This window comes from Microbispora sp. H10836 (genome assembly GCF_012999525.1).
Lineage (GTDB): Bacteria > Actinomycetota > Actinomycetes > Streptosporangiales > Streptosporangiaceae > Microbispora.
In genome coordinates, this window is the sequence record NZ_JABBWU010000001.1 from 1 (window position 1) to 228,545 (window position 228,545).

At 71.8% G+C, this 228,545-nt stretch carries 210 protein-coding genes, 2 tRNA genes and 3 pseudogenes (1 of these 215 running past the window's edge); 92 read left to right on the forward strand and 123 right to left on the reverse strand.

Annotated elements, in window-relative coordinates; genetic code table 11:
• Nucleotides 1-160 precede the first annotated feature (160 nt).
• Nucleotides 161-523, forward strand: a pseudogene (locus tag HHX30_RS00005) (transposase); the annotation flags it as partial.
• 661 nt (nt 524-1,184) lie between these two features.
• Here HHX30_RS00005 and HHX30_RS00010 read toward each other — a convergent pair.
• From HHX30_RS00010 to HHX30_RS00020, 3 genes are all read right to left on the reverse strand, one after another.
• On the reverse strand, nt 1,185-2,627 hold the full coding sequence (locus tag HHX30_RS00010) for a relaxase/mobilization nuclease domain-containing protein (RefSeq protein WP_169978091.1): 1,443 nt from the start codon (nt 2,625-2,627) through the stop codon (nt 1,185-1,187).
• Nucleotides 2,624-3,061, reverse strand: coding sequence for a hypothetical protein (locus HHX30_RS00015; RefSeq protein WP_169978093.1), 438 nt, complete (start codon nt 3,059-3,061; stop codon nt 2,624-2,626). Before HHX30_RS00015 ends, HHX30_RS00010 begins: the two co-directional genes overlap by 4 nt.
• Nucleotides 3,062-3,221: 160 nt before the next feature.
• On the reverse strand, nt 3,222-4,493 hold the full coding sequence (locus HHX30_RS00020; protein WP_249349507.1) for a DUF4041 domain-containing protein: 1,272 nt from the start codon (nt 4,491-4,493) through the stop codon (nt 3,222-3,224).
• Between the two features lie 613 nt (nt 4,494-5,106).
• Here HHX30_RS00020 and HHX30_RS00025 point away from each other — a divergent pair.
• A complete protein-coding gene (locus HHX30_RS00025) occupies nt 5,107-5,328 on the forward strand; it encodes a hypothetical protein (RefSeq protein WP_169978097.1) in 222 nt (73 codons plus the stop codon).
• Between the two features lie 53 nt (nt 5,329-5,381).
• Here HHX30_RS00025 and HHX30_RS00030 read toward each other — a convergent pair whose 3' ends face one another.
• From HHX30_RS00030 to HHX30_RS00055, 6 genes are all read right to left on the reverse strand, one after another.
• Nucleotides 5,382-5,744 carry a hypothetical protein gene (locus tag HHX30_RS00030; RefSeq protein WP_150933286.1) on the reverse strand — a complete coding sequence of 121 codons (363 nt, stop codon included), beginning with the start codon at nt 5,742-5,744 and terminating at the stop codon, nt 5,382-5,384.
• A 242-nt stretch (nt 5,745-5,986) separates the two neighbouring features.
• Complete coding sequence (locus HHX30_RS00035; protein ID WP_169978099.1) at nt 5,987-6,430, reverse strand: hypothetical protein; 444 nt, start codon at nt 6,428-6,430, stop codon at nt 5,987-5,989.
• Between the two features lie 40 nt (nt 6,431-6,470).
• Nucleotides 6,471-7,535 carry a hypothetical protein gene (locus HHX30_RS40445; protein ID WP_211591410.1) on the reverse strand — a complete coding sequence of 355 codons (1,065 nt, stop codon included), beginning with the start codon at nt 7,533-7,535 and terminating at the stop codon, nt 6,471-6,473.
• Between the two features lie 56 nt (nt 7,536-7,591).
• Nucleotides 7,592-9,571, reverse strand: coding sequence for a hypothetical protein (locus HHX30_RS00045; RefSeq protein WP_169978101.1), 1,980 nt, complete (start codon nt 9,569-9,571; stop codon nt 7,592-7,594).
• Nucleotides 9,568-10,284 (reverse strand): toll/interleukin-1 receptor domain-containing protein, encoded by a 717-nt coding sequence (locus HHX30_RS00050; RefSeq protein WP_169978103.1) that lies wholly within the window; start codon nt 10,282-10,284, stop codon nt 9,568-9,570. The genes HHX30_RS00045 and HHX30_RS00050 overlap by 4 nt, the downstream gene beginning before the upstream one ends.
• A 15-nt stretch (nt 10,285-10,299) precedes the next feature.
• The gene (locus HHX30_RS00055) at nt 10,300-11,691 is read right to left on the reverse strand and encodes a helix-turn-helix transcriptional regulator (RefSeq protein WP_311921868.1); all 1,392 of its coding nucleotides are present in this window, start codon (nt 11,689-11,691) and stop codon (nt 10,300-10,302) included.
• A 343-nt stretch (nt 11,692-12,034) separates the two neighbouring features.
• On the opposite strand from HHX30_RS00055, the gene HHX30_RS00060 reads away from it, so the two are divergent.
• Nucleotides 12,035-13,252 carry an exonuclease domain-containing protein gene (locus tag HHX30_RS00060; RefSeq protein WP_211591411.1) on the forward strand — a complete coding sequence of 406 codons (1,218 nt, stop codon included), beginning with the start codon at nt 12,035-12,037 and terminating at the stop codon, nt 13,250-13,252.
• A 236-nt stretch (nt 13,253-13,488) separates the two neighbouring features.
• Here HHX30_RS00060 and HHX30_RS00065 read toward each other — a convergent pair.
• A tRNA-Pro gene (locus HHX30_RS00065) sits at nt 13,489-13,562 on the reverse strand.
• Between the two features lie 92 nt (nt 13,563-13,654).
• Here HHX30_RS00065 and HHX30_RS00070 point away from each other — a divergent pair.
• Nucleotides 13,655-14,089 (forward strand): hypothetical protein, encoded by a 435-nt coding sequence (locus HHX30_RS00070; RefSeq protein ID WP_169978107.1) that lies wholly within the window; start codon nt 13,655-13,657, stop codon nt 14,087-14,089.
• 9 nt (nt 14,090-14,098) lie between these two features.
• Here HHX30_RS00070 and HHX30_RS40450 read toward each other — a convergent pair whose 3' ends face one another.
• Nucleotides 14,099-14,437 (reverse strand): DUF6458 family protein, encoded by a 339-nt coding sequence (locus HHX30_RS40450; RefSeq protein WP_211591412.1) that lies wholly within the window; start codon nt 14,435-14,437, stop codon nt 14,099-14,101.
• A 118-nt stretch (nt 14,438-14,555) separates the two neighbouring features.
• Here HHX30_RS40450 and HHX30_RS00080 point away from each other — a divergent pair, with 118 nt between their 5' ends.
• The 6 genes from HHX30_RS00080 to HHX30_RS00105 all read left to right on the forward strand — a co-directional run bounded on the left by HHX30_RS00080 (nt 14,556) and on the right by HHX30_RS00105 (nt 20,826).
• Nucleotides 14,556-15,197, forward strand: a complete 642-nt coding sequence (locus tag HHX30_RS00080; RefSeq protein ID WP_169978109.1) for a hypothetical protein — start codon at nt 14,556-14,558, stop codon at nt 15,195-15,197.
• Nucleotides 15,194-16,138, forward strand: coding sequence for a hypothetical protein (locus HHX30_RS00085; RefSeq protein ID WP_169978110.1), 945 nt, complete (start codon nt 15,194-15,196; stop codon nt 16,136-16,138). Before HHX30_RS00080 ends, HHX30_RS00085 begins: the two co-directional genes overlap by 4 nt.
• Before the next feature lie 7 nt (nt 16,139-16,145).
• On the forward strand, nt 16,146-16,340 hold the full coding sequence (locus HHX30_RS00090) for a hypothetical protein (protein WP_030509495.1): 195 nt from the start codon (nt 16,146-16,148) through the stop codon (nt 16,338-16,340).
• Between the two features lie 136 nt (nt 16,341-16,476).
• Complete coding sequence (locus tag HHX30_RS00095; protein WP_169978112.1) at nt 16,477-16,947, forward strand: CBS domain-containing protein; 471 nt, start codon at nt 16,477-16,479, stop codon at nt 16,945-16,947.
• A gap of 160 nt (nt 16,948-17,107) precedes the next feature.
• Nucleotides 17,108-18,841, forward strand: a complete 1,734-nt coding sequence (locus tag HHX30_RS00100) for an ABC transporter ATP-binding protein (protein WP_169978114.1) — start codon at nt 17,108-17,110, stop codon at nt 18,839-18,841.
• Entirely contained in the window at nt 18,838-20,826 is a 1,989-nt protein-coding gene (locus HHX30_RS00105; protein WP_169978117.1) for an ABC transporter ATP-binding protein, read from the forward strand. Before HHX30_RS00100 ends, HHX30_RS00105 begins: the two co-directional genes overlap by 4 nt.
• Nucleotides 20,827-20,871: 45 nt before the next feature.
• Here the strand turns inward: HHX30_RS00105 and HHX30_RS00110 are convergent, their stop codons facing one another.
• The 3 genes from HHX30_RS00110 to HHX30_RS00120 form a co-directional block, all read right to left on the reverse strand.
• Nucleotides 20,872-22,170, reverse strand: coding sequence for an NAD(P)/FAD-dependent oxidoreductase (locus HHX30_RS00110; protein WP_169978119.1), 1,299 nt, complete (start codon nt 22,168-22,170; stop codon nt 20,872-20,874).
• 15 nt (nt 22,171-22,185) lie between these two features.
• Nucleotides 22,186-22,602: an ATP-binding protein gene (locus HHX30_RS42400; protein ID WP_169978121.1), complete on the reverse strand. Its 417-nt coding sequence runs from the start codon at nt 22,600-22,602 to the stop codon at nt 22,186-22,188.
• A 120-nt stretch (nt 22,603-22,722) separates the two neighbouring features.
• Entirely contained in the window at nt 22,723-23,502 is a 780-nt protein-coding gene (locus HHX30_RS00120) for a SigB/SigF/SigG family RNA polymerase sigma factor (RefSeq protein WP_169978123.1), read from the reverse strand.
• 187 nt (nt 23,503-23,689) lie between these two features.
• Here HHX30_RS00120 and HHX30_RS00125 point away from each other — a divergent pair, with 187 nt between their 5' ends.
• Complete coding sequence (locus HHX30_RS00125) at nt 23,690-24,046, forward strand: STAS domain-containing protein (protein ID WP_310742172.1); 357 nt, start codon at nt 23,690-23,692, stop codon at nt 24,044-24,046.
• 75 nt (nt 24,047-24,121) lie between these two features.
• On the opposite strand, the gene HHX30_RS00130 is transcribed toward HHX30_RS00125, so the two are convergent.
• The gene (locus HHX30_RS00130; RefSeq protein ID WP_169978127.1) at nt 24,122-24,832 is read right to left on the reverse strand and encodes a GAF and ANTAR domain-containing protein; all 711 of its coding nucleotides are present in this window, start codon (nt 24,830-24,832) and stop codon (nt 24,122-24,124) included.
• Between the two features lie 98 nt (nt 24,833-24,930).
• Between HHX30_RS00130 and HHX30_RS00135 the strand changes: the two genes are divergently transcribed.
• The 6 genes from HHX30_RS00135 (at nt 24,931) to HHX30_RS00160 (ending at nt 31,785) form a co-directional block, all read left to right on the forward strand.
• Nucleotides 24,931-26,736 carry a SpoIIE family protein phosphatase gene (locus HHX30_RS00135; RefSeq protein WP_249349508.1) on the forward strand — a complete coding sequence of 602 codons (1,806 nt, stop codon included), beginning with the start codon at nt 24,931-24,933 and terminating at the stop codon, nt 26,734-26,736.
• A 65-nt stretch (nt 26,737-26,801) separates the two neighbouring features.
• Nucleotides 26,802-27,758 carry a sensor histidine kinase gene (locus HHX30_RS00140; protein ID WP_169978129.1) on the forward strand — a complete coding sequence of 319 codons (957 nt, stop codon included), beginning with the start codon at nt 26,802-26,804 and terminating at the stop codon, nt 27,756-27,758.
• Between the two features lie 116 nt (nt 27,759-27,874).
• Nucleotides 27,875-28,927, forward strand: coding sequence for a glycosyltransferase (locus HHX30_RS00145; RefSeq protein WP_169978132.1), 1,053 nt, complete (start codon nt 27,875-27,877; stop codon nt 28,925-28,927).
• A gap of 90 nt (nt 28,928-29,017) precedes the next feature.
• Entirely contained in the window at nt 29,018-30,136 is a 1,119-nt protein-coding gene (locus HHX30_RS00150) for a glycoside hydrolase family 16 protein (RefSeq protein WP_169978133.1), read from the forward strand.
• 27 nt (nt 30,137-30,163) lie between these two features.
• The gene (locus tag HHX30_RS00155; protein ID WP_311921875.1) at nt 30,164-31,258 is read left to right on the forward strand and encodes an RNA polymerase subunit sigma-70; all 1,095 of its coding nucleotides are present in this window, start codon (nt 30,164-30,166) and stop codon (nt 31,256-31,258) included.
• Between the two features lie 86 nt (nt 31,259-31,344).
• The gene (locus HHX30_RS00160; protein ID WP_169978135.1) at nt 31,345-31,785 is read left to right on the forward strand and encodes a hypothetical protein; all 441 of its coding nucleotides are present in this window, start codon (nt 31,345-31,347) and stop codon (nt 31,783-31,785) included.
• 1 nt (nt 31,786) lies between these two features.
• Here HHX30_RS00160 and HHX30_RS00165 read toward each other — a convergent pair whose 3' ends face one another.
• Nucleotides 31,787-32,842 (reverse strand): CdaR family transcriptional regulator, encoded by a 1,056-nt coding sequence (locus tag HHX30_RS00165; protein WP_249349509.1) that lies wholly within the window; start codon nt 32,840-32,842, stop codon nt 31,787-31,789.
• Nucleotides 32,843-32,925: 83 nt separating this feature from the next.
• On the opposite strand from HHX30_RS00165, the gene HHX30_RS00170 reads away from it, so the two are divergent.
• The 4 genes from HHX30_RS00170 (at nt 32,926) to HHX30_RS43080 (ending at nt 36,254) form a co-directional block, all read left to right on the forward strand.
• Nucleotides 32,926-33,837, forward strand: coding sequence for a proline dehydrogenase family protein (locus HHX30_RS00170; protein ID WP_169978138.1), 912 nt, complete (start codon nt 32,926-32,928; stop codon nt 33,835-33,837).
• Nucleotides 33,837-35,510, forward strand: coding sequence for an L-glutamate gamma-semialdehyde dehydrogenase (gene pruA, locus HHX30_RS00175; RefSeq protein ID WP_169978139.1), 1,674 nt, complete (start codon nt 33,837-33,839; stop codon nt 35,508-35,510). The genes HHX30_RS00170 and pruA overlap by 1 nt, the downstream gene beginning before the upstream one ends.
• A gap of 187 nt (nt 35,511-35,697) precedes the next feature.
• Nucleotides 35,698-35,985, forward strand: coding sequence for a type II toxin-antitoxin system Phd/YefM family antitoxin (locus tag HHX30_RS00180; RefSeq protein WP_169945109.1), 288 nt, complete (start codon nt 35,698-35,700; stop codon nt 35,983-35,985).
• Nucleotides 35,982-36,254, forward strand: a complete 273-nt coding sequence (locus HHX30_RS43080) for a type II toxin-antitoxin system RelE/ParE family toxin (protein WP_169978140.1) — start codon at nt 35,982-35,984, stop codon at nt 36,252-36,254. The genes HHX30_RS00180 and HHX30_RS43080 overlap by 4 nt, the downstream gene beginning before the upstream one ends.
• 6 nt (nt 36,255-36,260) lie before the next feature.
• Here the strand turns inward: HHX30_RS43080 and HHX30_RS00190 are convergent, their stop codons facing one another.
• Nucleotides 36,261-36,593, reverse strand: a complete 333-nt coding sequence (locus tag HHX30_RS00190; protein WP_169978141.1) for a putative quinol monooxygenase — start codon at nt 36,591-36,593, stop codon at nt 36,261-36,263.
• Between the two features lie 11 nt (nt 36,594-36,604).
• On the reverse strand, nt 36,605-37,591 hold the full coding sequence (locus HHX30_RS00195) for a serine hydrolase (protein WP_169978142.1): 987 nt from the start codon (nt 37,589-37,591) through the stop codon (nt 36,605-36,607).
• 113 nt (nt 37,592-37,704) lie between these two features.
• Here HHX30_RS00195 and HHX30_RS00200 point away from each other — a divergent pair, with 113 nt between their 5' ends.
• Nucleotides 37,705-38,295: a copper chaperone PCu(A)C gene (locus HHX30_RS00200; RefSeq protein WP_169978143.1), complete on the forward strand. Its 591-nt coding sequence runs from the start codon at nt 37,705-37,707 to the stop codon at nt 38,293-38,295.
• On the opposite strand, the gene HHX30_RS00205 is transcribed toward HHX30_RS00200, so the two are convergent.
• The 6 genes from HHX30_RS00205 to HHX30_RS42420 form a co-directional block, all read right to left on the reverse strand.
• Nucleotides 38,278-39,345: a hypothetical protein gene (locus tag HHX30_RS00205; protein ID WP_211591413.1), complete on the reverse strand. Its 1,068-nt coding sequence runs from the start codon at nt 39,343-39,345 to the stop codon at nt 38,278-38,280. The genes HHX30_RS00200 and HHX30_RS00205 overlap by 18 nt on opposite strands.
• Nucleotides 39,346-39,400: 55 nt before the next feature.
• Nucleotides 39,401-41,524, reverse strand: coding sequence for a sensor histidine kinase (locus tag HHX30_RS00210; RefSeq protein ID WP_249349510.1), 2,124 nt, complete (start codon nt 41,522-41,524; stop codon nt 39,401-39,403).
• 219 nt (nt 41,525-41,743) lie between these two features.
• Nucleotides 41,744-42,409: a triacylglycerol lipase gene (locus HHX30_RS00215; protein WP_169978145.1), complete on the reverse strand. Its 666-nt coding sequence runs from the start codon at nt 42,407-42,409 to the stop codon at nt 41,744-41,746.
• Between the two features lie 106 nt (nt 42,410-42,515).
• Nucleotides 42,516-43,649 (reverse strand): SpoIIE family protein phosphatase, encoded by a 1,134-nt coding sequence (locus HHX30_RS43085; protein ID WP_169978146.1) that lies wholly within the window; start codon nt 43,647-43,649, stop codon nt 42,516-42,518.
• Entirely contained in the window at nt 43,650-43,859 is a 210-nt protein-coding gene (locus HHX30_RS42415; RefSeq protein WP_259401298.1) for an alpha/beta fold hydrolase, read from the reverse strand. It abuts the gene before it with no gap.
• A 59-nt stretch (nt 43,860-43,918) separates the two neighbouring features.
• Nucleotides 43,919-44,068, reverse strand: a complete 150-nt coding sequence (locus HHX30_RS42420; RefSeq protein WP_283246651.1) for an alpha/beta fold hydrolase — start codon at nt 44,066-44,068, stop codon at nt 43,919-43,921.
• A 166-nt stretch (nt 44,069-44,234) separates the two neighbouring features.
• Here HHX30_RS42420 and HHX30_RS00230 point away from each other — a divergent pair, with 166 nt between their 5' ends.
• Nucleotides 44,235-44,651: a CBS domain-containing protein gene (locus tag HHX30_RS00230; protein ID WP_169978147.1), complete on the forward strand. Its 417-nt coding sequence runs from the start codon at nt 44,235-44,237 to the stop codon at nt 44,649-44,651.
• 96 nt (nt 44,652-44,747) lie between these two features.
• On the opposite strand, the gene HHX30_RS00235 is transcribed toward HHX30_RS00230, so the two are convergent.
• Together HHX30_RS00235 and HHX30_RS00240 are read right to left on the reverse strand one after the other, a co-directional pair.
• Entirely contained in the window at nt 44,748-45,272 is a 525-nt protein-coding gene (locus HHX30_RS00235) for a hypothetical protein (protein ID WP_169978148.1), read from the reverse strand.
• Nucleotides 45,273-45,346: 74 nt separating this feature from the next.
• On the reverse strand, nt 45,347-47,746 hold the full coding sequence (locus tag HHX30_RS00240) for a ThuA domain-containing protein (RefSeq protein WP_169978149.1): 2,400 nt from the start codon (nt 47,744-47,746) through the stop codon (nt 45,347-45,349).
• 431 nt (nt 47,747-48,177) lie between these two features.
• Between HHX30_RS00240 and HHX30_RS00245 the strand changes: the two genes are divergently transcribed.
• From HHX30_RS00245 to HHX30_RS43605, 3 genes and pseudogenes are all read left to right on the forward strand, one after another.
• Nucleotides 48,178-48,588, forward strand: coding sequence for a hypothetical protein (locus tag HHX30_RS00245; protein WP_169978150.1), 411 nt, complete (start codon nt 48,178-48,180; stop codon nt 48,586-48,588).
• A gap of 21 nt (nt 48,589-48,609) precedes the next feature.
• Entirely contained in the window at nt 48,610-49,113 is a 504-nt protein-coding gene (locus tag HHX30_RS00250; protein WP_169978151.1) for a DUF6789 family protein, read from the forward strand.
• Nucleotides 49,080-49,432 (forward strand): annotated as a pseudogene (locus HHX30_RS43605) (SDR family NAD(P)-dependent oxidoreductase); the annotation flags it as partial. The gene HHX30_RS00250 and the pseudogene HHX30_RS43605, both read left to right, overlap by 34 nt.
• A 132-nt stretch (nt 49,433-49,564) precedes the next feature.
• On the opposite strand, the gene HHX30_RS00260 reads toward HHX30_RS43605, so the two are convergent.
• Complete coding sequence (locus HHX30_RS00260) at nt 49,565-49,990, reverse strand: PPOX class F420-dependent oxidoreductase (RefSeq protein WP_169978152.1); 426 nt, start codon at nt 49,988-49,990, stop codon at nt 49,565-49,567.
• 187 nt (nt 49,991-50,177) lie between these two features.
• Nucleotides 50,178-54,059, reverse strand: coding sequence for a hypothetical protein (locus HHX30_RS00265; RefSeq protein WP_169978153.1), 3,882 nt, complete (start codon nt 54,057-54,059; stop codon nt 50,178-50,180).
• Nucleotides 54,060-54,203: 144 nt separating this feature from the next.
• Between HHX30_RS00265 and HHX30_RS00270 the strand changes: the two genes are divergently transcribed.
• Nucleotides 54,204-54,383 (forward strand): hypothetical protein, encoded by a 180-nt coding sequence (locus HHX30_RS00270; protein WP_169978154.1) that lies wholly within the window; start codon nt 54,204-54,206, stop codon nt 54,381-54,383.
• A gap of 98 nt (nt 54,384-54,481) precedes the next feature.
• Here HHX30_RS00270 and HHX30_RS00275 read toward each other — a convergent pair whose 3' ends face one another.
• Together HHX30_RS00275 and HHX30_RS00280 are read right to left on the reverse strand one after the other, a co-directional pair.
• The gene (locus HHX30_RS00275; RefSeq protein ID WP_169978156.1) at nt 54,482-57,337 is read right to left on the reverse strand and encodes a M48 family metalloprotease; all 2,856 of its coding nucleotides are present in this window, start codon (nt 57,335-57,337) and stop codon (nt 54,482-54,484) included.
• Between the two features lie 2 nt (nt 57,338-57,339).
• Nucleotides 57,340-57,894, reverse strand: coding sequence for a hypothetical protein (locus tag HHX30_RS00280; protein ID WP_211591415.1), 555 nt, complete (start codon nt 57,892-57,894; stop codon nt 57,340-57,342).
• A gap of 477 nt (nt 57,895-58,371) precedes the next feature.
• On the opposite strand from HHX30_RS00280, the gene HHX30_RS00285 reads away from it, so the two are divergent.
• Both HHX30_RS00285 and HHX30_RS00290 read left to right on the forward strand, forming a co-directional pair.
• On the forward strand, nt 58,372-62,139 hold the full coding sequence (locus tag HHX30_RS00285) for an AAA family ATPase (protein ID WP_169978158.1): 3,768 nt from the start codon (nt 58,372-58,374) through the stop codon (nt 62,137-62,139).
• A 534-nt stretch (nt 62,140-62,673) separates the two neighbouring features.
• On the forward strand, nt 62,674-64,899 hold the full coding sequence (locus tag HHX30_RS00290; protein WP_169978160.1) for a M4 family metallopeptidase: 2,226 nt from the start codon (nt 62,674-62,676) through the stop codon (nt 64,897-64,899).
• Between the two features lie 60 nt (nt 64,900-64,959).
• Here the strand turns inward: HHX30_RS00290 and HHX30_RS00295 are convergent, their stop codons facing one another.
• The 6 genes from HHX30_RS00295 to HHX30_RS00320 all read right to left on the reverse strand — a co-directional run bounded on the left by HHX30_RS00295 (nt 64,960) and on the right by HHX30_RS00320 (nt 75,326).
• Nucleotides 64,960-67,884 carry a LuxR family transcriptional regulator gene (locus HHX30_RS00295; protein ID WP_169978162.1) on the reverse strand — a complete coding sequence of 975 codons (2,925 nt, stop codon included), beginning with the start codon at nt 67,882-67,884 and terminating at the stop codon, nt 64,960-64,962.
• Nucleotides 67,885-68,558: 674 nt separating this feature from the next.
• Nucleotides 68,559-69,296: a 1-acyl-sn-glycerol-3-phosphate acyltransferase gene (locus HHX30_RS00300; RefSeq protein ID WP_169978164.1), complete on the reverse strand. Its 738-nt coding sequence runs from the start codon at nt 69,294-69,296 to the stop codon at nt 68,559-68,561.
• Nucleotides 69,297-69,349: 53 nt separating this feature from the next.
• Nucleotides 69,350-71,959 (reverse strand): lanthionine synthetase LanC family protein, encoded by a 2,610-nt coding sequence (locus HHX30_RS00305; protein ID WP_169978166.1) that lies wholly within the window; start codon nt 71,957-71,959, stop codon nt 69,350-69,352.
• Between the two features lie 25 nt (nt 71,960-71,984).
• Nucleotides 71,985-72,248: a hypothetical protein gene (locus tag HHX30_RS00310; protein WP_169978168.1), complete on the reverse strand. Its 264-nt coding sequence runs from the start codon at nt 72,246-72,248 to the stop codon at nt 71,985-71,987.
• Nucleotides 72,249-72,813: 565 nt separating this feature from the next.
• Nucleotides 72,814-74,556 carry a thiamine pyrophosphate-binding protein gene (locus HHX30_RS43090; RefSeq protein ID WP_169978170.1) on the reverse strand — a complete coding sequence of 581 codons (1,743 nt, stop codon included), beginning with the start codon at nt 74,554-74,556 and terminating at the stop codon, nt 72,814-72,816.
• Complete coding sequence (locus tag HHX30_RS00320; protein ID WP_169978171.1) at nt 74,553-75,326, reverse strand: cyclase family protein; 774 nt, start codon at nt 75,324-75,326, stop codon at nt 74,553-74,555. The genes HHX30_RS43090 and HHX30_RS00320 overlap by 4 nt, the downstream gene beginning before the upstream one ends.
• A gap of 148 nt (nt 75,327-75,474) precedes the next feature.
• Here HHX30_RS00320 and HHX30_RS00325 point away from each other — a divergent pair, with 148 nt between their 5' ends.
• The 7 genes from HHX30_RS00325 (at nt 75,475) to HHX30_RS00355 (ending at nt 81,957) form a co-directional block, all read left to right on the forward strand.
• Complete coding sequence (locus HHX30_RS00325; protein WP_169978173.1) at nt 75,475-77,016, forward strand: hypothetical protein; 1,542 nt, start codon at nt 75,475-75,477, stop codon at nt 77,014-77,016.
• Between the two features lie 116 nt (nt 77,017-77,132).
• The gene (dhaK, locus tag HHX30_RS00330; protein WP_169978176.1) at nt 77,133-78,125 is read left to right on the forward strand and encodes a dihydroxyacetone kinase subunit DhaK; all 993 of its coding nucleotides are present in this window, start codon (nt 77,133-77,135) and stop codon (nt 78,123-78,125) included.
• Between the two features lie 28 nt (nt 78,126-78,153).
• Nucleotides 78,154-78,780: a dihydroxyacetone kinase subunit DhaL gene (gene dhaL, locus HHX30_RS00335; protein ID WP_169978178.1), complete on the forward strand. Its 627-nt coding sequence runs from the start codon at nt 78,154-78,156 to the stop codon at nt 78,778-78,780.
• Between the two features lie 33 nt (nt 78,781-78,813).
• On the forward strand, nt 78,814-79,188 hold the full coding sequence (gene dhaM / locus HHX30_RS00340) for a dihydroxyacetone kinase phosphoryl donor subunit DhaM (protein ID WP_169978180.1): 375 nt from the start codon (nt 78,814-78,816) through the stop codon (nt 79,186-79,188).
• A 475-nt stretch (nt 79,189-79,663) separates the two neighbouring features.
• The gene (locus HHX30_RS00345; RefSeq protein WP_169978182.1) at nt 79,664-80,734 is read left to right on the forward strand and encodes a hypothetical protein; all 1,071 of its coding nucleotides are present in this window, start codon (nt 79,664-79,666) and stop codon (nt 80,732-80,734) included.
• 68 nt (nt 80,735-80,802) lie between these two features.
• Complete coding sequence (locus tag HHX30_RS00350) at nt 80,803-81,384, forward strand: hypothetical protein (RefSeq protein WP_169978184.1); 582 nt, start codon at nt 80,803-80,805, stop codon at nt 81,382-81,384.
• Between the two features lie 93 nt (nt 81,385-81,477).
• Entirely contained in the window at nt 81,478-81,957 is a 480-nt protein-coding gene (locus HHX30_RS00355) for a cupin domain-containing protein (protein ID WP_169978186.1), read from the forward strand.
• 151 nt (nt 81,958-82,108) lie between these two features.
• On the opposite strand, the gene HHX30_RS41120 is transcribed toward HHX30_RS00355, so the two are convergent.
• From HHX30_RS41120 to HHX30_RS00370, 3 genes are all read right to left on the reverse strand, one after another.
• Nucleotides 82,109-83,566, reverse strand: a complete 1,458-nt coding sequence (locus tag HHX30_RS41120) for an arabinofuranosidase catalytic domain-containing protein (protein WP_169978188.1) — start codon at nt 83,564-83,566, stop codon at nt 82,109-82,111.
• A gap of 419 nt (nt 83,567-83,985) precedes the next feature.
• A complete protein-coding gene (locus HHX30_RS00365) occupies nt 83,986-84,240 on the reverse strand; it encodes a Smr/MutS family protein (RefSeq protein WP_169978190.1) in 255 nt (84 codons plus the stop codon).
• A 98-nt stretch (nt 84,241-84,338) separates the two neighbouring features.
• The gene (locus tag HHX30_RS00370) at nt 84,339-84,767 is read right to left on the reverse strand and encodes a CBS domain-containing protein (protein ID WP_169978192.1); all 429 of its coding nucleotides are present in this window, start codon (nt 84,765-84,767) and stop codon (nt 84,339-84,341) included.
• Nucleotides 84,768-84,932: 165 nt separating this feature from the next.
• Between HHX30_RS00370 and HHX30_RS00375 the strand changes: the two genes are divergently transcribed.
• Both HHX30_RS00375 and HHX30_RS00380 read left to right on the forward strand, forming a co-directional pair.
• The gene (locus HHX30_RS00375; RefSeq protein ID WP_169978194.1) at nt 84,933-86,327 is read left to right on the forward strand and encodes an aminopeptidase P family protein; all 1,395 of its coding nucleotides are present in this window, start codon (nt 84,933-84,935) and stop codon (nt 86,325-86,327) included.
• Nucleotides 86,328-86,424: 97 nt separating this feature from the next.
• Nucleotides 86,425-87,072 carry a 4'-phosphopantetheinyl transferase superfamily protein gene (locus tag HHX30_RS00380; RefSeq protein WP_169978196.1) on the forward strand — a complete coding sequence of 216 codons (648 nt, stop codon included), beginning with the start codon at nt 86,425-86,427 and terminating at the stop codon, nt 87,070-87,072.
• On the opposite strand, the gene HHX30_RS00385 is transcribed toward HHX30_RS00380, so the two are convergent.
• Nucleotides 87,052-87,993, reverse strand: coding sequence for a cation diffusion facilitator family transporter (locus HHX30_RS00385; RefSeq protein ID WP_169978198.1), 942 nt, complete (start codon nt 87,991-87,993; stop codon nt 87,052-87,054). The genes HHX30_RS00380 and HHX30_RS00385 overlap by 21 nt on opposite strands.
• A gap of 38 nt (nt 87,994-88,031) precedes the next feature.
• Between HHX30_RS00385 and HHX30_RS00390 the strand changes: the two genes are divergently transcribed.
• The 3 genes from HHX30_RS00390 to HHX30_RS00400 all read left to right on the forward strand — a co-directional run bounded on the left by HHX30_RS00390 (nt 88,032) and on the right by HHX30_RS00400 (nt 90,870).
• On the forward strand, nt 88,032-88,499 hold the full coding sequence (locus tag HHX30_RS00390) for a MarR family winged helix-turn-helix transcriptional regulator (protein WP_169978200.1): 468 nt from the start codon (nt 88,032-88,034) through the stop codon (nt 88,497-88,499).
• A 125-nt stretch (nt 88,500-88,624) separates the two neighbouring features.
• Nucleotides 88,625-89,272, forward strand: a complete 648-nt coding sequence (locus tag HHX30_RS00395; RefSeq protein ID WP_169978210.1) for an LppX_LprAFG lipoprotein — start codon at nt 88,625-88,627, stop codon at nt 89,270-89,272.
• The gene (locus HHX30_RS00400) at nt 89,269-90,870 is read left to right on the forward strand and encodes an MFS transporter (protein ID WP_169978212.1); all 1,602 of its coding nucleotides are present in this window, start codon (nt 89,269-89,271) and stop codon (nt 90,868-90,870) included. The genes HHX30_RS00395 and HHX30_RS00400 overlap by 4 nt, the downstream gene beginning before the upstream one ends.
• Nucleotides 90,871-90,911: 41 nt before the next feature.
• Here the strand turns inward: HHX30_RS00400 and HHX30_RS00405 are convergent, their stop codons facing one another.
• Nucleotides 90,912-91,379 (reverse strand): MarR family winged helix-turn-helix transcriptional regulator, encoded by a 468-nt coding sequence (locus tag HHX30_RS00405; RefSeq protein ID WP_169978214.1) that lies wholly within the window; start codon nt 91,377-91,379, stop codon nt 90,912-90,914.
• A 62-nt stretch (nt 91,380-91,441) separates the two neighbouring features.
• Between HHX30_RS00405 and HHX30_RS00410 the strand changes: the two genes are divergently transcribed.
• The 4 genes from HHX30_RS00410 to HHX30_RS00425 all read left to right on the forward strand — a co-directional run bounded on the left by HHX30_RS00410 (nt 91,442) and on the right by HHX30_RS00425 (nt 94,894).
• On the forward strand, nt 91,442-91,819 hold the full coding sequence (locus HHX30_RS00410) for a cupin domain-containing protein (protein WP_169978216.1): 378 nt from the start codon (nt 91,442-91,444) through the stop codon (nt 91,817-91,819).
• A 65-nt stretch (nt 91,820-91,884) separates the two neighbouring features.
• On the forward strand, nt 91,885-92,301 hold the full coding sequence (locus HHX30_RS00415) for a cupin domain-containing protein (RefSeq protein WP_169978218.1): 417 nt from the start codon (nt 91,885-91,887) through the stop codon (nt 92,299-92,301).
• A 206-nt stretch (nt 92,302-92,507) separates the two neighbouring features.
• Nucleotides 92,508-92,966: a DUF6220 domain-containing protein gene (locus HHX30_RS00420; protein ID WP_169978220.1), complete on the forward strand. Its 459-nt coding sequence runs from the start codon at nt 92,508-92,510 to the stop codon at nt 92,964-92,966.
• The gene (locus HHX30_RS00425; protein WP_169978222.1) at nt 92,963-94,894 is read left to right on the forward strand and encodes a multicopper oxidase family protein; all 1,932 of its coding nucleotides are present in this window, start codon (nt 92,963-92,965) and stop codon (nt 94,892-94,894) included. The genes HHX30_RS00420 and HHX30_RS00425 overlap by 4 nt, the downstream gene beginning before the upstream one ends.
• A 9-nt stretch (nt 94,895-94,903) precedes the next feature.
• Here HHX30_RS00425 and HHX30_RS00430 read toward each other — a convergent pair whose 3' ends face one another.
• Together HHX30_RS00430 and HHX30_RS00435 are read right to left on the reverse strand one after the other, a co-directional pair.
• On the reverse strand, nt 94,904-95,551 hold the full coding sequence (locus HHX30_RS00430) for a response regulator transcription factor (protein ID WP_169978224.1): 648 nt from the start codon (nt 95,549-95,551) through the stop codon (nt 94,904-94,906).
• A complete protein-coding gene (locus tag HHX30_RS00435) occupies nt 95,542-96,789 on the reverse strand; it encodes a sensor histidine kinase (protein WP_169978226.1) in 1,248 nt (415 codons plus the stop codon). Before HHX30_RS00435 ends, HHX30_RS00430 begins: the two co-directional genes overlap by 10 nt.
• Nucleotides 96,790-97,052: 263 nt before the next feature.
• On the opposite strand from HHX30_RS00435, the gene HHX30_RS00440 reads away from it, so the two are divergent.
• Nucleotides 97,053-97,799 carry a hypothetical protein gene (locus HHX30_RS00440; RefSeq protein ID WP_169978228.1) on the forward strand — a complete coding sequence of 249 codons (747 nt, stop codon included), beginning with the start codon at nt 97,053-97,055 and terminating at the stop codon, nt 97,797-97,799.
• 62 nt (nt 97,800-97,861) lie between these two features.
• Here HHX30_RS00440 and der read toward each other — a convergent pair whose 3' ends face one another.
• Entirely contained in the window at nt 97,862-99,292 is a 1,431-nt protein-coding gene (gene der / locus HHX30_RS00445; protein WP_169978230.1) for a ribosome biogenesis GTPase Der, read from the reverse strand.
• A gap of 142 nt (nt 99,293-99,434) precedes the next feature.
• Nucleotides 99,435-100,082 carry a (d)CMP kinase gene (gene cmk / locus HHX30_RS00450; RefSeq protein WP_169979661.1) on the reverse strand — a complete coding sequence of 216 codons (648 nt, stop codon included), beginning with the start codon at nt 100,080-100,082 and terminating at the stop codon, nt 99,435-99,437.
• A gap of 213 nt (nt 100,083-100,295) precedes the next feature.
• Here cmk and HHX30_RS00455 point away from each other — a divergent pair, with 213 nt between their 5' ends.
• Both HHX30_RS00455 and HHX30_RS00460 read left to right on the forward strand, forming a co-directional pair.
• On the forward strand, nt 100,296-101,402 hold the full coding sequence (locus HHX30_RS00455) for a MerR family transcriptional regulator (RefSeq protein ID WP_169978232.1): 1,107 nt from the start codon (nt 100,296-100,298) through the stop codon (nt 101,400-101,402).
• Nucleotides 101,399-102,805, forward strand: a complete 1,407-nt coding sequence (locus tag HHX30_RS00460; protein WP_169978234.1) for an MFS transporter — start codon at nt 101,399-101,401, stop codon at nt 102,803-102,805. The genes HHX30_RS00455 and HHX30_RS00460 overlap by 4 nt, the downstream gene beginning before the upstream one ends.
• Here the strand turns inward: HHX30_RS00460 and HHX30_RS00465 are convergent.
• The 9 genes from HHX30_RS00465 to HHX30_RS00505 form a co-directional block, all read right to left on the reverse strand.
• Nucleotides 102,762-103,856, reverse strand: coding sequence for a prephenate dehydrogenase (locus HHX30_RS00465; protein ID WP_169978236.1), 1,095 nt, complete (start codon nt 103,854-103,856; stop codon nt 102,762-102,764). The genes HHX30_RS00460 and HHX30_RS00465 overlap by 44 nt on opposite strands.
• 114 nt (nt 103,857-103,970) lie before the next feature.
• Nucleotides 103,971-104,330 carry a chorismate mutase gene (gene aroH, locus HHX30_RS00470; RefSeq protein ID WP_142645137.1) on the reverse strand — a complete coding sequence of 120 codons (360 nt, stop codon included), beginning with the start codon at nt 104,328-104,330 and terminating at the stop codon, nt 103,971-103,973.
• 117 nt (nt 104,331-104,447) lie between these two features.
• A complete protein-coding gene (locus HHX30_RS43095; protein ID WP_169978238.1) occupies nt 104,448-106,382 on the reverse strand; it encodes a pseudouridine synthase in 1,935 nt (644 codons plus the stop codon).
• Nucleotides 106,382-107,035, reverse strand: a complete 654-nt coding sequence (gene scpB, locus HHX30_RS00480; RefSeq protein WP_169978240.1) for an SMC-Scp complex subunit ScpB — start codon at nt 107,033-107,035, stop codon at nt 106,382-106,384. Before scpB ends, HHX30_RS43095 begins: the two co-directional genes overlap by 1 nt.
• A 99-nt stretch (nt 107,036-107,134) precedes the next feature.
• On the reverse strand, nt 107,135-108,010 hold the full coding sequence (locus tag HHX30_RS00485) for a ScpA family protein (protein ID WP_169978242.1): 876 nt from the start codon (nt 108,008-108,010) through the stop codon (nt 107,135-107,137).
• A 28-nt stretch (nt 108,011-108,038) separates the two neighbouring features.
• A complete protein-coding gene (locus tag HHX30_RS00490; protein WP_142557039.1) occupies nt 108,039-108,926 on the reverse strand; it encodes a ParA family protein in 888 nt (295 codons plus the stop codon).
• Between the two features lie 99 nt (nt 108,927-109,025).
• Nucleotides 109,026-109,952 (reverse strand): site-specific tyrosine recombinase XerD, encoded by a 927-nt coding sequence (locus HHX30_RS00495; RefSeq protein WP_311921896.1) that lies wholly within the window; start codon nt 109,950-109,952, stop codon nt 109,026-109,028.
• A 35-nt stretch (nt 109,953-109,987) separates the two neighbouring features.
• A complete protein-coding gene (locus HHX30_RS00500; protein ID WP_311921897.1) occupies nt 109,988-110,629 on the reverse strand; it encodes an NUDIX hydrolase in 642 nt (213 codons plus the stop codon).
• Complete coding sequence (locus HHX30_RS00505; protein ID WP_169978244.1) at nt 110,626-112,296, reverse strand: CTP synthase; 1,671 nt, start codon at nt 112,294-112,296, stop codon at nt 110,626-110,628. Before HHX30_RS00505 ends, HHX30_RS00500 begins: the two co-directional genes overlap by 4 nt.
• A 156-nt stretch (nt 112,297-112,452) precedes the next feature.
• Here HHX30_RS00505 and HHX30_RS00510 point away from each other — a divergent pair, with 156 nt between their 5' ends.
• Nucleotides 112,453-113,154: an acyltransferase gene (locus tag HHX30_RS00510; protein WP_169978246.1), complete on the forward strand. Its 702-nt coding sequence runs from the start codon at nt 112,453-112,455 to the stop codon at nt 113,152-113,154.
• 100 nt (nt 113,155-113,254) lie between these two features.
• Nucleotides 113,255-113,842, forward strand: coding sequence for a Uma2 family endonuclease (locus HHX30_RS00515; protein WP_169978248.1), 588 nt, complete (start codon nt 113,255-113,257; stop codon nt 113,840-113,842).
• Nucleotides 113,843-113,890: 48 nt separating this feature from the next.
• Here HHX30_RS00515 and HHX30_RS00520 read toward each other — a convergent pair whose 3' ends face one another.
• From HHX30_RS00520 to uvrB, 3 genes are all read right to left on the reverse strand, one after another.
• On the reverse strand, nt 113,891-114,496 hold the full coding sequence (locus HHX30_RS00520; protein ID WP_169978251.1) for a DUF4126 domain-containing protein: 606 nt from the start codon (nt 114,494-114,496) through the stop codon (nt 113,891-113,893).
• 423 nt (nt 114,497-114,919) lie between these two features.
• Nucleotides 114,920-115,462, reverse strand: coding sequence for a hypothetical protein (locus HHX30_RS00525; protein ID WP_169978253.1), 543 nt, complete (start codon nt 115,460-115,462; stop codon nt 114,920-114,922).
• A gap of 497 nt (nt 115,463-115,959) precedes the next feature.
• On the reverse strand, nt 115,960-118,071 hold the full coding sequence (uvrB, locus tag HHX30_RS00530; protein WP_211591417.1) for an excinuclease ABC subunit UvrB: 2,112 nt from the start codon (nt 118,069-118,071) through the stop codon (nt 115,960-115,962).
• 224 nt (nt 118,072-118,295) lie between these two features.
• Between uvrB and HHX30_RS41130 the strand changes: the two genes are divergently transcribed.
• From HHX30_RS41130 to HHX30_RS00540, 3 genes are read left to right on the forward strand one after another with little or no spacing between them, the layout of a single operon-like run.
• Nucleotides 118,296-118,646 carry a hypothetical protein gene (locus HHX30_RS41130; protein ID WP_249349511.1) on the forward strand — a complete coding sequence of 117 codons (351 nt, stop codon included), beginning with the start codon at nt 118,296-118,298 and terminating at the stop codon, nt 118,644-118,646.
• Nucleotides 118,647-118,649: 3 nt separating this feature from the next.
• Nucleotides 118,650-119,075 (forward strand): hypothetical protein, encoded by a 426-nt coding sequence (locus tag HHX30_RS41135; RefSeq protein ID WP_249349512.1) that lies wholly within the window; start codon nt 118,650-118,652, stop codon nt 119,073-119,075.
• Nucleotides 119,072-120,211, forward strand: coding sequence for an inositol monophosphatase family protein (locus tag HHX30_RS00540; RefSeq protein WP_169978255.1), 1,140 nt, complete (start codon nt 119,072-119,074; stop codon nt 120,209-120,211). The genes HHX30_RS41135 and HHX30_RS00540 overlap by 4 nt, the downstream gene beginning before the upstream one ends.
• 18 nt (nt 120,212-120,229) lie before the next feature.
• Here HHX30_RS00540 and HHX30_RS00545 read toward each other — a convergent pair whose 3' ends face one another.
• The 11 genes from HHX30_RS00545 to HHX30_RS00590 all read right to left on the reverse strand — a co-directional run bounded on the left by HHX30_RS00545 (nt 120,230) and on the right by HHX30_RS00590 (nt 131,880).
• Nucleotides 120,230-120,835 carry an energy-coupling factor transporter transmembrane protein EcfT gene (locus HHX30_RS00545; protein WP_169978257.1) on the reverse strand — a complete coding sequence of 202 codons (606 nt, stop codon included), beginning with the start codon at nt 120,833-120,835 and terminating at the stop codon, nt 120,230-120,232.
• On the reverse strand, nt 120,832-121,506 hold the full coding sequence (locus HHX30_RS00550) for an energy-coupling factor ABC transporter ATP-binding protein (protein ID WP_169978259.1): 675 nt from the start codon (nt 121,504-121,506) through the stop codon (nt 120,832-120,834). Before HHX30_RS00550 ends, HHX30_RS00545 begins: the two co-directional genes overlap by 4 nt.
• Nucleotides 121,507-122,652, reverse strand: a complete 1,146-nt coding sequence (locus HHX30_RS00555) for a thiolase family protein (protein WP_169978261.1) — start codon at nt 122,650-122,652, stop codon at nt 121,507-121,509.
• Between the two features lies 1 nt (nt 122,653).
• Nucleotides 122,654-124,027, reverse strand: a complete 1,374-nt coding sequence (locus HHX30_RS00560; protein ID WP_169978263.1) for an AMP-binding protein — start codon at nt 124,025-124,027, stop codon at nt 122,654-122,656.
• 7 nt (nt 124,028-124,034) lie between these two features.
• Nucleotides 124,035-124,643 (reverse strand): biotin transporter BioY, encoded by a 609-nt coding sequence (locus tag HHX30_RS00565; protein ID WP_169978265.1) that lies wholly within the window; start codon nt 124,641-124,643, stop codon nt 124,035-124,037.
• Nucleotides 124,644-124,758: 115 nt separating this feature from the next.
• Nucleotides 124,759-124,977, reverse strand: coding sequence for an ArsB/NhaD family transporter (locus HHX30_RS41140; protein WP_311922084.1), 219 nt, complete (start codon nt 124,975-124,977; stop codon nt 124,759-124,761).
• On the reverse strand, nt 124,914-125,261 hold the full coding sequence (locus HHX30_RS41145) for an SLC13 family permease (protein ID WP_311921898.1): 348 nt from the start codon (nt 125,259-125,261) through the stop codon (nt 124,914-124,916). Before HHX30_RS41145 ends, HHX30_RS41140 begins: the two co-directional genes overlap by 64 nt.
• Before the next feature lie 378 nt (nt 125,262-125,639).
• Complete coding sequence (locus HHX30_RS00575; protein WP_169978267.1) at nt 125,640-126,356, reverse strand: GNAT family N-acyltransferase; 717 nt, start codon at nt 126,354-126,356, stop codon at nt 125,640-125,642.
• Nucleotides 126,357-126,503: 147 nt separating this feature from the next.
• Nucleotides 126,504-127,310, reverse strand: a complete 807-nt coding sequence (locus HHX30_RS00580; protein WP_169978269.1) for a methyltransferase domain-containing protein — start codon at nt 127,308-127,310, stop codon at nt 126,504-126,506.
• Between the two features lie 489 nt (nt 127,311-127,799).
• Nucleotides 127,800-128,948 carry a DUF3103 family protein gene (locus HHX30_RS00585; protein ID WP_169978271.1) on the reverse strand — a complete coding sequence of 383 codons (1,149 nt, stop codon included), beginning with the start codon at nt 128,946-128,948 and terminating at the stop codon, nt 127,800-127,802.
• A 304-nt stretch (nt 128,949-129,252) separates the two neighbouring features.
• Nucleotides 129,253-131,880, reverse strand: a complete 2,628-nt coding sequence (locus HHX30_RS00590; RefSeq protein ID WP_169978273.1) for a LuxR family transcriptional regulator — start codon at nt 131,878-131,880, stop codon at nt 129,253-129,255.
• A 250-nt stretch (nt 131,881-132,130) separates the two neighbouring features.
• Between HHX30_RS00590 and HHX30_RS00595 the strand changes: the two genes are divergently transcribed.
• Entirely contained in the window at nt 132,131-134,839 is a 2,709-nt protein-coding gene (locus HHX30_RS00595; RefSeq protein WP_169978275.1) for a helix-turn-helix transcriptional regulator, read from the forward strand.
• Nucleotides 134,840-134,973: 134 nt separating this feature from the next.
• On the opposite strand, the gene HHX30_RS00600 is transcribed toward HHX30_RS00595, so the two are convergent.
• Both HHX30_RS00600 and HHX30_RS00605 read right to left on the reverse strand, forming a co-directional pair.
• Nucleotides 134,974-136,296: a discoidin domain-containing protein gene (locus HHX30_RS00600; protein WP_169978277.1), complete on the reverse strand. Its 1,323-nt coding sequence runs from the start codon at nt 136,294-136,296 to the stop codon at nt 134,974-134,976.
• Nucleotides 136,297-136,407: 111 nt separating this feature from the next.
• Nucleotides 136,408-137,604: a heparin lyase I family protein gene (locus HHX30_RS00605; RefSeq protein ID WP_169978279.1), complete on the reverse strand. Its 1,197-nt coding sequence runs from the start codon at nt 137,602-137,604 to the stop codon at nt 136,408-136,410.
• A gap of 380 nt (nt 137,605-137,984) precedes the next feature.
• Between HHX30_RS00605 and HHX30_RS41150 the strand changes: the two are divergent.
• A pseudogene (locus HHX30_RS41150) lies at nt 137,985-138,218 on the forward strand (WD40 repeat domain-containing protein); the annotation flags it as partial.
• Between the two features lie 62 nt (nt 138,219-138,280).
• Here HHX30_RS41150 and HHX30_RS42435 read toward each other — a convergent pair.
• From HHX30_RS42435 to HHX30_RS00630, 4 genes are all read right to left on the reverse strand, one after another.
• The gene (locus HHX30_RS42435) at nt 138,281-138,862 is read right to left on the reverse strand and encodes a TetR/AcrR family transcriptional regulator (protein WP_169978281.1); all 582 of its coding nucleotides are present in this window, start codon (nt 138,860-138,862) and stop codon (nt 138,281-138,283) included.
• Nucleotides 138,855-139,715 carry an alpha/beta fold hydrolase gene (locus HHX30_RS00620; protein WP_249349514.1) on the reverse strand — a complete coding sequence of 287 codons (861 nt, stop codon included), beginning with the start codon at nt 139,713-139,715 and terminating at the stop codon, nt 138,855-138,857. Before HHX30_RS00620 ends, HHX30_RS42435 begins: the two co-directional genes overlap by 8 nt.
• Nucleotides 139,716-139,818: 103 nt before the next feature.
• Nucleotides 139,819-140,424 (reverse strand): dephospho-CoA kinase, encoded by a 606-nt coding sequence (gene coaE, locus HHX30_RS00625; RefSeq protein ID WP_169978283.1) that lies wholly within the window; start codon nt 140,422-140,424, stop codon nt 139,819-139,821.
• Nucleotides 140,425-140,470: 46 nt separating this feature from the next.
• A complete protein-coding gene (locus HHX30_RS00630) occupies nt 140,471-141,991 on the reverse strand; it encodes a hypothetical protein (RefSeq protein ID WP_169978285.1) in 1,521 nt (506 codons plus the stop codon).
• A gap of 85 nt (nt 141,992-142,076) precedes the next feature.
• On the opposite strand from HHX30_RS00630, the gene HHX30_RS00635 reads away from it, so the two are divergent.
• Nucleotides 142,077-143,231 carry an ATP-binding protein gene (locus tag HHX30_RS00635; protein ID WP_311921905.1) on the forward strand — a complete coding sequence of 385 codons (1,155 nt, stop codon included), beginning with the start codon at nt 142,077-142,079 and terminating at the stop codon, nt 143,229-143,231.
• Nucleotides 143,228-143,884 (forward strand): response regulator transcription factor, encoded by a 657-nt coding sequence (locus tag HHX30_RS00640; RefSeq protein WP_169978287.1) that lies wholly within the window; start codon nt 143,228-143,230, stop codon nt 143,882-143,884. Before HHX30_RS00635 ends, HHX30_RS00640 begins: the two co-directional genes overlap by 4 nt.
• An 85-nt stretch (nt 143,885-143,969) precedes the next feature.
• Here HHX30_RS00640 and HHX30_RS00645 read toward each other — a convergent pair whose 3' ends face one another.
• The 3 genes from HHX30_RS00645 to HHX30_RS00655 all read right to left on the reverse strand — a co-directional run bounded on the left by HHX30_RS00645 (nt 143,970) and on the right by HHX30_RS00655 (nt 147,344).
• A complete protein-coding gene (locus HHX30_RS00645; protein ID WP_310741751.1) occupies nt 143,970-144,440 on the reverse strand; it encodes a GNAT family N-acetyltransferase in 471 nt (156 codons plus the stop codon).
• Between the two features lie 180 nt (nt 144,441-144,620).
• A complete protein-coding gene (rpsA, locus tag HHX30_RS00650; protein WP_169978289.1) occupies nt 144,621-146,087 on the reverse strand; it encodes a 30S ribosomal protein S1 in 1,467 nt (488 codons plus the stop codon).
• A gap of 207 nt (nt 146,088-146,294) precedes the next feature.
• Complete coding sequence (locus HHX30_RS00655; protein WP_169978291.1) at nt 146,295-147,344, reverse strand: polysaccharide deacetylase family protein; 1,050 nt, start codon at nt 147,342-147,344, stop codon at nt 146,295-146,297.
• Nucleotides 147,345-147,419: 75 nt separating this feature from the next.
• On the opposite strand from HHX30_RS00655, the gene HHX30_RS00660 reads away from it, so the two are divergent.
• Nucleotides 147,420-148,217 carry a DUF2127 domain-containing protein gene (locus HHX30_RS00660; RefSeq protein WP_211591419.1) on the forward strand — a complete coding sequence of 266 codons (798 nt, stop codon included), beginning with the start codon at nt 147,420-147,422 and terminating at the stop codon, nt 148,215-148,217.
• Between the two features lie 173 nt (nt 148,218-148,390).
• Here the strand turns inward: HHX30_RS00660 and polA are convergent, their stop codons facing one another.
• A complete protein-coding gene (polA, locus tag HHX30_RS00665) occupies nt 148,391-151,072 on the reverse strand; it encodes a DNA polymerase I (RefSeq protein WP_169978294.1) in 2,682 nt (893 codons plus the stop codon).
• Nucleotides 151,073-151,170: 98 nt separating this feature from the next.
• Here polA and HHX30_RS00670 point away from each other — a divergent pair, with 98 nt between their 5' ends.
• The 6 genes from HHX30_RS00670 (at nt 151,171) to HHX30_RS00695 (ending at nt 156,659) form a co-directional block, all read left to right on the forward strand.
• Nucleotides 151,171-151,551 carry a PaaI family thioesterase gene (locus HHX30_RS00670; protein ID WP_169979678.1) on the forward strand — a complete coding sequence of 127 codons (381 nt, stop codon included), beginning with the start codon at nt 151,171-151,173 and terminating at the stop codon, nt 151,549-151,551.
• Nucleotides 151,552-152,010: 459 nt separating this feature from the next.
• Nucleotides 152,011-153,294, forward strand: a complete 1,284-nt coding sequence (locus HHX30_RS00675) for a branched-chain amino acid ABC transporter permease (protein ID WP_249349515.1) — start codon at nt 152,011-152,013, stop codon at nt 153,292-153,294.
• Nucleotides 153,295-153,307: 13 nt separating this feature from the next.
• Nucleotides 153,308-154,297 (forward strand): branched-chain amino acid ABC transporter permease, encoded by a 990-nt coding sequence (locus tag HHX30_RS00680; RefSeq protein ID WP_169978296.1) that lies wholly within the window; start codon nt 153,308-153,310, stop codon nt 154,295-154,297.
• The gene (locus HHX30_RS00685; RefSeq protein WP_169978298.1) at nt 154,287-155,216 is read left to right on the forward strand and encodes an ABC transporter ATP-binding protein; all 930 of its coding nucleotides are present in this window, start codon (nt 154,287-154,289) and stop codon (nt 155,214-155,216) included. The genes HHX30_RS00680 and HHX30_RS00685 overlap by 11 nt, the downstream gene beginning before the upstream one ends.
• Nucleotides 155,213-156,091: an ABC transporter ATP-binding protein gene (locus tag HHX30_RS00690; RefSeq protein ID WP_169978300.1), complete on the forward strand. Its 879-nt coding sequence runs from the start codon at nt 155,213-155,215 to the stop codon at nt 156,089-156,091. Before HHX30_RS00685 ends, HHX30_RS00690 begins: the two co-directional genes overlap by 4 nt.
• A 103-nt stretch (nt 156,092-156,194) precedes the next feature.
• Nucleotides 156,195-156,659 carry a hypothetical protein gene (locus HHX30_RS00695; RefSeq protein ID WP_169978302.1) on the forward strand — a complete coding sequence of 155 codons (465 nt, stop codon included), beginning with the start codon at nt 156,195-156,197 and terminating at the stop codon, nt 156,657-156,659.
• A 104-nt stretch (nt 156,660-156,763) separates the two neighbouring features.
• Here HHX30_RS00695 and HHX30_RS00700 read toward each other — a convergent pair whose 3' ends face one another.
• Both HHX30_RS00700 and HHX30_RS00705 read right to left on the reverse strand, forming a co-directional pair.
• Nucleotides 156,764-158,068: an ABC transporter substrate-binding protein gene (locus HHX30_RS00700; RefSeq protein WP_169978304.1), complete on the reverse strand. Its 1,305-nt coding sequence runs from the start codon at nt 158,066-158,068 to the stop codon at nt 156,764-156,766.
• 206 nt (nt 158,069-158,274) lie between these two features.
• The gene (locus tag HHX30_RS00705; protein ID WP_310741750.1) at nt 158,275-158,871 is read right to left on the reverse strand and encodes a response regulator; all 597 of its coding nucleotides are present in this window, start codon (nt 158,869-158,871) and stop codon (nt 158,275-158,277) included.
• 119 nt (nt 158,872-158,990) lie between these two features.
• Here HHX30_RS00705 and HHX30_RS00710 point away from each other — a divergent pair.
• Nucleotides 158,991-159,065, forward strand: a tRNA-Leu gene (locus tag HHX30_RS00710).
• Nucleotides 159,066-159,177: 112 nt separating this feature from the next.
• Here the strand turns inward: HHX30_RS00710 and HHX30_RS00715 are convergent.
• Nucleotides 159,178-160,356 (reverse strand): CdaR family transcriptional regulator, encoded by a 1,179-nt coding sequence (locus HHX30_RS00715; protein WP_169978308.1) that lies wholly within the window; start codon nt 160,354-160,356, stop codon nt 159,178-159,180.
• Between the two features lie 187 nt (nt 160,357-160,543).
• On the opposite strand from HHX30_RS00715, the gene HHX30_RS00720 reads away from it, so the two are divergent.
• From HHX30_RS00720 to HHX30_RS00750, 7 genes are all read left to right on the forward strand, one after another.
• Nucleotides 160,544-161,410, forward strand: coding sequence for an ABC transporter ATP-binding protein (locus HHX30_RS00720; protein WP_169978310.1), 867 nt, complete (start codon nt 160,544-160,546; stop codon nt 161,408-161,410).
• 116 nt (nt 161,411-161,526) lie between these two features.
• Nucleotides 161,527-162,276 (forward strand): ABC transporter ATP-binding protein, encoded by a 750-nt coding sequence (locus HHX30_RS00725; protein WP_311921908.1) that lies wholly within the window; start codon nt 161,527-161,529, stop codon nt 162,274-162,276.
• Entirely contained in the window at nt 162,276-163,166 is an 891-nt protein-coding gene (locus HHX30_RS00730) for a branched-chain amino acid ABC transporter permease (protein ID WP_169978312.1), read from the forward strand. Before HHX30_RS00725 ends, HHX30_RS00730 begins: the two co-directional genes overlap by 1 nt.
• A 64-nt stretch (nt 163,167-163,230) precedes the next feature.
• Nucleotides 163,231-164,313 (forward strand): branched-chain amino acid ABC transporter permease, encoded by a 1,083-nt coding sequence (locus HHX30_RS00735; protein ID WP_396703269.1) that lies wholly within the window; start codon nt 163,231-163,233, stop codon nt 164,311-164,313.
• Nucleotides 164,274-165,554 carry an ABC transporter substrate-binding protein gene (locus HHX30_RS00740; RefSeq protein ID WP_169978316.1) on the forward strand — a complete coding sequence of 427 codons (1,281 nt, stop codon included), beginning with the start codon at nt 164,274-164,276 and terminating at the stop codon, nt 165,552-165,554. The genes HHX30_RS00735 and HHX30_RS00740 overlap by 40 nt, the downstream gene beginning before the upstream one ends.
• A 74-nt stretch (nt 165,555-165,628) precedes the next feature.
• Complete coding sequence (locus tag HHX30_RS00745; protein ID WP_169978318.1) at nt 165,629-166,774, forward strand: acyl-CoA dehydrogenase family protein; 1,146 nt, start codon at nt 165,629-165,631, stop codon at nt 166,772-166,774.
• A 32-nt stretch (nt 166,775-166,806) separates the two neighbouring features.
• Nucleotides 166,807-167,199 carry a thioesterase family protein gene (locus HHX30_RS00750; RefSeq protein ID WP_311921910.1) on the forward strand — a complete coding sequence of 131 codons (393 nt, stop codon included), beginning with the start codon at nt 166,807-166,809 and terminating at the stop codon, nt 167,197-167,199.
• A 72-nt stretch (nt 167,200-167,271) separates the two neighbouring features.
• Here HHX30_RS00750 and HHX30_RS00755 read toward each other — a convergent pair whose 3' ends face one another.
• The 4 genes from HHX30_RS00755 to pyk form a co-directional block, all read right to left on the reverse strand.
• The gene (locus HHX30_RS00755) at nt 167,272-167,634 is read right to left on the reverse strand and encodes a nuclear transport factor 2 family protein (RefSeq protein ID WP_169978322.1); all 363 of its coding nucleotides are present in this window, start codon (nt 167,632-167,634) and stop codon (nt 167,272-167,274) included.
• Nucleotides 167,635-167,787: 153 nt separating this feature from the next.
• Nucleotides 167,788-169,605, reverse strand: coding sequence for an ABC transporter ATP-binding protein (locus tag HHX30_RS00760; protein ID WP_311921911.1), 1,818 nt, complete (start codon nt 169,603-169,605; stop codon nt 167,788-167,790).
• Nucleotides 169,606-169,771: 166 nt separating this feature from the next.
• A complete protein-coding gene (locus tag HHX30_RS00765) occupies nt 169,772-171,559 on the reverse strand; it encodes an ABC transporter ATP-binding protein (protein WP_169978326.1) in 1,788 nt (595 codons plus the stop codon).
• A 130-nt stretch (nt 171,560-171,689) separates the two neighbouring features.
• A complete protein-coding gene (gene pyk / locus HHX30_RS00770; protein ID WP_169978328.1) occupies nt 171,690-173,120 on the reverse strand; it encodes a pyruvate kinase in 1,431 nt (476 codons plus the stop codon).
• A gap of 263 nt (nt 173,121-173,383) precedes the next feature.
• Between pyk and HHX30_RS00775 the strand changes: the two genes are divergently transcribed.
• Nucleotides 173,384-174,082, forward strand: coding sequence for a hypothetical protein (locus tag HHX30_RS00775; protein ID WP_169978329.1), 699 nt, complete (start codon nt 173,384-173,386; stop codon nt 174,080-174,082).
• Here HHX30_RS00775 and HHX30_RS00780 read toward each other — a convergent pair.
• From HHX30_RS00780 to gltB, 4 genes are all read right to left on the reverse strand, one after another.
• A complete protein-coding gene (locus HHX30_RS00780; protein ID WP_169978331.1) occupies nt 174,003-174,419 on the reverse strand; it encodes a DUF2784 domain-containing protein in 417 nt (138 codons plus the stop codon). The genes HHX30_RS00775 and HHX30_RS00780 overlap by 80 nt on opposite strands.
• Before the next feature lie 104 nt (nt 174,420-174,523).
• Complete coding sequence (locus HHX30_RS00785; RefSeq protein ID WP_249349516.1) at nt 174,524-176,161, reverse strand: S8 family serine peptidase; 1,638 nt, start codon at nt 176,159-176,161, stop codon at nt 174,524-174,526.
• 178 nt (nt 176,162-176,339) lie between these two features.
• A complete protein-coding gene (locus HHX30_RS00790; RefSeq protein WP_169978333.1) occupies nt 176,340-177,824 on the reverse strand; it encodes a glutamate synthase subunit beta in 1,485 nt (494 codons plus the stop codon).
• Nucleotides 177,825-177,890: 66 nt separating this feature from the next.
• Nucleotides 177,891-182,417: a glutamate synthase large subunit gene (gene gltB, locus HHX30_RS00795; RefSeq protein ID WP_169978335.1), complete on the reverse strand. Its 4,527-nt coding sequence runs from the start codon at nt 182,415-182,417 to the stop codon at nt 177,891-177,893.
• Between the two features lie 159 nt (nt 182,418-182,576).
• On the opposite strand from gltB, the gene HHX30_RS00800 reads away from it, so the two are divergent.
• The 3 genes from HHX30_RS00800 (at nt 182,577) to HHX30_RS00810 (ending at nt 185,499) form a co-directional block, all read left to right on the forward strand.
• Nucleotides 182,577-184,127, forward strand: coding sequence for a bis-aminopropyl spermidine synthase family protein (locus HHX30_RS00800; protein ID WP_169978337.1), 1,551 nt, complete (start codon nt 182,577-182,579; stop codon nt 184,125-184,127).
• A 214-nt stretch (nt 184,128-184,341) separates the two neighbouring features.
• Nucleotides 184,342-185,196 carry an LLM class flavin-dependent oxidoreductase gene (locus tag HHX30_RS00805; protein WP_169978339.1) on the forward strand — a complete coding sequence of 285 codons (855 nt, stop codon included), beginning with the start codon at nt 184,342-184,344 and terminating at the stop codon, nt 185,194-185,196.
• Between the two features lie 114 nt (nt 185,197-185,310).
• Nucleotides 185,311-185,499 (forward strand): hypothetical protein, encoded by a 189-nt coding sequence (locus HHX30_RS00810; protein WP_169978341.1) that lies wholly within the window; start codon nt 185,311-185,313, stop codon nt 185,497-185,499.
• 17 nt (nt 185,500-185,516) lie between these two features.
• Here HHX30_RS00810 and HHX30_RS00815 read toward each other — a convergent pair whose 3' ends face one another.
• From HHX30_RS00815 to HHX30_RS00900, 18 genes are all read right to left on the reverse strand, one after another.
• On the reverse strand, nt 185,517-186,449 hold the full coding sequence (locus tag HHX30_RS00815) for a hypothetical protein (protein WP_169978343.1): 933 nt from the start codon (nt 186,447-186,449) through the stop codon (nt 185,517-185,519).
• Entirely contained in the window at nt 186,446-187,165 is a 720-nt protein-coding gene (locus HHX30_RS00820; RefSeq protein ID WP_169978345.1) for a VIT1/CCC1 transporter family protein, read from the reverse strand. The genes HHX30_RS00815 and HHX30_RS00820 overlap by 4 nt, the downstream gene beginning before the upstream one ends.
• Nucleotides 187,162-188,193 carry a prolipoprotein diacylglyceryl transferase gene (gene lgt / locus HHX30_RS00825; RefSeq protein ID WP_169978347.1) on the reverse strand — a complete coding sequence of 344 codons (1,032 nt, stop codon included), beginning with the start codon at nt 188,191-188,193 and terminating at the stop codon, nt 187,162-187,164. Before lgt ends, HHX30_RS00820 begins: the two co-directional genes overlap by 4 nt.
• A 91-nt stretch (nt 188,194-188,284) precedes the next feature.
• Nucleotides 188,285-189,253, reverse strand: a complete 969-nt coding sequence (locus HHX30_RS00830; protein ID WP_169978349.1) for an ADP-ribosylglycohydrolase family protein — start codon at nt 189,251-189,253, stop codon at nt 188,285-188,287.
• A gap of 72 nt (nt 189,254-189,325) precedes the next feature.
• Nucleotides 189,326-190,021 (reverse strand): GPR1/FUN34/YaaH family transporter, encoded by a 696-nt coding sequence (locus HHX30_RS00835; protein ID WP_169978351.1) that lies wholly within the window; start codon nt 190,019-190,021, stop codon nt 189,326-189,328.
• Nucleotides 190,022-190,055: 34 nt separating this feature from the next.
• Nucleotides 190,056-190,217 (reverse strand): alpha helical protein, encoded by a 162-nt coding sequence (locus HHX30_RS00840; RefSeq protein ID WP_169978353.1) that lies wholly within the window; start codon nt 190,215-190,217, stop codon nt 190,056-190,058.
• A gap of 210 nt (nt 190,218-190,427) precedes the next feature.
• The gene (locus HHX30_RS00845) at nt 190,428-191,174 is read right to left on the reverse strand and encodes a thioredoxin domain-containing protein (protein WP_311921916.1); all 747 of its coding nucleotides are present in this window, start codon (nt 191,172-191,174) and stop codon (nt 190,428-190,430) included.
• Between the two features lie 51 nt (nt 191,175-191,225).
• Nucleotides 191,226-191,795 (reverse strand): DoxX family protein, encoded by a 570-nt coding sequence (locus tag HHX30_RS00850; protein ID WP_169978355.1) that lies wholly within the window; start codon nt 191,793-191,795, stop codon nt 191,226-191,228.
• Nucleotides 191,796-191,932: 137 nt separating this feature from the next.
• Nucleotides 191,933-192,727 carry a tryptophan synthase subunit alpha gene (gene trpA, locus HHX30_RS00855; protein ID WP_169978357.1) on the reverse strand — a complete coding sequence of 265 codons (795 nt, stop codon included), beginning with the start codon at nt 192,725-192,727 and terminating at the stop codon, nt 191,933-191,935.
• 22 nt (nt 192,728-192,749) lie between these two features.
• Nucleotides 192,750-193,973, reverse strand: a complete 1,224-nt coding sequence (gene trpB, locus HHX30_RS00860; RefSeq protein ID WP_169979688.1) for a tryptophan synthase subunit beta — start codon at nt 193,971-193,973, stop codon at nt 192,750-192,752.
• Between the two features lie 47 nt (nt 193,974-194,020).
• The gene (trpC, locus tag HHX30_RS00865) at nt 194,021-194,845 is read right to left on the reverse strand and encodes an indole-3-glycerol phosphate synthase TrpC (RefSeq protein ID WP_169978359.1); all 825 of its coding nucleotides are present in this window, start codon (nt 194,843-194,845) and stop codon (nt 194,021-194,023) included.
• 144 nt (nt 194,846-194,989) lie between these two features.
• Nucleotides 194,990-195,415, reverse strand: a complete 426-nt coding sequence (locus HHX30_RS00870; protein ID WP_169978361.1) for a DUF2752 domain-containing protein — start codon at nt 195,413-195,415, stop codon at nt 194,990-194,992.
• A 10-nt stretch (nt 195,416-195,425) separates the two neighbouring features.
• A complete protein-coding gene (locus tag HHX30_RS00875) occupies nt 195,426-196,064 on the reverse strand; it encodes an RDD family protein (RefSeq protein WP_169978363.1) in 639 nt (212 codons plus the stop codon).
• Nucleotides 196,065-196,114: 50 nt separating this feature from the next.
• Entirely contained in the window at nt 196,115-196,585 is a 471-nt protein-coding gene (locus HHX30_RS00880; RefSeq protein ID WP_311921919.1) for a DUF4190 domain-containing protein, read from the reverse strand.
• 148 nt (nt 196,586-196,733) lie between these two features.
• Nucleotides 196,734-197,360: a Trp biosynthesis-associated membrane protein gene (locus HHX30_RS00885; RefSeq protein WP_169978365.1), complete on the reverse strand. Its 627-nt coding sequence runs from the start codon at nt 197,358-197,360 to the stop codon at nt 196,734-196,736.
• A complete protein-coding gene (hisI, locus tag HHX30_RS00890; protein ID WP_030509961.1) occupies nt 197,357-197,707 on the reverse strand; it encodes a phosphoribosyl-AMP cyclohydrolase in 351 nt (116 codons plus the stop codon). The genes HHX30_RS00885 and hisI overlap by 4 nt, the downstream gene beginning before the upstream one ends.
• Nucleotides 197,708-197,742: 35 nt before the next feature.
• Nucleotides 197,743-198,504 carry a cache domain-containing protein gene (locus HHX30_RS00895; protein ID WP_169978367.1) on the reverse strand — a complete coding sequence of 254 codons (762 nt, stop codon included), beginning with the start codon at nt 198,502-198,504 and terminating at the stop codon, nt 197,743-197,745.
• A gap of 4 nt (nt 198,505-198,508) precedes the next feature.
• Entirely contained in the window at nt 198,509-199,255 is a 747-nt protein-coding gene (locus HHX30_RS00900; protein ID WP_169979692.1) for a FadR/GntR family transcriptional regulator, read from the reverse strand.
• A gap of 120 nt (nt 199,256-199,375) precedes the next feature.
• Here HHX30_RS00900 and HHX30_RS00905 point away from each other — a divergent pair, with 120 nt between their 5' ends.
• The 4 genes from HHX30_RS00905 to HHX30_RS00920 all read left to right on the forward strand — a co-directional run bounded on the left by HHX30_RS00905 (nt 199,376) and on the right by HHX30_RS00920 (nt 203,454).
• Complete coding sequence (locus tag HHX30_RS00905; RefSeq protein ID WP_169978369.1) at nt 199,376-200,428, forward strand: ABC transporter ATP-binding protein; 1,053 nt, start codon at nt 199,376-199,378, stop codon at nt 200,426-200,428.
• Between the two features lie 48 nt (nt 200,429-200,476).
• Complete coding sequence (locus HHX30_RS00910) at nt 200,477-201,706, forward strand: ABC transporter substrate-binding protein (RefSeq protein ID WP_169978371.1); 1,230 nt, start codon at nt 200,477-200,479, stop codon at nt 201,704-201,706.
• A gap of 70 nt (nt 201,707-201,776) precedes the next feature.
• The gene (locus tag HHX30_RS00915; RefSeq protein ID WP_169978373.1) at nt 201,777-202,643 is read left to right on the forward strand and encodes an ABC transporter permease; all 867 of its coding nucleotides are present in this window, start codon (nt 201,777-201,779) and stop codon (nt 202,641-202,643) included.
• A gap of 10 nt (nt 202,644-202,653) precedes the next feature.
• Nucleotides 202,654-203,454, forward strand: a complete 801-nt coding sequence (locus HHX30_RS00920) for an ABC transporter permease (protein ID WP_169978375.1) — start codon at nt 202,654-202,656, stop codon at nt 203,452-203,454.
• A gap of 7 nt (nt 203,455-203,461) precedes the next feature.
• On the opposite strand, the gene HHX30_RS00925 is transcribed toward HHX30_RS00920, so the two are convergent.
• The 3 genes from HHX30_RS00925 to HHX30_RS00935 all read right to left on the reverse strand — a co-directional run bounded on the left by HHX30_RS00925 (nt 203,462) and on the right by HHX30_RS00935 (nt 207,753).
• On the reverse strand, nt 203,462-203,989 hold the full coding sequence (locus HHX30_RS00925) for a hypothetical protein (RefSeq protein ID WP_169978377.1): 528 nt from the start codon (nt 203,987-203,989) through the stop codon (nt 203,462-203,464).
• A gap of 82 nt (nt 203,990-204,071) precedes the next feature.
• Nucleotides 204,072-205,880 (reverse strand): ABC transporter ATP-binding protein, encoded by a 1,809-nt coding sequence (locus tag HHX30_RS00930; RefSeq protein ID WP_396703009.1) that lies wholly within the window; start codon nt 205,878-205,880, stop codon nt 204,072-204,074.
• A gap of 82 nt (nt 205,881-205,962) precedes the next feature.
• Complete coding sequence (locus HHX30_RS00935) at nt 205,963-207,753, reverse strand: ABC transporter ATP-binding protein (RefSeq protein ID WP_169979694.1); 1,791 nt, start codon at nt 207,751-207,753, stop codon at nt 205,963-205,965.
• 262 nt (nt 207,754-208,015) lie between these two features.
• On the opposite strand from HHX30_RS00935, the gene HHX30_RS00940 reads away from it, so the two are divergent.
• The 3 genes from HHX30_RS00940 to HHX30_RS00950 all read left to right on the forward strand — a co-directional run bounded on the left by HHX30_RS00940 (nt 208,016) and on the right by HHX30_RS00950 (nt 209,218).
• Nucleotides 208,016-208,651 (forward strand): TIGR03085 family metal-binding protein, encoded by a 636-nt coding sequence (locus tag HHX30_RS00940; RefSeq protein ID WP_169978381.1) that lies wholly within the window; start codon nt 208,016-208,018, stop codon nt 208,649-208,651.
• A gap of 101 nt (nt 208,652-208,752) precedes the next feature.
• The gene (locus HHX30_RS00945) at nt 208,753-208,917 is read left to right on the forward strand and encodes a hypothetical protein (RefSeq protein WP_169978383.1); all 165 of its coding nucleotides are present in this window, start codon (nt 208,753-208,755) and stop codon (nt 208,915-208,917) included.
• Between the two features lie 139 nt (nt 208,918-209,056).
• Nucleotides 209,057-209,218: a hypothetical protein gene (locus HHX30_RS00950; protein ID WP_167530286.1), complete on the forward strand. Its 162-nt coding sequence runs from the start codon at nt 209,057-209,059 to the stop codon at nt 209,216-209,218.
• A gap of 250 nt (nt 209,219-209,468) precedes the next feature.
• Here HHX30_RS00950 and HHX30_RS00955 read toward each other — a convergent pair whose 3' ends face one another.
• Complete coding sequence (locus tag HHX30_RS00955) at nt 209,469-209,756, reverse strand: chorismate mutase (RefSeq protein ID WP_169978385.1); 288 nt, start codon at nt 209,754-209,756, stop codon at nt 209,469-209,471.
• Nucleotides 209,757-209,971: 215 nt separating this feature from the next.
• Here HHX30_RS00955 and HHX30_RS00960 point away from each other — a divergent pair, with 215 nt between their 5' ends.
• Entirely contained in the window at nt 209,972-210,202 is a 231-nt protein-coding gene (locus tag HHX30_RS00960; protein WP_169978387.1) for a hypothetical protein, read from the forward strand.
• A 41-nt stretch (nt 210,203-210,243) separates the two neighbouring features.
• Here the strand turns inward: HHX30_RS00960 and hisF are convergent, their stop codons facing one another.
• The 9 genes from hisF to hisD form a co-directional block, all read right to left on the reverse strand.
• Nucleotides 210,244-211,014, reverse strand: a complete 771-nt coding sequence (gene hisF, locus HHX30_RS00965; RefSeq protein ID WP_169978390.1) for an imidazole glycerol phosphate synthase subunit HisF — start codon at nt 211,012-211,014, stop codon at nt 210,244-210,246.
• 3 nt (nt 211,015-211,017) lie between these two features.
• Nucleotides 211,018-211,437: a RidA family protein gene (locus HHX30_RS00970; protein WP_211591421.1), complete on the reverse strand. Its 420-nt coding sequence runs from the start codon at nt 211,435-211,437 to the stop codon at nt 211,018-211,020.
• Nucleotides 211,434-212,159 (reverse strand): bifunctional 1-(5-phosphoribosyl)-5-((5-phosphoribosylamino)methylideneamino)imidazole-4-carboxamide isomerase/phosphoribosylanthranilate isomerase PriA, encoded by a 726-nt coding sequence (gene priA, locus HHX30_RS00975; RefSeq protein ID WP_169978392.1) that lies wholly within the window; start codon nt 212,157-212,159, stop codon nt 211,434-211,436. Before priA ends, HHX30_RS00970 begins: the two co-directional genes overlap by 4 nt.
• A 4-nt stretch (nt 212,160-212,163) precedes the next feature.
• Nucleotides 212,164-212,535, reverse strand: coding sequence for a hypothetical protein (locus HHX30_RS00980; protein WP_169978394.1), 372 nt, complete (start codon nt 212,533-212,535; stop codon nt 212,164-212,166).
• 108 nt (nt 212,536-212,643) lie between these two features.
• A complete protein-coding gene (gene hisH, locus HHX30_RS00985) occupies nt 212,644-213,276 on the reverse strand; it encodes an imidazole glycerol phosphate synthase subunit HisH (protein ID WP_169979698.1) in 633 nt (210 codons plus the stop codon).
• Nucleotides 213,273-213,425, reverse strand: coding sequence for a hypothetical protein (locus tag HHX30_RS00990; protein ID WP_169978396.1), 153 nt, complete (start codon nt 213,423-213,425; stop codon nt 213,273-213,275). The genes hisH and HHX30_RS00990 overlap by 4 nt, the downstream gene beginning before the upstream one ends.
• Nucleotides 213,425-214,030 carry an imidazoleglycerol-phosphate dehydratase HisB gene (gene hisB, locus HHX30_RS00995; protein ID WP_169978398.1) on the reverse strand — a complete coding sequence of 202 codons (606 nt, stop codon included), beginning with the start codon at nt 214,028-214,030 and terminating at the stop codon, nt 213,425-213,427. The genes HHX30_RS00990 and hisB overlap by 1 nt, the downstream gene beginning before the upstream one ends.
• On the reverse strand, nt 214,027-215,103 hold the full coding sequence (locus HHX30_RS01000; protein WP_169978400.1) for a histidinol-phosphate transaminase: 1,077 nt from the start codon (nt 215,101-215,103) through the stop codon (nt 214,027-214,029). Before HHX30_RS01000 ends, hisB begins: the two co-directional genes overlap by 4 nt.
• Complete coding sequence (gene hisD / locus HHX30_RS01005; RefSeq protein ID WP_169978402.1) at nt 215,100-216,407, reverse strand: histidinol dehydrogenase; 1,308 nt, start codon at nt 216,405-216,407, stop codon at nt 215,100-215,102. The genes HHX30_RS01000 and hisD overlap by 4 nt, the downstream gene beginning before the upstream one ends.
• 202 nt (nt 216,408-216,609) lie before the next feature.
• Between hisD and HHX30_RS01010 the strand changes: the two genes are divergently transcribed.
• Genes HHX30_RS01010 through HHX30_RS01025 form a run of 4 tightly spaced genes read left to right on the forward strand, consistent with a single transcriptional unit; the run spans nt 216,610 to nt 221,696 of the window.
• On the forward strand, nt 216,610-217,374 hold the full coding sequence (locus HHX30_RS01010; protein ID WP_169978404.1) for a DeoR/GlpR family DNA-binding transcription regulator: 765 nt from the start codon (nt 216,610-216,612) through the stop codon (nt 217,372-217,374).
• A gap of 43 nt (nt 217,375-217,417) precedes the next feature.
• Complete coding sequence (locus HHX30_RS01015; RefSeq protein WP_169978406.1) at nt 217,418-218,866, forward strand: FGGY family carbohydrate kinase; 1,449 nt, start codon at nt 217,418-217,420, stop codon at nt 218,864-218,866.
• Nucleotides 218,863-220,308 (forward strand): NAD(P)/FAD-dependent oxidoreductase, encoded by a 1,446-nt coding sequence (locus tag HHX30_RS01020; protein ID WP_311921943.1) that lies wholly within the window; start codon nt 218,863-218,865, stop codon nt 220,306-220,308. The genes HHX30_RS01015 and HHX30_RS01020 overlap by 4 nt, the downstream gene beginning before the upstream one ends.
• Nucleotides 220,308-221,696 (forward strand): NAD(P)/FAD-dependent oxidoreductase, encoded by a 1,389-nt coding sequence (locus HHX30_RS01025; protein WP_249349577.1) that lies wholly within the window; start codon nt 220,308-220,310, stop codon nt 221,694-221,696. Before HHX30_RS01020 ends, HHX30_RS01025 begins: the two co-directional genes overlap by 1 nt.
• A gap of 45 nt (nt 221,697-221,741) precedes the next feature.
• Here HHX30_RS01025 and HHX30_RS01030 read toward each other — a convergent pair whose 3' ends face one another.
• Together HHX30_RS01030 and HHX30_RS01035 are read right to left on the reverse strand one after the other, a co-directional pair.
• Complete coding sequence (locus tag HHX30_RS01030; RefSeq protein ID WP_169978408.1) at nt 221,742-223,157, reverse strand: FGGY family carbohydrate kinase; 1,416 nt, start codon at nt 223,155-223,157, stop codon at nt 221,742-221,744.
• Between the two features lie 266 nt (nt 223,158-223,423).
• Nucleotides 223,424-224,884 (reverse strand): MDR family MFS transporter, encoded by a 1,461-nt coding sequence (locus HHX30_RS01035; protein ID WP_169978410.1) that lies wholly within the window; start codon nt 224,882-224,884, stop codon nt 223,424-223,426.
• A gap of 91 nt (nt 224,885-224,975) precedes the next feature.
• On the opposite strand from HHX30_RS01035, the gene HHX30_RS01040 reads away from it, so the two are divergent.
• The 4 genes from HHX30_RS01040 to HHX30_RS01055 all read left to right on the forward strand — a co-directional run bounded on the left by HHX30_RS01040 (nt 224,976) and on the right by HHX30_RS01055 (nt 228,211).
• A complete protein-coding gene (locus tag HHX30_RS01040) occupies nt 224,976-225,611 on the forward strand; it encodes a TetR/AcrR family transcriptional regulator (RefSeq protein ID WP_310741746.1) in 636 nt (211 codons plus the stop codon).
• A 211-nt stretch (nt 225,612-225,822) separates the two neighbouring features.
• A complete protein-coding gene (locus HHX30_RS01045) occupies nt 225,823-226,179 on the forward strand; it encodes an arsenate reductase family protein (protein WP_169978412.1) in 357 nt (118 codons plus the stop codon).
• 56 nt (nt 226,180-226,235) lie between these two features.
• Nucleotides 226,236-226,733: a Cys-tRNA(Pro) deacylase gene (gene ybaK, locus HHX30_RS01050; RefSeq protein ID WP_169978414.1), complete on the forward strand. Its 498-nt coding sequence runs from the start codon at nt 226,236-226,238 to the stop codon at nt 226,731-226,733.
• 77 nt (nt 226,734-226,810) lie between these two features.
• The gene (locus HHX30_RS01055; protein ID WP_169978416.1) at nt 226,811-228,211 is read left to right on the forward strand and encodes an amidase; all 1,401 of its coding nucleotides are present in this window, start codon (nt 226,811-226,813) and stop codon (nt 228,209-228,211) included.
• 22 nt (nt 228,212-228,233) lie between these two features.
• Here the strand turns inward: HHX30_RS01055 and HHX30_RS01060 are convergent, their stop codons facing one another.
• On the reverse strand, nt 228,234-228,545 hold the 3' portion of the coding sequence (locus HHX30_RS01060) for a hypothetical protein (protein ID WP_169978418.1). Its footprint extends 174 nt past the window's final position; 312 of the gene's 486 nt are visible here — the last part of the coding sequence; the start codon falls outside the window, past its right edge — the gene reads right to left on this strand; it ends in the stop codon at nt 228,234-228,236.

Sequence of the window (228,545 nt, forward strand, 5' to 3'; positions counted from 1 at the left end):
GCACGTCAACCGGACCAAAATGCTCAAGCGGCAGATGTACGGCCGTGCCAACCCCGATCTCCTGCGCAAACGCCTCCTGCTGGCCGACTGATCGGGGTCCAGTCACGGAAAGTGTGCCTGATCCAGTTTTCAGGATCCGCCGACAGGTGACAGCCCGCAGTTCACCGCGGTCATCGGCGGTATCCGGGTGCCCCGGCTGGGCGTGGGGCGGCCCCGCACCCGCCCGGACCGCGTCCTGGCCGACAAGGCCTATACCTCCGCGGCCAACCGCGCTTACCTGCGGCGGCGCGGGATCAAGGCCACCATCCCCAGCAAGGCCGACCAGGACGCCAACCGCCGCGCCAGAGGTTCCAAGGGCGGACGGCCACCCGCCTTCGACCCTGAGATGTACAAGCAGCGCCACGCGGTGGAGTGCGGCATCAACCGGCTCAAACGCCACCGCGCTGTCGCCACCCGCTACGACAAACTCGCCGTCCGCTACGAAGCCACGATCCTCATCGCCGCGATCAACGAATGGCTCTGATCGACTTTGATATAGGCCCTAGCACCAGCGACTTCTCCCCCGTGGTCGGTGCTACCAGGCTCACCTCTGTATGTCCTGGCCTCCGCCTATGATCTCGTCGTGGCCGACCGCGGACGTGATCCTCCTTCACGTCGCGTGTACGGCTTGCGCGTGCCACCTCCAGCTCCTCATGATTCTTCGTGACCACGGGAGAAGGCGTGGGGGCTGGAGTGGTTGTCGGCTGCTGCGGGACCTGCGGAAGGCGTACGACCTGTTGAGGCTGCTCCGGGGCCGGTTGGGAGGCCTGCCCGCGCCACGAGTCCCGTACGGCGCGGCCCACGTCGATGTTGTTGCCAGCGAGCCAGTTCTGCACCTCGCGCTGCATGGCCGCGCACAACTTCGTGTCGTCGACGTACCGACCTGCTGTACCGGTCAGGTGGGGGCATCCCGGCGGCGGATCCGCCTGAGCCGTCCCCGCCACGGCCAGCGCCGCGGCGCCTGCCAGCACCCCTACGGCAGCCGACCGCCACACCGCCGCACGGCCTAGGAACGGATTGCTGGCTGTCACAACGGCACCCCCGGTCGATCACGAAGCGAAGATGATCAACCACGATAGGCAGCCATGCCGGTGCAACGGCGCAGCTGAGAACCGAGTCGCACGAGCAAAATAACGATCTTCCAGCTACCTATGCCGAGGTGACGCGGACGGTGCCGGAGGACCGGCGGAACGCCCGGACGAGCGCGGATTCCGGACGGCCTCCGCACCGAGCGGGCCAGGATCGCGCTGCGGGAAATCCGCCGCGGCCAGCTGTACAGGGGCACCCGCCGCAGGTGACGCCACGGCGAGGTGTTGCGCAGCCGCTCGTGCCGCGACCGCCTGGGCCATCCTGCCCTGCGCCGTACGGAGCTCGGCCGCCGCCGCGACCAGCGCCGCAATGTCGGCGATGAGCGATCCTCCGGAGCCTCGCGTCCCTGCAGCGAGCCTTCGCACGGCCCTGCGCAACTCCAGCCCTGCTCGTGTCGGGGGCGGAATTCGCGCGTACGGCTCCCGAGCGGCGCGGTCGAAGGCCTCCGCCGCGTTATGCAGCCGCCGGTCCTTCAACAAGCGCGCCGCGACATGCAGCAGGTCAGCGGTGGCGCCCGGCACGTCCGCCGCGCCGCCCGGTCCTCCGGCTGTGGCCTCGCGCAGCTGCGCGGCGCCCTGCCGGGCAGCCGTCGTCACCAGCTCCCAGATCTCCCGGCGTTCGTCGGCACCCGTTCCGACGGGGTGGTGATCGCTTCCGCCGCGCCACCGGGCGCGCAGTTTCGGAAGAGTGAGGTCGGCGGCGAGCCTGCCGCCGCCGAACCACACCAGCTCGCCGGCGCGGTTGCGATGCTTCGGCAACGCCACCGCGTACCCTGTCACCTCGCCGGGATTGCGTTGGCTCAGTCGCTGCCGCACCAGCACCCCGGCGGCGTCCAACGACCGGAAGAACTCTTCTTCCGAGGCCGCTGCGGCGGCGGCGGTGACGACGTGCTGCCGTAGCACCGTCCGCGGCACCTCGTCCCACCCGCGCCGCCGGGTCTGTTCCGTCTCGCTGCGGGTCGGTCGGCGCGCCGCCGTCCGGTCTCCCGGGGCCGTCAGGCGCAGGGCGTACCGGCGCTCGACGGCCTGGCAAGCTTCCCGTACCCGGTAGAAGTCGTTCCAGGTCCGGGGCTTTGTGCCGTCCTGGCGGGCGAGCGTGGCGACGATATGGATGTGGTCGTCGGCATGCCGTACGGCGACCCAGCGCACTCCGTTGTCATCGTCGGCCAGCGCGAGACCGGTGCGGGTCATGATCTCCTGGGCGACCTTCGCCCACTCCTCATCACTCAGGATCCGGTCCTGGCGTGCGGCACGGGCGACACAGTGCCACACCGGCTCTGCGTAACCGCGCTCCCCCACTGCGGCGAGGGGCTGGTTGAGCAATCCGATCAGATTCCGGAAATCCCGCCCGCCTTCCGTACGGAGCGACGGCTCCAGCTCGGCCGGATGCCGCCACCCGGCGACGAGGTGCGGGTTGACGTGCTCGTTGGCCCGGCCCGGGCCGTACAGGTAATACAGCAACCCGCCGACGCGGCGCCCGCGCATCACCTTTCCGATCACCGGATCGCCTTCCGGAGCGCTTCCGCGATTCCGTCCAGCCGCTGCACCGCCCGCAAGCACGCGGCGGCGTACGGAACAAGGTTGCCGGGATCAGCGCCGGTCGCGTTGAGCGCCGCCACGGCCTGGTTGAGGTTGACCCCGATGCGGCGCACCTGGCCGGCGGCGTGCATCAGCTCGATCAGGGCCTCGCGCAGCGGGTCGGGCATCGGCGGGTTCACCATCCGCGCCGCCGCCAAGGCCGCCTCTGCCGCGTACGCCCCGTGCGCGAGCCCAAGACGTGCGGCGGCCGTGCGGAAGTCGACGTACTCCTCCTCGGTCAGCACGAACTTCACCACGTGCGGCCGCGGCACCGCCTGGCGTTGACGCCGCCGCTGCCGCACCTGCTTGGACCCCGCAATGGACCCGGTGTCCTCTCCCCCAGCGGACACGCTCATGACCACTCCCCCGACGACCGCGCCCGGTCGCAATCGATCAGAACCCACCCCCGACCGGTAGCGGGAGTGGGCGGTTCTGATCACGAATGTCCCCCGCTGCATCCCGCCGGATGCAGCGGTAATGGGACATTACGAATATCTTGCTCCCGCCCTGCGGGACTCAGACTGCGGGTGCAGTGCCGTGAGCCGACTGCCGCCATTCCAACGCCTCGGGCACATCGCGGTACTCCAGCAGGTGCTGGCCGGCGATCTTCTCCAGCAGGTCGCGGACCTCCGCTGGTGTGGCGTAGAAGAACTCACGGCGAGTGTTGACCTTGTTGACGCGCCGCTCGCGCAGTTCGTCGTGGAGCCGGCCTTCGAGGGAGACGGCGTCGTCGCTGAAGATCAGCGCGTGGGTGTCGAACTTGAACGGCACCGAGGCGTCCCCCAGCTCGCGCACCCGGTCTTCGGGTTCCAGCCGCCGGGTCATGCCGATCTTCACGATGTTCTCGCCGAACGCGCCGATGTTGGAGATCACATACACATAGCCCGCCCGGATGTTGGCCTCGCGCGCCTCCACATCGGCGACCGCGGCGCCGATCTCCTCCAGCTTCGCCTTCAGCTCCTCCGCGCCCGCCGTGTCGCCGTTCGCCAGCAGCTTCGCCAGCGCGGTGCGGTAGTGGGACTCCTCCTTGCGCAGCCGGGCCTTCTCGCGTTCGAACTCCCGGCGCGCGGCCTCCTCCTCCCGCTGCCGCTCCCGCTGCGCGCGGACCTGTTCCTTTTCCTCCTCGACCTTGGCCAGGTAGTCGGCGGTCAGCTGCAGCTCGTACACCCGTAAGCGGTGGTAGTCGTCGCCGACGTGGATGTGCATCGTCTTGCCGAGCTTGACGATGGCCTCGCCGGCCTTGCTCAGCCGGTCGATCGCCGACTGCAGCTTGTACGGCCGCATCGTGCGTACGCAGTTGTCGGCCTCGGCGTTGTAGGCGCGCAGCATCAGCTTGGAAAAGTCCCGCACCATCCGCCGCCCCTCGGCAGCGGATCCGTTGACCGTCCAGTTCGTCGCGCCCAGCACCGCCTGCCCGGCGCGGGCCATGCTCTTGATCTTGTCCTTGACCTCGGCCAGCTTCGCCTTGTACGCGACCGCATCGCCCAGGGGATGCTGGTACTCATAGACACCGACCTCCTGCAGCAGGGCGACGTCCTCGGTCCGCACGACCTGCGCCTCGATCTCCTGCAGCCGGTGATCGGCGTCCTGGATCGCCGCCTGCAATCGGACCTGTTCCACGCGCAGTTGCTCGGTCGCGGCGGTGATCTGCATCGCGTCCAAGCCGCCGAGCCGCTCGACCCACTCCCGCAGCTGGGCGTTCTCCGCTTCCAGCGGCTTCTTGCCACCGAACAACCCGCCGCCGGAACGTTCCGGAACCGGAACTACGGGAGCCTCACGCACCGGCATGGCGTGACGACCGTTCGGCCCAGTATGAGCAGGTGCAGGCGGCGGAACGGGTGCGTGAGCGGGCGGGGCGTCGGCCACCCAGAACTGCCAGCCCGCCGGGGGCGGAGGCCAGGACGGGCCCGGCTGCCATCCAGGAGGAGGCCGCCATCCAGAAGGCGGAGCCGGCCACCCCGGCGGCGAGTTGAACCGGTACTCCGTCATCAGCGCCCTCCCTCGCGTCAACCCGGCTGGTCACCGGTCGAGAAGGAGGACGGCCACCTGATAACGGCGGTGCACGGACATTCGGCGGCCACAGGCAACTGTGATCGAACCGTGAGCACGGGACGCGTCCGGCAGAAGCGGCACGCACGCCTGGCTGCCGGGGTTGGCTGGCAGGCAGCACGGCGAACGTGGTCGAGCGAGGCGATACAGCGAACCGGAGGGGCACCGCGGATCAACCGGCCGGAGTTCCAGCTTCCAGAGCGATTCCGCCTCACGCATCGACAAAATCGGCAACAATGCGCTTGCAAGATATTACAAAGAGTAATCAGCGCACGAATGGCGGCGACCCGCGAGCCAACTCCCAGACCGCCGTCAGTCACATCCGCACTGCTCTGAAGGATATTGAGGCGGCGTGAACCACCCCTGGATCATCTACCTGCAAGCATGCCTCGCCGTTCGGATACAACGCGCACGAACGGCCCCCACACGCGGAGCCTCGGCCGTCGAGTGGGTCATCATCACGGCCATCATCGCTGGCGTCGCACTGGGCTTGGCCACCCTGATCAAAACCGTGGTGGAACAGAAGCAAGGCGAGATCCAGCAGACCCTCGGAGGCGGCAGCACAGGTGCGTGACCCCGAACCTCCGGTCCGCCATTATCGCCTCGGCGCTCATCATGCGCGGTCGGTCAACGACCGCCCGGCCACACCGCCGCCCTGCAGGCACCCCATTTCACGCGCTTGTCCGTACCGATCTGCCCCTGACAGAGCTTGAAGACCTTCACCGATCCGAACAGGGAACTGTCGGTCGCGCAACCACCCTGCGGCGCCCGCACCTCAAACGGCTTCCGCGCATCGACGGGATTGTCGTTGTGCCAAACAGCCTTGTAAGCCAGGTTGTCCACCTTGGTGTCGCACACCTTGATCATCGATCGATCGGCCGGCACGGTCACCCGACCGTCACCGTAAGCATCGTTCCAGCCAGGCGTCCCCGCCAACGCCGCTCCGGCTGAGCCCAGAACCAGCGTCCCGACGACTAGCGTGACCGACACCCACCCTGCTCGCGATCTCATACATCCCCCCGATAATCACTCGCAGGGAATCACTTTATGTAGTTGATCTAGCACGTCAAGCACTTCCGTGGCCGTGTCGATGGGGCAAGGCTCTGGACGGTAGGCAGCGCCTCAAGGAGGCGCCTGCCCTAGGTGAACCGAGTGATGCGCTGCCGACCCGCAGCGTTGGGGCTGCTTCAAGGGATCGGTCGATCGGAGGAAAAGTCACGGCGGCACGCACCTCATCCCCCGTCTGCCCCCTCAGGGGCTTTGGGCAGGTGGAAGGCCAGGCCGGATACCCGGCCTGCCTGGATCACGGGCCCGTGTTGCACTCCCCCAGTGATCACGTTGTGCACCTCTCTCAAGGGCCATGCCTCCGGCATATCCCCCGCTGTCAGCAGGCGTCGCAGGTCCTCGGCGAGGGCAGGCTCAGCCTGGAGCAGATCCTGCAGCCGGGCGCGCCATACACCTTCGACAGCCGCCACGAGCTGCCCGTCTCGTGATCCGCCGGCCTGCAGCAACTCAGTGCGAGAAACATCGAGGTCGTGCGCCACCTGTTCGGTCGCCCTTCCTCGGGCGAGCATCCGGGCGATGCCGTCCTTCACCTCCGTCCACGCATCGGAGACCATGAGGCCGACCAGTGTCGCCGCCCCCGAACTCGCCAGTGCCATCAGCTCAGCCTCCACCACTGGCCCCCTTCCTGCTTGTCGCGGTCCATCGGCGGGTTCATCGATCCGGCTCATCGTCCGGTGGGGCGGGCGGGGGATCGAAGTCGTCGAAGAGAGAAGCAGTGGGTATGTCGAATCGATTGTTGAGCTCGTCGGCCACATCCTGCCTGCCGTGCTTACGTAAGACGTCGGATATCTGCCGGGAAAGGAGCGCTCGTTCGGGATCGCCTTCTGAGAGGTCCATCGACAGAAGAAAGGCACCGAAGTGGTCGGCAGGCGTTCGGGGTGCCGATGTGGGTGGGCCCGCTTCCCCGTTCATCGAATAGGGCTCCGATTCGGTGGCCCGCCCCCCGTTCACCGGCCCTGAGACCAGGTGCAAGAAGGGCTCGGGTACGTGCGCGTTGTTAGCAGCAGAGGAGAGCTGAGCGAGCAGCCCGATGTCCTTCACGGTCTTCTCAACGTGGTCGTCGTTTTTGGCGAGCCACCAGACCACCGCGCTGCCGGGGTCCTTCAGCACGTTCTCGCTCAGGTACGCACGTCTGCTCTGCTGATACCTCATCTCGTGCTCCCAGACGGCGTTCTCCTTGCGCGTCGATGCGAGCTTGGCGAGCCGTTCGCGGTCGTCCTCCGAGAGCGTGAGGGTGACCGATTCGGCCATCACACGAAGGCAGCCCGTGTCGTCCAACTCCATCCGGCCCAAAGCCCCGCTGAGCTCATGCTGAACGAGTGACGCGCGGCCGGGTGGCCTGTTCTCCGTGATCCTCCGCGCACGTGTCAGGATGGTCTCCGCCGCGAGAGCCTCGGCGTTGACGAACGACTCGCCCGTTCCCACCCCGGTCGTCGACCAGCGAACCATGGCGGAGAACACGAAGTCGTAGTCGTCCCAAGCGCTCGGCAGGGCAACCTCGGCGATGCGCTGCTCTCTGCGTTCCGTGGGTGGGACCGGCGGCGGAACGGCGTACGTCACCGACGGCTCGGCATGACGGCGCATCATCTTCACGATGGCCAAGCAAACCGCCCCGAGCACCACGAGCAGGAGGGCACCGAGCCACAGCGGCTGGGGAGCGAAGAGGATGAGGGCGACGAGGATCAGTCCAGAGAAGACGACGAGGTAAATCGTCACGGTTGTACGGCCAGAAGTCATGGGACGCCTTCCTGCATATGTCACGAGGGCTGAGCTCACGCCACCTGAACACCTTGGGCAATGTTGATCTTTTGCAGCACGCGGTCACGAAACCACACCTCGGACTCATCTGGAGGAGGCAGGGAACGTTCCAGCTCACTGGCCATGACGTACAGCCGGGCCAGGGCGTCCGTACGCCGGGCGCCGCCGTCGATCAGCACGTCGAGAAGCGCGTCCTGGTACGGCCCTCCTGCGCCGGCAGCAAGGAGCCATCGCCTGGCCGCAGGACTCCACGCGTCCTCGGGCCGTCGCCCGAAGACCACGTCCCAGCCATTCGTCAACTGCTTTCGTACGGCTTCGTGAGCGATGAGCCTCCTGCTCCGGCCCTCCGTGGCAGTCAGCAGGTCCGGGTCGGCCAGCTCCAGGAAGAGGTCGGGATCGGCCTTGTATGTGTTGTTGCCACTGAACTGAAAGTCGAGCCGGTCGAACATCAGCCGGAGAAGACGCCGGTCCGTGCGTACGAGCTGGATGAGAGCGTCGCGTGCGCGTGTAGTCCCCTGATGTTCCCGCCTCGCCATGTGGTGCAGGCGGACCACCGCTTCGTAAGGGTGATGCACGGCCATCACCTCTGTGCAGAGTGAGATGATCACCTCGGTGAGCGCGTCGGGCAGACCCGTCCTGGTGGACCACTCGTAGATCTGACGCCGGAAGAACCAGCCCTGTCGCTGGTCCTGCAGGGCTTTCGTCAGAAGCTGTACCGCTGCTCGCGTCCCGGCTCGGTTTGTGTCTTTCGCCGTCCACGTGAGCACCAAGGGAACGAGCATCTGTCGGTAGCGGTCCTGCAGGCACAACTCCGTGAAGCGCTTGACCAGCTCATCTCTGTTCTTCTCGGTAAGCTCCGCCGACAGGGCGGTCGCCCCGACCCATTTGTGCAGGCCCTCCCGCAACTCCGGCAGGTGCGCCCAGAAGTACGACCGGACTGCCGTGTCGAACTCCAAGGCCTTGAACCGCACGCAGCCTTTCCCGTCCCGTTCTGCTTTGATCGCGCGAAACCGCTCGATGAGGCCCATATGCTGCAGCACCGGGAGGTCTTCCAGCGGATGGCGCACCGTCTGCAGCAGCGAGACGGCCGCGTTGTGGACGGTGTCGGCGTGCGCTCCGTGCAGCATCGCGGTGGCGAGCAGCAGAGCGCGTGACGGTCCGTCCTGCAGCTCGCGTAGGCACTCTGCTACCTGTTCCTCCCGGCCGCCCAGCGCGACGTACGCCTCCTGGCACCAGGCGGCGTAATCCCCCGCTCCCCCGGCCTTCGCCCGCGCGTCGACGACAAGCCCCGCGAAGCGGGCGATGTCCTCCATCGGCGGGCGCCGCCCGAGGAACGCCGCAACCGCAGCGGGCGCGGGTTGCTTGATCACTTCAGGGGCAATGCCGTTCAGGCGCAGGTAACGCCGCAGCACCACCAGCTCCTGCGGACGACCGATCACTACCCGGTAGGGGACGAGCGCCGGCACCAGGCGTGTGGCTCTCTCGTATGGGAGCACGACGACGAGACGGGCCTGGTGCCTGTAGACCTCGGCCCGCACGGAGTGAAGCTCTTCGTGAGCCCTCACCCAGACTTTCTCCTCGACCTCGGACAGGTCGAGGAGCAACAGGGTGTCGTCATCGGCGATGCCGTCGAGAGCAAGGAGGGGCCCGCTCTCGTCATCGTTCAGCGGCAACTCCCGGAACGTGTCCTCGCCCGTGCGCAGCTCATGCAACAGCATCTGCGCGGCCGCCACCCGGCCGCTGCCCGGTGCCCCGTCGAGCAGAACGGTTCTCTGCGAGGCAAGGATTTCCCGTGCCTGGCCGAACCCGGGAGGAGGGACGAAGTTCCTGCGCAGCCACAGCAGGTGATCCGCCGCGAAGCTCCTGAACGATTGCCCCCCGCGGTCCGCAAGTGTCTCGAAGTAGTAGTTGTAGTGGTAATTGTGCTGATCGCCTGAGCCCATATGCATCTGGGCATCACGGCTGTAGACGGAGTGCTGGAACTGATCGCTCAACGGTCGTCCTCGCTTTTGTCCGAGCCGCCGAACGTGTGACGTATTCCCCCGTTGTTGTCCCCTTGGACGTAGGTCGCCCCCGGGCCGGAGAAGTGCGGAGAGTTGTTGTATTGGTTCCCCTTGCCCATGTGGATCGGCCCCTGGTTCCCCTTGGCGACCGTGCCCACGTCACCGTGGATGTCCCGGCTCTGCACGCCCGTGCCGTGCACGTCCCTCATCTGGTTGTGCACCGTGTCAGGGCGTTCGGCAGTAGTACGGTCGCGAAGCGTGGGCACCAGTTCGACCAGCGCCTTCGCGATCCGGGTCAGGCCCGACTCGGCATCCTGAAGATCGAGCCGGATGGACTGGTAATCGGCGAGCTGGCCGAGCTCCGCCGGAAGTTCCGAGGATCTGAGCCGTTCGGTCCTACGGCCGTCGAGAACGGGAATGACGGGAATGCTGTGGGCGAGTGCCTCCATGATCTCTCTGCGGACCCAGTCGTTCTCATCCCGCAGCGCGGGAGCACCGGCCCAGTCCGGTCCGATCACGGCGACCAGCGCGGAGCAGTTCCGGACGTTGTCGAGCAGCTCTGCGGGATAGGGCGATCCCGGCTTGATGGACTTGGACGCACGGAAGACTTTGTCCTCACCGAAGCGGTGCGACAGCTCTCTGTCGATCACGGCCGCGGTCTTGTCCCCGTCTCCCGTCCGGTAGTTGACGAACACCTCCGGCATTGTGGGTTCTCCTTTCTAGGGCGTGACGATGCGTAGCGCGGTACTGAGCTCAGGGGACAGATCACGCACCTGAGCGTTGCGCGGATGGCGGCCTAGGACGCGGGCGAGCAAACGGAGGTCTGCGGCGATGGTGGCGGAGCTTACGGTGATGACGCCGCCCAGCAGGTCACGCGTCAGGGTGCATGCGTGGTCCACCTCGCCTGCGACGGCATAGGCGAGAGCGCGGCGCACCCCGTAACGGACCTTGGTACGAACGGCCTGAGAGGCTACCCGCGCGAGCTCTCGATCAAGAATCTCGGCGGCCTCGTGAGGACGCCCCAGATCGTGAAGGCACCAACCGGTGATCATGGCCACCGGATCGGACAGGTTTGTCGTTCCGATGACTGGCCCGTCACCATCCTCAAGCCGTGGCGTCAGCAGCGTCCTGGCACGATCCAGGCTGCGCATGCAGGCGTCGTAGTCGCCGTTGATCGCCTGCCCCTGGGCCTCCCGCTGCGCAGCCAGACCTCGGATCCGCGGCGGAACCTGGTCGTCCTGTGCCTCCTGCGCCAGGCGTATGGTCTGCGCGGCATCCTCCCGGTAGAGGGTGACCAGTGCGCGCCGCACCAGCGCATACGCCGCCAGATGCCGGTCGCCACCGGCTGCGGCCAGTTCGACCGCCCGCCGGGTCCACCACAGCGCGCCCTGCTCATTGCCCGTCTCCTGTACGAGCCAACCGACGTACTCGGCGTATCGCGAGCCCAGTCTGAGCAGGCCCTGACGTGTGACCGAATCGGCGGTGACGGCGGCTTCCCTGAGCATGTGCGTCTGCGAGATGAGTGCGGGAAGCACAACCGCCGGATTGGTCACCTGTCCCAGTTGGCGGTACTGGTCGAACAGTGACCGAGACACCCTCAGCAGTTCCTCGCTCCCGGCCCTCGAGCCGGTCTCGGTGCCGCCGATGCTCATGCCAGCGATGGACGCTGCCCCGGCGGCGAGGACCTGCCGTCGGCCCATCGGTTGGAACCAGTTTTGCCCATCCGCGGACAACCGCATCAGCCACACCTCCTCGTCGGCGCCCTCCGTTGCCTGTGGCTCAGCCACCTTGGCCTGCATCGCCGGCACGAGCCTGACCAGGGCACCCCCGGCGTTGAGCGCGGCGTCGCAGAGGCGGACGAGGTCTCGACTCGGCGCCTTGAGCCCTCGTTCCACCTTGCTGAGCTGACCCTTGCTGTAATGGACCCGATTCGCGAGATCGGTCAGCGTGAGATTGGAGGCAATTCGCAACCTCCGAAGCTCCTGTCCGAAATGGATCGGCTGCCGCACTGTGTGAACCTCCGCCACTTCCAGGCCGAACAGCCGGCCCCACAAGACTGCGACGGGAGCAGCCGCCCAGACAAGGCCGGTATCGTTGTTTCCCGTTTCCACTTTTGCAGCCAACTGGAAACAGCGCCATATGAAGGCGTGATCGGCTGGCAGTGCCCTGAGGCGGTTCCATCGACTTCGAGGGCACTAGCAGGCCAGCCGATAAACTCGCGTAACCAAAACCCTGCGGAGACTCCGAAGTCGAAGGCCCGGCCAGTCCCACGCGCGCTTGGACGGGCCATGCACCTTGTATCTGCGAGTAGTGCCTCACGAAACCGGACGGTCGGCAACGCAGGCAGGTTTTGGTTCTGTGACGTCACAGGAAAATTACGTTCCGGCTATCGGGCCGCGTGTGTCGTCCCTGCGTGCGATGTTGCAGGTAGGACATGGATGCAGGAGGACGCATATGGCTAGCGGGCCCACCGGTTATGCGGTGATCGACGTCGAAACCACGGGCCTCAGGCCTTCATGGCACGATCGGATTATCGAGATCGGTATCGTCCATGTCGCCTTCGATGGGCAGGTGACCGGTGAATGGAGCACCCTGGTCAATCCGGAACGTGACCTGGGACCCCAGCACATTCATGGCATCACCGCGTCCGACGTCCGCCACGCTCCCACGTTCGAGGAGATTGCTGGTGCAGCCGTCGCCCTGTTGCAGGGCCGGGTACCGGTAGCGCATAACCTTCTGTTCGACGCGAACTTCCTTCAGTACGAGTTCGCCCGTATCGGTGTTGAGTCCCCGCGTCTGCATGACGTTGGAGTGTGCACGATGGCGGAGGCTCGACGTTTCCTGCCGGGTGCGCCACGCAACCTGGTCGGCTGCTGCGCGGTTGCTGACATTCAACTCGACGGGCACCACGACGCCCTCATCGACGCCCATGCGGCCGCGCAACTCTTACGCCGCTACCTCGAACTGTGCCACCCGGACTTTCCCTGGCCGGCGGCGCTCAAGGCCGCGGCGGACGTCACCTGGCCCTCCATCAGCGGGACCGACGCGGTGTGGGTACGTAGGGGCGTCTCCGCCGAGCGGGAGACCCACTTCCTCGCCCGCATCCTGGACCGCCTCCCCCAGGCAGCTCAGGCCACTCAGGCCGACTCTTATCTCGCCCTGCTCGACCAGGTGCTTCTGGATCACCGCATCTCCGCTGCCGAGGCTGACGCTCTTGTCGATCTTGCGACCACACTGGGACTGTACCGAGCCGACCTGGACCGGCTGCACCGTGACTATCTCACCGCGATCGCCCGGGCCGCCCTGGCCGACGGCGTGGTGTCTGAGGCCGAGCGCCAGGAGCTCGACCTCGTCGCCACCTTGCTCCATCTGCCGCTCGGCGCCGTCGACGACGCCCTGACCGATGCGGCCGGGACTCCCGGCGCCCCGACGACCCGATTCGAACTGCCGCCGGGCGCTCTCGTCGTCTTCACCGGCGAGATGGACGACGGCCGTGAAGCATGGGAGCAACGAGCCCGTCAGGCTGGCTACCTCCCGCACCCCAGCGTGACTAAGAAAGTCAGCCTCCTGGTCGCCGCCGATCCGGACACCCTCTCAGGCAAGGCCCGTAAGGCCCGCGCATATGGGATTCCCATCGTGACTCCTGACGCCTTCGCTCGGATGCTCGGGTGAGCCCGAAAGCGAGCGCCTTTACGTCGTAGATCAAATGTCCCTAGTTGTGAGCTACCCGTTTGAACATTCACGTCCCGCGCTGACGTCAGTGAGCCGGAACACGCGACAGCCTGCGGCAATGGCAGGCAGCGGGGTGTCGGCAACTGACGGCTCGTTCGAGCAACAAACGAGCAACGAGAAACAGAAAAGCCGTGATCACCCTTGCGTGATCACGGCTCCGACCTGCTAGAACAATGTCGGGACGGCGGGATTTGAACCCACGACCCCTTGACCCCCAGTCAAGTGCGCTGCCAAACTGCGCTACGTCCCGTTGCCCTGGTCTCCCCGGGCACATCCAAACCTTAGCGCAGTTTCCGCCCTCGTGCGTACACGAACCGCGCCAGTGGGCCTAGGCTGGCGATCATGGGCAGGAAGGCGCGCATCGACCAGGAAGAACTCGTCCGGCTGGCCGGCGAGGGATGGACCAACGCCCGCCTCGCCGAGCACTTCGGCGTCACGGAGTCGGGCGTCCTGCAGGCGAAGCGCGCGGCCGGTCTGTCCAAGCCGATGACGGACCACAGCCGTGCCCTGCCGTGGAAGCTCCGCCGCGAGCACAGCCAGAGCGGCCCCGCCACCAACCTCCGGAACCTCTCCGCCGCGGCTCAGGGCCGTCGGGTCCCCGAGGACAAGCTCAACACCGCCCTACGTTGGGCGAGCCGGCTGGTCGACAACGGGCTCGACATCGCCTACGACCCCGAGCAGGGCTTTCATGAGGTGCCCGCCGGGGACGACTCTCACATCGCCCGGGTCCTCGCCGAGGCCCGTGACGCCACGGACGCGGCGGGCACCAGCCCCTGACCGTACGGCTCACACACCGTCGCGGGGCAGGGGCCTGGTCTCCTCGCGTACGTGCACGTGGCGTTCGCCCGGGTGGACGGCGGTGTGCGACTCGGTCTCCTGGACGTGGACGTGCGGCTCGGCCGCCGGGTCCACGGTGTACATCGTGTCCGGCTCGATGGTCTCCACCGTCTCCTCGACGGTCCGCGGGCGGCGCGTGTAGCGAGTTGTCAGCACCATGCCGACGACTCCCACAAGCATGAGAATCCAGCCGATCATTTGTAAGTCGATTCCAGGAACGTCCCATTTGACGGCGAACGCGAGAACCGCGCCGACCGCGATGAAGGCGAGACTGGCCCCGAAGCCCATGGCTACCTCCTCTGCTGGTCAACCGCCCTTTACCCCCAGAATCCACGATTACGCAAGGCGTGAAGGCCGCATTCCCGGGCAGTGCGGATGAACAACGCACTCACCCCTGGAGGCAGATATGAACGCCGTAGCATGGGTGGCCGTCGTGATCGTCGCCGTGCTGGTGATCCTGGCAGTCGGTTACCTCGTGTCGGCACGCAACCGCCGGCGCCACCTGCGGGACCGTTTCGGGCCCGAGTACGAGCGGGCGGTGCGGGAGAGCGACAGCCGTAGGGAGGCCGAGCAGGAACTGCTCGCCCGCGAGGAGCGCCACGCCAAGCTGGACATCCGCCCGCTCGACCCGCAGACCCGGGACCAGTACGCGAGGAAGTGGACCGAGGTGCAGGAGCGGTTCGTCGATGCTCCCGGCTTCGCCGTGACCGAGGCGGACGCGCTGGTCACCGCGGTTATGGCGGAGCGAGGCTACCCCACGGACGAGTTCGAGCAGCGTCTGAGCGACCTGTCGGTCGCGCACGCCGCCACGATCGACCACTACCGCAACGCCCACGACATCAGCAGCCGCGCCGCCCGGCAGGACGCCACGACGGAAGAGCTCCGTCAGGCGATGGTCCACTACCGCGCGCTGTTCCAGGAGCTTCTCGGTGACGGCACCGAGGTTCCCCCCGACGGCCACGTCAACGGCGCCGTGTACACCACCGACGGCTACGACGGCGCCTCGATGAACGGTCACCACGCGGACGTGCGGAAGGCGAGGCGATGACGATGCGAACGAACAGGCACCACGAGCGCGGCGAGGTCGCCGAGCAGCCGACTCCCGAGACCCCCGAGCCCCTCGAGGAGGAGGCGCGCAGAGAGAGGGCTCTCGCGGACTCCGGACGGGACGAGCACGAGGGCCCCGGCCCGGTCTACTCCCCCAGCGAGGCCAGCGACGCGTACACCGCCGGCTACTCCGACGCCACGGCGCGGGACACCGGCGACCACGCCTACGCGGACGGAACAGTCGAAGCGGACGCGGACGGCGACGGCCGCCGCTTCCGCGAGCCGTACGGCCAGGCGGGTGACGACGTCCTCACGTCGCCCCGGACCGGCGGCGGGCACACCGCCGACGGCGACCGCCTCGTCGCGGGCGGCCGCGTGGACGACGGCACCGAGGGCGGCCAGACCTACGACAACGCCGCCGACACCGCGTACGGGTTCCGGGGAGACGACGCCGAGACGACCGGCACCGGGTACGCCCGGGACGGCGTGACGGCCGGGGACACCACGGCCTACGGCGGCACCACCACCGACACCACCACCGACACCACCGCGGACACCGGGACCGGCACCACGGCGGACACCACGGCGGACACCACGGCAGACACTACGGCGGACGCCGCCTCCGGCATCCCTGACGGTCCCTCCGTGGACGGCCCCGTGGCCTACCCCGTCACGACCACGACCGCCGCCTCCGGCGCGACGTCCGTCCTGGACGAGACGCTGGAAGGCCGGTGGCGTGAGATCAAGGCGGGTTTCGTCGACGATCCCCGCCACTCGATCGAACAGGCGGACGCGCTCGTGGAGGAGGCCCTGTCGGCCTTCACCACCCGCCGTCAGGCGCTGCTCGACCAGTGGAAGGACAACGAGCGGGGCGACACCGAGGCGCTGCGCCTGGCCCTGCACGAGTACCACGCGTTACTAGCCCAGTTGACCCGGAAGTGAGGTAACAATGCTCGCCATCGCCGCGGCGGTCGTCTTCGGGATCGCCTTCCTCCTCGATCTCCTCAACGCGAGCATCGGCATCGGCCTGACCGCGCTGCTCGCACTCGGCCTCTGCCTGCTCTCCCTGCACCAGGCCGGCGTCGGCACCGCCGGGGTGAACTCCTGGCGCGGCGGCTGGCGCGGCGGACGCGTCCGTCGCTGACCCTGGCCCCCTCGCCATCAGCCTTTCTCCCCTACCGAGTCGCGGCCGCGACGGGGTACGAAGGTCTCGCGGGAGCCCCTCCCGCGAGACCCGCCGCGAACCCGGTCCGTCCCCCCGGACCCCTGAGGAGGCCGTGATGCCGCACAAGGTGGAAGAGGTCATGACGCGCGATCCGGTGACGCTGCCGGAGGAGGCCCCGGTAGTGAAGGCCGCCAAGCTGATGCGCGACCGCGGAATCGGCGACGTGCTGGTGGTCGGGGACGGCCGTCTTCGCGGTCTGGTGACCGACCGGGACATCGTCGTACGCGCGGTCGCGGAGGGCAGGGACCTCGCCACCACTCCGCTGGCGACGCTGTGCACCAGTGATGTGGTGACCGTCGGCCCGGACCAGGACGTGGCCGAGGCCGCGCGGTTGATGCGCGAGAAGGACGTGCAGCAGCTTCCGGTGGTGGTGGACGGGCACCCGGTCGGCGTCGTCGCCTTGGCCGATCTCGCCCCACGCCTCCCCTCCGGCCACGCGCCCGGCCGCACTACCGCCCCGGGCCCGGCCGCTCAACCCGTGTCGGCCCCACCCGCTCAACCCGTGTCGGCTCCGGCCCTGCGCTGAGCAACCCACCGCTGAGCAACCCACCGGGGCACGTTCCCGGACGACGCCGCCACCGCGGCTCGCCCTCGAAAATCAGGCGTGCGCGACCTAGCTGCTCATATACCGTGTTCCGCATGATTTTGCCCCTCCTGCGACGCACCGTCCGCCCCGGGCCACAGCCGTGCTGAGCCGGCTTCTCCGCACGTACCTGCGGCCCTACTCGCCCGCGCTCACGGCGGTGGTGCTGTTCCAGCTGGTCGGCACCATCGCCTCCCTCTACCTGCCGAGCCTGAACGCCGACATCATCGACCAGGGGGTGGCCACCGGCGACACCGGCTACATCCTGGCCACCGGCGGCTGGATGCTGACCGTGTCTTTCGTGCAGATCGCCTGCTCGATCGCGGCCGTCTACTACGGCGCGCGGGTGGCGGCGGGGTTCGGCCGGGACGTCCGGTCGGCGGTCTTCCACCGGGTGAGCGGCTTCTCCGCGCGTGAGGTCGCCCAGTTCGGCGCGCCCTCGCTGATCACCCGGAACACCAACGACGTGCAGCAGGTCCAGATGCTCGTGGTGATGACCTGCACGATGCTGGTCGCCGCGCCCATCATGGGGGTCGGCGGCATCATCATGGCCCTGCGTCAGGACGTCGGGCTGTCCTGGCTCATGCTGGTCTGCGTCCCGGTGCTGCTGGTCTCGATCGGGCTGATCGTCTTCCGTATGGTCCCGCAGTTCCGCGCCATGCAGACCCGCATCGACGAGGTCAACCAGGTGCTGCGCGAGCAGCTCACCGGCATCCGCGTGGTGCGGGCGTTCGTCCGCGAGCGCGAGGAGACCCGCCGGTTCGCCGGGGCGAACGACGCGCTGACCGGGACGGCGCTGCGCGTCGGGCGGCTGACCGCGCTCATCTTCCCCACCGTGATGCTGATCCTCAACGCCTCCAGCGTCGCCGTGCTGTGGTTCGGCGCCGCCCGGGTGGACAGCGGCGAGATGCAGGTGGGCGCCCTCACCGCGTTCCTCATGTACCTGCTGCAGATCCTCATGTCGATGATGATGGCCACCTTCATCTCGATCATGATTCCGCGCGCCGCCGTCTGCGCGGAGCGCATCGCCGGGGTGCTCGACACCGAGTCGTCGGTGCGCCCGCCCGAGCGCCCCGTACGTCAGGTGGACCGCCGGGCCGACCTGGAGCTGCGTGACGTCGAATTCCGCTATCCGGGCGCGGCGGCGCCGGTGTTGTCCGGCGTCTCCTTCCGGGTGACCGCGGGACAGACCACCGCGGTCATCGGCAGCACCGGGTCGGGGAAGACGACCCTGGTCTCCCTGGTCCCCCGGCTGTTCGACGCCACGTCCGGCGCGGTGCTGATCGACGGGATCGATGTACGCGACCTCGATCCCCGGATGCTCTGGACACGCATCGGCCTGGTGCCGCAGAAGCCGTACCTGTTCACCGGCACCGTCGCGAGCAACCTGCGGTACGGCAACCCGGACGCCACCGACGAGGAGTTGTGGCAGGCCCTGGAGGTCGCCCAGGCCCGCGACTTCGTCGAGGCGATGCCCGAGGGCCTGCAGGCGCCCATCTCCCAGGGCGGCACCAACGTGTCGGGCGGGCAGCGGCAGCGCCTTTCCATCGCCCGCGCGCTCGTGGCCAAACCCGAGATCTATCTGTTCGACGACTCGTTCTCGGCCCTCGACCTGTCCACCGACGCCCGGCTGCGCGCCGCGCTGCCCCCGTACACGGCCGGCGCCGCGGTGGTGATCGTCGCCCAGCGGGTCTCCACCATCGCGGACGCCGACCAGATCGTCGTCCTGGACGACGGCGTCGTCGCCGGCATCGGCACCCATGAGGAGTTGCTCGGCTCCTGCCCGACGTACGTCGAGATCGTCGAGTCCCAACTGACCGCGGGGAGTGCGGCATGAGCGAGCGGCCCACGGCACCTGCACGACCGCGCCCCGCGGGAGGCGGCGGTTTCGGGCCCTTCGGCGGCGGCCAGATGCCGGCGGAGAAGTCGATGGACTTCGGCCCCTCCGCGCGGCGGCTGCTGCGGCGGCTGAGCCCGGAACGGCCGAGGATCGCGGCCGTGATCGCCCTCGCCGTGGTCAGCGTGGCGTTCTCCGTCATCGGGCCGAAACTGCTCGGCCGCGCGACCGACGTCATCTTCAGCGGGGTGATCGGCGGACGGCTGCCCGCGGGGGCGACCAAGGAGCAGGCCGTGCAGGCGCTGCGCGCCTCGGGCCACGGCGACTTCGCCGACATGATCGCGGGGATGGACGTCGTCCCCGGCCGCGGCATCGACTTCGGCGAGCTGGGCACCGTCCTGACGTGGGTCCTCGGGCTCTACCTGGCCGCGTCGCTGTTCATGTGGCTGCAGGGCTACCTGCTCAACGACGTGACGCAGCGTACGGTGTTCCGCCTCCGGGCCGACGTCGAGGACAAGCTGAACCGGCTGCCGCTGAAGTTCTTCGACGGCCAGCCCCGCGGCGAGCTGCTCAGCCGGGTCACCAACGACATCGACAACGTGTCCCAGACCCTGCAGCAGACGCTGAGCCAGTTGCTGAGCTCGCTGCTCACCGTGGTCGGCGTGCTGGTCATGATGTTCGTGATCTCGCCGCTGCTCGCGGCGATCGCGCTGGTGACGATCCCGGTCACGATGATCGTGACCGGGCAGATCGCCAAGCGTTCGCAGAAGCAGTTCGTCGCGCAGTGGGCTCACACCGGCACGCTCAACGCCCACATCGAGGAGGCGTTCACCGGTCACGAGCTGGTGAAGGTCTTCGGACGGGGCCCGGAGGTCGAGGAGGTGTTCCGGGAGCGGAACGACGCCCTGTACACGGCGAGCTTCGGCGCCCAGTTCATCTCCGGGATCATCATGCCGGCGATGATGTTCATCGGGAACCTGAACTACGTCGCCATCGCGGTCGTCGGCGCCGTACGGGTCGCCGGTGGGTCGATGAGCCTGGGCGACGTGCAGGCGTTCATCCAGTACTCCCGGCAGTTCACCCAGCCGCTGACCCAGGTCGCCTCGATGGCCAACCTGCTGCAGTCGGGCGTCGCCTCCGCCGAGCGGGTCTTCGAGCTGCTGGACGCCGAGGAGCAGGAGCCCGACCCCGCCGTCCCGGCGCCGCCCGCCGCCCGGCGGGGGCGCGTCGAGTTCGAGCACGTGTCCTTCCGGTACGACCCCGGCCAGCCTCTCATCGAGGACCTGTCGCTGGTGGCCGAGCCCGGGCACACGATCGCGATCGTCGGCCCGACCGGCGCGGGAAAGACCACGCTGGTCAACCTGATCATGCGTTTCTACGAGCTGGACGCGGGCCGCATCACCCTCGACGGCGTCGACATCACCGCGATGCGCCGCGAGGACCTGCGCTCCCAGATCGGCATGGTGCTCCAGGACACCTGGCTGTTCGGCGGGACCATCCACGACAACATCGCCTACGGCAACCCGCGGGCGACCGACGAGGAGATCCGGGCCGCGGCGCGGGCGACGTACGTCGACCGGTTCGTGCGCACCCTGCCGGACGGGTACGACACGGTGATCGACGAGGAGGGCGGCAACGTCAGCGCCGGCGAGAAGCAGCTGATCACCATCGCCCGTGCCTTCCTCGCCGACCCGTCCCTGCTCATCCTGGACGAGGCGACGAGCTCGGTCGACACCCGCACCGAGGTCCTCGTGCAGCACGCGATGGCCGCGCTGCGCAGCGACAGGACGAGCTTCGTCATCGCCCACCGGCTGTCCACGATCCGCGACGCCGATCTCATCCTGGTGATGGAGGCGGGCAGCATCGTCGAGCACGGCACCCACGACGAGTTGCTCGCCGCCCGGGGCGCCTACCACCGGCTGTACTCCGCTCAGTTCGCCGGCGCCCTGGCCGGTGACGACGCCCCCGCCGCCGAAGTCGGGTGACCGGTGCCGCGTGGCCCCGGGTCACGCGGCACCCGCCCGGACCCGTCACGAACGGGCGGACAGGGTGAACTCCTTGCGCGGTTCCTCGATGGCCCCCATCGCGATGATCTCCCGGGGGAAGAACAGCCCGAGCGTCCAGTCCATGAGGATCCGGGTCTTCTTGTTGAAGGTGGGCATCCGCGTCAGGTGATAGGTGCGGTGCATGAACCAGGCGGGGAACCCGCGCAGCTCCCGGCCGTAGATCTGCGCGACGCCCTTGTAGAGTCCCAGACTCGCCACCGACCCGGCGTACTTGTGCCGGTACGGCCGCTGGGCCTGCCCGCGCAGCGCCGCCAGCAGGTTGTCGGCCAGCCTCCTGGCCTGCCGTACGGCGTGCTGTGCGTTGGGCGGGCAGAACTCGCCCGGCCGGGTGAGGTCGGGGACGGCGGCGCAGTCGCCCGCGGCGAACGCGAAGTCGGTCCCGTGCACGCGCAGGTAGGGATCGACCCTGATCCTGCCCTTCTTGTCCAGGGGCAGGTCGCCCGCGGCGACCAGCGGGTTCGGCTTGACGCCCGCCGTCCAGACGAGGGTGTCGGCGTCGAACTCCTCACCGTCGCTCAGCACGATGCGGCAGCCCTCCGCGGACTTCAGCAGCGTGCCCATGCGGATCTCGATGCCCCGCTCGCGCAACTGCAGGGCCGTCCACCTGCCCATGTCCGGGCCCACCTCGGGCAGGATCCGGTCGGTGGCCTCCACGAGCACCCAGCGCATGTCCTCACGGCTGAGCCCGGCGAAGTACTTGAGGGCGTCGGCCGCCATGTCCTCGAGCTCGGCCAGGGCCTCGACGCCGGCGTAGCCGCCGCCGACGAACACGAAGGTGAGGGCCCTGCGGCGGACCTCGGGGTCCGGGGTGGACGCGGCGATGTCGAGGCAGCCGAGCACGTGGTTGCGCAGGGCGATGGCCTCTTCGATGGTCTTGAAGCCGATGCCGTACTCGGCCAGGCCGGGCACCGGCAGCAGTCGTGAGATCGAGCCCGGCGCCATGACGAGATAGTCGTACTCGATGGTGAGGTCGGGCCCCTCGTGCGGGGTGAGTTCCGCCCTACGGTCGGCCAGCCGCACCTGGGTGACCCTCCCGCTGAGGATCTGGCACCTGTTCAGCACCCGCCTGAGCGGAACCACGACGTGCCGCGCCTCGATGTTCCCGGCGGCCGCCTCCGGCAGGAAGGGCTGGTAGGTCATGTAGGAGTCGAGGTCCGCGACGGTCACGAGTGCCTCGCCGCGGCGGAGCCTGCGTTGCAGGCGGAGTGCTGTGTACATGCCGACGTATCCGCCGCCGACGATCAGAATCCGTGGGACAGCCATGGCTGTCCCCTACCCCTACTCGAGGAGGAAACGCATCGTCACCCTGGTCCCCCTGGGACCGGTGGTGACGTGGAGGTCGTTGCTGAGCATGCGCGCGACCCACAGCCCCATGCCGCTGGTGGCGTTCTCAGGCGGCGGGTTGTGGCCCGGCTCGCCCTCGAAACGCCACTCCCGGCCGTCGTCGTGGACGGCGACCACCAGGGCCGGCCCATCCCGCCATATGCCCAGCCGCGCCTTGGTCGACCCGTGGGTGACCGCGTTGGTGGCGACCTCGTTGAGCGCGACGAGGAAGTCGCCGATCGCGTCTTCCCGCATGCCGCGACGCAGCGCCTCGGCGGCGGCGAACTCCCGCACATCGGGCAGATCGGCTAAGGAGAAGGCACGCTCCCTTGCCGCTCCGGTGACGTGCGCGGGAACGCCGTCATCTTTCACCCGGTACACGCCTCCCGCCGGAAATCTGGCTGTCTCAGGATCTATGGGCCGTGGGCAGGACGAAGATACCCCGGGACACCGCCTCGGCACAGGCGGTGCCCCGGGCATCGTCGCATCCTCTCATCCCGCGACGAGCTCCGCCCGGAGCTGGTCGAGGGTCTTGCGGAGGATCCGAGAGACGTGCATCTGCGATATGCCGAACTCCGCCGCGATCTCGGCCTGGGTCATGTTCCCGTAGAACCGCAGCAGGAGGATGTTCTTCTCCCGCTCGGGGAGAAGATCGATGAGAGGCTTCAGCGCCTCGGCGTCCACCAGGGTGTCGAGCGCGTCGTCCTCTTCGGGGATCACGTCGCCCAGGGCGGCGGCGTCGTCGTCGGCGCCGATCGGCGCGTCGAGGGAGAGGGTGCTGTACGCGGCGGAGGCGTCCATGGTGAGGAGCATGTCCTCCTCGGACAGACCCATCTTCTTGGCGAGCTCGGCGACGGTGGGGAACCGGCCCAGTTCCTGGGTCATGTCGGCGACGTGCCGGTTGAGCTCGGCCCGGCGCTCCTGGTAGAGGCGGGGCACCCGGACGGCCCAGGTGCGGTCGCGGAAGTGCCGCTTGACCTCGCCCGTCATGGTGACCATGGCGTAGCCGCGGAAGCTGTGACCCAGGTCGGGGTCGAAGCCGTTGATGGCCTTCATGAGGCCGACGTACGCGGCCTGGAGGAGGTCTTCCATCGGCTCGCCGCGGTTGAGATACCGCCGGGCGATGTCCCTCGCCATCGGGCGGTGCATTTCGACGATCTTCTCACGGAGGCGTTCCCGCCGCTCCTCGGACAGTCCGTCCTCGGCCAGCTCGGCCAGGAGCTCTTCGGCGGTCGGATTGCTGGCGGTCTCTACACGGACCTCGGCAGCCATCTGCGCAGTCCCCTCGTATTTTTCTCGCGAGGGCGCCTACGCGCTGGGGTGACCACGCAGAAGGCACGCCTCGCTACAGTATCGAGACGAGGCCCTCTGCTGGACCTCTGCTTCAGTATATTGCCTCAAAATCAGGAGTATCACCACCCCTTCGGCACCAGTAATGTTGCCGCAGAGGAGGCGCGAGGTGTCTAACAACGGACTGCTGTCCCTGACGTCCAGCATGGCGGGGGACATCGTGGTGATCCATGTGAACGGTGTCCTCGACGCCACGACACGTGAGCAGTTCTCGGAATACCTGGACGCCGCGGCGGACGACCACGGCCCCGACATGATCCTCGACCTGGGCGGCGTCACGTTCATGGACTCCCGGGCCCTGGGGCTGATCGTGCATCACTGGCAGCGCTCGACCACGGCCGGCGGCAACTTCGCGCTGATCTCCGTGCAGTACCCGAACTCCAAGGTGATGTGGGTGACCGGCCTGTCGGAGCGGCTGCCGCTGTTCGACACCCTTGACGAGGCTCTGACCGCGTTCGCCGCCTGAGGCCACCCCACCCGAGCCGACCTGAGCCCACCAGAGCCGACCTGAGCCCACCCGGAGCCGCCCGCGCACACCGGTTCAGGCGGGAGCCGCTCCCCCGTGCTTCTGCTGGTGCTCGGTGACCAGAAGCTTGGCCAGATCGGCCACCTTCACCTGGTGGTGCTGCGACACCCGCCTGAGTTCCTCGAACGCCTCCTCGGCGGAGCAGCCGCTCTTCGACATGATGATGCCCTTGGCCTGGTCGATCACCGACCGCCCCGCCAGGGCCTCCTGCATCTGCGCGGCGCCGGTCAGGACGTCGTCGAACTCCCAGATGTTGGCCAGCGCCACGGTGACCTGCTCGCGCAGCAGCGCCATGAGCGACCCGCCGGGAGCGAACACCCCGGGGCGCACGCCGTACAGGCCGAGGATCATGACGGCGCCTTCCACGGCGATCGGCACGACGAGAACCGAGCGCACCCCCTGCCGTACGGCGGTGGCGGCGTAGCGGGACCAGCGCGACTCGCGCATCACGTCGGGGATCGCCACCGGGCGCCCCGTGGCCAGCGCCTCCCTCGACGGGCCCTCGCGCAGGTCGCGCTCCCGGTCGATCAGCGCGGTGAGCTCGCTGTGGGAGGCGGCCAGCAGCACGCGCTCCTCCATCCACAGCTCCGCGGTGCCGCCGGCGCAGCCGGGGACGCCGCGCGCCACCGCCTCGGTGATTCCGCGCAGGACGCTCTCGGCCGACGTGCCCTCCGTCACACGGCCGAGAGCCGCGAGGTCACGCGCGAGGATGGATGTCGTCTCCATGGTAGAAAGACCATTCCCATTGTTTCCGGGTTAATCCAGGCTGGATCGATTAGACCCGGGGGTTTGGCGTAGCGTCTACGTCGAGAGAGGGGGGCAGCTTGCCCGACACCGCCGAGCTTGAGCGCGCGTTGAGCGGGCTCGCCGACCGCATCGCCACCCTACGGGACGAACCCGATCCGGGTGTGATGCTACGGGAGCTGGACGCCGCCGAGGAACTCCTCCGCAAGGCCATGAGCGAGCTGGTGCGCAGCCGCAGGCGCAGGGACGGTGGCAGTCAGCGCGAGCAGAAGCTGCTGCGGCAGGTGTTCCGCGCGCTGCCGATCCCCGTGATCATCATGGACACGGGCGGCACGGTGCGCCGTATCAACAACGAGACCACCCGCCTGCTCGGCAGCCCCGCCGGCTACCTCATCGGCCGCGCCTTCCCGCTGCTCGTCGACGTGACCGCCCGCGCCGCCTTCCGGCAGCGCTTCGCCGCCGTCCTCCACGGCGAGGACAACGCCTCGCTCCAGACCCGGCTGACCCACCAGGGCCGCGCCCACACCGTACGGCTGGTGCTGAGCCGCCTGCGCATGCCGGGCGAGCCACAGGAAATGATCGCCGGGGTCGTGCTGCCCACCGAGGTCCAGCTGCCGGAGCCGCCCGTGCAGGCGGGCGCGCCCGACGACGCGGCTCTCCTGGCGGCGGCCCGGCGGCACGAGCTGCTGTCGCGGCTGACCCGGCTGCTGCTGGACGAGGAGAGCCTGCGCGAGCCCGTCGCCCTGCTGCGGGCGGCCCGTCTGCTGGCCACGGAGACGGCCGACTGGGTGATCGCGGACGTCGCCGGCGAGGGCGGCCTGGTCCGGTCGGTCGTCATCGGGCCGAGCGACCAGCCGGTCGGGCGGCTGCAGCGGACGGTCGAGGAGGCCCCGCCCGCGAAGGCTCCGGTGGTGGAGCAGGTGATGACCACGCAGAGCGGCGTCGTCCACGAGATGCTGACCGACGACTCCCTGCTCGGCGGCGGCGTGCTCCAGGCGATGCGCGCGGGCTCGCTGCTCAGCGTGCCGATCCGCGCCGACGACGAGGCGCGCGGCGTGCTCACGCTGGTGCGGCTGCGCGAACGGCCGCCGTTCGGCCTGGCCGACCTGGGTCTCCTGGAGGAGATCGGCCTGCACCTCGGCCTGGCGATGCGGGCCCAGCAGGGGTTCCAGCGCCGGGCGCAGGCCGCCGACACCCTGCAGACCGGTGTGCTCCCCCGCACGCTCCCCGACATCCCCGGCTTCGAGATCGCCGCCGCCTACCATCCCGGCTCCGGCATGCGGGCCATCGGCGGCGAGTTCTACGACGTGTTCCCCGTGAAGAACGGGTGGGGCTTCGTCATCGGCAGCGCGGCGGGGCGCGGCGAGGAGGCGGCGGCCGTCACCGCCATCGTCCGCAACGGCCTGCGCGTGCTGAGCGTGTGGGAGGACGACCCGGGACAGGCCCTGCGCAAGGTCAGCGACGCCCTCGTCGCGCAGAACACGGGCCTGTTCGTGATGGCCGCCGCCGGCTTCGTCCGTGGCCGCAAGGTGCGGCTCGCCTCCGCGGGGCACCATCCCGCGGCGCTGATCCAGCCGGGCGGGGGCGTCCGGTTCTCCGAGGGCGGCGGTGTCCCGCTGGGCTTCGAGGAGGGCTCGGTCCCCGCGACGGAGGAGCTCACGCTGTCGTCCGGGGAGACGCTCGTGCTGTACAGCGACGGCCTGGTGGGCTCGCAGAGCCCGGCCGGGGACAACTACGGCGAGCAGCGGCTCACCGAGGCCCTCGCCCGCTGCGCCGGGCAGCCCCCGGGCGCGGTCGTCAAGGCCATCGAGGAGGACCACCGGGCCTTCTGCGGCAGCCACGTGGTCGACGAGATCACCATCCTCACGCTGCGCCGATCCCGCTGACGGGATTTGCCGCCCCCACCTGAACGTGGTGGACTGAGGGGGATGCGGTGCGTGGGGGCGATCGCATGGCAGAGCGAAACGGGCCGATCGGCGACCTCGGGTTGATCCACGAGGCCGGTCTCTACGGCTCCGGCGACGAGTTCCTCGGGATGGCCGTGCCGTTCGTGCGGGACGGGCTCGGCGGCGGCGAACCGGTGCTGGTCACCACGACCGCGGAGAACCTCGATCTCCTCGGCGCCGCGCTCGGCGACGACGCCCGGGAGGTCGACTACGCCGAGAGCGCCTACTTCGGCCGCCGCACGGCGCAGCGGGCGGCCGCGTTCCTGCGCTACTGGGAGCGCAACGCGGCGCGCGGGCGGGTGCGCATCCTGGCCGAGCCGGTGTGGACGGGCCGCTCTCCCCGCGACGTCGTGGCCTGGCAGCGGATGGAGTCGGCGCTCAACGTGATCCTGGCCGGCACGGGCGTGTGGATGATCTGCCCGTACGACACCAGGGCGGCCGGTCCCGGCCTCGTCGAGGCCGCGACGCGCACCCATCCCTCCATGAGCGTCGGCGGCCGGGAGCGGCGGACGTCTCCCGCGTACACCGACCCGGCGCGGTTCATCGGCGAGTGCGACCGCGAACCGTTGCCGCAGGCTCCCCCGGGCGCGGCGGCCGCGACGATCGGCCACCTGAACGGCGTGCGGCACTTCGCCGGGAGACAGGCCCGGCTCCACGGCCTGGCGGAGGACAGGGCCGCGATGCTGTGCGTGGCCGTGCACGAGGCGGCCCGCTACCTGGGCCTGCCGCTGACCGTCCGGATGTGGGAGAGCTTCGGGGCACTGGCGTACGACCTGTGGGCCGGCCGGGAGACCGGGTGTGATCCGCTCGCCGGTTTCACGCCCCCGGGGGCGGACGAGCGGCCCGGGGACGGCCTGTGGCTGGCCCGCCAGATCTGCGACCACCTGGACATACGGCAGGAGGAGGGCGGCTGCCGGATCAGGCTGCAGGTGGCCACCTCCCGGCTGCAGGAGAGCGCATGATTTTTCCCGATTAGGCGTTTAGCGCGAATCAGAGTAAGGTAAACATCATCTACATCGATCGTGCCTAGGACGCAGGCACACCCCTTTCAGACGCCTTCTCTGTCTTGAGGTGTGCCATGGATATCGCCATCGTCTCCGCGCACGAGCTGACTCCCGACACTCCCGCCATCGCCCGCGAACTGGGACGGGGCCACCGGGTCACCGTCTACACACGGTCGAAGGTCAAGGGGGACGGCGTCGAGCATGTGCCCGCCGGGCCCGACGTGGAGCTGTCGGAGAGCGACCTCCTCCCCTACATCTCGGACTTCAGCGACGGCCTGCGGCGCAGGTGGCGGGAGCACCGCCCGGACATCATCCACGCGTACTCGTGGTCCAGCGGCCTGGCCGCCATCGCCGGGTCCGAGGGCCTGGGCGTGCCGGTGACCCAGACCTTCCACAGCCACTACGACGACAGCCGGAGCGCCGCGCCCGTGCGGCGGCTGGAGTGCGCGATCGGGCGCCGCGCCAGGGCGGTCATCGCCGCCTGCGCCGACGAGGAGTCGGAGCTGATCCGGATGGGCGTGCCGCGCCGCAACATCTCGGTCGTCCCGCACGGCGTGGACATCGAGCGGTTCCGCCGCCAGGGTCCCGCCTTCCCGAGGGGCGAGCGGCCCCGTCTCCTGCACGTGGGGCACGTGGGCGCCGACTACGCCGTGCACGCGCTGCGGGCCGTCCCGGACGCCGAACTCGTGATCGCCGGTGGCGACGACCTGAGCGTCGAGCGGCTGCGCGCCCTCGCCGGGGAGCACGGCGTGGCCGACCGCGTGGAGATGCTCGGCATGGTCCCGCACACCGCGATGCCAAAGCTCATGCGCAGCGCCGACCTGGTGCTGTCGCTGCCGCCGACCGTCGCCACGGGCACGGCGGCGCTGGAGGCCATGGCGTGCGGGATCCCGGTCATCGCCTCGGCCGCCGGGGCGCACCTCGACTCGGTGGTGGACGGCGTGACCGGATTCCTGACCCGGCCCGACCGCCCGCTGGAGATCGCCCACCGGATCCGCCGCCTGCTCGGCGACGCCACCCTGCGTACGGCCATCGGCTACGCGGCCGCCGACCGCGCCCGTTCCCGCTATTCGGTCGAGCGAATCAGCATGGAACTGCTTCGCGTTTATGAGAAGACCTGCGCGTAAAGGCAAGCGATATTACCGGATTAAGGCCGTTATCTGAGTGAATTCATGTGATTAACTCGGCTCATGTCACTTCATGGGCCTGGTTTAGCGGTGGCGGCGGCGATGCTCATCGCCGCCGCCAGCGCATGTTCGAGCGGGGACTCCACGAAGGTGTTCAACGCCGGGGGCGAGTCCACCGCGCAGAGGTCCGCGTCCTCCCCCGGTTCCTCCGGCGTCCTGCCGGGAAACGCGAACGCGGCGGGACTGGGCGCGACGCAGACCGCCACCGCGGCCGCCGTGGCGGCGGACGAGGGCGCCGCCGGCCAGGAGGGCGACAAGGCAGCGGAGAAGATCGGCGACGTCCCCGCGGCACCGTCGCCGCGTCCCTCCCCCAGCCCCTCGGTCATCTCCTCCCCCAGCCCGCGGGCGACGCCCGCGCCCACCACGGAGGCCGAGCCCCCGATGCGGCTCGCGCGGCCGGTGCGCACCGCGGACCGGCCGGTCGTGGTGGACGTCATCCAACCGGAGGACGTGCCCCGGGAGGGCCGCGCGCCCGCCCGGGTGATCCCCGGAGGCGCGGACGCGGCCGCCCGGGAGCCCTCCGCGCCGTCGCGTACGCCGTTCCCCCGCTCCTCCGGCGCATCCACGGGCGGCTGGGGCGCTCCGGCCCTGGTGGAGGACTTCGGCGGGGAGGCCCTGCGCCTCGGCGGGGGCGGCCAAGAGGTGAACCTGTCGGCGGCGTCGGTCCAGCGGTACGGCCGCTGGGAGATCCGCGTGCGGGCCGAGGAGGGCGCGCTTCCCGTCGCGCTGCTGCGGTCCGCCGGATCGGGCGCTCCCGAATACGGTGACGCGCAGTACACCGAGTACGCCGGCTCGCGGTACGACATCCCGGATTCCCCCCAGGCGGACGGCGCGAGAGCGGAGGACGCGGAGATCGGCGTGACGGGGATCGGCGACGCCGGCGGGCGGCGCGCGGAGTTCTCCGTACGGCAGGGCCGGGAGCGGGCCCGGGCCGAGATGGCGGCCGACTTCACCCAGTGGCACACGATCGCCGTCGACTGGCTGCCCGGCCGGGTGACCTTCTGGCTGGACGGCCGGCAGGTGTGGAACTACACCGGCCCGTACGTCCCCCGGTCCGAGGGGATGGGCCTGGTGCTGCGCAACGGCGCATCCGGCGGCGGCACGGTGTACGTCGACTGGGTGCGGATCTACCGGGCTCCGGGGCGGTAGCATTCCGGGTGATCTCGGAGGTGCGGCGTGGACGCGGGGCGGGCGCGACGGGACGGCACGGCCGGGCGGCCCACGGCGGAACCGACCACGGAACCGACGGCGGAACCGGCCGTGGAGGCGGTCCGGGCGGGCGACGAGGCCGTGTTCGGCGAGCTCGCCGCGCGTCACCGGCACGAGCTGCGGGTGCACTGTTACCGGATGCTCGGGTCGTTCACCGACGCGGAGGACCTGGTCCAGGAGACGCTCCTGCGGGCCTGGCGCGCGCGGGAGAGCTTCGAGGGGCGCTCGACGTTCCGGGCGTGGCTCTACCGGATCGCCACGAACGCCTGCCTGGACGCGCTGTCCGGCGCCCGCGCCCGCGAGGTGGTGGCGGCGGGCGCTCCGGGACACCCAGGGCGTCCGGCCCCCGCCGACGTCCCCTGGCTCCAGCCCTACCCGGACGAACTGCTCGACCTGGCGGCGCCGGACGAGGGCGGGCCCGACGCGGCAGCCATCGCCCGTGAGACGGTCGAGCTGGCGTTCCTCGCGGCGATCCAGCACCTTCCGCCGCGGCAGCGGGCCGTGCTGATCCTGCGCGACGTGGCCGGCTGGCCGGTGACCGAGACCGCCGAGGCGCTGGAGATGAGCCTCGCCTCGGTCAAGAGCGCCTCGCAGCGCGCCCGCGCGACGCTGCGCGAGCGCCTGCCCGGGCGGCGGGCGGACTGGGCCGCGGCCACCCGGCCCAGCCGCGGCGAGCTCGACCTGCTGGAGCGGTACGTCACCGCCTCCAGGAACGCCGACCTGACAGGGCTGGCGGCACTGCTTCGCGAGGACGTCCGCCAGGCCATGCCGCCCGCCGCCCTGGTGTTCGACGGGCGGGCGGCCGTGCTCGACATGTGGCGTCCGGTCCTGGAGGGCGAGGAGCGCTGGGGCGAGTGGCACTGTGTCACGCTCGCGGTCAACCGGCTGCCCGCAGTGGCGAACTACGTGCGGCGGCCCGGTGAGACCTCCTTCACCGCGGTCAACATCGACGTCCTGTGCGCCGAGGACGGCCTCGTCACGGAGATCACCACTTTCGGCCCCGAGCTGCTGCCCCTCTTCGGCCTGCCGCTCTCCATCGAGCCCGCCGTTACCGAACCGTGACGCACGTCCTCCGTGCGGACCGATTCCCTTTTCCCGCCCGCGCCGTCATACGAGCGGTATCGCACGAACGGGAGAAGGAGAACATCATGCCGGACATCACCGGGACGACGCAGCCGGACGAGCAGGTCAGGGCGCTGGACCGGCTGGTCGGCTCATGGCGCGTGACCGGCGGCGCGGAGGGCACGGTCACCTACCGCTGGATGGAGGGGGGCTTCTTCCTCATCCAGGACGTCCGACTGGAGCAGGACGGCCGGCCGATCGCCGGCTTCGAGGTCATCGGCCGTGAGCGGCCCTACGGGGCGGACGCGCCGAGCGAGGACATCAAGTCCCGCTATTACGGCGGCGGGGGCGACACCCTCGACTACGTCTACGAACTCGACGGCGACACGCTGACCATCTGGGGCGGCGCGAAGGGGTCTCCGGCGTACTTCCGGGGCACCTTCGACACCGCCGGCGACGCCATGACGGGCCGCTGGCACTACCCGGGCGGCGGGGGCTACGAGTCGAACATGACCCGGATCCACTAGGTCACACATGGCCGGGGAGGAGGGCCGCCGCCTTCAGCGACAGGTGGAGCAGCAGGCGGTCCTCCCCGTCGGCCAGGTCGAGCCCGGTGAGGTGCCCGGCCTTGCCCAGCCGGTAGTACAGCGTCTGCCGGTGCACGCCCAGCGTCGCCGCCGTCTCCTGGACCTGCCCGGCGTGGTCGAGGTAGGCCTCCACGCTCGCGGCGATCCGGGGCGTGAGCGCGGCGGACTCGGCGGCGAGGTCGGCCAGGTCGCGCGGGGACAGCCGGGCCAGCAGCCGGTAGACGCCGAGCACGCTCCAGTCGGCGACCGGGGCGTGCCGCTCGACGTGCTCGGCCACCCGCAGCGCCAGCAGCGCCTCCCGCCAGCTCTGCCAGGCCTCCCCCGGGTCGTCGCGCGGGCCCCCGATTCCGGCGGCCATGCCGTACAGGCCGTGCAGGAGGCGGGCGACGTGCCCGGCCTGCGCGGCGGGCGCCAGCACCGCGAGGAGCGGCGCGTCCACGGCCGTCTCGGTCACGTCCGGGTCGGCCAGCACGCCGCGCGGCAGCGTGCGCGGCGGTCCGGCGACCTCCGCCGGCGTCCGGACGGCCACCGCCGTCACCGGTCCCTCGACGTCCACCCCGGCGGTGGCGCGGACCGCGGGGTCGGCGGAGAAGAACGGGCGCAGCGGGGCGTGCCGGCCCCGGGCCTGCGTGGCCAGCAGCGCGGCCGCCCGGCCGACCAGCGGCGCGACGGCGGCCAGGCGCTCGTCGGTGAGCGCCCCGGATTCGAGCGCCCACAGATAGCCGTAGGTCACCCCGCCGTGCCGCAGCGGCACGCACACGCGGCCGAGCAGGCCGGGCAGGCCGGGGATGCGCACCGGGCCCGTGGCGGTGGCGATGCCGTACGCCTCGAAGTGGGCGCGCACCTCGTCCGACGCGTGCCGGCGCAGGATCGACTCCTGCCGCACCCGGTCGATGTCCCCGCTCTGCGCGCCGTACGCCAGCAGGTTGAACGAGCGGTCCTCCAACGTCACGGAGGCGTCCAGCAGGCGGGAGATCTCATCGACGATGTCTTGCATGCTGACATTCTTGTGCATTTGTCGAAAAATGCTGTGGCGGATGTCCGTGGAACTTCCGTGACGTGCGGATTTAGCCTGAGGCCATGCTCGGTTCCCTGCTTCTCGCGGGCTCACGCAGCCCGCTCGCCCGCCGGGCCGTGTCGGGGCTCCCGCTCACGCGCAAGGTCGTCGACCGCTTCGTGGCCGGGGAGTCCACCGCGGACGCCGTCGCCGCGACGCGCCGCCTGACCGGCTCGGGGCTGTCCGTCACCATCGATCATCTGGGCGAGGAGGTCCGGGACCCCGGTACCGCCGTCGCCGCCGCCAAGGCGTACGTCTCGCTGCTGGAGGAGCTGCGGCCGCTCGGCCTCGGCGACCGGGCCGAGGTGTCGGTCAAGCTGTCGGCCGTCGGCCAGGCCCTCGACCCGGGCATGGCCCTGGAGAACGCGCGGCAGATCTGCGCGGCTGCGCGGGAGTGCGGCGCGACGGTCACCCTGGACATGGAGGACCACACCACCGTCGACGCGACGCTCGGCGTGCTGCGCACGCTGCGGGAGGACTTCCCAGAGACGGGCGTGGCGATCCAGGCGTACCTGTTCCGCAGCGAGGCCGACTGCCGCGACCTCGCCGGGTCGCGGGTGCGGCTGGTCAAGGGCGCCTACCGCGAGCCGGCCTCGGTGGCCTGGCAGAGCAAGGCCGAGGTCGACCGCGCGTACGTGCGGTGCCTGCGCGTGCTGATGAACGGCACGGGCTATCCGATGGTGGCCACGCACGACGACCGGCTGATCGCGATCGCCGAGTCGCTCGCGGTGAGCGCCGGGCGCGGCACCGGCGGCTACGAGTTCCAGATGCTCTACGGCATCCGGGCCGACAGGCAGGCGGCGCTGGCCGCGGCCGGGTCCCGGGTGCGGGTCTACGTCCCCTACGGCGACGACTGGTACGGCTACTTCATGCGCCGCCTGGCCGAGCGCCCGGCCAACGTCGCCTTCTTCCTTCGCGCTTTGAGGGGTAAATGATGGATGCGATCAGCGATGTCCCGGTGCCGGCGAACGAGCCGGTGCACGGGTACGGGCCGGGCAGCGCCGAGCGCGCGGCCCTGGAGACCCGGATCAAGGAGCTGTCCGGGACGACCCTCGACCTGACGATGACGATCGGCGGCGAGCGGCGCATGGCCGGCGGCGCCCCGATCGACGTCGTGCAGCCGCACAACCACGCCGCCGTGCTCGGCCGTACGGCCGACGCCACCACGGCCGACGTCCGGGCGGCGGTCGACGCGGCGCTGGAGGCCGCGCCGCGCTGGCGGGCCCTGCCGTTCGAGGAGCGCGCCGCGGTGTTCCTCCGGGCCGCCGAGCTGCTCAGCGGCCCCTGGCGGGCCACGCTCAACGCGTCCACCATCCTCGGCCAGTCGAAGTCGGCGCAGCAGGCCGAGATCGACGCAGCGTGCGAGCTGATCGACTTCTTCCGGTTCAACGTCGCCTACGCCCGGCGGCTGCTCGCCGAGCAGCCGCAGTCGTCGCCGGGCGTGTGGAACCGCATGGAGTTCCGCCCGCTGGAGGGCTTCGTCCTGGCGATCACGCCGTTCAACTTCACCTCCATCGCGGCCAACCTGCCGGCGTCGGCGGCGCTGATGGGCAACGTCGTGGTGTGGAAGCCGTCGCCGACGCAGCAGTTCTCGGCGCACTTCACCATGCGGCTGCTGGAGGCGGCCGGGCTGCCGCCCGGTGTGATCAACATGGTCACGGGCGACGGCGGCGCGGTCTCCGAGGTCGCGCTCCCCCATCCCGAGCTGGCCGGCATCCACTTCACCGGCTCGACGGCCACGTTCCAGCACCTGTGGCGCACCGTCGGGGAGAACATCGCGGGCTATCGGGGCTACCCGCGGCTCGTCGGCGAGACCGGCGGCAAGGACTTCATCCTGGCGCACCCGTCCGCGGAGGCCGGGGTGCTGTCCACCGCGCTGCTTCGGGGCGCGTTCGAATACCAGGGCCAGAAGTGCTCGGCGGCCTCCCGTGCGTACGTGCCGCGCTCGCTGTGGACCCGGATGCGCGACGACTTCGTGTCGGCGGCCGAGTCGCTCACGGTGGGCGACGTGTCGGGCGACCTGTCGACGTTCATGGGCGCGGTGATCGACGCGCGGGCCTTCGCCAAGCACAGGGAGGCGATCGACCGGGCGCGTTCGGCGGACTCGATCGAGGTGCTCACCGGCTCCTACGACGACTCGGCCGGCTACTTCGTGCGGCCGACCGTGCTGGAGTGCGCCGACCCCGCCGACGAGGTCTTCGTGAAGGAGTACTTCGGCCCGATCCTCGCCGTCCACGTGTACGACGACGCGGCGTACGACAGCGTGCTGGACCAGATGGAGAGCGTCGCGCCGTACGCCCTGACCGGGTCGGTCATCGCGCGGGACCGGTACGCCATCGCCGACGCGACCGAGCGACTGCGCTTCGCGGCGGGCAACTTCTACGTCAACGACAAGCCCACCGGCGCGGTCGTCGGGCAGCAGCCGTTCGGCGGGGCCCGGGCCTCGGGCACCAACGACAAGGCCGGCTCGATCTTCAACCTGATCCGCTGGGTCAACGCCCGCACGATCAAGGAGACCTTCGTGCCCCCGGTCGTGGGCGCTCCTTACAAGGGCGACGTGCCGCAGGGCGGCTGGCAGCAGCCCGACCTCGGCGAGCTCGGCTACTGACGGGCCGCGATGCCCCCGGAACCCCGGCGCGGGTTCCGGGGGCATCGCCGTCGGTCCCCTCGCTCACCTGCCGGAGCGTGTGGTCGGCCCCGGCCTGGAGAGCGGTGCGCCGGCGAGCTCGGGGAAGTGCGTGCGATCCTGGCCGGTGTTCTGGCCGGAATTCCGGCCACGCTATTACCATGGCTCTATGGAGATAATCCCGATCAGCGAGGCCAAAGACCGGCTGACCGAGTTGGCCGATCGGGCCGCCCGCGAGCACGACCACTTCACTCTCACGCGAAACGGGCGCCCGCACGCGATGATCGTGTCCGTGGCGGAGTGGGAGTCGCTGCAGGAGACCCTCGAAATCCTCGCCGATCCAGAGATGCGGGCCGATCTCGTCGAGGCCGCCGCAGCCGAGGCGAGGGGAGACGTGACGACGGAGGCCGACATGGCCGCCATCATGGCCGCTCGTCTCGGCAAGGCGAGTGCGTGAGCGACCGCTACAGCGTCCTCCTCGCTCCGCCGGCGCGCCGCGCCCTCAGCGGCGGTCTACCGGAGGAAGTGGCCGCTGCCGCCTGGGAGCTCATCACCGGCGCGATAGCCCGAGAGCCGTCGCGGGTGGGAAAGCCTCTCCAGGAACCGTACGAGGGGCTGCACGTCGCCCGGCGCGGAACCTACCGTGTGGTCTATCGCATCGACGAGGACAAGCACGCTGTCACGATCCAGGCGGTCAAGCACCGCCGGGACGCCTACCGGTTCTGAACGGCTTCAGTCCTCGGCGGGGACGGCCATCTCGCCGAGGAGGGACCAGTCGTCCTGCGGGACCGTGACGTTGACGATCCGCGGGGTCTCGGCGAGGTGGGGCGGCAGCGTCCGCCGCGCCGTCTGGAAATGCTCGGATCCCACGTGCGCCGCCCCGGCCTCGTCGTCGCGGAACGCCTCGACGAGGACGTACTCCGCCGGGTCGTCGAGGCTGCGCGACCAGTCGAACCAGAGGCAGCCCGGCTCGGCGCGGGTGGCCTCGGTGAACTCACGGGTGATCTCCGGCCACCGGTCGGCGTGCTGCGGCAGCACCCGGAACTTCGCGGTGATGAAAATCATCGGGCGTCTCCTCACGTGATCGCGGGCAGGACCACATTCTCCAGGATCGCTCTCGGCGCGGTGTCCTGCCCGGGTCCGTCGTAGTCGCCGGCGGTGACGGCCACGACGAGATCGAGGTCGGGCAGCAGGAACAGCCGCTGGCCGCCGTTGCCGATCGCCGTCGCCCGCGCCCCCGGGCCGACGTACCACATGTACCCGTAGGAGACGCCCTCCCAGGCGGTCACCCGGGGGCGCAGCATCTCCCCGATCCAGCCGGGGACGATCTCCCGGTCCAGCACGGCCTGCCCGACGCGGGCGAGGCCGCGTGGCGTCAGGCGCAGGCCCGAGGCGGCCAGGGCCCTGCCGTCCGAGCCGGCCGACCACTCGAAGGCCCCGGCCCCGAGCGGCTCGAACAGCGTGGTGCGGGCGAACTCCTCGAGGCGCAGGCCCGTGCCCTCCTCGACGATCGCGCCGACGAGAGCCGCGGCTCCCCCGCTGTAGCGCCACCGCTCGCCCGGCTCCTCCACGAAGGGGCGCTCCAGCACGTACCGGCGGCGGTCCGGCGCCATCTCCATCGCGATCTCGCTGTTCGCCGGGCTGGTGTAGGGCGCGCTCTCGTCCCAGTCCAGTCCCATCGTCATCGTGAGCGCGTGCCCGATGGTCAGCCCGGCCCGGCGGGGGTCGGCCGCCAGGTCGGCGTACTCGGGGAAGACCGTCAGGATCGGCTCGCCGGGCTCCGGCACCAGGCCGGCCTCCAGCGCCAGGCCGTACAGCAGCGCGACCAGGCTCTTGGTGACCGAGCGCATGTCGTGCGGTGTGTCCGGCCCGAAGTCCACGTGGCCGAGCGGGGTGTTCAGCGCGTGGTCCTCGCCGGCGCCGTACCACTCCAGGACCACGGCGCCGTGCCGGGCCACCACGACACCGTGCAGTGCCGGTGCCCCGCCCCGCCGTACGAGGGCCTCGATCCGGTGGGGCAGGTCCGGCACGAACCCGGCCTTCTCCGGGGAGATCAGCCGCATGGCGTTACTTCCAATCGCTCGGGGATTGCAGCCTCGCATAATTCACCGGCGGTAGACGACGGCCAGAGGGGGTACCGAGCCCGAAAGACGCCTCCGAGCGAGCCGAGGTCGACATGCGCAGGATCCTGGCGGCTCTTTGCATCGCGGGCGCGGCCGCCACCGCCGCCTGCGGCGACTTGAAGTCGGACTACTACACGCAGACGATGCCCCAGAACGACGGGGCGAACGTGAACCTGCCGGGTCTGCTGCTGCGCAACGCCTTCATCCTCGGCTCGCAGCAGCCCGCCCCGCCGGGGACCGACATGCCGATCTACATGATGCTGCTCAACGAGAGCGGCCGCACCGACCGTCTGGTGTCGGTGGACACCGGGGGCCTGTTCCGGGAGGCCCGCCTGCCCGCCGGCGGTCTGGAGATCCCCGGCGGGAGGTACGTCGGCGGGACGGCGCTCCCCCAGGTGCTGCTCGCCGGCCTCACCCGCCCGCTGGGCAGCGGCGGCACGATCCCGGTCACGTTCCGGTTCCAGAACGCGGGGTCGGTCCGGGTCGACGTCCCGGTGCTGCCGCCCGGAGCGTGGCGGAGCACCTACTCCCCCTGGCCGGGCGCGTCGCCGAGCCCGTCGCCGGCCGTCTCGCCCGGCCTCTCGCCGGCGACTTCGCCCAGTCCTCCGCCGGTCTCGCCGAGCCCGTCACCCACCGGGGGCTGACGCGTCCCGGACCTCGGGGTTCGCGGCGATGATCTCCTCAGCGACCGCGCGCAGGCGGGGCAGGTACGCGCTCACCTCGCGCGCCCGGCGCGGCAGGTCGTCCGGCGAGCCGATGCCGAGGTCGGCGGCGAGGTCCGCGAATCCGGCGCGGTGGCCCGTCTCCCCCGGCGCGTCCGCGGCGAGGATCTTCAGGCACCGGGCGTACGTCGCGGCGATCCAGAAGACCGCCTCGCGGTGCAGTCCCCGCGCGACGAGGTCGAGGCCGCCGTCGACGGCCACCGGCCGGGCCGCCGGGGTGATGTCGGAGGAGAACGGGAACGGCGTGCGGGCCGCGGCCGCCGCCGCGTCGAACGCCCTCGCCATCGTGGCGAGGTGGGCCTCGACCCGCTCGCGGGGCAGGTGCGCGCAGCCGAGCAGGCCGAGCAGCTCCTCGTAGACGTCCATCCGGCCGTAGCTCGCCAAGAGTTCGCGGACCGCCGGGTAGCGCAGCCGTACGGTGGGGTTGCGCAGCCCGGCGGCGAGGAGCACGTGGGTCGTGATGCCTGCCGGGAACAGCCAGGCCGTGACCTGGTCGTGGAACGGCGCGTGTGCGTCGAGCGCCGCGAGCCCGCCGGTGATGCGGCTCTCGGCGTCCTCGCACCGCAGGCGGACCCAGCGCCGTTCGGCGAAGCCCGCCGCGACGGCGGCCTGGAGCCGGGCCAGGCGCCCGGTGGGGTCGGCGATCACGGTGTCGGTGCGGAAGGCGCCGGCCAGGTGGCAGGACGCCAGCACGTCGTGCGCCGAGACGAGCCGGTCCCAGGACACGTACGTGACCTCGACGAGCACGCCGTCCCATGGGATCTTGCCGAGCTTGGGCGGCGCGACGGGATCGGTGACCACGACCGCCACGTCGACGTCCGAGGTGGGCGGCAGCACCGCGCCGGGGTCCGCCCAGGCCGCCGACCCGGTCAGGAAGGCCCCGGCGAAGTTCGGGGCGGTGGCGGCCTCCTGGGCGACCCACCGGGCCGCCGCGGCCCGCGCGTCCCGGACCCGCAGCCCCCGTGTCGTCATCCCAAGTTCCCCTTCCATTGCGGTGACCGGAACCGCCACGCCCGGGCGGATCGCTTCAGGAGACCACGAAATCGGCCGCCCCGCCGGACATCCCGCCGGACATCCCGGCGGCCTCTCCGGGCGGACCGGCAGGGTGGCGCCGTGCCGGCGGCGCTCCGTCCGCCGGCGCTCCGTCCGCCGGCGCTCCGTTGGCAGGCGCTCCGTTGGCAGGCGCGGGGAGCGTGACCTCGACCGTGGTGCCCGCCCCCGGCGCGCCGGTGATGAGGCAGATCCCGCCCAGCTCCGCCGTGCGCTCGCGCATGGAGGTCAGGCCGAGACCCGTGCGGCGTTCCGGCGGCAGGCCCACGCCGTCGTCGGCGACCAGCAGGCGCAGCGCCGCGGGTTCGCGGCGCAGCTCCACCCGGACCCGGGTGGCACGCGCGTGGCGCCGGACGTTGGTCAGCGCCTCCTGCGCGATCCGGTAGACGGCCACCTCGACGGCGGCGGGCAGGTCGGCCAGGTCGCCCTCGGCGCGCACCTCAGCGGCCGGGCCTTCGGGATCGTCCCGCCCGGCCAGCGCTCGCAGGGCGGCGGCCAGGCCCAGGTCGTCCAAGGCGGGCGGGCGCAGGCCGTACACGAGCTGCCGGACGTCGTGCGTGACCGTGTCCATGCCGGAGCGCAACTCGCGCAGCAGCCTGTCCGCCGTCTCCGGGGAGCTCTTCAGGCTGGCGCGGGCCATGGTGACGGCCATGGCCATCTCCCCGAGCGTCCGGCCCAGGCCGTCGTGCAGGTCGCGGCGCAGCCGCCGCCGTTCCTCCTCCCGGGCGGTCAGGATGCGCTCCCGGGAGCGCTGCAGGTCGGCCGCCAGGCGCACCGCGTGCGCCACGTCGGCCGCGTACGGAACCAGCGTGGCCAGCACCCGCTCGTCGTGCGCGGCGGGGAAGCGGCGCGGGGCGGGCGGGCCGACCAGCAGCCGCCCCACCCGCTCGCCGTGCCAGACCAGCGGCACCTCGCGCGGGGAGTCGCCGACCTGCCCGCTGACCGTGCTGACCACCCCGGCGCCGAGCCCCGGCTCACCGCCGGTCACCTCCACCGCGACGCCCTGCACCGCCAGGCCTTCCCGGAGCACACCGATCACCGGCTCCAGCGCCTGCGCCGGATCGCCCCGGCGCACCTCCTGGACCAGCCGCTCGGCCAGCACCCGCGGGTCGCCCACCGGGCCGTAGAACAGGCGGTCGACGGCACGTTGCAGCATCCGGCGCAGCGGCTGGAAGAACGCGCCCGTGAGCAGGGCGGCGGCGAGCCCGGCGACCTGGTCGTAGCCGGACACGACCAGGCTCGACAGCGCGGCCACACCGAAGTAGACCCCGCCGACCACGGCCAGCAGCCCCGCGGCGACGAAGGTCCGGCTGATGACGGTGTCGATGCCGTACAACCGGTAGCGGGTCACCGAGAACACGATCGCGACGGGGACGAGCGCCGCCCAGACGATCGACAGCCAGACCAGCTCGGGCGCGGCCACGCCCACGAGCGAGAACACGACGTATCCGGCGAACGCGAACAGCGGCCAGCCGATCTGCCGCCTGCCCGCCGGGTCCGCCCGGCGGAAGCGCGACAGCAGTGACAGCGCCGCCAGAGCCAGCGACACGGTGATCGCCGTCCAGGCCAGCGTCCCGATCGCCGGCATGTACGGCGCCAGGGCCGGGATCTGCAGCGGATTGTGGACGACCGCGGGGAGCGGATAGCCCTCGAGGGGCGGATCCGGCCGCACGAACTGGCGCGCCGTCTCGGTCCCGACGGACGCCACACCGAGCAGCACCACCGCCCGCCAGCGCCGCGAGGGCAGCCTGCCGTCCGGGGAGTACAGCGGCAGCAGCGTCTCCAGCGTGATCCCGCCCACCGCCCAGCCGACCTGCGCCGGAAACCTCAGGAACTCCGCGAGCGCGAGGTCCCCGCGCGCCATCGACGCCAGCATCGCCATCTGGCAGAAGTCGTGGACGGCGGCGGCGAGCCCGCCCGCGCACATCAGCCACGCCAGCGTGAGCCGGGGCCGGTACGCGATGAGGAACGCGCCGACCGCCGGGAAGGTCACCCCCGCCGGCATCAGCGGCGAGACCGTCCCCGGCACCCGCCACTCCGCCGGGAGCCCCACGAGGATCAGCAGCGCCGCGGCCACGAGCACCGCGGACACCACACCCATGACGACAGCGCCCGCGCGGGCTGCCCACGCCATCCCGCCCCCGCTTTCCGGCTCCCCGTTCCTGCCTGACCCCAGGGTGCCCGCGAAGTGGCGTAAAAGCCGCCATTCCCCCGCGATTGTGGCAGGGCCGTTACCGATCGAGGAGGGCGCGCGGCCGGTGGCGGAGTCGCGGGACACCGCCGGGCGGCCTGCGGGCCGCCCGGCGGGGCACGGAGACGATCAGCTTTCGAGCAGGTCGCGGACGCCGGACATCGCCTGGATGTTGCTCAGGATCGACAGGTGGTCGACACAGGCGAGGGTGTGGTTGTCCGCCCCGGACAGCCGGGTGCTGGTGTAGGGGATGATGATGCCGTCGCAGGGCGACACCCAGGTGCCGTACTTCGCCGACCCAGGCGTCTCGTCGCCGCTGAGCGAGGTGATGTACGCCGAGCCGGGCAGCATCTCGATGCACGAGACGTAGATGGTGCAGGCACCGGCGTAGGTCGTGCCGTGGTTGGCCCCGGCCAGTGAGGCGACGTGGCCGACGTTGGCGGCTCCGCCGAGCTTCTGCAGGTACCACCGCGTCACCAGGCCGCCCATCGAGTGGTTGACGATGTCCACCTTGGACGCGCCCGTGCTGGCCTTGATCTGGTTGACGAAGGCGGCCAGGCCCTGGGCGCTGACCACGTTCGACCCGGCCCAGTTGTAGTTGTAGCCGAACAGCCGGCTGCCGGACCACCCGTTGGCCACCAGGTACGCCTGCAGGGCGGCGAAGTTGGTGCTGTTTCCCGTGTAGCCGTGGACGAAGACGACGGGGTCGTGGGTGGCGGCCTGGGCGGGGGCAGTGGGGGCGAGGAAGCCGAGCAGGGCCAGGAGGCCGAGGAGGGGGCCGACGATCCGACGCATGAGATCTCCTTGCCGTGGGGGATGACAAGGAGTCTCGCGATCGGTTCGGCTCACGGCATCGGGGAAATCACCAGTCGCCGTCCCCCGTCCCGCCGGCGCGGGCGGGTCAGCCGGGGATCTTCAGCACGACGAGGGCGATGTCGTCGCGGGTCAGCCCGGACTGGAAGGCGACGGCGTCGGCCACGATCGCGTCGGCGATCCCGTCCGCCTCCATGGCGCGGGTGTCGCCCAGCAGTCGGCGCAGCCGCTCCTCGCCGTACAGTTCCCCGTCCCTGCGGGCCTCGACGACGTCGTCGGTGTGGAAGAGGACCGCGTCGCCGGGCACGAGATCGACGTCGACGTCGGTCAGCCTGACGCTGGGCAGCAGGCCGAGGACGTTGCCCGGCCGTCCGATTTCGCCGACCGCCTCCCCCCGGGCCCGCAGCGGAGGCGGGTGACCGGCCAGGGAGAGCGTGAGACGGAAGGAAGTGCCGGCCGGCGGGGCGAGCTGGCCGTACACGGCCGTCACGAACCGGCCCGCCCGCTCGCGCAGCAGGGTCCGGTTGAGCGCGGACAGGACCGCCGAGGGGCTGGGCTCCCGGATCGGCGCGGCCCGCAGTGTGTAGCGGGCCAGGCTGGTGACGACGGCGGCCTCCACCCCCTTGCCGCACACAGCGCCGAGGGCGAGGGCCCAGCCGCCGGCGGTCTCGTACAAGTCGTAGAAGTCACCGCCCACCAGGTCGCCGTTTCCGGCCGGCCGGAACGCCCCGGCGACCTGGAGTCCTGGGATCTCCGGCAGAGCCGGCGGGATGAAGCTGCGCTGCAGGGTGCGGGCCGGCTCGCGCGCCTCAGCCTCCGACCGCTCGGCACGCTGGCGGGCGCGCAGCAGCTCGCGCTCGTACTCCCGCCGGCCGGTCGCGGCGAAGACGCAGAAGCGGATGACCCTCGGGTCGCCCCGCATGACCGCGTTGAGCAGCACCGGCAGCCGGGTGCCGTCGGCGCGGCGCACGTCGACCGCGATCTCGCGGACGACCGACTGCATCGCGAGCAGCGGGGCGAAGTGGGTCTCGTAGAAGATGCGGTCGCCGACGGCCAGCAGGTTCTGGATCCGCATGCCGCCGGTGAGCTCGCCGGGGTCGTACCCGGTGAGCTCGATCAGCGTCCGGTTGACCCGGATGATCGTCCCGTCGGGCAGCGTGGACAGGTGGCCGCAGGGCGCGTGCTCGTAGAGATCCTCGACGTCCTCCTCGGCGAGGCTCACCTACAGGAACTTCTTGATCGCGGAGATGGTCTCCTCGGGCGCGCTCAGGTTGGGACAGTGCCCGGTCGCCCGCATCAGCACCAGCTCGCTGCCGGGGACGTTCTCGTGGACGTACTTGCCCACCTCCACGGGGGCGATCACGTCATCGGAGCACTGCAGGATCAGGCTGCGCACCGGCACCCGGGACAGGTCGGCCCGGTTGTCCGACATGAACGTGACGGTGGCGAACCGCCTGGCGATGTCCGGGTCGGTACGGCAGAAGCTGTTGGTCAGCGCAGGACGATCCTGTACTCGTCCTCGAAGGCGGGAGCGACCAGGCGCCACATGTTCTGGTCGCACCCGAAGCCGTGAGCGAAGACCATCGGGCGGCCGTCCGGCCGGCCGGTGATTCGCACGTTGTTGCGCACCAACACGCTCATGACGCAAGCGTACAAACCAATTCACTATGGGTGTAATTCGGGGCGAAAATCCGGATGGCCGTGTACGCCGTGCGGTCGGGGGTAGGCGGCGGGAGTCCCCACTCCCCGCCCCTTCGCACGGCCGTCCCCCGGCCGCGCGTACGACACACGAAAGAAAGGAGAAGGCATGACGACCGCTCGCGACATCATGACCCCCCGAGCCGAGTGTGTGAACGCGGAGGAGACCGTCCTCGACGCCGCGGAGAAGATGGCGCGCCTCGGCGTGGGCTCGCTGCCGATCTGCGGCACCGACGACCGGCTCAAGGGTGTGCTGACCGACCGCGACATCGTCGTGAAGGTACTGGCCCAGGGCAAGGACCCCAAGTCGTGCCAGGCCGGCGAGCTCGCCCAGGGCGAGGCCGTGACGATCGGCGCGGACGACGACGCGGCCGAGATCCTGACCACGATGGCCACGCACAAGATCCGGCGTCTGCCGGTCATCGACGGTCACAAGCTGGTGGGGATCGTCGCGCTGGCCGACGTCGCCCGCGCCCTGCCCGACCGCCCGGTGGGCGACCTCGTGGACGCCATCAGCACCGACTGACGGACGTCCGCCGCCGCACGCCTTTCCGAGCCCCGGCCCTCCCGGCCGGGGCTCCGTGCGTGTCGGGCTCTGCCGCGGCCGGTGCCGGCGCCCCCCTCATCCCGCGTCGCCGTGTCCGGCCACCTGGCCGAAGGCCCTGCTGCGGGCCAGCTCCGAGAGCTGCACCGTGTCGACGCCGTCGCAGACCAGCTCCGTCGAGGCGATCACGGCACGCAGCGCGGCGGAGTCGTCCCCCGGCACGGCCACGGTCGCGGTCTGCATATACGTCCAGTCACGCAGCGCCTGCAGCGACGCGGCGGGCAGCCGCGTCGAGTACTCGATCACCAGGGCGTCGTCCTTGACGAGCAGGTGGTCGAGGCTCGCCCTGGTGGGGATGTCCTGGTCGGACGGGCTGTAGAAGGACTGGGCCGGGTGCGCCCAGGAGGTCGCCTCGCCGGGGGGCGTGCGCGGCCGCATGTCGCACGTGACCGGAGACGCCGCCGTGCCGTTCGCCGTGCCGTTCGCCGTGCCGTTCGCCGTGCCGTTCACCCCGGAGGACGCGGCGGAGCCGGCCCCGCCGCACCCGGCGCAGAACGCGAGCGCTGCCACGGCGAGTGCGACCCGGGTGAGGGCCTGGCCCATCCGTCCACTCCTTGTCTCGTCGGGGGGCTCCGGCGGCCCGGGCGCGGTGCGCGCCCGGGCCGCCTGAGCGGGGGTCAGCGCCCGCTGACCTTGAGAGACGCCGAACGGGAGACGATCTCGCCGGTCGGGTCGGTCACGCGGACCCGGTACTCGGAGCCGGACAGGTCAGGGGTCGCCGTGACGGCGATCGCGAAGGACGTCTCGCCCGCCATGTCGGCCCACTCCGAGGAGCCCGGCGACTTCACCTGCCACTGGTAGGCGACGTTCCTGCCCTCGGCGGGCGCGGAGAAGACCGCGTCCTCACCGTTGCCCACGGCCGTCGTCTTGGGCTGGGACACGAACCCCAGGTGGACACTCTTGTCGTCGAGCGCCTTCATCCACTCGACGAGCTCGTGGGCCCGGTCCCGGAGCGTGCTCTGGGCACGTCCGCCCAGGTGGCCGGAGTCGGCCGTCTGACGGAACGCCTTCGCCTGCGCGAGCGCGCCGGCGTAGTCCTTCACCAGGTAGGCGTCGTACGACGCGGTGAGCGCCTGGCTGAGCCGGGCGGCCAGGTCGGCGCCGACGGACCCGTCCGCCGCGCCGGCGGCGACGAGCTTGCTCAGTTCCTCGTGGCTGACGCAGTTCGCCTCGGTCTGACCGGCGGCCCACTTGACGCCCTCGAGGATGTTCTTCTGGAACAACGGGTCGAGCGTGTTCGCCCAGTTGTGCAGCAGCGCCTGGGTGAACGCGCGCCCGCCGTCGTAGTTCTGGCACCACGAGATCGGGTGGTCGGCGCCCTCGACGCGGCCCGCGGTCGCGCCGATGCTGCCCACGTACGTGGCCTCGTTCAGCGTCTGCAGCACGTGCGTCTTCTGGCGCGGCAGGCCGATCCAGTTGTAGAGCTCGTCCACGATCTTCAGCTTCTCGGGGAACTGGCGCGTGGCCGGGTTGGTGCCGTCCTCGGTCACCAGCTCGCCGATGTTGCAGGCTCCGCAGGTGTTCTGAAGGCCGCTGCCGTTGGAGCCGTGGTTGTCGAACTCGCCGCCGGCCAGGCCCTTGTACCAGTCCCACCGGTGCATGGAGTCGGTGGCGCCGTGCAGGGCGACGAATCCGCCGCCGTTGTTGATGTACTGCTTGAGGACGGCCTGCTCGTCCACCTTGACGTTGGGGTCGGCCTCGGTGGGCCGGGCCGTGGAGAACGTGTCGTTGCCGACGCTCGAGACGCCGATGATGACGTCGTACTGGGACAGGCGCTCGATGCTCTCGAAGGGGTTCGGGACCGAGACGTCGGGGCTGAGGTAGTCGTACACGTCGACGTCGAAGTTGTTGGCCCGGCCCATGTCCTGGAGCACGGCCATGGTGAGCGGGATGTGCTCGTGCCGGAAGGCGCCCGGCTTGTTGCCGAAGGCGAGCACCCTGAACTTCGGCTTCTCGTTGCGCACGGACTCGCCCGGGAGCCGGAACGGCGCACGCTCCATGCCGCGCGCCGCGCTCACGGTGACGCCGGTCGCCACGTCGGGGTGCTCGACCCCCCGGAGCTCCTCGACCAGGTAGGCGGCGTCCTTCACGAGGGAGTCGCGCATATGGCCCTCGGGCACGACCTGGCCGGCCAGGGCGCCGAAGCGCGTCAGCGCGGACACGGCGGCGTCGCCGCCGGCGTCGGCCTGGGTGAGCAGCGCCAGGAGACGGTCGCCGTTGGAGGCCGAGACCTTGCCGGCGGCGACGTAGCGCTGCACGAGGGCGCGGACGTCCGCGACCGAGGTGGTGATCTGGAAGGTCAGGGTGTACGTGGCCCCGTTGCCGGCGGCGTCGCCGAGCGTGACCGCCCACGTGTGCGCGCCGACGGACAGGGTGGCCGGGTCGAGCGGCAGCGGGTAGGTCCACTTGCCGTCGATCCACATGTCCCGCACCGCGGCGCCGCCCGATCCGGGGGTGGGGTCGGTCCGCGTCGGCGTGATGGAGGAGGCCGCCGCGCTGTGCGGCACCTTGCCGTTCGCGACGCCCGGCCAGGCGGCGACCGGCGGCTTGGTGTCGATCCGCACGCTGATCGTCCTGGCGGCCGAGACGTTGCCGGCGGCGTCGACCGCGACGTAGCGGACCGTGCTGTTGCGGTCGCCCGTGACGACGTAGGTGGCCGTGCCGCGGGTGCCGTTCCGGACGGCCGGCACCTCGACGGCAGCCTCCGTTCCCACTGTCACGCGGAACGAGGCGACGGCGTCGTCGTCCGTGGCGGACAGGTTCAGCGTCACATCGCCGTTGGTGAACCAGCCGTTGGTCCCGGTCGTGGTCGACGGGGTGTACGCGGTGTTCGTCGCACCGTTGTAGTTCGGCTCGGCGACCGGCGACAGCGTGGCCGCGTCGAGAACGGGCGCGGCTCCGGTCTCGGCCGCGGCGGCCGGGCCCTGCGAGCCGAGCACCATGGCCGGCACCGCGAGCACGGCGGCAGCCAGAGCCGATCGCGACCGCAGCCCGGGACGTGTGCGAGAGGATCGCATGTCACTCCTCTTGTCGGGACGAAAACACATCGCGCCTCGAACGCCGACCCCACGAGCGCCGACCCGGGTGAGGCGATGGTCTACGGATTAACGCGATGACTTCCGGAAGTGTGAGGCGCGTCTCAGAACTTTGTCAATGACCTGACAAACTTTCGTCTCTAAAATGAAAAGTTACTGACAGAAGTGAGATAGCGGGTCCTATTTCTGTCAGTACTTCTCCCGTACGCAGCAGAAGTCATCCCCGATCGAGGAGGGAGCGGGCGCTCGCGCCCGGACGGCTGCGGAACGCGCCCTGTTTGGGCCCGGTCGTGAGGGTATGGCGGCCTTGCGGCGCCCTGTCCGGCCGCAGCCGGGGGCCGCGCCGCGACAAGGGGCCCGCGGCGCACGTGCTCGATCCCGGGCCCGGACCCGAGACGCCGGGAGGGGTGGCGATGACCGACGACACCACCGCGGGCAAACCGGAGCGCTACGCGTTCGACTTCGACCCCCGATTCGCCCCGCTGCTGTCCGTCCTGGGCATCCGCCCGGACACCGCCGGCGTCCTGGTCGGCCCGGGCACCCTGCGGGTCCGGTTCGGGCCGTGGGTGACCGAGACCCCGCTGGCCAACGTCTCCGGCGTCGAGACGACCGGCCCCTACTCCCCGTTCCGGGCGATCGGCGTCCACGTGTCGCTCGCCGACCGGGGCCTGACGTTCGCCACCAACGCCCGCAGAGGGCTGTGCGTGCGGTTCCACGAGCCGATCCGGGGCGGCGAGCCGTTCGGGCTGCTGCGCCACCCCGGCCTGACCATGACGGTCGCCGATCCCGCGGGACTCGCCGAGAAGCTCTCCCGGCGCCTGTAACAGCCTCCTGGAGGGAGAACCTTGATCCGCCAACTCGTACGCGGCGCGGCCGCCGGCGCGCTGTCCACCGTCACGATGAGCACGGTGATGCTCGCCGGGCAGAAGACCGGCCTGATGCCGGGCCAGCCGCCCAAGCACATCGTGCGGGCGGCCCTGCCCGGCCACCGGCACCGGCCGAAACCCGGGGAGAACGTCCTCGGCGCCGCCGCGCACCTGGGCTTCGGCGCCGCCTGCGGCGCGGCGTTCGCGGTGCTCACCCGCGGGCGCGGGGCCGGCGTCCCCCTCGGCGTGGGCTACGCGCTGCTGATCTGGCTCGGCGCCTACGAGGGCTGGGTGCCGGCCCTGAACATCCTGCCGCCCGCCTCGCGTGACCCCGCGCGCGGCCGCCCGGTCGTCATGGCCGCGGCGCACGTGGTGTACGGCACCACGCTGGCGCTCGCGGTCCGCGCCATGCGCGGGACGGGCGGGCGAAACGACGTGAAGGAGGAGAGATGGCGACGACGGAACGGCCCCTGGCGCTCGTGACGGGCGCCTCCAGCGGCATCGGATACGAGCTCGCCAGGCAGTTCGCCCAGCACGGCTTCGACGTGGTGGTCACGGCGGAGGACGGAACGCTGGCGTCGGGGTGGGCGGCGCGTTCGCCCGCGAGACCTCGCTGGAGGCCGAGCTCAAGCTGATCGAGCTCAACGTAACCACCGCCGTGCACCTGGCCAAGCGCGCCGTGGCCGCCATGTCCACCCGCGGGACGGGGAAGATCCTGTTCACGTCGTCGGTCGCCGCGCTCACGCCCGGGCCGTTCGAGGCCGTGTACGCCGCCGGCAAGGCGTTCCTCCACTCGTTCGCCGAGGCCCTGCGCAATGAGCTGAAGGACTCGGGGGTCACCGTCACCTCGGATCCTCCGTCCCGGGTCCGCGCCCGCCTGCCCCCGCGTGGCCGTGTACGGCCGTGTGCGGACAAGCGGACCGGCCGGCGGGGGTCAGCCGGCGACGTCCTTGAAGGCGACGACCCTGCCGACGCGCAACCGCACCAGGAACTCCCCCGCGACACCGTTGCGCCTGCCGTACTCCTCGGCCCGGTCCTCCCCCATGTAGCGGCCGCCGAGCACCGTCGCCCAGTGGCGCACCTCGTCGAGGTCGTCCGACAGCGTCGCCTCCCCCTCGATCATCACGTACGAGTACGGCGGCCGCTGGTCGTCCACGCACAGGGTCGCGCGTGGTTCACGCCGCAGTTCGCGGGCCTTCACGCTGCTCTCGTGCGTGGTGAAGACCACGTCGTCCCCGTCGAGGGCGAACCAGATCGGGGTCACGTGCGGCCGGCCGTCCGCCCTGGTTATGGCGAGTTTGCCGGTCCTGGTGCCGCTCGTCGCGAACTCCCGCCACTCCGCCTCGGTCATCCTTTCCATGGCCCCGAACCTAGAACATGCTCAGGCCGTTCGCCCGTAGACATCAGCGCCGGCTGGACGAAGCAGAAAGCGCCGTCGCCGGCACGATCGGCGCGCCGTGGAAGGCCGCGCCGCGAGCAGCGTGTCGATCCCGATCTCCCCGTGGGAACGGTGGCGGGCCGCGGCGTACTCGCACCATGCGCCTGGCTCAGCAGGTTCTGCGGTAAGGAAGCTCAGGAATGTAGGTGGCCCAGTCGTCGGGAGACAGCGGCCCCGCCTCGGTGCAGAGGATCTTCATGATCTGGGTGGCTCCGATCAGGTGGGTGCGGAGATGCCCTCCTATGGTGATGCTGAGGACGGCCGAGCCGTCGGGTGAGAACGCGAGCCCGTTAACCATGCTTCGGGATCCGCCTTCGGGCCGTTCGTAGAACCCGGTGAGGGGAAGTCCGAAGGGGCGTCTGTTGATGACGTCCCAGAGGCGGATCTGGCCGGTCGTGTCGGTTGTCGCGAGGAGCTGTCCGTCTGGGGAGAAGGCCATCTCCTGACCGGTCTCTCCACCGAGGCGCGCGTCGTACTTCGGCTGGAGCCTTCTGCCGTCCCATATCGTGATCACGGTGTCGTCCGCCTCCGCGACCAGCCCGGAGCCGCTCAGGGCCTTCGGCGCCTTCAAGTCCAGGCCGGAGGGCTCGACCAGGCGCTTGCCGGTTGCGACTTCGACGATGCCCTGGTCGGCGGCGGACACGACGGTGCGACCATCCTGGCTGAAGAGGATTTTCGGGCCGCCGCCCTGACTGAAGATGATGTAGTTGTCGTCCGCCATTCCCTTGCTCGTGGCGCGCAGAGAGCCCGACGCCAGATCCCAGAATTCGAGCACACTCGGCCCGGCTGCCAGCTTGGCGAGCTCGGAGCGGCTGCCGCCGGTGAGCAGCGCGAGCGTCCGGTTGTCCGGCGAGAATGCCATGGGGAAGTCGTAACGGTCCGGGTTGTGCCGGGTGGCGATGGTGGCCTTTCTGGAGGCGGAAGCGACGTCCCAGATCTCGATGTCGCCGTTATTTCGGGCGTAGGCCAAAAGCGCGCCGTTGTCGGACAGCGCCCACCACTCACTGATCCGGTCCCTGCTGATCGGCAGCGTGGTCCGCTTCACCCGCTGCAACGCGTCCCAGACCAGCAGCCCGTCGTGGGACTCGACGGCGGCGGTTGAACCGTCCTTGCTGAGCACCGACGATATCCCGCCCAGATCGACCTGCTCGAAGAGCGCCTTGAGAGAGATGACGTTGACCGCTCCGCTGGTGTCGACGCAGCGGAGGGTGTGGTCGTCCGGTCCGAAGCTTTGCGATCTAGCGGGCCCTTCCATGCGCTCGCAGATCTCCTCGGCGTATTTGAAGATCGGGTCTGTCAGGTTGGAACTTCTCCAGATCGTGCCGCCGAGGGCGAGGTAGTCGCCGTTGGAGCTGAAGTAGAAATCCGACGAGCCGGATGGCAGGTTTTGCAGTGCGATCGACCAGTGAACGTAGACCCCGTCCGCCGGGCGCCCGTCGAGTCTGGTCACGCCCAGCCGGTTGCCATCGCGTATCCCGAGAAATCTGCCGTCAGGGCTGATGGCCAGATTGCGATAGAGGACCGGATTGTCTTCGGAAACCGAGCCTTCGAGCTTCTTGACCAGCGTGGTCCGCTTGCCGGTGCGCAGATCCCAGCGTTGCACCGAGTCACCGAGCGTGCCGAAGAGGTATTCGTCGTCCGGCGAGAACACCAGATTCCCCACCCCATAGGGGATCGTCGGGACCCGCTTACCGGTCTGTGCGTCCGAGACGATTCGCCGCGGCCCGGAGTTGACGGCGTGGCTTCCGGTCTGCGCGTCCGAGACCGCGGTTCGCGGCCTGCGGACGTTGACGACGTAGCGTGCGGCGGAGCTGATATCGGCGCTGCCGCTCGACCAATGGAATTTCACCGGGCCGGGTGTTCCGGTCGTGGTGTCCCAGACGCGGGCAGCACCCTCCTTGTCGAACACCGCCACCGATCTGCCGTCAGCGCTGACTCTCAGGGTCTCGATGACCGCGCCGTCGACCTTGAACTCGCGGATCACCTTGCGGGCGTCCACATCGACCACCTTGATGTCATGGTGTTTGCCGTAGACCATCAGGTGGCTGTACCTGTCGCCGTCCACGATCCAGGAGCCGTCCACCCCCGGTGGCCTGTAGGTGTAAAGCTCCGGCTGGTTGTGCAGCGCGGCCAGGGCGCTACGTGCCTCGAAACCATTTGGAGCAAGGGTTCCCGCGACGATCGCCAGTCGCTTGGCGATGATCGGGTCGATCCCGCGCATGGTCATGGCCACATTCGCCACCCGGGCGCCGACCGCCTCATCGCGCTGTGCGGAGATGGCCCGGCTTTGGGCGATCGCGATGGCCGCCGTGGTGGTGGCGATCACCAGCAGGACGGCCAGCACCACACTCAGCACCGTGCGGTTGCGGCCACGCCGTCGGATCGCCTCGCGCTCGGCCAGGTCCTGCCGGATGCCGGCGTCGAGGAAGTCCCGGGTGTCGTTCCCGAGCCTGTCGCCGTCGTCCGCGCTGGCGTCCTGCGCGCTCGCCAGCCGCAGGCCCCGATACAGGTAGGCAGCGTCGCGGCCGCTGCCGGCCCAGGCGCGGGCGTCCCGGTCGAGCTGCTCCCGCACAAGGAGCGAGTCCCGGTCTTCCTCGATCCAGTCGCGTAGCTGCGTCCAGGCCCGGATCAGCGCCTCATGGGTGAACGCGGCCATGCTGTCCGCGGGGTCGCCCGTGGGGTCGCCGTCCACGGTCACGAGCCGGTCCTCGACGAACCGGGCGAGGACCTGGCGGGCCGGGGCATGTCCGGGATCGTCCTCGGGCCCGAGCAACTCGGCCAGCGGCACTCTGCGGCGTGAGGGCTCGGCCCCCTCGCCGAGGTGAACCAGCCGTGTCAGCATCCGCCGGGCGCGGTCGCGGTTGGTCAGACCCACGCTTTCCAAAGTGGTGTCGGCGGTGCGGGTCAACGACTGGCTGACCCCGCCGGTCGCCTGATAGCCGGCCAGGGTGAGCTCCTGGCCCTCGCGGTGCTCCCACGTGGCGAGCAGGGTGTGTGACAACAGGGGCAGGACACCGCCGGGCTCGCTGGATATCGCGGGGAAGACGCGGTCGTCGGCGCAGGCGGCTCCCAGGTCCTCCAGAATCCGCTCCGTCAGCCCGGCCTCGAGCGTGAGCCGCGCGAGGCCGGCCGGCCCCTCGATGGCCTGGCGCAACTGCGCCGTGGTCATGGGCCCGACCACGAGCGGATGGGCGAGGGCCTGCGCCAGCTCGGGATAGGCGGCGCAGTGGCCGAAGAGATCGGCGCGCATCCCGATGACCACCACCGCTCCCTTCGCGGGGGTGCAGGCCGCGTGCAACGCCTGGATGAAAACCCGGCGGTCGTCCGCGTTCTGGCAGGAGGTGAAGATCTCCTCGAACTGGTCGACGACAAGGAGCCTGCACTGGGCCTGCGCCAGCAACTCGCGCAGCAGAGCGGGCTTTTCCGACAGGCGGTCGCGTATGCCGTCAGGAGCGGCGCTGCCGCAGAACCGATCGGCGAGGACCCGGACAGGGTCGCCGCCCGGTGTGAGAAGCGCGTGACCCTCCGGCCAGGTTTCGTCGGCGGCGGAGATGAGACCGGCCCGCAGCAGCGACGACTTGCCCGCTCCCGACGGCCCGGTCACCAGCAGCGGCCCACCACGCTCGATCTGCGCCGATACCCGGTCCCAGAGCGAGCGGGTCAGGTCCCGGCGCCCGAAGAAGTACCTCACATGCTCGGGTCCGAAGGCTTCCAGCCCCCGGTACGGGCACCCGTCGCCGTCGCGGTCGGCCCGGGCATGGGCCTGCTTCCAGGCGCTCAGGTCGGCCTCCGCGATCCCGAGAGCGCGAAGGACCTTGCGCAGAGTCGTCCACCGCGGGAAACGCTTGCCGCTGACCATGTCGTGCACGGTCGCCACGCCGGTGTCCGCCGCGCTGGCCACACTCAGGTAGCCGCCCTCGAAGTCCTCGAACAACCGGCGCAGCGCCGAGTGCAGGTCCGCACGACTGTTGATCCTGGCCGGGTCGGCCATCACCCTCCCCGTGGAGGCGTCTTCCGGTTCGGCTATTCGGTTCCGTTCGGATCCTAGATCTGTCCGCCGTCTCCTACCTGCCGGTTTCTCTGATTCTGCGGCACCGGATGCGCCCGAACGTCGCAGGGACCGAGCGTGGACGTCATGACCACCACGATCCTCGCCACGATCGGCGCGACCGTCCTCCTGTTGCAGGCCGCCGCCCGTGTCCCGTCCGCACTCACCGATCTCGTCCGTGCCCTCATCGCCCTACGCCAGGCGCTACACGAACTTCTGCGCCGGCCGGACGCGTCCCAGCAGCCCTCGCCCGAACAAGAGCGCTAGAGCCTGCCCGATGACCGGCTCTCCACCCGTCCCCGGGCCAGGCGGGCGGCGGCTGTCTCCGGGAGCCCGCAGTTCGCGGCACTCCGAGCCCCCGGCGTCTACCGGAAGACGGCCTGTGCCGCTTCCACGACCCGCTGCGAGACCGACAGGAGGGCTCGCGCCGCCTCGTTGATTTCGCTCATGAACGTGGTGAAGAGGTGGGCGTCCCCGTCCTCCAAGCCCTGCCGGCAGTCCCCGCCGGCCTTCTCCGCCTGGGTGACGAACGTCCGCCACAGCGCTTGGATCTCGGGATCGGGGGCCGGGAAGTAACGACCGGCGTCGCGCGCGACCCGACCTATGTCGGCGCACACGGGGCGGAGGGCGGCCGCATCGATGTTGCCGTTCCCGGAGTCCACGGCGTTCTTCCGTGCCGCGATGACACGCTTGAGAGCGGCGACGTAGCGATCTTGCAGCTCCTGCCCGCCGCGTAACCACCAGGCGGCCACCTGCAGGCGCCTGGTCCCGCCGGGCACGGTTTCGTCGCCGACAGGCACCAGCCGTCGCACCTCGGAGCTGGAGATTCCTCCGGTTGAGTTCTTCTGCTGTCCGGCCGCCGTGACGGTCGCCGCCACCGCCGCGGCCGACAACACCGCCGCGCAGAGGCGACGGGCGGTGGGCCCTCCCCGCGCCTGTCCGGACCGCGGCCCGGGGATCACGCTCTCCGCTCTGGACCTCCACGCCCTCCGGACCGCTGACACGATCGCGGCCGCGATGACGGTGGCGACCGCGGTGAGCACGAGGACATAGCCCAGAAGCGTCTCGACGACCGACCAGGCCACAGCCGGCCGCCACTGGCAGCGAGTCACCAGCGTGTTCAGCGGCTCGACACACCCGTCCGCGGCGACGAGCGCGAAGTGACCGGCGAAGCCACCCAACGCCACGCCCTCGGCGACGATCAGCGCGACGAGCAGCCGGTAGCGGCGTGCCAGGACGCTCGCGGCGATGGCGGCCGCCGTGGCGCCCGCCACCAGGGCCACGAGCGTCCATGCCAGGTAAACCAGAACGTAGAAGCGCTCTTGCTGCCCGGACGGGTACTGCTGGGTGTGCATGTACGCCATCACGGCCGCGACGGCGGCCCAGCACGTCAGCACGCCCGCCGACGCGACCCACAGCACGCGCCGAAGTGGCGGCAACACCTCCCCCGGCGCCGCCGGCCTGCCGGCCCCGCCCAGGGCTCCGAACGTCCATCGGGGCGGGACCGTGGCCGACCGGAGCGTCCAGGCGAGCAGCGGCACCACCCACAAGACCATGACCGCGGCCAGGACGAGGGGCCTGTCGAGGCCCGACAGCAGATCCATCGCGACACCAATCGTGGACATCATGGCCGGGTCGTCGCCGGGAAAGGCACCGAACGTGTCCCGCACCAGCCAACCGGCTCCGGCGCGGTCCAGCAGCCCTATGTCGGCGAACAGCACGCCCCGGCTCGACCACCACGCGAACCACGAAGTCAGCACCAGCCACGCAGCCGACAGGCCCAGCAGCATGGCCGGCCGGATGGTGCGCCCCGGCCACGCGGTGACCCAGAGCTGGGCGCATTGCGCGGTCCACCAGCCGAACACCGCTGCGGCGCATGGAACCAGCGCCAGAACCACCGGGTGGTTCGGCACCCACTGCCCGACCGCGACCCGGTCGCAGAGCGACTCACCGACCACCAAACCGGCTCCCAGCCACAGCCCCGCCCGCACCCCGGAGGGCATGCGGCGCCCGGTGAGCACCGCGTGGGCTACGGCCCGCCACAGGGCGATCCCGGCCACCCCGGTGGTCAGACCCGCGGCCACCAGCGCGGTCGCCAGCTCGGCCGCCCAGGCGTCATTGGTGAACGACCGGTTCGCCTGAGCGTCGATCAGCAGGGCCGCGATCCCGGTCAGGAACATCGGCAGAGCCTGCACGCCGAACAGTGCCGCCGGGTCGGCCAGAGCGTCCCGGCGCAGGTTCCAGCGCGGGTGGGCGCGCCACAGTTCGACGAATGAGCCGAGGGCGCGCCGCAGCCGGCCGCCGGTCTGGCCGGATACGGTGAACGCCCAGCCGCGGGGGTCGGCTCCCCAGCGCACCGCCGCGAGGTCGGCGTATATCTCGCGATTACGCAGCACGTCCGACCGGGCGAGATAGACCAGTGTGACCATGACGACCACCAGCAGCAGCTCGCGGGTCGCATACGGCGCCTCGGCGGGCCAGAAGGGCGACCGCGCGGCAGCCGGAATCCCGCTGAGTGCATGGATGACGTACGGCAGGAGCACCAGGGCGATGAACACCCGCCACGCGGCGATGGTGGCGTAGGTGAGCGTGACATCGCCGTTGCGAACGTGGGCGAACTCGTGCAGGGTCACCGCGCGGAACGCGGTGGGGTCCTTGCTCCTGCGGGTGAGCAGGCCGATGTGCAGGCACACGATCGGCCGGCGATCGCTGCCGAACACCACTGCGCTGGTGGAGGCCGCCGCCAGGTCGACGACGGCGCGCGGCAGGCGGTCCAGACCGGCCACCGCGGCGAAGTCCGCCAGCCTGCGCCGGATCTCGCCGTCGTGGTCGATCGCCTCCAGCGGGACATACCGGCCACGCCATGCCTTCCACCGCGGCAGGCACCGGAAAAGCACGACGGTCGCCGTCACCAGCAGGGCGGGCCACAGCAGGATCAGCCACAGTGGCGCCCCAGGCTCGTAACGGTCTTGGCATGCCCGGAAGGCGTCGAAATTCGGGGCGATCCTGGCGGCGTTGGCCCGTCCGTAGCCCTGGTTGGGATCACCTCCTGCGGCGAGCAGACAGCCGTAGCTGTCCGCGCCGTAGAACTGGTTGATCACGGCATGCATCATCGAGCCGCTACTGACCAGCAGCAGGACCAGCAGCAGTGCGAACCGCACGGTCGTGCCCGCGGTCATCGCCCGCTCGTCGATCCGCGGCGGGGCCACCACGCTCGCCATCGCTAGTCCGGGGCCGGGGCGCTGCCGTGGTCCGGGCCGTCCGGCTCATCGGCGTCGCCCCCCGGAGCGGCAAGTGCGAGCCTGCCCACCACGGCGTCGGCGATGAGCCGTGCGCGGCTGTCCTCCAGTCCGTGCTTCACAGCGGTCTCGACCACCTGCCGGTGGACTCCGGCAAGCTGTTCACGTGTCAGGTCGGGGACGTCCACGGCCGGAGCCGGCCTGCGCGTGAGCCTGCGCAGCACGGCTTTCGTCCCCTTGGCCGCGCCCTCCCCTGCCGCGCTCCCCATTTGCCGCGCGGTCTCCTCGACCACCAGCCACACCACCGGAGTCACCAGCACCGCGACCTCACCCAGGCCGAACCCCAACGGTTCGCGCCGGCCGCCCCCGCGCCCCAGCCGCCGCATGACCGCGTCGTCGTCGAGCCCGGCCAGCCCGTTCACGAGCACGAGTTCCTCGGGCGCTACCTCGGCCACCACGTCGCGGACCACGTCGAGCACCCTGGTCCCGCCCGCCTTGCGCGTGTTGCCGCTACCGGATAAAGCTGCTTCAGCACTCATGGCATCCCCACTTCTGTCACGTTCCGCATCCAGTGAATATGGCACCGTGCAGGAGCACTATCGTGACCGAAGGAGCTCTGACGACGCAGGCGGATTCATGAGATGTCCCGATTCGCGCTCGCCGATATCCCAGCCAGAGCACGACTGCGGACGTCCGCCCCCGAATAATGAATCGGCCCGACCGGATCCCGGCCATAAGATGATTCCAAATGGCGATATGAAGAGTTACGCCTGGCGGCCCCCTCGACGCCGATATCCTCGCGGATGACGCATTGTGTATTCCGCCTACGCGGTATCGCATCGGCGACGACGGTGGCCTTCGCCGATCGGGCTCTCACGTCGGGGAGGGCCTCCTTAGGTGGGGAGGACGGGGATGGATCCGATGGTGTCGGCCGCGGCAACCGCAGTGGCGACCGCCACGGCCCACGGGCACGGGCGCGTGTGCCCGGTAGGCCGCGAGCAGCAAATCGACGGGCGATGAGCGATCACTCCGAGCAGGCCGCGGACGGGGAGCGGGCCCGCCCCGATTTCCGCGCCGCGGTTCCCGGCGACGGCCAGGCCACTCAAGCGGTTCGGGAGCACCGCCCTCACCACCAGGACGGTGTCCGGCGCCGGCGGCGCGCCGGGACGGGCGAGGCGGGGGACCTCTGCCCCTACCCGGGGATGGCCCCGTTCGGGCCCGAGCATGCCGGCTGGTTCTACGGCCGGGACCGGCTGCTCGAGGAGTTGACCGCACGCCTGGACCAGCACGCGCGGCAGGGCGGCCCGCTGATGGTGGTGGCCCCCTCCGGGCAGGGGAAGTCATCGCTGCTGCGGGCCGGGTTGATGCCCGCGCTGGAGGACAGCGCCCTCGCCGGGTCGCGCCACTGGCCACGGCTGCTGTTCACCCCCGCCGCCCAGCCGATGGCCGCTCTGACGGAGGCCTTGGGGAGATTGCCCGGTATCGGGCCCGGGAAGGCCCGTGAAGCGACCGCGGCTGGAGCCCCGCAGTGCGCGCGACTGCTGCACGAGACGCTGCGAGCCGGCGACGGCGATCCGGACGCCGGCGGGCCACACATGGTCCTGATCGTCGATCAGTTCGAGGAACTGTTCACCCAGTGCCCGGACGAGCCGGAGCGACGCCGCTTCATCGAGGTGATGACCCGGCTGGCCGGTCCCGCGGAGAGGGGTTCTCCGGTGGCACTGGTCGTGTGCGCCCTGCGCTCGGACTTCTACTCCCGCTGCGCCGAATACCCCCTCTTACAGGCGGCGTTGCACGACGGCCAGGTGCTCGTCGGGCCGATGTCTCAGGACGAACTACGCGATGCGATCCAGCGCCCGGCCCGGGACGTGGGTGTGGACGTCGAGCCGGGGCTGGTCGAACGCATGCTGCGCGACCTGGGGGCCACCACCGGTGACGGGTATGAGGCCGGGCGTCTGCCGCTGCTGGCCCACGCGCTGCGGGCCACCTGGCAGCAGCGGCGCGGCCACACCCTGACCGAGGACGGCTACCGCGTCGCCGGCGGCATCCAGCGAGCCGTGGCCACCACCGCCGAGCGCGTCTTCACCGGCCTGGACGAGGCCGATCGGCGAACCGCCCGGGCCCTGTTCCTGCGCCTGGTCACCATCAGTGACGGCGTCGACGACGTCCGGCGCCGCGTGGCCCGTGCCGATCTCCTCGGCGAAGGCGTCGATGCCGGCTCGGCCGCCGTAGTCGTGGGCGCCTTCACCGAGAGCCGCCTGCTCACCGAGGACCAGGGCACCCTGGAGGTCGCCCACGAGGCGCTGCTGTCCGCCTGGCCGCAGCTGCGTGAGTGGGTGGAGGCGGACCGCGAGACCCTCATCGTCCACCACGCCCTCGCCGATGCCGCGCGCCGCTGGGAGCGGCACGGCCGCGAGAGCGGCGACCTACTGCGGGGCGCCACACTCGATGAAGCCGTCTCCTACGCCCTGGCCGGGCCTCGGTATCTCACGCCCGATCCCCTGGGACGTTCCTTTCTCGACCACTCGATCCGCGCCGCCCGGCGCACGAGCCGCGACCGCACGCTGCTCAGCGCCGCCCTGGCTGTCCTGCTCGCCGTCTCCACCGGCACGGCGATCGTGCAAGGGCTGACCCTGGCGGAAAAGAGCGAGACCATCATTCACCAGGGCGACGAGGCGGTGGCCGCCCGCGTCGCCGACCAGGCCGTAGACCAGGTGAGCCTTGTCGACGTGGTCACCGCCAAACAACTCGCCGTCGCCGCCGCGAGCCTGGCGCCGGACGCGTACACCGCCCGCCGTGCGCTGCTCATGCTCTATCACCAACCGGAGCTTTACACCTACCGCCCTCCGGGAGTCGACGGCCAGTGGGAGCGGACCAAGACCGACACCGGCCGCGTGGAGGCCGCCGCCCGTCCCCTGGGCCACGAGGTGAAGATCATCGACGTGGATCAGCGCAAGGTGACCCGTACCATCACCCTGACCGGAACCCCGATCGCCGATTCGGGCTTCACCAGGATCGTCTCCGTCAGCGGCGACGGCAAAGTGGTGGCTGTCGTACGGCAGGACGGCACCGTCGGCCTCTGGGACATCGCGACCGGACGCGCCTGGCCGGTCACCTTCCGTGTCTCCATTCCGTACATCGCTCTCAACGAGACGGGAACACGACTGGTCAGTCCCGAAGGCAGTGGCAAGACGCTGCGCACCAAGGTGTGGGACACCACCACGGGAAAGCCCGTCTGGGAGCACCCCGGCGCACTGGCGGCGGGTGACAGCAAGACTCTGATCTTCGCGCACGGGTCGGCACTGCACTGGCGTGACCTGGAGACGGGCCGGCGGACGCCCCAGCGACGCCTCATCCTGGACGGGGAACCGATCAGTGACCTGAGCGCCCCCAGCCCCGATGGCAAATCGGTGGCAGTACGACAACGCGGCAGCAAGTACTTGGCGGTCATCCATCTGGACGAGGTCGACAAGAGCGGCAGAGTCCGTAGATACGGCCCTGGTATTCCCAGGCCTGCGGGGGTGAGCTGGCTGACGATCCCGCCGGAGGCGGAGGGTTACCTCGGTTTCAGCTCCGACGGCCGCTATCTGCACCTGGGCGCCACGGTCTGGGACCTCGACGAGACCTATCACGACCAGCCCGTCTTCCGGTACACGGACACGAACTGTCTCAACTTCACCTTCGGCCCGGGGGACCGCACGCTGCGCTGTGTCGACGACGACGGTGCCGTCGTCCTGTCCCTCGGCGCGCTCCGCGATCCCGTCCAGCTCATTCCCGACGAGCTGGACCGGGCGGTGACCAGCGCGGACGGCGCGACCCTCGCGCTGCGGCGCTACGACTACCGTGGCGTGGAGATCTGGGACCCCGTCAGGCGCGTCCGCCGGTCGGCACTGCCCATTCCCAAACCCGCCTTGGGCAAGGACGCTGGGCGGTTCGAGCTGTCGCAGGACGGGCGGCTGCTGGCCTACATCCACGCCGACGGCGACATCGACATCTGGGACGTCGCCTCCGCCACCAGGACGACCACGCTGAGAACCGGCCGCAAGCTCGGCCCCGGCACGCCGGTGGCGTTCTCCCCGGACAGCAGGACGCTGGCGGTGTGCACCCTTGCCGGCTACATCACCCGGCTCGACCTGTGGGACCTCCCGTCGGGAAGGCGCCGCGCCACCTCCATCGGCCAGCGGCAGGCGACCGCCCCGGTGGTCGCGTTCTCCCAGCTTGACGAGTCCTCCCAGATCCTTTTCAGCCATGACGGACGGACCGTCGTCTCCGCGCCCGACCAGGGCGTGGTCGACGTCGCCACCGGCGAGAGACTGACGGCCCCCAGCACCGAGCTGCATCGTCCCCTGGCGCTCAGCAGGAACGGCGTCCTCGCCGATCAGGTCGGCATGGACAAGACGCTCACCGTCTACGACGGCCGTACCCTCCGGCGTCTGGCCCGCGCGCGGACCAACAGCGAGTTCCCCCGCTGGATGAGGTTCTCCCCCGACGGGAACCTGCTCGCCATCGCCGAGAGTTCTTCGGACCAGATCCGTCTGTGGCATGTGCCCAGCAAGACCCCCTACGCACCCGTGCTGACCGGCTTCCCCACCAGTGCGATCAAGACCCTCGCGTTCACCCCGGACGGCTCGGCCGTCCTCGCGCTCGACGACAAGGGCCGCCTGCGCACCCACCTGATCGCACCCGACCGGATCAAAGCCGAGCTGTGCGCCCAATTCGGCCCGCTGTCCGAAACGGACTGGAAAACCTACATTCCGGAGATCCCGTACCGCTGGACCTGCTGATCGTCACAGGCGGGAACCGAACATCCGTCACCCGACAGCATGCCGCACGCCGCGGGCACGATGCGCGTCTCCGCCGTGAGACGAGTGAAAGGGCCGGGCCGGACGACCTTACGGCCTGTTCCGGCTTCCCTTACGCTTTTCGAGCCGCACCCGCCTCTTCGCCTCGCATGTCCGGTCGAGCTGTTTCTTACGCCCTACGCACCATGGCAGTCGCTTTTCCGTAGATGTACGGATATCGCTACGGATGTTCGCGTCCCGACCATGGTTCTAACGTCGCGCACGAGCCGGTTTCCCGGCGGGTCGGCGAAGCGAGGAGCCCCGTGACGTAGAACCCCTCTCTTTCTCCCAGCCTTTTCCGCCATGGGAGAGACGTGCCCGCTCGTGCCCCGCACAGCGGACATCCCCCTCCATTTCTCTCATCACCCCCCAGTTCCCACGGTGTCCGCCGCCCGGGCTCGTCTCCCGGCCGCGCGACCGCCGGTGCCCGCCCACAAGGCGGGACGCCGCGTGGGAGGCAGAGAAAGGAAGACGCCCATGAGGCGCACAGCACTGCTCGCGGCGACCGCCGCACTGGCCGTGACCGGCGTCGTGGCACCCCCCACAGCCGCCGCCGCGAAGCCCCCGCCCGGCAGCGAGGTCGCGGTGAGGTCCCTCGCCGACGATCCGGCACAGCGGGCCGCGGCCGCGGCCGACCAGGCCGTCGCGAGCGGCCTGGACGACCTGCGCGTGTCCCCCAACGAGACCTATCGGCGCACCGCCGTGACGGCGGGTGCCGGCATGTACTACGTCACCTACGAGCGCGCGTACAAGGGCCTGCCCATCGTGGGCGGCGACGCGGTCGTGGTCACCGACGCCAATGGGCGGGTGCGCGACTCCGAGGCGGCCTCCGGTGCCCTCCCCCTGGGCGTGCCGACCTCGCCGGCGGTCACCGCCGAGACCGCCACCGCGACGGCGAAGACCGTGCTGTCCCGCGTCGACGACAGCGCCGCCCCGCGCCTGGTGGTCCTGGCGTGGGGCGCCCAGCCCCGCCTGGCGTGGGAGGCGGTGGTCTCCGGCATCGCCGACGGCAAGCCGAGCATCCAGCACGTCTTCGTCGACGCGACGACCGGTGAGATCGCCGACTCCTACGACCAGGTGAGGGCCGGCACCGGCAACGGCTACTACTACGGCACGGTCACCATCAACACCAGCGGCTCCGGCACGTCGTACTCGATGACCGACTCCACCCGCAGCGGCATCCGGTGCGGCGGGCAGAACGGCTCGGCCTACACCGGCACCGACGACTCCTGGGGCAACGGCGGCGGGACCAACCTGGAGACGGCCTGCGTGGACGCGCTCTACGCCGTGCAGCGCGAGTGGGACATGCTGCGCGACTGGCTCGGCCGCAACGGCATCAACGGCAACGGCGGCGGCTTCCCCGCCCGGGTTGGCCTGAACCAGGTCAACGCGTACTGGAACGGCAGCTACACCAACTTCGGCCACTCCCAGGACAACGCCCGCCAGGCCACGCCGATCGACGTCGTGGCGCACGAGTTCGGCCACGCCATCTTCCAGACGACCCCGGGGAACGCCGGCTCGGGCAACGAGAACGGCGGCCTGAACGAGGCCACCGGCGACATCTTCGGCGCGCTCACCGAGGCGTACGCCAACAACCCGAACGACCCGCCGGACTACCAGGTGGGCGAGGAGGTCAACCTCGTCGGTGACGGGCCGATCCGCTACATGTACAACCCGTCCCTCGCCGGCGACCCCAACTGCTACTCGAGCTCGATTCCGAGCACCGAGGTGCACTCCGCGGCCGGTCCGCTGAACCACTGGTTCTACCTGCTCGCCGAGGGCTCGTCGCCGGGCGGCGGCAAGCCGAACAGCCCGATCTGCTCCGGCGGCCCCTCCTCGGTGACCGGCATCGGCATCCAGAAGGCCGGCAAGATCTACATGGGCGCGCTGATGCGCAAGACCTCGACCTGGAAGTACGTCAACGTCAGGACCGCGTCGCTGGCGGCGGCGGTCGAGCTGTACGGCGCGAGCAGCGCCGAGTGCGCGGCCACCAAGGCGGCGTGGAGCGCGGCCGGCGTGCCGGCGCAGTCGGGCGAGGCGAGCTGCAGCTCATCGAGCAGCGACTTCTCGCTGTCGCTCAGTCCCACCGCGGGCACGGTGACGCCGGGCGGTTCCGCCACCACCACCGTCGCGACGGCCACGACCTCGGGTAGCGCGCAGACGGTGAGCCTCAGCGCCTCCGGGCTTCCCTCCGGCGCCACCGCGAGCTTCAGCCCGTCGTCGGTGAGCTCGGGCGGCTCCTCCACCCTGACCATCGCCACCAGCGCGTCGACACCCGCGGGCACCTACACCGTCACCGTCACCGGCAGCGGATCGTCGGGCGGCCACACCGCGGCGTACACGCTGACCGTGTCGGGCACCTCCGGCACGCGCACGTTCACCAACGGCACCGACTACACGATCAACGACCTGAGCACGATCAACAGCCCGATCACCTCGACCGCCACGGGCACGGCGGTCTCCCCGGTGCAGCTGAGCATCACGATCTCGCACACCTGCGCCGGTGACCTGCGGATCAGGCTCCAGGGCCCGAACGGCACCTACTACACGGTCAAGTCCAGCGGCGGGAGCTGCGCCTCCTTCGGCACCCGCACCTACTCCGTCCCGGTCACCCAGACGGCGGCGGGCACCTGGACCCTGGAGGTCCGTGACCAGTACACCTACGACACCGGCTACCTCGACTCCTGGAGCATCACGCTCTGAGTGACGGCGGCGCGGCCCCCGGGACCACGCGGTCCCGGGGGTTTCCGCGTCCAGGGCAGGTCAGGAGGGCGGCGCGATCTGGGTCCGCGACCGTACGCCGAGCTTGCGCAGCACGGTGGCGACGTGGGTCTCGACCGTGCGCGTGGACAGGAAGAGCACGTCGGCGATCTCGCGGTTGGTCCGGCCGAGCGCGACGAGCCGGGCCACCTCCCGCTCCCGCTGCGACAGCGCGCCGGCGCCCCGCCGCCCGCCGCGCGGCAGCGGGACGTCCACCCCGATGTCGCGCAGGGCTCGCCGGCACCGGGCGGCGTCGTGGGTGGCGCCGAGCCGGCCGTACCACTGGGCGGCCTCCCGGAAACCCGCCGCCGCGGCTACGTCCCCCAGCGCGAGCCCGGCCCGCGCCTCGCCCTCGGCCACCCGCGCCGCCGCGTACGGCTGGGGCAGCGCGGCGTACGCCTCACGGGCCCGGGCGAAGCAGGCGGCGGCGTCGGCGTGCCGCAGTTCGGCGGCGGCGAGCACGCCCCGGGCGGCGTCGAGCGCGGCGTGCGCCGCGGGCGCCACCCGGTCCGCGATCCCGGCGGCGTACTCGTCCACCAGATCGGCCGCCATCCCCGTCCGCCCGGCCCGGGCGAACGCGGCGACGGCGGACGGGACCAGGCTCGCCCCCCACACCCACACGCCCTTGCGGCGCAGCCGGGCGACCGCCCGCCCGGCCTCCGCGACCGCCTCGTCCGCCGTCCCGCGGGCGAGATGCAGGTCGACGAGCCCCCCGGCGGCTGCCGTCACGACCGGGACGTTGCGGGCGTCCGGGGCGTCCAGCCCGGCGCGGTGGAGCTGCCTGACCGCCTCCTCCCATTCGCCCCTCGCCAGGGCCAGCAATCCGAGCACCAGCCAGAGGTCCACCGCGATCAGCGGCGTCTCCGTGGCCGACTCCCCCAGGGACGCCGCCCGGTCACGGAGCCCGTCCCACCGTCCGGTGAGCCACTCCCTGCGGATCACGGAGGCGTCGAGGAGGAAGGCGGGATACTGCGCGCCGGTCTCCAGGGCGAGCCGCCGGCCTTCCCGGGCGAACCGCTCGGCCGCCGCGTAGAGCCCCACGGTGGTCGCCGAGTCGTGGAGGTTGCAGTACGCCCGGGCGACCTCCCGCCGGACGGCCGAACGCGGATCGGCGGCCGGAAGCCGGGCGGCGACGTCGAACGCGCCGGGAGAACCGGTCGTCATCTCGAAGGAGGCCCGGTTGGCCAGGACCGCGGCCGACAGCTCCGGGTTGTCGGCGGTGGCGACGAGCGCCTCGGCGCGGGCCATCCACTCCGCGTGCTCCGCCAGCGACTCGGTGCCCCATTCCGGCATCGCGATGCTGGCCCAGCCGCGGGCGGCAAGCGTCGGCCGGTCACTCAGCTCGGCCAGGGCGGCCAGGATCTCCGGACGCCCCGCGGCGGCGTCGCCCGCCTGGTTGGACAGGACGACGCCAAGGTTGAGCCGCACCTCGCCGCGCACGTCCCGGGAGAGGAAGTCGCCCCGCAGCACCTGGCGCAGCAGCCGCACCACCCGCTGGTGCGACAGGCCCGTCGCCGCCAGGCGGCTCAGCATCAGCACCAGCGGGCCGCGGCCGGTGGCCGGGAGATCGGGATCGTCGAGCATGCCCTCGATCACCTCGACGGCCAGGGCGGTGTCGCCCAGCGCGGCGGCCTGCTTGGCGGCGGCGGTCCCGTGGCGCACCCAGGCGCCGGTGTCCCCGGCCCGCCGGGCGTGGAAGGCCAGCTGCACGAGCGGCGGCGCGTCCGTGGCGGCGAGCGCGGCCATGGCCCTGACGTGCGCCGACCGGCGTTCCGGACCAGGGACGGCGTCGTAGACGGCCTGCTGGGCCAGCGCGTGGCGGAAGCCGTACCGGCCGCCGGGGTGCTCGTGCAGGACCCCGGCGCGCAGCGCCTCGGCCAAGCCGGCGGAGCCCGGCCCGAGGGTGCCCAGGCCGGCAGAGCCCGGCCCAAGAGTGCTCAGCCCGGCGGAGCCCGGCCCAAGAGTGCTCAGCCCGGCGGAGTTTCCGGCGACCGCGGTGATCATCTCCTCGTCCGCGGGCAGCCGTAGCACCGCCGCCGCCCGGACCGCGCTCGCCGCCGCAGGGGACAGCCCCGCCATCCGCTCGGCCATCGCCTCGCGCAGCAGCAGCGGGACGCCGGCGCGGTCGACGGCACGGTCGAGCGAGTCAGGATCGCCGGCGCCGGGCAGACCGGCGGGCAGCGATCGGACCAGCTCCTCCACCACGAACGGGATGCCCGCCGTACGCTCGTGCAGCCGCGCGACGAACCCGGGAGCCAGGTCTGACCGCTCCAGCAGCGCGCCGGCCAGGCTGGCCACACCCGGCACGTCCAGCGGCGCCAGCCGTACGACCACGTTGGCCGTGTCCGGCTGGTGCCGGTAGGCCCTGCCGAGCGGCGGCCCGGCCGTGCCGTCCCGCCTGCAGGTCGCGACCACCGCCAGCCCCCGCGGCGGCTGACCGGCCAGGAAGCGCAGCAGGTCGAGCGTGCCGTCGTCGGCCCAGTGCAGGTCCTCGACGACGAGTACGGCCGGTCCGACGGCCGCCAGCAGGGCGCGTATCGCGCGGAACACCCGGTGGCGCTCGGCCCTCGGGTCGTCCAGGGGCTGGGGCGGCGGCGGCAGCGCGCCGGCCAGCTCGGGGAGGTGGCCGCGGAGCGCACCGGTGACCGGGTTGAGCCGGTGCGCCGCCGGGAGCCGTCCCCTGATGTCCCGCAGCGCCTCGAAGACCGGCCCGTACGGGAACGGCTCGCGGATCTGGTGGCAGTAGCCGAGCAGGACGGCCCGGTCGCCGGACGGCAGCCGGTCGAGCGCGGCGCGGACGAGCCGGGTCTTGCCGATGCCCGCCTCGCCCTCCACCAGCACGACCGCAGGCGGCCGGGTCACCGCGTCGATGAGGGTCCGCAGCTCAGCGGCGCGTCCGACCAGCGGGGGCGAGGGCACGATGCTCATCCACGGCTCCAACCTACGGATTGCGGGCCCCCGGGTCAGTTATCCCCGTCCCCTGACCCGTGGTCAAGCCTCCTGCGTAACGGCCGTGTTGCATATCGGAGCCGCTTCCCATGGCCGCCCCCGGAAAGGACGGCCGGCGCGAGGAAGGTCACCCCGGGTACCACACGAGAGACCGCTCATCTTCCGTCCCCCTCCCGATATCGCTTCTCGGATGGGTTGACCGCAGCGAGATATCAGGAGTGACCAAAACCGCATCGGTTGACATATCCGCGTGATTTCAACCGCCGCATCAGGAGGCATTTCGGCACGTGGGACCACTTGATCGTCACGGCGCATATCGTCTCGGACGGATCTCGTGAAATGCCGTACGGATCGGCGTCGTCGATTCACTATACAAGCCGGAATCCGCCGGGTGATGCTACAGCCTCGCAACATTCATCGAGGTGCATCCCCGCGCTTGGTACAACGGATTACAGGGCGAGTGGATAGTTCTGGGGTCCATTCTGGACCCAGAGTTTGCCGTCTAGCGCAGGCCGGCCAGGGTGATGGCGGAAGGGACTCCCGGTCGCCCCCATATGGGCGCCGTGATCCGGCCGGCGTGACGAGGGCACAGATTTTCCCAAGTGCGTCCGAGCACCGGTCGCGCCTCGTCCAGGTCATGCCCGAGGCTCCTGTCAGGAGCGGCGCGGCCGGGCGGCGGCGTCGAGGGCGGCGGCCTCCTCGGGGGTGGGCGCCGTGCCGCCGAGGTGGGCGGGCTGCCACCACACGCCCCGCGCCTGGTCGGGGTAGGTCCGCTGGGCCTCGTCGAGCAGGTCCGCCATCCGCCGGCGCAGGTCGTCGGTGAGCGCGGCGATGTCGTCGTCCGGCATCGGGTGCATGGGCTCGCCGACCAGGATCGTGATCGGGACGTGCCGCTGGAGCAGCTTGCGGGGGCGGCCCTTGGTCCACAGCCGCTGGCCGCCCCACAGGGCGACCGGGATCACGGGCACCCCGGCCTCGGCCGCCATCCGGATCGGGCCGTTCTTGATCTCCTTGACCGTGAACGACCTGCTGATCGTCGCCTCGGCGAAGTTGCCCACGATCTCGCCGTCCTTGAGGGCCCGTACGGCGACGTCGTAGGCTCCCGCCCCGGCCGACCGGTCCACCGGGATGTGGTGCATGCCGCGCATCAGCGGGCCCGACACGGGGTGGTCGAAGACCTCCTTCTTCGCCATGAAGCGGACCAGCCGCCGCGCGGGGTGGGCGGCGAAACCGGCGAAGATGAAGTCGAGGTAGCTGACGTGGTTGCTCACCAGGACCGCGCCGCCGCTGCGGGGTATCCGCTCCGTGCCCTCCATGTGGAACCTCAGGTCGAGCAGTTTGAAGGCGGTCAGCGCGGTCCTCAGGACCGGCGGGTACACGATCTCAGCCATACTGAAAACCGTAACCTACTCGCCCGTAACTTCCGGCCCCGCCCCGGGTCATCTCATCGCACGGGCCGGGCGCAGCGCCGCAACCATCGGGCGGACAGCAGCGGATCGGCCGATCCGGCGGCAGCGAGCGCGAGCTGGGCCGCCGGGCCCAGGAAACCCAGCCACAGGCCGGGGGTGACAACCGAAGAGCTCTCGGACGACCACACCGTGACGCCGTCCTGAGAGTGGTGCAGAGGCCGGAGGCTGTCGGCGACCTGGGCGACGCGGCGGCGTGCGCGTGCGCGGTGCCCCGGCAGGGCCTGGAGCATCCGCCACGTCTCCAGCACGCCCGACAGCCCGTGGCACATGGTCGGGCCGTCCAGGAGCGGCGTGGCACGGTCGAACGCCGCGACCGCCGCTTCCCGGACCCCGTCGTCCCCCGCGTTCGCCTGCAGTAGGCACCAGAGGAAACCCGCCATTCCGTGGCACCAGTGCTGGGCCCGGCGGCTCTCCCCGGTCGTCGTGGACAGGATGTTGGTCCCGTCGCCGGTCAGCCCGTGGGTCGCGACGCCGCGGAAGGCGTCCTCGGCGAGCGCCACCGCGGTCGCGTCGCCGGTGGAGCCGCCCCAGATCCCGAGGGCCATCGCCACACCCGCCGTCCCGTGGGCGGCCCCGAGGAACACGTTGCCGGACGGTTCGAGGTCCGGGTCGGACGGCCACACCACGAGGCCGTCGATGTGCCGGGCGGCTTCGACGATCCTTCCGGCCTGCCGTCCGGCCAGGTCGCGCGCCCACGTGGCGTCCAGGACCGCGTCGAGCAGGCAGCCCGCCCACACGATCCCCGCCGCCCCGGAGAACAGGTCGTAGTCGGGAACGCGGCTGGCCGCCGCGTGTTCGAAGCGCCGCCGCGCCCCGGCGACCAGGTCCGCCCGCCCCAGCCGTCCGCCTGCCACGGCCAGTGCCACCGCCACCCCGCTGTCGCCGGTGAAAAGGCCGTGCGCGGGGGACGGCGGACGCTCGGCGAGCCACGTGGCCGCGCCCGCGATGTCGTGGGTGAACCGCCGGGTCCCCAGGGCGGTGTCCAGCGTCGCCAGCGCGACGACGATGCCGGCCGCGCCCAGGTTCAGCCCTTCGTCTCCGTCCCCGGGCAGGTCGTGGGCGTTATGCCGGCAGTGGGGCCTGAACCGGCGGGCCGCCGTCCCGGCGCTCATCGCCGCGCCGCGTGCCCAGCGCACGTCGAGCTCGCCCCGGTACGCCGAGGGGCCGGCCGCGCGCTCGGCCCGCATGGCGGGCAGCGCCGCCCTCAGCCGCTCGGCCACCTGCGCGGCGGCCGGCCGCCGTCCTGGATCGGGATGATGACACTCTCGCACGATGGCGGCGGCCGTCGGCTGCCCGTGCCGCAGGAGCAGACCGGTCTGGCGGCCCGCGTTGCCTCGCTCCGGCAGTTCGCCTGGGCAGCACCCCAGGACGGCGTGGGCCAGGCAGGAGCCGAGCCCGTAGACGTCGTACGCCGGTTCCACCGCCGCGAAGGGCCCTTCCGGGGGCGTGTGCCCGTCGGTGAGGCACGGCACGGGGTGCCGCGTCCCGATCGGCGCCGCCAGTTCGAAGTCGACCAGGCGCAGGCCGTCCGGCCCGACCCGCACGTTGGGAAGTTTCAGATCCCGGTGCACGATGCCCCGGGCGTGCAACCGGGCGACGGCCGCGGCGAGTTCCGGCATGAGGTCGAGACGTTCCTCCACGGGAAGGCGTTCCAGCCGGCCCCCTCCCGCGTCCGAGACGACGAGATATCCGGCCGAGGCGTCGTGTGCCAGCGGCTCGGGGGCGAGACCGGAACCGCTCAGATGCTCCAGCACCCGTCTCTCAGGCTCCAGCCTGGTCACCACGTCCTCGCCGAACTCGTCGCCCTCGACCCCGCGCCGCCGGTGCCGGATGACCACGAGCCGCTGATCGGCGGGCCGCACGCCCAGGGCCACGAATCCGCGGGCGTCCTCCCCCAGCAGCTTCAGCGGAAGGTAGGTGGCACCGTCGATCTCGATCGGGCCGTCGAACCCGGGGTTCACGGGGCGATCCGCCGGCCGCACGGGCGGCACAGCCCACTCCGGCTGGCGGCCCCGGATGTCGCGCACGTCCGGGCGCAGGCTTCCGTCCGGTGCGCGGAGGGCAGGACGGCGGACACCGGTGGAGTCGACCACCTCTCCCACGGGGGTGAACTCTCCGTACCGGATGAACAGGGCCTCGCTGACCGGCCCGACCGGCAGGTCGGACGGTACGGCGGGCGCCTGGCCGGGGCGCCACACCGCGTCGAGGCGGTCGACCAGGGCGGCCAGCGCGGCATCGGAGGAGGGATAGACCGTGACGATCTTCCCCACCTGGGAGCGGCCGGCGAGCCCTGCGTTGATCCGGAGGATCGACCGCACGTCGTCCGGCAGCTTGACGGCGGCACCTGCCTCCACCAGCGCGGGAAGCACGACGTCCAGCAGGTCGAGGGCGTCCGCCGCCGAAGCGGAGACATGGAGCTTCCACCCCTGGGCCGGCAACTCCCCGGGAGGCTCGCACACCCGCCAGGAGACCGGGCCGTCCCGGTGAACGCCGGTCGACCACTCCTGCGGCAGGCCGGCGACGAACGCCTCGAGAGCCAGCGCATACCGAGCGTGGAACCGCTCGGCAGACGATGACCTTTCCATCAGCGACCTCTCGCCGCGCGTTTCGTCAGTCCGGACAGCGGCGATACGTGCACGGCCTCTTGGTCACGCTGCCGCCCCTGTCGTCGAACGGCTCCTCCTGGAGGTCCCGGCCGAGGCCATGCTCCGACAGGACCCCCATGGGGTCCGTCGCGAAACGGGCACGGAGCGCGTGGTCCCGCTCCAGCGAGACGCTGATCCGCGACCAGAGGTCACGCACCGAGGTCTCGTCGGCGATCGGCGCGGCCTGGCCGGCGCGCATGACGAAGGTCTGCTCTGCCCTCGAAGACATTTCGGCTACCTTTCTCTCTGCTCGGCCCGCCCTCGTCGTCCCCGGCCCGGCGGGGAGATCTCGTGCGGACGGCGTTCACCACGCGGCTCACGCGGTCCGCAGGCGGCCGGATGTGCCGCCGGTCAGGGTGCGATCCCCCGGCGGCTCCGGGCCGACGGCGGATCCTCGGCGCGGGCGCGCCCGCTCCGGCGGGACGCGGTCGCGGGCCGACTCCGAAGCCGCGAGGCAGGAGGTCGAGCCGCGATCGGGAACTCGCCCGCCGGGGCCTTTCCCGGCGATGTGGTCAGCCCCCGTCGCGAGGGCGTCGGGACGGCCCGGGGTCAATATGATCCCTTTCGTCCGCTTTGGGCGTCGTACCCGAGTCAGCCTGGGCACATACGTCACCGGCGCCTGTTTGGTGAGAACTGACCACTGCCTGACCAGCAGGCGAACGCGCCCCGGCCGCCGTGACGATCGCACTACCGAGGACCACCGGAACCCGGGAGGCGCCTCGTCCTACAGCTCCCGGGACCGTCCGGAGCGCCCGGCGGTCACTTGGGTGAGCCCGCCGTGACGCCGGTGCCGATCAGTGGCCGCGGAACGCCTCCTCCAGCCACCACGACGGGCGGTCGGCGGTGACCTTCGCGTGGACGAGCAGGGGTTTGTCGCGCGGCCCCTTCAGCCATTCGGCAACGCCGGACAGGTCCTCCTCCCCCCGTACGGTCACCGCCTCGAAGCCGAAGCCCCGGGCGATCGCCGCGATGTCGGCCGGCGGGAAGGTGACCGTGCCGAGCGGGAACCCGCCGGGGCCGAAGTGGTGGACCTCCGCGCCGTACCCGTCGTCGTCGTAGACCACGACCACCATGGGCAGGCCGAGCCGTACGACCGTCTCCAGCTCGGCGACGCCCATCAGGGCCCCGCCGTCGCCGAGCGCGGCGACCGCCAGCCGGTCGGGCCGCGCGACGGCCGCGCCGATCGCGGTGGCCAGGCCCAGCCCGATCGACTGGAACGCCTGGGTGAAGCAGAACGCGCCGCCGTCCGGGACCGTGAGGAACATCGACGGATATCCCATGAAGTTCCCGGAGTCCACGGCGACCAGCCGCTCCTGCGGGAGCAGGTCGTCGAGCCCGATGGTCAGCGTGCGGGGGTCGATGCGTCCCCCGGCGCTCAGGTCCTCGTACGGCACGTCCCGCCAGCGCCCCTCACGGGCGATGCGCTCGGCGATCTCCGGGGCGCGGTATCCACGCGTTCCCGCCTCGCCGTCGGCCCCGCCGTCGCCGAGTAGGGCGGCGACCGCCCGCGCGGTCTCGCGTACGTCGCCGACCACCCCGAGGTCGATCTCGCGGTGCACGCCGAGCGCGTCGGGGTCGAGGTCCACCTGGACCACCCTGGTCTCCGGCCCGATCAGCGCGCCGTGCCGGGTGGTCCACATGGTGAACGAGCAGCCCCAGCCGACGACGAGGTCGGCATCGCGGATCAGCTCGGCCGCGAGCGGGGTGGCGAACCCGCCGCTCACGTCGAGGTCCCAGGGACTGCCGTGGAAGTTGCCCTTGGCGACGGCCGATGTGGCGAACAGCGCCCCCACCCGCTCGCCGAGCGCCTCCAGTTCCCGTCGCGCGCCCCGGGCTCCCCGGCCGGCCACGAAGACCGGGCGCTCCGCCTCCGCCAGCAGCCGCGCGAACCGCGTCAACGCGTCGGACGGCTCCGCCGGAAGCCCCTCCGGCTCCTCGTCGTCCCCGGAATCGACGGGGAACGTCAGCCCCCACGCCGCCGGCACGCGGCTCGCCACGTCGCGGTGCCCGCGTCCGGCCAGCAGTTCGCGCACGGCCTCGGCCGCCTCCTCCGGCAGCGTCTCGGCCTGCACGTCCAGAGGCAGGTTGAGCACCACGGTCCGGCGCCCGAGCAGGGCGGCGAGGAAGGCCATCACGGTGTCGTCCACGACCGTCTCCGCCGACCCGACCCGGGCGCAGTGCGCGCCCACGGCCTCGGCGAGCGCGGTCTGGTCGACGCGGAAGTTGGAGGTGGGCGAGGTCACCTCCGGGGCGAGCACCAGCAGCGGGGTGCGGCTCTTGGCCGCCTCGGTGACGCCGGTCAGCGCGTTGGTCAGGCCGGGTCCCTGGTGGACGGTGAGCACGGCGACCGTGCCGCTCATCCGGGCGTAGGCGTCGGCCATCGTGGCGGCCCCGCCCTCGTGCCGCGCCGCGACGTATCGCACGCCGTGCTCGACGAGGGCGTTGGTGACGTGGAAGTTGCCGCTGCCGACGACGCCGAAGGCCGCCCGTACGCCGAGGGCGGCGAGGGCCGCGCCGACGGCCTCCGCGACGTTCACCGCTCCACCAGCGCGAGCACGCGGACCGGGCTGCCCGAGCCGCCGACGATCGGCAGCGGCCCCGCGACGACCACGGCGCCCGTCACCGGCAGCCGGTCGAGGTTGCGCAACTGAGTCAGGCCGTACTTCCCCGCGCCGAGCAGGTACGAGTGGCACGGGAACGCGGGGTCGAAGGAGTGGGCGGCGCCCGCGTCGGTGCCCACGGTCTCCACGCCGATGCCCGCGATCGGCGTCTCCTCGGCCAGGAAGCGGGCGCAGGTGGGCGACATGCCGGGCGTGTGCGGCCCCGTCTCGTCGGCGTTGAGGAACTCCGCCTGGTCGTGGGCGCGCACGTCCCAGCCGGTGCGGTACAGCAGCCAGCCGCCGTCCGGCAGCGGCCCGTGCTCGGCCTCCCACGCCTTCACGTGGTCGATCTCCAGCAGGAAGTCGGGGTCGGCGGCCGACTGCGCGCTGAAGTCGAGCACCACGGCGGGGGCGATCAGCTTGGCGGGGGCCACCTGCGACACGTCCTCGCCGTCGCGACCGGTCACCCAGTGGACGGGCGCGTCGAAGTGCGTGCCGGTGTGCTCGCCCGTGGTGAAGTTGTTCCAGTACCAGCCCGGGCCGCGGTCGTCGTACCGGCTGATCTCCTGCAGCGAGAACGGCACCGTCTGCCCGAACGGCTCCGGCAGCAACAGGATCGGTGTCTTGTCGCTCAGCGGCGCGGTGAGGTCGAGCACCTCGATCCCCCCGCTCCGGATGCCGTCCACCAAATCCCGCAACACCGACACTGCGCCTCCCAACAGTCAGGACACCCCTGCGATACTCCTACACCTCCGCCCCCGAACGCCATATCCCCGGGGGCATGCAACGCCCGCACCCGCCCGCGCGATGAACCGTACAGGGGACCTGATCATCGATTCACGTGGGAGGACGCGGATGGCGCGGGCTGCCGATCGGACCCGCACGACGGCCGGGGCGTGGCTCGGTCATCCCGCGACGCTCGCCGCGATCGCCGTGCTCCTCGTCAACGACCACCTGCTCAAGCGCCTGTGGCCGGGCGTGGTCACCGGCAAGCTGAGCGATGTCGCGGGCATGCTGGTCGCCCCGCCGCTACTCGCGCTCGCCGCGGCCCTCGCCGTCCGGCGCCTCGGCGCCGCTCAGGGCAGCGCCTCGCGGAGCGGTGCCGGCGCGCCGGGAGAGGCGGACAGGCGGGCCGCCCTGGCCGCGATCCTGCTGACCGCCGTGGTCTTCACGGTCGTGAAGACCACGGCGGCGGGGGCCCGGGCGGCCGCGGACGTCTGGGGGCTGTTCATCCCCTCCGCCCGCGTCGTCGCGGACCCCTCCGACCTGCTCGCTCTTCCCGCCCTCGGCCTCGCCTGGCTGGTCCGGCTGCGCGCCGTGGCGACCGTCGCCCGTGTCCGGCGTGCCGTACGCCGGGCCCGGCTGCTGGTCGCCCTGCCCGCGGCCGTCCTCGCGGTCACGGCCACGAGCGCGGCCGACCCCGGGCCGTCCGCGCTGCACGTGGAGGCCCACGACGCCGTCATCGTCGTGTATCTGAACCCCTCCAGCCGTGGCACAGGGCTGGCCACGAGCGACCAGGGCCGCACGTGGCACCGCTGGGACACCTCCGCGACGGGGACGCCGCGGACCGTCGCCTGCGTCCCGGACCGGCCGTCGCGCTGTTACCGCGTCGTTCCGCACCGGCTCGCGGTCGAGCAGTCCGACAACGCGGGCGCCACCTGGTCGCCGGCCTGGGCGGTCTCGCCGGGCCGGCAGCTCTTCCTCGACCGCCGCCACCACGACGATTACCTGTACGGCGGCATCGACCCCGCCGCGTCCGTGGCCGTGGCGGTGCTGCCCGTGCCCGCGGGGCACCTCGTCGCCGTGGCGAACGGCAGCGAGGGCGTGGCGCTGCGCGACGCCGCCGGACGATGGCACCGGCTCGGTTTCGACGGGCGGGACGGCCTGTCCGAGCAGACGGCCGCGCTCGTGTCCGACCCCGGGGAGAACATCCAGGCGGAGACCGGGACGGCCGTCCTCGCCGCGCTCACGGTGCTGCTGGCCGCCCTGGCGTCCGCCGGATTGTGGCGGCGGTCGCCTGTCGGGTTCGCCGTCCTCGGGCTCCTCGTCTGGGCCGGCGTCTACCTCATGGTGAAGGGTCCTCCCGGCATCTTCGGGTTGCCCTACGCCGCCTTCGGGTTCCTCCTCGCGGCGAGCGCCGCCGCCGGGCTGGCCGGCATGGGCGTACACGCCGGCCTGCGGGGGCTGAGCGTGATCGTCGCCGCACCGCTGACCTTCGCGGCGATCTACCTGCCCTTCCTGGGCTGGAGCGCGGGGTGGCCCGACGACTACGGCACGGCCGTGGTGCTGGCGATCGCCTTGTGCCTGCTCGCCCTCGCCGCCGGCGCGCACTTCGCCGTGCGGGCCAGGGGCGGTTACCGGCGGATGCTGGGAGGGCTCCGCGCCCGTGCGCGCTGATCCGGGCCGGCCGCTCGCCCGGGCCGCCTCCGGGGTGTCCGGCCGCCGCGGGCGCTTGCGGCTTCGTGAGGAAAGGGCAAGCTGGAGAGCACGACAACGGCAGTAGGGACCGCATCGTGAAGAAACTCATCAACGGCGCCGACTCCATCGTCACCGACGCGCTGCGCGGCATCGCCGCGGCGCACCCCTCGCTCCGCGTGGACCTCGAGAACAGGGTCGTCTTCCGCGCGGGCGCCCCCACGCCGGGCAAGGTCGGCCTGGTCTCCGGCGGCGGATCGGGGCACGAACCGCTGCACGGCGGGTTCGTCGGGTACGGCATGCTCGACGCGGCCTGCCCCGGCGAGGTCTTCACCTCCCCCGTCCCCGACCAGATCATCGAGGCCACCAAGGGCGTCGACGGCGGCGCGGGCGTGCTGCACATCGTGAAGAACTACACCGGCGACGTGCTGAACTTCGAGATGGCCGCCGAACTCGGCGGCGACGAGGGCGTCGAGGTGGCGACCGTGCTCGTCGACGACGACGTGGCCGTGCAGGACTCGCTGTTCACGGCCGGCCGCCGGGGCACCGGGGCCACGCTGTTCGTGGAGAAGATCGCCGGAGCGCTGGCCGAGACCGGCGCGCCCCTCGCCGAGGTGGCGCGGGCCGCCCGGGAGGTCAACGAGCGCAGCCGCTCCTTCGGGGTGGCGCTGACCGCCTGCACGGTCCCTGCCGCGGGCAAGCCCACCTTCGAGCTGAGCGACGCGGAGATCGAGCTCGGCATCGGCATCCACGGCGAGCCCGGCCGCGCCCGGGCCCCGATGCGGGAGGCCCGCGAGATCGTCCGTACGGCCATGGACGCGATCCACGCCGACCTCCCGCTGTCCGGGGAGACGCTCGTCATGGTCAACGGCATGGGCGGGACCCCGCTCATCGAGCTGTACATCGTCTTCGCCGAGGTGGAGGCGTACCTCCGGGAGAAGGGCGCGACGGCCGTGCGCAGCCTCGTCGGCAACTACGTGACCAGCCTCGACATGCAGGGCTTCTCGGTGACGACGTGCTCGCTCACCGGCGAGCTCACCCGGCTCTGGGACGCGCCCGTGGAGACGCCGGCACTGCGCTGGGGTCGCTGACCGCCATCGGAACCTCTGGAGTCCACTCGTGAACACCGAGTTCTTCGCCGCGTGGATCGACGAGATCGCCGCCGTCGTGCGGGCGCGGCGCGACCACCTCACCCAGCTCGACGCCGCGATCGGCGACGCCGACCACGGCGCCAACCTCGACCGCGGGTTCACCGCCGCGAGGGAGGCGCTGGCCGGCGCCTCCCCGCGGACCCCGGGCGCGCTCCTCGTCCTCGTCGGCACCACGCTCATCCGCAAGGTCGGCGGGGCGTCCGGCCCTCTGTACGGCACGGCCTTCCGTGAGATGGGCAAGGCGTTCGGCGAGGCCGCCGAGGTCTCGCCGGCCGAGCTGAGCACCGCGCTGGACGCGGCCCTGGCCGGCGTCCGGCGCCTCGGAGCCGCCGCCGAGGGCGACAAGACCATGGTCGACGCCCTCGCCCCGGCCGCCAAGGCACTGGCCCAGGCCGTACGGGACGGGCTGAAGGCGGAGGAGGCCCTGGAGGCGGCGGCCGCCGCGGCCGAGGAGGGGGCCGGGGCGACGGTCCCGTTGCAGGCACGCAAGGGGCGGGCCAGCTACCTGGGGCCGCGCAGCGTCGGGCACGAGGATCCGGGCGCGGCCTCGACGGCTCTCCTGTTCGGCGCACTCAGGGCCGCCGCCTCCCGATGACGGGAGGTGGCGAACACGTATCAGGGATGGCGAATGGTCGGCATCGTACTCATCTCGCACAGCAGCGGCCTCGCCGAGGAGGTGGCCGCGCTGGCCAGGCAGATCGGCGGCGCGCAGGTGCCGCTGGCGGCGGCGGGCGGCACCGAGGACGGCGGCCTCGGCACCAGTCCCGACCGGGTTACCGCCGCCATCGAGGAGGTGAACCGGGGGGAGGGCGTCGTGCTGATCCCCGATCTCGGCAGCTCGGTGCTCACCGCCCGGCTGCTGGAGTCCCCGGGGGACGTCGTGCTCGCCGACGTGCCGTTCGTGGAGGGCGCCATCTCCGCGGTCGTCGCGGCGGGCGGCGGGGCCTCGCTGGCCGGTGTGCTGGCGGCGGCGGAGGAGGCGTGGCAGGTCCGCAAGCTCTGAGCCCGCAAGCTCTGAGCCCGCAGGCTCTGGGGCGCCCGACCAGAAGCCCACGACCAGAAGCCCACGACCAGGAGCCAACGGCTCGGGCCCGCGGCCCGCTCGCGGCGGCCGGAGGGCCGCCGCCGGGTGACCCGGGCCCCTTCACGGTGGACGGCACGCTCTGGCGCGTCTCGGGAGACCGCACGTGAGGGCCGGGTTCAACGGCTCCGCGTGCGCCGGGTGCGGGGCACGCCGGCGAGCTGGTCGTGCCGGATCTCCTCCAGGTAGTCCCGCATGAGGTCGCGCGCGCGGGTGAACCAGTCGGACAGCACGGCGATCCCGCGGGCGTGTAGTCGGCGAACAGGTCGTTCGATCGCCGGTAGAACGGCTCGTAGACGGCCGCCGCGGTGGTGACCGCGGCCTCGTCGGCGACGGAGAAGCCGCTCTCCGCTGCGCTCGCCGCCCGATGAGCGGCCCCCTCTCGTAGCATCATGCGGTGCTCGACCAGGTTATCGACCGACAGTGCGACGCCCTCCACCGCGCCGCGGAGGCCCAGGACCCTCCCGGTTTCCTGGCGGCCCTACAGGAGCTGTGGAAGGGGACCGAGGACTGCGACCCGGCCACCGCGGACGCCGTCCTCGTCCGCCTGTGCGACCTGTTCGACCGTCTGAGTCCCGGGCTCGGCGCGCGGCTGGCCGTCATGGGCGGCGCGATGGTCGAGAACGGGGCCGACCCCGCCCCGCTGATCGACCCCGTGGTCGCGGGACTGTGCGACGCGCTGGAGCTGAGCGCCGAGTTCGCGCGGGCCTGGCGCACGGTCACCGACCGGCGCCTCCCGGAACCCGGTCCGGAGGACCACGTGCTCCTCGACGCGGCGCGCGTGCTCTCCGGCCCCTTCGGCCTCCTCGGACGGTTCGGGCTCGGCCGCCGTCTGCCTTTCGCTCGCGCCCTCGATCTGTCCGTCGGCTGGTCGATCGCCGAGGACTGGAGCACCGCCGCGACCACCCTGCTCCAGCAGTCGGCGGCCATTCGCGCGGAGTTCTCCCGGCGTCCGCGCCTCACCGCGGCGGTCGCCGCCGTGGAGGCCGACCGCCCCGACCTGTGGTGCCTGCCGAGGCTCCTCGCCGTACTCGACGACGAGCCGCTGATCGTCCTGCACCGGCCGGCCGGGCGCGCGTACGCGACGACGATCGGCGGGATCGGGGACAACTTCCAGCTCTCCACGCTGCTGGCGCACGTCCTGAGCGAGCACGTGCCGGTGACCATCCCCCATCCCTCCTGGGTCGGGGCCGCCACGGACGGGCCTGTCAAACCCGAGGCCGGGCCGATCGTGGATCGGTTCGACGTGCGCGACGCGACGGGCGAGCTGATCCGCAACGCCGGGCGTCCCGCCGAGATCCCGCTCCTCGACGGGCGTCGTGTGGTGGTCCTCGACAGACCGTCGTTCCGGCGGACGTGGAACATCGGCCGTACCTATCCGATGATGCGGCCGTCGATCACTCTCGACCGCGTGCTGTCCGAGGAGGAAGCCCGCATGTGGTCGTCCCGGCTGGCCCCCGCCCCATGACCTTCCCCCGCAGGCCGATCGACGGCCGGGCCGTCTATCACGGGGCTGCGGGGGTATCGGGTCCCCTCATGCGTGCTCTCACCCGCCTGGTCCTGCCGCTCGTCCTGGCACCTGCCCTGACCTCCGGCTGTGGGGCCTTCGACCCACGCCTGGTCGTCAGCGGAGGCTCCGGCGCGGACGGGCCCGTCGGGATCGTCGTGCTTCACGACACCGTCGCCCACAGGCCGTACTCCCTGGGCGGCTGGGACATGTGCCTGGACCGGCCCGGTTCGGCCACCATCACCAGCGTCGAGCCGATCAGGCCGTACAACGACATCGTGGTGCAGGCGTTCTCGTCCCGGCCGCATACCGGCCCGATGCTCGGCAACGCCGAGAAGCCGCTGACCGAGCTCGGCTTTCCCGCCCGCGGTCCCGCCGTCACCACCGTCTGCGAGGAGAGCGACCTCCACACCGAACTCGCCCTGCAGTACGGGAAGACCCGTGACGACAGCGCAGGAGCCGAGGGCGTCCGCATCACCTACACGTCGGCGGGCCGCCGGCACACGGTCGACTTCCATCTCCGGGTGCTGCTGTGCGCACCCGGCACGCCCGCCGAGCGATGCGAAAAGACGTACGAGGAACTCCTCGCACCGGGCGACGACGGCGATTAGCCTTCACCGCGTCGGCGAGACACCGCTCGTCCGGCCGCCGTCGAACGGCGCGGCCCACCGACGAGCGACTCGAACCCGGGGAGAGGAAGACCGTTGACATATCCGCCGCCGTCCTACCACGGTGACACCGGCGAGCTGACGGCGTCGTACCGGCGCCCGGACGCGACGCCCGAGCTGGACTACCCGAGCGGCACCACGGTGCACTATCTGGCGACAGGTGCGACGACCAACGGGCAGTTCGGGCTCTACCGCTGGGACATGGGACCGAAGCCCAGCGGCCCGGCGGCGCACTTCCACCGCTCGATCTCCGAATCGTTCTACATCCTCTCCGGTACGGTGCGGATCTACGACGGGCGGCGCTGGATCGACACCGGTCCCGGCGACTTCGTGCACGTCCCGGAGGGCGGCGTGCACGCGTTCCGCAACGAGTCGGGAGAGCCGGCGTCGATGCTGCTGCACTTCGCGCCCGGCGCGCCACGCGAGGGGTACTTCGAGGGACTGCTCACGCTCGCGAACATGAGCGAAGAGGAGAAGGCGGAGTTCTACCTCCGCCACGACACCTTCTGGCTCTGAGACGCCGGCCCCGTCTTCACACGCAGACCGGGCGAGGCCCTGGTTGCGCCTAAGGCAGAAGCCCGGTCCGGGGAGCCGTAGCCCCCCAAGGTCCGGACCTCCGCCCAAGGCGTCTCACCCGATCGCCCTCATGGGCCGAAGATGGTCAGAATCAGCTGCGCAGGGTCCACTGCTGGTTGGCCTGGCCGTTGCAGGACCACAGGATGAGTTTCGTGCCGTTCGCGGTACCGGCCGCGTTGGCGTCGAGGCACAGCCCGGACTGCACGCCGGTGATGGTGCCGTTGGTGTTGATGTTCCACTGCTGGTTGGCCTGGCCGTTGCAGTCCCAGATGATCACCTGTGTGCCGTTGGCGGTGCCCTGCCCGTAGGCGTCCAGGCACTTGTTGCCGTACACCTGCAGCTGCTTGCCGGAGGTGTAGGTCCAGCGCTGCATGGTGCCGCCCGAGCAGTCCCACAGCTGCACCTGGGTGCCGTTGGTGGTGCTGGAGTTCGGCACGTCGACGCACCGGCCGGACTGGCCGCCCACGATCTGGACGTTCTGCTGCGGGTCGCCGCCGCCCGCCGGCGCGTAGCCGGCGGCGGCGATGTTGGCCTGTACGGCGTTCTCGGTGGCCTCCGACGGGTAGCCGGAGGTCAACACGCCCTCGAAGAAGGTGCCGCGGCCGGAGACGCTGTTGTCGCCGCCGATGCCGAGCAGGATGGCGCCTTCCTTCTTCATCGGGTTGTAGCCGTTGGGGCGCCGTCCGTCGAAATAGGTCGTCAGGCCGCTCGACTGCGCATTCCCGCCCCGGATCGCCCAGTGGTTCGGCTCGCCCTTGACCATGGCGGTGACGAAACGGTGGTTGATCGACGGAAGGTTGTTGTAGCCCGCGTTCACCCCGGAGAACAGTCCCCACTCCAGGTCGGCCATGATCCAGGGGCCGGCTCCGGCCCCGTAGCCCCACTGTTTGTTGGCGCCGAAGTAGACGGTCTCCATGATGGCGGGGGCGTCGGCCTGGCCATCTGTCTGCGCGTTGCCGTAGTCGAAGCAGCACCACTGGTTGTAGTGCGTGCCGTCGACGACGGCGTAGATGCCCTCGGGTTGGTCGCCGGTCGCGACACCGTTGGTGTTGTTGTTGCGGTAGCCGGTGCCGGGCTCCACGCGGACACCGTATGCCTTCTGGCCGCCGATGGTGATCGGGGCGGCCTTCGCGTCGGCGAGATTGTCCCATCCGCCCGGAGCGGGGCCCTTCCAGTAGCCGGGAGGTGCCTGGGTGAGGCGGTTGTTGCGGCCGGACTGGTCGTAGATGATCGTGATGAGGCAGGTCGTGCCGGAGCAGAACGAGTCCTGGGCGGTGGCGTTGACGACTCCGCCCGCGCTCAGCACGCCGATGTCGCGGGTGGTGTTGTCCGAGGCGCGCCGGACCTGGTACAGCGGGCCGTTGTAGGTGCCGTACAGAGCACGGGTCGTGCTGTGCGCCGCCACACACGGCGTCCCGCCTGCGGCGTAGATGTCACACGGCTGCGACGCCGCGGCCTGGGCTGTACCACCGCCCACCAGGCAGGCGGCGGCGATCAACGCGCTCGCCCATGCCGCGAGCGCCCTTCTCCGGCTTGCGAAAAGCATCATGCCTTCTTCCCTCGATCAGGAATCACGATCGGACGGCACCGACGGCAGGCCTCGTCAGGTAATGTTAGCGCTAACATTGATGAGCGCCCGAATCGATTCGATGGTTGACGGTGATCCGGAGTCAATTCAACGAAGGTCCCGGCGTCAAGTACGTGGATCAAACCTCTCGGACGCCCGGGTGCCCTCGGCCCACCGTCTGCGCCCTTACCGTGACGCGTCCGCATCGTTTCGACGAGGTGGCGTGAAACTTTCATCCCCCGCGTCCGCCGGGTGGTGAGCCCTCGCCCGCCTCATCGGGGACCGCCGTCCGGCGGCCGTGAGCGGGATGCCGGTGGCGTCGCGATGACTGCGGCCCTCGGCGAACTGTATGGCCTTGTGTGCCCTTGCAGAAGACCGGCACCGGTAGACGCGAGACGCCCTTACTTCCACTGGAAGTAGACGAACAGGCGGCCGTGGTTCTTGGCGTCCTTGTCGATCCGGTGGTAGAGCGCCTTGATCTCCTTCTGCTCGAGGAAGCGCAGCACCTTCTTCTTGAGCTGGCCGGACCCCTTGCCCGGAATGATCTCCACCTGGCTCGCCTTCTTGCGTACGGCCTCCTGGATGATGCCGTGCAGCGCCTTGTCGATCTCGCTGCCCTTGTTGTAGATGTCGTGGAGGTCCAGCTTCAGCTTCACGCCAGCGAGTCTAAATCGCCGCTCACCGTGGAGCGCGGGGCGCAGGGGACCCGGGGCGCGGGGCGAGGCGGTGACCGCGCCCCACGCCGGCGCCCCCGTCAGCCGTTGATGTAGCCGACCAGGGCCTCCTTTTCGCTCTCCAGTTCCTGGATGGAGCTCTTGACGACATCGCCGATGCTGACGATGCCGGCCAGCCGGCCGTCACGGACCACGGGCACGTGCCTGATCCTGTGGTTGGTCATGGTGCGGCGCAGGTCCTCGACGTTGGCGTCGGGGCCGCAGGTGCGCACCTCCGCGGTCATGATCGACGAGACGGGCATGGCCAGCAGCGCCGCGCCGTGCTCGTTGAGCCGCCGCACGACGTCGCGTTCCGACACGATGCCCGCGATGGACAGGCCGTCCTCCGAGACCACGACCGCGCCGATGTTCAGCTCGGCCAGCCGGGCGAGGAGCTCGGACACCGTGGCGTGCGGAGGAACGGTCGCCACGCCTGTTCCCTTACTCTGCAAGATCGTCCCGATGAGCATCGGCACCGCCTCTCAGGGGCATCCGGGGGACACGTCCCCGTTTCCGCTCCCGCCGGCCGGCCGGAGCGGCCAATCCTGTTTCCCCAGGCAACAGCGGCCGTCCTGTGTCGTCAAGTGCCCCCACCCCTACGATGGCGAAATATCACCGCACCCTGGGGGCACTGGATGGCCGAGAAGCTCAACACCGGGAGCCACGATCTCCCGATCTCAGACGCGCTCGCGGACTTCATGCGCGACGGCTGGGCCGACACCCGCGAGGACGTGGCGCCGCTGCCGGTCGCCGCGTACGCGGCCAAGCGGCGGGCGCGGCTCGCCGAACGGCTGCCCGGCGAACGGCTCGTCATCCCCTCGGGCACGCTGCGGGCCCGGAGCAACGACGACGACCACCGGTTCCGCACGCACAGCGCGTTCGCCTACCTGACCGGCGGCCAGCAGCCCGACGACGTCCTGGTGATCGAGCCGTCGGGCGCCGCTCGGCTGTTCCTGCGTCCCCGCCCGTCCCGCGCCGGGTCGCAGGAGTTCTACCGCGACCGGCGGTACGGCGAGTTCTGGGTGGGCCGCCGCTTCGACCTCGCGGAGGCCGAGTCGGCGTACCAGATCGAGTGCGCGCACATCGACACGCTGCCGGCGGCGCTGAGCGGACCGGCCCGCGTGCTGCGCGGGGTGGACGCCTCGGTCGACGCGCTCGTGTCGCCCGCGGGCGACGACCACGACGCCGAACTCGCCGCGGTCCTGTCGGAGCTGCGGCTGGTCAAGGACGAGTGGGAGATCGCGGAGCTGCAGCAGGCGGTGGACGCGACCGTGCGCGGGTTCGAGGACGTCGTGCGCGCGCTGCCCGCGGCCCTCGCGCACCCGCGCGGCGAGCGGTACGTCGAGGGCGTCTTCGGTATGCGCTCCCGGCTGGAGGGCAACGCGGTGGGCTACCAGTCCATCGTGGCCTCCGGGGCGCACGCGTGCGTGCTGCACTGGATCCGCAACGACGGGCGGCTCGACCCCGCCGAGATGCTGCTGCTGGACGCCGGGGTCGAGGGCGACAACCTCTACACGGCCGACGTCACCCGCACCCTGCCGCTGTCGGGGCGGTTCAGCCCTGTCCAGCGGCAGGTGTACGAGCTGGTCTACGAGGCGCAGACGGCCGCCATCGCGGTGCTGCGGCCAGGGGCACGCTTCCGCGAGTTCCACGAGACCGCGATGCGGGTGATCTCCGACGGGCTGCGCGAGTGGGGCCTGCTGACGCGGACGCAGGCGGACGCGGGCCTGCACCGGCGCTACACGCTGTGCAGCAGCGGCCACATGCTGGGCCTGGACGTGCACGACTGCGCCCGGGCGCGGGCGGAGGCCTACCTGGACGGCGTGCTGGAGGAGGGCCAGGTGCTGACGGTGGAGCCGGGGCTCTACCTCCAGCCCGACGACCTGACGCTGCCGCCGGAGCTGCGCGGGATCGGCGTGCGCATCGAGGACGACCTCGTCGTCACGGCCGACGGCGCGCGGCTGATGTCGGCCGCGCTGCCCCGCCGGCCGGACGAAATCGAGTCGTGGATGGCCGCCCTGGCCGGCTGAGCACCTTCCGGTCCGGGCCACGCGGCCCGGACCGGATCCGCCCAGGCGGAGCGCCCCAGTTCACTCGATCGTCACATCGCTTCCCTACAGTGGCCTTGTGCGCCCTCCACTGGCCGTGGCCGGCCACACCGACGACGTGCTGGACATGGTCGCCGGCACCTTGAGCGAGGCCGAGCGCGAGCGCGCCGGTCGGTTCACGCGCAAGCGGGACCGCCTCGACTTCGTCGCCGCCCACCTGCTCGTACGGCACTGCGCGGCGGAGCTGCTCGGCACCCGCGCCTGCATGCTGACCGTGGTGCAGCGATGCGAGGGCTGCGGCCAGGCTCATGGACGGCCCTGGCTGGCCGAGGCCCCCGAGGTGTCGATCAGCCTGGCGCACACCTCGGGCTACGTCTGCGCGGTCGCCGGGTTGGGACGGGTGGGCGTGGACGCCGAGCACGCCACGGACGGACCGGCCGACGAGAGGCTGGCGGCGCTCGCGCTGACCCCCGCGGAGGCCACGCTGGTCGGCGACGACAACCGCGGGCTGATCCGGCAGTGGGTGCGCAAGGAGGCGCTGGTCAAGCGGGGAGAGCTCACCCTCGACCGGCTGCGCGAGGCCGACCTGTCGGCCCTGCCGCTCGATGACGGGCCGTCGATCGCGCTGGAGTGGCAGGGCCGCCACTTCGTCGAGTGGACGGCCGGCACGGTGATCGCCGCCGCGGTCACCGACGAGCCCGCCAAGCTACGCCTCCTTGGTGGCTGACCGGCCCGGGGTGGGGTCGAGGAAGACCTGCCGGATCTCCGGAAACCGCTCGGTCAGCCGGCACTCCACCTGGTCGGAGGCGAGCTCGAGCCGCTCCCCGGACGTCTCGTCGAGGAAGTCGACCTTGGCGGCGACCATGACCTGGCCGGGGCCCATCATGACGGTGACCAGCTCGACGACGGCCTCGACCTCCGGCTGGGCGGCCAGCTCGCCGCGGATCTTCTCCTGCAACCCCGGTGGCGCGGCCTGGCCGATCAGCAGCGAGGCGTTGGTCCTGATCAGGGTCAGCGCCACGCCGAGCAGCAGCAGCCCGATGACGATCGACGCGACGCCGTCCCACGCGGCCGAGCCGGTGAGCTGCGACAGCAGCAGGCCGAGGCCGGCGGTCGCGATGCCGATCAGCGCGGCGGAGTCCTCCAGCACGACGGCCTTGAGCACGGTGTCGGAGGTGCGCTGGAGCAGCCGTCCGGGGCTCACCCGCCAGCGGCGGGCCGCGCCGCGCAGCTGACGCAGGGCCCGCCACAGGGAGACCGACTCGATCACGAAGGACACCGCGAGCACGAGGTACGACACGCGGATGTCGCCCAGGCTCTCCCCCTCGGTGATCGTGTGCCAGCCGTGCGTCAGGGAGAACCCCGCCCCCACGACGAGCGTGAAGCAGGCCGCCACGATCGCCCACAGGTAGGCGGCCCGCCCGTGGCCGAGGGGATGGCGGGCGTCGGCGGGCCGTTCGCCGTGCCGGATCGCGGCGAACAGCACGACCTCGGTGGCCGTGTCGGCCGCCGAGTGCGCGGCCTCCGACAGCATGGCCGAGGACGAGCTGATCAGGCCGGCCACCAGCTTGGCCAGCGCGATGGCGAGGTTGGCCGCCCCCGCGACCACGACGGTGCCGATGCTCTCGCCGTTCTCGCTGTCAGGCATTCCGCTCCGTCCGCTCAGCTGATCTTATGCTGGTGGTCATGGACGCCCCCACCTGGCTCACCCCGCAGGAGCAACGCGCCTGGCGGGCTCATCTGGCCGCCCACCGCCTGCTCTTCCTCCAGCTCGACCGGGAGTTGCAGGGCACCGGGCTGTCGCTGAACGACTACGAGATCCTCGTGAACCTCTCCGAGAGTCCCGGCCGCCGCATGCGCATGAGCGAGCTGGCCGACGTCACCATCCAGTCGCGCAGCCGGCTGTCCCACCAGATCTCCCGGATGGAGGCCGCCGGTCTGGTGACCCGCCAGGACTGCGAGGACGACCGGCGCGGCACGTTCGCCGTGCTGACCGACCACGGCTGGGAGACGATCCAGCGGGTGGCGCCGGACCACGTCGCGAGCGTCCGCCGGCACTTCGTCGACCTGATGACGCCCGAGCAGGTGTCCGCTCTGGAGCAGATCTACGCCCCGATCATCGACCACCTCCAGGCGGTCCGCGGCACCCGGTGAGGGGACGCCGCAGGCGGCGGGACGGCGCGGGTTGGGCACCGGTCCCGCCTTCCCCCGGCGGGTGGCGCCAAACCGATTCCCCCGGCGGGCGCGTGCGGTCCCCGCGCGCTCGCTACGATCCGGCTGTGCGAACAATCCTCGGGCTCGTCGTGGCCGGCCTGCTGCTCGTGACCGCCTGCAGCGCGAAGAGCGAGACGGCCCTGCCGGACGGTCCCGCGCTGCTGAAGCGCTCGGCCGAGGCCATGCGGACGGTCAAGACGGTCGCCTTCACGATCGAGACCAAGGACAAGCCGGCCGTGCCGGTCCGGCACGCCGAGGGCAGCCTCACCAGGGAGGGCGACGCCAAGGGCACGCTGCAGATCGAGATCGTGGGGCTGCAGGAGATCGAGTTCGTGCTCGTCGGCGACAAGGTCTACTTCAAGGGACCCACCGGCGGCTTCCAGACGATGACCCGGCAGCAGCTCATGGCGCTCTACGACCCCTCCGCCGTGCTGACCGGCGTGCCCGACCTACTGGCCACCGCCCAGGACGCCCAGTCGCAGGCGGAGGAGAAGGTCGGCGACGCCGCCGCCTACCGGGTGACGGCCACGCTGACGCAGCAGGCGCTGGCCAAGCTGGTCCCCGGCGTCCAGCAGAACGTCACCGGCACGCTCTGGATCGACAAGGCCGCCGGCCGCCTGCTCAAGCTCGACCTGCCGCTCACCGGCGGCTCCGTGACCGTGACCCTGGGCGACTACGACGCCCCCGTGACCGTCGCCCCGCCCACGTCGTGACCGGCGCCACCAACCCCTCCACCGACCCCACCGGCGCCACCGACGCCGGCGGCGCGACCGGGACGGCCGGGACGGCCGGGCCCTCCACGCGGCACCGGCGTCTGGCGCTGGGCGTCGGCGGGGCCGCCGTGCTGCTCGCCGCGCTCGACGCGTACGTCGTCGTCACGGTGCTCGTGGACGTGGCCGCCGACGTCGGCGTGCCGCTGAACCGCCTGGAGCGGGCGAACCCGGTCGTGACCGGGTTCCTGCTCGGCTACGTCGCGGCGATGCCGCTGCTCGGCCGCCTGTCCGACCGGTACGGCAGGCGCGCGCTGATCCACGCGTGCCTGGCCGGCTTCGCCGCCGGCTCCCTCGTCACCGCCCTGGCGGGCGGCGTTCCCGCGCTGGTCGCGGGCCGTACGCTCCAGGGCGTCGCGGGCGGCGCGCTGCTGCCGATCACCATGGCCCTCATCGGCGACCTGTGGGACGAGCGCGCCCGGCCGGTGGCGCTCGGCGCGGTCGGCGCGGCGCAGGAGCTCGGCAGCGTGCTCGGCCCGTTGTACGGCGCCGGGTTGGCCGCGCTCGCCGGGTGGCGCGGGATCTTCTGGGTCAACCTCCCGCTCGCGCTGCTGGCCGCCGTGGCGGTGCACGTGGCCGTCCCCGCCGGGCGCGAGCCGTACGGCCGGCGGTCCGGCGAGCCGAGCCCGGACAAGGTGGGCGCCGGGCAGGTGGGCGCCGGCAAGGTGGACGCGGGCGGCGGCGCCCTGCTCGCGCTGGCGCTCGGCCTGCTGGTGGCCGGGCTCTACAACCCCTCCCCCGACACGGCCGTGCTGCCGCCGTGGGGACTGCCGTGCGTGGTCGCCGGGGCGGTCACGGTCGTGCTGTTCGTGCTGTGGGAGATCCGCTCGCCGGTCCGCCTGCTCGACCTGACGGGCGTGCGCCGGCGGCCGCTGCTCGCCACGCTGGCGGTGAGCCTGCTGGCCGGGGCGGCGCTGCTGGTCACGCTGGTCGACGTGCAGCTCGCCGCGCAGACGCTGCTCGGCAGGGACGCGGTGGGCGGCGCCCTGGTGCTCACCCGGTTCCTCGCCGCGCTGGCGGTCGCGGCCTTCCTCGGCGGGATCCTGGTGCGGCGGTTCGGCGAGCGCCCGGTGGCCGTGGCGGGGATGGCGGTGGCCGCCGCCGGCTACTGGATGATCTCCCGGTGGCCGCTCGACCTGGCCTCGGCCGGGGTGCGGATGGACGTCGACCTCGTGGTGGCCGGCCTCGGCCTCGGGGTGGTGATCGCCCCGGTCTCGTCGGCGGTGCTGCGCCTGGTGCCGGCGGCGCAGCACGGCGTGGCGTCGGCTGCGGTCGTGGTGGCCAGGATGATGGGCATGCTGCTGGGCGTGGCCGCGCTGTCGGCCTGGGGCTTCCACCGGTTCCAGTCGCTCACCGCGCACCTCGACACGCCGCTGCCGTTCGGGGTGGACGCGGCCGAGTACGCCCGCAGGCTCGCGGACTACACGGCGAAGGTCCAGGCGGCGCTGCACGCGGAGTACACCGAGATCTTCCTGATCACCTGCGGGCTGTGCGCGCTCGGCGCCGCCGCCTCCCTCGCCCTGCCAGGCCGCCGCGCCTGATACCGCCCTGATTCCGCGCCTGATCCCGCATCGGGAGCCGGTCAGGCGCCGAACCAGCCGGGCACGTCGAGGCGGAAGACGTCGGGCGGCGTCACCTTCCGCAGGTCGGTCTCCAGCTCTCTGAGCCGCTCGTCGCCGATGACGGCGGCCCAGCGCGCGCGCAGCTCGTCGAAGATCCGGGCGGAGCGCGCCAGGACGTCCACCCCCGACGGCGTGAGCCGTACGATCTTGCGGCGCGTGTCGCGGGGGTCGCGGGCGCGCTCCACGTAGCCGAGGCGTTCGAGCGTCTCGATGGTCTTGCCCGCCGCCTGCTTGCTGACGCCCAGCGTGCGGCCCAGTTCCACCGCGGTCGTGCCCTCGATGCCGATCGCCTGCATGACGAACCCGTGCATGGGCCGGGCGTGCGGGTGCCCCTGACGGGCGAGCTCGGCGTGCAGTTCGTCGATCAGGACGCGGAAGCCCAGGAAGAGCCGCAGGGGCAGCTCGAAGCCGGGCGGGTCGTTTGACACAGATAGACAACCAGGTTCACTATTAACGACAACGACGTTGTCTATCTTAGGAGACGCCGGCGATGCCTGTCATCCGTCACACCGAATGCCGCAGATCCGAGACCCCCGCCGGGGTCATGACCACCTTCGCCTCGCCCAGCCTCGGTGACGCCACCCGAGCCGTGTGGCGCGTCGAGGCGACCCCCGCGACGAGCGGGCCGCTGCACGACTTCGACGCCGAGCAGGTGTGGACGTTCCTCGCCGGCGCCGCCACGGTCGAACTCGGCGGCGAGACGTTCGCGGTCGCGCCCGGCGACACCGTGGTGATGCCGCCCTCGACCCCGCGCCGCGTCACCGCGGGCCCCGGTGAGGGCTTCACCGCCGTCGTCACGGCCCCCGCAGGGGCCAAGGCCATCCTGCCCGACGGCACCGTGCACGGCGTGCCGCCGTGGATCGCCTGAACCCGGCCCCTCCTCCCCATTCCCCCGGCGGCCCGGCCGGGCCCGATCTCACCAAGGAGTCACCCATGCCCCTCATCCGCTCCGCGGACAGCCGCGTCAGCACCACGCCCAACGGCGTCATGACCACCCTCGCCTCGCCCACCCAGGGAGACGCCGCTCAGGCCGTGTGGCGCGTGGACATGCCGGCCGGAAACAGCGGCCCCTACCACGCCTGCGACGGCGAGCAGGTGTGGACCCTCCTCACCGGCGCGGCGACCGTGGAACTCGACGGCGAGACCCTCGGCGTCGAGGCGGGGGACACCGTCGTCATGCCCGCCGACGTGGGCCGCCAGGTGCACGCCGGCGCCGAGTCGGGCTTCAGCGCGATCGTGGTCGCGCCGGCCGGATGCGAGGTCTACAACCCCGAAGGCGTTTCCGCCCCGGACGCGTGCGATCTCGCTCCCCGGGGGAGCGACCGGCTCGTGCCGCCCTGGGTCCGCTGACGAGTCCCTACGCCTCCCCGCGGAGCGGGCGCGGCCGGGCGGGACGCGCACGCTTCCCCGGGCGGCGAACTTCCCGGTGGACAGGGGCGGATGTCCCGGGTGCCCGGGACACCGCACGGTCCACCATTGCGGGCGTACCGTTCCGGCTCTCGCCGCCGCCCCGCAGAACCCCCGGGGCTCGTCCCTTCCCACTGAGGAGGCCCCACATGCGCAAGGTGTTCTTCGGGTTCGCCGTTCTGCAGCTCGTCGCCGTGCTCGCCCAGTTCTACCTCTCCACGTTCGGCGCGTTCGAGACGCCGCATCCCGCGCCGGGCGACCCGAACGCCGCCATCGGCTACCACGCCATGAACGGCACGATGATCATGCCGCTCCTGTCGTTGCTGACGACGGTCGTGGCCCTGATCGCCCGTGCGGGCGGCAAGCTGGTGGGCCTGTCGATCCTGCCGTTCGTGCTGGTCGCGGTGCAGCTGTTCGTCATCTTCTCGCTGGCGGAGATCGCGGGGTGGACCGAGAACTCGACCACGACCGGCAGCCTCGTGGTCCTCGGCTTCCACGCCCTCGACGGCGTGGCCATCCTCGCCGTCGCCGTCATCCTGGTCCAGCGGGCCCGCGCCCTGATGAAGGGCACGGCCGCGGCCCCGGCCGCGGAACGCGTCGCGGCGTGACCACCGCACGGCTGATCGCTCTCGATCAGATCCTGTTCGTCCTGGTCGCGGCCGCCTGGGCCGCGACCGCCGGGGTCGCCCTGGCCGGTCTGCGGCAGCCCGCCGCGGACGGGCGGCGGACCCGCCTGATCGCCGCGGCGCTGTGCGCCGCGGCGATCGTCATGACCGCGCTCCGGGTCGCCGTCACGCTCGGCCTCGCCAGGGCGGGCTGGTGGTTCGTGGCGGAGAAGGTCACCCTGGCCCTGCCCCTGGTCGCCCTTCCCGCACTCGCCTCGGCCGCCGTCAGCCTGCCCCGGCTGCTGCGCGTGCCGTCCGGCGACGCCCCCGTCCCCTCCCCCCGGCTCGTCGCGTTCCCCCTGCTGGTCACCGCGTACGGCGCGGTGGCCGGGGTCGCCTGCGGGGTGGTCGTCTCCTACCCGGTCACGGCCGGCGGGGCGGCGGCGGTGCTCGCGCTGTTCGCCGCGGCGTCCTTCGTGTCGTGGCGGCTGCTCGGCCCGGTCCGCGCGCCTGAGCACCGCTGGCAGACAGCCGGGACCGGCGTGCTCGCCCTCGCCGTCGCCCTGGCCGTGGGAGGCATCTGGCCGGGCGGCACCCCGCACTCCGGTCACGACGGCGGCGCAGTCGCCCCGGGCCTGTCCGTCGACCTGCTGCGCGGCCCGGCGGCCTCGGCCGCGGGCGGGCCGGCCGGGGCGAAGCCGCGGGTCCGCCGGTTCACGCTCACCGCGCGGCCCGCCACCGTACGGCTCGCATCCGGCGCGGTGGACGCGTGGTCGTTCGACGGCCAGGTGCCCGGGCCGGTGCTGCGGGTGCGGCAGGGCGACCTGGTGGAGGTCGTCCTGCGCAACCGGTTGACGGACGGGCAGGCGGTCACGATCCACTGGCACGGGTACGACGTGCCGTCCGGCGAGGACGGGGTGCCGGGCGTCACCCAGGACGCCGTGGCCCCCGGGCAGACCCACCTCTACCGCTTCCGGGCCGAGGACGCCGGGACGTACTGGTACCACAGCCACCAGGACTCCAGCGTCGCCGTGCCGCGCGGGCTGTTCGGCCTGCTGGTCGTCGACCCGGCCGTCCCGCTCCCGGAGAGTGAGGACCACCTCCTCACGCTCCACACGTTCGGCACGCGGCCCACGCTGTCGGTGGACGGCGCCGCGCCGGTCGACGGGCTCGTCCCTCTCGCGCTGCCTCCCGGCGCCCGGGCGCGGCTGCGCGTGGTGAACACCGACACCCGGCCCGTGGTCCTCGGGCTGGCCGGGGCGCCGTACCGGATCGCGGCGGTGGACGGCGGCGACGTGCCGGGGGCGAGCGACCTGGACGGCGCCCGCCTGCACCTCGCCGCGGGCGGCCGCTACGACCTGACCTTCACGGTGCCGTCCGGCCCGGTGCTGCTGACGGCGGGGGACCACCCCGCCCTGCTGGTCAACGGACCGGCGACGCCACCGGCGGCGACCGGGCCCATCGTGGACATCACCCGGTACGGCGCGGCCACCGCCCCGCCGGCCCGGTTCGACCAGGAGATCACCTGGGTGCTGGACAAGACCCTCGCCATGGCCGGCGGCCTGCCGAGGCTCGCGCAGACGGTGAACGGCAAGGCCTGGCCGAACATCCCCACCCCTGTCGTACGGCAGGGCCAGACCGTCAGGATCACGGTGGTGAACCGGGGCACGGACACCCACCCCATGCATCCGCACGGCCACCACGTCCGGATCCTGTCCCGCGACGGCGTGCCCGCGACCGGGCTGCCGATGGACACCTTCGACGTGGCTCCCGGCGAGGTCTGGGAGGTGGCCCTGACGGCCGACAACCCCGGCATGTGGATGTCCCACTGCCACGACCTCGCGCACGCCGCCCAGGGGATGGAGTTCCACCTCGCCTACGAGGGGGTCACCACGCCGTACGAGATGGGCGGCCGCAACCGCCCGGCCTGACGCGTACGGTCAGGAGCGCAGGTAGGCCAGCACCGCGAGGACGCGGCGGTGCTGGTCGCTGTCCTCGGCGTGCAGCCCGAGCTTGGCGAAGATACCGCGGATGTGCTTTTCCACCGCGCCCTCGGTGACGACGAGGCGGCGGGCGATCGCGGGGTTCGACCTGCCCTCGGCCATCAGCTCGAGGACCTCGCGTTCGCGCGGCGTCAGCGAGGCCAGCGGGTCGTCGCGCCGCCGCCGCACCATCAGCTGGGCGACGACCTGGGGGTCGAAGACCGTCCCCCCGGCGGCGACGCGGCGCAGGCCGTCCATGAACTCCTCGACGTCGACCACGCGGTCCTTCAGCAGGTAGCCGACCGCACCCCGGGCGTCGGCCAGCAAATCGTCGGCGTAGGACACCTCGACGTACTGCGACAGGATCAGCACGGGCGTGCCCGGCACCTTCTCGCGCGCCTCGACGGCGGCGCGCAGGCCCTCGTCGGTGAACGTCGGCGGCATCCGCACGTCGACCACCGACACGTCGGGCCGGTGGGCGGCCACGGCCTGGACCAGGTCCTCCCCCGTGCCCACGGTCTCGACGACCTCGCAGCCGAACTCCTCCAGCAGGCGGACCAGCCCCTCCCTGATGAGGACGGCGTCGTCGGCCACCACTACGCGCACGGAACCTCCGCCGTGATCAGTGTCGGCCCGCCCGCCGGCGACCGCACCGACAGCTCTCCGTCGACGGCCCGCAGCCGGTCGGCCAGGCCGGACAGACCGTGTCCCTTGGCGACATGGGCGCCGCCGACCCCATCATCCCCGATCGTGAGGATGAGCGTGTCGCCGATCCTGGTCAGCCCGACCGAGCAGGAGGTCGCCCTGCTGTGCTTGGCCACGTTGGTGAGCGCCTCCGCGGTCACGAAGTAGATCGTGTTCTCGACGAGCGCGGGATACCGCTCGGCCGTCTGGACGTCCAGCTCCACGGGGACGGTGCAGCGGCCGGCCAGGGCGGCGAGCGCCGGGGCGAGGCCGCGGTCGGCCAGGATGGGCGGGGCGATGCCGCGCGACAGCGCCCGCAGCTCGTCCAGGGTCTCCCGGGTGGCGCTGATGGCCTTGCCGATCGTCTCGTGCGCGGCCGTGGCGTCCTTTTGGAGTTCCCGCTGGGCCCTCGACAGCTCCATCGCCAGGTGGACGAGGCGCTGCTGGGGACCGTCGTGGATGTCGCGCTCCAGGCGGCGCAGCGCGTTCGCCTCCGCGTGGGCGGCGGCGTGGCGGCCCTCGGTGAGGTCGTCGATGCGCTCCTGCAACTCGGCGACGCCGGTCAGCAGCGACCGGCCCAGCGACGCCTTGATCAAGGCGCAGGAGCGGACGACCGGATAGAGGGTGATCGCGGCGACCACCCCGATCGCGACGTAGAAGACGCTGTTGACCATGTAGCCCTGGCCGAGGCCGAGAAGTTCGGGCAGTTCGGTGTTGCCGGGGATGTTCGAGGTGATCCACCCGTACAGCGGGTAGGTCAGCCCGGCGAGAGCCAGCGCCCACCAGGTGACGGTCACGCAGAACGCCACGATCGCGACCGGGAAGGCCAGCAGGGCGTGCAGCGCGTCGAGCCAGGGCTGCCCCCCGGCGAGCGGGGTGACGGTCCTGCGGAACACCCCGGCTCCGGGCGGGGACGCGGGATAACGCGGCCGGGGCAGTTCCCGGCCCAGCACCGCGCGCATGCGGAGCCGTTCGACGTCGCCCATCCCCCGGGCCATGAGGAGGGTGAGGGCGAGGACGGGCACGCCCAGCCAGACCACCAGCAGCCCGGCGCCGGCCGACAGGCCGGCCACCGTGAGGCAGAAAGTGATCGTCGCGAGGGGGAACCCGACGAGGATGTAAACCGTGTCGCCGCCGAGGCGGGAGAGAAGTCGGCGCATGTCTCCAACGCTATTGAGCCGCCCACCGGAGATCGATCCGGCGGACGGCAGTCCCGGGGGTAGGGCATTCCCTACCTTCGCACCCCGGCGGCCTCGAGCAGGATCTTCAGCAGCTCCCCCGTGGCGTCGCGCACGAGGGAGCGACCTGTCCGCACAACTGGGGCAATTTCCGTCACCGGCGGCCGCCCTATCCACAAGGGTAATCTGCGGCCGACGGCTCGCGCGTTCGGCGAGCCGGGGGATCTGACTTCGGGAGTGAATGTATGAGGCGCTCGGCGATTTCCGTGGGCCTGGTCACGGCGTTACTGGTCTGCTGGCCGGCGGGCCCGGCCGAGGCGCGGGCGGCCGATCCCCTCGCGGCGTTGAAAGCGCAGGTGGCGGCCAAGCGCTGGGTGAAGGTGAGCGAGGTGCACCAGGTCCGCATACGGAAAGAACTCTTCGAGAAGTCCGACATTCGTGGCGCCGTACGGCTCGGTCGGCCGGGGTTGACCGCGTACGACCTCACCATCAAAACCAAGCAGCTCGGGGGGCAGATGCGGTTGCTCGCCGCGGGTGGGTACACGTACGAGTCGGGAGGGCCGCGGCAGCAGGCGTTGCCGGATGGCAAGACCTGGTGGAGGGCGCGGTTCACGGCCAGTGACCGCAACCCGTTCTACTCGGTTCCGCCGATTTTCGAGGCGGCCACATACAAGGCGCTGCTGGCCACCACGACCAGGCGGACCGGTGGGGTCTATCAGGGCGCCATCACCCTGGGGACGCTGTACAAGGCCTCGCCGTCCCTGCGTGCGCAGCCCGACATGAAGCCCGGTCAGCGAGAGGCCGAACTGAAGGTCCACTGGCGGTTGTGGACGGACCGGAAGGGCCTGCCGGCCCGGCTCTACACGACCTTCGCCGATCCGGACTACCCGACGGGAGCGATGAGCAGCCGCACCGACATGCGTTTCTCGTCATGGGGAACCAAGGTCCAGCTCACCCTTCCGCGCAAAGAGAACACCTACCAGCCGAGCTGATCCGCGCCGGCCGGACGCTGCCGTCCGCTCCGCACGTCTCGCCGCCCCGCGCCCGGCCGGGGTCACTTCTTCTTGCGCTTCTCCCGGATCTTCATCGTCACCTCGATCGGCGAACCCGCGAAGCCGAACTCCTCGCGGATGCGACGCTCGAGGAAACGCCGGTAGGTCTCCTCCAGGAACGCCGAGGTGAACAGCACGAACTTCGGCGGCTCCGTGGACGCCTGGGTGGCGAAAAGGATCTTCGGCTGCCGGCCCCCGCGCACCGGCGGCGGAGTGGCCTGCACCAGCTCGGTGAAGAACTGGTTGAGCCGGGCCGTCGGCACCCGCGTGCCCCACGAATCCAGGGCCCGCTCGATGGCCGGTGCGAGCTTCTCGACGTGGCGGCCGGTCTTCGCCGAGATGTTCACCCGCAGCGCCCAGGGCGTGCGGACGAGCTGCCGGTCGATCTCCTTCTCCAGGTAGTAGCGCCGGTCCTCGTCGACCAGGTCCCACTTGTTGAACGCGACCACCATCGCCCGGCCCGACTCGATGACCAGGCCGATGATCCGCAGGTCCTGCTCGGTCAGCACCTCGGAGGCGTCGATCAGCACGACCGCGACCTCCGCCCGCTCCAGCGCGGCCCGCGTACGCACAGCCGCGTAGAAGTCGGCGCCCTTCAGCTCGCGGTCGCGCCGCCGGATGCCCGCGGTGTCGATGAACCGGTACGTCGTGCCGCCCAGCTCGACCAGCTCGTCCACCGGGTCGCGGGTGGTGCCGGCCATCGGGTCGACCAGCACCCGCTCCTCCCCGGCGAGCTTGTTGAGCAGCGACGACTTGCCCACGTTGGGCTTGCCCAACAGCGCGACCCTGCGCGGGCCCCGCTGCACGCCGAACGTCTGCGGCGGCGTCTCCGGCAGCGCGTCGAGCACCACGTCGAGCAGGTCTCCGCTGGCGCGGCCGTGCAGGGCCGAGACGGGGTGCGGCTCGCCCAGGCCGAGCGACCACAGCCCGCTCGCCTCCAGCTCCATCTGCTGGTTGTCGACCTTGTTGGCGGCCAGCACGACCGGCTTGCCCGAGCGGCGCAGGACCGCGCCGACGGCCTCGTCGGAGTCGGTGACCCCGACGCTCGCGTCCACCACGAAGAGGATCACGTCGGCCAGCTCGGCCGCGATCTGCGCCTGCTCGGCGATGCGCAGGGCCATGCCGGTCGCGTCCGGGTCCCAGCCGCCGGTGTCGACCAGCGTGAACCGCCGGCCCCGCCAGGTCGCCTCATAGGTGACCCGGTCGCGGGTCACGCCCGGCACGTCCTCGACGACCGCCTCACGACGGCCGATGATGCGGTTGACCATCGTCGACTTGCCGACGTTGGGGCGCCCCACCACGGCGACGACCGGCAGCGGGCCCGAATCGGGCTCCCGCTCCGCCTCCTCGGCGGAAAGCTCGGCGAGCTCGGCCTCGATCCAGCCGCCCTCGTCCTCGTCGTACTCCCCCGTCACGTCCATACCCTGCCTCATCGGCTGCTCTTCCGTTCTCCCCGGCCGCGGACCGTCTCCTGGGCCGGGCTCGTTCGTATGTCGCACCGCGTGGCCCACCCCGGGCGTTCCTCCGGGAACGCGGCGCGCGGCGCCGGGGGCGGTCAGGCGGGGCGTGCGGGCGTCAGACCCGCTCCTTGACCAGCCGGAGCACCTCGGCGATCACCTCGTCCAGGTCCAGCGGCGTCGTGTCCAGTTCCACCGCGTCCGCGGCCTTCGCCAGCGGATCGGCCTTGCGCGTCGAATCGATGGAGTCGCGCCGGGCCATCGCGGCCTTCTGCGCCTCCACGGTCGTCCCGTCCAGCTCGGCCGTACGGCGCTGGGCGCGGGCGTCGGCGCTCGCCGTCAGGTAGATCTTGACGGGCGCGTCCGGTGCGACGACGGTGCCGATGTCGCGGCCCTCGACCACGATCCCCCCGCCGGGGAGGGACTCGGCGATGATCTCCCGCTGCAGGGCCACCAGGCGGCGGCGGACCTCGGGCACGGCGCTCACGGCCGACACCGCGCCGGTCACCTCGGCGCCGCGGATCGGCCCGCTGACGTCGACACCGTCCACGGTGACGCCCGGCGCGTCGGGGTCGGTGCCCATCGCCAGCGCGGGCTCGGCGGACCTCGCCGCGATCCCGGCGGCGTCCTCCAGGTTCACACCCCGCTGGAGCATCCACCAGGTGACCGCGCGGTACATGGCGCCCGTGTCGAGGTAGCGCAGGCCCAGCGCCCGCGCGACGCCTCGCGAGGCACTCGACTTGCCCGATCCCGAGGGACCGTCCATGGCGACGACCAGACCCGACACCGGCTCTCCTTCTCCCCTTCGAATCGTCGTCCCCGAGGCTACCGGGATAAGGCCGGAAAGCGTGCATCGGCGGCCGGACAGGGCTTCCCGCGCGATCGATCCACGCCCGGGTCCGGGCCCGTGTTGACCTTGCCCCTGGGTGAAGCCCCAGCATCGTCGCACCGGCCATGACGGCCGGGACGAGGAGGAGCCGTGGGGGAACTGCTGACCATCGGGACGTTCGCGCGGGCCGCCCGGCTGTCGCCCAAGGCGTTGCGGCTGTACGACGAGCTCGGGCTGCTGCGCCCGGCCGCGGTGGACGGCGAGTCGGGATACCGCTACTACGACCCCGGCCAGCTGGAGCAGGCCCGTCTGATCGCCTGGCTGCGGCGGCTCGGCATGCCGCTGGCACGCATCCGGCAGGTGTGCGGCCTGCCCGCGCCGGACGCGGCCGAGGCGGTGGCGGCCTACTGGCGGCAGGTCACCGCCGAGACGGCGGCCCGCGGCCGGCTCGCCGCCTTCCTCGTCGATCACCTTTCGGGAAGGGACGGCGCCGTGGAGGACACCACGACCACGCTGGGGATCCGTCACGCCGCCCGGTCGGAGCCGGGACGGGTGCGGACGAGCAACGAGGACGTCGCGTACGCCGGCGACCGGTTGCTGGCGGTGGCCGACGGGATGCGCGGCCCGGGCGGGGACCGCGCCGCCGCGGCGGCCGTCGACGCGCTCAAGCGCCTGCGGACCCTGTCCCCGCCCCCCGAGGACCTGCTCGGCGCGCTCGCCGACGCCGTCGGCGACGCCGAGCGCGCGATCCGGGACGTCGCCGCCTCGACCCCGTCGGGTCAGGTGGTCACCACGCTGACCGCGCTCGTGTGGTCCGGGGCGCGGCTGGGACTGGTGCACGTCGGCGACAGCCGGGCGTACCTGCTCCGCGACGGTGGCCTGTTCCAGCTGACCGACGATCACACCTACGTGCAGTCGTTGATCGACCAGGGCCGGCTCACCCCGGAGGAGGCCGTCTCCCACCCGCGGCGCTCGCTGCTGGTACGCGCGCTGACCGGCACGGGAGCCTCCCCGCCGGACCTGTCGACGCACGACGCCGCCCCCGGCGACCGGTACCTGCTCTGCTCGGACGGGCTGCCGGGAGTCGTGCCGGCCGGCGTGCTGCGCGAGACGCTCGCCGGCTCCGGCGGCCCGCGGCAGGCGGTCGACGAGCTGATCGACCTCGCGTACGCCGCGGGAGCCCCCGACAACGTCGCCTGCGTGGTCGCCGACGTGGTGGCGGAGGAGGAGTGCGCGGCGGGCGGGACCCCGCGATGAGCGCCACGACGGTGCGGCCGCCCCGTTCCCGGACTTTCGGCGTCGACCGCCGGCCGCTGGCCATCCCGGCGTTCCGGCGGATGTGGGTCGCCTCGGTGATCTGTGCCGTGGGCGGGTCCTTCAGCGTGGTCGCGGTGCCGACGCAGCTGTTCACAATCTCCGGCTCCTCGGCGGCCGTGGGAGCCGCCGCGGGGGTGTCGTTCGCCGCGCTGGTCGCGGCGGCGCTGTGCGGCGGCGCACTCGCCGACGTGATGGACCGGCGGACGGTGCTGCTGGCCGCCGACCTCTGCCTGGCGCTGACGTACGCCGCGCTGTGGGTCCAGGCGACTCTGGGCGGCCGCTCCGTCCCCGTCCTGCTGGTGGCGGTGGCCTTCCAGGGGGCGGCCTACGGGATGGTCATGACGACGACGGGGGCCATCGTGCCCCGCCTCGTCCCGGCCGAGCTGCTGCCGGCGGCCAACAGCCTCAGCTCGCTGGTCCGTTACGGCGGGTCCGTCCTGGGGCCGATGCTCGCCGGGGTGCTGGTCCCGGTCGTCGGGCTCGGCATGCTGTACCTGTTCGACGCCGTCGCACTGCTCGCCGTGGTGTGGGCCGTCGCCATGCTGCCGCCGCTGCCTCCGCCTCCCCCCGAGAGCACGGCGAGCGCGGCGAGCGCGGCGGACGGCGGCCGAGGCTCCTCGGTGGCCCGCCGGACGCCGGCCGGGTTCCGCCACCTGGCGGCCGACCGGCTGCTGGTGGCGGTGCTGGCCGTGGACCTCGCGGCCATGGTCTTCGGCATGCCCTCGGCGTTGTATCCCGAGCTGGCCCGGCACGTCTTCGGCGGCGCGGCCGGGGGCGGCCCGGAGACGGGGCTGCTCTACGCGGCCTACCCGGCCGGGGTCTTCGCGGCCGGGCTGCTGTCGGGCACGTTCACCCACGCCCGGCGCCACGGCGCCCTCGTGGCGGGCGCCGCCGTCGCGTGGGGGATCGCCGTCGTGCTCGTCGGCCTGGCCGCCGAGCTGTGGGTCGCGCTGGCGGCGCTCGTGCTCGGCGGCGCGGTCAACTTCGTTCTCAGCACCTTCCGCACCACGATCGTGCAGACGCACACCGGCGACGCCGTTCGCGGACGCGTCCAGGGCGCGCTCACCGTGGTGCTGGTGGGAGGGCCGCAGATCGCGAACCTGCTGCATGGCGCTGCCGGAGCGGTGTACGGCCCGCGCGTCGTGATCTGCGCGGGCGGACTGCTCACCGTTGCCTCCGTGGCGGCGATCGCCTGGGCGATCCCCGGCCTGCGCCGTTACACCGCCCCCGATTCCGCCCCCGCTGTCACCCCAGGGCCGGTGGCCGCACGGACGTCACCGGCCGCACCGGGAGACCGGGTCAGCCCGGCACCTGCCAGCCGCGCTCGCGCAGGCCTTCGGTGAGGGTCTCCGCCGCCTCCGGCCGGACGTACAGCTCGGCCGCGCCGAGCTCCAGCCCGGTGGCGTGCTCCAGGCGGATGTCCTCGATGTTGACGCCCGTCTCGCCGGCGGCCTGGACCAGGCGGGCCAGCTCGCCGGGGTGGTCGCCGATGAGCACCTGGACCACGGCGTACGTCCGCGCCGGGCCGCCGTGCTTGCCGGGGATCCTGCCGGTCCCCCGCACGCCGCGCGACAGGAGGTCGGTGACCTGCTCCAATGCGGCGCCGTCGCCCGCCAGCGCGCGCAGCGACCGGGCGGCGGCGCTCAGGTCGGCGACGAGCGCCTCCAGCACCTCGGCGACAGGCAGCGCGTTGCCCTCGAGGATGCCCGTCCACAGCGACGGGTCGCTGGCGGCGATGCGGGTCACGTCGCGCACGCCCTGCCCCGACAGCCCGAGCGCCGTCTCCGACGCCTCGGCCAGCCGGGCCGCCACCGCGGCGGCCGTCACGTGCGGGGCGTGCGAGACGACCGCGACGGCGCGGTCGTGCTCGGCCGCGTCCACCCGCACGGCGTTGCCGCCGCACAACGAGATCAGCCGTTCCACCGCGGCCACCGCCCGCGGGGACGCCTCGTCCGTCGGGCAGTACGCCCACGGACGGCCGAGGAACAGGTCCGCGCGGGCCGCCGCCGGGCCGGACCGCTCGCGGCCCGCGAGCGGGTGCCCCGCGACGTACGACGACAGGTCGCAGCCCAGTTGGGCGGCCTGGGCCAGCGGCAGCGCCTTCACGCTCGCCACGTCGGTGTAGACGCGGGCGCTGTCGCGCTTCTGCAGATCGAGCAGTTGCTGCGCGACGAACTGGGGCGGCACCGCGACGACCGCGAGGTCCACCCGCCGCTCACCGGTCCAGTCCTCCCCCGCGCCCAGCTCACGCGCCAGCCGTGCGGCTCCCGCGTCCCGGTCGGCCAGGAAGACCCGCACGTCCCGCTGCCGCAGCGCCAGTGCGATCGACGTGCCGATGAGGCCCGTCCCGACAACGACCACACTGCCGATCCCGGCATCCTCGATGGGAGTCATCGTGCTCTTCCTGCCGTCGCCGTCCTCGGACACGCTGTCCTGCGACGGATGTGTCGTGGGTGGATGGAGATGGTGCTCGGACCCGTCGTTCCGGCCCGGTCCCGCGGGGGACGCCTACTGGGCGATGTCCACGCGCAGCGCGGCGGCGCCGCGCAGGTACACGTGCTGGATCTCCTGCCGGGGGCGGTCGGTCTGCACGTGGGCCATCAGCCGCACCACGCGCGGGAGCGCGCCCGGCACGTCGATCTCGGTCGCGCACAGCAGGGGCACGTCGTGGAACCCGAGCTTGCGCGCGGCCAGGGCGGGGAACTCGGCGGTGAGGTCGGGCGTGCACGTGAAGATCACACTGATGACGTCGTCGGTCGTGAGGTTGTTGCGCCCCATCACCTCGGTCACCAACTCGGTCGTCCCGGCGAGGATCGCGTCGCGATCGTTGCCGTCGACCTGGATGGCTCCGCGAATCGCCCGCACCATGTCGTTCCCCTCTCGCTGGGACGGGCCGGTCTCTCCCCGAGAGGACGAGTCCGGCCCATCTACACGCTTTTAGCCAATTCTGCTCGACTTGCGACTTTCGCCCGCCGCGCGGAAAGGCTACAGTCCGACCGCCGCGTACAGCTCACCGATCTCCTGCACGGTGAGCGCACGAATGGTCCCCGGCTTGAGCCGGCCGAGCTTGACCGGGCCGAACTCGATGCGGGCCAGGTCGATCACCCGGTGCCCGACCGTCTCCATGAGCCGCCGGACGATGTGCTTGCGGCCCTCGTGCAGGACGACCTCGACCAGCGCCTGCTGACCGTGCTCCTGCACCACCCGGAACTCGTCCACCTTGGCGAGCCCGTCCTCCAGCTCCACGCCCTTGCGCAGCACCTTGTGCAGGTCGCGCGCGACGGGGCCGGGCACCTTGGCCCAGTACTTCTTCTGCACGCCGTAGCTCGGGTGGGTCAGCCGGTGGGCGAGCTCCCCGTCGTTGGTCAGCAGCAGCAGGCCCTCGGTCTCGGTGTCGAGCCGCCCCACGTGGAACAGCCGGGGCGCGAGATCCTGCACGTAGTCGTTCAGGCACGGCCGGCCCTCGGGGTCGTCCATCGTGCTCACCACGCCGATCGGCTTGTTGAGCGCGTAGTAGACGGTGTCGGACGACGTCGGGATGCGCTTCCCGTCGACCCGGATGACCTGCTTGGCGGGGTCGACGCGGGCGCCGAAGCGGCGCACCGTCTGGCCGTCCACGGTCACCCGGCCGTCGCCGATCATCTCCTCGCAGGCCCGGCGGCTGGCCACCCCGGCCTGGGCGAGCACCTTCTGCAGCCGCTCGCCGCCCGGCACCTCGGTCGTGTCGCGCTCGTCGGTGTAGTTCTCGTCGTAGAAGTCCGGGTCGCGAAGCGGCTGCCGGGCAGTCTTGAACGGGTTGCCCACCGGGCCGCCCACGCCGGCACGCTTGGGACCGCCGGCGGGCCGGGCCGCGCTCCGTGAGCCCGCGCCCGCTCCCGCGCCGCCGGACCGGCCACGCGTGCCGCCGCCCAGGCGGCCGATCGTCTGCACCTCGTCGCGGCTCGCCCGGCCCCTGCCGCCGTCGCGCCCCGCGCGGTAGTCGCCGCGCCCGGGCCGCGCGCCGCGCGCCTCACGGTCGCCGCCCACCTGGCGGTCGTCACGGTGGCTCCGGCCGTCGCGGTCGTCACGCCGGGGCGCGCGGTCGCCGCCGAAGCTCCGGCTGCCATAGCTGTCGCGATCGCCGGTCCTGCCGCCGCCACGCTCCTCGTCGCGGAAGGCCGGCCGTCCGGCCGCACGCCCCTCACGGGACGTCTCGTAGCCGCCGTCGCGGTCGCGCAGCCGATCCCGGCCGCCCTCGGGCCTGCCGTAACGGCCACGGGAACCGGCCCCCTCGGTGCGGAACGAGGGCCGCTCGGCGGAGTAGCCGTCCCGCCCGCCGCGCTCCCGGCCGGAGCCGCGATCACGGTCGAAACCGCGATCACGGTCGAAACCGCGCTCGGAACCGCGGCCGCCCTCACGGTCGAAACCGCGGCCGCCCTCACGGTTGAAGCCGCGGTCGCCGGAACGGCCGCCCTCGGGCCTGCCGTAGCGGGCGCGGGAGCCGTCCCGCTCGGACCTGAAGGGGGCGCGGGCGTCGTCGCGATACCGCTCGCCGCCGGAACGCGCGTCGCGCCGGCCGGTGTCACCCTGACGACCCGTGTCACCCTGGCGACCGGTGTCACCCTGACGGCCGCGGGGACGGTCGTCGCGTGCGTCGCCGGTGCGGCCGTCGCCGTACCGGCCGCCGCGCGGGGCGTCCTCGTCGCGGAACCGCCGAGAGTCCGGCCTGTCGGACCTGTCGGACCTGTCGGATCTGTCGGACCTGGAGTCGAACCCGTACCCGGACCGGGAACCAGGGACGCGGGAACCGCCGCGCCGGTCGTCCTGGGGGCGGAAGCCGCCGGATCCACCGCGGGATCCACGCGCGCTCGCGCCCTGCTGACCGGTGCTCCGGCTCCGACCGCGTCCCTCACCGGACGGGGTGCCACGCCTGTTGTTCACTACTTCTGCTCCTCAAGAATTTCCACGTCGTCCGGGAGGAAGGGGGCGAGTTCGGGTAGCTCGTCGAGGCTCCGCAGCCCCAGTCTCTCCAGGAAGTAACTCGTCGTCCGGTAGAGCACGGCCTGGCTCTCCGGGTCGGTGCCGGCCTCTTCCACGAGGCCGCGTGCGACCAACGTCCGCATGACGCCGTCGCTGCTCACGCCGCGCACCGCCGCCACCCGGGCCCGGCTGACCGGCTGCCGATAGGCGACCACGGCGAGGGTCTCCAGCGCGGCCTGCGTCAGCCGCGCCTGCTGGCCGTCCCTGACGAACCTCTCCACCAGCGCGGCACAATCCGCACGGGTGTAGAAGCGCCAGCCTCCGGCCACCTCCCGCAGGTCGAAACCCCGGCCGGAGGCCGTGTATTCCTCGGACAGCGCGCGAAGGGCGGCGGCGACCTCCATCGTCGGGCGTTCGAGCACCTGCGCGAGGGTCACCTCGGCGACCGGCTCGTCCACCACCATCAGGATCGCTTCTAGCGCGGCGATGAGCGAGGGTCCCTCCGCCGTCCCGTCCCCACCGGGCTCTGCGGCTTCCAACGCCTGATCCCGCCGCCCGGCGGGCGGTCCGGCGCCGGGGTCGTCGCCGGAACGGGGGATGTCGCTCGCTTCCATCGCTCCTCGCTCGTCGTGCGGTGGTTCCGTCTCTGCCGCCGCCGTCGGCCCCGCGCCGCCTCGGCGTGTGGCGCGGCGGTGTGACGGGGTGGTCCCGCCTCACTCGTCCCGTGCCGCGTCCGCCTCGGCGGGCCGCTCCTCGCGCCGGCCCTCGTCGTAGTCGTCGCCGACCGTGACATCGCCGTCGTCGGTGCCCGTCCAGGTGACGTACAGGTCGCCGAGCGGTTCGACCTGCTCGAAGGAGACCGCGGCCTCCCGGAACAGCTCCAGGACGGCCAGGAAGCGGGCGACGACCTCGAACGTCCCCGCGCAGTCGGCGGTCAGCGCCCGGAAGGTCGCCGTGTGCAGCCGCCTCAGCCGCTCGACAAGGATAGCGGCTTGCTCCCGGACGCTCGCCAGCGGTTGATAGATGTGCGAGACCGACACCGACGGCGGAGCCTTCGGCGTGAAGGCCCGCGCCGCGATCTTGGCGAGCTGTTCTGGCCCGATGCCGAGCACGAGTTCCGGCAGCAGGTCGGCGAAGCGCTTCTCCATCGGCACGGCGCGCGGGAAGCGCAGCGCCTCCTCGGCCATCCGGCCGGCGAAGACCTTCGCGACCTCCTTGTACGCCCGATACTGCAGCAGCCGCGCGAACAGCAGGTCGCGGGCCTCCAGCAGGGCGAGGTCCTCCTCGTCCTCCACCTCTCCGGTGGGCAGCAGCCGCGCCGCCTTGAGGTCGAGCAGGGTCGCCGCGACGAGCAGGAAGTGGCTGGTCTGGTCGAGGTCCCACTCCGGCCCCCGCGACCGGATGTACGCGATGAACTCGTCGGTGACCTTGTGCAGGGACACCTCGGTGATGTCCAGCTTGTGCTTGGAGATCAGCCCGAGCAGCAGGTCGAACGGCCCCTCGAAGACGTCCAGGTGCACCTGGAAGCCGCTCGGCGCGCTCTCCTCGCTCCCCTGGTCGATCTCCTGGCCGGTCGTCACGCCTGCCATTGTCCCCTACCGTCGCGGCCCCGCGGGGTCAGACGCGGGCGGGCCACCTGGCCAGCAGCTCGCGGGCCAGCTCGCGGTAGGCGGTGGCGCCCATCGAGCCGGGGTCGAACTGCGTGATCGGCTCCCCCGCCAGGGTGGCGTCAGGGAAGCGGACCGTCCGGTTGATGACGGTGTGGAACACCTTGTCGCCGAAGCCCTGCATGATCGTCTGCAGCACCTCACGGGCGTGCAGCGTCCGGGGGTCGTACATCGTGGCGAGCAGGCCGTCGATCTCCAGGTTCTTGTTGAGCCGCTCCTGGACCTTGCCGATCGACTCCATCAGCAGCGCGACGCCGCGCAGCGCGAAGAACTCGCACTCCAGCGGGATCATCACGCTGTGCGCGCAGGTCAGCGCATTGACCGTGAGCAGGCCGAGGGACGGCTGGCAGTCGATCAGGCAGATGTCGTAGTGCGGCAGCAGGGGCTCGAGCGCCCGCTGCAGGGCGTACTCCCGCGCGACCTCGTTGACCAGCCGGATCTCCGCGCCGGACAGGAAGATGTTGCTCGGCAGGAGCTGCATGCCCTCGACGGTGGTGTCGATCAGCACGTCCTCGACCGTGACGTCGGGCTCCTCCATGATGAGGTCGTAGACCGTCGCCTCGAGCGGCCGGGGGTCGATGCCGAGACCGACCGACAGCGCGCCCTGCGGGTCGAAGTCGACGAGCAGCACCCGCTGGCCGACCTCGGCGAGCGCGGCGCCCAGGTTGATCGTGGTCGTCGTCTTGCCGACGCCGCCCTTCTGGTTGACCATCGCGACGATGCGCGCGGGCCCGTGGGACTCCGGCGGTGTCGGCTCGGGGAACACCGGACGGGGACGGCCGGTAGGCCCGATCGCGCCGGGAGCCCCCACCCACGTCCCCTCTGTGGTCGCAGTCACCTGTTGGTCCTCCCTGACGGCCCTCGAACCTGATCGAATCTAAAGGGTCGGCACGTGGTCGGCAAGGCGGCGCGCCAAAGGCCGCCGAGATGCACGTGTTCAGTGCAAGGCGCGGGGATGTGCCGCCGCGTAGACCTCCCGGAGCTTGTCGACCGTCACCAGCGTGTACACCTGGGTGGTGGTCACCGAGGCGTGGCCGAGCAGCTCCTGGACAACCCTAACGTCGGCGCCTCCGTCCAGGAGGTGGGTTGCGAACGAATGCCGCAACATATGCGGCGATACACCGGATAGTCCGGCTCGTTCCGCCGCCGCCTGCAGCACCTCCCAGGCGCCCTGCCGCGTGAGCCGTCCGCCCCGCGCGTTGAGGAACAGCGCGGGCGTCCCCCGGCCGTGCGCCGCCAGCCTGGGCCTCGCCCTGACCAGGTACGCGTCAAGCGCCTTGCGGGCGAAACGGCCGAGGGGCACGATCCTGGTCCGCCCGCCCTTGCCGCGCAGCCGCACCTGGTCCTGGTCGTGGTCCTCCTCGTGGGCCGGTCCCGTGGGCACGTCGTCCACCGCCAGCCCCACAGCCTCGGAGATCCGGGCGCCCGTGCCGTACAGGACCTCCAGCAGCGCGCGGTTGCGCAGGGCGAGCGGCGAGTCCTCCGGGCCGCACGCGGCGATCAGCCGCTCGACCTCCGCGACGGTGATCGCCTTGGGCAGCCGCCGGAGCTGGCGCGGCGGGCGCACCTCGTGCGCGGGGTCGTGACCCGCCACGCCCTCGCGCAGGGCGAAGCGGTGCAACCCGCGTACGGCCGACACGGCGCGGGCGGCGGAGCTCGCGACCAGCGCCGGGTGGTCCTCGTCGCCCTCCCGGAGCGCGGCGAGGAAGGCGACCACGTCCGCCTCCGCGACCTGCGCGAACGTCTCGAGCCCGCGCGCCCGCAGGTGCTCGAGGTATCGGCGCAGGTCGCGACGGTAGGACGCGAGCGTGTTGGCAGACAGCCCCCGCTCCACCGCCAGATGGGCGAGGTAGCTGGACAGCACCGCCTCGGGCTCGCTCAGGACGTCTCCCTACGGACTCATGCCTCCGGCGCGTCGGCGGGTCGAAGGCCCTTGAATCCGTCGGCGGAAGCAGCGTACGCGGCGAGGATACCGGCGACCGCAGGAGAATTGTGGATCATTCCGCTCAGGGCCTTGTCGACCGCCGCACCCAGCGGAATCCAGGCCGCCGGCATGTCGGTCTCCTCGTGGTGGCGCACGTACGTGTTCTCCTCGTCGGGGATCGGCTCCAGGTCGCGGGCCAGGAAGACCCGGATCCGCTCGTCCGACATGCCCGGGGAGGTGCGCAGGTCGACCAGCGTGTGCCACGTACGCGCCCGGTAGGCGGCCTCCTCGGCGAGCTCGCGCGCCGCGCACTCCACCAGCGGCTCGCCCGGCACGTCGCGGATGCCGGCCGGCAGCTCCCACAGCAGGCGGCGCGCGGGGTGCCGGTACTGGCGGATCAGCAGCACCCGGTCCTCGCCGTCGAGGGCGAGGACCGCGACCGAGCCGGGGTGGACGACGTAGTCGCGGTCGGCGGTCACCCCGCCCGGCATCTCCACCGTGTCGGTGCGCACGGTGATGATCCGCCCCGCGAAGCGCTCGGCGGAGGCGACGACGTTCCAGGACTCCTCGGTGTCCTCCACGTTCACCGTGTGCTCCGGCGTGTTGTCCGCCGTCACTTGGCCCGCCCCGCCTTCGCCACGTTCTCGCGCCGGCCCGCGTACTCGAGGGCGGCCTGGACCAGCCCCTTGAACAGGGGGTGCGACCGGGTCGGGCGGGAGCGGAACTCCGGGTGGGCCTGCGTGCCGATGAAGAACGGGTGCTGGTCGGTGGCCAGCTCGGCGTACTCGACGAGGCGGCCGTCTGGCGACAGGCCGGAGAACACCATGCCGACCTTCTCCAGCCGCTCACGGTAGGCGTTGTTCACCTCGTAGCGGTGCCGGTGGCGCTCCTCCACCTTGGCCTTGCCGTACAGGCGGCGGGCCAGTGAGCCCTCCACGAGCTTGGCCGGGTAGAGGCCGAGCCGCATGGTGCCGCCCATGTCGCGCTCACCGGCGACGACGTCCTTCTGGTCGGCCATGGTCGAGATGACCGGGTTGATCGTCTCGGCGTCGAACTCGGTGCTGTCGGCGTCCTCGATCCCGGCCAGGTTGCGGGCCGCGTCGATGACGATGCACTGCATGCCGAGGCAGATGCCGAGCAGGGGGACGCGCTGCTCGCGGGCGTGCCGTACGGCGCCGACCTTGCCCTCGATGCCGCGCACGCCGAAGCCGCCGGGGATCAGCACGCCGTCGACGCCGTCCAGCTCGCGGGCCGCGCCCTCGGGGGTCTCACAGTCGTCGCTCTTGACCCAGCGGATGTTGACGCGCGCGTCGTTGGCGAAGCCGCCCGCGCGCAGCGCCTCGGTGACCGACAGGTACGCGTCGGGCAGGTCGATGTACTTGCCGACCAGCGCGATCGTGACCTCCTTGGCCGGGCGGTGCACCCGGCGCAGGAGCTGGTCCCACTCGGTCCACTCCACGTCGCGGAACGGCAGGCCGAGCCGGCGCACCACGTACGCGTCGAGCCCCTCGGCGTGCAGGACCTTGGGGATGTCGTAGATCGAGGCGGCGTCGATCGCCGAGACGACGGCGTCCTCGTCCACGTCGCACATCAGGCTGATCTTCCGCTTGATCGCGTTGGTCACCGGGCGGTCGGACCGGAGCACGATCGCGTCGGGCTGGATGCCGATGCTGCGCAGCGCCGCGACCGAGTGCTGCGTGGGCTTGGTCTTCAGCTCGCCGCTCGGGCCGATGTACGGCAGGAGTGAGACGTGCAGGAAGAAGACGTTGTCGCGGCCGACCTCGTGGCGGACCTGCCGGACGGCCTCCAGGAACGGCAGCGACTCGATGTCCCCGACGGTGCCGCCGACCTCGGTGATGACCACGTCGACGTCCGGGCCGGCCATGCCCCGGATGCGGTCCTTGATCTCGTTGGTGATGTGCGGGATGACCTGGACGGTGTCGCCCAGGTACTCGCCGCGGCGCTCCTTCGCGATCACGTTCGAGTAGACCTGACCGGTCGTCACGTTGGCGGAGCCGTGCAGCTCGGTGTCGAGGAAGCGCTCGTAGTGGCCGATGTCGAGATCCGTCTCGGCGCCGTCGTCGGTGACGAACACCTCGCCGTGCTGGAAGGGGTTCATCGTGCCGGGGTCGACGTTCAGGTAGGGATCGAGCTTCTGCATCGTGACGCGGAGGCCGCGAAGCTTGAGGAGACGACCGAGGCTGGAGGCCGTGAGTCCCTTGCCGAGACTGGAGGCGACGCCGCCGGTGACGAACAGATGCTTGGTTTGTGCGGCGCTGCGCAAGAAGAGCTCCCGTGGTCGATGTCGATCCGGCCGTCCGGATTGGACGCCGCGATGCCCACGGGCTCTCAGAATATCAAACGCTGGGCAACATTGGGCTTGCCACGTGCGCTAACCTGCCATAGCGGACAAGCCGACCTAACGGTAACTTGTCGCGTTATGTCGTTCGTGAAGCGCGCCGTCGGCCGTCTGGTCCACCGGGGGTGGGCCTACGTGCGGGAGGCCGCGGCGATCAGCCCGGCCGTCCCGGGCGGTTACCGGTTCCGCAGCATGGGCGAGGGAGTGTGCCTTTCCTTCCCGCAGGGCGCCATCTTCGGGGAGCAGTGGATCGAGATCGGCCCGCACACGCTCGTCGGAGAGCGGGTGTCGATCTCGGCGGGCATGGGCCCGGGCGTGGATCTCGGACCCGACTCGATCGTGCGGATCGGCCGGGGCTGCTCGATCGGCAGAGGCAGCCACATCGTCGGCCACCAGTCCATCGACATCGGCGACGACGTCTTCACCGGCCCCTACGTGTACATCACCGACCAGAACCACGTGTACGACGATCCCGAGACGCCCATCGGACGGCAGTGGCCGCGTAACAAGCCGGTCTCCATCGGCTCGGGGTCCTGGATCGGAACGGGGGCGATCATCCTGCCGGGGACGCGGATCGGCCGCCAGTCGGTGGTCGCCGGCGGCGCCGTGGTGCGCGGCGAGTTCCCCGACCACTCGGTGATCGCCGGGGTCCCCGCCAAGGTCGTCCGGCGGCACTCCCCCGACCTCGGCTGGCACAGCCCCTCGGCCGCCCGCCGCGCCTCCCCCCTCCCCGCCGACCCCCGCCCCCGCCCCTGCGCCGAGCACGAGTCACGTACGGCCTGACCGAGCGCCGGCGACCTTCCTGAGAATGAGTCGCCTATGACTACGGTGGGTGGCAGGATTGTCATGACGAGTGATCGCCCTAGGGAGAGGAGGACACCGGATGACTGCGGCTTTCCCCGAGTGGTTCTATCCCGGTCCGCCGGGCGGATGGACCGCCGACATGCTCGACCACCTTCCCCCTGACGCCCCCGCGCACGTCGAGCTGATCGATGGGTCTCTCATCATGATGTCTCCCCAGACCAACTTTCATATGTTGATGGTCAACCTGCTGGTCGACCGCGAGCGCGGGATTCGGCCGCCGGGTCATCTCGCGGTCGCCAGAGAGATGTCCATAACTCTGGGCCTGCGGCAGCGGCCGGAACCGGACGTCCTCGTCGTCAACAGGGAGGCAGTCTCCGATCTACAGAGAACCTCCTACCGCCCCGAGGAGGTCCACCTCGTCGTCGAGGTCGTGTCGCCCGACTCGGAGGAGCGGGACCGCACAACCAAGCCGATCAAGTACTCGGACGCCGGGATCAGATATCTCTGGCGAATAGAACTGGAGGACCAGGAGCCGGTCGCGTACACGTTCGAACTGGAGCCGAGCGTGAAGGCGTACGTGCCGACCGGGATCCACCGAAAGCGCCTCGCGACCTACGTCGGCTTCGACGTTGACATCGACCTGGACCTGAGCCGGTTCCTCGGCTGATCCGACCTGCAGAGCGTCGGCCCGAGGCTCCGGTGCCGTACCCCGCCGTCAGCCGGGCGGCGCGGCGGCCCGGGCGCGGCGGGCCGCCCGGTAGCGCCGCACCCTGCGGATGAGCCGCCAGGCCGTGAACGCCAGCACGGCCAGCGCCACCACCACCAGGACGGGCAGGAAGATCGCGATCAGGCTCATGCCGAGCGAGCCCACGTCTTCGGCCGTGCTGACAACCGGCGCCCCCACACCCACCGTCGTGGCGTTCACCACCGGCCGGGCCGTGGCCTTGACCACGTGCACGGCGAGGGCGACCGCGATCCCCAGCAGCCAGCCGACCGCCGGATGTTCGGCCATCCACGTCGATTCGTCCAGCCGCTCCGCCGCGGCCGTGGCGCTGAACACCACGCCGCCCGCGGCGGGGCGTACCGCTGTCTGGATCATGTCGTTGACGTGGTCGACCACCGGCACCTTGTCGAGGACGAACTCGGCGACCAGCAGCACGGCGACGATCAGGAGGACCCAGGTGTCGGACAGCCACGCGTACTCGTGCGGCAGCCGCACGGCGTCGGTGAGCCGCGCGAGCACGCCGACGAGCAGCAACGGGATGTACGCGTTGAGCCCGGCCGCGGTCGACAGTCCGAGCCCGGTGAGCGCCGCGAACATCGGCAACCTCCTCCGGCCGGCGGGACGGTCCCGCCTTCCCGTCAACGGACGGCCCCGGCGCCGTGTCCCCGGCTACTACCGCGAATCGGGCTTGCGACACTCTCGGGCCTGAGCCGGGGCGCGGCCGGCGGGCAGGCGGGGGCCGGGGACCTCCGCCGGAAAATGCCGGGCTGGGCCGGGCCCACGGAGACCGGCCACCGGTTTGCCGCCCACCCCACGGCGTTCACGCTCCGCGTCGTGGCTGCCGGCCCGAGATGGCGAAATGGCGCGTACCGCACGCTACTTTCGCGAAAGGCCAAGGTCTCCGGACCAGTCGTGACCGCGTTTCCCCCGTATCGCCGCCGCCGGTCGGCGCGGGATGCGTCGATACGGTGATACCGCCGGGCCTGCGCGCAGTCGCGCCCTTGGGAACTCGTGGAATCACTACTCGCCAGCGGCTGGCTGGAGCACCAACAAGGCGCTGTCGCCCTCTACCCGGGTGAGTCGCAGTCCGACGTCGCCGATGCGGCCCGGCCTGCTGGTGCTGATCGTCAACGCACCCCTGACCCGGCAGCGGTCGTTGTAACAGCTCCGGCTGATGCTGGTGTTCGCGCCGTCGACGACCGTCGAGGTGCCGGTGAAGGCGATTCTGGCGGCGTCTCCCCGCAGGCCCACCACGGAGATCTCGTCCACGCCCAGCCCCGGGTCGATGGGAATGGTGTCCCCCGCACGCACCCGCGCCTCGCAGTCGCCGTCCCGGCAGCCGGCGAAGTCGCCCGGTGTCGCCGGCACGCCGGCCGCCGGCGACGGTGCGGGCGTCGCGGGCGGGCTGGACGAGACCGGGACGAGCGTGACCGGCCGGTTCACCGGCACCGCCGCGAACGAGCGCGCCGGAGCCTCGCCGCAACCGGCGAGGAGCGCGGTCACCGATCCGACGGCGAGTGCGAGGCGAACGGCAGGCCCTGACGCGTTGGTCGTCGAACGCATGATTTCCCCGATTTGTCACAGACGAATTCGCCCGGTCGGAGCCGCTCCAATCGAGCTACTCCCATAACGCGCGGATCCACGCGCCAGCGAATGCCTTCCCCGCGACAGTCCAGGTCAACCGCATTCGGAGCCCGCACCCCGCCCATCTCCTCGCAGCCGGCGGTTTTCCGCCACGTTGTCGAAAACGGCGAAATTGCGCACTTCACCCACCGGCGGTTTAAGCGCACGATTCACCGGAATCGGGTTGAAATTCGGCCGCATGGGCGCCGGCCCGAGGATGTGCCGCCCGCGCGACTCGCGGGCCTGGCGGACCCCGACGGTCTCACAGGGTTATGGGCGGTGCTGCGGGTCACCGCCCGGCCATGGAGACTCGCCCGGACCGGTGGGTCCGGGCGGTCACGGCTTGGCGCGCTTACCGCGCGATCACCGCCAGGTCAGGAGCGCTCGCCGCGCTCCCGCGCGGGTCCTTGTGCGGTGACCGCACGGTCGCCGCGCCGTCACTTCACGCCGGCCTCGCGCATGTCGCGGACCTCCCGCTTGAGTTCCTTGATCTCGTCGCGCAACCGGGCCGCCACCTCGAACTGCAGATCGGCGGCGGCGTTGTGCATCTGCTCGGTCAGCGACTCGATCAGCGACTCGAGCTGGGCACGGGGCATCTCCCCCGCGATCGCCTTCGCGTGCTGACCCGCGCCCCGCGACGCGAGCCCCGGCACCGGTGCCTTGCCCCGCGACTGCTGCCGCCCGGCGCCGCCGAGAAGCTGAGCGGTGTCGGCGTCCTCACGGACGAGGCTGTCCAGGATGTCGGCGATCTTCTTGCGCAGCGGCTGCGGGTCGATGCCGTGCGCCTCGTTGTAGGCGATCTGCTTGGCCCGGCGCCGGTTGGTCTCCTCGATCGCCCGCTCCATGCTAGGCGTGATCTTGTCGGCGTACATGTGGACCTGGCCGGACACGTTGCGGGCCGCGCGGCCGATCGTCTGGATGAGCGAGGTCTCCGAGCGGAGGAAGCCCTCCTTGTCGGCGTCGAGGATCGCCACCAGCGACACCTCGGGCAGGTCGAGGCCCTCACGCAGCAGGTTGATGCCGACGAGCACGTCGAACTCGCCCATGCGCAACTCGCGCAGCAGCTCGATGCGGCGCAGCGTGTCGACCTCGCTGTGCAGATAGCGGACCCGGATGCCGTTGTCGAGCAGGTAGTCGGTGAGGTCTTCGGCCATCTTCTTGGTCAGGGTGGTGACGAGGACCCGCTCGTCCCGCTCCGCCCGGGCGCGGATCTCCTCCATGAGGTCGTCGATCTGCCCCTTGGTGGGCTTGATGATCACCTCGGGGTCCACCAGGCCGGTGGGGCGGATGACCTGCTCCACCACGTCGCCCTTGCTGCGGCCCAGCTCGTACGGGCCGGGCGTCGCGGACAGGTAGACGGTCTGGCCGATGCGCTCCAGGAACTCCTCCCACTTGAGCGGGCGGTTGTCCATCGCCGACGGCAGGCGGAACCCGTGGTCGACCAGCGTCCGCTTGCGCGAGGCGTCACCCTCGTACATCGCGCCGATCTGGGGGACAGTCTGGTGCGACTCGTCCAGCACCAGCAGGAAGTCGTCGGGGAAGAAGTCGAGCAGCGTGTGGGGCGCGGTGCCCGCCTCGCGGCCGTCGATGTGCCGCGAGTAGTTCTCGATCCCGGCGCAGGTGCCGACCTGGCGCATCATCTCGATGTCGTAGGTGGTGCGCATGCGCAGCCGCTGGGCCTCCAGCAGCTTGCCCTGCCGCTCCAGGTCGGCGAGCCGCTCGGCGAGCTCCGCCTCGATGCCGGCGATGGCCCGCTCCATCCGCTCGGGGCCGGCCACGTAGTGGGAGGCGGGGAAGATGTGCAGCTCGTCGTCCTCGCCGACGACCTCGCCGGTCAGCGGGTGCAGCGTCGCCAGCTTCTCGATCTCGTCGCCGAACATCTCGATGCGGACGGCCAGCTCCTGGTAGACCGGGATGACCTCGACCGTGTCGCCGCGCACCCGGAACGTGCCCCGGGTGAAGGCGAGGTCGTTGCGGGTGTACTGCATGTCGACCAGCCGCCGCAGCAGTTGGTCGCGCTCGATCTGCTGGCCGACCTTGAGCCCGACCATCCGGTCGACGTACTCCTGCGGCGTGCCCAGGCCGTAGATGCAGGAGACGGAGGCGACCACCACCACGTCGCGGCGCGACACCAGCGACCAGGTCGCCGAGTGGCGCAGCCGCTCGACCTCCTCGTTGATCGAGGAGTCCTTCTCGATGTAGGTGTCGCTCTGCGGGACGTACGCCTCGGGCTGGTAGTAGTCGTAGTACGACACGAAGTACTCGACCGCGTTGTTCGGCAGCATCTCGCGCAGCTCGTTGGCGAACTGGGCGGCGAGCGTCTTGTTCGGCTGCATGACCAGCGTCGGGCGCTGCACCCGCTCGATCAGCCACGCGACCGTCGCGGTCTTGCCGGTGCCGGTCGCACCGAGCAGGACGCTGTCCTTCTCCCCGGCCCTGACCCGGCGCTCCAGCTCCGCGATCGCCGTGGGCTGGTCGCCGGACGGCGTCATGTCGGTGACGACCTCGAAGGGCGCGACCTTGCGCTTCAGGTCCATCATGGATGTCATCGCCCGCTCAGCTCCTCACTCGCCCCGTCCACCGGCGCGGGACGCAGAGGTGTGCGACGTCCGCTCCGGTTCACCTCCATAACCTACGCGCGGCGACCGACAATTCCGGTCCCGATACCCGCTCCGCTCCTCGCCCGCGAAGGCTCGCGGCCCGCCCATGGCCGCCCCTTGGCCGGATCATGACCCTGTAGTTACGATTCCAGCCGGGGGCCGACACTGACGGGATGGCGGGGCTGACCATGGCGGGGTTGCGGAATGCCGTCGGCCAATCACTCGCGTGGGCGGCCAAGAACGTCGACGGGGCCATCGCCCTCGTGCTGGCCGTAGCGGTGGGCGTGCTCGGCGTGCTGCCCGACGACGTGATCCCGGACAAGGTGAAGTCGCAGCTCGTCAGCGGCACCACCCTGGTCGTGCTGGCCCTGGTCGCGACCGCGCGAGTGCGTGGCCGCCGCGCGGCGCGAGAAACGGCACCTCACGGTCCGCCTGGAGATCATCGACCCGACGGACGAGGCGGTGTGCGAGGGCTACGCGCACTACCGCAGGTCGCTGTCGGACCGGCCCGACGGAACCGGTGAGGTGTGGACGCCGACCGGGCGAGGAAGGAGTCGTACGCGAGCGTCCTGGCCGCGTTCTGGTACCGCCAGCGGTACGGCCTGCTCGACATCGCGGTGGGGCTGTCGCCGGTGATGACGACCTTCCGCTGGGACATGTCGGGCCGTGCCCTGATCATGACGTCCGAGGACCCCAACCGGGCCATCATCGCCTTCAGCGGCTCGTTCTTCTACGAGAGCTGCGGCACCGAGCTGCGCACGAGCTTCGAGCAGGCCCGGCGCGTGGCGATCGACCGGTACCGGTCGGTGCCGCTGAGCGACGAGCCGACCGTCGAGGAGGTCCGCAGGCTGTTCGACCGCGTCGGCCTCCCGCTGCCCAAGTCGTTCACCGACCGGGACGTCGTCGAGGTCACCCGCAAGGCGCTTCGCGCCAAGGACCCGTACGCGCCATGAGGTACCGGGACGTGCTCGACGCACTCGCCGGCGGGGACGCCCGCGAGTGGGCTCTCGGCGTGCTCGGGGACATCGCCGTGGGCGGCTCGCAGGTGCGGGGCGTGCGGCACCCGCTGGGGTTCCTCTGCCTGCCGCTGGTCCGCGAGGGAGACCTCGGGGTGTGCGTGCACGTGTGGACCGCCGCCGCGCGGCGCGCCCGCAGCACCACCTCGCAGGTCCACTGCCACAGCTGGGACCTGGTCAGCCACGTCCTGTACGGCCAGGTGCGCAACGTCCACGCCGTCGTGACCGACACCTCGCGGTCTCCCACCCACCGCGTCTTCGAAGTGGTCAGCACGCCGTCGGGCGACGTCGTCCGCCCCACCCCCAGGACCGTCGCGTACGCCCCGGGACGCGCCGAGCTGTTCGGCGCCGGGGAGACCTACACGCTCGCCGCGGGCGCCTTCCGCAGCAGCGTCATCCCCGAGGACGGCGAGGCCGCCCTGTCCGCCGGGGCCGTGCTGCGCGAGAGCGCGCCGGGAGCGGTCGCCGTCCACGCCAAGGGCGGGTCGGGCGACGTCGTCACCGACCTCGACCTGGCCGCCGAGAAGCCGATCCTCGACCGCATCCGGGCCGAGTTCCCCTCCCACCGGATCGTGGCCGAGGAGTCGGGCGCCCACGACGGCGACCTGGCGGACGGCGGGTGGACCTGGCTCGTCGATCCCCTCGACGGCACGAACAACGTGGCGATCGGTCTCCCGGCGTACGTCGTGGGCCTGGCGCTGTGCGCGGGCGGCCGCCCGGTGCTCGGGGTCGTCCACGAGCCGCTGTCCGGCCGCACCTGGTCCGCCGTCGCCGGAGCGGGGGCCCGCGGGCCGGCGGGACCGCTGACCGGGCCGCCGCGCCGGGAGCTCCCGCACGGGCCGGTGCTGACCTGGACGCAGGGCCACGGGGTCTCCCGGCGGGACCCGGCGGCGCGGTCGCTGAAGATGACGATGGACGCCCGCGCCCGGCGAGTGCTCCAGCTCTGGGCCCCGCTGCTGTGCTGGGCGATGCTCGCCCGCGGCGACATCGACGGCATGATCGGCTACCGCGCGGAGGGGCTCGACCTGGTCGCCGAGGCCCGCCGCCTCGCGTCCGCCCTGCCGCCGCTCTGACTCGCCGCCAGCGCGGGGTCAGTCGTCGAGGCCGCGCGCGGCGAGCGCCTCGCCCAGCGCGTCGGCGTGCCGCAGTGCGCCCACCACCAGCGGGACGGCGAAGGCGCGCGCGCTGCGCTCGACCCCTCTGGCGCGCTGGGCGTCCCGCACCCGGGTGACCAGGTCCGCCATCACCGGCACGCTGCGCAGCGTGAGGGACAGCAGCAGCGACAGGCGGAACGGGTCCAGCCCGGCGAACCTGACGGGGGCGAGGCAGCGCTCCAGGCAGGCCATGAGCGCGCCGGTGCGCGTCGTGAGCGTGACCAGTCCGGCCAGGGCGACGGCGAGCACGACGCGCAGCGTGGAGGACGCCGCCGCGGGCAGGTCGGCGAAGACCAGCTGCACGCAGAACAGGGCCACGGCGAACCAGCGGACGGGCCGCACCTGCGCCCAGGCGGCCGCGGCGCCGACCCCGGACACGGCGTACAGCAGCACCACGGCGGCCGCGGCGCCCGCCAGCGCGGCGGGCGAGCGCAGCAGCAGGAGCGCGGTGCAGGACACGGCGAGCCCGGCGAGCTTGGCGCCGGCGGGCAGCCGGTGCAGGATCGATCCGCCCGGCACGTAGGCGCCGGTGAGCCCGGTCACGCCATCGTCTTCCGGTAGTGGCCGATCGCGGCGGCGGGATCGGCGTCGGCGACGACCCGCCCCTCGTCGATCACGAGCACACGGTCGAAGTCCTCCAGCAGCGCGAGGTCGTGGGTGACCACGACCACCTGCTGCGGCAGGTCCCGCAGCAGCGCCGCGACCTGCCGGGAGTGGCGCAGGTCGAGCAGCGTGGTCGGCTCGTCCATGACCAGGATCTCCGGTTCGAGCACCAGGACCGAGCAGAGGGCGAGCAGTTGCTTCTGGCCGCCGGACAGATGGTGGGCGGGATGGTCGGCGTGCTCCGCCAGGCCGTACCTCTCCAGGACCTCCCGCACCCGGCGCTCGACCTCCTCGCGCGCCAGCCCCTTGCGGCGCAGCGAGAAGGCCACGTCCTCGGCCACCGTGGGCATCACGATCTGCGCGTCCGGGTCGGTGAACAGGAACCCCACGCCGCGCCTGATGCGGGCCGCGTGGCGGCGGGTGTCGAGCCCGGACACGGTCACGGTGCCCGAGGACGGCAGGACCAGCCCGTTGATCAGGCGCGCGAGCGTGCTCTTGCCCGAGCCGTTGGCCCCGACCACGCCCACGCGGCGCTCGGTCAGCGAGGCCGTGACGCCGCGCAGCACCTCCCGCTGCCCGAGCCGCACATGGACGTCCTCCAGCCGGATCACTCACACCACCTCGAACAGGGCGGCGATCCCGAGACCGCCGCCGACCGCGACCGCCGCCAGGCCCAAAGTCCCCTTCGGCGCCCCCGCCAGCCGGCTGAACAGCCGGGTCACCACCACGGCGCCGCTCGCGCCCCAGGGGTGGCCGAGGGCCAGCGCGCCGCCGTCGGCGCACACGCGCTCGGAGTCCGCGCCGAGGGGATCGAGGCCGAGCGCGTCGGTGACCGCGAGCACCTGCGCCGCGAACGCCTCCACGATCTCCACCGCCGCCACCCTCTCCAGGTCCGCCCCGGCCCGCCGCAGCACCCGCCGTACGGCGGGCACCGGTCCCCACCCGGGCAGCGCGGGGTCGCAGCCCGCGACGGCGCCCGCCAGCAGGCGCAGACCGGGCAGACCGGCCGCCGCGCGCAGCCGTTCGGGCACGACCGCGACGGCCGCGGCCCCGTCGCTGATCGGGGAGGAGTTGCCGGCCGTCACCGTACCCCCCGGCACGAACGCGGCGGGCAGCCGGGCCAGCGAATTCGCCCGCAGCACGCGCGGGCGCTGGTCGTCCACCCGGCCGCCGATCGGGACGATCTCGCGCGCGAACCGGCCGGCCTCCCGGGCGGCCAGCGCCCGCGCGTGGCTCCGGCAGGCGTACGCGTCCTGGCGCTGCCTGGTCACGCCGCGCGCGCCGGCGAGCGCCTCGGCGGCCGGACCCATGTCCGGGTCGGGGTGTCCCTCGGGGGCGAACGGCGCCCGCCCGTACGGCACAGCCGGCTCACCCTCGTGCCGGTGCGCCCGCAGCGGCGCGGTCGAGGCGCTCTCCACGCCCCCGGCGACGACCAGGTCCGCGTCACCGCAGCGCACCGCCTGGGCGGCCAGCAGGATCGCCGCGAGACCGCTGCCGCACTGCCGGTCGACGGTGACGCCGGGCACCTCGTGGCCCATCCCGGCGGCGAGCGCGCAGACCCGGGCCAGGTTGCCCCCGGGTCCCGTGCAGTTGCCCAGCACCACGTCGTCGACCGGGACGCCGAGGTGCGCCACGTCGCGGGCGACCGCCTCGACGACGGGCGCGGCGAGCCGGTCGGCCGTCAGGGCCCGGAACGCGTGGCCGGCGGTGCCGATGGGAGTGCGGCGGGCCGCCACGACGACCGCCTGCTCGTCCATCTCAGCCGAGCCTTCGCAGGCCGGGGTCGCCGCCGGCGGCGAGGCGGGCGGCGACGAGGCCGCGGGCCGGCTTCCCGGTGGGGGTGCGGGGCAGGGACCGGGCCGCGTACCAGCGGCGGGGGCGCTGCGCCGGGTCGAGCTCGGCGCGCGCCGTCGCCTCCAGCGCCGCCCGCGACGCGTCCTCGCCCTCGACGACCGCGGTGACCACGGCGCCCAGGTGCGGGTGCGGCGTGCCGACCACGACCACGTCGTCCACTCCCGGCACCTTCCTCAGCACCTCCTCGACGTCCTCGGGCACCACGGTGGCGCCGCCGGTCTGGATCGCGCCGTCGCCCCGGCCGCGCAGCCGCAGGACCTCGCCCGTCCGGTACGGCTCCGCCAGGTCGCCGACCGTCATCCAGCCGTCGCCGTCCCGCCGGAGGGGGCCCGTCGCGCCGGCCAGGTAACCCTCGCAGAGCCACGGGGAGCGCACCCACACCTCGCCGAGGGCCTGCCCGGGCAGCGCCCTGACGTCGACCTCGACGCCGGGGAAGGGCCGCAGCCCGGAGCCGTCGGCGTCCACGGCGACGAACGACAGCTCGGTGGCGCCGTAATAGGACACCACACGCACTCCGGCCCTCGCCGCCCGGGTCCGGGCGGCGGAGTCCGTCGCCGCCCCGCCGACCACGGCGGTGCGCAGCGGGCCTCCGGCCGCGGCCAGGGCGTCCAGCACGGCGGGCAGCCGGTGCGGCACCACGTGAACCACGGTGGCCCGCCGCAACTGCCCGGCCAGCGCGCCCGGCGACCACCGGCCGGGCACCACGGCCGTCGCGCCCGCCGCCAGCGCGTGCACGGCGGCGAAGCCGTACAGAGAGGAGACCAGCGGACCGGGGATCAGCACGACGTCGCCGGGACCGATCCCGGTCAGCTCGTCCAGGTGGGCGAACGACCCCGTCCACGAGGCGCGGCCACGCACCACGGCGCGGGGCCTGCCGGTGCTGCCGGAGCTGAAGCAGGCCCAGGTGAGGTCGTCCGGCTCGGGACGGTGCCGTACGGGCGGGCCGTCCGCCTCCGGTAGCGGGGCGTCGAAACGGGCGGCCGCCGGCACCGCGGCCATGACCTGCGCCCGCCGTTCCTCGTTCCAGGCGTGGTCGCACAGCAGCGGCGTGACCCCCGCCAGATCGGCGGCGAGCACGGCGACGAGCAGGGCCGCCGGGTCGGCCTGGCCGGCCGCGATGAGCGCGTCGCGCCCGATCCCGTCGTCGGCGAGACGGCGTGCGGCACGGACGGCCCGGTCCGCGAGCTCGGCATAGGTCAGGTCCCCCTCGGGACCGGACACCGCGATTCGCTGAGGCCGGACGGCGGCGTGCCGCATGACCTGCGCGGCTACCGGCACGGGCGGGTCACCCCCCTGCCCTCAGCCGCTCGCGGTGCACCGCCGGGACCGCGTCAGGATAGGCCCGCTGGGTGCCCCGCGCCACGATCGACGCCAGCGCCGCCTTGGCCAGGTCGCCCGGCAGGAAGGCTGCGCTGAGCAGCGCGGTCTTGCCCAGGGACAGCCCGGTGACCAGGGCCTGCACGGGGATGCCGCACAGATAGACCACGCCGACGCCGCCGGCCAGGCAGGCGGCCACCAGCCGGACCGTGCCCGGCGCGCGTCCGCCGCGTTCGACGATCCACCCGGTCAGGGCCGCGCCGGGAAGCCAGCCGAGCAGGAAGCCGGCCGAGGGACCGGTGAAGACGCCGAGCCCGCCGCGTCCGCCGGCCAGCAGGGGCAGCCCCGCGGCGACCAGCACGAGCAGGACCGTCACGGCGAGGGCGGACCGCCACGTGCCCAGGATCGCCCCGGCGAGCATGACGCCGAGTGTCTGCAGCGTGATCGGCACCGCGTCGCCGAAGACGTTCAGCGCGCCCGGCAGGCCGAGCACGGCGATCAGCGCGGCGAAGACGCTGACTCTGGCGATGTCGGCCGCGGGGAAGCGCCGCTTCGGCGTGCTCTGTTCATCTGTCACGAATCGATCCCATACCAAGACCCTCCATCCGGCGAATGAGGAAACCCACAACTTTTCGCCGTGTCGTTCTCAGCGGCGACCATAGCCGTGGGCCGGACCCCGGCCGGGCGGCGGCTCAGGCGGTGAGGACCAGGACGGTGACCGTGGCGGCGAGGCCCGCCAGGGCGAGGCCCGCGCCGGTGGCGACGAACTTGGCCAGCGGCACCCGCACGTCTCCCCGCCGGCACCACTCGAACCACAGCAGCGTCGCGAGCGAGCCCCAGGGCGTGATCAGCGGGCCCAGGTCGGTGCCCGCGAGCAGCGACAGCAGCTGCGTGTGGTTGGCCGCGGGGATGACCTGCTCGCCCGCGACGTACGCGGGACCGGCGTCAGCAGGACGGCCGTCGTGTCCAGGTTCAGGAAGATCGTGACCAGCGAGGCGAAAGCCGTACAGAACAGGAAGAGAACGGCGTAGCTGCCCCGGCCGACGATCGCGATGCGGGTCGCGATGACGTCGAAGACCTGCGCCTCCTTGGTCAGCTCCGCCAGCACGATCACCGCGCCGAGGAACAGCAGCAGAGGGGCGATGCGTTCGATGCTGTCCCTGGCCGACGCGGCCGGCAGCAGGCCGGTGGCCACGAAGACCAGCCCCGCCGCGAGCAGCCCGATCCTGATCCAGTCGAGAACGCTCAGCCGCCGCAGCCGATCGGCGGGCCGGAGGACGATCGACCCCTTCCAGACCGTCGATGGCGGCGGTGATACCGGGCTTCTGACGCATAGCGGGCGGGGGGGGGGGGAGCGCGAACCGAGATCTTCGTCGGCTACTCCCCCGCCGACGAGCGGTGGGCGCCTTGGATAAGCATCAGTGAGTACGAGCAGGCGCCGGCGTTCCTCACCGGGCTGCGCGTGCCGCCGGGGATGGAACCCGGACGGCTGGTGGTCGTCCCCGGGCCGCTCGACGTTACAAAGGCGGCCTGCCGGGGCCTACTTCGCGACCTGCGCCCGTACCGCCCCCGGCTACGCGACGGGGGCGTTTCCCCGGACGACACGGATCCGGGCGAGCTCGCCGAGCACTGCCGGGGTGACCTGCTCGGCGAGCTGCCGATGACGGCGCAGAAGCTCCTCCGGCCGGCAGGCCAGTAGCTTGACGATGTCGCCCACCTCCGGCATCGGATGACGGTCCGGAGACGCCTCCCGGAACCCGAGACGGTGAAGGATCGCGTCCTGTCCCGCGGCCGTGCCGGCCAGCACCCAGATCAGGCTCCGCTCCAGCCCCTGCCCCAGGACGTTGCTGGCCACGACGAGGAGCTGCCCGATGCGCCGGCCGCGATGGCGCGGATGTACGACCCAGCGGGCGCCCTCCAGGACATCCGACCGGTGAAGACGCTCTGACCTCAGCAGGCGTACCGCGCCCGGCTCGTCCAGCGCCACCACCTTGCTCGGAGTGAGCAGTTCGGCGGGAGCGAGCCGTGCCGAGGCGATCAGCTCCCCCGTCGAACGCAGCCGTGCCAGCACATGATAGGCGTGCCCGTCGTGCTCGTCGGGGTCGTCGAACTCCCCGTCCTCCATACGGAAGTGCGGAAACCGGCCGTTCTCGTAGATCACCTCACCGCGGAAGGACCTTATCTCTCGCTGCCATGGCTCGGTGCCGAACGACGAGCCGCACAAGGAAGGTGGCTGGATTTCGAGACGCACCGTCTCCAGCAGGTCTGCGTCCGGTGTGTCGTATCGCATGATCGCAACTCTCCCGAAGGCCGTGAAAGCGAAATGGTGGAATCGTCCGTCAGAGGGTGCCGATCCACCGGGCGGGCACCCTGCGTCTGCGGCCTTTGACACTGGGGCTGAGCGGCCAGGCTCGGCTGGGACGAACCGCTTGACCGGCTAGGCCTGGCGGGGTTTCGTCGCCGCGGCCACGAATACGGGCATGGCCATCAGAAACTGCCCGCGCGTGTCAGCCGATGCGAGGGAGTCGAACCAGGCGGCCCGATCACCCTCCGCAACCAGGTCGGCCTGCCGCCGGTCGAGGATGGGAATGACGGACGCGACGTCCTCCAAGCTCGTGGACACGGCGTGAACCGCACGCACCTCGGCACCGACGAGGCCTGCCTGTACGAGCCGGCGGCGCAGCGTGCGGGCAACGGTCGGCTGCCGAACCTTCAACTGGAAGGCGTCCAGGACCCGCGCCGTCAGGGCAGGGTCGCCCAGGTCGACGACCAGCGCACCCCAGTCGACGTCGAGGAGACAGACCTGTCCTCCGGGGGCCGCCGCGCGCGCCAGCGAGCCGACGGCCGCCTCGGGATCGTGGACGTGCTGCAGAACCCGCTCGCACCAAACCACGTCGAATTCGTCGCTGTAGCCGAGGGAGGTCACGTCCGCGATCTCGTACTTCACCACCGCGTCCCCCGGCGAGGCCAGGTGTCTGTCCCCGGCCGCGGCGACCATCGCGGGATTGAGGTCGACGGCCGTGACCGACCCGTCCGGCCCCGCCATCGCGGCGAAGGCCCTCGACATCTCACCGAGTCCGCACCCCACGTCCAGCACCCTGCTGCCGGGCGTCACGGACAGCAGGTCCACAGCCGTGGCGCGCGCCGCCCGTATCACCGGGTGCTGGGCGACCTGCGCGAGATACGTCTCCGCCGCCGCCTGCTGCGCCGATGTCGAGCTCCCCTGAAACACCTTGCCGCTCACGGCTACTTCTCCCCGCCGTTTCCGCGGCCTTCAGAACTGAGCCGGAAATTCACAGATCCTCCCGCGTGAAGCCGTCCTGGTGCCCACCGCCGCTGGACACTTCCGCCGTCGATGTCAGCGTGAATCCGCCGGACTGCGGAATCAGTGACTCGCCTTAGCGTGTCCGCTTCCTCTTGAATGCGGCTTGTGGCAGCTTGCGGGGGCCTGCGAATGTGGTCACCTGTCGGCTTCGCCGCGGGCACAAGCCGGTTCAGGTCCTCCTCACGTGATCGAAGTCGCCCCGGTTTGTGTGGACAGGCCGGGATCAACACGCGTTCCACCGGCGAGGCGATCGCTGAAACCACGGGACGGCCGCACCATCACCCGCTCCGCGGTCCGATACTCCGCCCGAGCATGGCCTGGTTCGCCGGACGGTGGCCCCGGCGTCGCCGGGGCCACCACAGACCGAGCCGCCGTAGGCGCTTGCGTCACCGCCGGCGGCCGTGTATGTCAGACCAATCGGTAGGTCAGGACAAGGCCCATGCCCGAGGGAATGGCGGCGCAGTACACGTCGGTGGTCTGGCGGTTGATGTTGTAACAGGAGTCGACCCAGTCGTCGTCGTCCTTGGTCCATCCGCTCGGCAGGGCGGAGACGATCTTGTCGGCGACCTGGACGTACTGGCCGTTTCCGGTCACGACGAGCACGCCCTCCACGATGGCGCGAACCAGCCCGGACAGGTCGGAGTTGTCATCGTGCTCCATGAACACCACGTCCACGGAGGTCCAGCTGAAGTTGGACCACTCGATCAGGGACTGCCCAGGGGAGTAGGTCGTGCCCTCCTTCTGGATGTAAGGCATCTCCACCTGGTCGACGCGTGCCTTCCCGTCGAGCCCCGCACCCACGACCCAGGCGTAGATCTCCGGCCCGCCCTTGTACCACGGCTCGTGGTCGTCCCGGTTCACGATCCGGAAGATCTGGGACACGGGGCGCGCCGCCAGGCCGTTGGTCTGCCGGGGCTCGTCGGCGGCCGACCGGTCGGTTCCGCCGATGCCCGCCTCGGTCAGGTGCTGCCGGATGGTCCGCTGCGCCAGCTCGGCGGACCTGTGCTCGTCGAGGCCGACGATCAGCACCGGGCGCTCGGGCGTCGTGAAGGCGTCGAGTTCCCTGCTGCGGCCGTTCGAATCGAAGGCGACGACGGTGCGGACGGTCTTGTCGTCGCCCGAGGGGGTGGCCATCACCAGGGTTCCGCCGGCCGAGATGCGCTTGACCTGCCGCGGGTCGATCCGGATCTGCAGCAGCGACTCCTCGGCCTGGATGCCCTTGAGCCTGAGGATCTCGCTGTCGGCGTCGCGGGCGTACGCTGCCAGGTCCCGCGTGCCCGGCACCGAGCCGAGCAGCGCCGCGAGGTCGGCCTCCCCGTCGTCCGCCAGCTCGCGGACGAGCGCGTCGCGGAACTGCCGCTCGCCCAGCCTGCGGGCCACTCCCTCGGCGAGGTGACGCTTGTAGCCGTCCATGGCGGCAGCCCGCGCGTCGGCGAAGGAGGCGTCCGTCACCTCCTTGGAGGAGGTCGGTGCGGCCATCGCGGCGGGTGAGCTGGAAGGGCTGCCGACGAGCGCGGCTGCCAGGGCGAGTGCGGCACAAGCCGCGATTTTCTTCATGTGGACCTTCCTCACACGCTGGGGGCACGATTCGTCCGGACAGACCGCCGGACGGGGTCACGAGCCGGCTGGTGTCCGTCACCGACAGCCTCACCCGGAGGCGGGAGACGGTCATGGGTAGGCGATACTCATCCGGATTGCGGTCGTGCCGCCGCGCAAGGCCCCCTGTTCCCCTTGGTCGCATCGTTTCGGCCGGTGACAGCTCGAAGAGGTTCTCTGGCCAGGCGGTGAGGCGCTGCGGTCCGCACCGGCGTGCTGCCGTCCGGGAGGAGCAGGGATCCGATGAGCTTCGATCCGCTCCCGCTCACGGTGACAGCGAAAGCGCGTCGGCGAGCTGCCGTCGGCTGCGGACGCCCAGCTTGTGATAGGCCCTGTCCAGAAGGTTCGTGACGGTACGGACTGAGACACCGAGGTTCGCGGCGATGGCGGAGTTGCTGAGTCCCGCCGCCGCAAGCTCGCACGTCTCTCTTTCCCGGCTGGTCAGGGCCTGGACGTTCCCGGATGAGGACGACCGCCGCGGGGAGACGGGCGGCGGCCAGGGAGGAAGGTGGCCGTCGCAGCGGTCGGCGAGATCGTCCAGGTATCGCCTCGCTGCATGCCCGCCCCCTGGCAGCGCCCTGACGGCCTCGAGAGCCAGCCCCGTGTAGCCGAGTCCGGCGAACCGTTCGGCGAGCCCGCGCAGCGCGGGGCCGTCCCGCGTCGCCAGCGCCTCACCGTGCTCGGCGAAGAGCTGAAAAAGCGGGCTGTCGCAGGCGTCCGCGGCCTCGCGCAGGCGGGCAGCCGCTCTGCGCGAGGGGCGGAGCCGGACGTGGTAATAGGCGCACTCGACCCCGGTGGTGAGCCGCGACTCGCACAGGTAGCGGTCAGCGAGCCGGTTGGCCAGTTCGGCGGCGTGGGCCGGCCTGCCGGAGTAGGCGAGCAGCCGGGCCCGGCTGAACTCCAGCCTCTCGTGCAGGCTGAGGCCGTCGGGGATGAGGGCGCGGACCTGGCCGAGCTCCTCCAACGCCTCCTGCGCGCGGCCGAGGGCGGCGAGGCATACAGCGTATTCGCAGGCGAGGAAGATCCGCAACGGAAACGGCGTGTGCTCGTCGACCAGCGTCCGCGCCTCGCGGAGAGGGGCGAGCGCTCGGCGCGGCCGCCCCTCCCACATCCGGCAATGACCTCGTATGTGCCCCGCGATCGCGACTTCGCAGGGCTCGGCACGACCAACGGCCTCCTCGTAGTAGGTCTCGACGAGGGGGGCCGCTTCGCGGAGCCTGCCCGCGAGTACGAGCGCGTTGACGTGACAAGCCGCAGCCGACCCCCGCATGGCCGGCCATCGGGCGGGCAGTCGCAGCGACCCGCGGTCGAAGTCCTCGGCCGCCTGGGCCGGTCTGCCCCGGAAGGTGAGCCGGTAGGCCCGCAGGACCGTGGCGGCATCGGCGACCAGCGGGTTCACCGGGCCCTGGTCCATGACCGGGGCCGTCCCGGCGATCGGCACGCTTTCCGGAGGCTGAGCGGCACCGGCGGGCGGAGCCGGTCGGGTGAACAGCCCCAGCCCGAGATCGGCCACCCGGAGGTCGGCGGACCGGGCCGCCTCGGATGGTCGTGCGCGCGCCATCTCCTCCTGCGCCTGGGTAGGGCGGTCGAGTCCCCAGAAGAGGTTCAGCGATCGCAGCGCGACCGTCTCCGCGAGGTCCCCACCGTGCTCGGCCAGCAGCCGTTCGCCCTCCGCCGCCCGGCCCTGTGCGATCAGGGCCTGGCCCCTGAGGGCCGCCCCGGGTGCGTCGTGCACGTGCCGGGCGAGATTCTCCGCGAGCGCGGAGTCGCCCGAGGCCAGCGCAAGCCTGCTCGCGACGACCACCTGTGACGCGGGCACGTCGAGGCCGGCCTCCAGCCGCCACAGCACGGTTGCCGGGTCGTCGCGGGCGGGAACGCCGGTCTCGGCGGCCGCGGCCACCAGCTCCCGGTACCTCTGCCTGCGGCGCAGCAGGCCCAGCCGGGCCAGCAGTGCCTCACGCTGAAGCTCATGGGACATGACGACCGCGTCGGCTCCCGCATGAGAGGAGGTGATGGCGACGACAGCCCGGTCCGCCAGCTCGCCGATCGTGGACGATCCGGCCAGACGTTCGGCCGTCACCCGGGGGAGGAGGCCCGTGAGGGCGACGTACTCCAGTGCCTCCGACTCCACCGGGGAGAACGTGGCGAGGTCGGCGGCGACCAGACCGTGCAGGAGGGGGTGCCTTCCGGGAGCCCCCCGCCAGGACCAGACCCCGCGCTCCGGCGAAAGGTCTCCGGTGTCGAGGCCGATGCCGACGGCACGCCGAAGCAGCAGCGGGTTGCCCCGGCTGATCCGCCACAACACGTCGGCGGTGAGCCCGTCGACCGGCCCTCTCAGGACGCGGGTGAGCAGGCGAAGGACCACCGTGCGGGACAGGTTGGCCAGGCGCAGCACCATCAGCGGACCCTGGCCGCACACGTCGGCGAACGGCCGGTCCAGTCGCGCTCCGGCGCGCGCGGTCAGGAGCAGCGTGACGCGGGTGGTCCTGACGAGGTCGCCCACCACCGCCGCCGAGGCCGCGTCGATGTGGTCGACGTCGTCGATGCAGAGGACGACCCGCCCCAGCGTGGGGCACCCGTCGGAGGCGTGCCTGCGTGCCTCGTCGAGAACGCGTGAAAGGCCGGAGAGTCCGTGGAAGGCAGCCGCGGGGGGTCGGCCGACCACGCGAAGGCCGGCGATCCCCAACCCCGAGATATACCTGGTGGCCTCGGTCGCGGCTCCCCTGACGACCGGAATGCCCGTCCTCGCGTGCCTGTCGAGGACGTGGTCCACGAGGCGGGTCTTCCCCACGCCCGGCTCGCCGGTGATGAGCACCCCCGGTCCCGAGGGCGGCTGTAGTGCCGAAAGGATCCGCTGCGTCTCCTCCTCCCTGCCGATTACAGGCCATTTCAAGCCGTCCGTCGAATGCCCTACGGCAGTGTTGCTCATGACCTCTCCGAATCCGCGGGTGCCCTCCCGTTGTCCCCGGGGTTCCTCCCGTTTCCTTCCGACCAGATTTCCGCCCCTCTCTCTCCCCGCACCGGTCTACGGCCGGACATTGTCTACTTTGTGGTCTTTGAGCGTTAATTAATCACTTTCATCCCATACTTGTAGTTCGTAGGCATCGATTTCGGCTGGACATCCGACGGGTGGAGGAGGCTTGGTGCAGCCGTACAACGACACGCCTGACAACCCCGGCTACGGCCGGACTCTCCGGGCCGACTGGCCCTTCGTCGGGCGGACGACCGAGATCCGGGCCGCCGTGGCCCAGCTCAGGCGGCGGGGTGAGCCCGGCGTGCTGCTCGTCGGAGAGGCCGGGGTCGGCAAGTCGCGCCTGCTGAACTCGATCGTGTCGCGCTGCCGTGACGAGGACATGCACGTCGTCGTCACAGCGGGGGCCGAGGCGTCGCGTGGGCTGCCGTTCTCGACCATGGCGGCCCTGCTGCCGGAACAGGCCGGCCCTCATACGGCGAACGTCTTCGGCGCCGCCGCGGACGCGTTGCGCGAAGCCGCGGGCGGGCGCGTCTGTGTTGTGGCCGTCGACGACCTGGATCACCTTGATGACGTGTCCGTCGCCCTGGTCGAGCATCTGGCCGCCACCGCCGGGGCCCGCGTCCTGGCCGCGGTCAGGGCCGGCTCCACGGACGCGCCTGCTGCCAGAGCGCTGCTGCGCCGTCCGTTCGTGCAGGTGTCGACGGTGGAGACGCTGGATCGCACGACGGTCGGCGCCCTGCTCGACGCGGCGCTCGGCGGGCCGGTCGACGGACTGACCGTCGACCGGCTGTGGCGCGCGACACGGGGCAACCCCTTCTTCCTCCGGCATCTCGTGGACGAGTGCCAGGCCTCCGGCACGCTGCGCCAGGTCAGTGAGGTATGGCGGTGGGAGGGGCAGATGACCGCCCGGCGCGGGCTGCGCACCCTCGTCGCAGATCTTCTCGGCGCCCTCACGGGTGAGGAGGCGCGCGCGCTTTCGTACGTCGCGCATGCCGAGCCGGTGCCGCTCGACGTGATCGAGGCACTCGTCGGCACATCCGTACTGGTGCGGCTCGAACAGCGCTCGCTCATCACGGTCGAGCGGATCCGCACGGACCTTCTCGTGCGGATGGGACACCCCTTGTACGGAGAGGCGGTCCGGGCCCGGACGGCCGAGGAGCAGCGTCGAACCGTCTACCGCGCGCTCGCCCACACGGTGATGCGGGCTTCTCCGGCACTGTACGGAGTCCGGCTGCGAGCCGTGACGTGGCAACTGTCCGCGGGCGACCCGGTGCCCGGCGACCAGGTGGTGCACGCCGCCTCCGAAGCGCTGGCCCACTGCGATGCTCCCCTCGCCGAGCAGTTGGCGCGCCGCGTCCACACCCACGCCGCCGTCGAGGTGCTGGCGCGGGCTCTGGTGGCCCAGAACAAGGCGGGCGAGGCGGAGGACCTGTTGAGCGCGCGCATGGCCGCCGGGGCGGGTTCCCCGCCGGAGCTTGCCCAGGTCGCGGCGCTGCGCGCACTCAACCTGTTCTGGAACCTGCGCAAGCGTGCCGAGGCGGAGGAGGTGGTGCGGGCGGCTCGCGCCATGGGCCCCCTGACCGGCGAGGCAGCCGCCGAACTGGCCGTAGCAGAACTGGCGCTGGCGGTCTTCGGCGACGGGGCGGCCGATCTCACCTCGGCCGATCCGGCCCACCTGTCCGCCGGGATACGAGACGGAGTGATCTCGAGCGTCGGCGAGCCGCTCCGCGCCTACCTGACCATCTACCTCGGCCGGCCGTCTCTGGTTGCCGATGGGTACGCCTCGGGACGGTTGGGCGCACCCCGAATATGGAGCGCCATGGGAGCCGCCACGGCCGCCTGCCACGTGCAGGCCCTCGCCCTTGCCGGCCGCCTGGACGAGGCCTTCGCCAAAGCCCGCTCCGGCTACCGTGCGGCGATCGAGCAGGAGGACTGCGCAGGAACCTCCCTGCTGTCCTTCGAACTGGGCATCTGCGAGGTGTGGGCAGGACGGCCGAGCCGGGCGCTGCCCTACTTCCGTGAGGCCCGGGCGCTCCTCGACCACGAGATGCCCTTTCCGATCCAGGTCTACGTCTTCGCCGAGCACGCGGCCTGCCTCGCCGCGGTGGGCCGGTTCGACGAGAGCTACCGGGTGCTGGAGGACATCGCCCGCCGGCTTCCCGCCCGGTCGCACCTGCACAGTCACCTGACTCTGGCAAGGATCCGCATCGACGCGGCGGCCGGCGTGGAGCGGGCGGAGACCGCCGAGGCAGGCGCCTCGCTGGGCGAGCGTTACCGCTCGGAGGGGTGGCTCACCAAGGCGGTCGAGGCCTTCTACCATTCGGTACGGCTGCGCCCGTCCCCCCTCGTCGCGAAAGCTCTGCACGAGGTCGCCGGCAGCTGCGACAGCGAACTGTTCCTGCTGTTCGACCGGCACGCCCAGGCGGCGGTCCGGCGTGACGTCGAGGGCTTGGCCGCGGCGGCGGAAGCCCTGGCGGAGCGGGGCTACAACAGCCTGGCAGGCGAGGCCGTGTCGACCGCGGCCGAGATCGCCGACGGGCGGCGCGAGCACCGGCTGGCGGCCCGGTTGCGGATTCGCGGCCGGGATCTCGCCCGGTTGTGCGAAGGCTACTGGCCGCCATGGACGACGCGACCCGAGCCACAGGCGGTTCTCAGCCGGCGCGAGCGTGAGACGTGCGAGCTCGCGGCCGGCGGCATGACCAACGACGCCATCGCCGCGCGCCTGGGTCTGTCCAAGCGGACCGTCGCCAACCACCTCCAGCGCGCCTACGGCAAGCTCGGCATCCGCGGCCGGCAGGGCCTGCCCCAGGCCCTGGGCCTGCCCCGGCCGGTATCGCCGGTCGGACCCGCCTGGGCCACGGGACAGTCCACCACGTGACGGTACCGGCAGGGGCGATCCGGATCCGGATCAGTCGCACACGGCAGAGCCTCCGCTGTCGAGGATGTGAGGCGTCCGGCCCATAGGGGGCAGGCGGGTGCTGGGCGAGGTGCCCGAGGGCGTCGAAGACCCGGTCAGGTCACGCCGAGCGCGGCGGCCTCGGTGATGCTGGCCCAGCCGTTGCCCGCGGAGCTGTTCCACCAGGCGATGCGGACGAACCGGGCCTGGCGCGGTGAGAAGCGATAGGGCTCCGCGTTCAGGGTCGAACCCGAACTGCGTCCCTCCGCCGCCTTGGTGTAGGTGACGCCGTCGGGCGAGGTGTAGACGGTGTAGTCGTTCCACCGCGTGTCGCCCAGGTGCCAGGCGACGTTCACCCCGCACACCGGCCGCGAGGCACCCAGGTCGAGCGTGAGATTCACGCCGTACCCCTGGCCGGACCAGCGGGTGGACAGATCGCCGTCGATCGCCTGCGCCGGCGGGTTGACCGCCTCCCAGGTGCTCGCGGTCACACCGGCGGGAGTCAGCTTCACCGGGCAGGGGTCCACCTGGCCGCCGGCCGCGATCTCCCGGACGCTGAGCTTGGTCAGATCGACCCGGGTGGCGTCGTCCCAGCGGAACGCCGCCTTTGGGCCGCCCCAGGTCACCTTCTCGTCCCGGGCGCCACCGCAGGGATTGGCCGTGTCGATGGACCAGCCGCCCGTGTCGTCGCGAGCCGCGACGAGGGTCCAGGTGCCGTTGTTCGCCCGGTCGAGGTACGCCTCCAGCCGCACACCACCGGAGATGTTGTACATGACCATCTTGAAACCGACCATCTTGCCCTTGATCGAGGCGCCGCCACCCGTGTAGGAGCCCTGCGCGTAGCCGGCGCCCCCGTCGTGGTAGATCTCCTTCTCGAACTTGACCGCGCCGTCGGAGTAGCGCAGGTCGCCCTTGTAGGCGGTGCCCCAGCACGCCTCCGGCGTCTGGCCCTCGCCCGTGTGCCGGCCGCCGCGTGCGTACCAGGTGAAGGCGTCTCCGTCGTCGGTGCCGCTGACGTAGCGGACATATCCGGTGATCTCCACGTCCCGCCAGTCAGCGGCGTCGTGCATGAAGCCCTGAGAGCGCAGGTCGGGCTGCCGCCAGGTGAGGCCGTCCTCCTGCTTGCCCTGGTCGTAGGTCGTCGTGGAGACCCCGATCCGGGTCTTGACGTCCCGGACGGTGAAGGTGCCGTCCGGGTTGGACGTCATGGGCGTCCCGTCGAGGCGGGGATCGCCGGGAGGGTCGGCCGACAGGTGCCAGACCTGTCCACCCGGCTTCGTGGGATAGATCATGCCGACGCCGTCGACCGGGTCGATCCCCGCCGGGGACGCCGTGGCAGAGGCCGTGGCCGGCGTACGAGGTGAGGTGAATCCGGTTGCCGACATGGCGCCGGCGATGGCCAGCGCGATCATCAGGAGGGACGTACGGGATCGTCGCATCGGAACCGCCTGTAGGCATTAGAAGACCGATGAAGGAGGACCGCTCCCCCAGCGCCCCGTACGGCAGGAGACGGAGTGCGGCAGGGAGCGGTGGAACGAGGGGGACCGGGGTCAGGAGCCGAGAACGGCCGCTTCGGTGATGCTGGCCCAGTCGTTCTGAGGGTTCTGCCAGAAAGAGATCTTGACGTACCGGGCGTCACGGGGGCCGTTCGTGAACAGCGCCTGCTCGAGCCCGGACGTCGTGCCCGAACTGCGCCCCTCCCACGCCTTGGTGTAGGCCACACCGTCCGTCGAGGTGTAGACGGTGTAGTCGTTCCACCGCTGGTTACCCAGGTGCCAGGCGACTCGTGTCCCGCAGGCGCGGCGTACCGACCCGAGGTCCAGGATCAACGAGGCGCCGTAGCCCTGTCCGGACCAGCGGGTGGACAGGTTGCCGTCGATCGCCTGCGCCGGTGGGTTGATCGGCTCGAAGGTGGTCGCGGAGGCGGCCGCCACCGGGACGGTGGCCGTGCAGGTCGATCCGCCGCCGGGTTTCACGTCGTCGTAGGTGGCCCGCTGGTCACCCAGCCGCAGTGAGTCGTAGAACATGACCCGCTCGTTCGTGGAGGACGGCTTGTCGGGGTTGTTCCAGTCCCACTTGTAGATGCCGAACTTGAAGTACGGCGAGCGCGGCCCGCCCGTGTGCGTGGCGCCGGTACGCTGCAGGACCCGCTGTCCGTTGCGCCACACTTCGAACATCCCCTGGCTGTCGGTACGCCACTTCACGTGGAAGACCCAGTCGGTCCACGTGCCCGTGGCGTAGGGCCCGAGGTCGATGATGTCCCCCCGGAAGTCGACCTTCCAGCGTCCCTCGTCCGTCAGCAGCGCCAGCGGCGGGGAACCGCCCCCGCAGTCGTCACACTGGTGCCACTGGCTCACGATCTCCGCCGACACGTCGTAGTCCCAGCTCGTGGGCAGGTTGACGCTGAAGCCGTACCACCGCTCGGCGTTCAGGGGTTGGTCGTCCCGCTGGCTGATCTCCGCGCGCTTGCTGCCGGACTGGATCGGGTCCTCGCGATTGAGCTGGAACCGTGCCGCGTAGGAGCCGTCCCGCACCGGACTGGTCACGACGGCGGCGCCGTGGCTCGCCACCCACTGTTTGAGGAAGCCGGGAGGCGCCGTCGCCGGCATGGTGCGGTCGGCGGCGACCTCCCAGTCCAGGGTCCTGAAGACCCCCGCCGGATCGGCGTGTGCGGGCAGCGGCGAAACCCCCAGCACCGCCACCAGTGCCGCGCTCACGGCAGCGGCCCTCTTCCAGATCACTGTCATCAACTCTCCATCGGCGGAAGCGACCCTCGCCACCCGGGCCAGGGCCGGTGTTGGTCTCCGTGTGCCGACAGCGTCTCGGAGCGCGGGTTGGCGGTCATGAGTAAGCGATGCTCATTCGGGAGTCCGATCGCCCACAGGGACCGCTTCAGGAATGATGTGCAGACTCGTCGCGCGTGCTCCGCGGGGCGGCCCGGAGCAACGGGGAGTCAGCGATCCATGCCGTGGGTTCGGGCGCCAGGTCGTTCACGATGGCGGGCACGGTGGGAGCCATGAGCGTCTCTCCGACGGCGAACAGGTCCATCGCTACCGCTAACCCGGCCACCCCGGCCGCTCCTCCTCCCGCGGCCGTCGCCCACAGCACCGTTACCCACGCGACGGCCATGAGCGCAGCGGACAGTGCGAACCCCCGGGTACGGCACCGGGGCCGGGTCAGGTCGATCGCCTTCAGTCCTGACGGCCGGCTCGTGGCCACCGGCTGCGACGACCGCAAGGTCCGGCTGTGGGACGTGTCGACCGGCCGGTCGGCGGCGACCCTGAACGGGCACCGCGACCGGGTTTACGCGGTGGCCTTCTCCCCGACGGGCGGCCTGCTCGCAAGCGCGAGCAACGACGGCACCGCCCGCCTTCGGCATGTGCCGGTTCGAGCCCGGCGAGCTGGACGAGTACCTGCCCGAGGTCAGGCGGCTGGCCCTGGACGAGCCGTTCTAGGAAGGGTCTGGAGCCCGGAGACGACCATGTGCGCCAGCAGGGCGTGGCTCTCGTCGAGGTCCTCGGCGAGTTGGAAGGCGCCCGCCGCCTCCAGGACCGCGAAGCCGTGCATGGCGGCGCGCAGGCAGCGGACCGCGTGGATCGCGGCCGAGCCTTCCAGCCCGTACGCCCGCAGCGCGGCGAGGATGATGCCGATGAGCCGGTCCCCCGCCTCGGCCGTCTCCGGCCGGGGCGCCTGGATCAGGGCGGAGTAACGGTTCGGGTGCCGGGTGGCGTAGGAGCGCCAGCCGTCCATCAGGGCGCGCAGCGCTTCGTCGCCGGACCGGCCGAGCACCGCCTCGCTCGCGACCTCCGTCAGCTCGCCCAGCACCCGCCCGGTGACGAGGACCCGCAGCTCGGCGAGGTTGCGTACGTGCTTGTAGAGCGAGGGGGTGGCGACCCCCGCGCGCCCGGCGACCGCGGACAGGGTGAGCGCGTCGGGACCCTCCTCGTCCACGATCCGCAGCGCGAGGTCGACGACGGCGTCCGGGGACAGCGGCGCCCTAGCCACGGGCCCGCTCCCCGAGGAAGGCGAGCATCGCGGCGGCGACCTCGTCGGGGTACTGCGCGTGCGGGTAGTGTCCGGCGCCCTCGATCATCACCACCCTCCCGAGCCCGGCCGGCATGCCGGCGACGACCCCGTCCGCCTCGGCGCGGGGGTCAGCCCAGTCAGGGTCGTGGGTGCCCATGACCACCAGGGCCGGGCACCGGATGCCGTCGAGGTGCGCGCCGGCGTCCGCGGGGGCGGACGCGCCCATGGCGCTGACCACGGCCATGCGGCCGGGCCTGCGCAGGTCCTTGTCCAGTGCGGCCAGGTAGTCCGTCCAGTCGGCCGGCTTGACCCCCGGGTAGGCGTGGTCGAGGTAGCTCTTCCAGAACCCGATGCTGCGCAGGAGCGCCACGCCCATGAGCCGCGTCATGCCCGTGCGGTAGCGGCCGTTGCGCAGCAGGGCGCCCAGGTCGGGCTTCTGCGGCCGGGTGAACGGGGCGATCTCCACCAGGGCGGTGACCAGTTCGGGCCGCCGCGCCGCCGCGATCGTGGCCGCCCCACCGGCGAACGAGTGCCCCACGACGACGGCGGGCTCGCCCAGGTGCTCGATCAGGGCGATGACGTCGTCCGCGGTGTCGCTGCGCGTGTAGGAGTCCCAGCCGAGGCTCGACTCGCCGTGCCCACGCAGGTCGGTGGTCGCCACGCGGTACCCGGCGGAGGCCAGGGCCGGGACGAGGAAACGGAAGGCCCGCCGGCTGTTGCCCATGCCGGGAACCAGCACGACCAGCGGGCCCGCCCCGGTCACGTCGTACGCGATCTCGCCGTCGCCGATCTTCAAGAACTCCGTCATGCCGCCCTCCAGGCTCAAGTGCATAGCTCGTAGGCTAATGGCATTAGCCGACGGCCGTCAAGATTGAGGCGGCGTCGATCCGGCCGATCGGCTTTACGTTGTAGATTCGCGAAGTGCTTCCGGGGCGTCAGCCCTCCGGGGAGACCCGGGCGCTCAGGTCCTGCCAGACCTTGTCGACCTGGGCGTCGAGCTCCTCCAGGGAACCCTCGTTGCCGATGACGATGTCGGCGATCCTCAGCCGGTCCTCGCGGGAGGCCTGAGCGGCGATCCGGGCGCGGGCGTCCGCCTCCGGCATGGCGCGGAAACGCCGCAGACGGTCCAGCCGGACCTCGTCCGGCGTGTCCACCACGACGACCACGTCGTACAGGGGGGCGAGGTTGTTCTCCGCGAGCAGCGGCACGTCGTAGACGACGACGGCGTCGTCCGGGGCCTCCCGCTGGAGCTGCTGGGTGCGCTCGCCCACCTTCGGGTGGACGATCCCGTTGAGGACCTTCAGCTTCTCCGCGTCGGCGAAGACGATGGCGCCGAGCCGTTCCCGGTCGAGCGTGCCGTCGGGGCGGAGCACGTCCTCGCCGAACGCCTCGACGATCTCCGCGAGCCCGGGGGTGCCCGGCTCCACGACCTCCCTGGCGATCTTGTCCGCGTCGATGACGACAGCGCCGCGGGCCGCGAGCCGGCGCGACACCTCGCTCTTGCCCGAACCTATGCCGCCCGTGAGCCCAACCTTCAGCACGTCCCGCAGCCTATCGGGCGGTTCGCGGCATGCCCGACCCGGTTCGTCACGAACGGGAGCCGCCAACGGAGGCGGCACGCTGTCGCCGGTCCGCGGGCCGCTCCCCCGGCGTGCGCTTCACGGCCGGCCAGGCGACCGCGAGCGTGTACGCGCACAACACGGCGAAGCCGGCCCAGCCGGGGAGCGGGAAATAGCCGGCGGACGGCGCGTAGTGGGCGACCACCTGCGGATACTCCACCGCCGTCTGCTGGACGGCCAAGCCCGCGGCCGGGGTGAGCCGCAGCAGCCATCGCGACACGTCGTCGGGCAGGAACGGGAACGCGGTCACCACGTAGGGCACTGCGACGAGCGACACCGCGAGGGTGATCGCCGCCCAGCCGCGCCGCAGCCAGGCACCCAGCCCATACGCCAGGACGGCGCAGAGGGCGAGCACCGCCGCGGTCCCGGCGACGACCCGGACGCCGGTCAGCGCGGAGACCGGCTGCACGGCGACGCCGTTGCGGCTCAGGATCGCGACGCCGGCCGGCAGGACCACGCCGACGGCGGCGAGCCCGGCCGCGATGGTCGCGGCGCCGAGCACCGCGGCTCGGGCGGTCAGGACCCGGCGGGACACCGCCGTGTCCGGCCGGGCGCCGAACCGGGCGGCCACGACGATGACGACGATCAGCATGATCACCAGACCGGGCAGCGTCCTCTCGGCGGGGACGGCGCCCTCGCTCCCGCTCGGGCCGATGTCGCCGGTCCCGCTCACGGTGACGACGCCGTCCCTCTCGACCGCACCGGAGGCGTTGTGGTACTTCTCCCAGTCGGTCTGGTTCATCTCGCCGACGGCCTCGCCGCGCCACTCGCCGGCGGACCCGCCCACCACCGTGACGTGGTCGAACACCCCGGTGGCCTGCGTGAAACGGCTCTCCTCTACCGCCCCGCCGAGCCCGACCTTCCGTAGGGTGAGGTCGCCGGGGGACGTGGCGAACAGCCCGACCTGCGCCGTCGCCGGGAGACCGGCCAGTCTCACCGTCCCGACGGTGTGCCAGCGCCGGCCGTCGGCCGACTCGGAACCGGTGACGGTGTCGCCGGACCGCGTCAGGCGCAACCAGCGCGGGAACCGCGGTGCGAGGCCGGTCTCACCCGCGGCGATGTCGTGCCGGTAGTCGTACTGCATCCGCACACCGTGCGCGCCGGTCATCATGAGCGCCGCGTAGGAGGAGCCCTGCCGGACGCCGTCCTTGATGATGATCCCGGCCTTCGCCCACGGCACCAGGCCGGGGACGATCCGGTCGTGGCCGGGCGGCGGATAGGTGATCGTGCCGGTCATCGAGGTCATCCGCACGGTGATGGCGCCCTCCCGGCCGAGGTCGCGGTGCAGGAACCAGAACCGGTCGCCGACGATCGAGTCGTCCGCGGCGACCGGATCGGCCGGGCAGGGCCCCTGGCAGGACGCCCGGTTCCCGGCGGCGGTCAGCAGGCCGGCGGCGATCACGGCGAGGGCCGCCGCCGCCAGGGCGATCAGCCGGGCGGGGCGGCGGAAGGCCGCCCACTCCCGGTGGAGGAGTTCTCTGGTGAGCATGCCGCCGTTCTACGGATGTGGACCTGTCCCGGCCCGAACCACGCCTGTCACCCCGTTGTTAGGTCCGGCCCGGCATGCTGGAGGCGTGATCAGGTTGCGCAACGGGACCGTGGGACTCCGGTTCACGATCCTGTACGCCGGGGTGTTTCTCGTCTCCGGAATCGGACTGCTGTCGCTCACCTTCCTGCTGGCCGGCGGGGTAAGGCGTAGCGTCCCCGTCACCCCGCACCCCTCGGCCGCGGGCGACCTGGACCAGCGCGTTCGTCATCTCCAGGAGCAACTGGCCGAGGTGAACGCGCAGCACTCCCGGCAGTTGCTGGTCGGCTCCCTGCTCGCGCTGACCGTGATGGCGGTCGTCTCCGTGCTGGCCGGCCGGGTGCTCGCCCGCCGGGTGCTGCGCCCGCTGCGGGTGATCACCGCGGCGACCCGGCGCATCACCGCCGACGACCTGCACCGGCGTCTGGACGTCAACGGCCCGGCGGACGAGGTGAAGGACCTGGCCGACACCATCGACGGCCTGCTGGGACGGCTGGAGGCGTCGTTCGCCGCCCAGCGCCGGTTCGTCGCCAACGCCTCGCACGAGTTGCGGACCCCATTGGCGACCATGCGCGCGTCCCTGGACGTCGCCGTGGCCAAGCCCGGCACGGCGCGGCAGACGCTCGTCCTGGGCGACCGGCTCCGTACGCAGCTGGACCGGGTGGATCGGCTGCTCGACGGCTTCCTCGTGCTGGCGAGGGCTCAGCACGGCGCGCTGACCGGTGCCGCCGACGTCGATCTGGGTCGGCTGGCCGCGCGGGCGACGACCGATCGCACCACCGGGATCACGGCGAAACGGCTCACCGTGACCGAGGATCTGCGGGCAGGCATGGTCACCCGGGGCGACACCGCGCTGCTCGCTCGCATGGTGGAGAACGTGGTCGACAACGCCGTGACGCACAACGAGGACGACGGCTGGATCCGGCTAGAGACCTCCCGGGAGGACGCCGAGGTCCGGCTCGTCGTGGAGACCGGGGGACGCGTCCTCGACCAGCGGGATACGGACCGGCTCGCACAGCCCTTCGAGCGGCTCGGCGCGGATCGCACCGGGTCCGAGAACGGCTCCGGCCTCGGGCTGTCCATCGTCGCGGCGATCGCGGCCGCTCACGGCGGGCGGCTCGAACTGCTCGCCCTGCCGCGGGGAGGCCTGCGTGTCTCGATCTCGCTGCCGTCCGTCCAGGTCCCTGCCGAGGTGCCGGCGTGAGGATCCTGGTCGTCGAAGACGCACGGCCGCTCGCCGAGGTCGTCGCCGAGGGCCTGCGCGATCAGGGCATGGCCGTCGACGTCAGTCACGACGGGCTGTCCGCCGCCGCCAAGCTCGACCTCACGGCGTACGACGTGGTGGTCCTGGACCGCGATCTGCCCGGCCTGCACGGCGACACGCTGTGCCAGATGATCACCGAGCGGCCGGACCGCCCGATGGTGCTGATGCTGACGGCCGCCGCGACACCCGGTGACCGCGTCACCGGCCTGACCCTCGGAGCGGACGACTACCTCACCAAGCCGTTCCACTTCCCGGAGCTGATCCTGCGTGTCCAGGCGCTGGCCCGTCGTAAGCCGCACGCGCGCCCGCGGACCCTGCGCGCGGCCGGGATCGAGCTGGACCCGATACGCCGGACCGTCGTGCGCGACGGCCGGCAGCTCGACCTGTCCGTGAAGGAGTTCGCCCTGCTGGGGGCGCTGATGCGGGCGAGTCCCGGCTTCCTGAGCGCGGAGGCGCTGCTGGAGCAGGTCTGGGACGAGAACGCGGACCCGTTCACCAATACGGTGACGGTGACGATGGGGCGGTTGCGCCGCAAGCTCGGCGAACCACCGGTCATCACGACGAAACCCGGCGTGGGATATCGGCTCGCCTGAGCCTGTCCGGGCCGGCGTCTAACGGTGGAGCGTCCCGCCTGGGGCACCGTGGCGCCCGCTGTGAGCTGCCCGGCCGCAGGACGACTCAGGACGTACTCGTCTCGGGCCTGCGGCGCAGGTGGACCAGCGTCAGGTGGTCCTGCACCCGCTCCCGCTGGGTCTCCCGGTAGCCGAGACGGCGGTAGAGCCGGAGGTTCCCCTCCGACAGGTGCCCGGTGAACAGGTCGAACGCCGCCGCCTCCGGTACGGCCTCGTGCATCGCGGCCAGCAGCGCGGTGCCGATCCCCTGCCCCTGCCGGTCCGGCGCGACCACGAGGCGGCCCACCAGGCAGGTCGAGCCGGATATCTTGCCCCGGACCGCGCCGACCACCCGGCCGCCGTCCGTCGCCTTGAGCACGACCGCCGTCCCGATCACCGTACGCACCTGGTCGAGCGACTCCACCAGCGGCCCGATGAACGGATCGCCGTAGAGCTGCGCCTCGGTCACGTACGCGGCCCGCTGCAGGGTAAGGATCTCCCCGGCGTCCTCGGGCAGGGCCCGCGTGATCTCCACCACGGGGGCCACCCTATCGGCACACCCGCCTCCGTCAGGCGCGAGCCTTCCGGACCTCACGCGCGCGGCCCGCCGCCGTACCGATGACATGACGTCGCCGGGAAAGCGGAAAGGCCCCGCCGGAGCGGGGCCTTTCGTCATGCTGTGGAGGCTGGAACACGACCTCCGGTCAGGAGACCGGGATCAGCTCTGGCCGCCGGCCAGCTTCTCGCGCAGCGCGGCGAGGGCCTCGTCGGAGGCCAGGGCGCCGCCACCACCACTCGTCTGCGAGGTGGTCTCGCCGCTGTAGGACGACGGAGCGGCCTCGCTGGCCGCCGCCTCCTCCTGGCGGGCCTTCTCGATCTGCGAGCGGTGCGCCTCGAAGCGGGCCTGGGCCTCGGCGTACTGCCGCTCCCACTCCTCACGCTGCTTGTCGAAGCCCTCGAGCCACTCGCCGGTCTCCGGGTCGAAGCCCTCGGGGTAGATGTAGTTGCCCTGGTCGTCGTAGGTCGCCGACATGCCGTACAGCGTCGGGTCGAACTCGACCTCGGCGCCGACGCCCTCGTTGGCCTGCTTGAGGGACAGCGAGATGCGGCGGCGGTCCAGGTCGATGTCGATGATCTTCACGAAGATCTCGTCGCCGACCTGCACGACCTGCTCCGGAATCTCCACGTGGCGCTCGGCCAGCTCGGAGATGTGGACCAGGCCCTCGATGCCCTCCTCGACCCGCACGAACGCACCGAACGGCACCAGCTTGGTGACGCGGCCCGGCACGACCTGGCCGATCTGGTGGGTCCGGGCGAACTGCTGCCACGGGTCCTCCTGCGTCGCCTTGAGCGACAGCGAGACCCGCTCGCGCTCCATGTCGACGTCGAGAACCTCGACGGTGACCTCCTGGCCCACCTCGACGACCTCGGACGGGTGGTCGATGTGCTTCCAGGACAGCTCGGACACGTGCACCAGGCCGTCGACGCCGCCGAGGTCCACGAACGCACCGAAGTTGACGATCGAGGACACGACGCCCTTGCGGACCTGGCCCTTCTGCAGGGTGTTGAGGAACGTCTGGCGAACCTCGGACTGGGTCTGCTCCAGCCAGGCGCGGCGGGACAGGACCACGTTGTTGCGGTTCTTGTCCAGCTCTATGATCTTGGCCTCGAGCTCGCGGCCGACGTACGGCTGCAGGTCGCGGACGCGGCGCATCTCCACCAGGGAGGCGGGGAGGAAGCCGCGCAGGCCGATGTCGAGGATCAGGCCGCCCTTGACGACCTCGATGACGGTACCGGTGACGATGCCGTCCTCGTCCTTGATCTTCTCGATCGTGCCCCAGGCGCGCTCGTACTGGGCGCGCTTCTTGGACAGGATGAGACGCCCTTCCTTGTCCTCCTTCTGGAGAACCAGGGCCTCGACGTGCTCTCCGACCTCGACAACCTCAGCGGGGTCGACATCGTGCTTGATCGAGAGCTCGCGCGACGGGATGACGCCCTCGGTCTTGTAGCCAATGTCGAGCAAGACCTCGTCTCGATCGACCTTGACAACGGTGCCTTCAACGATGTCGCCGTCGTTGAAGTACTTGATGGTCTCGTCGATCGCGGCGAGGAAGGCCTCCTCGGAACCGATGTCGTTGACCGCTACCTGCGGGGTGCTCGAGGTGGCCTCAGTGCTGCTCGTCATGTGTGGAATTGCTCCGAACCGGACAGATGTCGTTGTGACAGGAGCGCGGCGGGCCGTTTTTCGTTCACCGGATGATGCTGATTCCTGGTAGCCACCAGATGACCGAGCGCGAGCCCTCTCCGTCCGTGACGCGCGCGAGCCCACAACGCAGCGATCAGCATATGAGACGGAGCGAGCCGGGTCAATCCGAGGCAACCAGACGGGCCTCTAGTACGTGATCACCGACTTGGCCCGGGCCGGCGAGAGCGTTGCCCGCAGTTTGCGCGGCACAGACACACGGGCGGGATCCCCGTCCGACGTATAACGCTCCCCTGGGTGTTTGTCGAGCCAGTCGAGCCAGTAGGTCGTGCACCAGCGCCGGCATTCGCCTCGTTTTCCGTTGGACTGGATCCTCGGGATCGCGTAGCGCGGGAAACTTTTCGCGTAGGGCGAAACCGTCGGCTCCGCCCCGGCCAGGAAGACGCCGTCGAAGTGGTACTCGCTGCCATCCCACTTCCCGTCGTGCGCCCTGCTCAGCTTCCTCGGCCGCGAGCCGTACGGCAGCGCCATGGTCGTCGAGTCCGGCACGCCGATCTGCTTCAGCAGCCGCTCCTGCCGGACGATCTGCTCACTGACCTTCTGGTTCGAGAGCCGGCGGAGATCGGGGTGGGCATAGGTGTGGTTGGCCACCTCGAAACCATGGTCGAGCAGCCACTTCACCGCCTGTTGCTGCCGCTTGCGGTCGCGCAGGCCGAACGGGTCGCGGTTGACCCAGAAGGTGGCCGTGGGCCGGAAGTTCGGGTACTTCGCGGCGACCTCGTAGATGATGCCGACGGCCGTGTCGTTTTCCGGCATGCCGTTCTGGTCCATGGCGAAGTGGCTGGGGTGGCCGTCGTCGAAGGTCAGGACGACGGGATGGGCCCCCGCCGGAATGTCGATCTTCCTGGCGACCAGTTCGGCCGCGGTGACTGGCACGTAGCCGCTCTTGGCCAGGCGCTCAAGTTCCTTGCGCAACTGGTCGGGAGTGCGGTCGATGGACGCCCTCCGCTTGGGCAGGATGCGGTGATACATGATCACGGGCACCAGGCCGGCCTCGTTCGCCTTGACCCTCCTGGCCGACTCCGCGGTCGCCCTCGGCGGGGCCGCCGCACTGGACTTGGGCGACGGTGTTCGCGGGTGCGCCTGCACCTGTGACCGCCCCTCTCCCGAGGAGCGGGGCAGCAGCACAAGCGCGGCAAGTCCGATCACGACAACGACGACATTGGCGATTGCAGTCATCCGGGCAAGATTGCGCACAGTTATTTGACCTTACTGCCCGGCGTGTCCGCATTTCGCATGTGTTGCAATTTTCCTGTGGACTGGAGCCTGCGTGCCTGCGGACGGCACGGGCACGTCACCTACGCCCCGGACGAGGACGCGCTGCGCACCCGCCTGCGCGCCGAGACCGCGCTGGGCGAGGCGTGGCGCTGCCTGCGCTGCGGCGACTTCACTCTCGGCCCGCCACGCGCCGCCGGTCCGGCGGGCGACGCGCCCGTCGTGCTGCGGGGCCGGGCGCTGCGGGACGCCGCCGTGCTACGGCTGATCGCCGTCTTCCGCTGGACCAAGGCCGTGCTCGTGCTCGCCGGAGCGTACGGGGTGTGGCGGTTCCGGGCCCACCACGACGCCGTACGGCGGGCGTTCGACCAGGATCTCCCGCTGGTCAGGCCGCTGGCGCACAAGCTCGGGTGGAACCTCGACCAGTCGGGCGTGGTGCACACGCTGCGGACCGCGCTGGGCGCGCGGACGACGACCCTCACCTGGATCTTCCTCGCCCTGCTCGCCCTCGCGGCCCTGCTGCTGACCGAAGGGGCCGGCCTGTGGCTGCTGAAGCGGTGGGGCGAGTACTTCTCGGTGATCGTCACCTCGGCGTTCATCCCCGTGGAGATCTACGAGATCGCCGAGAAGGTGAGCCCGCTCCGGATCACGATCCTCCTGATCAACATCGCGGCCGTGCTGTACATCGCGCTGAGCAAGCGCCTGTTCGGCCTGCGGGGCGGGCGAGCGGCCTTCGAGGCGGAGCGGCACGAGGCGAGCCTGCTGGAGGTCGAGGAGGCGGGCCTGGCCGTGCATGGGCGAGACCACCGGGCCGCCCGCTCCACCGGCCACTCCTGACCGCTGCCCCCTAACCACTACTAACCCCTGCCCCCTGACCCCTGATCCGGCGGGCCCTCGGCCCGGTCGCCTCCGGGCGGACCCAGGCCGGCTGGACCCGCCGCGCACCCCACCGGGCGGGGCCGTGGTCCACCGCGGCGTTCCCGCGAGCGGTGGCCGGTCGGCGGGAAGGATCAGTGGCCGGCGTCCTCCCAGGTGGTCCCGACGCCCACGCTGACCTCCAGCGGCACGCTCAGGTCGTAGGCCCGGCACATCTGCGTGCGCACGACCTCGGTCAGCTCCTCCAGCTCGCCCGGCGCGACCTCGAACACCAGCTCGTCGTGGACCTGGAGCAGCATGCGGGAGCGCATGCCCTCGATCGCCCTCTGCACGTTCAGCATGGCGACCTTGATGATGTCGGCGGCCGAACCCTGGATGGGCGCGTTGAGCGCCATCCGCTCGGCCATCTCCCGGCGTTGCCTGTTGTCGCTGGTCAGGTCGGGCAGGTAGCGGCGGCGGCCCAGGATCGTCTCGGTGTAGCCGTCCGTGCGTGCCTGGGCGACGATCGACTCCAGGTAGTCGCGGACGCCGCCGAACTCCTCGAAGTATTCCTCCTTGAGCGCCCTGGCCTCCGCGACGGGGATGTTGAGCTGCCCCGACAGGCCGAAGTCGGACAGGCCGTAGGCGAGGCCGTAGTTCATGGCCTTGATCCGGGCGCGCAGGTCGGCGTCCACCTGCTCGGGCGGCAGGTCGAAGACGCGGGACGCGGTGGCCTGGTGGAAGTCGTGGCCCGACTCGAAGGCCGCGATCAGCGACTCGTCCCGGGACAGGTGCGCCATGATCCGCAGCTCGATCTGGCTGTAGTCGGCCGTCAGGAGCGTGTCGAAGCCCTCCCCCACCACGAAGCCCTTGCGGATGCGCCGGCCCTCGACGGTGCGGATCGGGATGTTCTGCAGATTGGGCTTCTCGCTCGACAGCCGCCCGGTGGCCGCCACGATCTGGTTGAACGTGGTGTGGATCCGCCCGTCGTCGGCGATCTCCTTGATCAGGCCCTCGACCGTGGTGCGCAGCTTGGTCTGGTCGCGGTGGCGCAGCAGGATCACCGGCAGCTCGTTGTCGGTCTGCTGGGCCAGCCAGGCGAGCGCGTCGGCGTCGGTCGTGTAGCCCGTCTTGATCTTCTTGGTCTTCGGCAGGCCGAGCTTGCCGAAGAGGATCTCCTGCAGCTGCTTGGGCGAGCCGAGGTTGAACTGCTCCCCCACCGCCTGGTGGGCGGCCTCGACCGCCTGCTTGACGGCCGCGCCGAACTCCGCCTCCAGCGCCGCGAAGTACTGCCGGTCGGCGGCGATGCCGTCCCGCTCCAGCTCGGCCAGCACCCGCACCAGGGGCAGCTCGACCTCGGTCACCAGCCGGGTGCCGCCGCGCTTGGACAGGTGCGCCTCCAGCGCGTCGGCCAGGTCGCGCACGGCCTGGGCCCGCAGGGCCAGGTCCCGGGCCGCGCCCTCGTCGGCGTCATCGAACAGGGAGGTCTGCCCGCCGGGCGCGGACTCGGCCCGCAGCTCGCGATGGAGGTAGCGCAGGACCAGGTCCTCCAGGGGGAACGACCGCTGCCCCGGCATCGCCAGATAGGCGGCGAGCGCCGTGTCGCAGGTGAGGCCGCGCAGGTCGAGGCCGTGTGCCCACAGCGCGAGCAGCGGCCCCTTGGCGTCGTGCACGGCCTTCGGCCGCTTCTCGTCGGCCAGCCAGCCGCCGAGCGCCGCCTCGTCCTCCTCCGTCAGCCGCGTGGGGTCGAGGTAGGCGGCGCCGTCCGGCCCCGCGATCGCGACGCCCTCCAGCCGTCCGGTGCCACTGCCGTAGGAGCCCTGGAAGGCCAGCCCGGCGCGGGCTCCGGGGATGGCCGCCAGCCAGCCGGCCACCTGGCCCGGCTCCAGCACCGTCACCTCGAGCTCGAAGCCCTCGCCGGCCTCCGGCTCGGTGGTGCCGAGGACCTTGAACAGACGCTCGCGCAGCTCCCCGCGGATCTGCACCGCGTCGAGGAGCTTGTTGACCTCCTCGCGGTCCCACAGGCCCATGGTGAGCGCGGACACCTCGGCGTCGACCGGGGCGTCGCGCTTCAGCTCGGTCAGCATCCGGTTGTGGATCACCTGGCCGAGGTGCTCGCGCAGCTTGTCGCCGACCTTGCCCTTCACCTCGTCGGCCCGCCGGACCAGCTCGTCCAGCGAGCCGTACTCGACGATCCACTTGGTGGCGGTCTTCTCCCCCACGCTCGGGATGCTCGGCAGGTTGTCGCTGGGGTCGCCGCGCAGGGCCGCGAAGTCGGGGTACTGGGCCGGGGTGAGGCCGTACTTCTCCATGACGGCGCCGGGGGTGAAGCGGGTCATGTCGCTGATGCCCCGCCTGGTCATCAGCACCGTGATCTTCTCGTCGACGAGCTGGAGCGCGTCGCGGTCGCCGGTCACGATGAGCACGCTCATGTCCTCGCCGGAGGCGCGCGTCGCCAGCGTCGCGATCAGGTCGTCCGCCTCGAAGCCCGGCTCCGACAGCCGCGGGATCCGCAGCGCGTCGAGCAGTTCGAAGATGAGCTGCATCTGGCCGCGGAAGTCCTCGGGGGTCTCCGCCCGGTTGGCCTTGTAGCCGTCGTACGCCTCGTGCCTGAAGGTGGGCTCGCTCCGGTCGAAGCAGACCGCGACGTGACTCGGCTGCTCGTCGCGCAGGATGTTGGCCAGCATCGAGGTGAAGCCGTACACCGCTTCGGTGTGCTGACCGTCCGTGGTCATGAGGTTCGCGTCCTTCAACGCGTAGAACGCGCGATAAGCAAGAGAATGCCCGTCCAGGAGCAGCAGACACGGACGGGTGGGGGTCGCTTCACTCTTCGGCACACCCGCAGCCTAGTCTCCCTGTACGACAGAAAACCCGTGCTCTTCCCACAGGAGGCGTCCCCTTGACCTTGACGGATCCCGAGGAACTGACGGCGTCGATGAACGCGTCCGGGGACCACCTGCACCAGCGGATGGGCATCACGATCCTGGAGGCGAGCGCCGACCGGGTGGTCGGCCGCATGCCCGTCGAGGGCAACACCCAGCCGCACGGCCTGCTGCACGGCGGAGCCTCCTGCGTGCTGGCCGAGACGCTCGGCTCGACCGGCGCCGCCCTGCACGCCGGAGCGGGACGGGTGGTGGTCGGCATCGAGATCAACGCCACCCACCACCGCTCCGCCTCCTCCGGCGACGTCACCGCCGTCGCCACCCGCGTGCACGGCGGCCGGACGCTCGCGACGTACGCCATCGAGATCACCGACGCCGAGGGCCGCACGGTCTGCACGGCCCGTCTGACCTGCATGATCAGGGACGCTCGCTGAGGCCGGGATGCGCGCGGGCCGGACTCGCCCGCGCGGCGGCCAGGCAAGCACCACGAAACCCCCTTACGACGCATTGGGCCTCATAGCGGAACGGCTTGCGACTCTCTTTGCACGGGAGTCGCTCCGGTCGCTACCGTTGTGGCTCCAGAGCCCGTGGGAGACCGAGTAGACAACGTGCGGAGCCGGGGAAGCTGTGTACGGTCCCAAAGGTCCTCCCACGGGCTCATGCCTTCTCGGCACCAAATCTCAGCACCCATCCCCGGTTGACTCCTTACATGCCCTGACCTGCGAACCCTTTCTCACGTCAGTGACACACCATGGTCACCAATTGGTGACGAACGACCCCGAAACGGGCGTCTCAGGCTTATGCTCCGGCCACAACATCGCAGCAACCTGACCGATGTTGCGCGTCCGCAGTGGGGGCACGACCCCGCCATGACCTGAACAGAGGGAGCACCATTGCGCAGAGCCGTGATCGCGTTCACGGCCTTCCTGGGTGGACTCGTCTTTCTCCTCTCCTCCCCCGCCTGGGCGGACGGGGAGGCCCTGAAGGGCACACTCCAAAACCAAGGCCAGCCGGTGAACGGCGTCAAGATCAGCGTGGCGGGCGAAGACGGCAAACCCGTCGGCGACGCCACCACGGGTGCCGACGGCAAGTGGGAGATGCCGGTCCCCAAGGCGGGCACATACAAGGTCACACTTGACCAGTCGACGCTCCCCCAGGGAGTCGCGCTGAAGTTCAAGGATCGGGCCACCCTGAACGTCCAGGTCTACGACGGAAGCGAGCGCAACGTCCTGTTCGCCCTCGCCCCTGCCGGCGAGCAGGGCGGGGCCGCCGCGGCGTCCTCGGACTCCTCCTCCTTCTGGGACCGGGTCGCCCAGCTCACCTTCGAGGGCTTCAACCTCGGACTCATCATCGCCCTCGCGGCCATGGGCCTCTCGCTGGTCTTCGGCACCACCGGGCTCACCAACTTCGCCCACGGCGAGTTGCTCACGTTCGGCGCGATGTGCGCCTACTTCTTCAACGTGGTCGTGGGACTCCCGCTCGTCTGGGCCGCGGTGATCTCGGTCGTGATCGGCGGGGTCTTCGGGTACGGCCAGGACCGGTTCTTCTGGGGGCGGCTGCGCAGACGCGGCAGCAGCCTGGTGGCCATGATGATCATCTCGATCGGCCTGGCCCTGTTCCTGCGCTACGTCTTCCTCTTCTTCTTCGGCGGCGAGGGCGCCCCGTACGCCGAATACAACGCCCAGCCAGGCATCCAGGTCGGCCCGATCTCCGCCGCGCCGAAGAACTTCATCGCGATGGGCATCGAACTCGCCGTGCTCGTCTTCGTCGGGGTCGCGCTGCTCAAGACCCGCGTCGGCAAGGCGGCCCGGGCTGTCGCCGACAATCCCGCCCTGGCGGCCTCCTCGGGCATCAACGTCGACGGCGTCATCCGGATCATCTGGACCGTCGGCGGCGCCGTCGCCGCGCTCGCGGGCGTCATGCTCGGCCTCGCGCAGAACGTCAGCTACCAGATGGGCTTCCAGGTCCTGCTGCTGGTCTTCGCGGGCGTCACCCTCGGCGGCCTCGGCACCGCGTTCGGCGCCCTGGTCGGCTCCATCGTCGTCGGCCTGTTCATCCAGCTGTCCACGGTCGTGGTGCCGACCGAGCTGAAGACGGTCGGCGCGCTGCTGGTGCTCATCCTCGTCATGCTCTTCCGGCCGCAGGGCATCCTCGGCCGGCGCGAGCGCATCGGCTGATCGGAGACCACACGTGGACTGGACCACAATCCTCATCACCACGGTCAAGGCCTCGATCGGCCTGGAGACCGTCGTCTACGCGCTCGCCGCGATCGGCATCAACATCCAGTTCGGCTACGCCGGGCTGCTCAACTTCGGCCAGGCGGCTTTCCTCGGCGTCGCCGCGTACGGCATGGCCGTCACCGTGGCCACCTTCCACCTGCCGTTCTGGCTCGGCATCGTGATCGGCCTGGCGGCCACCGTCGTGCTGGCCTTCCTGCTCGGCATCCCCACCCTGCGGCTGCGCGCCGACTACCTCGCCATCGTCACCATCGCGGCGGCCGAGATCGTCCGGCTCGTCTTCAGGTCGGTCAAGTTCAGCAGCGTCTTCGGCGGCTCGGACGGCCGGCAGAACTTCTCCGGCGACTTCTTCGCGATGAACCCCTACTCCCCCGGCACGTACGGCATAGGCCCGATCAGCTTCAACGAGCGGGTGACGTGGGTGCTGACCGTCGGCTGGGTGCTCATCGCGATCGCCTGCGGACTGGTCTACCTGCTCATGAAGAGCCCCTGGGGCCGCGTGCTCAAGGCCATCCGCGAGGACGAGGACGCCGTGCGCAGCCTCGGCAAGAACGTCTTCTCCTACAAGATGCAGGCCCTCGTGCTCGGCGGCGTGGTCGGCTGCCTCGGCGGCTTCCTGTTCGCGCTCGGGCAGGCGTCGGTGCAGCCCGACTTGTTCAGCACGGAGTTCACCTTCTACGCGTACACGATCGTGATCCTCGGCGGCGCGGCCCGCGTCTTCAGCCCCGTCGTCGGCGCCGCGATCTTCTGGGTGCTGCTGGTCTTCGTCGGGAACACGCTCAGCGAGGCCGTCTCCGCCGGCCTGCTCCCCTCGTTGTTCACCGTGAACAACATCGGCGCGGTCCGCTTCATGCTGGTCGGTCTCGGCCTGATGCTCCTGCTCATCTTCCGGCCTCAGGGCATCTTCGGCGACAAGAGGGAGATCGCGCTCGATGCACGCTGACACCACCCCGTCCAGGAAGGCGGCGGCGCTGGCCGCCTTCGCGGGCCTCGACCGCGAGCCCGGCGTTCCCAAGCCCGACCCGATCCTCGTCGTCGACAAGGTCGTACGCCGGTTCGGCGGCCTCACCGCCGTCAACGTCGACCACGTGGAGATCCAGCGCGGGTCGATCACCGCGCTGATCGGCCCGAACGGCGCCGGCAAGACGACGTTCTTCAACCAGCTCACCGGCTTCGACAGCGCCGACGAGGGGTCCTGGGCCTTCAACGGCAAGCAGCTGAAGGGCGTGCCCGCCCACCGGGTGGCCCGTGCGGGCATGGTCCGCACGTTCCAGCTCACCAAGGCCCTGTCGAAGCTCACCGTCATGGAGAACATGCGGCTCGGCGCGCAGAACCAGCGCGGCGAGAACTTCTTCCGCGCGCTCATCCCGGGCAGCTGGCGCAATCAGGAGGACGAGATCACCGAACGCGCCGAGGAGCTCCTCGAGCGCTTCAAGCTCGCCGCCAAACGCGACGACTTCGCCGGCTCGCTGTCCGGCGGCCAGCGCAAGCTGCTGGAGATGGCGCGGGCCCTGATGGTCGGCCCCGAGCTGGTCATGCTGGACGAGCCCATGGCGGGCGTGAACCCGGCCCTGACCCAGTCGCTCCTCGGGCACGTGAAGGACCTGCGCGAGGAGGGCATGACGGTGCTCTTCGTGGAGCACGACATGGACATGGTCCGCGACATCAGCGACTGGGTGGTCGTGATGGCCCAGGGCGCCGTCATCGCGGAGGGCCCGCCGGACACCATCATGTCGGACTCGCGCGTCATCGACGCCTACCTGGGCGCCCACCACGACGCGCCGATGTCCGCCGAGGAGTTCGAGGAGCAGCTGCAGGAGGCCGAGGCCGAGCTGGAGGCCGAGATCGAGGAGAAGGCATGACCGCCCCCACGCCGGACAACGGCGCCGAGCCGGACCGCGTCCCCACCCCGGAGGACGCCGCGGAGCCGGACCGCGCCTCCACGCCGGACAACCCCGAAGAGCAGGTCTCACAGGCGGCCGTCGTCGACCGCTCCGACCACCTCGCCGGCGCCGAGAAGGCGCTCCTGCGGGCCGACGAGCTGTACGCCGGCTACATCCCCGGGGTCAACATCCTCAACGGCGCCGACCTGTACGTGAAGAAGGGCGAGCTGATCGGCATCATCGGCCCGAACGGCGCCGGGAAGTCGACCCTGCTGAAGACCCTGTTCGGGCTCGTGCCGGTGCGCAGCGGCTCGGTCATCCTGAACGGCGAGGACATCACCAGCCTCAAGGCCCACTCGCTGGTGGCCCGCGGGGTCGGCTACGTCCCGCAGACGAACAACGTCTTCCCCAGCCTCACCATCGAGGAGAACCTCGAGATGGGCGCCTACCAGGTGCCCGGAAAGTTCAAGGAGCGGTTCGAGTTCGTCTGCGAGATCTTCCCCGCGCTCCGCGAGCGCCGCAAGCAGCGCGCCGGTTCGCTGTCCGGCGGTGAGCGGCAGATGGTCGCCATGGGCCGTGCGCTCATGACCGAGCCATCGGTCCTGCTCCTGGACGAGCCGTCCGCGGGCCTGTCGCCCAAGCTGCAGGACCTGGTCTTCATCCAGGCCCAGCAGATCAACAAGGCCGGCGTGACCGTCATCATGGTCGAGCAGAACGCGCGCCGCTGCCTGCAGATCTGTCACCGGGGCTACGTGCTCGACCAGGGCCGCAACGCCTACATGGCCAGCGGTAGCGACCTGATCAACGATCCCAAGGTCATCCAGCTCTACCTGGGCACCCTCGCCCGGGCCTGAGCCTTCCTCCGAGGGCCCCGGCGCACCCGCGCCGGGGCCCTCGTCGTACGTCTGTGACCTCATCCGCACCTGATCGGCGACCGCCGGGGCCACAATGAGCCGTATGACCCGAACCCCCCTCAGGGCGGCACTGGTCGTCGCGGCGCTGGCGGCGGGCCTGTCCGCCTGCCAGGCGCCGTCCTCCGGGCCGCGGACCTCCCCCGCCTCCCCCGCCGCCTCGCCGGCCGCCACCGGCGCGATCTACGTCACCGGCGCGAAGGCCGGGGACGATCCCTGCGCCCGCGTGGTGTCCGCCATCGGCTACCTGGGGTTGTCGCTGCTGCCGCCGGGGCAGGAGGAGGCCCAGCACTGGGACGGCGACGTACGCGGCCGGTTCGGTTACCTGCGCGGCACGCTGGAGATGTACGGCACCCGTCTGCCGGCGCCGGCCAAGGACGCCGTCGCGGCCGTCGACGGCGTCGCGCGGACCCTGTCCCGGGCCGGCACGGCCGCTTCCCGGCGTCCGGGCCTGTTGCGCCGGTATCGCGCGGCGTCCGCCGCGGTCCTGGCCGCCTGCGGCCGTTCCTGACCCGGGCACGGGGTGTCACGCGGAACGGATCGGCCGCGAGAACGCGGAAGGGGCCCGCTCCATCGAGCGGGCCCCTTCGTGCTGTGGATCAGCCGTGCTGTGGATCAGCCGGCGATCTTGCCGGTGTTGAAGGCGACGTTCTTGTTGGTGTTGTCGGCGCCGTACTCGTAGATGCCGATCGTCGCCTCGGCCGGGTCACCGGCCTCGTTGAACTCGATCGGACCGGACGCGCCGTCGAAGTCGATGTCCTTGCCGGCCGACAGCAGGTCGTTGCAGGACTTGAAGTCCTTGCACTTCTCGCCGCCGCTGGAGACCTCCTGCAGCTTGGCCGCGATGTCCGCCGGCGCGTCGCTCTTGGCCGCGACGGCCGCGAGCGCGCTGAGGATCGTGGCGTCGTACGACTCGGGGCCGTAGTTGAAGTCCTTGAGGTTCGGGTCGATCGTCATCAGCTTGGCCTTGAAGTCGTCGGAGACCTGGGCGCCCGGCTGGGTGCCCTTCGCGCCGTCGAGCGTGCCCTTGGGGAAGCCGTCCTTGCCCGTGCCGTAGTTGGACAGGTTGCCGTCGACGAAGTAGTACTTGACCTTCTTGGCGGTCAGGCCCTGCTTGACGAGCTCAGGAATGATCTTCTTGGTCTCGTCGAAGCCGATCAGCGCGATGGCCTTGGGGTTGGCTTCCTTGATCTTGGCGACGTCCGCCGAGTAGTCGGCCGCCTTCGGGTCGTAGATGACCTTCTCCACGACCTGGCCGCCGCCGCCCTCGACCGCCTTCTGGACGTTGTCCGCGAGGCCCGTGCCGTACGCGTCCTGGAGGGCCAGGATGCCGACCGTGTCGTTGCCGTCGGCGAGGATCAGGTCGCCGAGGACGCGGCCCTGCAGCACGTCCGGCGGAGCCGTACGGAAGTACAGGCCCTTGTCGTTGTAGGTGGTGAACTGGTCGGAGGTGTTCGCCGGCGAGATCTGCACGACGCCCGCACCGGTGATCTTGTCGATGACCGACAGCGACACCGAGGACGAGGCGGCGCCCACGACCACATCGGCCTTCTGCTGCAGCAACTTGTCGACAGACTGGGACGCAATGTTGGTCGACGTGTCACCCGAGTCGGTGTCGATCTGGACCACCGGCTTGCCGAGGACACCGCCGGCGTCGTTGATCTCCTTCACCGCCAGCCCGACACCCGCGAACTCCGGCGGACCGAGGAAGGCGAGGGAACCGGTCTGCGGCAACAGCGTGCCGACGGTGAGAACGCCGTCGCCCTGCGCCGTGGCGGCGGCGGGCGCGGAGGACGACTGTGCCGCCGGTGCCGAGGAAGCCGGCGCGGCGCTGTCCTCGCCACCGCCACAGGCCGTCAGCGCGAGGCTGGCGGCCGCGGCGACGGCCAGCGCCCGCCCGAGGGGGGCAATGCGGATCATGAAGCATCTCCTTCATCCAGGCCCGGGAATCGTCAGCGCTGCCGACTGGTCCCGATCGAATGGCTGAAAGGTACATAGGCCGGGCACGGCCCGACCAGGGATGCATCAGAACTGTCCGCACTTGGATGCGGAGTCGTAATAACTCCTCAACTTAGCGGGACGGCCCCTGACCAGGAGTCTTCTCCTCCGGGTCCGGAAGGGGACGCTCAGGCGGGCGGCTGGGCCTCGCCGCCGCTCTCGTTCACCACGACCTGCGCGACCTGGCGCATGCTCATACGCCGGTCCATGGACGCCTTCTGGATCCACCGGAAGGCCTGGGGCTCGGTCCACCCGTGCTGGGCCATGAGCAGGCCCTTCGCCCGCTCCACGAGCTTCCTGGTCTCCAGCCGCTCCGACAGCGTGGAGACCTCCTTCTCCAGCGCGGCGATCTCCTCGTGCCTGCTGACCGCCATCTCGATCGCCGGAACCAGGTCGCCCTTGGTGAACGGCTTGACCAGGTAGGCCATCGCGCCCGCGTCCCTAGCGCGTTCGACCAGGTCGCGCTGGGAGAACGCGGTGAGGATGAGGCACGGCGCGATCCGTTCGGAGACGATGCGCTCGGCCGCCGAGATCCCGTCGAGCACGGGCATCTTGACGTCGAGGATCACCAGATCGGGGCGGAGCTCCATGGCGAGCTTGACCGCCGTCTCACCGTCGCCGGCCTCGCCGACCACGGCGTAACCGTCCTCTTCGAGCATCTCCTTCAGGTCGAGGCGGATCAGTGCCTCGTCTTCCGCGATCACCACTCGCCGCTGCGTACTCACGCACAAGAGGTTACCGACGTCCGCTACATTAGAACCACGCCAGGGGCCTCGTGAATGATCACCGTTTGGTAGGCTCCTGCGCGACGGGTTCGGACAAGTCACGCAATGTCCGGATTGAAGCCCCGGTACCCCAATTGGCATGAGGGAGCGGATTCAAAACCCGTACAGTGTGGGTTCGAGTCCCACCCGGGGCACTTTCACTCCTCGCGTTCGCCCGGAAACCGTCAGCGGCGACTGCAATGGCCGGCGACGTGTGACGATTCCACGACTCGCCGTCGGGCTCTCCGTCTCCTCGTCCGAACGGACTCAGGTGCCGGGGAGGAGACGGACGGCGTCGAGGGCGAGGGAGAGCTCGACCACGTCCAGCGGCCGGGCCAGCGACCGGCCGGTGAGCTGTTCGATGCGGCGCACCCGGTTGAAGACGGTGTTGCGGTGACAGTAGAGCTCGGCCGCCGCCCGGGCCGCGGACCCCTCGCAGCGCAGCCACGCCTCCAGCGTCGCCAGCAGCACGCCGCCGTCGGGTGAGGCGATGATCGGGCCGAGGACGCCGCCCGCGAGGTGCCCGGCCAGCTCCGGCTGGCAGACCACCAGGGCGGCGGGCAGCCGCCGGTCGAGCCGCGCGACCTCCGGCGCGCTTCCCGAGCAGGTGCGCATGGCCACCTCCGCCAGGCGGCGGGCCGTGCCGAGGTCGGCGAGGCTCTCCACCACCGGACTGACGCCGGCGCTCGCGCAGACGACCGGGGTGATGGCGGCCACCAGGTCGTCCAGCTCCCGGTCGCCGAGGTACACGACCGCCATCTCCAGGTCCGGGCGCATGCGCCACAGGAAGCGCAGCCCGCCGATCTCGTCGGGGCGGTGCACGCGGTCGGGCTGCGCGGGCAGCCGCGTTGTGACGACCGCATAGCGGCCGTGCTCCGGCAGGCCGAGGGCGCCGGCGGCCACGCCGGCCACCGCCGCGTCGGCGCGGCCCTCCAGGAGGGCGTCGAGCATGGCGTTGACGCGCTGGTTGGTCCGGCCGAGCAGCTCGTTCTCCCGGCGGCGGTAGGCGTCGGCCGCCGCCACGGCCTGGCGGTCGATGGCGTGCCACACATGGGTGGCGCTGCGCAGCAGGGCGGGCAGCCGCTCCTGCCCCTGGTCGCCAATGATGTCGATCACGCCGTTCCAGGTGACCTGCGCGGCCAGGCGGTAGCTGCGCATGAGCGAGTCCAGCGGAAGCCCGAACTCGGCCCGCCTGCGCCCGACCGTCTGGGCGTAGGCGACGTCGCGCCGCTCGTGCCGGGGCTGCAGGATCGCGGTGATGCCGACCCGCAGCCCTTCATGGGTGCTCTTCCAGTGGTCCTCGTAGGGGACCGTCATGCGGTAGGCCTCGTCGCTGTCCCTGCCGCGCTTCACCAGCTCGTCGGCGAGCCGGGGTAGCCGTTCCAGCAGTCCTGCGGCGGAGGTCCGCAGCAGTTCCCGGACCTCGGAGTCCGTCCTGGACCTCATGCCCCGAATGTGCCAGCCGGCAGCGTCCGGAACAAGGTTCGGTTCTCGTTTCGTGATGCGGGATTGTGCTGGAGCACAGGACACGACCGGCGGGCATGGGCTGGGGTCCCGACTTGACTCCCGGCGCTGGACGGCCCTCGACCGCGCTGGGTTGGGTGTGCCTTCATCGAAGTCACAGGAGGCGCGGATGTCTGGTGAGGCGGGCCCGGCGAGCGGCGGCCCGGGGAAGCGGGGCCTCGAGGTCGTCGGCCTGGAGGTGCGGTACGGCCCCGTGCGCGCCCTGCGCGGCGTCCACCTGGCCGTGCCCCGGGGCGCGGTGGCCGCGGTGCTCGGCGCGAACGGCGCGGGCAAGACGACGCTGCTGCGCGCGGTGTCGGGGACGCTGCGGTTCCACCGGGGCGCGATCACGTCGGGCACGGTCTCCTTCGGCGGGTCCCGCCTCGACGGCGCGCAGGCGGCGGCCGTCGTGCGGCGCGGCGTGGTCCAGGTGCCGGAGGGACGGCGGGTGTTCGCCCGGATGACCGTGGCGGAGAACCTGCGCGCCGGGGCGCTGGGCGTGCCCGGCAGGCGCGCGGCGGCGGCCCGCGAGCGGGTGCTGGAGCTGTTCCCGGTGCTGGCCGAGCGGGCGCACCAGCGCGCGGGCCTGCTGTCGGGCGGCGAGCAGCAGATGCTGGCGATCGGCCGGGCGCTCATGGCCGGTCCCTCGCTGCTGCTGCTTGACGAGCCCACGCTCGGACTGGCGCCGTTGATGGCGGCCCGGATCGCCGGCACCGTGCGGCAGATCAACGCCCAGGGCACGTCGGTGCTGCTGGTGGAGCAGAACGCGGCGATGGCGCTCGCGCTGGCCGAGCGGGCGTACGTGCTGGAGGTGGGCGAGGTGACGCTGTCGGGACCGGCGGCGGACCTGGCGGCCAGCGACGAGGTCCGCCGCCGCTACCTCGGCGTCGGCGCGCCCGATACAGACCGACCGGTCGGTACCGACCCCGGCGCCGCCGACGGCCACCAGAGCCGCGAGAGGCACGAGAGGACCAGGCTGGCGAGATGGACGGCATGACCCGCCACCGCGGCGAATCGCAGGCACACCCGGCGAGGCGCCTCCGCACGCCCCCGGCAAACCAACCGGTCGGTACGACAGGCGGGGACGGCCCGGCGCACCTCCTGGTCAGCGAGGTGACGGTCCGCTTCGCCGGGCTCACCGCGCTCGACGCGGTCAGCTTCACCGTGGCCCCCGGCAGCGTGCACGCGCTGATCGGCCCGAACGGCGCCGGCAAGTCCACCTGCTTCAACGTGCTGTCGGGCGTCTACCGCGTGACCTCAGGCAGCGTGCGCTTCGGCGGCGCCGAGCTGACCTCGCTGCGCCCGCACCGGGTGGCGGCGCTGGGCGTGGCCCGGACCTTCCAGAACATCGCCCTGTCCCCGCACCTCACGGTCCGCGACAACCTCATGCTCGGCCGGCACCGCCTCACCAGGGCGGGATTCGTCTCGGCCGGTCTGCGGCTGCCCTCGGCCAGGCGCGAGGCCGTACGGCACGGCGCGCGGGTCGAGGAGATCGCGGCGTTCGCGGGCGTCGGCGAGGCGCTGCCCGTCCCGGTGGGCCTGCTGCCGTACGGCGTGCAGAAGCGGGTGGAGCTGGCCCGGGCGCTGTGCATGGAACCGCGGCTGCTCCTGCTGGACGAGCCGGTCGCGGGGATGAACGGCGGCGAGCGGCGGGAGATGGCCGCCCTCATCCGGTCGGTGCGCGAGAGCCTCGGCATCTCGATCCTGCTGGTCGAGCACGACATGGGCATGGTCATGCGGATCGCCGACGCGGTGACCGTGCTCGACTTCGGCAGGCGGATCGCGGACGGCCCGCCCGAGGAGGTCCAGCGCGACCCCGAGGTCGTCCGCGCCTACCTCGGCGACTTCGGCGGGGAGGCGTGATGGCGGTCTTCCTGGAACTGCTCGTCAACGGGATCTCGGTCGGAGCCGTGTACGCGCTGATCGCGCTCGGCTTCGTGGTGATCTTCAAGGCGACCGAGGTGGTCAACTTCACGCACGCGTCGCTGCTGCTGGCCGGTGGCTATGTGATCGCCAGGCTGCACCCGCTGGTCGGGTTCTGGGCGGCGCTGGCGGCGGGGATCGCGGCGGCGGCGCTGGTCGGGGCGCTGGTGGAGTTCCTGATCCTGCGCCGGGCGCACGTCGGCTCGCGCGGCGTGCTGGCCATCGTCACGATCGGCGTGGACATCCTGCTCACGACCGAGCTCACCCGCCGGATCGGCACCGAGGTGCTCGCCCTGGGCGACCCCTGGGGCGACCGGGTGCTGCGTCTGGGCCCGATCACGGTCGCCGAGACCCGCGTCGTGGCCCTCGCGGTCGCCGCCGCGCTGATCGTGGCGTTCCTGCTCGCCTTCAAGTTCACCGGCTGGGGCGTGGCGATGCGTGCCACGGCCGAGGACGCCGAGACCGCCGCGCTGATGGGCGTGCGGCTCGGCCGGGTCTCGCTCAGCGCGTGGGCGGTCGCCGGGGCGCTGGCCGCGGTCGCGGCGATGTTCCTGTGCGTCTTCCCGACGCCGGGCCTCGACCGGGGCACGGCCGCGGCGGCGATGAAGGCCTTCCCCGCGGCCATCCTCGGCGGGCTCGACTCGACCACCGGGGCGCTGGCCGGAGGACTGATCGTGGGCGTCACCGAGACGCTGATGAGCGGTTACCAGAGCGAGCTCGCCTTCCTGGGCCGCGGCATCGGCGACGCGGCGCCGTTCCTCGTGATGATCGTGATCCTGCTGCTGCGGCCCTCCGGGCTGTTCGGCACGAAGGAGCCGGCCCGTGTCTGACTCCACACCCACAGCCGCGACGCCCACCCCCGCTACGCCCACACGGCCCGCGTACCGGCCCGCCGTGCTGCGCCTCCCGGCGCGGCCTATCCGGGCCGCGCTGTGGCTCACGGTGCTCGCGGCGGCCGTGGCGGTGCCGTTCTACCTGGAGGGGTTCTGGCTGCAGGCGGGGCTGTTCGCGATGTCGGCGGCGATCGGCGCCATCGGGATCAACCTGCTGACCGGGGCGACCGGGCAGCTGTCCCTGGGACATGCCTTCTTCCTCGCGGCCGGGGCGTACTCCTACGTCTACCTGTCGTCGGACCTGGGGCTGCCCACACCGCTCGCGGCCGTGGCGGCGGTGGCCGTCGCGGGCGTGTGCGGCGGACTGTTCAGCCCGATCGCGGGCCGCCTCAAGGGCGCCTACCTCGGCATCGCCACGCTCGCCCTGATCTTCGTCGGCCAGCACGTCCTGTTCAACGCCGAGCCGGTGACCGGCGGCTTCAACGGACGGCCGGTGCCGCCGATGGAGCTGTTCGGGTTCGTCTTCGCCGACACCCCGGAGCTGGTGGTGCTGAACGTGCCGTTCGGGTCGCTCGAACGGCTGTGGTTCCTCGGGATCGCGCTGCTCGCGGGCGCGGCGGCGTTCGCCCGGGGTGTGCTGCGCGGCCGTCCCGGCCTGGCGATGAACACGATCAGGGACCACGAGATCGCCGCGGGGGTCATGGGCGTCCCGGTCGCCCGGTACCGCGCGGGCGTGTTCGTCCTGTCGTCCATGTACGGCGGGCTCGCCGGGGTGCTGGTCGCCCTGGTCTTCCAGCAGGTCGTGCCGGACTACTTCGGCATGCTGCTGTCGCTCGACTACCTCGCGATGATCGTGATCGGCGGCCTGGGATCGGTCGCCGGGGCGGTCGCCGGGGCCGCGTTCGTCTCCCTGCTCCCCCAGCTGCTCACCCGCTACAGCGACGCGCTGCCGCTGGTGGCCGAGCCGGGTTCCGGCGGGGTCTCCCCCGCCGAGGCCGCGCGGATCCTCTACGGCGCCGCCGTCGTCGCGGTGGTGCTGTTCCTGCCCGGTGGTCTGGCCGGGCTCGCCACGCGGCTCGGCCGCGTTCGACTCAAGGAGCTCAAATGGGCGAAATCGGCACCCGCGCCGGCATCGCGGCGTTAGCCCTGCTGTCCCTGGCCGTCGCGACCTCGGCCGCGGGGTGCGCCAGCGATAAGGCGACGGGCGGCGCGGACGCCGGGGCGGTGAGCGGGGACGGGGTCAAGACCGGCCCCGGCGTCACGGCCACCACGATCACCGTGAGCGCGCTCACCGACCTGACCGGCCCGTACGCGTCGTTCGGCAAGAGCCAGACGCAGGCGCAGCAGCTGTACTTCGACCAGGTCAACGCCGGCGGCGGGGTCTGCGGCCGCAAGTACGAGCTGGTCGTCCGCGACCACGGCTACGACACGCAGAAGGCGGTGGCGGCCTACACCGAGGTCGCGCCCAGGTCGGCGGCGATCCCGCAGTTCATCGGATCTCCGATGATCACCGCGCTGAAGCAGCGCGTCGACGGCGACAGGCTGCTCACGATCCCGATGGCGTGGGCGACCACGTTGCTCGGCAGCCGGGCCATCCAGGTGACCGGCACGACGTACGACATCGACATGATCAACGGGGTCGAGTTCCTCACGAAGGAGAAGGGCGTCAAGTCCGGCGACAAGATCGGGCACCTGTACTTCGAGGGCGACTACGGCGAGAGCTCGCTGAACGGCTCGAAGTACGCCGCGGACAAGCTCGGCCTGCGGATCGTCGAGCAGAAGATCAAGGCGACCGACCAGGACATGAGCGCGCAGGTGGCGGCGTTCAAGGCGGCCGGGGTGAAGGCCGTGCTCGTCTCGGTGGGCCCCCGGCAGACGGCCTCGCTGGTCGGCGTGTCCCTCGCCAAGGGCATGGACGTGCCGTTCGTCGGCAGCAACTCGGCGTACTCGCCGCAGCTGCTCGGCACGCCGGCCGCGCCGGCCCTGCTCAAGGACTTCTACTACGTGACGGCGGGGACGCCGGTCAGCGTGAAGAACCCGGGAATGCGGAAGCTGGTGGCCGACTACCAGGCGAAGTACCCCGGCGAGACGCTCGACAGCGGTGTGGCCAGCGGCTGGAGCGCCGCGATGATCGTGGACGAGGCGATGAAGAAGGCGTGCGAGGCCAAGGACCTCAGCCGGGACGGCGTCCTGAACGCCCACCGCTCGCAGTCGAGCTTCGGCGGCGACTTCGGCACGCCGATGGACTTCACGTTCTTCGACAAGCCCGCCTCCCGCTCGTCGTACGTGCTCAAGCCCGACAAGGCGGCGCTCGGCGGCGCGGTGGTCTTCCGGGAGCCGGAGGTCTCCGAGCTGGCGAAGGACTACCCGGTGCCGGTGGGCTGACCCGCGAGGGGCCACGTCCGCGCCGGTGGGGCACTGGCTAGTATCCCCATGCCGAACAATCGTCTGGAGAATCGATGCGACGCACCATCTACGGCGAGGACCACGAGGCCTTCCGCGACTCCGTGCGGCAGTTCGTGATCCGCTCGGTCGCCCCGAGGGCCGAGGAGTTCATCGAGCGCCGGCTGATCGACCGCGAGGTGTGGCGGGAGGCCGGCCGGCAGGGACTCCTCGGCCTGGAGGTCCCCGAGGAGTACGACGGCGCGGCGGCGGGCGACTACCGCTTCAACGCCGTGCTCACCGAGGAACTGGCCGGGGTGGGCATGGCTCTGGCGTCCAGTTTCGGCATCCACTTCGACGTGGTCGCGCCGTACCTGGTGGAGCTGACGACGGACGAGCAGAGGAAGCGCTGGCTGCCGCCGTTCTGCTCGGGAGAGGTGATCACCGCGATCGGCATGACCGAGCCGAGCGGCGGGTCGGACCTGGCGGCACTGCGCACCACCGCCGTCAGGGACGGCTCCGACTGGATCATCGACGGCTCCAAGACGTTCATCACCAACGGCTACCAGGCCGACCTCGTCGTGGTCGCGGCCCGGACCAGCCCGGAGAAGCGGGCCAAGGGGATCACGCTGTTCGCGGTCGAGGAGGGCATGCCCGGCTTCCACCGGGGGCGCAAGCTGGACAAGGTCGGCCAGCCGGAGGCCGACACGGCCGAGCTGTTCTTCGAGGGCGTGCGGGTGCCGGCCGCCAACGTGATCGGCGAGGTGGACCGGGGGTTCGTCGCGATGATGGAGCGCCTCCCTCAGGAGCGCCTCGGCAGCGCCGTCACCAACATCTCGCACGCCGCCGCCGTGCTCGCCGAGACACTGTCGTACGTGAAGGAGCGCAAGGCGTTCGGCCAGGCGATCGGCAGCTTCCAGTACAACAAGTTCACCCTCGCCGACCTCGTGACGAAGGTCGAGGTGACCCGGGCGTACGTCGACCAGTGCGTGGCCGCCCACGCCGACGGCGAGCTGACGGCGGTCGACGCGGCCAAGGCCAAGATGTGGACCGCCGATGTGCAGAACCAGGTGATCGACGCCTGCGTGCAGCTCTACGGCGGCTACGGCTACATGAGGGAGTACCGCGTGGCGCGGGCATGGATGGACGCCCGGGTGACCCGGATCTGGGCGGGGTCCAACGAGATCATGCGTGAGATCGTCGGCCGGGATCTGGGCCTGTGAAGGACCGGGGAGCATATCCGCACTGGCGGGACGTGCCCACGCGGTGGAAGGACAACGACGTCTACGGGCACGTCAACAACGTCGTGCACTACTCGCTGATGGACACCGTGATCAACACCTGGCTCATCGAGGAGGGCGGGCTGGACATCCACGAGGGCCCGGCCATCGGCCTGTGCGTGGAGTCGCGCTGCTCCTACCGGGCCTCGGTGTCCTTCCCCCAGGTCATCAGCGTGGGCCTGCGGATCGGCCACCTGGGCCGCTCCAGCGTCCGCTACGAGCTCGGCCTGTTCACCGGGGACACGCTGATCGCCGAGGGCGATTTCACCCACGTCTTCGTGGACCGGCACACCCGCCGCCCGGTGGAGATCGGCCCGCCCCTGCGCCCCGCCATGGAACGACTCCTCCTCCCCCCTTCCCCCGCGTGACCGTGCCGCACGGACGGCGCCCCGGTCGCGCGGGGCGGCCGATGCGGCCCGTGAAGCCGATGAGAGCGAGGTTCACGGCTCCACCGTCCGGGTGATCGAGTCGACGCGGCGAACCCGTCCGTCGGGGGCGAGCCGGGCGAACAGGTGGACCTCGATCCGCAGGGTCTTGTCCTTCCTGGTCCGGACGGTCATGGTGTAGCGGGCGGCGGCCCGGTCGTCGTCGATCAGCGTCTCATGGACCTGGATGTCCAGCTCGCGGGCGTTCTTGCGGGCCGGACCGGCGTGGTCGATCAGCCGCCGGCGGTCGAGGACGTTGCCGTCGGTGCGGTATTCGAGGTCAGGGGTGTGGTAGCGGTCCACGATCGTGGCCGGGTCCTCGTGGCCGAAGGCCAGTTCGTACGGCAGCCGCGTCAGGAAGGCGTGGAAATCGGGCATCAGACCACCTCGCGGCGGACGTACCTGAATGGTGTTCTCATGACCGGCAATCCTCGTACGGCCGGACCTCTGGCGGCGTCCCACTCACGGAGTCATCCGCCGCTACTCCCCCGGGATCAGCCCGGCCGGGTGGACCGGGACGCGGGGAGCAGCTCAGGCGAGGCTGTCGAGCCAGGCGCGGTGGAGGCGGGCGAACCGGCCGGCGCCGGCGATGAGGCGGTCGGGCGGGCCGTCCTCCACGATCCGGCCGTGCTCCATGACGAGCACCCGGTCGGCGATCTCCACGGTGGACAGGCGGTGGGCGATGATCAGCGCGGTCCGGTCGGCGAGGATCGTCCGCAGCGCCCGCTGCACGAGCCGCTCGCTCGGCACGTCGAGGCTGGAGGTGGCCTCGTCCAGGATCAGCACGGCGGGGTCGGCCAGGAAGGCCCGGGCGAACGCGACGAGCTGCCGCTGCCCCGCCGACATGCGGCCGCCGCGCTTGCCGACATGCGTCTCGTACCGGCCGGGGAGCGCGGAGACGAACGTGTGGGCGCCGATTGCCTCGGCGGCCCGCTCGATCTCCGCGTCCGGCGCGCCGGGCCGCCCGAACCGCACGTTGTCCGCGATCGTCCCGCTGAACAGGTAGTTCTCCTGGGTGACCATCACCACGTGGCGGCGCAGGGTGTCCTCGTCCAGGTCACGCAGGTCGACGCCGTCGAGCAGCACCCGCCCGGCGACCGGATCGTGGAACCGGGCGATGAGCTTGGCCAGCGTGGTCTTGCCCGCGCCCGTGGTTCCGACGACGGCCACGGTCTGCCCGGCGGGGATCTCCAGGTCGAGCAGCGGCAGCACCGGCGGGCCGTCGCCGTAGGCGAACCGGACGCCCTCGAAACGCAACGCCCCGGCGGCGCGCGGCAGCGGCACCGGGCGGCGCGGTTCGGCCACCGACGGCCGCTCCTCCAGCACTCCCGACAGCTTCTCCAGCGCCGCCCCCGCGGACTGCAGGGCGTTGTAGAACTGGCTGATCTCCTGCATCGGCTCGTAGAACTGGCGCAGATAGAGAAGGAACGCGGCGAGCACGCCGACCGTGACCGTGCCGCGCATCGCGAGCAGGCCGCCGTACAGCAGGACGGCGGCGACCGTGACGTTGCCGATCAGTTTGATGCCGGGCATGAACACGGCGACCAGGCGCATGCCGCGGGTGTTGGCGGCCCGGTAGCCGTCGTTGAGCCGCTCGAAGATCTCCTGGTTGCGTGGCTCCCTGCGGAACGCCTGCACCGCGCGGATCCCCGTCATCGACTCCACGAAGTGGACGATGACCAGCGCGACCGCTTCCCGCGTACGGCGGTAGACGACGCTCGACTGGCGGCGGAACCACCGGGTGAACAGCAGCAGGACCGGCAGCGGCAGCAGCGCCACCAGACCGAGGCGCACGTCGAGGACGAGCAGCATGACGGCGGTGCCGCACAGCGTGAGCACGGCCGTGACCAGACCGTCGAAACCGGACTCGAGCAGCTCCGCGATGGCGTCCACGTCGGAGGTGAGCCGGGAGATGACCCGCCCCGAGGTGTACTTCTCGTGGAACGGCAGCGACAGCCGCTGGAAGTGGTCGAAGACCCGGCGGCGCAGCTCCAGCAGGATGTCCTGGCCGATCCGGCCCGACATCTGCAGGAACGCCTGCCGGGTGAACGCCTGCGTGAGCGCGGCGGCCAGCACCGCGCCGACGATCGTGAGCAGCGTGCCCGCGCCCTGACCGCGCAGCATGGGCGGGATGCCGTCGTCGATGCCCGCCTTCACCAGGTACGGCAGGGCCAGGCCGGCCGCGTTGGACACCACGATGACCGCGGTGAGCACGGCGATCGCCCGGCGGTGCGGGCGCAGCAGGTCGCCGAGCAGCCGGCGCGACCGGGTGCGCAGCAGCAGGGACACGCGCTCGGAGATCTCGTCACGGTCCTCCGCGGCCACCCCCCGCCAGGTTGTGTTTCCCACTCGCTCGGTGTTTCCCGCTCGCTCGTTGGGGCGCTCACTTCCGCCGTCTTCCCTCGTCACGTGCTCGCTCGTTCCTCGCTGCGCGCGTTCCTCAGTCCAGACCGGCGGCGCGACCCTCCGGCTCGCTCGGTGTTTCCCGCTCGCTCGGTGTTTCCCGTTTCGCGGGTCATCGGATGGATCCCTCGGGGTCGAGGTCGGCGTCCTGGGCGAGCAGTTCGCGATACTCCGGCACGTCCGACAGCAGGTCGCCGTGGCGGCCGACGTGGGTGACGGTACCGTCGCGCAGCAGCGCCACCCGGTCGGCGAGCAGCACGGTCGAGGCGCGGTGCGCCACGACGATGCCGGTGGCCTCCGCGAGCACTCGCCGCAGCGCCTCCTCGACCAGCGCCTCGGTCTCCACGTCGAGCGCCGACAGGGTGTCGTCGAGGACGAGCACCCGCGGCCTGCCGAGCACGGCCCTGGCCAGCGCGAGCCGCTGCCGCTGGCCGCCCGACAGCGACATCCCCTGCTCTCCGATGCGGGTGTCGAGGCCCCACGGCAGGTCGTAGGCGAACGCCGCCTGCGCGATCTCCAGCGCCTGCCTGATCTCCTCCTCGGAGGCGTGCCCGTGGCCGAGCGTCACGTTCTCGCGCACGCTCATCGAGAAGAGCGTGGGCTCCTCGAACGCGGTGGCGACCACCGAGCGCAGCGAGGCCAGCGACAGGTCCCGCACGTCGTGCCCGTCGATCGTGACGCGCCCGGCGGTGACGTCGAGCAGCCGGGGCACGAGCGCGGTCAGCGTCGTCTTGCCCGACCCGGTGGCCCCCACGAGGGCGACGGTCTCCCCCGGCCGCACCTCCAGCCACACATCGCGCAGCACCGGACCGTCGGCCCCAGGGAAGCGGAACCCCGCGCCCTCGAAGCGCACGTGGCCGCGCGGGCGCTCGATGACGGCCGGGCCGCCGCTGATCGCGGGCACCGTGTCGAGCACCTCGACCACCCGATCGGCCGAGGTCATCGCCTCCTGGCCCATGGCGAGGATGTAGCCGAGCGAGGCGACCGGCCAGACGAGCTGGAGGACCAGCGTGGTGAAGGCGACCAGCGTGCCGAGCGTCAGCGCGCCGGCGCCGACCGCGATCGCGCCCAGCAGCAGGACCAGGGCGAGCGTGACGTTCGGCACGACCTCGAGGAAGGTGAAGAACCGCGAGGCCAGCCGCACCTTCGACAGCGAGGTGCGGCGGATCTCGCGCGCGGCGGCGGCGAAGTTCGCGAAGACGTGCCCGCGCCGGCCGAACGCCTTGACCGTGCGGATTCCCACGGCCGACTCCTCGACCAGCGTGGCGAGGTCGCCCTGCTGGTCCTGCACCTGCCGGGAGATGACGATGTAGCGCCGCTCGAACCGCAGCGACAAAGCCACGACCGGGACGGCGGAGACGGCGACGACCAGGCCGAGCGGCCAGTACATCCGCAGGAGCACCACGGTGACCGCGGTGAGCTGCAGGATGTTCATGATCAGGAAGAGCACGCCGAAGCCGAGGAACCGGCGGATCGTGGACAGGTCGGTCGTCGCCCGGGACAGGAGCTGGCCCGACTGCCACCGGTCGTGGAAGCTCATCGGCAGCCGCTGGAGGTGCCGGTAGAGGTCGTCGCGGATGGCGGTCTCCAGGCCGAGGACCGGCCCGGCCTGCGACCATCGGCGGACGAACGTGAGGACCGCCTCGGCGACGCCGAGGCCGAGGGCAAGCAGCCCGAGCGGGACCAGCCCGCCGCGATCCCCGTGGGCCACGGGACCGTCGATGATCTCCTTGCCGACGAGCGGGATCACCGTGCCGGCGGCGATCCCGAGCAGCGCCGCGAGCCAGGACACCACCAGGCTGCGCACGTACGGGCGCAGGTAGGACCGCAACCGCCACAACGAGCCCCACGAGGACCGGCGGACACCGGGCCCCGGTGCCTGTGCCTGTGGGGAGTCCATCAACGGGCGCAGCGCTCCTCCGGCGTCTGACAGGACAGGACGACTCGCTCCTGCCATGCTCCGTCGAAGGGCGCCGCGCCTTCAAGAGGTTTTCGCCCGCCGCCGGGTGTCACAGCCCGGCGGAGCCGCCTCAGCGCGGGTGGGCGACCGCCGACCCGATGGTGTGGACGCGCAGCGAGTTGGTGGAGCCGTGGTTGCCGGGCGGCGAGCCGGCCACAACGACGATCTTGTCGCCCTTCTCGCAGACGCCGAGCGACAGCAGCGAGGCCTCCACCTGGCGGACCATGTCGTCGGTGTGGTGGACGAACGGCACCTCGAACGTCTCCACACCCCACGTCAGCGCGAGCTGGCCGCGCACCAGCGGGTTGGACGTGAACGCCAGCAGCGGGATCGGCGAGCGGTAGCGGGCCAGACGCCGGGCGGTCTCGCCGGACATCGTGAACGCGACCAGGGCCTTGGCGTTGACGATCGCGCCGACCTCGGCCGCGGCGCGGGCGATGGCACCGCCGGTCGTCTCCGGGAGGCGCTCCAGGGTGTGGGTGGCCTGCAGGTAGGTGCCCTCCGCGGCGACCGCGATGCGGGCCATCGTGGCGACCGACTCGATCGGGTAGGTGCCCACCGAGGTCTCGCCGGACAGCATCACCGCGTCCGCGCCGTCCATCACCGCGTACGCGACGTCGGACGCCTCGGCGCGGGTGGGCCTGGGGGCGCTCATCATCGAGTCGAGCATCTGGGTGGCCACGATGACCGGGTGGGCCTTCTCCCGGCACAGCTCGATGATGCGGCGCTGGACGATCGGCACCTGCTCCAGCGGAAGCTCGACGCCGAGGTCGCCGCGGGCGACCATCACGCCGTCGAAGGCGTCGACGATCTCCTCGAGACAGTCGACGGCCTGCGGCTTCTCGATCTTGGCGAGGAGCGGGAGCCTGACGCCCTCCTCCTCCATGATCGCGTGGATGAGCGCGGCGTCGTCCGGCGACCGGACGAACGACAGGGCGATCATGTCGAAGCCGGTGCGCAGCGCCCAGCGCAGGTCCTCCTCGTCCTTCTCCGTGAGCGCGGGGGCGCTGACGGCGACGCCGGGGAGGTTGAGGCCCTTGTTGTCCGAGATCATGCCACCGATGACGACGCGGGTGACGACGCGGGGCCCCTCGACCGCGGTCACCTCGAGGTTCAGCCGGCCGTCGTCCACGAGGATCGTGTCACCCGGCTTGACGTCGCCCGGCAGGCCCTCGTACGTGGTGGAGACGATGTCCCGGTCGCCGGGGACGTCCTCGGTCGTGATCGTGAAGACGTCGCCGTAGCCGAGCCGCACGGGACCGGAGGCGAAGCGGCCGACACGAATCTTGGGACCCTGTAGGTCGGCGAGGACGCCGACGGCGCAGCCCAGCTCGTCGGCGGCGGCCCTGACCCGGTCGAACACCTCCTTGTGCAGCTCGTGGCTGCCGTGCGAGAGGTTGAAGCGGGCGACGTTCATGCCCGCCTTGATGAGCTCGCGTAGGCGCTCCGGCGAGGAGGTGGCGGGCCCGAGGGTACAGACGATCTTTGCTCGACGACTCACAGCACTACCCTAATTGGTACAGACCACTTGCAGTGACGGCGCACACAGCCGTCGCCTAATGTTCAGACACTTCACGCGATCATCCGCGTGCCCTAGCCTTGGCAGCCATGGGACGTACCCGGACCTGGGGGGTAATAACGGCGCTGTTCACCCTGGCCGCGTGCGGAGGCCAGGGTACCGAATCCACGGCCCCGCCGACGGGCGTTTCGGTATCGCTCAACCAATGGCGCAGCGACGAGGCGTCCCACGCACTGGAAGTCTCCGTGCGCAACGACACCGGCACGCCGGTGCGCTTCCGGGACGTCCAGCTGGTCACCGGCTCGTTCGCGACGCTCCCGCCGACCCGCGTGGACACCACCCTCGGCAGGACGCCGCGCACGGACCTGCGGATCCCGTACGGCGAGGCGCGCTGCGATCCGGCGACGATCCCTCCGGTCAAGCCGGCCACGGTGGTCGCGCACATCCAGGTCGCCGACGGACCGCCGCGCAAGGTGGAGTTCCCGGTCCGCCACCCCGATCCCACCCTGGACGGCCTGGTGAAGGCCGAGTGCGGGGCGTACATCCTGCGCCGGTCGGTGGACGTGACGTTCGGGGACGCGTGGACCCGGGCGGGCCGGGCCCTCCACGGCGACCTCGTCGTCACCAGGAAAGGCGGATCGGAGCCGATCACGATCGACGACCTCGGCGCCACCACGCACTACACGCTGTTTCCCCGCTCCGGGAAACGCCGGCCTGTGGCGGTGCTCGCGGCGGACGCCACGCGGCTGGAGATCCCCGTGGAGGTCACCCCGATGCGCTGCGACTGGCACGCCTTCGCCGAGGCCAAGAAGGCCTACCTGTTCCCCGTCTACGGGATCGTTGGCGGCGGCGAGAGGCGCTACCTCATCGCGACGCCTCCGGCTCGGGTGCAGCGGACGTTCCTGTCGTACGCGCAGGACGTGTGCGGCGTCGGCGGATCCTGACCGCGAGCCCGGCCCAGGAGGCGAGCACGACGGCGATCACGGCCAGCCGCACGTGCGTGACGTACGCCTCCGGGTAGACGACACCCTCGATGTAGGTGTCGATGAAGCCGCCGGGCAGCAGGCCGCGCTCCCCCGCCCTGGCCCGCCCCCAGTTCTCCAGCGCGGTCAGCGGGCACTCCACGAGCCCGGCGAGCTGCACCAGCCCCCAGGCGCACAGCCCGAGGTGCGGCCAGATCAGCCGGGGTCGCCGCCAGGCGAGGAAGCCGCCCAGGGCGATGTAGGCGATGACGAGGAAATGCGCCACCATCGTGGCCTGCCAGACGAGCCGGTAGATCATGATCTGCCCTCCTCCGCGAAGGAGGGTAGGCCGCCATGGCCCGCGGGGGCATCCGGCGGGCTACTCAGGCCCGTACTCAGATCGACGGGCTCAGATCGACGGGCTCAGGGCGAGACGGTGGCGGCCCGGGCGGCGTCGACCAGGCCGTGGCCGAAGAAGCCGTTCTTGGCCGCGGGCCCCTCGCAGACCTGGGTCTCGCCGGTGCCGTAGCGGTAGGTCCGGGGCGAGGGGCAGCCCTTCGGGATCGCCGTCGCGTACAGCAGGCGCTCCACCTGCGCGGGGTCCATCTGGAGCCCACCCTTGCCCGGCTTGCCGAACCGGCCGATGATCAGTGCCGCCACGCCGGTGACGTGCGGCGCGGCCATGGACGTGCCCTCCAGGTACTGGTAGTAGGCGCATTTGCCGCCCTGGCAGTCGCGGATCACCGAGGCCGTCTTCGGCTTGCCGTCGGCGAAGAGGAGGCCCTTGGCCCGCAGGACGTGCTCGGGGGCGGCGGCCAGGATCTCCCGGGTCGCGCCCTTGAGATCGGTGCCGCCGTCGAACATGTCGCCGCCCGGCGCGGCGATGTCGGTCTGCTCGACGCCGTAGTCGGAATACCCCGCCTTGCGCCCGCTGGGGCCGACCGAGGACACCGAGATGACGCCGTCGAGCTCGGCGGGGACGTTGAGGCAGGTGTTGTCGACGGGCCGCTTCTTCTCCGCGCCCGGCGGGAAGTCCGGGCTGGCGGTGTCCGCCTTCGGCTTGCCGAGGTCGCCGCCGGAGTTGCCGATGGCCGTGACCAGCGTGACGCCGTGCGCCCGGGCGTACTTGACCGCCCGGCGCATCCCCTCCAGGATCGCCCGCTGCTCCAGCCGCTCCCTGGGCGTGTCGCTCGGGTTGTTCGCGCAGTTGAACGTCCAGGGGTCGACGTAGAAGCTCATGTTGACCACGTCGACGCCGACGTCGGCGGCGTACTCCAGGGCGTCCATGGTGGGCTTGAGGAAGAAGAAGCCCGAGTCGGTGCCGGCGCGGAGGTTGACCAGCGAGACGTCGGGGGCGACCCCGCTGACGCCGAGGCCGTTGATCGGCGAGCCGATCGTGCTCGCGACGTGGGTGCCGTGACCGTCGTCGTCGACGTCCGCCGGGTCCTTGCAGCCCTTGTGCTCGCAGGGGCCGTCGAGCTTCTTGCCGTTCTCGTCGGTGGGCTGGTCGATCACGAAGTTGCGGCTCAGCGCCCGGTTGAAGTTCGGCGCGATGTCGGGGTGCGCGCCGTCGACTCCGGTGTCGATGACGCCCACGAGCACCTTGTGGCTGCCCCGGGCCTTGGAGTACGAGCCGGTGGGCGTGGCGCCGATCATCTTCATGTCCCACTGGCGGTCCGACAGCGGGTCGCCGCCGGGCGCCTTCCTGACGTCCGCCACGCGCGTCACAGCGGCCGGCGCGCCGGCGGAGGCGGGCGCGTCCGCGGCCTTGCCGACGGGACGGTCGAGCGTGACGCCGACCACGGAGGGGTCGGCGCCGATCTTCACGGGGTCGGACGCGCGCACGACGAGGTAGCCGAGCTTGTCGTCCCGCGCCCGCACCGTGCCTCCGGCCGCCTCGACCGCCCGCTGCGCGGCGGCCCGGCCGCCGTCCGTATAGAAGACCAGGTAGTCCTGCGAGGGCTCGGACGCGGTCGCCGTCCCCTGCAGGCCCGCGGCCCCCAGCCCGCCGAGCAACGTGATGGACATGATGGCCCCGGCGAGCCGCCCCCGTGCGTACAACGATCCTCCTCGGTTGCGGGCCCCCGGTGCCGGGGCCCCTCGATCCGGGCTGAAGCATCCTCCCGGCAGCCGCGCGCGCTCGCAAGCCGGCCGCCGAACTGGGATATGCCCGTTTTATCCCCTAAAAGCCGGACGGCCGTGGTCCGGTCCCCTGGGACCACGGCCGCCGGTTCACATCTCAGACGAGAGGCCGCGCCGTCGGCGGGATGGGAACGGGCAGGACGGTCCGCCCGCTCAGGTAGCGGTCGACCGCCGCCGCCGCCGACCGGCCCTCGGCGATCGCCCACACGATCAGCGACTGGCCCCGGCCCATGTCGCCGGCCGCGAACACGCCCTCGACCGACGTCTCGTACGACGCGTTCCTGGCCACGTTGCCCCGGGCGTCGAAGAACGACTCCGGGTCGCCGGACAGCGCCGCGAGGTCGTTCAGCAGCGGGCCCTTCTCCGGGCCGAGGAAGCCCATCGCCAGCGTGACCAGCTCGGCCGGGATCTCCCGCTCGGTGCCGGGGATCGGCCTGAACCCCGCCGCCGGGCCCTCGACCTCGACCAGGCGCAGCGCCCGCACGTTGCCTTCGTCGTCGCCGGCGAACTCCGTGGTGGACACGGCGTACACCCGGTCGCCCGCCCCGGCCTCGAGCTCCTCGTGCGCGCTCTCCATCTTGAACAGCAGCGGGTACGTCGGCCACGGCTGGCTGCCCGGGCGGGCCGCCGGCGGCCTCGGCATGATCTCCAGCTGGGTGACGGAAAGGGCCCCCTGCCGGATCGCCGTGCCGATGCAGTCGGCGCCGGTGTCACCGCCGCCGATCACGACGACGTGCTTGCCCTCCGCCGAGATCGGCGACTCGGGGAAGTCGCCCTCCTGTGCCTTGTTGGCCGGCGGGAGGTACTCCATCGCCTGGTAGACGCCCTTGAGCTCGCGGCCGGGCACCGGCAGGTCGCGCCACGCCGTGGCGCCGCCCGCCAGCACGACCGCGTCGAACTCCTCGCGGAGCCGGGCCACCGTGACGTCCGCGCCGACGTCGACGCCGGTGCGGAACTCGGTGCCCTCGGCCTCCATCTGCGCGATACGGCGGTCGACGTGCCGCTTCTCCATCTTGAACTCGGGGATGCCGTAGCGGAGCAGCCCGCCGATGCGGTCGGCCCGCTCGAACACGACCACGTCGTGCCCCGCGCGGGTGAGCTGCTGCGCGGCGGCGAGGCCGGCCGGGCCCGATCCGACGACCGCGACCTTACGGCCCGTCTTCACGGCGGGCGGCTGCGGCGTGACCCAGCCCTCGGCGAAGGCGCGGTCGACGATCTCGACCTCGACTCGCTTGATCGCGACCGGGTCGGAGTTGATGCCGAGCACGCACGCCGACTCGCACGGCGCCGGGCACAGGCGGCCGGTGAACTCCGGGAAGTTGTTGGTCGCGTGCAGCCGCTCGATCGCCTCACGCCAGTCGTCGCGGTAGACGAGGTCGTTCCACTCGGGGATGAGGTTCCCGAGCGGGCAGCCGTTGTGGCAGAACGGGATGCCGCAGTCCATGCAGCGGGCCGCCTGCTTGGTGAGCGCGGGCTTGGGGAAGTCCTCGTAGACCTCGCGCCAGTCACGGATGCGGACGTCGACCGGGCGGCGCGCCGGCAGCTCGCGCCCGTGTGTCAGGAACCCCTTCGGGTCAGCCATCGGTGTACCCCCCTTATCGCTGCGTGGAAACGGTCATGGAGACGGTCGCGATGATCCGCATCGGCGTCACCCGTGGGCGGCGGCCATGACCGCCTCGTCGATGTCGCGGCCCTCGGCCTCGGCGGCGGCCCGCGCCAGCAGGACCCGCTTGTAGTCCGACGGCATGACCTTCGAGAAGCGGCCGAGCGCGGTGTCCCAGTCGGCCAGCAGCGCCTTGGCCACCGTGGACCCGGTCTCCGCGAAGTGCCTGTCGACGATCTCCCGCAGGAACTCGGCGTCCTCGTCGTCCAGCGCCTCCAGCTCGACCATCTCGCGGTTGACCCGCTCGGGCCGCAGGTCGAGCGCGTACGCGACGCCGCCCGACATGCCGGCGGCGAAGTTGCGGCCGGTCGGCCCGAGGACGACGGCCCGGCCGCCGGTCATGTACTCGCAGCCGTGGTCGCCCACGCCCTCGACGACGGCGGTCGCGCCGGAGTTGCGGACGCAGAACCGCTCGCCCACGATGCCGCGGACGAAGACCTCGCCGGACGTCGCGCCGTACAGGCCGACGTTGCCGGAGATGACCTGCGTCTCGGCCTCGAACGGCGCGTCGGGGTGCGGGCGGACGACGATCCGGCCGCCCGACAGGCCCTTGCCGAGGTAGTCGTTGGCGTCGCCGGTCAGCCGCAGCGTGACGCCGCGCGGCACGAACGCGCCGAACGAGTTGCCGGCCGACCCGGTGAACGACACGTCGATCGTGTTGTCCGGCAGGCCGGCGCCGCCGTACCGCTTGGTCACCTCGTGGCCGAGCATGGTGCCGACCGTGCGGTTGACGTTGCGGATGGGCAGCTCCAGCGTCACCGGCTCGCCGAGGTTCAGCGCGCCCTCGGCGAGCTGGATCAGGGTGTTGTCCAGTGCCTTATCGAGCCCGTGGTCCTGCTCGACGACCTTGCGGCGCGCGGTGCCCTCGGGCAGCTCCGGCTGGTGCAGGATCGGCGACAGGTCGAGGCCGGAGGCCTTCCAGTGCTCGACGGCCTGAGTGGTGTCGAGCAGGTCGGCCCGTCCGATGACCTCGTCCAGCGAGCGGTAACCGAGCTCGGCGAGGTACTCGCGCACCTCCTGGGCGATGAACTCGAAGAAGTTCACCACGAACTCGGGCTTGCCGGTGAACCGCTTGCGCAGCTCGGGGTTCTGGGTGGCCACGCCCACCGGACAGGTGTCGAGGTGGCAGACCCGCATCATGACGCAGCCGGACACGACCAGCGGAGCGGTGGCGAAGCCGTACTCCTCGGCGCCCAGCAGCGCCGCGATGACCACGTCGCGGCCGGTCTTGAGCTGGCCGTCGGCCTGCACCACGATGCGGTCGCGCAGCCCGTTGAGCAGCAGCGTCTGCTGGGTCTCGGCCAGGCCGAGCTCCCAGGGGGCGCCCGCGTGCTTGATCGAGGTCAGCGGGGAGGCGCCGGTGCCGCCGTCGTGGCCGGAGATCAGCACGACGTCGGCGTGGGCCTTGCTGACGCCCGCCGCCACGGTCCCGACCCCGACCTCGGCGACCAGCTTCACGTGGACGCGGGCGCGCGGGTTGGAGTTCTTCAGGTCGTGGATGAGCTGGGCCAGGTCCTCGATCGAGTAGATGTCGTGGTGCGGCGGCGGCGAGATGAGACCGACGCCGGGCGTGGAGTGCCGGGTCTTGGCGATCCACGGGTACACCTTGTGGCCGGGCAGCTGGCCGCCCTCGCCGGGCTTGGCGCCCTGCGCCATCTTGATCTGCAGGTCGTCGGCGTTGACGAGGTACTCGCTGGTCACGCCGAAGCGGCCGGAGGCCACCTGCTTGATCGCGCTGCGCCGCTCGGGGTCGTACAGCCGCTCGGGGTCCTCGCCGCCCTCGCCGGTGTTCGACTTGGCGCCGAGCCGGTTCATCGCGATGGCCAGCGTCTCGTGCGCCTCCATCGAGATGGAGCCGTACGACATGGCGCCGGTGGAGAACCGCCTGACGATCGACTCGACCGGCTCGACCTCGTCGATCGGCACGGGCGCGCCGGCGGGACGCAGCTTGAACAGGCCGCGCAGCGTCATGAGCTTCTCGGACTGCCCGTCCACGAGGGACGTGTACTCCTTGAAGATCTCGTACCGCCGGGTGCGGGTGGAGTGCTGCAGCTTGAAGACGGTGGTCGGGTTGAACAGGTGCGGCTCGCCCTCGCGGCGCCACTGGTATTCGCCGCCGACCTCCAGCCGCCGGTGCGGGTTCTCCGCGCGGGGGTAGGCCCGCGCGTGCCGCTCCAGCGCCTCCGTGGCGAGCACGTCGAAGCCGACGCCGCCGAGGCGGGAGGTGGTGCCGGTGAAGCACTGATCGATGACCTCGGCGCCGAGGCCGAGGGCCTCGAAGATCTGCGCGCCGGTGTAGGAGGCGACCGTGGACACGCCCATCTTGGACATGACCTTCAGCACGCCCTTGCCGTACGCCTTGATCAGGTTGCGCACGGCCTTGCGCGGGTCGAGGTCGAGCCGGTCCGTCGCGATCATGTCCTCGACCGTCTCCAGGGCGAGGTAGGGGTTGATCGCGCTGGCGCCGTACCCGATGAGCAGGGCCATGTGGTGGCACTCACGGGCCTCGCCGGTCTCGATCACGAGGCCGACCCGGGTGCGGGACTTCTCCCGGATGAGGTGGTGGTGCACCGCGCCGGTGAGCAGCAGCGACGGGATCGGCGCCCGCTCGCGGGAGGACCCGCGGTCGGACAGCACGATGATCCGCGCACCGTCCTCGATGGCCCGGGAGACCTCCTGACGGATCTCCTCCAGCCGCCGCACCAGCGCCTCGCCGCCGCCGGCCGCGTCGAACAGGCCGGACACGACGTACGGCTGGAAGCCGGGCAGCGCGCCCTCGTCGTTGATGTGGACGATCTTCGCGAGCTCGTCGTTGTCGATCACCGGGTAGGGCAGCACGAGCCGGCGGCAGGAGGCCGGGCCGGGGTCGAGCAGGTTGCCCTCGGGGCCGATCGTCGACTGCAGCGAGGTGACGAGCTCCTCGCGGATGGCGTCCAGCGGCGGGTTGGTGACCTGCGCGAACAGCTGGCTGAAGTAGTCGAACAGCAGCCGCGGCTTCTCGCTCAGCACGGCCACCGGACTGTCGGTGCCCATCGAGCCGATCGGCTCGGCGCCGTTCTTGGCCATCGGCGTGAGGATGACCCGCAGCTCCTCCTCGGTGTAGCCGAAGGTCTGCTGCCGCTTGACCAGCGCCTCGTGGGCCGGGTGCTCGTGCTCGCGCTCGGGCAGCTCCTCGAAGCGGACCAGGCCCGCGTGCAGCCACTCGCCGTACGGCTCGGCGGCGGCGAGCTCGGCCTTGATCTCGTCGTCCTCGACGATCCGGCCGCGCGCGGTGTCCACCAGGAACATGCGGCCCGGCTGCAGGCGGCCCTTGCGGACGATCTTCTCCTGCGGGATGTCGGACAGCACGCCCGCCTCGGAGGCGAGCACGACCAGGCCGTCGTCGGTCACCCAGAACCGGCCCGGGCGCAGGCCGTTGCGGTCGAGGACGGCGCCGACCAGCGTGCCGTCGGAGAAGGTGATCGACGCGGGGCCGTCCCACGCCTCCATGAGCGTGGAGTGGAACTCGTAGAAGGCCCGGCGGGCCGGGTCCATCTCGGTGTGGTTCTCCCACGCCTCCGGGATCATCATCAGCACGGCGTGCGGCAGCGACCGGCCGCCGAGGTGCAGCAGCTCCAGCGTCTCGTCGAACGAGGCGGTGTCGGAGCCGTCGGGGTCGCAGATCGGGAACAGCCGCCGCAGGTCGCCCGGGATCAGGCCGGTGGCGAGCATCGCCTCGCGGGCGCGCATCCAGTTGCGGTTGCCGCGCACGGTGTTGATCTCGCCGTTGTGCGCGACGTACCGGTACGGGTGGGCCAGCGGCCAGGAGGGGAAGGTGTTGGTCGAGAAGCGCGAGTGGACCAGCGCGATGGCGCTGACGTAGCGCTCGTCGGACAGGTCGGCGAAGAACGGATCGACCTGCAGCGAGGTCAGCATGCCCTTGTAGACGATCGTCCGCGAGGACAGCGAGGCGAAGTAGACGTCCGCCTCGTGCTCGGCCCGCTTGCGGAAGGCGAACACGATCCGGTCGAGGTCGACGCCGGTCTCGCCGCCGGGCGAGGTGACGAACAACTGGGCGAAGTGGGGCATGACCGCGCGCGCGGTGGCGCCGGGCAGGTCGCGGTCCACCGGCAGGTCGCGCCAGCCGAGGACGGTGACGCCCTCCTCGGCGGCGATCTGCTCGATGAGGCCGATCGCGGTGGCCCTCGCCTGCTCGTCCAGCGGCAGGAACGCGGTGCCCGCGGCGTACGCGCCCTCGGGCGGCAGCGGGAAGTTCACTGTCGCACGGAAGAACGCGTCGGGGATCTGCGTGAGGATGCCCGCACCGTCGCCGGTGTCCGGCTCGCTGCCGCTGGCACCCCGGTGGTCGAGGTTGCGGAGCGCGGTCAGTGCCTTGGCGACGATGTCGTAGCTGCGGCGGCCCGCGACATCGGCCACCATGGCTACGCCACAGGCGTCGTGCTCGAATCCGGGGTCGTAGAGTCCCTGGGGCTCGGGGAGACCTCCGGGAAGGCCAAGGCGGGCAGCAGGCATGTAGTCACTCCCGTCGTCAACGTCTGCGTGGAACAGAGGGACGACGCTGGCCCTGCTGCGGGTTGAGTGCTTAAGAGATTACAACACGCTGCCGGAATAGTGCCCCCCAGGTCCGCTTCGCGAACCTTCACAGGTCAGCGCCGTGGATATGGTTTGCGCATGAGTGGTCATGAGGCGATCGACGAACTGCTCGCGGAGGCCGGCGTGGACGGCCTGCGCCTGCGCGGAGCGCTGGCGCTCCTGTCCGGCGGCCGCTGGTGGACCCTGTCCGACCTGGTCAGGGAGACCGCGACGTCGCGGCGGACGATCGAGTCGCTGCTGCGACTGCTCCCCCTCGAGCACAGCGGCGACCGCGTCCGTATTCCCAGCGATCAGGTCAACCGCTACAACGTCGGGATTGATACGGATATTTCCGGTCTGGGGAATCCGGTCTCCGGGATGGTCGAGGCGCACGCCGAGACGCTCGACCGCCTCAAGGCCCTGATCGCCGGGGCCCCCCGGGGACGGCACGCGCTCGACCACGTCTCCGCCACCGCGGAGACCGTGCTGCGCCGCGCCCTGCTGCTGGGGCGGCGGTTCTGGCTGCCCGGCGCCCGCCTGCTGTGCGTCGGCGACCACGACCTGACCTCGCTGGCCGTGCGGATGGTCCACCCCGAGGTCGAGGTCGCCGTGGCCGACATCGACGACCGCATCCTGGAGTACATCGACGCCCAGGACCTGGGAGTGCGCACCCGCTGGGCGGACCTGCGCCTCGGCCTGCCGCCGTCGCTGCGCGGCTGGGCCGACCTCGCGATCACCGACCCGCCGTACACGCCGGAGGGGATCGGGCTGTTCGCCGCCCGCGCCGCCGAGGGCCTGCGCGACCGCGACCAGGGACGCATCCTGGTGGCCTACGGCGCCTCCGAGCGCACTCCGATGCTTGCCCTCAAAGTGCAGAAGGCTCTCATCGACCTCAACCTGCTGCAAGAGGCGATATTTCCGCACTTCAACCGGTATCACGGCGCGGAGGCGATCGGCAGCGCGGCGGACCTGTACGTGCTGCGCCCCACCACGAAGACGTGGCCGGCGATCGCCGCCCGGCTCGACCGCCTCGCCACGGCCATCTACACGCAGGGCCCCCAGGCCGTCGAGTCCGCCCCGGCGGCGCCGCCGGACGAGGCGGCCGTGGCGGCGTTCGGACCGGACCTGCTCGCCGGCGACTGGCCGCGCGGCCTGCTGCCGCAGGTGCCGCGTACCCGGCTCGCCACCCTGCTGGCCAAGCCGTACGCCGCGGATCCCGGGCGCGTGGCGATCGCCGTGCCGGCCGGGCTGGAGGCGGCGCTGCCCCGCCTGCTGCTCGCCACGCGCGCCCGGCACGTGCGCGTGCTCACGGCCGGTCCGATCACGGACCCGACCGCGCTGGCCGCGCTGCTGGCCCCCGTCTACTCGCTGACCGTCGCGCCCCGCGGAACCGGCCACGTGCTCGACGCCGTACGGCTCGCGCCGCCCGCGAGCGGTCCCGAGCGGGTGGCACGCAAGATCATGGACAGCGCGCACGGAAAGGTCGCCAACACCTGGCGGGAGGCGCTGACCGGTACGGCCGGTCTCACCAAGCGGCAGGCGAGGGCGGCCGTCGAGGAGACCGCGCCGTGGGCGCTCGACGCCACGCCGCTCGAACTCCCCCTCCACCGCCTGGCCGCCTTCCGGCACGCCGTCCCGGGCCTGACGTGATCCGCAGGAATCTGGCCCAGCCGTTCTTCGGCCGTCCCGGCACATGACGGTCGCCGCATTGCCCCGGATGCCGTACGACCAGCTGTGATGGGTGTCGACGAAGAGCGATGTGCCCATCCAGAACCGCTCGGCCCTGCCGCGTCGCACGAGCTCCGCGTACGGCTGGGATTCGATTCCGAGCCGGGGTTGGACGGGGAAGACTACCGATAGTCGCATGCTCGCCTTCATGGCGGGGGCCGGATATCGGATTCCCGTGGGAACGTCGGTCTCCCTGACACCGATGCGGCCTCCGCTGCAGGCCGCCGTGGAGGCGCGGTCGCTGGCACTGCTCACCGGCGCTCCGGTGACAGCCGGGTTCGTGGCCGCCACGCCCGAGTTCGTCGCGTACGTCCGGGGGGAGCCCTACCGGCGTCCCGCCGTCGCGGTCCGCGACTACCTGCTCGGCGTCCGCGCGTTCCTGGACAGCGCGAACCCGGTCCTGCCCCCGCTCGGAGACCGGGCCGGAGACCCGGCCGTGGGGCCGGCCCGGCGGGTGGAGGTGGAACTGGGCGCGGGTGTGCTCCGGCGGGGCATGGCCCGCGCCGCCGGCGAAAGCGCCGACGTCGCGATCACCTGGATGACCCCGCCCGACTACGTCAAGGGCACGATCGCCCCCGCCCTGCGGGAGGGCGCTGGTGACGGCCGCCCTCCACCGCGTATCACGACCGTCGTGCACGTGGCGATCGCGCGACCCGGGCGGGACGCGGCTCATCTGGCGTACGCGGCGGCCCAAGGCCATCTGAGATCTCCGCACTACGCCGACATGCTGCGTCGCGCCGGCTGCGGCGTGGATCCCCGTGATCCCGGGTCGGGTGCGCGCAGGCTCGTGGACAGCGGGATCTTCGTCTTCGGCACGCCGGAGCAGATCATGGCGGCCCTGCACGAATACGAGCGGGCAGGCGTGGACGAGGTCGTCCTGAACGCCGCCGGCGTGCACGTGACCGAGGGTTGCCAGGCCGCGGTGGAGGACGCCGCGGAGATCCTGGAAGCGTCGCGGGCCGTGAGAGCCGCCGGCGCGGCGGTCACATGATCAGGACAGGGCCGTATACACATGGTCAGATATCGTTGAAAGAAACGTCAAGTGCCGGCAGGCGAAAGCATCGCGCGACGGAAGGGTGGCACCGTGCAGCGGAGGGGTGGCACCGTGCAGCGGAACCGCGTCCTACAGAAGATCGTCGGAGTGGCGGCGGTGTTGTGCCTCGCCGGCGCGGTCATCGTCTGGATCTTCCAGCACAGCCCGAGCAAGGCCGCCGTTCTGGCAGCCGGCGCGATGATGTTACTGATAATCGCCGGTTCGTCCCGGAGTAAATCCTCCGGTCCGCGCAAGCGGTAACGAGGCCGCCCACCGGTCTACCTGGACGGTTGGACCCCGCCCGCAGACGGGATGACGGTGGCCGCGGGGGCGGAGACCGCCGGCGTGGCGCCGGGGTCGGTGGGAGGGGCCTCCGAGGGCTGGGTGGTGTCGGCCGGGCCGGGCGGCTGCGCGGGGTCCGAGGGCACCCCGGCGATCTTGACCACGCGGCGGAAGACCGCCTTCTCGGCCTCCCGCACGGCCAGGCCGAGCATGATGAAGTCGTCCCTCTCCCCCGGCTCGGCGCCGTCGGTCCTGCCGACCCAGGCCACCCCGAGGTAGTGCCCCAGGACGTAGGCGTTCGCCTCGCTGTAGGCGCCGAACTTCGCGCGGGGCGACTCCAGCGGCTGCACCCAGGCGCCCCGGTAGAGCGACGCGAGCGACTTCGCCAGCGAATCGGCCGCCGCGACGTCCGCGAGGTTGAACAGGGTGTACTGCGCGACGTACGTGCCGTCGGCCGTGGCGTACAGGCCGCGGACGGCCTGGGTGCAGCCGGCCTCGGCCAGGGCGTCGGCGAGATCGGCTCCCCACACCGCGCCTGCGCAGGCCTGGTCCAGGCGGCTGGCGAGCCTGCGCAGCGTGACCTTCCCGGCCGTGAGCGTCCGTGCGCCGAACACCTCCTGGGCGGTCAGCGGCGCCGCGTCGGCCTTGCGGTCCTGGACCGGGGCCAGTTCCTTCAGCGACGGCCAGGACTGGAAGGACGCGGGCAGTCCCTCCCCGACCACGCCGCCCGCCGCCTGCGCCGGCTGCGGCGGCGCGCCGCCGATCGCGTTGACCGTCAGCGTCAGCACCAGGGCGATCGCCAGCACTCCCGCGCCGACGACCGACCACACGAACACCCGCTGCTGCCGGTCGTCCAGGCCCAGATCGGTGAGGGCGGCCCCGGTCCAGCCCTCGGCCGGCGCGGACGACCGGCGCTTGCGCTTGGTCATAGACCGCCGGTTCCAATGAGCGAGCCCAGACCCCAGGTCAGCGCCGCGGCCACGGCGCCCACCACGAGCTGGCGCAGGCCGCTGAACCACCAGCTGCGGGCCGTCACCCGGGAGACCACGGCGCCGGCGGCGAACAGCGCCACCATCGACACCACGGCGGAGACCCACAGCCCCCGCACGCCCAGCAGGTACGGCAGGAGCGGGATGATCGCGCCCAGGCTGAACGACAGGAACGACGACACGGCCGCGAGCACGGGCGAGGGCAGGTCGTCGGGGTCCACGCCCAGCTCGGCCCGCGTGTGGACGGCCAGGGCCTCCTCAGGGTCGCGGGAGATCTGCCGGGCGACCTCCCTGGCGGTCTCCGGGTCCACACCCCGCTGCTCGTACATCCGGGCGAGCTCGGCCTCCTCGGCCTCCGGGTGCCGCTCCAGCTCCCGGCGCTCGACGTCGATCTCGGCCTGCGCGAGCTCGCGCTGGCTGGCGACCGACACGTACTCGCCGCCCGCCATGGAGAACGCTCCGGCGGCCAGGCCGGCGATGCCCGCGAGCGCGATGATCCTGGTCTCGGCGGTGCCGCCCGCGACACCGGCGATCAACGCGAAGTTGGAGACCAGCCCGTCCATCGCGCCGAAAACGGCCGGGCGTAACCAGCCGCCGTTGACGTCCCGGTGCTCGTGGTGGATCTCGGCCCGCGCCCCCGTCGTGGCCTTCGTCATCGCCGGTCGGCCTCCCCTTCCGGCGCCCCGGCGTCGCTCGCGGCGTTCGCGCCCGCGGTCGCCGTCTCGCCGGAGCCCGCGCCGCCGCCCTCGTCGTGGGGATCCCGCGGCGTCTCGTCCGGTTCCTCCTCACGCAGGAGTTCCGGCTCGTCGGCCTGGTCCCGCCCGTGAGCGGGGTCGGCGTGGGCGGGGTCGCCGTCGCCGATCTGGACGCCCAGCGGCTCCTCACCCGCGCGGTTGCGGGCCAGCCACAGGTACGCCAGCGCGCACAGGAAGATGACGATCGAGGTCCACTGGTTCAGCCGCAGGCCGAGGATGTGGTGGGCGGGGTCCACCCGCAGCCCCTCGATCCAGAACCGGCCGAGCGTGTAGCCCGCCACGTACAGCGCGAACACCCGGCCGTGCCGCAGCGTGAACCTGCGGGCGGCCAGGATCAGCACCACGGCGAGCGCGAGGTCCCACAGCGACTCGTACAGGAACGCCGGGTGGTAGGTGGTCGCGCCGGGGATGGTGCCCGGGCGGCCCGGCTCGATCTCCACGCCCCACGGCAGGTCGGTGGGGCCGCCGAACAACTCCTGGTTGAAGTAGTTGCCCCACCGGCCGATGGCCTGGGCCACGGCCACACCGGGGGCGAGGGTGTCGGCGACGGCGGTGAAGGAGATGCCGCGCCGGCGGCAGGCGATCCAGACGCCGAGCGCGCCGAGGGCGATCGCGCCCCAGATGCCGAGGCCGCCCTCCCAGATGAACAGGGCGTCGATCGGCCGCTTGGGCGCTTCCGAACCGAAGTAGATCTGCCAGTCGGTGATGACATGGTAGAGACGTCCGCCGACGAGGCCGAACGGCACGGCCCAGACCGCGAGGTCGGTGATCGTCCCGGGGGCGCCGCCACGGGCGCGCCAGCGGCGTTCGCCGATCCAGACGGCGACGATGACACCGAGCACGATGCACAGCGCGTACGCGCGGATCGGGATCGGTCCGAGATTCCAGACCCCCTGTGACGGGCTGGGAATCGAGGCGAGGAGGGGCATGTAACGTGACGTTACCGCAAGAGAGGGTGGCCCCGGAGCGAGGCACGGGCAACGTCTGCCCGACCTGCGCCGACCACCCGTCGCACCCCGTTCAGAGCCCGGCGGCGGCGTCCTCGCGGAGGGCGGACAGGCGCGCGGCGAGGTCCTCCAGGCCGGGGTACTCACCGAGATCCACGAGCCCCAGCCAGCCCAGCGCGGTCACCCCGCCGGGGTCGCACGCGCCCAGTACGCCGCCCGCGAGCGCCGCCACCGTGTCGGTGTCCCCGCCGAGCGACACGGCGTACGGCAGCGCGGCGGCCGGGTCCGGGGCCTCGCGGATCACGTGGACCACCGCGGCGACCGTCTCCACGGCGTCCAGGGAGACCCCCGCGGGCGGGGGCGACCACCTCCCGCGCGCGGCGTCCGTCACCGCGTCCGTCACCGCGCCCATCGGGCCGTAGCGCTCACCCGCCCAGCGGGCCTCGGCCGCCGCCGCGTCCAGCAGATCGGCCGGGCGGGCCCCCTCCACCGCGTACGACGCCATGGCCGCGATCACGCAGGCCGCCGCCACGGCCGCGGGCGCCCGGTGCGTCGCGGCGGACAGCACCTCGCACGAACTCCGGCGGCGTCCGGGGTGGTGCGGCGGCACGGCCCAGCCGGCCGGGGCGACGCGCATGGCCGCGCCGTTGGTGGCCAGGTCGTCCGCCGAGGGCGCGGGGATCTCCCCCGTCTCGGCGAAGTGCGCGAGAGCCCGCCGCGTCGTCGGCCCGAGGCCGCGCACCGCGGGCGCCGCGCCGGCCAGCCGGGTGAGGAAGTCCATGGAGGAGGGCCGCCCGCCCGTGTCGGCCAGGCACCGCGCGACCAGCACCATCTGCGCCGTGTCGTCGGAGGTCGCGCCGCGCGGCCAGCCCCGGTCCGGCGCCGGCAGCCGGACGACCTCGGCCGGGTCGACGCGCTCCGGCGGGCGGCCCTCCCACGGCACGCCGAGCGCGTCGCCCGCCGCGAAGGCGAGCATCGCCGCGTGGATCCTCCTCGCGGCGCCCGGGGGTTCACTGAGGGAAGACCGGTCGTCGTACGGCATGCGGGCATGCTAACCACGGCCGTGGAGGCGAAACCCGGCACGCGCGGCCGCCGGGAACCTCTCAGGCGAGCGTCACAGCTGCTCGCGCACGCCCGCTTCGCGCGCCAGCCCCTTCGTCTGGTCGCTCAGATCGCCCCCGAGCGCCGTACGGGCCCGGCCGAGGCGGGCCACGGGGAGGAGCGCACGTCCATGCGCGTCCTCCAGCTCGAACGCCAGGGCGGCGTAGTAGGCGACGACCGCGAGCACCAGACCGGCGACGCCCGCCGTGGTCCTCCATCCCGCGGACGCGGTGAGCTCGTAGACGCCGGTGATCGCGAACCTGGTGGCAGACATGGCCATCACGGCGGCGGCCACCAGCTTGGGCAGGCCCGCGAGGGCCGGGACGAGCATCGCCGCGGCGGCCGTGAGCAGGACGACGCCCAGCGCCGCGCTCGTGGTGCCGGGCGGGGAGGTGAGCGTGACGCCGCCGATCACCGCCCACGTGCCGGAAAGGACGCCCATCGCGGCCCCTGCGACCGCATCGCGGGCGAGGAAGCCGAGCACGCAGACGAGGAACTGCAGCGGCGCGGTGAACAGCAGCGCGGCCAGGGCGACGACGCGCCCCTGCGCGGCGGGCACCCAGCCGAGCTCCATTGCGGCGAAGGCGGTCGTGGCCAGGGCGAGCCCGAGAAAGCCCAGCGGCAGCGGGCTGCCCATGGGCCGCAGGACGACGCGGGCGACGCCGGCCTGTCCGCCGGCCGGCTCCCCGGGGAGGTCGCGCCCGCTCATCGGCCCGGCGGCACCGGCATCGGCCGCCGCTCGGTCACGAGCGGTTGTCCGGCTCTTGGGTGCGGCTGTCGAACTCGGTGTGGCCGTTCGGGCACTCCGGGATCGTGTCGCCCTCGTGGACCGACACCTTCTCCCCGCAGACGGCGCAGTGGAAGACGCCGGTCTTGCGGGCCTTCTCACCGGTGTGGGCGGGCACGGCGCCTCCTCGCTCAGCTCATCGCGGGGGAACCGCTCGTGGCAGGCGCGGGCGGGACTCCGGTCGGACCGGCCTCTCCCCGGCCTGTGCGGAGCTTGTGACATCGCGCTCGATACCCCCGTCACGGGAGAACCACGCGACCCTTGCCCGATTCTTGGCCGGCGAAAGCCGGGCGCGAGACGGCCCGTGCGGGGCCGTCCCGGCGGGAGGTCACTTGCCGGCGCTCTCCACCGCGTCGCGCAGCGAGTTCGGCACGAAGGCGACGTTGGTGTCGAGGTCCTTGCCGTTGAGCTTGACGGTCGGCGTGCCGGTCAGCTTCTGCGTGCTCATGGTCTTCTCGGAGAACTGCTGGTGAGCGGCGACGTTGCGCTGCTCCCGCACGCAGTTGTCGAAATCGGTCGCGGTGACGCCGGCCTCCTTGCCCCACTTGATCAGCTCGTCGATGGTGAAGCCGGTCACGGTCTCACTCGGCTGGTTCTTGTAGAGCTTGTCGTGGTACGCCAGCCACTGCTGACCGTCGGTCACGCACCGGGCCGCGGAGGCCGCCCGCAGCGAGTTGCCCTTGGTCGGCTCCTGCCCAAAGATCGTGATCGGGTGGTACACGACCTTGGCCTTGCCCTCGGCCGCCAGGTTCTTCAGCGTGGAACCGCTGGTCTCCTCGAACTGCTTGCACGCCGGGCACTGGAAGTCCTCGAACACGTCGACCACGGGCGCGGTCACGCCGGACTTGGCCATCACGACCGTGCCGTCCTCCTGCACGGTGACGGGAGCGAGGCCGCCCGCGACCTTCTCCGAGGCCCCCTGGCGCATCGACCACACCGCGAAGGCGGCCGCGATCACGACGACCACCGCGATGGTCACGATCATCGTGATGCGCTTGCGCTGCTCCTGCTTGCGCAGCGCCTCCCGCTGGGCCGCGATGCGGGCCCTGGCCGCCTCGCTCGTACGCTTGCTCACGAAACTTCCCCCCTGGCTATTTCCACGGCCACGTCCCGCGGTCGTCCGCGGTCACGCGCCGTCGTCCTCACCGTCGTCCGAGCCGTCCTCGTCCGTCGTTTCCCGCTCCCCGGTGAAGCCCAGCGCGGAGTCCAGCGAAAAGCGGCTCGCCGGCCTGACGACGACCCACGCCGCGCAGACGAGCAGTCCGAAGTCGCGCAGCAGCTCCCAGAAGTAGTTGGGGTCCTGTCCCGCGGCCAGCGTTCCGTCGCCGCCGAAGCAGCCGCAGTCGATGCGCAGCCCCCTGGCCCAGGCCGACGCGATGCCGATGACGAAGGCCACCATCAGCACCCCGCCGGCGACCGCCGCCGCGCGCGTGAACAGGCCGACGAGCAGCAGCAGGCCGGTGATGATCTCAAGGACGGGCAGGCCGTACCCGACGACCTGCGCGACGGAGTCGGGCAGGAGCTGGTAGGCCCGCACCGCCTGCACCGACAACGCGGGCGCGCCGATCTTGAGCGCACCGGCGACGATCAGTACACCCGCGAGCACGACCCGTGCGGCGGTCGTGACCCAGGAGAGCGCGGGCTTCGCAGGCTGTAACCGCTCGGACACCGAGGTGCCGGATGCCAACTGAACCATGAGTCTCCTCGCCCGGTAGGCAACACCGACTGAACAGTACCGGGACCCAACCTCACCATGTGCTGGATAAGAGCATGGTAAGCCGCCTTATCTCGGCCGGTCGTGGCGCACCTACGGGAAGGAAACCTCAGGGCGGCTCAGCGCCGGACACCCCGGGCGAGTTCGGACGCGAGCTCGCGTACGGCCGCGAGACCGGACTTCTCGTCCGGGGCGTCGAGCAGGCGCCGGATGAAGGCGGACCCGACGATGACGCCGTCGGCGTACGCCGCCACCTCGGCCGCCTGGGCGCCGTTGCCGACGCCCAGGCCGACGCAGACGGGCAGCCCGGTGTGCGCCCTGGTCCGCTTGACCAGGCCCTCGGCCGCCGAGCTGACGGACTCCCTCGCGCCGGTCACGCCCATCAGCGAGGCCGCGTACACGAAGCCGGTGCAGCAGGCGGCGACCCGCGCGATGCGCTCGTCCGGCGAGCTGGGCGCGACGAGGAAGACCGTGTCGATGCCGGACTCCTTGCTCGCGGCGAGCCAGGGGCCGGACTCCTCGGGCGTCAGGTCCGGCGTGATGGTCCCGACGCCGCCCGCGGAGGCGAGGTCGCGTGCGAAGCGCTCGGCGCCGTAACGGTCGATCGGGTTCCAGTACGTCATGACCAGCGTCGCGGCCCCCGACTTCGCCACGCCCTCGACGGTGCGCAGCACGTCGGCGATGCGGGTGCCGTTGGTCAGCGACCTGTGCACCGCGTCCTGGATGGTCGGGCCGTCCATGAGCGGATCGGAGTACGGCAGGCCGATCTCGATCACGTCGCAGCCGGCCTCGACCATCGCCGTCGCCGCGGCGACCGCGCCGTCCTTGGTCGGGAAGCCGGCCGGCAGGTAGCCGACCAGCGCGGCCCTGTCCTCGGCGCGGGCCTTGTCGAACACCGCTTGGAGTGTCGTCATCGGGATGTCCTGTCGATGCTGATCAGAGGTTGAAGTATTTCATCGCGGTGCCCATGTCCTTGTCGCCGCGGCCCGACAGGTTCACCAGGATGACGGCCTCGGGACCGAGCTCGCGGCCCAGCCGCAGCGCGCCCGCGAGCGCGTGCGAGGACTCGATGGCCGGGATGATGCCCTCGGTGCGGGCGAGCAGGGCGAAGGCCTCCATGGCCTCCTCGTCGGTCACGCCCTCGTAGGTCGCACGTCCGGTGTCCTTGAGCCACGCGTGCTCGGGGCCGACGCCCGGGTAGTCGAGGCCGGCCGAGATCGAGTGCGACTCGATCGTCTGGCCCTCCTCGTCCTGCAGGACGTAGGTGCGGGAGCCGTGCAGCACGCCGACGCTGCCCTGGGTCAGGGTCAGCGCGTGCTCGCCGTTCTCCGCGCCCCGGCCGCCGGCCTCGTAGCCGTACAGCTTGACGTCCTGGTCCTCCATGAAGGCGTGGAAGACGCCGATGGCGTTCGACCCGCCGCCGACGGCGGCGCAGACGGCGTCGGGCAGGCGGCCGGTCAGCTCGAGGACCTGACGGCGCGCCTCGACCCCGATGATCCGGGCGAAGTCCCGGACGATCTCCGGGAACGGGTGCGGCCCGGCGACCGTGCCGAACAGGTAATGGGTGTGGTCGACGTTGGTGACCCAGTCGCGGAACGCCTCGTTGATGGCGTCCTTGAGGGTCTGGCTGCCGTTGGTCACCGGCACGACCGTCGCGCCGAGGAGCTTCATCCTGGCCACGTTGAGCGCCTGGCGCTCGCAGTCGACGGCGCCCATGTAGATGACGCACTCCAGGCCCATCAGCGCCGCGGCGGTGGCGGTGGCGACGCCGTGCTGCCCCGCCCCGGTCTCCGCGATGACACGCCGCTTGCCGAGCCGCTTGGTCAGCAGCGCCTGGCCGAGCACGTTGTTGATCTTGTGTGCGCCCGTGTGGGTCAGGTCCTCGCGCTTGAGCAGGATCCGCGCGCCGCCCGCGTGCTCGGCGAACCGCGGCACCTCGGTCAGCGTCGTCGGACGGCCGGCGTACGTGCGCAGCAGGTGGTCGAACTCGCGGATGAAGCCGAGGTCGGTCTTGGCCTTCTCGTACTCCGCGGCGACCTCGTCGAGGGCCGGGATGAGCGCCTCGGGGACGTACCTGCCGCCGAACCTGCCGAACTTGCCGTGGACGTCCGGGTCGTCGCCGCGGACCCCGCCCCCGGCCAGATCGGCGGGGGTGATCATGGTCGCTTCCGTCGGGGTCACGCGGCCTCCCTCTGCAGCGCTGTCGTTCACGGGTGCCTCTCGGAGCCGGTGTCCTGCCGTGAGGCCGGGTGGGCGCCGGCGGTAACCAGGTCGTTGACCGCGGCCTTGGGGTCTCTGCCGGTGACCAGGCTCTCGCCCACCAGCACCGCGTCCGCCCCCGCCCGCGCGTACGCGAGCAGGTCGTGCGGGCCGCGCACCCCGGACTCGGCGATCTTGATGACGCCGTCCGGCACCTTGGGCGCGAGCTTGGCGAACACCTCGCGGTCCACCTCGAGCGTCTTGAGGTTGCGGGCGTTGACCCCGATGATCTTCGCACCGGCGTCGACCGCCCGGTCCAGCTCCTCCTCGGTGTGCACCTCGACGAGCGGGGCGAGCCCGATCGACTCGGCCCGCTCGATCAGCGAGACGAGCGCCTGCTGGTCGAGGGCCGCCACGATGAGCAGGGCGAGGTCCGCGCCGTGCGCCCTGGCCTCCCACAGCTGGTAGGAGGTGACGATGAAGTCCTTGCGCAGGATGGGGATGTCCACGGCCGCGCGCACGGCGGCGAGGTCGGCGAGGGTGCCGCCGAACCTGCGCCGCTCCGTCAGCACGCTGATGACGTGGGCGCCGCCCTTCTCGTAGTCCGCCGCGAGCGCGGCGGGGTCGGCGATGGCGGCGAGCGCGCCCTTCGAGGGGCTCGACCGCTTCACCTCCGCGATGACCGACACCCGGTCGCCGCCGAGCGCGGCATAGGCGTCACGGGGCTCGGGGGCACGGGCGGCGAGCCGCTTGAGCTCCTCGATCGGCACGTCGCGCTGCCGCTCTTCGAGGTCCTCCCGCACGCCCAGGATGATGTCCTCAAGAACACTCACGCGTCCTCCTCGCTCTCGGCTCGGAGCTCGCGCGATTTGCCTGTCCGCTCGCTCACGCGTAAGGGTCCCTCCGGTCGACTGCTCTGCGTGTCCTGCCCTGCGATGGTATCGGCCCGTCTCGCGTCGATCCGCCACCGGGTCGATTCAGGGTGCGAGGAAATGCCCGAAGGGCGTGTTCCGTATTACCCCAAAAACGATCACGATGGCGAGGAGCCCCCACAGGTACGCGGGGTGCGCGAGGCTCGCGCGCACAGGCCGTCCCTGCCATGATCGTAACGTCCAGCGGGCCCACAGCGTGATTACGACAGGGACGCAGAAGACAAAGAGCAGGTTCATCCGCGCCGCCCCGGCGAGGTCGGCGTGGGCGAGGTCGTGCACGGCGCGCAGCGCGCCGCAGCCCGGGCAGTAGAGGCCGGTCAGCCAGTAGAGCGGGCAGACGGGGTAGTGGCCGGGCTCGTGCGGGTCGACCACCGCCAGGTACGTCACCGCCCCGGCGAGAACGGCCGCGGCGCCGAACGGCGCGCGCAGCGACCGCATCCGGTCCCACGCGCGCCGTCCGGTCACCTGCATGGAGATCAGCCTAACGCGGGGCGCGCACGACCACGGTGCCGACGATCTTGTCGGCGAAGGTCTGCCGCTTGTCGTCCCACAGCGGCCAGAGGAAGCCGATGTAGCAGGGCAGGCCGTCGACGAAGTGGCAGAGGGACCGCACGAAGGCCATGCCGAATCCGATGTACTCGCCCGTCTGCTCCTTGATCGTCTTGATGCCGACGACCTTCTTGCCGACCGTCTGACCGGTGGTGCCCTCCTTGTACTTCAGCCAGAGCCCCAGCCCCAGGCCGAGGACGATGGCGAGAAGGTAGACGATCAGTGCGATCCCGGTCCCGCCGCCCGACATGGTGGCCTGACCCGTCTCCGGGTCCACCTCCATCGAACCGGCGAGCATGCCGCCGGCGATGAACGTGAGAATCCAGACCGGAACGCCGACGATGAGGCCGTCGATCAGGTACGCGCCGACGCGCAGGCCCCAGTGCGCGAGCTCGGGAGCCGGGTAGCCGCCGGGCGCGCCGTACGCGCCGCCGTACTGGCCGCCGGCGGGCGGGGGAGGGTACGAGCCCTGCGGCGGCGGGTAGCCGCCCTGCGGATAACCGCCCTGCGGGCCGGGCTGGTTCTGGGGGTAACCGCCCGGGTTGTAGTTCGGGTCGTCGCCATAGGTCATGTGGTGCTCCCTGCGAAGTGGGGGGGAAGGAAGGAGAGACCCGGACGGGGTTAGTAGCCGCCGTTCGTCGAGGTGCTGACCGCCGCGGCGAAGACGCCGAGCCAGATCACCGCAAAGATGATCCACCCGGCGAGGCCGACGTAGGACAGGACGAGACCGGCGATCGCCATGCCCCGCCCCTCTTCATTCGTGCGCTTTATTTGGCTTAGTGAGACATGTCCGAAGATCACGCCGAGGATTGCCGTGAACCCGCACAGGAGAAGGCCGACGATGCCCATGATGAGCGAAGTGACGGCCATGCCGTTCGTCTTGCGACCCAGCGGGGGCTGGTAGCCGTACGGACCCGACGGCGGCGGCGGGTAGCCGTAGCCGCCGGGGCCCTGCGAGTGATAGCCGCCGGCCGGCGGGTATCCGTAGCCGCCCGTGTCGTCCGGCTGCTGCCCGTAGCTCATCAGGGTCTCCTGTGCGATCGTCTGAGTCGGCGCGAAGCTTATCGACGGCAGGACGCGGACTTTGCGCACGAGGCCACATTGTGGATGATTTGTGATCTGGGAGGCAGGAACGGTCCAACACGGTCGGCTTGCCGGTCGTTGGTGACGCCGGAAACTGCTGTCTGCGCCCCTTCGCCGGCCGCCGGCCCGCTCGCCGGGGCCGCGAATCAGCCGGCCGTCACACGGTGGGGTCGTCGCCCTCGTCGATGGCGTCCCACATCGCCCTGTCGGCGTCCTTCACCCGCGCCGTCCCTCCGGCTCCGGCGCGCCCGGTCCCCCGGTCGTACCTGCCCGACATGCCGGGCCAGCGCGCGCTCAGGACCGCCGCCGCGGCGCCCGCGCCGGCCAGGACGATCCCGCCCGCGGCGGCCAGCACCGGCCAGGCCCAGGCGCGCGACTCCACGGAGATGTGACCGGCGGACGTCACCGCGGTCGTCATGTGCTGGGCGGCCGCGGCGGCGATGGTGCCGCCGCGCGTGCCGTCCCACGCCCCGGCCGCGACCGCCGCGCCGAGAAGGGCCACGACCACGCTCGTCACCCGCCGCGCGACCCTCCGGGTCGCCAGTACGGCCAGCACGGCGGCGAGCGCGGCCAGCGCCGCGGGGGTCAGCCAGGCGACCAGGTCGTTGCCGGTGAGGGAGCCGCCGCTCGCTCCGGCGGGGCCCCCCGCCGTGCCGAGCGTGACCCAGACACGGCCCGCGGCCAGCAGCGCGAGCCCGCCGCCCACGGCGCAGGCGGCCAGCCAGGCGAGCAGCGAGCGCCGAGCCTTGTGCGTCTGGTCGCGGGCGGGCGCCGGGGCGGTCACGGCGCGCCGCTCACGTCGAGGACGTCGGCGTCGAAGCAGGTGCGGTCACCGGTGTGGCAGGCCGCCCCCACCTGGTCGACCTTGAGCAGGATCGTGTCGCCGTCGCAGTCGAGCGCCACGTGCTTGACCCACTGCACGTGGCCGGAGGTGTCGCCCTTCACCCAGTACTCCCCCCGGCTGCGGGACCAGTAGGTCGCCCGGCCGGTGGTGAGCGTGCGGTGCAGCGCCTCGTCGTCCATCCAGGCGAGCATGAGCACCTCGCCGGTGTCGTGCTGCTGGACGATCGCGGGCACCAGGCCGTCCGGCGTGCGCTTGAGCCGGTCGGCGATCTTGGGGTCGAGGGCCATGAGGCCAATTGTGCCGCAGGCTTCGGCCGCCCCCGCTACCCGGCGGCGGTCACCAGCGACAGCGGCAGGTCGCCCACCGGACGTACGGAGAAGGCCGCCGAACCGCCGTCCCGGTAGACCGAGCCCGCCACCCAGCTCGCGGTGTTGGACGCGACGACCCGGCCCTCGGCGTTGACCAGGAACGCGGGGCCCGGGATCTCCCGGAGCGCCGGGAGCACGGCGCCCTCGAACCGCCGGACGAACACGTCGGCCGCGGCCACCCCGGCGAAGCTCCCGCCGGCCACCACCGGCACGGACAGCGTGAGGCTGTACTCGTCGGTGCACAGGTAGTCGACGTACGGGCCGCAGACGGTGCGCTCGGCGCCCGAGGACGGCCCGGCGTACCAGTCCCAGTGGGTGTAGTCGTAGAAGGCGCTGTTGGCCGGGTCCATGTTCCTGAGCAGCCGCACGGGGGCGCCGGACGGGTTCTCCTGCCACCATTCGAGGTACCACGGCGCGTCGGCCAGCAGGCCTGGCGCGGCGATGAAGCCGATCCCCGCGATCAGCGCCGTCACGTGGGCGGGCAGATGGGCGGGCAGCGCGCCGCCGCGCAGCCGCGCCCACAGCAGCGGGCGCAGCGCCGCGAGGTCGGCCGCGACCGGGCGGCGCGCGCCGCCCGCGGGCCTGACGCAGGCGACGGCGGCGTCGCGGACCTCGCGCAGCGCCTCGAATACGCCCTCGGCCGCCTCGCGCACCCGCGCCACCGCCGCGGCGGCGTGGTCGTGCCCGGCCTGCGCAAGGGACACCGGTGTGCTCATGCTTCTACTCCCGCAGCCGCAACCGCAGCTCGATGAGGTGTCGTGTCGCGTCGAGCACGTGCCGCTCGGCGACGGCCCTGGCCTGCTCGCCGTCGCCGCGCCGGACGGCCCCGGCGATGGCGCGATGCTGTGCCGCCGTCTCATCGTGCCCGCTCAGCCCCTCGTGCGGAAGCCAGAGCAACGGTCCGATGTCAGCCTGTAACCGGATCTCCTCCTGAGTGAGGCGGGCCGACTGCGAGGCCGCCGCCACCTCAATGTGGAAGCGGCCGTCGAGCCTGCGCAGCCGGGCGCACGCCTCACCGGGAGACCCGGCCGCCCGCGGCGCGGCGGCGACCTCGTCCATCTCGTCCAGGGTGCGCCACAGGGGCGCGAGGTCCGAGGGCAGCGAGCGCTCGGCGGCCAGCCGGGCCGCCGTCCCGGCGATGGCCGCGTAGTGGTCCCCGAAGTCGCGCAGCTCGTCGGCCGCGAACGTGCGCAGCCGCGCCAGGGGGTCGAGCTCGGCGGGCAGGCGCACGAAGCTGCCGCCGCCCCGGCCGCGCCGCGTCTCGACCATCCCCTGCTGGCGCAGCGCCATGAGCGCCTCCCGCAGGGTCACCGTGGACACGCCGAGCCGGCCCGCGAGCTCGGCCTCACTGGGCAGCTGCTCGCCGTCGGCGAGCAGGCCGACCGCGATGGCGTCGGCGAGCCGCCGCACCACGGCGTCCACCCGGGCGGTGCTGTCCACCGGCGAGAAGACGGCCAGGCGGGCCATGTTCACGGTCGCACTCCTGTTCGCCCACGCCGTCCGCGAGAACCGACATCGCGAAAGTTGACAACAGTGATACCGGATCAGGTCTTTACGCGAAACATTTAACTCCATATGTTTCAGGTCATGCCAGACCAAGCAGTCAGTCTCCGGGGCCTGCGCAAGAGCTTCGGGCCGGTCGAGGCGGTGGCCGGAGTCGACCTCGACGTCGCCGACGGGGAGTTCTTCGCGATGCTCGGGCCGTCCGGCTCGGGGAAGACCACCGTGCTGCGCATGATCGCGGGCTTCGAGTCGCCCACCGCCGGGACCGTCGAGCTGGGCGGGCGCGACGTCACGCGGCTCGCGCCGTTCGAGCGGGACGTGAACACGGTCTTCCAGGACTACGCACTGTTCCCCCACATGAGCGTGCTGGACAACGTCGAGTACGGCCTGCGCGTGAAGAAGGTGCCCAGAGCCGAGCGGCGCGAGCGGGCGCTCGCCGCGCTGCGCTCGGTGCGGCTGGAGGGCTTCGAGAAGCGGCGCCCGGCCCAGCTGTCCGGCGGCCAGCGCCAGCGGGTCGCGCTGGCCCGCGCGCTGGTCAACCGGCCGCGCGTGCTCCTGCTCGACGAGCCGCTCGGCGCCCTCGACCTCAAGCTCCGCGAGGAGATGCAGGTCGAGCTGAAGGCGATCCAGCGCGAGGTCGGCATCACGTTCCTGTTCGTGACCCACGACCAGGAGGAGGCGCTGACGATGAGCGACCGGATCGCGGTCTTCAACCAGGGCAGGATCGAGCAGGTCGGCACCCCCGCCGAGGTGTACGAGCGCCCCGCCACCGCCTTCGTCGCCTCCTTCGTCGGCACCTCCAACCTCATCTCCGGCGAGGCCGCGCGGACCGTGCTGGGCAGGGAGGGCACCTTCAGCGTCCGCCCGGAGAAGCTGCGCGTCGTGCTCGGCCAGGAGGAGACCGGTCCCGACGAGCACGAGGCGGCCGGCACGGTCCGCGAGGTGGTGTACGCCGGCCCGGCGACCCGGTTCGTCGTGGACCTCGACGCGGGCGGGCGCCTGATCGCCCTGCAGCAGAACCTGCAGGCCTCCTCAATGGACGTGACGGGCCTGCGCGGCGCCCGCGTCCGCCTCGTGTGGCACCGCCGGCACGAGTTCCCCATCGACGCCCCCGCCGAGCCGGTCATCGCCGGCTGAGCTTTGCCACCGCGCCCACAGCACCACCTCACAGCAAGGAGAATCACGATGCGGTCCCCCCGTCCGCGTTTCGCCAGGCCTTCCCTCGTCGCGACCGCCGCACTGGCGCTCGCCGCCGTCGCGGGCTGCGGCGGCGGGTCGTCCACCGCCGGCGGCTCGGCCGCGGCCCCCGGCGGCGATGCCTTCACGCCGCCGAAGATCGAGGCGCTGAAGTCCCTCGGCCCCGGCGAGGGTCAGGTCAACCTCGTCGCCTGGGCCGGGTACGCGGAGGACGGCTCCAACGACCCCAAGGTCGACTGGGTCCACCCGTTCGAGAAGGCCACGGGCTGCACGGTCAACACCAAGACGGCCGGCACCTCCGACGAGATGGTCAACCTGATGAAGACCGGCGAGTACGACGCCGTGTCGGCCTCGGGCGACGCCTCGCTGCGCCTGATCGCCTCGGGCACGGTCGCGCCGGTCAACACCGACCTCGTGCCGAACTACAAGGACGTGTTCGAGGGCCTGAAGCTCAAGCCGTGGAACTCGGTCGACGGGGTCGCGTACGGCATCCCCCACGGCCGAGGCGCGAACCTGCTCATGTGGCGCACGGACACGGTGCAGCCCGCCCCCGACTCCTGGGGCGTCGTGTTCGACCCGGCCTCGCCGTACAAGGGCAAGGTGACGGCCTACGACTCGCCCATCTACATCGCCGACGCCGCGCTCTACCTGATGTCGGCCAAGCCGGAGCTCGGCATCAAGGACCCGTACGCGCTGGACGACAAGCAGCTCCAGGCCGCCGTCGACCTGCTCAAGCAGCAGAAGCAGAACATCGGCGAGTACTGGTCCGACTACACCAAGGCGGTGCAGTCGTTCAAGTCCGGCGACACGGCCGTGGGCACGACCTGGCAGGTGATCGCCAACCTGGTGGAGGCCGACAAGGCGCCGGTCGAGACGACGCTGCCGAAGGAGGGCTCCACCGGCTGGTCCGACACGTGGATGGTCGCCGCGAAGGCCAAGCACCCCAACTGCGCCTACAAGTGGCTCGACTGGATCATCTCCCCCACGGCCAACGCCCAGGTGGCCGAGTGGTTCGGCGAGGCGCCGTCCAACGTCAAGGCGTGCGCGGAGACCTCCGACAAGTCGTTCTGCGACACCTACCACGCGACGGACGAGGAGTACTTCTCCAAGGTCCACTACTGGACCACGCCGATCGCGCAGTGCCTCGACGGGCGCACCGACGTCAAGTGCACCGACTACTCCGAGTGGACCCGGGCCTGGACCGAGATCAAGGGCTGAGCGCTCCTCCGGGGGGCGGCCGCCCGGCCGTCCCCCTCGGCAGCACGAACAGCCCCACGGAGAGAGGACGATGACGACGACAACGACGGCCGCCCCCGCCGGGGTGCGGAGGCGAGCCGCATCATTCCTGCACCGGCACTCCGGGGTGCGGCTGTCGCTGCTGCTGTCGGCGCCGCTGGCCTGGCTGGGGCTGGCCTACCTGGGCGCGCTCGCGGCCCTTTTCGTCACCGCGTTCTGGTCGACGGACGTGTTCACCGGCGACGTGGTGAGGGTGTTCACCTGGGCCAACTTCACCGACCTGGTCACCGGCGAGGTCTACCGTACGGTCGCCCTGCGCTCGCTGGGCGTGGCGGCGGCGGTCACGCTGATCGACCTGGTGGTGGCCTTCCCCATGGCCTTCGCGATGGCCAAGCTCGCCTCACCCCGGGCCCAGCGCTGGCTGGTGATCGCCGTGCTGACCCCGCTGTGGGCGTCCTATCTGGTCAAGGCGTACGCCTGGCGGGTGATGCTGTCCTCCGACGGCGTGCTCGGCTGGGGCTACGGCCTGACCGCCACCGTGGTGACGTTGTCGTACCTGTGGCTGCCGTACATGATCCTGCCGATCTACGCGGGTCTCGAACGGCTGCCGAACTCGCTGCTCGACGCGGCCGGCGACCTGGGCGCGCGCGGGTGGCGCACCTTCCGCACCGTGGTCTGGCCGCTGACCCTCCCCGCCGCGGTGGCGGGGTCGATCTTCACGTTCTCGCTCTCACTGGGCGACTACATCACCGTGAAGATCGTCGGCGGTAAGACCCAGCTCATCGGCAACGTGGTCTACGACAACATCGGCGCGGCCAACAACCTGCCGTTCGCCGCCGCCGTCGCCACCGTTCCCGTCGTGATCATGCTGGTCTACCTCGCGGCCGTACGCCGCACCGGCGCGCTGGAGAGCCTGTGAAGGAGGCCCGGTGAACCTCTCCCGTACGTCCCGGACGCTGCTGCGGGCGGCGCTGGCGGCCGGCCTGGCGGTCGTCTACGTGCCGCTGGCCGTGGTGCTGCTCAACTCGTTCAACTCCGACAGGACCTTCTCCTGGCCGCCCGCAGGGTTCACCCTGCGCTGGTGGAGCGCCGCCTGGGGCTCCGCCGGCCTGCGCGACGCGCTGTGGACCTCGGTCCTGGCGGGTCTCGGCGCGACCGCGATCGCGCTCGTGCTCGGCACGATGGCCGCGTTCGCGGTGCAGCGCTACGCGTTCTTCGGCCGGGAGACCGTCTCACTGGTGATCGTGCTGCCCATCGCCCTGCCCGGCATCGTGACCGGCATCGCGCTGAGCAACACCTTCCACACGGTGCTCGGGCTTCCCCTCGGGCTGCTGACCGTGATCGTCGGCCACGCGACGTTCTGCGTCGTCACCGTCTACAACAACGTGCTGGCCCGGCTGCGCCGCATGGGCCTGAACCTGGAGGAGGCCTCGGCCGACCTCGGGGCGGACACGTTCACCACGTTCCGCCTGGTCACGTTCCCGATGATGCGCTCGGCGCTGCTCGCGGGCGGGCTGCTCGCCTTCGCGCTGTCGTTCGACGAGATCATCGTCACCACGTTCACCGCCGGGGCCGGCGTCCGCACACTGCCGATCTGGATCTTCGAGAACCTGTTCCGGCCCAACCAGGCGCCGGTGGTCAACGTGGTCGCCGCCGCGCTGATCCTGCTGTCGGTGATCCCGATCTGGCTCGCCCAGCGCCTGTCCGGCGGCGACCCGCAGACCCACTGAGCCCTGCTCAGCCCGCACGCCACAGGGCGGCGTGGGAGACGTCGGAGGCGTTCTTCTTCAGGATCACCGAGCCCACCGTGTAGACCTGGCTCGTGCCGGGCCGCCGGGCCAGGGAGGCGACCTCCGCCGTGTGCCCGGCCGGCGCGGGCACACGGTGGCGGATCCAGCGCCCGCCGGACAGATGCCAGAGCAGATCGCGGCGACCGAGCACCCACAGGCCGCCCCTGCCGTCGGGCTCCGCCTGGTGGAACGTGGTGGTCCTCCAGGCGGGACGCGGGAAGCTCGATCCCAGCGGGCCCCAGTGGCAGGTCCACGACTTCCCGTTCCAGTGCAGAGCCACCGGGCGGCCCCGTTCCCGGGGTTCGCCCTCCTCGTCGTACTCGTGCTCCATCAGCCACGAGACCCCGCCCACGAGCCACACGTCATCGGGACCGATCACGGCGACATCCCGCAGTACGCCGCGCGACACGTCGTGGTCCGGTTTCTCGAGGTCGGGCACCCCGATCAGGCGCCAGCCGGCCTGCTCCCAGCGCATCGCCGCAGGCTGCCGGCCGTACCGTCGCACGCACGATCGGCGGGAGGCGCGTCGTCCGGTCCGCCGTCGGCGGCGCGGGGCGTCAGCGTGTGGTGGTGGCGGTGGTCCAGGAGGCGTAGAGGTCGGCGTACACGCCGGGCTGCTCGACGAGGACGGCGTGCGGCCCGCGCTGCACGATCCGGCCGTGCTCGAACACCAGGACCTCGTCGGCCGCCTGGGCGGTGGACAGGCGATGGGCGATCGAGACCGCCGTACGGCCCCGGGTGACGCCGTCGAGAGCGCGGGCGAGCCGCACCTCGGTGGCGGGGTCCACGGCGGAGGTGGCCTCGTCGAGCAGCAGCAGGTCGGGGTCGGCGAGGTAGGCCCGGGCGAGGGCGACGAGCTGCCGCTCCCCGGCCGACAGCGACTCGCCCCGCTGGCCCACGGGGGTGTCCAGGCCGGCGGGCAGGCCGTCGAGCCAGTCCGCCAGGCCGAGCTCGGTCAGCGCCCGGGCGATCTCCTCCCGGGTCGCCGAGGGCCGTCCGAAGCGGATGTTGTCCTCCAGCGTCGAGTCGAACAGGAACCCGTCCTGCGGGACCATCACGATCCGCTCCCTGAGCGAGGAGAAGCTCACGGTGCGCAGGTCGGCACCGTCCACGAGGATCCGGCCGGAGGTCGGGTCCATGAGCCGGGTGAGCAGCTTGGCGAAGGTCGTCTTGCCCGAGCCGGTCTCCCCCACCACCGCGATCCGCGTGCGCGGCGGGATGTCCACGGACACGTCGTGCAGCACGGGCGGTCCGCCCGGGTAGGCGAAGCCCACGCCGTCGAAGCGGACCGAGATCGGGCCGCGCGGCAGCGTCGCGCCGTTCACCGGGTCGGCCACGTCGGCCGGGGTGTCGAGCACGCCGAGGATGCGCCGCCACCCGGCGATCGCGTTCTGCGCCTCGTTCAGCACCTCGGTCGCGGTCTGCAGGGGGCTGATGAACAGCGTGATCAGGAACAGGAAAGCGATGAGCCGCCCCGCCGTGATCGAGTCGGCGACGCCCAGCCAGACCCCGGCCACGACCACCAGCGCCACCGAGATCGAGGCGACCAGCTCGGTGGTCGGGAACGTGAACCCGACGATCTTCTGGGCCCGGGTCTGCGCCGCGCGCATGCCGTCCACCGCCGTGTCGATCCGCTCGGCCGTGCGGTCCTCCGAGCCGTACGCCCGGATCACCGCGCTGCCGACCACCGACTCGCTGACGGCGGCGAGCACGTCGCCGGCGCGCTCGCGCACCCGGGTGTACGCCCTGGCCACCAGGCGCTGGAACCGGGGCAGGGCCAGCACCAGCGGCAGGAAGCAGGCCCACACGAGCAGCGTGAGCTGCCAGGAGTAGACGGCCATGAGCACGGTCGCCACCACCAGCTGGCCGGCGGACACGATGACCATCAGCCCGCCCCACTGCATGAACGTGCTGATCTGGTCGACGTCGCCGGTCACCCGGGAGACCAGGCCGCCGCGCCGCTCGGTGTTCTGCGTCAGCACCGACAGGTCGTGCACGTGGCGGAAGCCCTTGCCGCGCAGGGCCGCCAGGCCCGACTCGGTGGAGCGGTAGAGCCGGACGTTCATCAGGTAGCCGCAGAGCGCGGTCAGCACCACCGCGAGCGCGCACAGCACGACCGCGTTCCGGATGAACGGCAGGTCGGGCCCGCCCGACCCCAGGCCCCGGTCGATCACCTGCTGCACGGCGATCGGCACGACGACCTTGCCCAGCGTGGCCAGCACGGCCAGGACGAGCGTCCCGGCGAGCCCGCGGCGGAACTCCGGCGACAGCCGCAGGCCCTGCCTGAGCGTCTCCAGCGCGCCCCGGTCGGCCGACCGCAGGGACGAGGCCTGTCCCGTGGCCGTGTCGCTCACCGTGTCGCTCACCGTGTCACTCGCTGGGTCACTCGCTGGGTCGGTCACGGCGGTCACCGCGTCACACTCCTCGTCAAAGGCTTCGGGCCGTACGTCATGCGACGACCTCCTCGTCGGTGTCGTCGCGGATGTCGAGCTCGGCCCGCTCGGCCTCCTCGCGCTCGTAGGCGGTGACGAGGTCGCGGTAGCCCGCGCAGCGAGCCAGCAGCTCCTCGTGCGTGCCGTGGTCGGCGACCACGCCCTGCTCCAGGTACACGACCTCGTCGGCCAGCGCGATCGTCGCCATCCGGTAGGCGACCACGATCACGGTGGCCTCGGCCGCGCCGTCGCGCAGGCCGTACAGGATGCGCTTCTCCACCTGCGGGTCGACGCTGGAGGTGGCGTCGTCGAGGATGAGCAGCCGGGGCTCGCGCACGACCGCGCGGGCCAGCGCCAGGCGCTGCCGCTGCCCGCCCGACAGCGTCGCGCCGCGCTCGCCGATCCTGGTGTCCAGGCCGGACGGCAGCGCGCTGACGAAGCCGTCGGCCTGCGCGAGCCGCAGCGCGGCCCAGATCCGCTCGTCCGGCACCGCCGCACCGAGCGCGAGGTTGCCGCGCACGGTGTCGTCGAACAGGAACGTCTGCTGCGGGACGAACGCCACCGAGTCGCTGACCCCGCCCCTGGCCACCGTGCGCAGGTCGACGCCGTCGACGCGGACGACGCCCTCGTCGGGGTCGATCAGGCGCGCCAGCAGCTGGGTGAGCGTCGACTTGCCCGCTCCGGTCGGTCCGACGACCGCGATCGTGTGGCCCGGCGCGACCGAGAAGGTCACGTCTGTCAGCACCGGGCTCCCCGGCACGTACGCGTAGCCGACGCCCTCCGCCTCGACCCGGGCCGGGCCCGAGGCGTCCAGGCGGGCGGTGCCGTACTCCATGGAGCCGGAGGCGTCGAGGACGTCCCTGACCCGCGTCCAGCCGACGACGCTGCGCGGCAGCTCGGCCAGCACCCAGCCGAGCGCCCGGATCGGGAAGGCGAGGAGGGTGAACAGGTAGGCGACCTGGATCAGGTCGCCGGCCGCCACGCCGCCCGACTCCAGCCGCAGCGACCCGACGAGCAGCACGGCCAGCACGCCCAGCGTGGGCAGCGCCTCCAGCATGGGGTCGAACAGCCCGCGGACCCGGCCGACGGCGACGTTGGCGTCCCGCAGCGCGTCGGCCTTCGCCTGGAACCGCGCGGTCTCGGCGTCCTCGCGGCCGAGGGTCTTGACGACGAGCGCGCCGTCGAAGCTCTCGTGCGCGACCTCGCTCACCTCGGCCCGCAGTTGCTGCGCCCGCATCGCCAGCGGTGAGAGCCTGCGCTGGTAGACCAGGTTGAGCACGGCCACGGCCGGGAAGATCAGGAAGCCGACGACGGCGAGCACCGGGTCGACCAGCACGATCGCCGCGGCGGCCGTCACGAGCATGACGACAACGCCCACCGCCATGGGCAGCGGCGCGAGCGGCCCCCAGGCCGCCTCGACGTCGGAGTTGGCGTTGGACAGCAGCTGCCCGGTCGGGTGACGGTGGTGCCAGGCGAGGGGCAGCCGCAGGTACTGCCGGGTGACCGCGCGGCGGGAGTGGGCCTGCATCCGGTACTGGTGGATGCCGGCCATGATGCGCCGGCCCATGATCCCCGCCGCCTTGAACACCGCCACACCCACGATCAGCAGGGCCGCGGTGACCAGCGCGCCGCTGCTCGCCGCGCCGTCCCGGAACGCGGGCAGCACGGCGTTGTCGGTCGCCCAGCCGAGCGCCCAGGACGAGGCGACGGTCATCGCGCCGTACAGGGCGCTGGCGAGGACCGCGCCGGTGAAGATCCTCGGCTCGGTTCTGATCGCCACACCGATGACCTTGAGACCCTGGAGCATCACTGAGCTGCGGGGCCGCGCGGGAGACTCCTTCGTCGGCACGCGGTGCGTTCCTTCCGATCGGGGACCAGCCGGGCCGCTCCCTGCGAGCGCCCCGGAGGGGGACGTTACCCACTCGGGGACGCCGCCGGATCGGTCACCGGACCGACGCCGCCCGAGCCCTTGGTCCTAGATACTCCCTATCATCCTGATCAAGCCGTTTATTCCTCGGACGTGCCCGGCCTCCGATCCGGGTGGCGTGACCGGCGCATAGGCTGATCACGTGACACACGCCCAGACGGAGCGCGCGACGCTCTGCGACCTGCTCGACCGCCTCGGTCCGGGGGCGCCCACGCTGTGCGAGGGATGGACGACCGAGGACCTCGCGGCCCACCTCGTCCTGCGCGAGCGCCGGCTCGACGCCGTGCCCGGCATCGCGCTGCCGCTCCTGGCCGGGCACACCGCCGCCGTGCAGGAGCGCCTCAAGCGGCGTCACCCCTACTCCGAACTGGTCGGGCTCGTCCGGCACGGGCCGCCGCGCTGGACGCCGTACGGCCTGGTCCCCCGTCTGGACGAGATCGTCAACACCGTCGAGCTGTTCGTCCACCACGAGGACGTGCGCCGGGCGCAGAGCGGATGGGAGCCCCGCGTCGTCCCGAGGGACCTGCAGGAGGCGCTCTGGCACCGGCTGCGCGGCGCCGCCCGGCTCTTCCTGCGCAAGGCCCCGGTGGGGGTCGTGCTCCGCCGTCCCGACGGGGCGAAGGCGGCCGGGCGCATGGCCGAGCCGGCCGTGGTGGTCACCGGCGAGCCGTCGGAGCTGGTGCTGTTCGCCTTCGGCCGGCAGGCGCACGCCCGGGTGACGTACGACGGGGACGCCGCGGCGGTCGCCCGGCTGCGCGAGGCCCGATTGGGGCCATGAGACCGGAGTTTCTGGACTTGTCCGGAATTCTCCACGTAAACGCCGCGTAATGGGGCAGCATGAGACGAGCCACGATGTGTGGGAGCGTTTGGGAGCCCCGGATGAACCTCAAGAAGGTCCTGACCTACCTGGCCATCGCGTTCGTGATCTTTTATTTGTTCACACAGCCCGCGAACGCCGCCGACGCGGTCAGGAACCTGTTCGGAGGCATCACCACGGGGGCCGAACGCCTGTCCGCGTTCTTCACCTCGCTCGTCTCGGGCTGATCGGTCAGATCCCCGGCGAGGCCGTACGCGCCCGCGTCTCACCATGAGGGCGGAACGGCCTCATGTCCTCGCGGCTAGTTATGATCAAAACTGCCGCCGGGTACAAACGACCGGGATACCGACTGCAGGAGGCCCCCCGATGAAGGCGAAGAAGGTTCTTACGTACGCGGCCATCGCGTTCGTGGTCTTCTACCTCTACAGCCAGCCGCAAGCGGCGGCAGGCGCCGTGCGAGGCGTGTTCGACACGGTCAACACCGGAGCCAGCCGGCTGGCGACCTTCTTCACCTCGGTCCTGAGTTGAGGTCGCGGACTCCCCGCTCCCGCTCTCCATCCCGGCGGCTCCGACGATAACCACTTCGAGTGACCGGAGCCGCGAGGCTCTCCGCGTACAAGGGCCGGCAGGGCATCCGCCTTGCTCCGCCGGCCTCTCCTTCCGCATCCCCTCCGCGCACCCACCTGCCCCCGAATCCCGTTTCCACACCCGCCTGTCGCGCACGGGCCCGGCTGACAACCCCGGACGACAGACCCGGGCGACGGGAGCGCCGGGCGACCTACCCGGCCCGCCGGTGCTCGCTGAGCTCGTACTCGACGAACGCCCCGATCATCGCCCGCCAGACGGCCTCGGCGACCTCCGGGGACAGCCCCTCGCGCTCCGCCCTCTCCCGCGCCGCCGTCACGACGCGCTCCACCCGGTCGGGAGCCCGTACGGACTGCTCGTCCGTCTTGAACGCCGCCGCCGCGCGGACGAGCTTCTGCCGTTCGGCCAGCAGCGTCGTCAGACGGGCGTCGATCTCGTCGATCCGGCGGCGGACCTCGTCGAGCGAGGTGGGGTCGGACATGCGTTCCCTCCGATGGTCAGCGATGATCACTGGCAACCTTAGGCCACACCGGCCAGACATAGCCGATAAAAGACCACACAATCGCTCATGCCGGTTTTCGCCCACTATCGCCCTATTTGGGGTGATTGGTATGGACGGTTCCCTCACCACCGGCTGACCATTGAGGAGGCGGGCTCCGGAGCGCCGCAGGATCCCTCTACGGACAGGAGACAGCTATGCGTGCCAAGCGTTTCCCGAGCCTGCTGGGCCTGGCGTTCCTCGCGGCCGTCGGTCTCGCGGCGGCCCAGCCGACCCACGAGGCGTCCGCCGCCGCGACCTGCTGGGGCGACGGCGGGTGCGGCCAGGGCGGATCCTTCCAGGGACAGTGGCAGTACCAGTCCATGGCGTCCTCCTCGCTCGGCACCGGTCCGGACGCCTACCCGACGGCGATCGTCGACATCGACTGAGGACCCGCGACCGGGGGCCGGGACCCGGCCCCCGGTGACGTTCAGCGGACCGGGTGACCGGCCGCGCGCAGCGTGTCCTTGACCTCGTGGATCTTGAGCTGGCCGAAGTGGAAGACCGAGGCGGCCAGCACGGCGTCCGCTCCGGCGTCCACCGCGGGCGGGAAGTCCTCCAGCCGCCCGGCGCCGCCGGAGGCGATCAGCGGGACGCTCACCGCCGCCCGTACGGCCCGCAGCATCTCCAGGTCGAACCCCGACTTGGTGCCGTCGCCGTCCATCGAGTTGAGCAGGATCTCGCCGACGCCGAGCTCCTCCCCCCGCCTGGCCCACTCCACCGCGTCGATGCCGGTCCTGCGGCGTCCGCCGTGGGTGGTCACCTCGAAGCCGGAGGGCGTGGGCGGCCCGTCGACCACCCGGCGCGCGTCCACCGACAGCACGACGCACTGCGACCCGAACCTGCGCGAGGCCTCGGTCAGCAGTTCCGGCCTGGCGATGGCGGCGGTGTTGACGCCCACCTTGTCGGCCCCCGCGCGCAGCAGCCGGTCCACGTCGTCGACCGAACGCACTCCCCCGCCGACGGTCAGCGGGATGAACACCTGCTCGGCCGTGCGGCGCACCACGTCGAGCATGGTCTCGCGCTCGCCCGAGGACGCGGTGATGTCGAGGAAGGTCAGCTCGTCGGCCCCCTCGGCGTCGTAGCGCGCGGCCAGCTCGACGGGGTCGCCGGCGTCCCTCAGGTTCTCGAAGTTGACCCCCTTGACGACCCGGCCCGCGTCCACGTCCAGGCAGGGGATCACCCGCACCGCCACCGTCATCGCTCAGCCCTCATCGTTGCCGCGCTCCACCGGCCGGTAGGCCTCGACCTCGACCTCGACCAGCATGCGCGCGTCGACCAGCCCGGCGACCTGCACGCTCGTGCAGGCGGGCCGTACGTCGCCGAAGATCTCGCCGTGGGCCTTGCCCGCCGCGTCGAAGTCGTCGGCGTTCACCACGTACATGCGGGTGCGCACCACGTCGGCCCGGGTGGTGCCGGCCTTCTCGACGGCGTCCAGCGCGATGGAGAAGGCGGTGAGCGTCTGCTGGTAGGCGTCGCCCACGTGCTGGACCTCGCCGCCCACGGTGGCGGTGCAGCCGGACACGAGCACGTGCGGCCCGGCCACGACCGCCCGGGCGTAGCCGTAACGGTCCTCCCAGGGACCGCCGGATGAGATCCGCCCTTCGGGCATCTGTGTGCTCATGCGCTCTTCACCGCCGCGAGCGCCTCTTCCAGCGTGAACGCCTGGGCGTACAGCGCCTTGCCCACGATGGCGCCCTCGACGCCGTCCGGCACGAGCGTCGCGATCGCCCGCAGGTCGTCGAGCGAGGACACCCCGCCGCTGGCGATGACCGGGCGGTCGGTACGCGCGCACACCTGGCGCAGCAGGTCGAGGTTGGGGCCGCGCAGGGTGCCGTCCTTGGTGACGTCGGTGACGACGTAGCGGGGGCAGCCCTCGGACTCCAGCCGGTCGAGCACCTCCCACAGGTCGCCGCCCTCCTGGGTCCAGCCGCGGGCGGCCAGCGTGGTGCCGCGCACGTCCAGCCCCACGGCGATGCGGTCGCCGTGCTCGGCGATCGCCTTGGCGCACCACTCGGGGTTCTCCAGCGCGGCGGTGCCGATGTTCACGCGGCGGCAGCCGGTGCTCAGCGCGGCCTCGAGCGAGGCGTCGTCGCGGATCCCGCCGGACAGCTCCACGTTCACGTCGAGCGCGCCGACGACGGAGGCGAGCAGCTCGCGGTTGCTCCCCCGGCCGAACGCCGCGTCGAGGTCGACCAGGTGGATCCACTCCGCGCCGGCCTTCTGCCAGGCGAGGGCGGCGGCGAGCGGATCCCCGTACGAGGTCTCCGTCCCCGCCTCGCCCTGCACGAGGCGGACGGCTTGGCCGTCGGCGACGTCGACGGCTGGGAGCAATACGAGCGACATTTGGTCAGGACCTCCGGTCGAAAACGATGGTGACGAGCACCGGGAGCAGCAGGATCGAGCCGAGGAAGACGCCCAGCCGGGCCATCCACGAGTCGAGCAGGATCCAGGCGAGCACCTGGACGAGGAACCACAGCACGACGACGACGCCGTTCTCCGTGCGGCGGCGACGGGCGAGGTAGCCCCGCTGCCGGGCCACCCGCACCGGTCTGGCCGGCCGGGGCAGCACCGCGGACACGGCTCCGGCGACGGGTCCGACGAGCCGGTCGCGCACCTCGCGCCGCCTGGCGGCTTTCGCCTCGCGAGCGGCGCGGGCCGCCGCGAGGCGTTCGCGCTCGGCTTCGCGCTCCGCCCTCCGGCGGGCCCGTTCCTTGCTCATCGGGCCTCCCGCTCGGGTCCGGTCACGGCCTGGCCGGCCGTACGCGCCGCAGCCCCGCCGTTCCCCAGTGTCGCACCGCTGCCTCGAGATTTCGCGTGCCGGACACGCTCACAACGTGCTCAGCCAGTTGTTCAGCAGCACGGCCCCCGCGTCCCCGGACTTCTCCGGGTGGAACTGGGTGGCCATGAGGGGACCGTTCTCGGCGGCGGCCACGAACGGCACTCCGTGCTCGGCCCAGGTGACCAGCGGCTCGGGGAAGCCGTCGCCGGCCTTCAGCACCCAGTCGCGCACGCCGTAGGAGTGGACGAAGTAGAAGCGCACGCCCTCGTCCAGGCCGCGGAACAGCACGCTGCCCTCGGGGACGGTGACGGTGTTCCACCCCATGTGGGGCAGCACGGGCGCGTCGAGCCGCTCGACCGTGCCCGGCCACTCGCCGCAGCCCTCCGTGTGGACGCCGTGCTCGACGCCCTTCTCGAACAGGATCTGCATGCCGACGCAGATCCCGAGCACCGGGCGCCCGCCGGACAGGCGGCGGCCGACGATCTGGTCGCCGCGCACGGCCTTCAGGCCCTCCATGCACGCCGCGAACGCCCCGACGCCGGGGACGACGAGCCCGTCCGCGTCGAGGGCCGCGTCGAAGTCGGCGGTGACGGTGACGTCCGCCCCCACCCGGGCCAGCGCCCGCTCGGCCGAGCGGAGGTTGCCCGAGCCGTAGTCGAGCACGACCACGCGCTTGCTCACTGCCACCACATCACCCCCGCGGTGAGCGCCAGGGCCGCGCCGACGCCGGTGAGCGCCGCCAGCAGCTTCGAGCCCTGCCGTATGCCCGAGATGACCCCGCCGATCAGGAAGAGGCCGATGAAGATCATTCCTCCGGACGCGAAGGTCATCAGAGGACGCCCTTGGTGCTGGGCACCCCGGTCGCCCGCGGGTCCCGCTCCGACGCCTCGCGCAGCGCCCGCGCGAGCGCCTTGAACTGCGCCTCCACGATGTGGTGCGCGTTGCGCCCGTACGGCACGTGCACGTGGAGGCAGACCGCCGCCTGCGCGACGAACGACTCCAGGATGTGCCGGGTCATGGTGGTGTCGTAGTCGGGCCCGATCATCGGGGCCATGCCCTCGGGCTCGGTGTGGACGAGGTACGGCCGGCCGGACAGGTCCACCGTGACCTGCGCGAGCGCCTCGTCCAGCGGGCAGGAGGCGCTGCCGAACCGCCGGATGCCCGACTTGTCGCCCAGGGCCTCGCGGAACGCCGCGCCGAGCGCGATCGAGGTGTCCTCGATCGTGTGGTGGGCGTCGATGTGCAGGTCGCCCTCGGTCTTCACGGTCAGGTCGAACAGTCCGTGCTTGCCGAGCTGGGCGAGCATGTGGTCGTAGAAGCCGACGCCGGTCGACACGTCGACGATCCCGGTGCCGTCGAGGCCCACCTCGACCAGCACCGACGTCTCCTTCGTCGTGCGCTCGATACGGCCGCGGCGCTCGTCGATCTCGGTCATGCGAGGACCCCCTCCAGCGCGGCGCGGAACGCCGCCATCTCTTCCGGCGTGCCGATCGACACGCGCAGCCAGCCCGCGGGGCCGGTCTCCCGGATCAGCACCCCGCGATCGAGCAGTCCCTCCCACACGGACCGCCGATCCGCAAACGTACCGAACAGCACGAAGTTGGCGTCGGAGTCGGCGACCGTGAGGCCGCGCTCCCGCAGCCAGTCCACGGTGGCGTCCCGCTCGGCGCGCAGCGCGTCCACCGTGCCGAGCAGCTCCTCGCGGTGCGCCAGCGCCACCCGCGCCGCCGCCTGGGTCAGCGTGGACAGGTGGTAGGGCAGGCGGACCAGCAGCAGGGCGTCGACCACCGCCGGGTCGGCGGCGAGGTAGCCGAGCCGGGTGCCGGCCATCGCGAACGCCTTGGACATGGTCCGCGTCACGATCAGCCGGGGGTTGCCCGGCAGCAGGGTCAGCGCCGACGGCGTGCCGGTGCGGGCGAACTCGGCGTACGCCTCGTCGACCACGACCATGCCGGGCGCGGCGGCGAGGATCCGCTCGATCACCTCCAGCGGCAGGGCCGTGCCGGTCGGGTTGTTCGGCGAGGTCAGGAACACCACGTCGGGCCGGTGCTCCTCGATCATCCGCACGGCGGCGTCCGGGTCGATCGCGAAGTCCTCCTCGCGCAGGCCCTCGATCCACCGGGTGTTCGTGCCGCCCGCGATGATCGGGTGCATCGAGTACGACGGCTCGAACCCGATCGCCGAGCGTCCGGGGCCGCCGAACGCCTGGAGGATCTGCTGGATGACCTCGTTGGAGCCGTTGGCCGCCCACATCTGGCGGGCCGTCAGCCCGTGGCCGAGGTAGTCGGCGAGATCCTTGCGCAGCTCGACGGCGTCCCTGTCGGGGTAGCGGTTGAGCGTCGCCGCGCCCTGCCGCACGGCACGGGCGAGGTCGTCGATCAACGCCGCCGACGGGGGGTAGGGGTTCTCGTTGGTGTTGAGCTGGACCGGCACGTCGAGCTGCGGCGCGCCGTACGGCTGCTTGCCCCGCAGGTCGTCGCGGATCGGCAGGTCGTCGAGAGTCGTCATGCGGGCACTTCCCAGTCGAAGCGGGCGCGGATCGCGGCGCCGTGGGCGGGCAGGTCCTCCGCGTCGGCGAGCGCGCACACGTGCGCCGCGGCCCCGGCCAGCGCCTCGCGGCTGTAGTCCACCACGTGGATGCCGCGCAGGAACGTCTGCACCGACAGCCCCGAGGAGTGGCAGGCGCAGCCGCCGGTCGGCAGCACGTGGTTGGAGCCCGCCATGTAGTCGCCGAGCGACACCGGCGCGTACGGGCCGATGAAGATCGCGCCGGCGTTGCGCACGCGGGCGGCGACCGCGTGCGCGTCGGCCGTCTGGATCTCCAGGTGCTCGGCGGCGTAGGCGTCGACGACCTTCAGGCCGTCCTCAAGGTCCGAGACGAGCACGATGCCGGACTGGCGGCCGGCGAGCGCCTCGGTGATGCGCGCGGAGTGCCGCGTCGCGGCCACCTGGCCGGGCAGTTCCTTCTCCACCGCGTCGGCCAGCTCGGGGCTGGTGGTGACCAGGACGGCCGCCGCGATCACGTCGTGCTCGGCCTGGCTGATCAGGTCGGCGGCCACGTGCGCGGGGTCGGCGGTCTCGTCCGCGAGGATCGCGATCTCGGTCGGACCCGCCTCCGAGTCGATCCCGATGCGGCCCTTGAGCAGGCGCTTGGCCGCGGCCACCCAGATGTTGCCCGGACCGGTCACCATGGTGGCCGGGCGGCACTCCTCGGTGCCGTAGGCGAACATCGCCACGGCCTGGGCCCCTCCCACGGCGTACACCTCGTCGACGCCGAGCAGCGCGCAGGCGGCGAGGATCGTGGGGTGCGGCAGGCCGCCGAACTCCTTCTGCGCGGGTGAGGTGACGGCCAGCGAGGGCACGCCCGCCTCCTGCGCGGGGACCACGTTCATGACCACGCTGGAGGGGTAGACGGCCCGGCCTCCGGGGACGTACAGCCCCACGCGGTCGACCGGCACCCAGCGCTCGGTGACCGTGCCGCCCGGCACGACCTGCGTGGTGGTGTCGGTGCGCCGCTGATCGTGGTGGACCAGGCGGGTGCGGCGGATCGACTCCTCCAGCGCCGCGCGCACGACCGGGTCCAGCCCCTCGAGGGCGCGCGCGAGGGCCTCGGCGGGCACCCGGGCCGACTCGATCTCGACGCCGTCGAACCTCGCGGTCAGCTCCCGTACGGCTGCCGCGCCACGATGGCGTACGTCCTCACATATGGGCCGCACCTTCTCCAGGGCGGCCTCGACGTCGAGTTCGGCGCGGGGCAGCACGTCGCGCAGGTCGGCAGGAAGGGACCCGCGCAGGTCGATACGGGAAATCACCGTCCCAGTCTACGGATGACCAGGGACGGATCCGCGTGTGTCCAGCATGCGGGACGGGTGTTTCACCGGCGGGCGCACCCTCCCGGAGCTGCGACGTCGTCGTCCACGCCCGATTCAGGGCGCGGACCTTGACGGGTTTCCGGGCACCGATCCACACTCTCGGGCGAGAACAGTCACATTCGGTCGGTCGAAGGCGGGTCTCGTGCTGCCGGCACAGCGTCACCAGCGGATCATCGAAGCCCTCGGGCGGAAGGGCACCGTGCGCACCGAGGATCTGGCCGCGCTGCTCGGCGTCTCCCACGAGACCGTCCGGCGCGACCTGGCGATCCTGGAGCGCCGCGCGCTGCTCGTCCGCGTCCACGGCGGGGCGACCGCGGCGCCGTCCGGCACCGGCGAGGAGCTGTCCTACCTGGAGCGCTCGACGAGCCAGTCCGAGGCGAAAGCCGTGATCGGCGAGCTCGCGGCGCGGCTCCTGCGGCCGGGCCAGACCGTGATCATCGACGTGGGCACCACGGCCGTCCACGTCGCCAGGGCCCTCCCCCCGTTCTTCCGGGGAGTGGTCGCCACCTGCTCGCTGCTGGTGGCGGCAGAGCTGGCGGGCCGTCCCGGCGTGGAGGTGCTGGTGGCGGGCGGGCGCGTCCGGCAGGGCGACCTCGCCGTCTCCAACGCCCACACGCTCGGGTTCTTCCAGGACCTGCGCGCCGACGTGGCGTTCCTCGGCTCGGGCGGCGTGGACGCCGAGGCCGGGCTCACCGACTACTTCCTGGACGAGGTCGCGACCAAGCGGGTGATCCTCGCCGGCACCGCCCGGACGTACGTGCTCGCCGACAGCTCGAAGCACGGCAGGGTCGCCGCCTACCGGGTGTGCGCCCTGGACGGCCCGTCCGGTCTCATCACCGACGCGGAGCCCTCTCCCGAGCTCGCGTCCGCCCTGGTCAGGGCGGGTGCCCAGGTGATCAACCCATAGGGTGGCCGTCGCGACTCCCCCAGCTCCAGCGAGGAGACCATCCATGTCCCACCCCTCCACGCCGTCCGTGCTGGCGATCGACCAGGGCACCTCGGGCACCAAGGCGGTCGTGGTGGACGGCGACGGCGCGGCCCTCGCGCTGGCCGAGGCACCCGTCCACCCCGCGTACCTGCCGGGCGGGCGGGTGGAGCAGGACCCCCGCGAGCTGCTCGCCTCGGTGCTGGCCGCCGGGCGGGAGGCCGTCGAGGCGGCGGGCGTGCCGGTCGGCGCGGTCACGCTGGCCAACCAGGGCGAGACCGTGCTGGCCTGGGACCCGGCGACCGGCGAGCCGCTGACCACGGCCCTGGTGTGGCAGGACCGGCGGGCCGAGGACGTCTGCACCGGTCTCGCCGGGTACGCCGAGAGGGTCGCCGAGCTGACCGGCCTCGTCCTCGACCCGTACTTCTCGGCGCCGAAGATGGCCTGGATCCGCCGCAACCTCACCCGCGAGGGGGTGGTGACGACCAGCGACACCTGGCTCGTCCACCGTCTGACCGGGGAGTTCGTCACCGACGCGGCGACCGCGAGCAGGTCGGCGCTGCTCGACCTCGACGCGGTCGAGTGGAGCGGGGAGCTGCTCGGCCTGTTCGGCCTGGACGGCGAGCGGCTGCCCGCGATCGTCGCCTGTGACGAGGTGGCCGGGACGACCCGGGCCTTCGGCGGGGAGATCCCGGTCGGCGGCCTGGTCGTCGACCAGCAGGCCGCGCTGCTGGCCGAAGGCTGCCTGACCGCGGGCGAGGCCAAGTGCACGTACGGCACCGGGGCGTTCCTGCTCGCCAACACCGGCGAGCGGGCCGTGCGCTCGGCCTCCGGCCTGACCACGTCGGTGGCCTGGCGGGCCAGGGGGGCCACACCGTACTGCGTGGACGGGCAGGTCTACACGGCGGCCTCGGCGGTGCGGTGGCTGAACGGCCTCGGCCTCGTCGGCGCCGCCTCCGACCTGGACACGCTGGCCGCGCCGGACGCCGAGGGCGCCCTGTTCGTCCCCGGGCTGGCCGGGCTGGCCGCCCCCTGGTGGCGGCCGGACGCGACCGGCGCGTTCCTCGGCATGACGCTGTCCACCCGGCCCGGGCACCTGATCCGCGCCGTGCTGGAGGGCATCGCGGCTCAGGTGGCCGACCTGGCCGCGGTCGTCGCGGCCGATCTCGGCCGCCCGCTGACCCGCCTGCGGGTGGACGGCGGGCTCACCGGGTCGGCCGCGCTCATGCAGGCCCAGGCGGACCTGCTGCAGGCGCCGGTCGACGTCTACCCGTCGCCGCACGCGACCGCCCTCGGCGCCGCCGCGCTGGCCCGCCTCGCCGTGACCCCCTCGCTCACCGTGGCGGACGCCGTGCCCGTGTGGGCCCCGGCGACGACGTACGAGCCGCGCTGGCCGGCGGACCGGGCGGAGGAGTTCATGGCGCGCTGGCGGCGGGGCGTCCGCGCCGCGATCGAGACGGGGAGGGGCGCGTGAGCCGAGGAGTCAGCAGGTCCGGGCCGCTGCCGGAGAGGACGGTCGACGTGGCGGTCGTCGGCGGCGGCGTCGTGGGCGCCGCCGTGGCCCGCGAGCTGGCAGGACGGCAAGTAACAGGGTGTGAACGCGACGGCCGGTCCTTGACGGTGGCGCTGGTCGAGGCGCGCTCGGACGTCGGCGACGGCACCAGCAAGGCCAACACGGCGATCCTGCACACCGGCTTCGACGCGACGCCGGGCACGCTCGAGTCGCGGCTGGTGCGGCGGGGATACGAGCTGCTCGGCGGGTACGCCGAGCGCGCCGGCATCCCGGTCGAGCCGACGGGCGCGGTGCTGGTCGCGTGGACCGCCGAGGAGCTCGCCGCGCTGGCCGGGCTGGCGGACAAGGCGGTGAAGAACGGCTACCGGGAGTGCGAGGTCGTGGGCGCGGCCGAGGTCCACCGGCTGGTCCCGGCCCTCGGCCCGGGCGCGCTCGGCGGGCTGACCGTGCCCGGCGAGTCGATCGTGTGCCCGTGGACCACCACGCTCGCGTACGCCACGGAGGCGCTGGCCCGGGGCGCCGACGTGCTGCTGAACACGCGGGTCGAGGGCGTCGAGCACGACGGCGGCGAGGAGACCGTGCTCATGACGAACCGGGGCCCGCTGCGGGCCCGCTGGGTCGTCAACGCCGCGGGGCTGGGGTCCGGCGCTGTCGACCGCATGTTCGGCCACGAGCGGTTCACGGTCACCCCGCGCCGGGGCGAGCTGCTGGTCTTCGACAAGATGGCCAGGCCGCTGGCGAACCGCATCGTGCTTCCCGTGCCCGGCTCACGTGGCAAGGGCGTGCTGATCAGCCCGACCATCTACGGCAACGTGATGCTCGGCCCGACGGCGGAGGACCTGCGCGACCACGCCGACACCTCCACCTCTGAGGAGGGGTTCGCGTTCCTCGTCGACAGGGGCCTCGCGCTCATGCCGGCGCTGCTGAAGGAGGAGGTCACGGCCTCCTACGCCGGGCTGCGGGCGGCCACCGAGCACGGCGACTACCAGGTCCACCTGGACGCCACGCAGCGGTACCTCGTGCTCGGCGGCATCCGGTCGACCGGGCTGACCTCGTCCATGGCGCTCGCCGAGCACGCCACCGGGCTGCTGGCCGAGGCGGGCCTCGTCACCTCCGTACGCGACGATCTGCCCGATCCGCCCCGGATGCCCAATATCGGAGAGGCGTTCCCCCGGCCGTACATGCGCGACGACCTCATCCGCCGGGACCCGGCGTACGGGACCGTCGTCTGCTTCTGTGAGCGAGTCACCGCCGGTGAGATCAGGGACGCCCTGGACTCCCCGCTCCCCCCGGCCGACCTCGACGGCCTGCGCCGCCGCACCCGGGCCACGATGGGCCGCTGCCAGGGCTTCTACTGCGGAGCCGAGATCGCCGAGCGCCTCGCCCGCGTGGAGGGATCGTGATGCGCCTCACCACCGACGTCGCCGTCGTGGGCGGCGGCCCTTCCGGGCTGACCGCCGCCGCCGGTCTCGCGGCCGCCGGCCTGCGGGTCCTGGTGCTCGACCGGGAACGCGAGGCCGGCGGCATCCCCCGGCACAGCGACCACACGGGGTACGGCCTGCGGGACCTGCGCACGCTGATGACCGGCCCGGCGTACGCCCGCCTGCTGGCCAACCGCGCGCTGGAGGCGGGAGCAGTGGTGCGGACCTCGGCCATGGTCACCGGGTGGGCCGGGCAGCGCGTCCTGGACGTCACCACCCCGGAGGGCCGCCTGCGGGTGGACGCCCGCGCCATCGTCCTGGCGACCGGCGCCAGGGAGCGTCCCCGTACGGCCCGCATGGTGCCGGGTGACCGCCCGCCCGGTGTGCTGACGACCGGGCAGCTGCAGAACGTGGTCCATCTGCATCGCGGCAGGGTCGGCACGCGGGCCGTCGTCGTCGGAGCCGAGCCGGTGAGCTGGTCGGCCGTGCTCACGCTGCGCGAGGCGGGCTGCCGTACGGTGCTGATGACCAGCGAGCACGCCCGCGCCGAGTCGTACGCGGCGTTCAGCGTGCCGGGCCGGGCCGTGCTGCGCGTACCGGTCGCCACCGCCACCAGGGTCGTGCGGATCAACGGCCGCGACGCCGTCGAGTCCGTGGAGGTCGAGGATCTGCGCACGGGCGAGCGCCGTACGGTGCCCTGCGACACGGTGGTGTTCACGGGCGGCTGGGTTCCGGACAACGAGCTGGCCCGGGCGGCCGGGCTGGCGATGGACCCGGGCAGCAGAAGCCCGTTGGTGGACAACACCCTGACCACCAGCCGCCTCGGGGTCTTCGCCGTCGGCAACCTGGTCCACCCGGTGGACACCGCCGACGTGGCGGCCCTCGACGGCCGTCACGTTGTGCGGCACGTCCAGGCCTACCTCGCCGCGCCCTCCCCCGCCGCCTCCCGCACCATGAACCAGTCCGCCGCGAGAGATCTCCCTGACGCGGCACGTCCCTCCGGCAGCGGAACGGGTCCCGGAACGAGCACGGGCGGTGCTCACGGCGATGACGAGCCTGGAGACGCCGCAGGCGACGAGACGGGCGGCACGTTCGCGGGTGCGATCCCGCTGCGGGCCGAGGCGCCGTTCCGATGGGTCTTCCCCGGCCTGATCCGGCCGGGCGCGGGCGCGCCGCCGCGTCACCGGATCGTGCTGTGGCCGGCCGAGCACCGCTCGATCGCCCGGGTCGTCGTGACTCAGGACGGCCGCGAGATCGCCCGCCGCACGTTGCCGTGGCCGGTCTCCCCCGGCCGGGTCTTCCGTGTGCCCTCGTCGATGCTGTCCGGAGCCGACCCACGCGGCGGCGCGATCACCATCTCGCTGGCGTGACCGCGGGCCCCGCTGCCGGTGATTCCGGCACCGGTGCCGCCGCCGTCAGCCGGCGCGGTCGAGGACGTTCGCGCGGGCCACGGCGTACCGTTCGCGGATCGCCGGCACGGCGTCCGCCTCGTGCATCTCAACCTGCCCGACCGTCCACGACGGCGGCCGCTGCCCGCCCGACAACACCCAGGCCGCCTGGCGGGCGGCGCCGTCGGCGACGTACTCCCCCAGTGGTGGGACGAGCACGGGGCGGCCGAAGACAGTAGGCGCGATCCGGCGCACCGCCTCCGAGCGGGCGCCACCGCCGACGAGGATGACCCGGTTGACCGTCGTGCCCTGCGCGATCATTGCGTCCAGCCCGTCGGCGAGTGCGCACAGCATGCCCTCGACCGCCGCGCGAGCCAGGTGCGCGGGGGTCGAGGTCCGCAGGGCCAGGCCGTGCACGGCTCCGGTGGCGTGCGGGCGGTTCGGTGTGCGCTCGCCCTCCAGGTAGGGCACCAGGGTCAGCCCGTCGGCGCCCGGCGGGGCGGACAGCGCCAGCGCCGACAGCTCTGCGTGGTCCACCCGCAGCATGGTCGCGGCCGCGTCGAGCACCCGGGCGGCATTGAGCGTGCACACCAGCGGCAGGAACCGGCCGGTCGTGTCGGCGAACCCGGCCACGATCCCGCTCGGGTCTGCGGTCGGCACGTTGGAAACGGTGGACACTACGCCGGAGGTGCCGATCGACACGATCACGTCGCCCGGCTCGGCACCGACACCCAGCGCCGCTGCGGCGCAGTCGCCGGCACCGGGGCCCAGCGGCGCGCCGGTGCGCAGGTGCCCGGCCTGACAAGTCGGCCCGAGCACCTGCGGCAGCAGCACATCGTCGCGACCGAACGCCAACCGGAGCAGGTCCAGGCGGTACTCACCGGTCGCGGCCGACCAGTATCCAGTCCCACTGGCCTCGCTGCGGTCGGTGCGCAACGCATCGAGCCCCGGTGCGCCGGACAGTCGCCAGGTCAGCCAGTCGTGCGGCAGACACACCGCGGCTGTGCGGGCGGCGTTGTCCGGCTCCACCGAGGCCAGCCAGCGCAGCTTGGTGACGGTGAAGCTGGCCACCGGCACCAGGCCGACCGCCTCCGCCCATGCTCGCTGTCCCGCCTCGCCGCCGCCGAGGTCCGAGATCAGGTCGGCGGCGGCGCCGGCCGAGCGGGTGTCGTTCCACAGCACGGCGTCCCGGATCACCGCGCCGCCGGCGTCCAGGCACACCATGCCCTGCTGCTGCCCGGCGATCGAGGCGGCCGCCACGTCGTCCAGTCCGCCGGCCTGTGCGACCGCGTCGGACAGTGCGGCCTCCCAAGCGGCCGGCGGCACGGCGGTGCCGACGGGGTGTGGTGCGCGACCTTCGCGCACCAGCTTCCCGGTCTCGGCGTCGCGGATGACGACTTTGCACGACTGGGTCGACGAGTCGACCCCGGCGACGAGAGGCACCGGTCCTCCGGGGGTTGTCGGGTGCAGGCAAGTGGCCGCGGTCGGTCAGCGGGGGGGCGCGGGCCAGATGCCTACGGGCGAGCCGGCCGACCGTGTCCGGGGTCGAAGCTCTGGAATGCTTAGGCCTATTTGTTGAGCGACTAAATTATTTCGGCTGCGCTGGGCGTGTTGTCAAGACATGACGCGATCATGACGCGGCCCGGCGCGAGTCGATGTGGCGTAGGTCGATGCCTTGTAGGCGGCCGTCATGCCCATCACTGCCGTCCTCAGACCTCCGCCACTCGGCTGCTCGCGGCCTCGTCGTCGCGCACCGGCTCTGCGGCCGGTCGGCGGTTCGCCGGCTTGCCCGCCGGCAGAGCGATGGCGGGGACGACCGCGGCGACGGCGATGCCGGCCGCCCACCAGAACGCGCCCTGGAATGCGCCGGTGGCGCCGTGGCCGAGGAGCGCCTGCAGGACGACGGCCACGATCGCGGTGCCGAACGAGGCGCCCACCTGCTGGACGATGCGGGTGTTCATGGTGGCGTGCGGGATGCCTGCCGGTTGGATGTCCCGGTAGGCGAGGGACATCGGAGGGATCAGCACCGCCCCGATCCCCAGACCGCGAACCAACAGCACGGCTCCCAGCCACGGCAGGCTCGTGTCCGGCCCGGCGAGCGCGAACGGGACGGTGGCGACGGCGGCGAGCAGGAAGCCGGCGATCGTCACGGCTCGCGCCCCGAACCGGTCGACCACCTTGCCGATCAGGAAGCGCGAGGCGAGCGCGCCCACGCCCTGCGGGATCATCAGCAGCCCGGCGCCCAGCACGCTGTCGCCCCGCAGCTGCTGGTAGTACAGCGGCAGCAGGAACATGCCGGCGTACATCGCCGCGCCGGCGGTGAACAGGACCGCGGACGCACTGCCAAGCGAGCGCACGCGCAGCAGCCGCACGTCGACGATCGGCTCGCGCTCGCCAGGCCGGGACGCCCAGGCGATGAACGCGCCCAGCAGGACGACCCCGGCCGACAGCGGCACCAGCACCCCGGCGTGGCCGATCCCGCCATGCTCCGACAGCTTTGAGAGGCCGAGCAGGATCCCCGTCAGCGCCGGCGCGAGCAGCACCAGGCCGATCCAGTCCAGGCGCCCGCACCCGGCTGAGGAGCCGGGACGGTCGGCAGGCAGGAACCGCCACGCCAGCAGCAGCCCGGCGGCGATCACCGGCACGTTGACGAGGAACAGCCAGCGCCAGCTCAGCCAGTTGAGTATCACGCCGCCGATCACCGGGCCGAGGATCGGACCAAGCGCGATCGGCAGGCTGACGGCCGCCATCAGCCGGCTGCTGACACGCCCGCCCGCGGCTCTCACCGCGAGCGTCTGCATCAACGGGAAGATCAGCCCGGCACCGAAGCCCTGCAGCGCCCGGAACCCGATCAGGCCGGCGTCGTCCCACGCCACCGCGCACAGCACCGAGGCGAGCACGAACAGCACCAGCGCGGCCATCCAGGCCCGCTTGCCGCCCCAGCGGCGCTCCGCCCACCCGGTGACCGGGATCGCGACGGCCATCGCCAGCAGGAAACCGGTGGTGACCCACTGGATCGTGTCGGCGGTCGAGTGCAGCTTCACCGCCAGCGTGTGGATCGCCAGCGTGACCATCGTCGAGTCGAGGATCGCCGCGATCCCGCCCACGATCAGCGCGATCAACGCGTTCTTCACCTGCGGCGACAGCCTCGCCTCGGTGGTCTCTGTCATCGCCCCGCCCTCACATTAAGAGTGGAATCCATCTCTTAGGAGAGTAGGGCGGCTTTGCTAGGGAATGCAAACCTTCCTTATGATGGGAGTCGTGACCACAGCCGGCGCCGAGCCCTCTCGCCAACGCCGACGCGGGCCCGAACTCGAGGCCGCGTTGCTGGACGCAGCCTGGGACGAGCTGGTCGAGGTCGGCTTCGCGAAGCTGACCATGGAGTCCGTCGCGTCCCGTGCCGGCACCGGCATCGCCGTGCTCTACCGCCGCTGGGCCAACAAGGACCAGCTCGTGCTCGCCGCGCTGGAGCACTATCGGAACAGCCATCCGGTCGACCTCCCCGACACCGGCACGCTGCGCGGCGACCTCCTCGCCGCGCTGACCGCCATGGGCGAGGCCCGCGCCGCCTTCTCCGCCATCGCCGCGGCCACCGCCTTCTCGGGGCTACTGGCCGGCACCGGGCTCACCCCCGCCCAGGCACGCGACAGGATCATCGGCGACCAGCGGCTTCCGCGCGTTCGGGCCATCTACCAGCGTGCCCATGACCGTGGCGAAATCGACCTGGAACGAATCCCTCCCGCGGTGCTCGCCATGCCGTTCGACCTGGTGCGCCACGACCTGCTCATGGACCTCAAACCCCTGAAGCCGCCCCGCATCCGATCGATCGTCGACGAGCTATTCCTCCCCCTCGTTCGCAGCCACCACAACGGGCCGGATCAGGCGGGAGCCGTCTGACCTGACCATGCCCCGGCGCGGGGAGGGGTTCGGGCAGCCTCCAGCCCCTGGAGGGCGTGGAGGACACGCCTGCGGGAACGGCTCGGACGGCCCCTGGAACATCCGCGCAAGGGCGGCACAGACCGCTGGGCCTTCACCTACCTCGGCCGGTTCGCGCCTTTCCGGCAGCGTTAGCGAGCCCGCCCCCACCGTGACGCGGGACAATGATCCCATGGAGATCTGGATCAATCCGGCCTGCTCGAAGTGCCGGTCGGCTCTGTCGCTTCTGGATGCCGAGGGCGCCGGGTACACGATTCGGCACTACCTGGAGGACCCGCCGAGCGCGGAGGAGCTCGCCGAGATGCTGCGCCGCCTCGGACTGGAGCCCTGGGACGTCGCCCGCCTCGGCGAGCCCGTCGCGGCGGAGCTGGGCATCGAGTCGTGGCCGCGCGACGAGGCGGCCCGCGGGCGGTGGATCGAGGCCATGGCCGCTCACCCGATCCTGATCCAGCGGCCGATCATCACCGCCGACGACGGGACCGCCGTGGTGGCCCGCTCCCCCGAGGCCGTGCGCTCCGTCCTGCGGTGACGGGGTCGTCCACAGGGGGCGAATCGGGAAGGAGCGTCCGCACTAGGCTTGCCGTCGTGAGCAAGACCAAGAGCAAGGGCGGCCAGGGCACTCCGGCGACCGTCGCCCTCACGCAGGCCAAGGCGGAGTTCACCCTTCACCCCTACGACCACGACCCGAACGCCCAGGCGTACGGCGAGGAGGCGGCCGACGCGCTCGGCCTGCCCTACGAGCGGATCTTCAAGACGCTGGTGGCGGAGACCGAGGCGGGCCTGGCGGTCGCGGTCGTACCGGTGGCGGGCAAGCTCGACCTCAAGGCGTTCGCCGCGGCGCTGAAGGGCAAGCGGGCGGCGATGGCCGACGCGGCGAAGGTGGAGCGGGTCACCGGCTACGTGGTGGGGGGCATCAGCCCGCTGGGACAGCGCAAGCGGCTGCCGACCGTGGTGGACGAGTCGGCGCTCGACTTCGAGACGATCTACTTCTCCGCCGGGCGGCGTGGCCTGCAGATCGAGACGGCGCCGGACAACCTCATCCGGCTCGCCCAGGCGGTGACCGCCCCCATCGCCAAGGCCTGAACCTGTCGAGTGTTGCCGTCGCCCGTACGGCTCACAGGCCGTGAAACTGGCCGGAGACCGTAGGGAACGGGGGAGATATGAACGAGCTGGTCGACCTCACCGCGACCGAGATGGCCGCGCTGCTTCGGGCCCGCGAGGTGAGCGCGGTCGAACTGACCGAGGCGTGCCTGCGGCGCATCGACGAGACGAACCCGCGGGTCAACGCCGTCGTGACGCTGACCGCCGAGCGGGCGCTCGACCAGGCCGCGCGCGCCGACGATGACCTGCGGCGCGGGCACGTGCGCGGCCCGCTGCACGGCATCCCGGTCGCGCACAAGGACCTCGCCGACACCGCGGGCGTGCGGACCACGTACGGCTCGCCGGCCTTCGCGAACCACGTGCCCACCGAGGACGACCCGTTGGTGCGGCGCATCCGCGAGGCGGGCGGGATCGCGCTCGGCAAGACGAACACCCCGGAGTTCGGCACCGGCTCGCACACGGTCAACGAGGTGTTCGGGGCGACGCGCAACCCCTACGACCTGTCGAAGAGCGCGGGCGGCAGCAGCGGCGGCGCCGCGGCGGCGCTGGCGTGCCGGATGGTGCCGCTCGCCGACGGCTCCGACATGGGCGGGTCGCTGCGCAATCCCGCGTCGTTCTGCAATGTGGCGGGCCTTCGGCCCACCCCGGGGCGGGTGCCGGCGAAGTCGGCGACGGCGGCCTGGTTCACGCTCAGCGTGCCGGGCCCGATGGCCCGCACGGCCGCCGACCTGGCGCTGTTCATGTCGGCCATCGCCGGGTTCGACCCGGTCTCACCGTTCTCGATCCGCGAGGACGGTGAGACGTTCGCGGCGCCGCTGGACATGGACCTCGCCGGCGTCCGCGTCGCCTTCAGCCCCGACCTGGGCGGCCTCCCGGTCGATCCGCGGACGGCCGCGGCGACGGCGCGGGCGGCCGAGACGCTGGCCGCGCTGGGCGCCAAGGTCGAGCAGGTGGACCTGGACCTGTCCGACGCCGAGGAGGCGTTCCGCGTCTACCGGTCGTGGTACTACGCGCTCAGTTTCGGTGACCTCCCCGAGGTGGGCCCCAACGTGGCCTGGAACGTGGAGCAGGGGCGGAAGGTCACCGGCGCCGACCTCGCCCGGGCCGAGCGGCTGCGCACCGGGCTGTTCCACCGCGTGCGGGAGTTCTTCGGGCGGTACGACTTCCTCGTGGCGCCCGTCAGCCAGGTGCCGCCGTTCCCGGTGGAGCAGCCGTACGTCACGGAGGTGGCCGGGGTGGAGATGCCCGACTACCTGGCGTGGATGCGCTCGTGCTACTGGGTCAGCGTGCTGCACGCGCCCGCGATGTCGGTGCCGTGCGGGTTCACGCCCGAGGGCCTGCCGGTCGGCCTGCAGATCGTGGGCAGGCCGTGGGCCGACATGGAGGTCCTGCGTCTCGGGCACGCCTTCGAGCAGGCGACCGGCCTCTGGCGGACCGTGCCGGGCCTCGACGGGGCCTAGCGACGGGGCCTAGCGACAGGGTCTAACGGGCGCGCTGGTTGTAGGTCACGGCGAACTCGACGACCCAGAAGGCCGCGGTGGCGACGAGCGGCCAGGCGAACAGCACTCCGTGCGCGGTCAGGTCGAGTGAGGTCGTGGTGGTGTAGCCGCCCGGTCCCGCCGCCTGGACCACGCCCTTGGCCGTGCCGCCGACCAGCATCGCGACATACCCGGCGAGCAGCCCGCCGGCCGCGAGCCCCACGAGGACCCCGACCGGCCTGTCGCGCGACAGCACATACCCCGCGACCGCGCAGACCAGGCCGAACGCGCCGGTGACGGCGGCGAACCAGCCGTC

Coding starts and splice junctions, on each gene's coding strand:
- HHX30_RS00370 (WP_169978192.1), bottom strand. CDS start 84,767: ATGCTCATCGGGACGATCTTGCAGAGTAAGGGAACAGGCGTGGCGACC.
- HHX30_RS00835 (WP_169978351.1), bottom strand. CDS start 190,021: ATGAGCGGGCGCGACCTCCCCGGGGAGCCGGCCGGCGGACAGGCCGGC.
- HHX30_RS00110 (WP_169978119.1), bottom strand. CDS start 22,170: ATGGCTGTCCCACGGATTCTGATCGTCGGCGGCGGATACGTCGGCATG.
- gltB (WP_169978335.1), bottom strand. CDS start 182,417: ATGCCTGCTGCCCGCCTTGGCCTTCCCGGAGGTCTCCCCGAGCCCCAG.
- HHX30_RS00585 (WP_169978271.1), bottom strand. CDS start 128,948: ATGAAGAAAATCGCGGCTTGTGCCGCACTCGCCCTGGCAGCCGCGCTC.
- HHX30_RS00510 (WP_169978246.1), top strand. CDS start 112,453: ATGTCGTTCGTGAAGCGCGCCGTCGGCCGTCTGGTCCACCGGGGGTGG.
- HHX30_RS00850 (WP_169978355.1), bottom strand. CDS start 191,795: ATGGTTCAGTTGGCATCCGGCACCTCGGTGTCCGAGCGGTTACAGCCT.
- HHX30_RS00295 (WP_169978162.1), bottom strand. CDS start 67,884: ATGAGCATCGTGCCCTCGCCCCCGCTGGTCGGACGCGCCGCTGAGCTG.
- HHX30_RS00130 (WP_169978127.1), bottom strand. CDS start 24,832: ATGGAGACGACATCCATCCTCGCGCGTGACCTCGCGGCTCTCGGCCGT.
- HHX30_RS00720 (WP_169978310.1), top strand. CDS start 160,544: ATGTCTGGTGAGGCGGGCCCGGCGAGCGGCGGCCCGGGGAAGCGGGGC.
- HHX30_RS00465 (WP_169978236.1), bottom strand. CDS start 103,856: ATGACTCCCATCGAGGATGCCGGGATCGGCAGTGTGGTCGTTGTCGGG.
- HHX30_RS00935 (WP_169979694.1), bottom strand. CDS start 207,753: ATGCTCCAGGGTCTCAAGGTCATCGGTGTGGCGATCAGAACCGAGCCG.
- HHX30_RS00555 (WP_169978261.1), bottom strand. CDS start 122,652: ATGGACGAGCAGGCGGTCGTCGTGGCGGCCCGCCGCACTCCCATCGGC.
- HHX30_RS00990 (WP_169978396.1), bottom strand. CDS start 213,425: ATGACCTTCGCGTCCGGAGGAATGATCTTCATCGGCCTCTTCCTGATC.
- HHX30_RS00910 (WP_169978371.1), top strand. CDS start 200,477: ATGCGGTCCCCCCGTCCGCGTTTCGCCAGGCCTTCCCTCGTCGCGACC.
- HHX30_RS00915 (WP_169978373.1), top strand. CDS start 201,777: ATGACGACGACAACGACGGCCGCCCCCGCCGGGGTGCGGAGGCGAGCC.
- HHX30_RS00815 (WP_169978343.1), bottom strand. CDS start 186,449: ATGACCAAGCGCAAGCGCCGGTCGTCCGCGCCGGCCGAGGGCTGGACC.
- HHX30_RS01035 (WP_169978410.1), bottom strand. CDS start 224,884: ATGACAGAGACCACCGAGGCGAGGCTGTCGCCGCAGGTGAAGAACGCG.
- HHX30_RS00605 (WP_169978279.1), bottom strand. CDS start 137,604: ATGACAGTGATCTGGAAGAGGGCCGCTGCCGTGAGCGCGGCACTGGTG.
- HHX30_RS00070 (WP_169978107.1), top strand. CDS start 13,655: ATGGGCAGGAAGGCGCGCATCGACCAGGAAGAACTCGTCCGGCTGGCC.
- HHX30_RS00180 (WP_169945109.1), top strand. CDS start 35,698: ATGGAGATAATCCCGATCAGCGAGGCCAAAGACCGGCTGACCGAGTTG.
- HHX30_RS00695 (WP_169978302.1), top strand. CDS start 156,195: ATGACCCGAACCCCCCTCAGGGCGGCACTGGTCGTCGCGGCGCTGGCG.
- HHX30_RS00805 (WP_169978339.1), top strand. CDS start 184,342: ATGCTCGCCTTCATGGCGGGGGCCGGATATCGGATTCCCGTGGGAACG.
- HHX30_RS00780 (WP_169978331.1), bottom strand. CDS start 174,419: ATGATCTACCGGCTCGTCTGGCAGGCCACGATGGTGGCGCATTTCCTC.
- HHX30_RS42420 (WP_283246651.1), bottom strand. CDS start 44,068: ATGAGCGTGTTGGTGCGCAACAACGTGCGAATCACCGGCCGGCCGGAC.
- HHX30_RS00205 (WP_211591413.1), bottom strand. CDS start 39,345: ATGACGACACGGGGGCTGCGGGTCCGGGACGCGCGGGCCGCGGCGGCC.
- trpA (WP_169978357.1), bottom strand. CDS start 192,727: ATGACGACACTCCAAGCGGTGTTCGACAAGGCCCGCGCCGAGGACAGG.
- HHX30_RS00105 (WP_169978117.1), top strand. CDS start 18,838: ATGAGCGAGCGGCCCACGGCACCTGCACGACCGCGCCCCGCGGGAGGC.
- HHX30_RS00285 (WP_169978158.1), top strand. CDS start 58,372: ATGAGCGATCACTCCGAGCAGGCCGCGGACGGGGAGCGGGCCCGCCCC.
- HHX30_RS00730 (WP_169978312.1), top strand. CDS start 162,276: ATGGCGGTCTTCCTGGAACTGCTCGTCAACGGGATCTCGGTCGGAGCC.
- HHX30_RS00755 (WP_169978322.1), bottom strand. CDS start 167,634: ATGCCCGATTTCCACGCCTTCCTGACGCGGCTGCCGTACGAACTGGCC.
- HHX30_RS00275 (WP_169978156.1), bottom strand. CDS start 57,337: ATGGCGAGCGTGGTGGCCCCGCCGCGGATCGACGAGCGGGCGATGACC.
- HHX30_RS00670 (WP_169979678.1), top strand. CDS start 151,171: ATGAACGCGTCCGGGGACCACCTGCACCAGCGGATGGGCATCACGATC.
- hisF (WP_169978390.1), bottom strand. CDS start 211,014: ATGACGGTGGCGGTGCGGGTGATCCCCTGCCTGGACGTGGACGCGGGC.
- dhaM (WP_169978180.1), top strand. CDS start 78,814: ATGGTCGGCATCGTACTCATCTCGCACAGCAGCGGCCTCGCCGAGGAG.
- lgt (WP_169978347.1), bottom strand. CDS start 188,193: ATGCCCCTCCTCGCCTCGATTCCCAGCCCGTCACAGGGGGTCTGGAAT.
- HHX30_RS00385 (WP_169978198.1), bottom strand. CDS start 87,993: ATGCCTGACAGCGAGAACGGCGAGAGCATCGGCACCGTCGTGGTCGCG.
- HHX30_RS01015 (WP_169978406.1), top strand. CDS start 217,418: ATGTCCCACCCCTCCACGCCGTCCGTGCTGGCGATCGACCAGGGCACC.
- HHX30_RS42415 (WP_259401298.1), bottom strand. CDS start 43,859: ATGTCGGACAACCGGGCCGACCTGTCCCGGGTGCCGGTGCGCAGCCTG.
- HHX30_RS00945 (WP_169978383.1), top strand. CDS start 208,753: ATGAACCTCAAGAAGGTCCTGACCTACCTGGCCATCGCGTTCGTGATC.
- HHX30_RS00525 (WP_169978253.1), bottom strand. CDS start 115,462: ATGCGTTCGACGACCAACGCGTCAGGGCCTGCCGTTCGCCTCGCACTC.
- HHX30_RS00265 (WP_169978153.1), bottom strand. CDS start 54,059: ATGGCCGACCCGGCCAGGATCAACAGTCGTGCGGACCTGCACTCGGCG.
- HHX30_RS40450 (WP_211591412.1), bottom strand. CDS start 14,437: ATGGGCTTCGGGGCCAGTCTCGCCTTCATCGCGGTCGGCGCGGTTCTC.
- HHX30_RS00140 (WP_169978129.1), top strand. CDS start 26,802: ATGGCAGAGCGAAACGGGCCGATCGGCGACCTCGGGTTGATCCACGAG.
- HHX30_RS00390 (WP_169978200.1), top strand. CDS start 88,032: ATGGACGCCCCCACCTGGCTCACCCCGCAGGAGCAACGCGCCTGGCGG.
- der (WP_169978230.1), bottom strand. CDS start 99,292: ATGAGGCAGGGTATGGACGTGACGGGGGAGTACGACGAGGACGAGGGC.
- priA (WP_169978392.1), bottom strand. CDS start 212,159: ATGTCGCTCGTATTGCTCCCAGCCGTCGACGTCGCCGACGGCCAAGCC.
- hisB (WP_169978398.1), bottom strand. CDS start 214,030: ATGACCGAGATCGACGAGCGCCGCGGCCGTATCGAGCGCACGACGAAG.
- rpsA (WP_169978289.1), bottom strand. CDS start 146,087: ATGACGAGCAGCACTGAGGCCACCTCGAGCACCCCGCAGGTAGCGGTC.
- HHX30_RS00685 (WP_169978298.1), top strand. CDS start 154,287: ATGCACGCTGACACCACCCCGTCCAGGAAGGCGGCGGCGCTGGCCGCC.
- HHX30_RS00820 (WP_169978345.1), bottom strand. CDS start 187,165: ATGACGAAGGCCACGACGGGGGCGCGGGCCGAGATCCACCACGAGCAC.
- HHX30_RS00980 (WP_169978394.1), bottom strand. CDS start 212,535: ATGAGCAAGGAACGGGCCCGCCGGAGGGCGGAGCGCGAAGCCGAGCGC.
- HHX30_RS00520 (WP_169978251.1), bottom strand. CDS start 114,496: ATGTTCGCGGCGCTCACCGGGCTCGGACTGTCGACCGCGGCCGGGCTC.
- HHX30_RS00740 (WP_169978316.1), top strand. CDS start 164,274: ATGGGCGAAATCGGCACCCGCGCCGGCATCGCGGCGTTAGCCCTGCTG.
- HHX30_RS00925 (WP_169978377.1), bottom strand. CDS start 203,989: ATGCGCTGGGAGCAGGCCGGCTGGCGCCTGATCGGGGTGCCCGACCTC.
- HHX30_RS00245 (WP_169978150.1), top strand. CDS start 48,178: ATGACCGACGACACCACCGCGGGCAAACCGGAGCGCTACGCGTTCGAC.
- HHX30_RS00305 (WP_169978166.1), bottom strand. CDS start 71,959: ATGGAAAGGTCATCGTCTGCCGAGCGGTTCCACGCTCGGTATGCGCTG.
- HHX30_RS00310 (WP_169978168.1), bottom strand. CDS start 72,248: ATGTCTTCGAGGGCAGAGCAGACCTTCGTCATGCGCGCCGGCCAGGCC.
- HHX30_RS00485 (WP_169978242.1), bottom strand. CDS start 108,010: ATGGCAGGCGTGACGACCGGCCAGGAGATCGACCAGGGGAGCGAGGAG.
- HHX30_RS00540 (WP_169978255.1), top strand. CDS start 119,072: ATGAGGTACCGGGACGTGCTCGACGCACTCGCCGGCGGGGACGCCCGC.
- HHX30_RS00015 (WP_169978093.1), bottom strand. CDS start 3,061: ATGAGCGTGTCCGCTGGGGGAGAGGACACCGGGTCCATTGCGGGGTCC.
- HHX30_RS00905 (WP_169978369.1), top strand. CDS start 199,376: ATGCCAGACCAAGCAGTCAGTCTCCGGGGCCTGCGCAAGAGCTTCGGG.
- HHX30_RS00350 (WP_169978184.1), top strand. CDS start 80,803: ATGCGTGCTCTCACCCGCCTGGTCCTGCCGCTCGTCCTGGCACCTGCC.
- HHX30_RS00200 (WP_169978143.1), top strand. CDS start 37,705: ATGCGCAGGATCCTGGCGGCTCTTTGCATCGCGGGCGCGGCCGCCACC.
- HHX30_RS00165 (WP_249349509.1), bottom strand. CDS start 32,842: ATGCAAGACATCGTCGATGAGATCTCCCGCCTGCTGGACGCCTCCGTG.
- HHX30_RS00095 (WP_169978112.1), top strand. CDS start 16,477: ATGCCGCACAAGGTGGAAGAGGTCATGACGCGCGATCCGGTGACGCTG.
- HHX30_RS00280 (WP_211591415.1), bottom strand. CDS start 57,894: ATGAGTGCTGAAGCAGCTTTATCCGGTAGCGGCAACACGCGCAAGGCG.
- HHX30_RS00575 (WP_169978267.1), bottom strand. CDS start 126,356: ATGCGATACGACACACCGGACGCAGACCTGCTGGAGACGGTGCGTCTC.
- HHX30_RS00020 (WP_249349507.1), bottom strand. CDS start 4,493: ATGCCGGTGCGTGAGGCTCCCGTAGTTCCGGTTCCGGAACGTTCCGGC.
- HHX30_RS00745 (WP_169978318.1), top strand. CDS start 165,629: ATGCGACGCACCATCTACGGCGAGGACCACGAGGCCTTCCGCGACTCC.
- HHX30_RS00240 (WP_169978149.1), bottom strand. CDS start 47,746: ATGCGATCCTCTCGCACACGTCCCGGGCTGCGGTCGCGATCGGCTCTG.
- HHX30_RS00900 (WP_169979692.1), bottom strand. CDS start 199,255: ATGGCCCGCCTGGCCGTCTTCTCGCCGGTGGACAGCACCGCCCGGGTG.
- HHX30_RS00090 (WP_030509495.1), top strand. CDS start 16,146: ATGCTCGCCATCGCCGCGGCGGTCGTCTTCGGGATCGCCTTCCTCCTC.
- HHX30_RS00375 (WP_169978194.1), top strand. CDS start 84,933: ATGGCCGAGAAGCTCAACACCGGGAGCCACGATCTCCCGATCTCAGAC.
- aroH (WP_142645137.1), bottom strand. CDS start 104,330: ATGGTGCGGGCGATTCGCGGAGCCATCCAGGTCGACGGCAACGATCGC.
- HHX30_RS00440 (WP_169978228.1), top strand. CDS start 97,053: ATGAGGCGCTCGGCGATTTCCGTGGGCCTGGTCACGGCGTTACTGGTC.
- HHX30_RS41130 (WP_249349511.1), top strand. CDS start 118,296: ATGGCGGGGCTGACCATGGCGGGGTTGCGGAATGCCGTCGGCCAATCA.
- HHX30_RS00970 (WP_211591421.1), bottom strand. CDS start 211,437: ATGAGCACACAGATGCCCGAAGGGCGGATCTCATCCGGCGGTCCCTGG.
- HHX30_RS00715 (WP_169978308.1), bottom strand. CDS start 160,356: ATGAGGTCCAGGACGGACTCCGAGGTCCGGGAACTGCTGCGGACCTCC.
- HHX30_RS00085 (WP_169978110.1), top strand. CDS start 15,194: ATGACGATGCGAACGAACAGGCACCACGAGCGCGGCGAGGTCGCCGAG.
- HHX30_RS00080 (WP_169978109.1), top strand. CDS start 14,556: ATGAACGCCGTAGCATGGGTGGCCGTCGTGATCGTCGCCGTGCTGGTG.
- HHX30_RS00515 (WP_169978248.1), top strand. CDS start 113,255: ATGACTGCGGCTTTCCCCGAGTGGTTCTATCCCGGTCCGCCGGGCGGA.
- HHX30_RS00830 (WP_169978349.1), bottom strand. CDS start 189,253: ATGCCGTACGACGACCGGTCTTCCCTCAGTGAACCCCCGGGCGCCGCG.
- scpB (WP_169978240.1), bottom strand. CDS start 107,035: ATGGAAGCGAGCGACATCCCCCGTTCCGGCGACGACCCCGGCGCCGGA.
- HHX30_RS00950 (WP_167530286.1), top strand. CDS start 209,057: ATGAAGGCGAAGAAGGTTCTTACGTACGCGGCCATCGCGTTCGTGGTC.
- HHX30_RS00215 (WP_169978145.1), bottom strand. CDS start 42,409: ATGCGTCGGATCGTCGGCCCCCTCCTCGGCCTCCTGGCCCTGCTCGGC.
- HHX30_RS00765 (WP_169978326.1), bottom strand. CDS start 171,559: ATGGACTCCCCACAGGCACAGGCACCGGGGCCCGGTGTCCGCCGGTCC.
- cmk (WP_169979661.1), bottom strand. CDS start 100,082: ATGGACGGTCCCTCGGGATCGGGCAAGTCGAGTGCCTCGCGAGGCGTC.
- HHX30_RS00160 (WP_169978135.1), top strand. CDS start 31,345: ATGCCGGACATCACCGGGACGACGCAGCCGGACGAGCAGGTCAGGGCG.
- HHX30_RS00700 (WP_169978304.1), bottom strand. CDS start 158,068: ATGATCCGCATTGCCCCCCTCGGGCGGGCGCTGGCCGTCGCCGCGGCC.
- HHX30_RS00620 (WP_249349514.1), bottom strand. CDS start 139,715: ATGCACTTGAGCCTGGAGGGCGGCATGACGGAGTTCTTGAAGATCGGC.
- HHX30_RS00630 (WP_169978285.1), bottom strand. CDS start 141,991: ATGCTCACCAGAGAACTCCTCCACCGGGAGTGGGCGGCCTTCCGCCGC.
- HHX30_RS00260 (WP_169978152.1), bottom strand. CDS start 49,990: ATGGAAAGGATGACCGAGGCGGAGTGGCGGGAGTTCGCGACGAGCGGC.
- HHX30_RS41120 (WP_169978188.1), bottom strand. CDS start 83,566: ATGATGCTTTTCGCAAGCCGGAGAAGGGCGCTCGCGGCATGGGCGAGC.
- HHX30_RS00800 (WP_169978337.1), top strand. CDS start 182,577: ATGAGTGGTCATGAGGCGATCGACGAACTGCTCGCGGAGGCCGGCGTG.
- HHX30_RS00170 (WP_169978138.1), top strand. CDS start 32,926: ATGCTCGGTTCCCTGCTTCTCGCGGGCTCACGCAGCCCGCTCGCCCGC.
- HHX30_RS00230 (WP_169978147.1), top strand. CDS start 44,235: ATGACGACCGCTCGCGACATCATGACCCCCCGAGCCGAGTGTGTGAAC.
- HHX30_RS01000 (WP_169978400.1), bottom strand. CDS start 215,103: ATGACGACTCTCGACGACCTGCCGATCCGCGACGACCTGCGGGGCAAG.
- HHX30_RS00420 (WP_169978220.1), top strand. CDS start 92,508: ATGCGCAAGGTGTTCTTCGGGTTCGCCGTTCTGCAGCTCGTCGCCGTG.
- HHX30_RS00190 (WP_169978141.1), bottom strand. CDS start 36,593: ATGATTTTCATCACCGCGAAGTTCCGGGTGCTGCCGCAGCACGCCGAC.
- HHX30_RS00050 (WP_169978103.1), bottom strand. CDS start 10,284: ATGCCGGAGGTGTTCGTCAACTACCGGACGGGAGACGGGGACAAGACC.
- HHX30_RS00060 (WP_211591411.1), top strand. CDS start 12,035: ATGGCTAGCGGGCCCACCGGTTATGCGGTGATCGACGTCGAAACCACG.
- HHX30_RS00300 (WP_169978164.1), bottom strand. CDS start 69,296: ATGGCTGAGATCGTGTACCCGCCGGTCCTGAGGACCGCGCTGACCGCC.
- HHX30_RS00690 (WP_169978300.1), top strand. CDS start 155,213: ATGACCGCCCCCACGCCGGACAACGGCGCCGAGCCGGACCGCGTCCCC.
- pruA (WP_169978139.1), top strand. CDS start 33,837: ATGGATGCGATCAGCGATGTCCCGGTGCCGGCGAACGAGCCGGTGCAC.
- HHX30_RS01025 (WP_249349577.1), top strand. CDS start 220,308: ATGCGCCTCACCACCGACGTCGCCGTCGTGGGCGGCGGCCCTTCCGGG.
- HHX30_RS00435 (WP_169978226.1), bottom strand. CDS start 96,789: ATGCGCCGACTTCTCTCCCGCCTCGGCGGCGACACGGTTTACATCCTC.
- HHX30_RS01055 (WP_169978416.1), top strand. CDS start 226,811: ATGAACGAGCTGGTCGACCTCACCGCGACCGAGATGGCCGCGCTGCTT.
- HHX30_RS00120 (WP_169978123.1), bottom strand. CDS start 23,502: ATGGCTGCCGAGGTCCGTGTAGAGACCGCCAGCAATCCGACCGCCGAA.
- HHX30_RS00655 (WP_169978291.1), bottom strand. CDS start 147,344: ATGACTGCAATCGCCAATGTCGTCGTTGTCGTGATCGGACTTGCCGCG.
- HHX30_RS00270 (WP_169978154.1), top strand. CDS start 54,204: ATGACCACCACGATCCTCGCCACGATCGGCGCGACCGTCCTCCTGTTG.
- trpB (WP_169979688.1), bottom strand. CDS start 193,973: ATGATCACCCCCGCCGATCTGGCCGGGGGCGGGGTCCGCGGCGACGAC.
- HHX30_RS00235 (WP_169978148.1), bottom strand. CDS start 45,272: ATGGGCCAGGCCCTCACCCGGGTCGCACTCGCCGTGGCAGCGCTCGCG.
- HHX30_RS01045 (WP_169978412.1), top strand. CDS start 225,823: ATGGAGATCTGGATCAATCCGGCCTGCTCGAAGTGCCGGTCGGCTCTG.
- hisI (WP_030509961.1), bottom strand. CDS start 197,707: ATGGCCCTCGACCCCAAGATCGCCGACCGGCTCAAGCGCACGCCGGAC.
- HHX30_RS00325 (WP_169978173.1), top strand. CDS start 75,475: ATGGCGCGGGCTGCCGATCGGACCCGCACGACGGCCGGGGCGTGGCTC.
- HHX30_RS00210 (WP_249349510.1), bottom strand. CDS start 41,524: ATGGGTGTGGTGTCCGCGGTGCTCGTGGCCGCGGCGCTGCTGATCCTC.
- HHX30_RS00410 (WP_169978216.1), top strand. CDS start 91,442: ATGCCTGTCATCCGTCACACCGAATGCCGCAGATCCGAGACCCCCGCC.
- HHX30_RS00460 (WP_169978234.1), top strand. CDS start 101,399: ATGAGCGCCACGACGGTGCGGCCGCCCCGTTCCCGGACTTTCGGCGTC.
- HHX30_RS00960 (WP_169978387.1), top strand. CDS start 209,972: ATGCGTGCCAAGCGTTTCCCGAGCCTGCTGGGCCTGGCGTTCCTCGCG.
- uvrB (WP_211591417.1), bottom strand. CDS start 118,071: ATGACATCCATGATGGACCTGAAGCGCAAGGTCGCGCCCTTCGAGGTC.
- HHX30_RS00870 (WP_169978361.1), bottom strand. CDS start 195,415: ATGCAGGTGACCGGACGGCGCGCGTGGGACCGGATGCGGTCGCTGCGC.
- HHX30_RS00895 (WP_169978367.1), bottom strand. CDS start 198,504: ATGAGCACACCGGTGTCCCTTGCGCAGGCCGGGCACGACCACGCCGCC.
- HHX30_RS00145 (WP_169978132.1), top strand. CDS start 27,875: ATGGATATCGCCATCGTCTCCGCGCACGAGCTGACTCCCGACACTCCC.
- HHX30_RS00600 (WP_169978277.1), bottom strand. CDS start 136,296: ATGCGACGATCCCGTACGTCCCTCCTGATGATCGCGCTGGCCATCGCC.
- HHX30_RS00955 (WP_169978385.1), bottom strand. CDS start 209,756: ATGTCCGACCCCACCTCGCTCGACGAGGTCCGCCGCCGGATCGACGAG.
- HHX30_RS00195 (WP_169978142.1), bottom strand. CDS start 37,591: ATGCGGCTGATCTCCCCGGAGAAGGCCGGGTTCGTGCCGGACCTGCCC.
- HHX30_RS00415 (WP_169978218.1), top strand. CDS start 91,885: ATGCCCCTCATCCGCTCCGCGGACAGCCGCGTCAGCACCACGCCCAAC.
- HHX30_RS00290 (WP_169978160.1), top strand. CDS start 62,674: ATGAGGCGCACAGCACTGCTCGCGGCGACCGCCGCACTGGCCGTGACC.
- HHX30_RS00790 (WP_169978333.1), bottom strand. CDS start 177,824: ATGGCTGACCCGAAGGGGTTCCTGACACACGGGCGCGAGCTGCCGGCG.
- HHX30_RS00875 (WP_169978363.1), bottom strand. CDS start 196,064: ATGACCTATGGCGACGACCCGAACTACAACCCGGGCGGTTACCCCCAG.